We start from the raw sequence: 229,905 nt of genomic DNA on the forward strand, positions 1-229,905 counted from the left end.
CTCCCTGCGCTTTCGCCCATTTGCCCGAGGATGCCTCATGTCCCAGGAAACCGAAGCCCGTGACGAAAAGGACCATAGTGCAGAGGTGGCGGCCTTTCGCGCCGCCGTGCTGGCCAAGCTGACCTACGCGGTCGGCAAGGACCCGGAACACGCCTTCGACCACGACTGGTTCGAAGCCATCGCCCTGGCGGCCCGCGACCATATGGTCGATCACTGGATGGACCACACCCGGCGGGCCTACCGACGCAGCCAGAAGCGCGTCTATTACCTCTCCCTCGAGTTCCTCATCGGTCGCTTGCTGTACGACAGCCTGAGCAACCTCGGCTACCTGGAGATCGCCCGCGAGGCCCTGCAGGGGCTGGACGTGGACCTCGAGCGCATCCGTCTGCTCGAGCCCGACGCGGCGCTGGGCAACGGCGGCCTGGGTCGGTTGGCGGCGTGCTTCATGGAGAGCATGTCGACCCTGGGCATCGCCGCCCATGGCTACGGCATCCGCTACGAGCATGGCCTGTTCCGCCAGGCGGTGGTCGATGGCTGGCAGCAGGAGCAGACCGAGAACTGGCTGGATTTCGGCAACCCCTGGGAGTTCGAGCGCGCCGAGGTGATCTACCCGATCAGTTTCGGCGGCAGCGTCGAAACCGTGCACGAGGGCAATGGCCAGCAGCGCCAGGTCTGGTGGCCGGGCGAGACGGTGCGGGCGGTGGCCTACGACACGCCGGTGGTCGGCTGGCGCGGTTCCAGCGTCAATACCCTGCGCCTGTGGCGGGCCCGGGCCTTGGAAGAACTGCACCTGGAGCGCTTCAACGCCGGCGACCACCTGGGTGCGGTGGCCGAGGTGGCCCGCGCCGAGAGCATCTCGCGGGTGCTGTACCCGGCCGACAGTACCGAGGCCGGCCAGGAGCTGCGCCTGCGCCAGGAGTATTTCTTTGTCTCCGCCTCGCTGCAGGACCTGCTGCGCCGCCACCTGAACATGCACAAGGACCTGCTCAACCTGCCGGACGCCGCGGCGATCCAGCTCAACGACACCCACCCGTCGATCGCCGTGGCCGAGCTGATGCGCCTGTTGGTGGACCAGCACGAAATCCCCTGGGACAAGGCCTGGGCGCTTACCGTCGGGACCTTGGCCTACACCAACCACACCCTGCTGCCCGAGGCCCTGGAAACCTGGCCGGTGGCGCTGATGGAGCGCATGCTGCCGCGGCACATGCAGATCATCTACCTGATCAACGCCTACCATATCGATGCCCTGCGGGCCAAAGGCCTGCACGACTTCGACGTGCTGCGCGCGGTGTCGCTGATCGAGGAGGATAATGGCCGCCGGGTGCGCATGGGCAACCTGGCGTTTCTCGGCTCGCACAGCGTCAACGGCGTGTCGGCGCTGCACAGCAAGCTGATGAAGAGCACGGTGTTCGCCGAGTTGCACAAGCTCTACCCGCAGCGGATCAACAACAAGACCAACGGCATCACCTTCCGTCGATGGCTGTACCAGTCCAACCCGCAGCTCACGGCGATGCTGATCGAGGCGCTGGGGCCAGAGGTGCTGGACGATCCGGAAGGCAAGCTCAAGGGGCTGGCGCCTTTCGCCGACAAGGCCACCTTCCGCAAGCAGTTCGCCGCCCAGCGCCTGCACAGCAAGCGCGCCCTGGCCAGCATCATCCAGGACCGGCTGGGGGTGACGGTCAATCCGGAGGCGCTGTTCGACGTCCAGGTCAAGCGCATCCACGAGTACAAGCGCCAGTTGCTCAACCTGCTGCACACGGTGGCGTTGTACCAGGCCATTCGCAATGACCCCGGAACCGACTGGGTGCCGCGGGTGAAGCTTTTCGCCGGCAAGGCGGCGGCCAGCTACCACCAGGCCAAGCTGATCATCAAGCTGGCCAACGACATCGCCCGGGTGGTCAACAACGACCCCACGGTGCGTGGCCTGCTCAAGGTGGTGTTCCTGCCCAACTACAACGTCAGCCTGGCCGAGAGCATCATCCCGGCGGCGGACCTGTCCGAGCAGATCTCCACCGCCGGCTACGAGGCGTCCGGTACCAGCAACATGAAGTTCGGCCTCAACGGCGCGCTGACCATCGGCACCCTGGATGGCGCCAATGTCGAGATGTGCGAGCAGGTGGGCGCCGAAAACATGTTCATCTTCGGCCTGACCGCCCAGCAGGTGGAGGCACGCAAGCGCAGCGGCGATTTCGGCGCCGCCGCGGCGGTCGCTGCCTCCCATCGCCTGGGCGATGTGCTGCAGGCGATCCGCAGCGGGGTGTTCTCGCCGGACGACCCGGCGCGTTATGCCGGGTTGGTGGATGGCTTGATCGCTTATGACCGCTTTCTGGTATGCGCCGACTTCGATGCCTACTGGGACGCCCAGCGACGGGTTGAGGAGCTGTGGCACGCACCGCAGGACTGGTGGCGCATGGCGGTGCTCAATACCGCGCGGATGGGTTGGTTCTCGTCGGACCGGACGATTCGCGAGTATGCGACCGAGATCTGGAAGGCGTTGGATTGAGCCCGGGGCATCGCGGGGCAAGTCGGGCCGCGATGGCTTAAACCGACCACTGGCCGGTTGCTTGCTGAACTCAACCCCACCCGACGAGTCTCTTTGCTCGCTAGCCCGCAACTCTCCCTGTAAACTGCGGGGGTTTTTCTCCCCCTATTCCTTTCGGAGCCATACATGTCCCGCGTTACCCTGAGTCGCTATCTGATTGAGCAGACCCGCAGCAACAATACCCCTGCCGATCTGCGCTTCCTGATCGAGGTAGTGGCGCGTGCGTGCAAGGAGATCAGCCACCACGTGTCCAAGGGCGCCCTCGGCGGCGTGCTGGGCAGCATGGGCACCGAAAACGTGCAGGGCGAAGTGCAGAAGAAGCTCGACGTGATCTCCAACGACATCCTGCTCGAGGCCAACGAGTGGGGCGGCCACCTGGCCGGCATGGCGTCCGAGGAAATGGACAACGCCTACCAGATCCCGGGCAAATACCCGAAAGGCGCCTACCTGCTGGTCTTCGACCCGCTGGACGGTTCGTCGAACATCGACGTCAACGTTTCGGTCGGCACCATCTTCTCGGTACTGCGTTGCCCTAACCAGTACCTGAGCCAGAACGAAAGCCTGAACGAGAATGCCTTCCTGCAGCCAGGCACCGAGCAGGTCGCTGCCGGTTACGCCATCTACGGCCCGCAGACCATGCTGATCCTGACCCTGGGCAACGGCGTCAAGGGCTTCACCCTGGACCGCGAGCTGGGCAGCTTCGTCCTGACCCACGAGAACATCCGCGTCCCGGAAACCACCGCCGAGTTCGCCATCAACATGTCCAACCAGCGTCACTGGGAAGCCCCGGTGCAGCGCTACGTGGGCGAGCTGCTGGCCGGCGAGACCGGTCCGCTGAAGAAGAACTACAACATGCGCTGGATCGCCTCGATGGTGGCCGACGTGCACCGCATCCTGACCCGTGGCGGCCTGTTCATGTACCCGCGCGACGCCCGCGAGCCGAGCAAACCGGGCAAGCTGCGCCTGATGTACGAAGCCAACCCGATGTCGTTCATCATCGAACAGGCCGGCGGCGCCTCCACCAACGGTTACGAGCGCATCCTCGACATCAAGCCGGAGAGCCTGCACCAGCGCGTGTCGGTGATCCTCGGCTCGAAGGAAGAGGTCGAGCGCGTCACCGCCTATCACAAGGAGTAAGTCATGCTCGCACCTTGGCAGCCGTTGCTGGAGTGGTGGTTCGGTTGGGGCAGCAGTCCCCAGGCCGTGGCTGACGAGAAGAACACGCTGTGGTTCGGCAAGCACCATGACGCCGAAGCCCAGGCTCAGTTCGGCCACCTGGTCGAGCAGGCCCTCTCGGGCGGGCTCGATGAGTGGCAGCAGAGCCCGCAGGGCTGGCTTGGCCTGCTGATCCTGCTGGATCAGCTGCCGCGCATGATCCATCGCGACACGCCGCGCGCCTTCGAAGGCGATCGGCGGGCGCAGGTGGTGGCCATGCAGGGCCTGCAGAAGGGCTGGGACTACCAGTTGCTGCCGATCCAGCGGGTGTTCGTGCTGCTGGTGCTGGAGCACGCCGAGGTGCTGGACTGGCAGAACCTGTGTGTCGAGCGTTACCAGATGCTGCTGGCTGAACAGCCCGAGGCCAACCGCCGGTTGTTCGAAGGCTTCCTCGACTATGCCGAGCAGCACCAGCGGGTGATTGCCCGCTTCGGGCGCTTCCCGCACCGCAACCTGGTGCTGGAGCGGCCGAGTACCAGCGAGGAGATGGATTTCTTGCTGGAGCCTGGTTCCCGCTTTTAAGGCCTCGTGACAGGGCGTGGGAGCGGGCTTGCCCCGCGATAGCGATGGTGGCGCTGACATCGCAATCGCGGGGCAAGCCCGCTCCCACGTTACCGAATCAGATCCTGAAACTCCCCACCAGATGCTTCAACCGCTCGACCTGATGTTCCAGGTCGGTGCAGGCACGCAAGGTGCTCTGCAGGTTGTGCACCCCTTCCTGGTTCAGCGTATTGATCTCGTTGATGTCGACATTGATCGACTCGACCACGGCTGTCTGCTCCTCGGTGGCGGTGGCCACCGACTGGTTCATGCCGTCGATCTCGCCGATGCGCTGGGTGACGCTGCCCAGGCGCTCGCCGGCCTGGTTGGCGATGCCCACGCTGCGATCACTGTGCTGCTGGCTCTGGTTCATGGTGCTGACCGCCACCTGGGCGCCGGCCTGCAGTTCCTCGATCAGGCGCTGCACCTGCTGCGCCGAGTCCTGGGTACGGTGGGCCAGGTTGCGCACCTCGTCCGCGACCACGGCGAAGCCGCGCCCGGCCTCACCGGCGCGGGCGGCCTCGATGGCGGCGTTGAGCGCCAGCAGGTTGGTCTGCTGCGAGATGCCGCTGATCACATCGAGGATCTGGCCGATGTTCGCCGTGTGGTTGTTCAGTGTCTCGATATTGCCGCTGGCGTCGCTGATGCGCGCCGACAGCTGGTTCATCACGTCGATGGTTTCGCCGACCACTTGCTGGCCTTCCTCGGCCAGGCCACGGGCGGCGCTGGAGTGCTGCGAAGCGAGAGCGGCGTTCTGGGCGATTTCCTGGGCGGCGGCACCCAGCTGGTTGATCGCCGCGGCCACGCTGCTGGTACGGCTCGACTGCTGGTCGGCGTTGTGGATCGAGGCGTTGGAGGCGTTGACCACCTGGCTGGCCACGGCATTCACCTGGCCGGTGGCCGAGGCCACTTCGCGGATCGACTCGTGGATTCGCTCGACGAAGCGGTTGAACGACTGCGCCAGGCTGCCGAACTCGTCCTGGGCGTGGATGTTCAGGCGCCGGGTCAGGTCGCCCTCGCCCTCGGCGATGTCGCGCATGGCGCGGCCCATTACGTGTAGCGGCTCCATCAGCACACGGATCAGCAGGCCGAGCAGGGCGATGATCACCACCACCGCGATCAGCGTCGCCACCAGCGCCGAGGTGCGCAGCTCGCCGAGCATGGCGAAGGCCGCGTCCTGGTCCAGCACCAGCGCCACGTACCAGTCCGCCGACGGCACGCCGTCGACATGGGTGAAGCTGATGAACTGCCGGCGGCCCTCGACCTCGACCTCTTTCAGGCCGCTGCCGATGCGCAGGTCGTTGCCGGGGTAGACATCGGCCAGGGTCTTGAGCGCCAGCTCACCCTTGGGATGGATGAGCACCTTGCCTTCGCCGTTGACGATGAAGGCATGGCCGCGACCGCCGAAGTCCAGGGTGTTGATCAGGTTGCTGATGGTCTGCAGGTCGGTGTCGACACCGCTCACGCCGATCATGCGCCCGCCCTGCTGCACCGGGGTGGCCAGGGTGATCACCAGCTTGCCGGCTGATACCGAGATATACGGTTCGGTGACGATGGTCTGGCCCGCCGCGCTGGCTGCCTTGTACCAGCCGCGTACGCGCGGGTCGTAGTCGGCGGCGCGGTTGCCCACCGGTACCGACTGCATGCTGCCGTCCTGGCCGCCAAAGTAGGTGAGGATGAAGTTGCCGCTGTACACCGGCAACGCCAGGATGCGGTCGAGGCTGCCCTTGGCCGGGCCGTCGACGGCGATCTGCTGGGCCACCGAGTTCACCAGCTGGATGCGGCTGTCGAGCCAGGTGCGGATGTTGCCCGCGGTCAGGTTGCCCAGTGACTGCAACGTCGATTCGGTGTCGCTGCGCAGCGACTGGCGCTGTCGGTAGTCGTTGAACAGAACGAAGCAGGTGAAGGCGACGGCCACCACGAGGGCGGCGGCCAGCAGGATCTTGTGGCTGAACTTGAGGTTCTTGGTCATTTTTCTTGGAATCTGCGCACGGGCACGAAGGGGAGGGGTGCGGCAAAAGGCCACACCACCGCTCTATGTCGACGCGCAGGAATAAAACATTAATCGTTTGCGCGCCAGGCGACCAACGGTGCACAACGAAACCTGGCCCGCCAGGGAACCGCGGAGCCTTTTTCCCTTCTAAGCTCCCTGCAGGCCCTCGTACCTGCGTATCCACCTCCAGGAGTGTCCCTTCATGTCGTTGCGTTCCCTCGCCCTGTTGTCCTTGTGCGTCGTCCTGACCGCCTGCAGCAAGATCAACCAGGAAAACTATTCCAAGCTCAAGGCCGGCATGAACAAGGCCGAGGTCGAGCAACTGCTCGGTTCGCCCAAGGAGTGCTCCGGCGCGCTGGGCATGAGCAGCTGCACCTGGGGTGACGAGAAGAGCTTCATCAGCGTGCAGTACGCGGCGGACAAGGTCCTCATGTATTCCGGGCAGGGCCTCAAATGAGGCGTCTGCACCTGCTGCTGGGCGTGTGCCTGGTGATGCTGCTCGGTGGCTGCGCCACCTCGGCCACCGACCCGCTGGCGCCGAAGACCGCAGGTGCGGTCGACCTCAAGCGTTACCAGGGCAAATGGTTCGAGCTGGCGCGTCTGCCAATGAAGTACCAGGACGGCTGTGCCCAATCTGAAGCCCACTACAACCTCAAGCCCGACGGCACGGTCGGTGTGCTCAATCGCTGCCGCACCATGGGCGACGAGTGGCTGCGCGCCGAAGGCCATGCCACGCCGCAGGAGGCCGGGCACACCGACAAGCTGTGGGTCGAGTTCGACAACTGGTTTACCCGCCTGGTGCCGGGCGTGGCCAAGGGTGACTACTGGATCCTGTTCGTCGACGAACGCTACCGCACAGCGATCGTCGGCAGCCCGGATCGCAAGTACCTGTGGATTTTGTCGCGCACGCCTTCGTTGCCGGCGTGGGAGCGCGAGAATCTCTTGGCCAAGGCGCGGCAGCAGGGGTATGACACCAATCGGCTGATCTGGCGCACGCCTGACAGAGACATCGTCGCCCGGCATTGAGCCTGCCCAACATCTAGAGACAGGCCTCGCCCCCTGTGGGAGCGGCCTTGCGTCGCGAAAGGGGCGCATAGCGCCCCCGGGATTTCGATGTCGATGCAGATGTTGCTGGGGCCGCTTTGCGGCCCTTTCGCGACGCAAGGCCGCTCCCACAGAGCCAGCGTTCACCCCAATAACTGGCGCAACACCTCGACAAACGCCACCGCGCTCTCCTCTTCCTGCCCATGCCGCCCCTGGCGCACCACCCACCGCCCGTTGACCATCACATCGCGCACCTGACGGTCGCCGCCGGCGAACAGCCAGCGGTTCAGGATCGCATCACCGTCGGCCACGGCCAGGTATGGATCCTGCCCATCGAGCACCAGCCAGTCCGCGCGCTTGCCCACGGCGAGTTCGCCGATCGGCTGTCCCAGCGCCTGGGCACCACCTGTCAGCGCGGCATCGTAGAGAGTGCGGCCGACCATCGGCTGGTCACCGCGATACAGCCGGTTGCGCCGCTGGTCGCGCAGGCGCTGGCCATACTCCAGCCAGCGCAGTTCCTCGACCACGCTGAGCGACACATGGCTGTCCGAGCCGATGCCCATGCGCCCACCCTGGGCCAGGTAGTCCACCGCCGGGAAGATACCGTCGCCCAGGTTCGCCTCGGTGGTCAGGCACAGCCCGGCCACCGCGCCGCTGCGGGCCATGGCGGTGACTTCGTCGGCTTCGGCGTGGGTGGCGTGGACCAGGCACCAGCGCTGGTCGACTTCGACATGCTCGTACAACCACTGCAGCGGACGGCGGCCGCTCCAGGCCAGGCAGTCATCGACTTCCTTCTGCTGCTCGGCAATGTGGATATGCACCGGGCAGGTCGCATCGCCGGCGCCCAGCACATCGGCGATCTGGCCCGGCGTTACCGCGCGCAGGGAGTGGAAGCACAGGCCCAGCGCCTGCGCCGGTTGTTGCGCCAGCAAGGGGGCAAGCTGCTGTTGCAGGCGCAGGTACTGCTCGGTGGAGTTGATGAAGCGCCGTTGGCCGTCGTTGGGGGCCTGGCCGCCGAAACCGGAATGGCTGTACAGCACCGGCAACAGGGTCAGGCCGATACCACTGGCACTGGCGGCGGCGCTGATGCGGCGCGACAGCTCGGCGGGGTCGGCATAGGCCTGGCCGTTCAGGTCATGGTGCACGTAATGGAACTCGGCCACCGAGGTGTAGCCGGCCTTGAGCATCTCGATGTACAGCTGGCGGGCGATCACCTGCAGTTGCTCTGGGGTGATCCGGCCGACCAGGCGGTACATCAACTCGCGCCAGGTCCAGAAGCTGTCGTTGGGATTGCCGGCCACTTCCGCCAGCCCCGCCATGGCCCGCTGGAACGCATGCGAGTGCAGGTTGGGCATGCCCGGCAGCAACGGCCCGGCCAGGCGCTCGGCGCCATCGGCGCTGGCATCGGCCTCGATCGAGGCCAGCCGGCCGTCGGCGGCGACCTCCAGGCGGACATTGCGGGCCCAGCCCGAGGGCAGCAGGGCGCGTTCGGCGAAGTAGGCGGACATCGGTGAAATCCTGTTATTGTTAACTTGTATATACATATACAGCCGTTTGCCTGCCGGGTAAACTCCGGCAAGCTACCGTTCACTCCAACCGCACAAGGATTCAACGCCGTGCCGACACCTCCTGTCTCCGCGCTGGTTGCCCAGATGGGCGAAGGGCCGGCGCCGCTCTACGCCCGGGTGAAACAGATGATCATCCAGCAGATCGAGAGCGGCAGCTGGCCGCCTCATCACCGGGTGCCCTCGGAGAGCGAACTGGTCAGCGAGCTGGGCTTCAGCCGCATGACCATCAACCGCGCCCTGCGCGAACTGACCGCCGAAGGCCTGCTGGTGCGCATGCAGGGCGTCGGCACCTTCGTCGCCGAGCCCAAGAGCCGCTCGGCGCTGTTCGAGGTCAACAACATCGCCGACGAGATCGCCGGCCGTGGCCACCAGCATAGCTGCCAGGTGATCACCCTGGCCGAGGAGGCCGCCGGTTCCGAGCGCGCCCTGGCCCTGGACATGCGCGAAGGCCAGCGGGTGTTCCACTCGCTGATCGTGCATTACGAGAACGGCGTGCCAGTGCAGATCGAGGACCGTTACGTCAACGCCGCCATCGCCCCGGACTACCTCAAGCAGGACTTTACCCGGCAGACGCCCTACGCCTACCTGTCGCAGGTCGCGCCGCTCACCGAAGGCGAGCACGTGGTCGAGGCCATCCTCGCCGAGCCTGAAGAATGCACGCTGTTGCAGATCGAGCGGGGCGAACCGTGCCTGCTGATTCGCCGCCGCACCTGGTCGGGGCGCCAGCCGGTGACCGCCGCACGCCTGATCCACCCCGGTTCCCGTCACCGTCTGGAAGGACGATTCAGCAAATGACTCAGTTGCAGCTGTTGCGTGCCCGGGATTATCCGCGCATGCCCTGGAAGAACGGTGGTGGCTTCACCGAAGAGATCACCCGCGATGGCGGCGACAGCCTGGACGGTTTCGGCTGGCGCCTGTCGATTGCCGATATCGAGGAGTCCGGAGGCTTTTCCACCTTCACCGGGTATCAGCGGATCATCACCGTGTTGCAGGGTGACGGCATGCGCCTGCTGGTCGATGGCCAGGCCAGCCGGCCGCTGCTGCCGTTCGACGCGTTCGCGTTCAGTGGCGAGAGCCAGGTCAGTTGCAAGCTGCTGGGCGGGGCGATTCGCGATTTCAACCTGATCTATGCGCCACAGCGGTATCGGGCGCGGTTGCAGTGGTTTGATGGCGGCAACCGGGTGTTCAGTTCGGCGTCGACGCTGTTGCTGTTTGCCGCCGGCAATCATGTCGAGGTGGGGTTGGCCGGGGAGGAGACGCAGCAGCTTGGGCGGTATGACTGCCTGCGGATCGATGGCAACGAGGGGTTGCTGGAGCTGGATGTGCAGGGGCGGTTCTGCCTGATCGAGCTGATTTCGCACTGATCCATCTGTAACAAGATCGCGGGGCAAGTCGGGCCGCCGCATCGCCGCTCCCACGACCAGCGAGCGTTGGCGTGGGAGCGGCGATGTGGCGGCCCGACTTGCCCCGCGATGCTTTTCGGAGGAACGGTCCGTTTTTTTTGGTTGCCTATGCTTGTACATACAAGTAAAGGTGTGTTTGTATAGTCGCCACGACACACACATGCCGTCGGACGACCGCAGAGGACCTCTCCCGTGACTGACAACAACAAATACCGTGACGTAGAAATCCGTGCCCCGCGTGGCAACAAGCTGACCGCCAAGAGCTGGCTGACCGAAGCCCCGCTGCGCATGCTGATGAACAACCTCGACCCGCAGGTCGCCGAAAATCCGAAAGAGCTGGTGGTGTACGGCGGCATCGGCCGCGCCGCGCGCAACTGGGAGTGCTACGACAAGATCGTCGAGACCCTGACCCGCCTGGAAGACGACGAAACCCTGCTGGTGCAGTCGGGCAAGCCGGTCGGCGTGTTCAAGACCCACAGCAACGCCCCGCGCGTGCTGATCGCCAACTCCAACCTGGTGCCGCACTGGGCCAACTGGGAACACTTCAACGAGCTGGATGCCAAGGGCCTGGCCATGTACGGCCAGATGACCGCCGGCAGCTGGATCTACATCGGCAGCCAGGGCATCGTCCAGGGCACCTACGAAACCTTCGTCGAAGCCGGCCGCCAGCACTACAACGGCAGCCTGAAAGGCAAGTGGGTACTGACCGCGGGCCTCGGTGGCATGGGCGGCGCCCAGCCACTGGCCGCCACCCTGGCCGGTGCCTGCTCGCTGAACATCGAGTGCCAGCAGAGCCGCATCGATTTCCGCCTGGAAACCCGCTACGTCGATGAGCAGGCCAAGGACCTGGACGACGCCCTGGCGCGCATCGCCAAATACACCGCCGAAGGCAAGGCCATCTCCATCGCCCTGCACGGCAACGCCGCCGAGATCCTGCCAGAGCTGGTCAAGCGCGGCGTGCGCCCGGACATGGTCACCGACCAGACCAGCGCCCACGACCCGCTCAACGGCTACCTGCCGGCCGGCTGGACCTGGGAGCAATACCGCGACCGCGCCCAGACCGACCCGGCTGCCGTGGTGAAAGCCGCCAAGCAGTCGATGGCCGTGCACGTCCAGGCCATGCTCGACTTCCAGAAGCAGGGCATCCCGACCTTCGACTACGGCAACAACATCCGCCAGATGGCCAAGGAAGAGGGCGTGGCCAACGCCTTCGACTTCCCGGGCTTCGTCCCGGCCTACATCCGCCCGCTGTTCTGCCGTGGCGTCGGTCCGTTCCGCTGGGCCGCGCTGTCCGGTGACGCCGAAGACATCTACAAGACCGACGCCAAGGTCAAGGAACTGATCCCGGACGACGCCCACCTGCACCGCTGGCTGGACATGGCTCGCGAGCGCATCAGCTTCCAGGGCCTGCCGGCACGTATCTGCTGGGTCGGCCTGGGCCTGCGCGCCAAGCTGGGCCTGGCGTTCAACGAAATGGTGCGCAGCGGCGAGCTGTCGGCGCCAGTCGTCATCGGACGTGACCATCTGGACTCGGGCTCGGTATCCAGCCCCAACCGCGAGACCGAAGCCATGCGCGACGGCTCCGACGCGGTCTCCGACTGGCCGCTGCTCAACGCCCTGCTCAACACCGCGGGCGGCGCCACCTGGGTTTCGCTGCACCACGGCGGTGGCGTGGGCATGGGCTTCTCCCAGCACTCGGGCATGGTCATCGTCTGCGACGGTACCGATGAAGCCGCCGAGCGTATCGCCCGCGTGCTGACCAACGACCCGGGGACCGGCGTGATGCGCCACGCCGATGCCGGCTACCAGATCGCCATCGACTGCGCCAAGGAGCAGGGCCTGGACCTGCCGATGATCACCGGCTGATCGCCGCGCTTTGGATCGCACCCTGCAAGGGTGATACTGAACAACAAGAAGGGGCCCCGCGTGGCCCCATGCGATTGGAGTAGCGAAGTGACCGAATTGACCCTCAAGCCCGGCACCCTGACCCTGGCCCAGCTGCGCGCCATCCACGCCGCGCCCGTGCGCCTGCAGCTGGACGCCAGCGCCGCGCCGGCCATCGACGCCAGCGTCGCCTGCGTCGAGCAGATCATCGCCGAAGACCGCACCGCCTATGGCATCAACACCGGTTTCGGCCTGCTGGCCTCGACCCGCATCGCCAGCCACGACCTGGAGAACCTGCAGCGTTCGCTGGTGCTGTCCCACGCCGCCGGTATCGGCGCGCCGCTGGACGACGACCTGGTGCGCCTGATCATGGTGCTGAAGATCAACAGCCTCAGCCGTGGTTTCTCCGGCATCCGCCGCAAGGTCATCGATGCGCTGATCGGCCTGGTCAACGCCGAAGTCTATCCACACATCCCGCTCAAGGGCTCGGTCGGCGCTTCCGGCGACCTGGCACCGCTGGCACACATGTCGCTGGTGCTGCTGGGCGAAGGCAAAGCCCGCTACAAGGGTCAGTGGCTGCCCGCCACCGAAGCCCTGGCCGTCGCCGGCCTCGAGCCGCTGACCCTGGCCGCCAAAGAAGGCCTGGCCTTGCTCAACGGTACCCAGGCGTCCACCGCCTACGCCCTGCGCGGCCTGTTCCAGGCTGAAGACCTGTATGCCGCGGCCATCGCTTGTGGCGGCCTGAGCGTGGAAGCCGCACTGGGTTCGCGTTCGCCATTCGATGCACGGGTTCACGAAGTGCGTGGCCAGCGCGGCCAGATCGACACCGCCGCCTGCTTCCGCGACCTGTTGGGCGACTCCAGCGAAGTGTCGCTGTCGCACAAGAACTGCGACAAGGTCCAGGATCCGTACTCCCTGCGCTGCCAGCCGCAAGTCATGGGCGCCTGTCTGACCCAGATCCGCCAGGCCGCCGAAGTACTGGGCATAGAAGCCAACGCCGTGTCGGACAACCCGCTGGTGTTCGCCGCCGAAGGTGACGTGATCTCCGGTGGCAACTTCCACGCAGAGCCCGTGGCCATGGCCGCCGACAACCTCGCCCTGGCGATCGCCGAGATCGGCTCGCTGAGCGAGCGCCGTATCTCGCTGATGATGGACAAGCACATGTCCCAGCTGCCGCCGTTCCTGGTGGAGAACGGTGGGGTCAACTCCGGCTTCATGATCGCCCAGGTCACTGCCGCCGCGCTGGCCAGCGAGAACAAGGCGCTGTCGCACCCGCACAGCGTCGACAGCCTGCCGACCTCGGCCAACCAGGAAGACCACGTGTCGATGGCCCCGGCTGCCGGCAAGCGCCTGTGGGAAATGGCCGAGAACACCCGTGGCGTGCTGGCCATCGAATGGCTGGGCGCCTGCCAGGGCCTGGACCTGCGCAAGGGGTTGAAGACCTCGGTCAAGCTGGAGCAGGCGCGCCAGGCGCTGCGCCGCGAAGTGCCGCATTATGACCGCGACCGTTTCTTCGCGCCGGATATCGAGGCGGCCTCGACGCTGCTGGCCAAAGGCACCTTGACCGGCCTGCTGCCGGCCGGGGTCCTGCCTAGCCTGTAACACCGCAATCGCGGGGCAAGTCGGGCCGCCGCATCGCCGCTCCCACGCCGATCGTGGGAGCGGGCTTGCCCCGCGATGGGCTGTCCGCCGCCCTCCCGAATTCACGACCAGAACAACAATAAGGACGTGACATGCAACAAGCTCAAGGTCTCAAGCGCGGGCTATCGGCCCGGCATATCCGTTTCATGGCGCTCGGTTCGGCAATCGGTACCGGGCTTTTCTACGGTTCGGCCTCGGCCATCCAGATGGCCGGCCCGGCCGTGTTGCTGGCCTACCTGATCGGTGGCGCTGCCGTGTTCATGGTCATGCGCGCCCTCGGTGAGATGGCCGTGCACAACCCGGTGGCCGGCTCCTTCGGCCACTACGCCAGCACCTACCTCGGCCCCATGGCCGGCTTCATCCTCGGCTGGACCTACGCTTTCGAGATGGTCATCGTCGCCATCGCCGACGTCACCGCCTTCGGTATCTACATGGGCTTCTGGTTCCCGGAGGTTGCCCGCTGGATCTGGGTGCTGGGCATCGTCTTCCTGATCGGCGGCCTGAACCTGTGCAACGTGCGGGTCTTCGGTGAAATGGAGTTCTGGCTGTCGCTGCTCAAGGTCGGCGCCATCGTTGCGATGATCCTTGCCGGCCTGGGCATCATGGCCTTCGGCTTCAGCCAGGTGGGCACGGGGCACGCGGTCGGGGTGAGCAACCTGTTCGACCACGGCGGCTTCATGCCCAATGGCGTCAGTGGCCTGATCGCCTCGTTCGCGGTGGTGATGTTCGCCTTTGGCGGCATCGAGATCATCGGTGTCACCGCCGGTGAGGCGAAAGACCCTCAGCGCGTCATCCCCAAGGCGATCAACGCTGTGCCGCTGCGCATCCTGCTGTTCTACGTGCTCACCCTGTTCGTGCTGATGTGCCTGTACCCATGGCCGCAGATCGGCAGCCAGGGCAGCCCGTTCGTGCAGATCTTCAGCAACCTGGGCATTGGCTCAGCCGCGGCCGTGCTCAATATCGTGGTGATCTCGGCGGCGATTTCGGCGATCAACAGCGACATCTTCGGCGCCGGGCGCATGATGTACGGCCTGGCCCAGCACGGCCAGGCGCCGCGTGGCTTCGGCAAGCTGTCGAAACACGGCGTGCCGTGGATGACCGTGGTGGTGATGGGCGCGGCGCTGCTGATCGGCGTGCTGCTCAACTATCTGATCCCGGAAAACGTGTTCCTGCTGATCGCTTCGATCGCCACCTTCGCCACCGTGTGGGTGTGGCTGATGATCCTGGTCACCCAGGTCGCCATGCGCCGCAGCATGAGCCGTGAGGAGGTCGCCCAGCTCAAGTTCCCGGTACCGTTCTGGCCCTATGGCCCGGCCCTGGCCATTGCCTTCATGGTGTTCATCTTCGGCGTGCTCGGCTACTTCCCTGACACCCAGGCGGCGTTGATCGTCGGCGTGATCTGGGTGGTGTTCCTGGTGGCCTCCTACCTGCTGTGGTGCAAGCCGCGCGCCGGTGGTGGCGAGCCGCTCCAGGAGCCTGCCGAGCTGCACCGCTGAATTAGAAAGGAGATCCTGATGAGAACCCTCTGGCAGCACTGCCACGCCGCGACCATGACCGACGGCCGCTACGCGATCATCGAAGACGCGGCGATCGTCACCAGCGCCGGGCTGATCGAGTGGATCGGCCCGCGCGTTGACGTGCCGCCGGTCGCAGCCGACCGCGTCGTCGACCTGGGCGGCGCCTGGGTCACCCCCGGGCTGATCGACTGCCACACCCATGCGGTGTTCGGCGGCAACCGCAGCGGCGAGTTCGAGCAGCGCCTGCAGGGCGTCAGCTATGCCGAGATCGCCGCCCAGGGCGGCGGCATCGCCAGCACCGTGCGGGCCACCCGCGCGGCCAGCGAGGACGAGCTGCTGGCCAGTGCCCGCCAGCGGGTCCAGGCGCTGATGCGCGATGGCGTGACCACGATCGAGATCAAGTCTGGCTACGGCCTGGATCTTGATAACGAACGCAAGATGCTGCGCGTCGCCCGGCGCCTGGGCGAGGAGCTGCCGGTCACCGTGCGCAGCACCTGCCTGGCCGCCCACGCGCTGCCGCCGGAATACGCGGGCAGGGCAGACGACTACATCGATCATATCTGCGAGCAGATGCTCCCGGCGTTGGCCTCCGAGGGGCTGGTGGATGCGGTGGATGCCTTCTGCGAACACCTGGCGTTCTCCCCGGCCCAGGTCGAGCGCCTGTTCATCAAGGCGCGCGACCTGGGGCTGCCGGTCAAGCTGCACGCCGAGCAGCTGTCTTCGCTGCACGGCTCGAGCCTGGCGGCGCGCTACCAGGCGCTGTCGGCGGATCACCTGGAGTTCATGACCGAGGAAGACGCCATCGCCATGGCCGCGGCCGGCACCGTCGCCGTGCTGTTGCCGGGGGCGTTCTACTTCCTGCGGGAAACCCAGCTGCCACCGATGGACGCCCTGCGCCGGCACGGCGTGAAGATCGCCCTGGCCAGCGACCTCAACCCCGGCACCTCACCGGGGCTGTCGCTGCGCCTGATGCTGAACATGGGCTGCACCTGTTTCCGCATGACCCCCGAGGAAGCCCTGGCAGGCGTCACCGTGCATGCCGCCACGGCGCTGGGGCTGGGCGACAGCCACGGCTCGCTGGAGGTGGGCAAGGTGGCGGACTTCATCGCCTGGCAGATCGAACGCCCGGCCGACCTCAGCTACTGGCTCGGCGGTGACTTGCCCAAGCGCGTGGTGCGCTTGGGGCATGAGATATCCAACTGAAAGGTAGCTTCGTGGGAGCGGGCTTGCCCCGCGATACCGGCGAAGCCGGTGCCATCCATCGCGGGGCAAGCCCGCTCCCACGAAGCTCAAGCAGATACGCTGTAGGAGTCATATGGACAAGGTATTGAGTTTTCACCAAGGCCGGCTGCCCCTGCTGATCAGCATGCCCCACGCCGGGCTGGGCCTGACGCCACCCGTGCGTGACGGCCTGGTCGACCAGGCACGCAGCCTGCCTGACACCGACTGGCATATCCCGCGCCTGTACGACTTCGCCCGTGACCTGGGCGCCAGTGTGGTGGCGGCGGAGTATTCGCGCTTCGTCATCGACCTGAACCGCCCGGATGACGACAAGCCGCTGTACGTCGGCGCCACCACCGGCCTGTACCCGGCGACCTTGTTCGATGGCGAGCCGTTGTTCAAGGATGGCCAGGCGCCGAGCGCCGACGAGCGGGCCACGTACCTGGAAGGGATCTGGCGCCCGTACCACGACACGATTCGTCGCGAACTGGAGCGCCTGCGTACCGAGTTCGGCTATGCGCTGCTGTGGGACGCCCACTCGATCCGTTCGCTGATCCCGCACCTGTTCGACGGCAAGCTGCCGGACTTCAACCTCGGCACCTTCAACGGTGCCAGTTGCGATCCCGAGCTGGCCGAGCGGCTGCAGGGCGTGTGCGCCGAATTCCCGCAGTACAGCCATGTACTAAACGGCCGCTTCAAGGGCGGACACATCACCCGCCACTACGGTGACCCTTCCCGGCAGATCCATGCCGTGCAACTGGAGCTGGCGCAGAGCACGTACATGAATGAAGCCGAGCCGTTCGCCTATCGCGAGGATCTGGCACAACCGACCCAGATGGTCCTGGGGCGGTTGCTGGAGACGGTCCTCGCATGGGGCAGGGAGCGATACGGGCGCTAGCCGTCAACTGCGATCCGGGTTGGCCAGCGTGGTCAGCTCACGGATCAGGTGCCGTTCCCGTGCCTGCTTGTCGTTTTCCAGCGCCTCGTACTCGGGCGCCAGTTCCTCGAGGCTTTGCGGGGACTCGTCCAGGGCGCTGACCTGCGCCCTGTACTGCTGTTCGATGGCGTCGAAGCGTGCTGCGTAGGTCAGGCGCAGGTATCGGCACCATTCGTCATTGTTCGCGGCATACCTCAGGAACGACTCACCCTGCTCATCCCGGTGTACCTGGTCCATCGCCGCTGTCAGCTCGCTGCGGCTGACATCGGCAAAGGCCTCGTAGAGCATGTTGTCGTCGGGTACGCCCAGCTTCAGCTCCTGGTTCAGCCCGCGGCGATAGGCCAGGCGGACCTCCGCCTCGTCCCGGCCCTTGGCTTTGTCGCGGGCGATCTCATCCAGTCGGTACAGGCGGTAGAGACGCGTGAGTTCCTGGTAGAGCGTATGTTCCGTATCGCCCGCTGCTGTCAGCAGGCTACGACTGTCGATCAGCAGCTCGATGTTCTGGAACACCAGCAATGCCCCGTCGTGGCAGGTCTGGCTGCCGGTGTCCGGTTGTACCAGCGCTTCCTGAGCAATGGCGTTGAACAGCGCGCGTTCTTCCGGCCTGACCAGCGCCTTGATCAGGACCATGCGCACGCGCTGGCAGAAGGACGGGCGGGTGGCGCCATTGCGAAAGGGGGCTGACTGCTGCAGGCGCCCGACCAGCGACAGCAGGTTGCCCGCATCGCCGGCCTGTTGCAGTTGCTGCCAGGCATCGCGCAGCGCTTCGTTTTCCAGCTGTGCACCTTGCAGCCAGGCCTCCAGGCGCGGCTGGTCCTCGGCAAGGGGAAGGATTGGATTATGCAGGTGCCCTCCCGCCAGTTCCTCATCCGAAGACGTCGCGGTCAGCAAGTCATCGGGCAGGCTCATGGCGAAGGTGAAGTTGCGCTGGGTATCGGAGGATGTGCGTGCGCGGAACATGGTGCTGCGGGTCAGTGGGTTGTCGAACAGGGCAATGGACGACACGGGGAAGTCATGATCGAGGTTGCTGAAGATGTGTTCAGGCAGTTCGGTCAAGCGGTTCTCGCTCAGGTCGAGCAGCTCCAGCGGCAGCAGGCTGTCTAGCCAGGTGGGCCAACGCTCGATGCCCATGTTGTTCAGTTCAAGCCGGCTCAGGTTGCGCAAGGTCTCGGGCACCTCGGTGATAGTGCCCAGGCGGTTGCCGGCCAGCTCCAGTGTGCTGAGATTGCCCAATGTGGCGAACGTGGCGAGTACGCTGTCATCGATTACCAGACCCATGTCGCGCAGGGACAGGTAGATAAGCCTGGGAAGCCGTCGGAGTGCCGTCGGCAGTGTCTGGCTTGGCTGGGCGTGTTCGACGAGGCTGAGGTTTTCCACCAAGGGGAAGCGCCTCAGGAAATCATCCAGCTGGGCGGTCGTACTGCTGATCCTGGCCAGTGACAGGCTTCGGACCCGTTGGTGGAAGAAAGCCGGCAGACTCGGAGGAAAATGCTCCAGGGCGATGTTCTCCAGGCGCAGTGTTGTCTGGCGCATGCCCAGTTCCTGGTTGCGCCAGAACGTGTTGATGCTGACCCCGATCCGGTTGCGCATGGCCATGGCGCCCTGGCTCAGCGGCGCCGTCGAGCTTGAGGCGTTGGCCCAATTGTCGAGAGCATCGCGCAATGCTTCGCGCTGCTGGGTGTAGTGGCGCAGCCGGGCATTCAGGGATGGTGAAATGTCAGCATGGATCCGTCCGGCCTGACCCTGTTGATTGAGCATGATGCGCAGCAGTTGATCCTCGATGATGGGATTGCCTTCCAGGGCAATGATCGTGTGGGTGGCGAGGTCCGGTTCATTGCTCATGAGAAAACTCGGCAGTGAGCGGATACGGTTGTCACGTAGCGAAACCTCCCTGATGCGGGTCAGGGGACGCGGCCTGAGGCCTTGCGGCCAGTGGTCGAGCTCCATGCGCTCAAGGCCCAGGTAGTCGAGCGTCAGGCCTTCGAAAGCCTGGTAGCCGTGGGTGAGAAGCCGATTGCCATCCAGGATGAGCCGGCGCAAGCGTGGCAAGTTTCGCAAGCTTTCGATCTCCCTGCTCGACAATGGCAGGTTCAGGTTGGTGATACTGAGGGACTCGAGCTCCGGTAGGCGGCGAGTGATCGAGCCGAGGTCATAAAGGAAAGTGGAGGCAGGAGCGTTGTCGACATACGGCCGTGTGACTTCCAGCGACCGCAAGACGGGGAATTGCTGGAGCAGGTGGGTGAGCAGGCGCTCGCGGCGCCCCAGGCTCGAGGCGCCGCCGTGGGACGGATCGATTAGCTGGAGATGGCTGACATTTTCGCTGAAGAAGGAGGGTAAATCGGTTGGGAAGGTGTCCAGCTCGATCTGCTCCAGGCGAAGTGGTGTCACCTCATGAGGCGTCACAGGCAGGGCGTTGTCATACCAGTGCTGGATGAGCCGCTCGTGCAAGGTGTCGATCGCGTCAGTGTCATGCCCGGCTGTGGATCGTGTCATTCGTCGCCATTCGGCTAGCGTGCGACGTAAGGATGTGTGTTGTTCGAGCAATGCTTGCAAGCGCAGGTTTATCTCGCTTCGACTTAGTCCGCTGCCTTCCAGGTCGGCCAGTATCTGGTCGGCCGTGCGCGTCGTGTGTACGGGCAGACCCGTCTCCCTGATCATGCGCAGCAGGGTGTGACGGGTGAAGCCGCCCCCTGTGCCGCCTTGACCGCCCAGTGGGTATCCCAGGCGGCCATCGGCCAGACGCATCGGCGAGTGGAAGCCTTGGCGCACGGGCTGCATGCGCAACACCTTGCGCAACGCCTCACGCGAAAGTCGAGGCATCTGGCGAAGCAGCCGCTTGAGTGCTTGCGTGTAGCTCACTCCCAGGTTGCCCAATACGGTGATTGCGGGTGTCGGCAGCGCCTTCATCAGTGCGCTGTAGAGCGTGTCATGAAGCATCTCCGAGGCTGCAGGGGCACTGCTGCCGTCCACTATGTAGCCATTGGTCGTGCTGATAATGGTGGCGTCGGGCTCAGCGGTCTGTGCTCCGATTCGTGTGCGCTCGGCGGGCCAGTGCAGGTGTTGCTCGAGATCGATGACCGTATCGGCGGGCCAGCCGGGTAGCTGTTCCAGGGTATGCAGGACCAGGCGGTCAGTGTCCCAGTTACGCACCGTGTCCAGATACAGCCCTTCATAGGCGCGGGCCAGGCGAACCTGCTGCTGGTACGTGCGAGCCTCTGCGGCAAGGCGGGCGTGGATCCTGCCTTGATCCAGGCTCTGCAACTCCACTTGGCTGGCGTTGCGCAACAGTTCTTCGATGACGGGAAGCGGCAGCTGTGGATAACGTTGCCGCAGGGTGGCGCCGCGAGCGGCGGGCTTGGCGTACAAAAGGTCGTAGCGCTTCTGGAACGTCTTGCGCAGCATGTGGGGTTCAGTCACCGAGGTGCGCAGTTCCTGATCCAGCCTGAAACGAGACAGCGTGTCTTCCAGCAACGCTGGCAAGCGCAGGTTCTGGCTGACGGTTCGACGCAATACGGACTCATCGGTGCCGCTAACTTCGAGTATTCGGGTCAAAGTGGCTTCATCGAATTCAGCGATCAGCGGGCCTGCCCGACTGGCCAGCTTGTTCAGTGACCACCCTTGCGGGCGGTCCAGGCCATGCAGCCATGCACCTGCGCCATTGTGGCGCAATCGAGGTTGATAGCCATGGGGGCTTTGCGGGTGTACGAGGACGTAGTCGTGGGGCACTGAAATGGGGCTGACTGAAAACAGGCGGTCTTCCAGCGCCAACCAGGTCTTGCCTGCGTGGTGGTACAAGCCGAACTCATCCGCCTTCAAGCCTGCAGGCAGCACAATGTCATGGGCAAACGGTTTCAGGTCCGGGGACCACAGGCGGACATCGCCGTCAGGCCTGCGCACGGGCTCCAGTTCTTCGACAAATGAAGGTGTCTCGACAGTGATTTTCTCGACGGCAGGTTTTCCGCCGCTCGCCTCCCAGACGCCCAGTACCGCCAACTGGGCAACGTTTTCAACCACGTCCACCAGGTAGGCCAGGGCTTGCTGCCTGTCGCCCCGCGCCCAGCTGGCAAACCCTTCGTATACCTCATGCCCCAGTTGCAGCGCGGTCAGCCCCAGCATCACCGGGCCCAGGGCCGGCACGAAGAAAACGCCCAGGGCCAGGGCGTCGAAGGCCAGGCCGGTGTAGTACGCCAGCTGTTTCTGCGCTGTTATCCGGTCTTCCGTCGCGGTGGGGACCGCGTGGAACAGGGCATCGTCCGTGAGCCTTTGGCGTTTCTGCGCGACCAGCGCCTCGCGCAGGCCTTGCCCGAAGGGCTGCTGTGCCACCGTCACTCGGGCGTTCGGATCGCGCACACGGTTTACCGTTCCGCCGTACTGACCCGGAATGACCTTGGAGGTACTCCAGTCCACCGGTTGCAGGCAGTCCAGCAACTGGGTGAAGACGGCACTGCTGTCGCGTGCCGGCACACTGTCGAGCAGTTGCCGGCGGGTCATGGCCCCCAGCTGTTCGCGCAGGTAGGCCTGCAGTGCCTCGGCGGTGGCGTGGTGCTGCAAGGGGATTCGCGCGCCGGGCAGGTAGGTGACCAGCCAACCCTGGAAGGGCAGGTGAAACGCAGGGTAGCGCGCCGGCAGGCTGGGGCCGGACTCGACACCGAAGATCAACGCGCCCGTTACCGAGCTGCCGAACAGTTGCAGGAAGGTCGCGCCCAGCGGGCGGCCTTCATGCTCGGCCTGGCCGTGTTCGACCAGCTTGAGCAAGGCCGCATACAGGGGTTGCTCGAGCCTTTCGCCGAGGTAGGCCCTGTGCAGCTCCAGGCGCAGGGTGCTCAGCTCAGCGTCGCCGAATACCTTGGCCGCCTGCGGATCCGCCTGACAGACCGTTTCGATCAGCGCCTGGTACTGACCACCGATGTCCAGCTCGCGGGAGAGTGCCGCGAATTCGCTCGGCGAGATCCCGACCTGGTTGCCGCTGGGCACCACGCCCACGAACGCATTGCTGTCGAGCACCCGTGAGCTGAGCCTGGCGGTATCCAGCCCACCGGGCAGCGCATGTTCGGCCTCGAAGTTCTGCAAGGCGCTGTGCAGCAAGGACTGGGTGGCTCGTCTGAACGACCGCGCCGCCTGAACGATAGGGTCGCCGTAGGAGGCGTCCTGATAAGCCTCGGCCCGGCGGGCGTTGAACAGGTAGGTCCTGTTCACGTCCAGCTCCAGGTCAAAGCGCTGCTTGATCGCCTGGGTCAGCTGCTGCGTGGCGAACTGCCGTAGATCGGGTAGCTGCTTGAGCAGCCGAGCCACATCGTCCTGGGTCTTGCGATGGGTGCCATATTCCTGCACCAGTTGCCGGGCGATGTCCGGATGGGCCAGGCAAGCCCTGTCGAACCAGGCGCTTGGCCGGCTCAGGGCATTGCGCATGTGGGCATGGTCCGGCTTTGCGACGTGCTTCAGCCAGTCAGGCATCTTGTCGGCGATCAGCTGTTTCGACAGTGAGCCTATGGGTTCGTCCGTCGCTGGCGCGCCAGCGACGCCGTTGTTGTTGACGCTCATGATGGGGCCTCGATGTAAGGGAGGCCCGGATGGTATGGACTGATTCACCGGCCCAGCACATAACATGATCTGGCTGTCAGCCCGTCGGTATGCATCGGAGCCCGCACGAGAGCATGCTCAAAGCGCAATTCAGGTTTATGATGCCCAACGGCAGACAATATCCTCACACGGAGTGCGCGATGCAGACCCTCTACCCGCAGATCAAACCCTACGCCCGGCACGATCTGGCCGTGGAAGCGCCGCATGTGCTGTATGTCGATGAGAGCGGCTCGCCGGAAGGTCTGCCCGTGGTGTTCATCCACGGTGGCCCGGGCGCGGGCTGCGATGCCCAGAGCCGTTGCTACTTCGACCCCAACCTGTACCGCATCGTCACCTTCGACCAGCGCGGCTGCGGTCGCTCCACGCCCCATGCGAGCCTGGAGAACAACACCACCTGGCACCTGGTCGAGGACCTGGAGCGCATCCGCGAGCACCTCGGCATCGACAAATGGGTGCTGTTCGGCGGTTCCTGGGGTTCCACCCTGGCCCTGGCCTACGCCCAGAAGCACCCCGAGCGCGTGCACGGCCTGATCCTGCGCGGCATCTTCCTGTGCCGCCCGCAGGAGATCCACTGGTTCTACCAGGAAGGCGCCAGCCGCCTGTTCCCCGACTACTGGCAGGACTACATCGCGCCGATCCCGCCGGAAGAGCGTGGCGACCTGGTCAAGGCCTTCCACAAGCGCCTGACCGGCAACGACCAGATCGCCCAGATGCATGCCGCCAAGGCCTGGTCCACCTGGGAGGGCCGCACCGCGACCCTGCGCCCGAACCCGCTGGTGGTCGACCGCTTTTCCGAGCCGCAGCGCGCCCTGTCGATCGCCCGCATCGAATGCCACTACTTCACCAACAACGCCTTCCTCGAGCAGGACCAACTGATACGCGACATGCCGAAGATCGCTCACCTGCCCGCGGTGATCGTGCATGGCCGCTACGACGTGATCTGCCCGCTGGACAACGCCTGGGAGCTGCACCAGGCCTGGCCGAACAGCGAGCTGAAGGTGATCCGCGACGCCGGCCACGCCGCCTCCGAGCCCGGCATCACCGACGCCTTGGTGCGCGCGGCCGACCAGATGGCCCGGCGCCTGCTCGACCTGCCCCTGGAAGAAGCATGAAGGGGCTGATCCAGCGTGTGCGTGGCGCGCGAGTGGAAGTAGCAGGGGAGATTGTCGGTGCCATCGACCAGGGGTTGCTGGCGCTGGTGGCGGTCGAGCCTGAAGATTCGCCCGAGCATGCCGACAAGCTGTTGCACAAACTGCTGAACTACCGGGTGTTCAGCGACGAGCAGGGCAAGATGAACCGCTCGCTCAAGGATGTCGGCGGCGGCCTGCTGCTGGTGTCGCAGTTCACCCTGGCCGCCGACACTCGCAACGGCATGCGCCCGAGCTTTTCGACGGCTGCGCCACCGGCCCTCGGCGCCGAGCTGTTCGACTATCTGCTGCGCCAGGCACAGGCTCGGCACCCGCTTGTGGCCAGTGGTCGCTTCGGTGCAGACATGCAGGTGCATCTGGTCAATGATGGCCCGGTAACATTTATGTTACAAATATGAGGTCAAAAAACCCTTTGTTTGTCGAAAAACAAGGGGTTTTGTACGATAAATAGTTTGTTCAGCCTGATGCGTTGTAACGCGACCTGCTGGATAATCGCGCGCTGCATGAACCTGCGTTCGCAGGTTCGTTTCACTTTGACTCGAGCATTGTCAGGATCCGTTTGGGGAATCATTACGCCCTCACGGGGTCCGAACAGTGCTCGCCAACCCGGCATTGGTCGCTGGCCGTTGGTTTCATGATCTGTTTTCGGCGAGGATTGCTCGTGATTGTAAGCCCCTGTATTGCACCTAGAATCCCCGGTACCCGGCTGCGCAAGGCCATGCTGGCCGGCGTGGCGCTGGTCGGCCTGTTGAGCGCGGGCCAGCTGTGGGCATTCAATCTGGACGACGTTGCAGCCAAGGCAAAGGATCTGGCCGGTCAGAAGTTCGAGGCACCGAAGAGCAACCTGCCACCGGTGTTCCGCGACATGAAGTACGCCGACTACCAGAAGATCCGCTTCCTGCAGGAAAAGGCCGAGTGGGCCAAGGACAAGACGCCGTTCAAGCTGTCCTTCTACCATCAAGGCATGCATTTCGACACGCCGGTGACCATCAACGAGATCACCGCCAACAAGGTCAAGGAAATCAAGTACGACCCGAGCCGTTTCGAGTTCGGTGACGTGCCGCATGACGCCGAAGCCACCAAGAACCTCGGCTACGCCGGTTTCCGCGTGCTCTACCCGATCAACAAGGCCGACAAGCAGGACGAGATCATGACCCTGCTTGGCGCCAGCTATTTCCGCGTGGTCGGCAAGGGCCACCGCTACGGCCTGTCGGCCCGTGGCCTGGCCATCGACACCGCGTTGCCGTCCGGCGAGGAATTCCCGCGCTTCCGCGAGTTCTGGATCGAGAAGCCCAAGCCGAACGACAAGCACCTGGTGATCTACGCGCTGCTCGACTCGCCGCGCTCCACCGGCGCCTACAAGCTGACCCTGCGTCCGGGCGAGGACACCCTGGTCGACGTCAAGTCGCGGGTCTACCTGCGTGACAACGTCAGCCGCCTGGGCATCGCCCCGCTGACCAGCATGTACCTGTTCGGCCCCAACCAGCCATCCAAGGTCATGAACTACCGTCCGGCCCTGCACGACTCCGAAGGCCTGGCGATCCACGCCGGCAACGGCGAGTGGCTGTGGCGTCCGCTGAACAACCCGAAACACCTGGCCGTGAGCAACTTCAGCGTGGAGAACCCGCGTGGTTTCGGCCTGCTGCAGCGCCAGCGCGACTTCAGCGACTACGAAGACCTCGACGACGAATACGAGAAGCGCCCGAGCGCCTGGATCGAGCCGAAGGGTGACTGGGGCAAGGGCACCGTCGACCTGGTGGAGATCCCGACCGCCGACGAGACCAACGACAACATCGTGGCCTTCTGGAGCCCGGAAAAGCTGCCTGAAGTGGGCAAGCCGTTCGAGTACGACTACCGCCTGCGCTGGACCATCAAGGAAGACCAGCTGCATTCGCAGGAGCTGGGCTGGGTCAAGCAGACCCTGCGCTCCACCGGCGACGTCAAGCAGTCCAACCTGATCCGCCAGACCGATGGCACCGTGGCCTTCCTGGTCGACTTCATCGGCCCGAACCTGGCCACCCTGCCGGCCGACACCGCCGTGCGCAGCCAGGTCAGCGTCGGCGACAACGCCGAGGTGGTCGAGAACAACCTGCGCTACAACCCGGAAACCAAGGGCTGGCGCCTGACCCTGCGGCTGAAGGTGCAGGATCCGAAGAAATCCACCGAGATGCGTGCCGCGCTGCTGCGCGACGTTCCGGTCGAGCAGCCCAAGCCGACCAAGCAGGACAAGGCCGCGGCCAAGCATGCTCACGCCAAGGCCGAGAAAGCCAAGGCCGAGAAGGCTGCCGAGCAACCCGCCGCCGATGCGGCATCCACCAACGGGACCCCGGCCACCACCGAGAAAGTGCTGACCGAGACCTGGAGCTATCAGTTGCCTGCCGATGAGTAACTCAAGCGCAAGGCCGGAATCGCTGAGCGAGTACCTGGCCCACCTTCCCCTGAGCGACGAGCAGCGCGCGGAACTCGCCCGCTGCTCCTCCTTCAGCGAGCTGCACCAACACCTGGCGGCCCAACCGGCCGCCGGCACCGCCGAGGCCGCCCAGGCTTCGGTGGGTTCCCGTCTTACCGTCGGCAGCGCCGCCGAGCTGGAAGAGGCCGAGATGCTCGGCGTCGATGCCGGTGGGCGGCTGTGCCTGAAGATCGCGCCACCGATCAAGCGCACCAAGGTCGTGCCCGAGCCGTGGCGCACCAACATCCTGATCCGCATGTGGCGGCGCATGACCGGCCGCACCAACGCCCCGCAGCCGCCCAAGCGCGAGCTGCCGCCGGCGCGCTGGCGCACGGTCGGCTCGATCCGCCGTTACATCCTGCTGACCCTGATGATCGGCCAGACCCTCGTCGCCGGCTGGTACATGAAGGGCATCCTGCCGTATCAGGGCTGGTCGTTCGTCGATTTCGACGAGATCCTCAACCAGCCACTGTGGGACACGGTGGTGCAGGTGTGGCCGTATGCGCTGCAGACCTCGATCCTGGTCCTGTTCGGCATCCTGTTCTGCTGGGTGTCGGCGGGCTTCTGGACCGCCCTGATGGGCTTCCTCGAGCTGCTCACCGGGCGTGACAAGTACAAGATTTCCGGCAGCAGCGCTGGCAACGAGCCGATCGCGCCCGAGGCGCGCACCGCGCTGGTGATGCCGATCTGCAACGAAGACGTGCCACGGGTGTTCGCCGGCCTGCGCGCCACCTTCGAGTCGGTGGCCGCCAGCGGCAACCTCGACCGCTTCGACTTCTTCGTGCTCAGCGATACCAACGACACCGACATCGCCGTCGCCGAACAACAGGCCTGGCTCGACGTGTGCCGTGAAACCAAGGGCTTCGGCCGCATCTTCTACCGTCGCCGCCGGCGCCGGGTGAAGCGCAAGAGCGGCAACCTCGACGACTTCTGCCGTCGCTGGGGCGGCGAGTACAAGTACATGGTCGTGCTCGACGCCGACAGCGTCATGAGTGGCGAGTGCCTGAGCAGCCTGGTGCGCCTGATGGAGGCCAACCCGGACGCAGGCATCATCCAGACCGGGCCGAAAGCCTCGGGCATGGACACCCTGTATGCGCGCATGCAGCAGTTCGCCACCCGCGTGTATGGCCCGCTGTTCACCGCCGGCCTGCACTTCTGGCAGTTGGGCGAGTCGCACTACTGGGGCCACAACGCGATCATCCGCATGAAGCCGTTCATCGAGCACTGCGCCCTGGCGCCGTTGCCGGGCAAGGGCGCCTTCGCCGGTGCGATCCTCTCCCACGACTTCGTCGAAGCCGCGTTGATGCGCCGTGCCGGCTGGGGCGTGTGGATCGCCTACGACCTGCCGGGCAGCTACGAAGAACTGCCGCCGAACCTGCTCGACGAGCTCAAGCGCGACCGTCGCTGGTGCCACGGCAACCTGATGAACTTCCGCCTGTTCCTGGTCAAGGGCATGCACCCGGTGCACCGCGCGGTGTTTCTCACCGGGGTGATGTCGTACCTGTCGGCGCCGCTGTGGTTCCTGTTCCTGGTGTTGTCGACGGCGTTGCTGGCGACCAACACGCTGATGGAGCCGCAGTACTTCATCGAGCCGTTCCAGCTCTACCCGCTGTGGCCGCAGTGGCATCCGGAGAAGGCCATCGCGCTGTTCTCCACCACCATCGTGCTGCTGTTCCTGCCCAAGCTGCTCAGCGTCATCCTGATCTGGGCCAAGGGCGCCACCGAGTTCGGCGGACGCATCAAGGTCACCCTGTCGATGCTGATGGAGATGCTGTTCTCCATGCTCCTGGCGCCGGTGCGGATGATCTTCCACACCCGCTTCGTGCTGGCCGCGTTCCTCGGCTGGGCCGCGACCTGGAACTCGCCGCAGCGTGACGACGACTCTACCCCGTGGGGCGAAGCGGTCCGTCGCCATGGTCCGCAGACTCTGCTGGGGATTGCCTGGGCCGCGTTGGTGGCCTGGCTGAACCCGAGCTTCCTGTGGTGGCTGGCGCCGATCGTCGGCTCGCTGGTGCTGTCGATCCCGGTGTCGGTGATCTCCAGCCGCACGCGCCTGGGCCTGGCGGCCAAGGACGAGAAGCTGTTCCTCATCCCCGAGGAATACGCAACGCCGCAAGAGCTGCTGGCGACCGACCAGTACACCCACGAGAACCGTTGGCACGCCCTGCATGACGGTTTCGTCCGTGCCGTGGTCGACCCACGCCAGAACGCCCTGGCCTGTGCCATGGCCACGGCGCGTCACGGTCAGGCGGCCCCGATCGAGGCGCTGCGCGCCGAGCGCGTGGCCAAGGCACTGGAAGTCGGCCCGAAAGGCCTGGACCTGAACACCCGCCTGGCGCTGCTCAGCGATCCGGTGGCGCTGGCGCGCCTGCACGAGCAGGTGTGGGTCGGGCACAACACGGCGTGGATCGATGTGTGGCGGGCGTCCATCGCCAACGATCCGCACTCGCCATTGCTGCCGCTGCATCCGGAGAACGTGGCCCAGCCGGCCCTGGCTTGAGCCCGTTGCTTCGATAATCGCGGAGCCAGCCCGCTCCCACGCATCTCAACGGTGCGTGGGAGCGGGCTGGCCCCGCGATGCTTTCTGGTCGATTTTGGCCAACAAAGTCCCCCCCGGCTCTAGGTCCCAGCTCACGCATGCGTTAGCATCCGTCCCGATATTGCGCATCGGTCTGTCGGACCGTGCTTACAAGAAAAATCTGCGTACTTCTTGCTAGGGGACTTGGTGATGATTAAGAAATACCTGTCGCGACTGCTGGTAGGTGCGACCGCCCTGATCGCGGTGACCGCCGCCCAGGCCGGCGCCATCGACGACGCGGTCAAGCGTGGCACCCTGCGCGTGGGCATGGACCCGACCTACATGCCGTTCGAAATGACCAACAAGCGCGGTGAGATCATCGGCTTCGAAGTCGACATCCTCAAGGCCATGGCCAAGTCCATGGGCGTCAAGCTGGAGATGGTCTCCACCGCCTACGATGGCATCATCCCGGCCCTGATGACCGACAAGTTCGACTTCATCGGCAGCGGCATGACCCTGACCCAGGAACGCAACCTGCGCCTGAACTTCAGCGAACCCTTCATCGTGGTCGGCCAGACCCTGCTGATCCGCAAGGAGCTGGCGGGCGAGATCAAGTCGTACAAGGACCTGAACAACGAGAAGTACCGCCTCACCTCCAAGCTCGGCACCACCGGCGAGATGGTCGCGAAGAAGCTGATCAGCAAGGCCAAGTACCACGGCTACGACAACGAGCAGGAAGGGGTGATGGACGTGGTCAACGGCAAGGCCGACGCCTTCGTCTATGACTCGCCGTACAACGTGGTGGCGGTGGAGAAGGCCGGCGCCGGCAAGCTGGTGTTCCTGGAAGAGCCTTTCACCTACGAGCCGCTGGCCTTCGGCCTGAAGAAAGGCGACTACGACAGCATCAACTACATCAACAACTTCCTGCACCAGATCAAGCATGACGGGACCTACGATCGTATTCACGACAAGTGGTTCAAGAGCAAGGAATGGCTGAAGGAAATGGAATAAGGCCCGGGCCAAAACCCCAGGCGTTGACCTCGACGCGCAGGCAAGCCCTGCGCGTTTCGCTTTTACGGAAGTACCCCACGTGATCAAACACAAGAAAGCACAGTGGCCCTGGCATGGGCTGACCGCGCTGGTCCTGGTGGGCCTGGCGTTCAGCCTGTACCTGGCCACCTCGATGATTTCCTACGAGTGGCGCTGGAACCGCGTTCCGCAATACTTCGCCTACAAGGCCGAGGAAACCCAGCGTGCCGCCAACCCAGGCACGGTCGAGGAAATCGTGGTGTCCGGCGACAACGCCCGGGTCACCCTGAAGGATGAAAGCGGCGACACCCAGGTCGTCGAAGTGGCCAAGGACAGCATGTTGCTGGCCCGTGGCGACGATGTGGCCGAGGGCGATGCCATCGGTGTCACCCGTCACTGGGCCGCCGGCCCCTTGGCCTGGGGCCTGTGGACCACGTTGTGGATCTCGGTGATCTCCGGCGCCCTGGGCCTGGTGATCGGCCTGTTCGCCGGGCTGTGCCGGCTGTCGAACAACCCGACCCTGCGTGACCTGTCCACTGTCTACGTCGAGCTGGTGCGCGGCACGCCGCTGCTGGTGCAGATCTTCATCTTCTACTTCTTCATCGGCACCGTGCTCAATCTGTCCCGCGAGTTCGCCGGGGTGGCGGCGCTGGCACTGTTCACCGGCGCCTACGTGGCCGAGATCGTCCGTGCCGGCGTGCAGTCGATCGCCAAGGGCCAGAACGAGGCGGCGCGTTCGCTGGGCCTGAACGGCGCCCAGTCGATGCGCCACGTGATCCTGCCGCAGGCGTTCAAGCGCGTGCTGCCGCCCCTGGCCGGGCAGTTCATCAGCCTGGTCAAGGACACTTCGCTGGTGTCGGTGATCGCCATCACCGAGCTGACCAAGAGCGGCCGCGAGGCCATCACCACCTCGTTCTCGACCTTCGAGATCTGGTTCTGCGTGGCGGGCCTGTACCTGCTGATCAACCTGCCGCTGTCGCACATCGCCAGCCGGCTCGAGCGGAGGCTTGCGCAAAGTGATTGAAGTCCGTGACCTGCTGAAAGTCTTCGACACCCGTGGCCAGGTAGTGCGTGCGGTGGACAACGTCACCACCCAGGTCGCCAAGGGCGAGGTGGTGGTGGTGCTGGGGCCTTCGGGCTCGGGCAAGTCGACCTTCCTGCGCTGCCTGAACGGCCTGGAGCATTTCGACGAGGGCCATGTGTCCATCGGCGGTTTGCAGCTGGACGACCCGAAAACCGATATCAACGCCTATCGCCGTGAAGTCGGCATGGTGTTCCAGCACTTCAACCTGTTCCCGCACATGACCGTGCTGGAGAACCTGTGCCTGGCGCAGAAGGTGGTGCGCAAGCGCAACAAGGCCGAGCGCGAAGCCAAGGCCCGGGCGTTGCTGGAAAAGGTCGGTATCGCGCAGAAGGCCAACGAGTATCCTTCGCGCCTTTCCGGCGGGCAGCAGCAGCGGGTGGCCATTGCCCGGGCCCTGGCGATGGACCCGAAGGTGATGCTGTTCGACGAGCCGACCTCGGCGCTTGATCCGGAGATGGTCGGGGAGGTGCTGGATGTGATGAAGACCTTGGCCCAGGAAGGCATGACCATGGTCTGCGTGACGCACGAGATGGGTTTTGCCCGGGAAGTGGCGGATCGGGTGTTGTTCTTTGATCACGGGAAGTTGCTGGAAGATTCGCCGCCGCAGGAATTCTTTGCTGCGCCGAAGGATTTGCGGGCGCAGGCGTTCTTGCGTCAGGTGTTGTGACACAAACGTTGCCCGATGAACTCCAGTGTATTCAGGTGATGTGTGGATAACGGATTGTAGTCAAACGCTCTCGTTTCTTGCCGCTCCGTGCTATTATGGCATGGAACGGCAAGTATTATCAGATGGCTTAGAGCTGTTAAGGGTTGTAGGCTATTTGCCTTTCTACTTCTATTCTCTCTCCAAAAAGGCGAAGAGCCTCGGTGTTTTGCTCTTCTAGCTGGTCGCGTAGTCTGATTTTTTCGGACCTTAGATATGTCAGTCTATCCTTTGCTGTCGCAGGGTCGTTATGGTTGACGGCTCCACGGCCATAGGCTTTATAACTAATTTGTATTTGGCTTGCTAGCTTTTCTTCTTTGGTGATTTGTTCTGTAACGCTCGAAAGTTTTTCGTATGTGTTAGTTGCTTTCTCCCTTGCTATTTTTCCCATTTTTATCAGTTCGTTGTAACGGGCCGTAAGTGGGTTTGGTTCTGGTGGAGGCTGCGTTGGCACACTCTTTCCTCTATTCTTGCTGCCTCCAAAGAGTTTGCTAAGTGCCTTAAACATGTTGCCGGACGGGTCAATGCGGTTTATAGGGTCTCCTGCTGTGTAAGCATATGCGTTCATATTTCCGGGCAGGAAAATGCTGGCCCGGTCAGGTGAGATAAAACGATATAGTGTGGGGCTATAAGCTCGGTTTCCGTTGCCTAAGAGATATAAGCCTGAAGAGAGGTGAGCTTCGCCGTTATAGCCTAGCATCGCGTGTAGGCTTTGTACGGGGCAGTACCCATAAGCACCATAGCTGATGGGGTGTGGGTCGAAATTACGCTGTACTACCAGAACAGATCTGGCCAGATTGGTAGCGAGCAATCTTGTTTGAGAGTCTCCCTTCCTGCATGACTGATCTGACGGAATCGAGTCTTCAGGTGGTGATGTTATTTCGATACTCATCGTTGTGTGCCCCTGGGAAAGATAGCCGGGCATCCAGTGTCGTTGGTCTGGGTGAGCCTCTCAACTATCAAAAATGCCAGGTGCAGGGCATGGTCAGCCTTTCAGTCAGGCAGCGCAGACGCCATGAAAGGTTCCATAGACGCCTTATCGGCCCTCCTGCAGTCGATCTTGATCTTGCTTCTAAGCGCGCGATAGTTCAGGCGCCGCCAATTGCGACTTCAGGAGGCCGAGCGGAGTTCTTGCGGAGGGAGGTGACGGGCATGGATGCCCGTCAAGCGCTGCGCCCCAGGATGGGGCGTTCAGCGCGGTCCTCCCGGGAGCAAGAACGGAGCGAGGGGACCCCGGAGCGAAGCGTAGGGGCCGGATGAATGGAGCGAGGATTTTTTGCTTACTTTTTGATCCTTCAAAAAGTGAGCCGCCGTAAGGGCGGAAAGGTGACTTCGCGTCACCATCGCGAATGAATGCGCATATAGCTTTCAAAACACATGCTCTAAAAGTCAAAGTCAAAGTCAAAGTCAAAGTCAAAGTCAAAGTCAAAGTCAAAGTCAAATGCGATCAGCGTGGGTTTTTACAGGTGTAAGCGCATTCATTAGCTATAATGACGCATAGTCACCTTTTCGCCCTTACGGCGAGTCACTTTTTGTCAAACGCGACAAAAAGTAACCAAAAAACGCTGCGCTCCATTCATCCGGCCCTCCGCTTCGCTCCGGGTCCCCTCACTCCGGCCTTGCTCCCGGGAGGACCGCGCTGCAGGGCCCATCCTGGGCCCCAGCGCTTGACGGGCATCCATGCCCGTCACCTCCCTCCGCAAGGCCTGCGTTCGGCCTCCTGAAGTCGCGAAGGTACGGGCGGCGCCTGGGCTGACGCAGCTGTCGCTAGTGGGCTGTGGAGTTAATCTTCTGATCGCCAAAGCCAAAGCCAAAGCCAAAGCCAAAGCCAAAGCCAAAGCCAAAGCCAAAGCCAAAGCCAAAGCCAAAGCCGTCGGTCTGGTTTCAGGTTCTGGCGATCTGGGCACGCCTGCAAGGCTTAGAGATTGAACCGTCCCACCATGCCTCGCAACTGCTGCCCCAACTGTTCCAACTCCCCACTCGAAACCGCCGTCTGCTCACTGGCCGCCCGCGTCTGCTCCGATACATCCCGCACATTGATCACGCTACGGTTGATCTGCTCGGCCACCACGCTCTGCTGTTCACTGGCCGTGGCAATCTGCTGGTTCATCCCCTGGATCGTCGACACCGTCTCGGTAATCTGCCCCAACGCGGCGCCGGCCTTGCGGCTGAGCTCGACGCTTTGCCCGGTCAGGCGCTTGCTGTCGTCCAACAGACCGGTCACCTCATCGGTGCCACGGTGCAGGTTGTCGATCAGCAACTCGATCTCCTCGGTCGACTGCTGCGTGCGCTGGGCCAGGCCGCGTACCTCGTCGGCCACCACGGCGAAACCGCGCCCGGCCTCGCCGGCCCGGGCCGCCTCGATGGCGGCGTTGAGCGCCAGCAGGTTGGTCTGCTCGGACACCGACTTGATCACATCGAGAATCGACCCGATGCGCTGGCTTTCACCGGCCAGATGACCCATGGCCGCCAGGCAATGGTCCATCTGCCCGGCCAACTGCTCGATGCGGGCAATCGCCTCGGCCACCACCTCGTCACCCAGCTGTGCCTGACGGTCGGCGGCGGTGGCCGCCTGCGAGGCCTGCTCAGCGTTCTGCGCGACCTCCTGCACCGTGGCGCTCATCTGGTTCATGGCCGTGGCCACCTGGTCGGTCTCCTCTTGTTGCTGGCCAATGCGCTCGCGGGTGTCCACGCTGGCGCCGGCCAGCGCCGTCGCGGCCCGGGACAGGTGACCGACGCCCTGGTCGATGCCGCCGAGCAGTTCGCGCAGGCTCAAGGTCATCTCGCGCATGCTCGTCTGCAACTGGCCCATCTCGTCGCGGCGTTGCACCGTCTGTACTTGGCTCAGGTCGCCACGGGCGATGCGCTCCGCCTGGGCCAGCACCTGGCGCAGGGGCTGGGTGACCTGCCTGGTGATCAGCCAGGCGGCCAGGATGCCGAACACCAGCGCCAGCACGGCCACGCTGGTCAGCAGCGAACGGTCGGCCAGGGCCTCGTTGTCGCGCTGCTCGAGCTTGCGCTCGCTCAGCTCACGGCTCACGACCTGCAGTTCGTCGCCCATTTTCTCCATGCCGTCCTGCAACTGCTCGACCTTGAGCGCGGTGTCGCGGTATTGGCGCAGGGTGTCGCGGTAGCGGTCCAGTTCCACCTGTGGGCGTTGGGTCAGCGTCCCGGGCAGCTCCAACGGGGCGATGGCCCGCAGCAACTGACCCAGACTGGTGTCCGCTGCCTGCAGCGCGGCATCGCCCATGCTGGCGAAGCTGTCCCGGGGCGAGAAGGCATAGGCCGGCACCAGGCTTTGCTGGCTGGCGGATTCGATATGGCGGCCCAGGGTATCCATGAGACCGACCACGCTGCCCTGCCGGCCGTCGCCCGGCAGCTTCAGCAGGGCCTGGGTCTGCAGCTCGTCGATCACGGCTTCGAGCACGCCTGCCTGCGCCTGCATCGCTGCACGCAAGCCTTCGCGGCTGGCAACGGTGCTCTGCAGGCTGGCGAAGTCGGCCTTCAGGCGCTGCAGCAACTGGAGTTTCTGGTTCAGCATCTGCCGTGACGTATCGACGCCGCTGCGTTGCAGCAGCAGGGTCAGGCGGTCGTGCAACTGCTCCAGGATGGTCGCGATGCGGGTCTTGCTGACGTCGTCGGCGAGTACCCGGTAGGTGATGCGCTCGGCGCGCAGGTCACGGGTCAGGTCGTCGAGTAGGCCGATGTCGCCGAGCTGCTCCGAGCGCTCGATGGCGCCGTCCAGGGCGCTCCAGCCGCTGAGGGTGGTGGCCAGGGTGAGCAGCAGCACCACGGCAAAACCCAGGGCGAGCTTGAGCCCGACGCCAAGGTTGCCGAGCTGGCGGTCAAGGTATCCGAACATGGCAGGTCTCCGTCCAATTGAGAAAAGGCCATGGCGGCAGAATGCCGCCATGGCCCTTGCTCATCGGCCGGAAGTCCGTCGGACTGGACCTGCAAATTGAGTAGGAAAATTCGCTGCGGGCTGAAGGGCAGTGCCTACAGCCCGCAAGCCGTGAATTAGAGCCTGAAACGCCCTACCAGGCCCTGCAGATGCGTCCCCAGGCGGGCCAACTCGACGCTGGAACTGGCGGTCTCCTCGCTCGCCGCCGAGGTCTGGTCGGAGATGTCGCGTACGTTCATCACGCTGCGGTTGATCTCTTCGGCCACGGCGCTCTGTTGCTCGGCGGCGGTGGCGATCTGCTGGTTCATCGACTGGATCGACGACACGGTGCGGGTGATGGTACCCAGCGAGTCACCGGCGCGGCGGGTCAGTTCGACGCTGCTGTCAGTCAGGGCACGGCTGCTGTCCATGACGCTGGCCACGCGCTCGGTGCCGTTCTGCAGGCTGGCGATCAGTTCCTCGATCTCTTCGGTGGACTGCTGGGTGCGCTGGGCCAGGCTGCGCACCTCGTCGGCGACCACGGCGAAGCCACGGCCCGCTTCGCCGGCGCGGGCGGCCTCGATGGCGGCGTTGAGCGCCAGCAGGTTAGTCTGCTGGGCTACCGATTTGATCACATCGAGCACGCTGCCGATCTTGTCGCTCTCGGCCTTGAGCTGGCTCATCGCTTCGCTGGAATTGACCACCTCGCCGGCCAGGCGCTCGATCTGGCTGATCGCCTCGCCCACCACCTTGTCGCCCTCGCGGGCCTGCTGGTCGGCCATCAGCGCCGCTTCCGAGGCCTGCTCGGCGTTGCGCGCCACTTCCTGGACGGTGGCGGTCATCTCGTTCATGGCGGTGGCGACCTGGTCGGTCTCGACCTTCTGGTTGTTGACCCCGGCGCTGGTCTGCTCGGTGACCGCCGACAGTTCCTCGGCGGCGCTGGCGATCTGCGTCACGCCGTCGCCGATGCCGCCGATCAGCTCGCGCAGGCCCTGGGTCATGCGCTGCATGCTGGCCTGCAACTGGCCCAGTTCGTCGCGCCGATCAGCCTTGAGGTCCTGGCGCAGGTCGCCGCCGGCCACGCGCTCGGCGGCGGCGAGGGTCTGGCGCAGCGGTACGATGATCTGCCGGGTGATGGCGAAGGCGGCCAGCACCCCCAGCAGCAGGGCCAGGGCGGTGGCGCCGGCCAGCAGGGTCTTGGCCTGCTGGGTGCCCTGGTCGCGCACGGTGGTTTGCGAAACGCTCATTTCCTGGCTGGTAACCAGCAGCAGCTGGCCTTGCGCGGACATGCGCGTCAGCGCCTGCTCGCTGGCGGCCTGGGCGTTGCCGAACTGGTTTACCGCGTCGCGGTAGGCGGCCAGTGCGCCAGCGGCGTCGTCGAGGCTGGCGGCGAATTCGGCCGGAAGCTTGCCCGGCAGGGCCTTGAGCACGGTCATGGCCTGATCGATGGCGCCGAGGGCGGTCTGCTGGAATTCGGCCTTGCCGCTGTAGGTGTAGCCGCGCACCTGGAAGCGTGCCTGCTGCAACAGGGCGGCGACCTGCACTACTTCCTGGTACTGCTGGATATCACCGCCCTGCAAAAGACGCTGCTGGACCTTGCCGATCAGCTCGGCGGCCTTGTCGGCGCTGTCGCCCAGGGTGGCGCGGCTGGCCTCGCGGCGCTGGCCGGCCTGCTTGAGTTCGGCGAAGGCCTGCTGGTACTGGCGCACGGCGTCCTGCTGTTTGTCCAGGCGCTGGCGGTCGGCGGGGAGCTCGATCTGGCCGAGCATGAACTGCACTTGGCGCTCGAGGTTGGCCAGGGCCTTTTCCAGTTCCGCCACGGCGGCGTCGTCTCGGTTGCGTTCATAGCCCAGGCGGGCCAGGCGCAGGTCCTGGGTGTACTGGTGGATCACCGAGATGTTGCCGAGCTTGTCGCCACGGCTGGTGACGCTGTCGATGCCCAGCCAGCCGGTGAAGGTGATGCCGAGGGTGAGCAGCAGCACCAGGCCGAAGCCGATCCCCAATTTGCGATTGACGCTTACATTTCCCAGTGACTGGGCAAACCAACGGTACATAGACGACTCCCCGGCGCGTGGCAGTGCGGATTATTGTTCTGTTGCACAGGCCATCGGCGCGGGGCGGGGAAACTTGATGGTAAAAACCTGACCTTGGCGTCAGAAAATTCGCGAGAGCAGGGCGGTGACCGCCGTTTCCACCCGCAGGATGCGATCGCCCAGCTGCACCGGGGCCAGGCCGGCCTTGCCGAGCAGTTCGACCTCGTAGGGGATCCAGCCGCCTTCGGGGCCGATCGCCAGGGTCACCGGGCCTTCCACGGCGCGCGGGCAGGCAGGGTAGGGACCGGGATGGCCGACCAGGCCCAGGGTGCCTTCGGCGATGGCGGGCAGGCGGTCTTCGACGAAGGGCTTGAAGCGCTTCTCGATGATCACTTCCGGCAGCACCGTGTCGCGGGCCTGCTCCAGGCCGAGAATGAGGTTTTCGCGGATGGTCTCGGGCTGCAGGAATGGTGTCTGCCAGAAGCTCTTCTCGACCTTGTAGCTGTTGACCAGGATCAGCCGCGGCACGCCCAGGGTGGCGACCGTCTGGAACAGCCGGCGCAGCATCTTCGGCCGCGGCACGGCCAGCACCAGGGTCAGCGGCAGCTTGGCCGGCGGCGGCTGGTCGAAGGCCACCCGCAGTTCGGCCTCATGGCCTTCGAGGCGGATGACCTCGGCCTTGCCCATCAGGCCGCCGATGCGCCCGACGCGCAGGCTGTCGCCCACCGCCACGCGGTGGATCTCCTGCATGTGGGTGAAGCGGCGATCGGCCAGGACGACACGGTCGGCCGACACGAAGTCGGCCTCTTCAAGAAGCAACAGGTTCACGGTTGGGTCGCTGGCGGCTGGTCGTTGTGGTCGTTGTTCGCTTCGTCCGGCTCGTGGCTGCGCTTGCGGATCAGGCTGCCGCACAGCACGCCGACCTCGAACAGCATCCACATGGGCACGGCCAGCAGGGTCTGGGAGAAGATGTCCGGCGGGGTGAGGATCATGCCGACCACGAAGCAGCCGATGATCACGTACGGGCGGATCTTCTTCAGGTACTGCACGTCGACCACGCCGATCCACACCAGCAGCACCACCGCCACCGGGATCTCGAAGGCGACGCCGAAGGCGAAGAACAGGGTCATGACGAAGTCGAGGTAGCTGGAAATGTCGGTCATCATCGACACGCCCTCGGGGGTGGCGCTGGCGAAGAAGCCGAAGATCAGCGGGAACACCAGGAAGTAGGCGAAGGCCATGCCGGCATAGAACAGGAAAATGCTCGATACCAGCAGCGGGATGGCGATGCGCTTTTCGTGGCGGTACAGGCCCGGGGCGATGAACCCCCAGATCTGCTGCAGGATGAACGGGATCGCCAGGAACAGCGAGACGATCATGGTCAGCTTGAACGGCGTCAGGAACGGCGAGGCCACGTCGGTGGCGATCATCGTCGCGTTGGCCGGCAGGTGCGCGCGCAGCGGCGCCGAGACCAGGGTGTAGATCTGCTGGGCGAAGGAGAACAGCCCGGCGAAGATCAGGAAGATGGCGGCGACGCAGCGCAGCAGGCGGGTGCGCAGTTCGGTCAGGTGCGAGACCAGCGGCATCGGCTGGTCATGTTCCGGATTCTCGCTCATGGGGCTCGTGGCGGTTGGGGCGGCTCGGAGGGTGGCGTCGCGGTCGGCTGCGCGGGGGCGGCTTCGACGGCGGGTGTGGCGGGCGTTTCAGTACTGGCCGGCGGCTGCGCCGGTGGCGTCAGCGGATTGAGGATGCGCTTGGCCTCCTGCTCCATCTGCAGGATGTGCTCGTTGTGCAGCTGGCGGCGGATGTCGTCGGCGCCGATCTCGCGCTCGACCTCCATCTTGATCGCGTTGAAGCTGCGCTTGAGGCGGCCGATCCACAGGCCTGCGGTGCGCGCGGCCCCCGGCAGGCGCTCGGGGCCGAGCACCAGCAGGGCGACCAGGCCGACGAGCAGCAGCTCGCTGAAACTGATGCCGAACATGGGTCAGTCTTTCCGCTGCGGCTCTTGGACCGGCTGGGCCTGGCCCTCGATGGTGTGGCCCTGGGCCTGCTGCGCGGTGTTCTGCACCGGCGGAACCGGTTGCGCCGGCGGCGGGGCCTGCTCGGCGGGCTTGGTTTCTTCTTCGTTCATGGCCTTGCGGAAGCCCTTGATCGATTCGCCCAGGTCGCTGCCGAAGTTCTTCAGCTTCTTGGTGCCGAACACCAGCACCACGACGACCAGCAGGACGATCCAGTGTTTCCAGTCAAAAATGCCCATTTCGTACTCCTGAAAAATGTGTGTCGGTCTATCGGGCCCCGGGGCTGCCTTGCAGCCCATCACAGGGTTCAGCGAATCGTTCAGGCGACGCGGCCCCCTGTAGGAGCGGCCTTGTGTCGCGAAAGGGACGCAACGCGCCCCCGGCAATCTTCAGGCAGAAGGCTGACGCGCAGCCTTCTCGTCATGCCCGGACAACCCGAACCGACGCTCCAGCTCGTCAAGCACCGCCTGCGGATGCTGGCCGAGCGCGCTGAGCATGACCAGGCTATGAAACCACAGGTCTGCGGTTTCATAGATGACATCGCTGTAATCCTTGCTGGCGGCGGCATCCTTGGCGGCGATGATGGTCTCGATGGACTCTTCGCCGAGCTTCTCGAGGATCTTGTTCAGGCCCTTGTGATACAGGCTGGCCACGTAGCTGCTGTCCGGCGCCGCGTGCTTGCGTTCTTCCAGCACCTCGGCGAGGCGGTTCAGGGTGTCGCTCATGTCAGTGTCCTGCGCTGTAGATGGCGTCCGGATCCTTCAGGACCGGGTCGACGATTTTCCACTGGCCGTCCTCGAAGACGCGGTAGAAGCAGCTTTCACGGCCGGTATGGCAGGCGATATGACCCAGTTGCTCGACCATCAGGATGATCACGTCGGCGTCGCAGTCCAGGCGCATTTCATGCAGTTTCTGCACATGGCCCGACTCCTCGCCCTTGCGCCACAGCTTGCCCCGCGAGCGCGACCAATAGATGGCGCGATGCTCGGCGGCGGTCAGGGCGAGGGATTCACGGTTCATCCAGGCCATCATCAGCACGCGCCCGGTCTTGTGGTCCTGGGCGATCGCCGGCACCAGGCCATCGCTGTTCCACTTGATCTCGTCCAGCCAGTCTTTCATCGTCGACTCCAAACCGGGCCCGCTCCCGTACCGGGCCCCTTTGCGCTAGTGTGCCAGCCGGCGGCGCGGCTGGCTATCGGCGCACGATCAGGTACAGGCCCGCGGCCAGCATCAACCATGCGGGCCAGGCGGCCGGGGCGCTGAGGCTGACGGCACCGGCGGCCAGGGTGGCGCCGCCGCCGAGCAGGCCGGCGCCGAGCAGGCGCAGCGCCCAGTTGTCGCCGGCACGGCGCCGCTCGGGCAGTTGCGCATCGTGCAGGTGCGGTTGCGACAGGCGTTCGAGCAGGTCGCGGGTCATGTCGGCCAGGTGCGGCAGTTGCTCGGCCTGGCTGTACAGGTTGCCGATCACCGCCTTCGGGCTCATGCGCTCGCGCATCCAGCGCTCGAGGAACGGCTTGGCGGTGCTCCACAGGTCGAGGTCGGGGTACAGCTGGCGGCCCAGGCCTTCGATGTTGAGCAGGGTCTTCTGCAGCAGCACCAGCTGCGGCTGGACTTCCATGTTGAAGCGCCGGGCGGTCTGGAACAGGCGCATCAGCACCTGGCCGAAGGAGATGTCCTTGAGCGGTTTTTCGAAGATCGGCTCGCACACGGTGCGGATCGCCGCCTCGAACTCGTTGACCTTGGTCTGGGCCGGCACCCAGCCCGAATCGATGTGCAGCTGGGCCACGCGGCGGTAGTCGCGCTTGAAGAAGGCGATCAGGTTGCGCGCCAGGTAGTCCTGGTCCTCGGCCGTCAGGCTGCCGACGATGCCGCAGTCGATGGCGATGTACTGCGGGCTCCACGGCTTGACCGTGCTGACGAAGATGTTGCCCGGGTGCATGTCGGCGTGGAAGAAGCTGTCGCGGAACACCTGGGTGAAGAACACTTCCACCCCCCGCTCGGCGAGCATCTTCATGTCGGTGCGCTGGTCGGCCAGGGTGGCCATGTCGGTGACCGGCACGCCGTAGATGCGCTCCATCACCAGCACCTTGGGCCGGCAGAAGTCCCAGTACACCTGGGGCACGTACATCAGCTCGGAGCCTTCGAAGTTGCGTCGCAGCTGGCTGGCGTTGGCCGCCTCGCGCAGCAGGTCGAGCTCGTCGTAGATGGTCTTCTCGTAGTCGCCGACGATCTCCACCGGGTGCAGGCGGCGGGCATCGGCCGAGGCGCGCTCGGCGGCCTTGGCGATCAGGAACAGCCAGGCCAGGTCCTGGGCGATGACCGGCTTGAGGCCCGGGCGCACCACCTTGACCACCACTTCCTCGCCGCTCTTCAGGCGCGCGGCGTGGACCTGGGCCACCGAGGCCGAGGCCAGCGGCTCGACGTCGAAGCGGCTGAACACCTCGGCCACCTTCGCCCCGAGCTGTTCCTCGATCAGTGCCACGGCGTGCTGCGGGTCGAATGGCGGCACCCGGTCCTGCAGCAGCATCAGCTCGTCGGCGATGTCGGTGGGCAGCAGGTCGCGGCGGGTGGAAAGCAACTGGCCGAACTTGATGAAGATCGGCCCCAGGTCCTGCAGCGCCAGGCGCAGGCGCGCGCCGCGGCTCAGCTCCAGGGGCTTGCGCGGCAGCCAGCGCCAGGGCATCAGCAGGCGCAGGCTGGCCAGCCACCAGGGCAGCAGGGGCTGTTCGAACAGCAGGTCATCGAGGCGGTAGCGGATCACGACGCGCTGGATGCGCAACAGACGGCGGACGGCGAGCAGCTTCATGCGTTATCGCTGGTATCAAGAGTGTGGGCGAGGCGGCGCAGGCGCGCCTCGAGACGTTCGATATCGACTTTCAGCGCATCGAGTTCGCTGAACGCCGCTTCGGCTTCGCGTTTGCCGACCAAGGTGCGGGATTCCTCGGCCAGGTACTCGGAGAGGTTCTCGCCGAAGCGGGCCAGGCCCTGGCGGGTCCAGCGCGCGCGCAGGCGCAGGTGGCCGGCGATCAGCGCGGTGGGCACCGGGCCCAGCCAGCGCTGCAGCTCGTATTCCCAGTCCAGTTCCAGGTCCTGCACGATGCCGAACAGGTCGAGCAGCACGGCGCTGTCGCCATGCAGTTCGACCTGGGGGCTGTGCAGCACGGCGGTCTTGTCCTTGGCCAGGGCCAGCTGCGCCAGGCGCCCTGCAGGGGCGCGCAGGGTGCAGTCGACCTCGCCCTCCCAGTGGGCGGCGAGCATCAGGCCTTCCTCGTCGGGCAGCACGAACAGCTTCAGGGCCGGCTGCACGCAGTCGATCTCGATCACCCGGCCCTCCAGCGCCGCCAGGCGCTGGAGGGCGGTGCTGTCCAGGCGCAGGACACGGTTGAGCCCGTGCTCGGCGCTGGCGAGCAGGCCGGCCAGGAGCATCAGGGCTTGATCCCCCGGTGCACGGCGACGATGCCGCTGGTCATGTTGTGGTAGGTGACGCGGTCGAAGCCGGCCTCGACCATCATGCTCTTGAGCGTTTCCTGGTCGGGGTGCATGCGGATCGATTCGGCCAGGTAGCGGTAGCTTTCCGAGTCGTTGGTGATCAGCTTGCCGGCCAGCGGCATGAAGGCGAACGAGTAGGCGTCGTAGGCCTTGGACATCAGCTTGTTGGTCGGCTTGGAGAACTCCAGGATCAACAGGCGGCCACCGGGCTTGAGCACCCGCAGCATGGAGCGGATGGCTTCGTCCTTGTGGGTCACGTTGCGCAGGCCGAAGGCGATGGTCACGCAGTCGAAGTGGTTGTCCGGGAACGGCAGCTTCTCGGCGTCGGCCTGGACGAACTCGATGTTGCCGGCCACGCCGCGGTCGAGCAGTCGGTCACGGCCGACCTTGAGCATCGAGTCGTTGATGTCGGCCAGTACCACCTGGCCGGTCGGGCCGACCAGGCGCGAGAACTTGGCGGCCAGGTCGCCGGTGCCACCGGCGATGTCCAGCACCCGGTTGCCGCTGCGCACGCCGGACAGCTCGATGGTGAAGCGCTTCCACAGGCGGTGCATGCCGCCGGACAGCACGTCGTTCATCAGGTCGTACTTGGCGGCCACCGAGTGGAACACCTCGGCGACTTTCTTCGCCTTCTGGCTCTCGGGCACGTCCTGGTAGCCGAAGTGGGTAGTGGGTTCGGCGTGGTCGCCTTTGCGCTGGTCGGTCATATCGCTTCACCAGAAAAAAATTACGGCCATTCTAGGGGCTGCGGGCGGATTTGTCTTGGCGGGGTGTGTCATGCAGAGGGGGCGGGCATAATGGCGATTATGTCTACATATCCAGGATCACCCGCATGACCCAGATCAGCGTCGAACGCAAACACTCCCTCGGCCGTGACGCCGCCCGTGCCAAGGCCGAGGCGCTGGTCGACAGGCTCAGCCGCGAATACGACCTCAAGGCCACCTGGAATGGCGACCGCGTCGATGTGACGCGCAGCGGCGCCAACGGCAGCGTGCACATTGGCGAGGACACCATCCGCGTAGAGCTGAAGCTGGGCATGATGCTGTCGATGATGAGCGCCAGCATCAAGGGCGAGATCGAGCGGGCGCTGGACAAGGCCCTGGCCTGACACTGCGCGCTCCTTGCTGTTTGCGGGCGCGGGCCTTGTGGGAGCAGGTGTTGTGGGAGCGGGCTTGCCCCGCGATAGCGATTGCCCGGGCTGGCGCTATCGCGGGGCAAGCCCGCTCCCACGCAAGCGCTGCATGACCCCACCTTAGGGTGAGGATTCTAATTTTTCCGCCTACCTTCACGCTCAAGCCCTGCCTCCCAGGGCAGTTCCTCCCTCCCCTTGAACGAGCATGAGGTGCAGAGCATGGCCAAAGTGAATCTCAAGCAGAAAGACGACGCCCAAGGCAGTACCCTGGGCGAGGTGCGTGGCTACGCCCGCAAGATCTGGCTGGCGGGCATCGGTGCCTACGCCCGCGTCGGCCAGGAAGGTTCCGACTACTTCAAGGAGCTGGTGAAGGCCGGCGAAGGCGTCGAGAAACGCGGCAAGAAGCGCCTGGGTAAAGAGATCGAGGCCGCCAACGGCCATCTCGATGAAGCCACCCAGGAAGTCAGCCGGGTACGCGGCAAGGTCGAGGTCCAACTGGACAAAATCGAGAAAGCCTTCGACGCCCGTGTCGGTCGCGCCTTGAATCGCCTCGGCATTCCGTCTAAACATGACGTTGAGGCGTTGTCCATCAAGCTTGAACAGCTGCACGAGCTGCTCGAGCGCGTCGCGCACAAACCATAAGGAGAGCAGGATGGCTGGCAAGAAGAACACCGAGAAAGAAGGCAGCTCCTGGATCGGCGGAATCGAGAAGTACTCCCGCAAGATCTGGTTGGCTGGCCTGGGTATCTACTCCAAGGTCGACCAGGATGGTCCGAAGCTGTTCGATTCGCTGGTGAAGGATGGCGAAAAGGCCGAGAAGCAGGCGAAGAAAACCGCCGAAGACGTGGCCGAAAGCGCCAAGTCGTCGACCAACTCCCGGGTGTCTGGCGTGAAGGACCGTGCGCTGGGCAAGTGGAGCGAGCTGGAAGAGGCCTTCGACAAGCGCCTGAACAGCGCCATCTCGCGCCTGGGCGTGCCCAGCCGCAATGAGATCAAGGCCCTGCACCAGCAGGTCGACTCGCTGACCAAGCAGATCGAGAAGCTGACCGGTGCGTCGGTGACTCCGATCTCCAAGGCCAGTGCCAGCAAGACCGCGGCCAAGCCCCTGGCCAAGGCGGCAGCCAAGCCTGCGGCCAAGACCGCCGCGGCAAAACCGGCGGCCAAGCCTGCGGCGAAAACCGCGGCAGCCAAACCGACAGCCAAACCAGCGGTGGCCAAACCGGCGGCAAAACCCGCTGCGGCCAAGAAACCGGCCGTGAAGAAAGCGGCTCCGGCCAAGCCTGTGGCAGCCAAGCCGGCCGCTCCGGCGCCTGCCGCCACCGCGGCTCCGGCCCCGAGCGCGGCCCCGGCCAGCAGCACGCCGTCCGCACCGGTGAACGCGGCCACCCAGGCCTGACACCGCGTCGCCCTGATCGCGGGGCAAGCCCGCTCCCACGAAGCCTGTACAGGACGCGTGGGGGTGGGCTTGCCCCGTGATCGTTTCAGCCTTCCAGATACCGCATCGCCAACTGCTCCGCCGCGCTGCGCGCCGGTGCCTGCAGATGCGGCGCCACCAGCATCATCACCTGGTACACCACCACCACCACGTCGCCCTCGCGCCCCAGCACCCGCTGGTAGTCCAGCGAGCACATCAGGGTCAGGGTGATCTGCTCCACCAGTTGTCCCAGCGCCTGGGTCTCACTGGTCACCTGGCCCTGGCCCTTGAGGCTGGCCAGCAACGCGGCCAGGGTGCGCTTGAGGGCGTTGATCAGGCTGCGCATGCCCCGCGCCAGCTTGGGCAGGCGCCCGGTGAGGTTGGACAGGTCCTGGAACAAAAAGCGGTACTGGGCCATGCGCTCGACGATCAGGTGCAGGAACAGCCAGTAGTCCTCGGCGTCCAGGCGCACATCCAGGGGCGGGTCGAGCAGCGTCATCAGCTCCTCTTCGAAGCGCTCGAACAGGCCGATCACCAGCGGCTCCTTGCCGTGGAAGTGGTAGTACAGGTTGCCGGGGCTGATCCCCAGTTCGTTGGCGATCTCCAGGGTGGAGACGTTCGGCTCGCCCTGGCGGTTGAACAGCTGCAAGGCACATTCGAGGATACGGTCGCGGGTCTTCATCCGGTCAGCGCGCCAATACGTAGTTGCCCGGCGCGGGGCCCAGCGGTGGGTAGGTGGCGTTGCCCAGTTCCTCGCGGGGTGTCTTCAGCGTACCCGAGCGCTCGCTGATCCATTCCAGCCACAGCGGCCACCAGCTGCCGTCGCGGCGCTGGGCGTCGTGGAACCAGGCCCGTGGGTCGCTGGAGAGCTTGGGGTTTTCCAGGTAGTAGGCCTTGGGGTTGCCGGGCGGGTTGATGATGCTCTGGATATGGCCGCTGTTGGCCAGGATGAAACGCCGATCGCCGCCGAGCAGCAGGGCCGAGCGGTAAACGGCGTCCCACGGGGTGATGTGGTCGTTGCTGCCGGCCACGGTGAAGCTGTCCAGCCCGACCTGCTTGAGGTCGATCGGCGTACCGCACACTTCCAGCCCTTCGGGGAAGGTCAGCGGGTTGAGTTTGAAGAAGTCCAGCAGGTCGCCGTGCAGGGCGGCGGGCAGGCGGGTGTTGTCGGCGTTCCAGTAGAGAATGTCGAACGCCGGCGGGGTCTTGCCCATCAGGTAGTTGTTGACCCAGTAGTTCCAGATCAGGTCGTTGGGCCGCATCCAGGCGAAGATCCGCGCCACTTCGCCGCCGTCGAGCACGCCGCGCTGGTACGAGCGGCGCTTGGCCGCCTCCACGGTCTGCTCGTCGGCAAACAGGCTGGCGGGGCTGTCGAACTGGCTGTCGAGCAAGCTCACCAGGTAAGTGGCGCTGCGCACCTTGCGCAGCTGTTTCTTGGCGTGCAGGTGGCCTTGCAGGGCGGCCATGGTCAGGCCGCCGGCGCAGGCGCCCATCAGGTTGGGATCGCGGCTGCCGCTGATGCTGCGGCAGGCATTGAGCGCTTCCTCCAGGGCCTGCACGTAGCTGGACAGGCCCCATTCGCGGTGGCGCGGGTCAGGGTTGCGCCAGCTGACCATGAACACCTGCAAGCCTTGCTTGAGCATGTACTGGACGAAACTGTTGGTCGGGCCCAGGTCGAAGATGTAGAACTTGTTGATCTGCGGCGGTACCACCAGCAACGGCCTGGCGTACTGTTTCTCGCTCATGGGCTTGTACTGGATCAGCTCCAGCAGCTCGTTGCGAAACACCACCGCGCCCGGGGTGGCGGCCAGGTTGCCGCCGACCTCGAAGGCCCGCTCGTCCACCTGGCGCGGCAGGCCGTCGTTGTGGCGCAGGTCGTCGAGCAGATGGCTGGCCCCGCGCAGCAGGCTCAGGCCACCGGTATTGAACAGTTCCTTGACTGCCAGAGGGTTGAGCAGCGAGTTGCTCGGGGCGAAGGCGTCGCTGACCAGGTTGAACAGGAACTGTGCCCGGGCGCGATCATCGTCGGCCAGGCTGCTTTCCTCGATCCACAGGCGGGTCTGCTTTTGCCAGGCCAGGTAGGCCTGCAGGCCGCGACGGTAGAACGGGTTCTGGCTCCAGGTCGGGTCGCTGAAGCGCGTGTCGCGGGGGTTAGGCTGGTAGGGGCTGTCGCCGATCAACACGCGGCCCAGTTGGCCGCCCAGGCTCAGCAGGTGGTGGGCGGTGTGCAGCGGGTTGCGCAGGCTGATCCTGCCGACCTGGCGCAGGGTCGAGATGAGGTCGCGACCGCGCAGGCCGGTGATGGCGTTCTGCACGTTCATGCTGGTGACGGGCACCGGTTTGTCTTTCATGCCAACACTCCATCGTTTAGCAATCGGACCGATCGCGGGGCAAGCCCGCTCCCACGCCAGCTTTTCTGGGGCGCAGGGTGCGGGCTTGTCCCGCGATCGGCATCAGGTGCGCGCAGCGGGCCGGGGGTGCATGACCGCGCGTTGGCGTTCCTGCTCGAGGAATTTCATGATGATCGGCGCGACGGCCTCGGCCCGGGTGATCAGGAACAGGTGGCCGTCGTCGATTATGTGTAGCTGGGCATTGGGAATTCGCCAGGCCAGCAGGCGCATGTTGATCAGGGGGATCAACGGATCGTCGTCGCCGGCCAGCACCAGGGTGGGTTGGTGGATCTTGTGCAGCCAGTGGATGCTGGTCCAGCCGAGCCCGGCGAACAGCTGCCAGTAGTAGCCCAGCTTGCCGCCCGAGCGGACCTTGGAGGCGTGGTGCATGGCCAGGTCCGGGTCGCGCCGGAAGCCGCCGCCGTAGATCAGCGGGGCGATGCGGATCACATGGGAGGGCTGCACATAGCGCCGCGGGCTGGCCATCATCCACAGCACCTTGGGCTTGCCCGGCACCATCACCGCGCCAGCGGCGGTGGCGGCCAGCACCAGCTTCTTGCAGCGCTCGGGGTAGTCGTGGGCGAACTGCTGGGCCAGGGCGCCGCCCCAGGACACGCCGATGACATTGACCTGGCCGTAGTCCAGGTAGTCGAGCATGCGCGCGGTCAGCTTGGCCAGGCCGGGAAAGCGGTAGGGGTGGCGGGGCGTCGACGAGCCGCCGACCCCGGGCACGTCGAAGGCGATGACCTCCAGGTCCGGGTCCAGCGCCTCGATGAACGGAAATACCAGCTCGAGGTTGGCGCCGATGCCGTTGAAGATCAGCAGCGGCGTCAGGTGTGGCTTGCCCGGGCGGACTGCGGTGCGTATGGACTGCTCGTCCAGCTCGACGGTCCTGAAGATGTACGGTTGCGGCATGCGCGTGACTCTGTGGTGAAGGTAGCGCCGCGATGCACCGACAGGCCCATCGCGGCGGTTCGGTTCAACGCTCGTGCACGTATGTTCCCGGTGCGGCCTCGCCTGCGGTATAGGTGCGGTTACCCAGCTTTGTAGGCGCCTTCTTGAGTTCGCCGGCGCGCTCGCCCAGCCAGGCCTGCCAGTGCAGCCACCAGGAATCGGCATGCTTGATGGCGTTCTCCTGCCAGGCCACCGGATCGTCCGGGCGGTCCTCGCCGGTCATGAAGCGCGCCTTGGGGTTGCCCGGTGGGTTGAGGATGCTCTGGATATGGCCGCTGTTGGACAGCACGAACTCGATCTTGCCGCCGAACAGGTGCGCCGAGCGGTAGCACGACTGCCATGGGGTGATGTGGTCGGCGGTGCCGGCGACGCTGTAGATGTCGCAGTCGACCTTCTTCAGGTCGATGGCGGTGCCGCACACTTCGAGGGCGTCGGAGCGGGTCAGCGGGTTGTTCTTGAACATCTCGATCAGGTCGCCGTGGAAGGCGGCCGGCAGACGGGTGGTGTCGTTGTTCCAGAACAGGATGTCGAATACCGGCGGTTCGTTGCCGAGCAGGTAGTTGTTGACCCAGTAGTTCCAGATCAGGTCGTTGGGGCGCATCCAGGCGAACACCTTGGCCATGTCGCTGCCTTCGAGCACCCCGGCCTGGTAGGAGTGGCGTTTGGCCGCCTCCAACGTCTGCTCGTCGACGAACAGCGCGACCTGGGTGTCGACGGTGGTGTCGAGCACGCTCACCAGCAAGGTCAGGGCGTTGACCTTCTTCTCGCCGAGCGCGGCGTAGTGGCCCACCAGCGCGGTGCAGGTGATGCCGCCGGAGCAGGCGCCGAGCATGTTCAGGTCCTTGCTGCCGGTGATCGCCAGCACCGCGTCGACCGCCTCCTTGAGCGCGTCGATGTAGGTCGACAGGCCCCACTCGCGCTGGGCCTTGGTCGGGTTGCGCCAGCTGACGATGAAGGTCTGCTGCTGGGAGCGCAGGCAGAAGCGCGCCAGGCTCTTTTCCGGGCTCAGGTCGAACACGTAGAACTTGTTGATCTGTGGCGGCACCACCAGCAGCGGACGGCTGTGCACCTGCTCGGTGATGGGGCTGTACTGGATGAGTTCCAGCACATCGTTGCGGTACACCACCGAGCCTTCGCTGGTGCCGAGGTTCTTGCCGACCTCGAAGGCCTCCATGTTCACCTGGCTGGGCATGCCGCCGTTGTTGACGATGTCCTTGGCCAGGTTGGACAGCCCGTCGAGCAGGCTCTTGCCGCCGGTCTCGAAGAAGCGCTTGACCGCGGCGGGGTTGGAGAGGGTGTTGGTGGGGGCCATGGCCTCGGTCACCAGGTTGATGACGAACTGCCCGCGGCTGATGTCCTGGGGCGACAGGTCGCTTTCGCCGATCCAGTCGTTGAGCTCCTTGCGCCAGGCCAGGTAGGTCTGCAGGTAGCGGCGGTACAGGGGGTTCTTGCTCCATGCCGGGTCGGCGAAGCGACGGTCGTCGCCTTCAGGCTGCAGGGCCGACTTGCCCAGCAGCACGTTTTTCAGCTCCAGGCCGAAATGCGCCACGTGCTTGGCGCTGTGCAGGGGCTGGCGTACCGCCTGGCGCAGCACAGTGCGCGCCGATGTCAGCAAATCCTTGCGGCGAATGCCGATGACCGGGTTCAGCCCCAGGGTGTTTTCCGAGGCCTGCCGCTGCAACTCATCGTTGTTCTTGTTACTCATCTACGACGCTCCGTTGTCCTGAGACGAGTACCGGCGTGCTGTGACAGCCCGGTACTGCTACTCGGGTGACCAGTGATAAGGAACAGCGGTGCTGCGACCGGATGCGTGCCGATGATGAGCTGCGTGGGTTTCTGCGTGTGAAGACAACCTGCTTTCGCTCGCGACCTCTACATACCGGCCTGGCCCTGCCTGCCATCAAGGCAATGCAGGGAACTTGCCAGCTCCATTGGTTACCCGACTTTCGTGTAATGCGCAAGACAGCCAATCTTTGGCAGTCATCAAGGCATTCAAGCAGATGAGATTAGAAAATGCGCTCTAAAGCTTGCGAGCCTTGAGCTAGAGCATCAATTTCACCACCGATTCGGACGGGTCGCGGGATTTGCCGGCCTTGTGCAATTCGTCGAGGTAATCGGCCCACAGCTGCTCCTGGCGCAGGCACAACTGCTCGAGGTACTCCCAGGTGAACAATCCGGAGTCATGGCCGTCGTCGAAGGTCAGTTTCAGTGCATATTGACCGGCCGGTTCCAGGCCGCTGAGGCCGACGTTGATCTTGCCAAATTGCAGGATGGGATTGCCGTGGCCCTGGACCTCGGCGGAGGGGGAGTGCACGCGCAGGAATTCGGCGGGCAGGTGGTAGACCTCGCCGGGGGCGTAGGTGAGGGTGAGGGTCTTGGAGGCTTTGTGCAGGTTTATCGCGGTGGGCAGGCGGGCCATGGGCTGGGTCTCAGGGAAGCGGATGGAGCAAGCTTCGAGCTTCTGGCGCATGGATTCAAGGGGCATTCGCGGGGCAAGCCCGCTCCCACGCTGATCGTGGGAGCGGGCTTGCCCCGCGATGGTCTTACAGGATGTAACGCGACAGGTCTTCGTTCTGCGCCAGCTCGCCCAGGTGGCTGTTCACGTAGGCGGCGTCGATGTGGATCGGCGTTTCGTCGTGGGCGCTGGCCAGGTCGCCGGCGCTGAACGACACCTCTTCGAGCAGGCGCTCGAGCAGGGTGTGCAGGCGGCGGGCACCGATGTTCTCGGTCTTCTCGTTGACCTGGTAGGCGATCTCGGCCAGGCGCTTGAGGCCTTCGTCGGCGAACTCGATGTTCAGGCCCTCGGTCTTGAGCAGGGCGCTGTACTGCTCGGTCAGCGAGGCGTGCGGCTCCTTGAGGATGCGCTCGAAGTCTTCAGGGGTCAGCGCCTTGAGCTCGACACGGATCGGCAGGCGGCCCTGCAGCTCGGGTACCAGATCGCTCGGCTTGCTCAGGTGGAACGCGCCAGAGGCGATGAACAGGATGTGGTCGGTCTTGACCATGCCCAGCTTGGTGTTGACGGTGCAGCCCTCGATCAGCGGCAGCAGGTCGCGCTGCACGCCTTCACGGGAGACATCGGCGCCGCCGACATTGCCGCGCTTGGCCACCTTGTCGATTTCGTCGATGAACACGATGCCGTGCTGCTCGACTGCTTCCAGGGCCTTGCCCTTGAGCTCTTCCTCGTTGACCAGACGGCTCGCTTCTTCGTCGCGGACCATCTTCAGCGCTTCCTTGACCTTCAGCTTGCGGGTCTTGCGCTTGCCCTTGCCCATGTTGGCGAACAGGCTCTGCAGCTGGTTGGTCATCTCTTCCATGCCGGGCGGCGCGGCGATCTCGACGCCCATGTTCTCGGCGACTTCGATCTCGATTTCCTTGTCGTCCAGCTGGCCTTCGCGCAGGCGCTTGCGGAACAGCTGGCGGGTGTTGGAGTCGGTGCTGGACTGCTGGGCTTCCTCGCTGAAGCTGCTGACCCGCGCCTGCGGCAGCAGGGCGTCGAGAATGCGGTCTTCGGCGGCGTCCTCGGCGCGGTGGCGCACGCGGACGATTTCCTGCTCGCGCAGCATCTTCAGCGCGGCGTCGGCCAGGTCGCGGATGATCGACTCGACGTCACGGCCAACGTAGCCGACTTCGGTGAACTTGGTCGCTTCGACCTTGATGAACGGCGCGTTGGCCAGCTTGGCCAGGCGGCGGGCGATCTCGGTCTTGCCGACACCGGTGGGGCCGATCATCAGGATGTTCTTGGGGGTCACTTCGGCACGCAGCTCGGCGGGGAGCTGCATGCGCCGCCAGCGGTTGCGCAGGGCAATGGCGACGGCGCGCTTGGCATCGTCCTGGCCGATGATGTGGCGGTTGAGTTCGTGAACGATTTCGCGGGGGGTCATGGACATGATCAATAGGGTCCTGGGGCGCAGTCATCAGTGTGGAAAAGTCCCGCTGTGGGCGGGACGCCAAAACAACTGATCACTCGGCCAGGTCCTGCTCCTCGATGGTCAGGTTGTGGTTGGTGAACACGCAGATGTCGCCGGCGATATTCAGGGCGGCCTCGGTGATTTCACGGGCCGAGAGGTCGGTCTTGTTCAGCAGGGCGCGGGCAGCAGCCTGGGCGTAGCCGCCACCGGAACCCATGGCGATCAGGCCGTCCTCGGGTTCGACCACGTCGCCGTTGCCGGTGATGATCAGGGAGGCGTCCTTGTTGGCCACGGCCAACATGGCTTCCAGGCGGCTCAGGGAGCGGTCGGTGCGCCATTCCTTGGCCAGCTCGACGGCAGCACGCACCAGGTGGCCGGAGTGTTTCTGCAGCTGGGCTTCGAAGCGCTCGAACAGGGTGAAGGCATCGGCGGTGGCACCGGCGAAGCCGGCGATGACCTGGCCGTTGTACAGGCGACGGACTTTCTTGGCGTTGCCTTTCATCACGGTGTTGCCGAGGGAAACCTGGCCGTCGCCGCCCATGACGACTTTGCCGTTACGGCGGACAGAAACGATGGTAGTCAAGGGAGAGTCTCCACGCAGCGGGGCGAAAATGCCTGATGCAGACTCATATGGGGGGAGGGGGGAAGGATTTCAACCGCAGGGGATGAGCGGCGAGCAAGACAGGATGTTTCCGAAACGATCGCGGGGCAAGCCCGCTCCCACGCGAGCGCGTGGGAGCGGGCTTGCCCCGCGATGGGCGTTACTCAGGCCTCGTGGCAGACGTGCCCATCGACCAAGGTATAACGTACCGCGCCCGGCAGGCAGTGGCCGATGAACGGGCAGTTCGCGCCGCGAGAGAACCACTGCTCGCCGGCAACAGTGGACGCTTTCGGGTCGAACAGCACCAGGTCCGCCGCGCCGCCCACCTTCAGCTCGCCAGCCGGCAGGCGCATGGCCGCGGCCGGGCCGCTGCTCAGGCGTGCCAGCAGGGTCGGCAGGTCGAGCAGGCCGTCCTCGACCAGGGTCATGGCCAGCGGCAGCAGCAGTTCGACGCTGCTGATCCCCGGCTCGGTGGCACCGAACGGCGCCAGCTTGGCATCACGTTCGTGGGGCTGATGGTGGCTGGAAATTGCCTGGATCACCCCGGACTTCACCGCCTCGCGCAGGCCATCGCGGTCGGCGGCGGTGCGCAGCGGCGGCTGCACGTGGTACAGGCTGGAGAAGTCGCGCAGCGCTTCGTCGGTGAGGATCAGCTGGTACAGCGCCACGTCGGCGGTGACCGGCAGCCCCAGCGCCTGGGCCTGGGCGATCAGCCGGGCGCCGCGGGCGCTGGTGATCTGGGTGAAGTGGGCGCGCACACCGGTCTGCTCGACCAGCAGCAGGTTACGGGCCAGGGCCACGGTCTCGGCGGTTTCCGGGATGCCCGGCAGGCCGAGGAAGCTGGCCATCGGGCCTTCGTGGGCCAGGCCGCCTTGCGACAGGTCGCGGTCCTGGGAGTGGAACACCACGGTCAGGTCGAAGGTCGCCGCGTATTCCAGGGCACGGGCCAGGGTGCGGTTGTTGGGGATTTCCTTGAGGCCGTTGCCGAAGGCCACGCAACCGGTGTCGCGCAGGGCCACCAGTTCGGCCAGTTGCTCGCCTTCCAGGCCCTTGGTCAGGGCGCCGATCGGGTAAACCTTGCTGTTGGCCGCCTCGCGAGCGCGGTCGAGGATCAGTTCGGCGACCGCCGAGGTGTCCAGCACCGGCTTGGTCTGCGGTGGGCAGCACAGGCTGGTGACGCCGCCGGCCACGGCGGCACGGGTTTCGCTGGCGATGTTGCCCTTGCGGCTGTAGCCCGGCTCGCGCAGGGAAACACCGAGGTCGACCAGGCCCGGGGCGGCTACCAGGCCGTCGGCCTGGATCGTGCGGCTGGCGTTGAAGCCGGCCGGCGCCGCGCCGATGGCGGCTATGCGGCCGCCGTCCAGGTGCAGGTCGGTGATGCGGTCCAGGCCGCTGGCAGGATCAATGACCCGGGCGCCGATAATGCTGATGGTCACTGGGCGTTCTCCTGGTCGAATTGACGTTGCGCGTTCTGCCCGCTCATGGCCATGGACAGCACGGCCATGCGCACGGCGATGCCGTAGGTGACCTGGTTGAGGATCACCGAGTGCTGGCCGTCGGCCACCGCCGATTCGATTTCCACGCCGCGGTTGATCGGGCCCGGGTGCATGACGATGGCATCCGGCTTGGCCCCGGCCAGGCGCGCGGTGGTCAGGCCGAACAGGCGGTAGAACTCGCCCTCGCTGGGCAGCAGGCCACCGGCCATGCGCTCGCGCTGCAGGCGCAGCATGATCACCACGTCGACGTCCTTGAGGCCTTCGGCGAGGTCGGTGTAGACCTTCACCCCGTACTGCTCGATACCGATCGGGATCAGCGTCTTCGGGCCGATCACGCGGATGTCCGGGCAGCCCAGCGCCTTGAGCGCGAGCATGTCCGAGCGGGCCACCCGCGAGTGCAGGATGTCGCCGACGATGGCCACGGAGAGGTTTTCGAAACCGCCCTTGTGCCGACGAATGGTGAGCATGTCGAGCATACCCTGGGTCGGGTGGGCGTGACGGCCGTCACCACCGTTGATCACCGCCACGTCCGGGCACACATGCTCGGCGATGAAGTGGGCGGCGCCGGAATCGGAGTGGCGCACGACGAACATGTCGGCGGCCATGGCCTCCAGGTTGCGCAGGGTGTCGAACAGGGTCTCGCCCTTGCTGGTCGAGGAAGTCGACACGTTCAGGCTGATCACGTCGGCCGACAGGCGCTGGGCGGCCAGTTCGAAGGTGGTGCGGGTACGGGTGGAGTTCTCGAAGAACACGTTGCACACGGTCTTGCCGCGCAGCAACGGGACTTTCTTCACGGCCCGGGCGCCGACTTCGAGGAACGAGTCGGCGGTGTCGAGGATCTCGGTGAGCAGTTCGCGGGGCAAACCGTCGAGCGAGAGGAAGTGGCGCAGCTGGCCCTGATCATTGAGCTGCAGCGGGCGCTTGGCGTCGAATGGCGTCATCGCGGGGGACTCTTAAAGGGCGGAAGCGGGAGCGAGGTCCTGGCGCTCGAGGGCGAGCGGCGTGGGTCCGGTCAATTTTACCCGTTCATGGGCAGCCAGGGACAGGGTGGCGCCGAGTACATTCGGCCGGATCGGCAGTTCGCCGGCATCCAGGTCGAGCAGGCAGGCCAGGGTCACGCTGGCCGGACGGCCATAGTCGAACAGTTCGTTGAGGGCGGCGCGGATGGTGCGCCCGCTCATCAGCACATCGTCTACCAGCACCAGGTGCTGGCCTTCGATCTCGAACGGCAGCTCCGAAGGGCGCACCTGCGGGTGCAGGCCGTTCTGGCTGAAGTCGTCGCGGTAGAAGGACACATCCAGGGTACCCAGCGGGCCCTGGTCGCCCAGCTCGGCCTGCAGGGCCTGGGCCACCCACACTCCGCCGGTGCGGATGCCGATGAAACGCGGCTCGGTGATGCCGCGGCGGGCCAGGTGGGCGCGAAGGTCGACGGCCATCTGCCGGATCAGGTCGGCGGGATTGGGTAGGCTCATTGCGTGCTCCTCGGAAGGCGGGCGCCGGCTCCAGCCGGCGGCAAAGCGGATTTAAGTGTTGGCCTCCAGCCAGCCTTGCAGCAGCAGGGCGGCGGCGATGGCGTCGACCGGGTTGTCGCGGTAGCTGCCGTGGCGCCCGCCCCGGGCCATCTGCTCGCCCTTGGCCTCGAAGGTGGTCAGGCGTTCGTCGTGGGTGTGCACCGGCAGGTTGTAGCGGCCGTGCAGGCGCCGGGCGAATTTCTCGGCGCGCTCGCTCATCTCGCTGGGCGTGCCGTCCATGTTCAGCGGCAGGCCGACGACGATGGCGTCGGGTTTCCACTCCTTGATCAGCTTCTCGACCTGGTTCCAGTCCGGCACGCCGTTCTGGGCCTTGAGCGTGCACAGCTCGCGGGCCTGGCCGGTGATTACCTGGCCGACGGCCACGCCGATCTGTCGGGTGCCATAGTCGAAGCCCAGCAGCAGACGCAGTTCGGCCATCAGGCGTGGCCCGCCTGGCTGGTCAGCAGGCTGAGGTTGATCCCCAGGCTCGCGGCGGCGGCGCCCAGGCGCTGGTCGCTGGCCAGGCCGAAGATGATCTCGGGGTCGAAGGGGCAGTTGAGCCAGGCGTTGTCGGCCAGCTCCGCCTCCAGCTGGCCGGCTTCCCAGCCCGCGTAGCCCAGGGTGATCAGGCTCTTGCGCGGGCCGTCGCCGGCGGCGATGGCGAACAGCACGTCCTGGGAGGTGGACAGCGACAGGCCCTCCAGCTCGACCGTGGCTTGGTAGCTGCGGTCGTTGCTGTGCAGCACGAAGCCGCGGTCAGTCTGCACCGGGCCGCCCTGGTAGATCGGGATGTGCAGGGTGCTGGCGGGCGGCTCGTCGTTGGGGCGCAACTGCTCGAGGATGTCGGCCAGGTTCAGCTCCTGCGGGCGGTTGACCACCAGGCCCATGGCGCCGTGGGCATTGTGCTCGACGATGTAGGTGAGGGTCTGGGCAAAGTTCGGATCGGCCATGTGCGGCATGGCGATCAGGAACTGGTGCTTGAGGTAGCTGGGGGCGAGGGTTTTCATGTCCGCTAGTGTGGCGCCAGGTGACGAGGCTGACAAGGTGCGCGGAAGGCTGTTGGTACTCCCGCTCCCACGACATCGTCAGCAGCTCCTAAGGGTCAGTTGCTCGACAGCTTGTCCCCGCGGGCGAAGCGCCAGGTGCGGATGATCTCCAGGCGGTCGAATTCCGCCAGGTCGCCGGTGAACGGCGCGAACGGCGCCGCCAGGCGCACGATGCGCTGGGCCGCCTGGTCCAGTACCGGCTGGCCCGACGATTCCAGCACCAGTACTTCGTACAGCGAGCCATCGCGGTTGATCGACACCATCATTCGCAGACTGCCGTACATCTGCTGGCGTCGGGCTTCCTCGGGGTAGTTGAGGTTGCCGATGCGTTCGACCTTCTTGCGCCACTCTTCCTTGTACCAGGCGCCCTTGTCGCGCAGGGTCGAGGCGGCGTTCAGACGATGGATGCGCGGGCGCTTGGCATACAGTTGCTGTTCATGGGACAGCTCGGCCTCGAGGCTGGCGATCTGGCTGGACAGCTGCGAGCTGTCGAAGTCCGGCACCTTGGCTTCGGGCTTGGGCTGCGGCTTGCTTTCCTTCGGCTTGGGCTCGACCTTCTGGGTTTTCGGCGCCTGGGTGGCGACCACCGACTTCGCTGGTGCAGGCGGCGTTTCCGGTTTCGCCGCCGGTGGCGGGGTGATCTTGTTGATCTTGCTGTCCTGGAACGGCGCGACCTCGGTGGTCTTGGGCACCGCCTTCTTTTCCAGGGTGCCGCTGCCCTGCTGGTTTTCCTGGGCCTGGAAATCGGCCTTCTCGGGCGCCTTCTCGCTCTTGAAGGTGGCCAGGGTGATGTCCATGGTGTGGCGGATATCAGCCGGCTTGACCACGGTGAAACCCACGCCCAGGATCAGTGCCAGGTGCACCAGGGCGGCCAGGAACAGGGTGAAACCGAGCCGGTCCACCGGGCGAACGCGGGGTGGCAACAGGTCGGCGGGGATGTCGGCAGGCAGCGTCATCAGGTATCCAGCAACCGCGAAACAGGGCGCAGGTCAGCGAAAAAGGACCGGCATCATACCCCACTCCGCGGGTTTGCCACGTGTCGGCGGTCAGCGCGCCTGCAACTGGCGATCAATGGCGTCCATCAAACGGCCGCCAATGTCGGTGTTGTAGGCCGCGTCGATCTCGCGGATGCAGGTCGGGCTGGTGACGTTGATCTCGGTGAGGTAGTCGCCGATCACGTCCAGGCCGACGAACAGCAGGCCCTTTTCGCGCAGGGTCGGGCCGACCTGGGCGGCGATCCAGCGGTCGCGCTCGCTCAACGGCCGGGCTTCGCCGCGTCCGCCGGCGGCCAGGTTGCCGCGGGTCTCGCCGCTGGCCGGGATGCGCGCCAGGCAGTAGTCCACCGGCTCGCCGTCGATCATCAGGATGCGCTTGTCGCCGTCCTTGATCGCCGGCAGGTAGGCCTGGGCCATGATCTGCTGGGCGCCGAGCGCGGTCAGGGTCTCGAGGATCACCGACAGGTTGGGATCACCGGCCCGGTGACGGAAGATCGAGGTGCCGCCCATGCCGTCCAGCGGCTTGAGGATCACGTCGCCATGCTCGGCGGCGAAGGCGCGGATGATGTCCGGACGGCGGCTGACCAGGGTCGGCGGCGTGCACTGCGGGAACAGCGTGGCGAACAGCTTCTCGTTGCAGTCGCGCAGGCTCTGCGGGCGGTTGACCACCAGCACGCCTTCGGCCTCGGCCTGCTCCAGCAGGTAGGTGCTGTAGACGAACTCCATGTCGAAGGGCGGGTCCTTGCGCATCAGGATCACGTCCAGCTCGGCCAGCGGGCTGTCCTGCTCTTCGTCCAGCTCGAACCAGCGGGCCGGGTCGGCGAACACCTTGAGCGGGCGCATCCGCGCGCGGGCCTTGCCCTGGGCCTGGTACAGGTCGCGCTGTTCCATGTAGAACAGGCTCCAGCCACGGGCCTGGGCGGCCAGCAGCATGGCCAGCGAGCTGTCCTTTTTGTAGGAGATGGACGCGATGGGGTCCATGACAATCCCGAGGCGAACGCTCATGGGGTAGTTCCTCTTGGCGGCGGGTGGCCGCGATGGCACGAAAGAAAAGTGGCTCAGGGTGGCGCCGGGCGCGCCCACGGTCAAGGGGCGGGCGGATGGAATGGCCCTCGGGACTGTGTTAAAAAGGCCAGGCACATGGCCTGCACGGCCTTTTGGCGAATTCGCTCCCAGGCAGAAGCGCAACTATGGAACAACCCCTGAAGGTGATGGTGATCGACGACTCCCGCACGATCCGCCGCACCGCGCAGATGTTGCTCGGCGAGGCCGGCTGCGAGGTGATCACCGCCAGTGACGGCTTCGACGCCCTGGCCAAGATCGTCGACCACAAGCCCCGGATCATCTTCGTCGATGTGCTGATGCCGCGCCTTGACGGTTACCAGACCTGCGCCATCATCAAGCACAACAACGCGTTCAAGGACACCCCGGTGATCCTGCTCTCTTCACGCGATGGCCTGTTCGACAAGGCCCGCGGCCGGGTGGTCGGCTCCGACCAGTTCCTGACCAAACCGTTCAGCAAGGAAGAACTGCTCGACGCGATCCGCGCCAGTGTGCCCGGCTTCGTCGCGCAGGACCCACACGCACCCTGACGCCGCCCTCGCCGGACGGCGTCTCTATTTCCTGATGGGGAAACAGCATGGCCCGAATTCTGATTGTCGACGACTCGCCGACAGAGATGTACAGATTGACCGAATGGCTGGAGAAAAGCGGCTATGGGGTGCTCAAGGCCGACAATGGCGCCGACGGCGTGGCCCTGGCCCGCCAGGAGAAGCCCGATGCCGTGCTGATGGACATCGTCATGCCCGGCATGAACGGCTTCCAGGCCACCCGGCAACTGAGCAAGGACCCGGAAACCAGCACCATTCCGGTGATCGTGGTGACCACCAAGGACCAGGAAACCGACCGCATCTGGGCCCAGCGCCAGGGCGCCCGCGATTTCCTGACCAAGCCGGTGGAGGAAGAGGCGCTGATCGCCAAGCTGAAAGAAGTGCTCGGCGCTTGACCACCCGCCCCCAGGGCGCGTCGCTGACCGCCTTCGAGCTTTTGCTGGACATTGACCGGCGCTGCCGCCTGCTGGTGGCCGACCAGCCACCGCAGGACACCCGTCTGCAGCAGTGGAGCGGCATCGGCTTTCGCATCGCCGGGCAGTGGTTCGTCGCGCCTATGGGCGAGGTCGCCGAGGTGCTGCGCGAGCCCCGCAGCAGTCGGGTGCCGGGCGTGCAGCCGTGGGTTCGCGGGGTGGCCAACCTGCGCGGGCGGCTGTTGCCGGTGATGGACTTGTGCGCATTTTTCGGCCTCGGCCCGGCGGCGGCGGGCAAGCAACGGCGGGTGCTGGTGCTGGACCACGAGGAGCTGTTCGCCGGGCTGCTGGTGGACGAGGTGGTCGGCCTGCAGCACTTCGCCCTGAGCAGCCTCGAGCTGTCACCGCCGCAACCGCTGATTCGCGCGGCCGCGCCCTTCGTGCAGGGCCATTTTCCCCGTGAACGCAACTGGGCGATCTTCAGCCCGTTCGCCCTGGCTCAGGCCCCGGGTTTTCTCGATGTGGCGTTGTAGAGGATTTTCGACGTGAACAAGCCAGGACCTTCCGTTGCCACCGCCGGCGTCTCGCCGGCCGCCGTGGCCCAGCGCCCGCGCAGCACCGCGCAGATCACCGTGCTGTTCGTGGTGCTGATCCTGTCGATCGTCCTGCTGTTCGCCAACTTCGCCTACCTCAACACCCAGGCCAACCACGACAAGCAGTACATCGGCCATGCCGGCGAGCTGCGCGTGCTGTCCCAGCGTATCGCCAAGAACGCCACCGAGGCGGCGGCGGGCAAGGCGCTGGCGTTCAAGCTGCTCAGCGATGCACGCAACGACTTCGAGCGGCGCTGGAGCTACCTGCGCGAGGGCGACAAGACCACCGGCCTGCCCGCCGCGCCGGTGACGGTGCGCGACGAGATGGACGCGGTGCGCCAGGATTGGGAGAACCTGCGCAAGAACACCGACACCATCCTCGCCAGCGAACAGACCGTGCTGTCGCTGCACCAGGTGGCGGCCACCCTGGCCGAGACCGTGCCGCAGCTGCAGGTCGAATACGAGAAGGTGGTGGAGATCCTGCTGCAGAGCGGTGCGCCGGCCAACCAGGTGGCGGTGGCCCAGCGCCAGTTGCTGCTGGCCGAACGCATTCTCGGCTCGGTCAACACCGTGCTCGCCGGCGACGAGACCTCGGTTCAGGCCGCCGATGCCTTTGGCCGCGATGCCAGCCGTTTCGGCCAGGTGCTCGAAGGCATGCTCGCCGGCAACCCGGCGATCCAGGTCACCCGGGTCGAGGACGCCGATGCCCGGGCGCGGCTGGCCGAGATCGCCGAGTTGTTCCAGTTCGTCTCGGGCTCGGTGGACGAGATCCTCGAGACCTCGCCCGAGCTGTTTCGCGTACGCGAGGCCGCCGGCAACATCTTCAGCCTGTCGCAGACTTTGCTCGACGAGGCCTCGCACCTGGCCAACGGTTTCGAGAACCTGGCCGGCGGGCGCACCCTGGACACCGTCGGCGGCTACGTGCTCGGCCTGCTGGCGCTGGCCTCGATCATCCTCATCGGCCTGGTGATGGTGCGTGCCACCCACCGCCAGCTGCGCGAGACCGCCGAGAAGAACGAACGCAACCAGCAGGCGATCATGCGCTTGCTCGACGAGATCGAGGAGCTGGCCGACGGCGACCTGACCGTCACCGTGTCGGTCACCGAGGACTTCACCGGCGCCATCGCCGACTCGATCAACTACTCGGTCGACCAGCTGCGCGACCTGGTCGCCACCATCAACCACAGCGCCGAGCAGGTCGCCGCCGCCGTGCAGGACACCCAGAACACCGCCCGCCAGTTGGCCAAGGCCTCCGAGCACCAGGCCGAGCAGATCAGCGAGGCCTCCGAGGCAGTAGGCGACATGGTCGAGTCGATCGACCGGGTCTCGGCCCACGCCTACGAGTCGGCCAAGGTGGCCGAGCGCTCGGTGGCCATCGCCAACAAGGGCAACGAGGTGGTGCACAACACCATCCACGGCATGGACAACATCCGCGAGCAGATCCAGGACACCGCCAAGCGAATCAAGCGCCTGGGCGAGTCGTCCCAGGAGATCGGCGATATCGTCAGCCTGATCGACGATATTGCCGAGCAGACCAACATCCTCGCCCTCAACGCGGCGATCCAGGCTTCGCTGGCCGGCGAGGCCGGTCGTGGCTTCGCCGTGGTCGCCGACGAGGTGCAGCGCCTGGCCGAGCGATCCTCCTCGGCGACCCGGCAGATCGAGGCGCTGGTACGGACCATCCAGGTCGACACCAACGAGGCGGTGATTTCCATGGAACAGACCACCGCCGAAGTGGTGCGTGGCGCGCGCCTGGCGCAGGATGCCGGGGTGGCCCTGGCGGAAATCGAGGGCGTTTCGCAGACCATGGCCGAACTTATCCACAGCATCTCCGACGCCGCCCAGTTGCAGACCTCCTCGGCCGGGCAGATTTCCCACACCATGGCGGTGATCCAGCAAATCACTGCGCAGACCTCCGCCGGCTCCGGCGCCACCGCCGACAGCATCCGCCACCTGGCGCGCATGGCCAGTGAGATGCGCCGCTCGGTGTCCGGCTTCACCTTGCCAAAACCGGTGGAGCGCTCGTGAACGAGGCGAACCTGAACGCGCCCGGCGAGCGTCACGACACGGTGGCCCTGGCCTGGACCAAGGCGCCGATCCTCGATTGCCTGGGCCAGGCACGCCAGGCCCTGGAGCGTTTCTCGGCGGAGCCGGGCGACCTTTCGATGCTGGCGTTCTTCGTCGACAACCTGCACCAGGTCCACGGCTGTCTGCACATGCTCGCCTTGCCGGGCGCGATGCGCCTGGCCGAAGAGCTGGAGCTGCTCGGGCGGGCCATGGCCGACGGCCAGGTGAGCCCGCGTGGCGATTGCCTGGGCGCGCTGTTCCGCGGGCTCGAGCAATTGCCGCCGTACCTGGACCGCCTGCGTGGCGCGCGCCACGACCTGCCGCTGGTGGTCATGCCACTGCTCAACCAGCTGCGGGTTTGCCGTGGCGCCGAACCCCTGGCCCAGGGCAGCCTGCTGGGCGACCTGGGGCAACGGCTGGCCGGCGCGGCGGACCTGGCCAACCTCGACCTGTCCCTGGGCAGCTGGCGCGAACACATGCAGGCCGGCCCCGGGCGTGACGCGCTGCGTTCGGTGGTGATGGCCCTGTGTGACGACCTGATGCGCATCAAGGATCGCCTCGACCCCTTCGTCGGTGGCGAGCGCTCGCCCAGCGAGCCACTGGAGGCGCTGCTGCCGCCCTTGCGGCACGTGGCTGATACCCTGGCGGTGCTTGGCTTCCAGCAGCCGCGGCGGGTGATCATCGACCAGGTGCTGGCGTTGCAGGCACTGGTCGAAAAAGACGGCGGCGTGGACGAGGCGGTGCTGATGGATGTCGCCGGGGCACTGCTGTATGTCGAGGCCACCCTCAACGGCATGGTCGGTCCGCTGGAGGAAATCAGCCCCGGCAGCCTGCCCGGCTCGGACCTGGCCGAAATCCGCCTGCTGGTGCTCAACGAATCGCTCAACGTGCTGCAGCAGGCCAAGGACCTGATCGGCGATTGCCTGGAGTCCGACTGGTCACGCCAGCGTCTGCAAGCCCTGCCCGGGTTGCTGCAACAGGTGCGCGGGGCGCTGGCGATGCTGATGCTGCCGACCGCCGCCGAGGTGTTCGCCGGTTGCGCGGGCTATGTGCAAGGCTGGCTGGTGCACCTGGAGGATGAGCCGCAAGCGGACGAGCTGGCGCACCTGGCCGATGCCCTGAGTGCCGGCGAGGCCTGGTTGCAATGGCGGGTGGCCGATCCGCTGGCCGACGCCCAGCGCTTCATCGACATGGCCCACGCCAGCTTGGCCGCGCTGGGCGTGCAGTGCGCGCGCGACACGTCAACCGCGGGCGGTGAGCAGGCGCTGGACGGTATCGACGATGAGTTGCGCGAGGTGTTCCTCGAAGAGGCTGGCGAGCTGCTGCCGGAAATCGAGCGTCAATGGCTGCGCTGGCGCGCCGACAACGGCCTGCGCGAGGCGTTGATCGAGGTGCGGCGGGCACTGCATACACTCAAGGGCAGCGGGCGGATGGTCCATGCCGAAGCCGTGGCCGAGCTGGCCTGGGGCGCCGAGCACCTGCTCAATCGGGTGCTGGAAGGGCGCATCGTGCTCAGCGCCGAAGGCTTGGTGGCCCTGCAGCAGGTGTTTGTGCGCCTGCCCGACCTGCTCGCTGATTTCGCCGCCAGCCAGTTGCCGCCCACGGCCGAGATCGAGCAGCTGGCCGGGCACCTGCATGCGTTGGCGCTCAACGACACGCCGGTCAGCGCCAGTATCGATGGCCTCGATCCGCACTTGCTGGAGATCTTCCGCAACGAGGCCCAGGGCCATTTGGCCGGGCTCGATGGGTTCCTGCAGACGGTCGACGGCCGGGGCATCGCGGTCAACGACAGCCTGCAACGCGCCCTGCACACCCTCAAGGGCAGCGCCGCCATGGCCGGCGTGATGCCGGTAGCGGAACTGGCCACCGCCCTAGACCGCCTGGTGCGTGAATACAAGGGGCACCAGTTGCCCCTGCAAGTGGCCGAGATCGAACTGCTGGAGGCGGCGCGCTCGCTGTTGCACCTGGGCCTGGCCCAGCTGGGCAGCACGCCGCTGGCGCCGATCCCAGGGGCCGCCGGGCTGATCGAACAGGTCGGGCAGACGGTTGACGCCCGGTTGGCCCAACTCCAGGCCGAGCCGCATCCGCCGCGCCGGATCCGACGCGATCCGCAGCTGACGGCCACCTTCCTGACCATGGGCATGGATATCCTGCTCGATGCCGAGGCGCGGCTCGCCAACTGGCAGGGCGATCCCGCGCAACACCATGAGTTGCACCTGCTGCTCGAGGAGATGACCACCCTCGCTCACGGCGCGCACCAGGCCGAGTTGTGGCAGGTGGATGAGGTCTGCGAAGGGCTGCTGGACCTGTATGGCGCGGTGGAGGAGGGCAGCCTGGCGGTCACGCCGCGCTTCTTCGCCGTCGCCCGGCAAGCCCATGAGGCGCTGCTCGACCTGTTCGACGAGATAGCTGCCGGCCAGGACCCGAATCCCCGGCCCGAATGCCTGGCGGCCCTGCATGGCCTGCTCGACGATGCCCTCGACCCTGCCGCCCTGGGGCTGGTCGGGGCGAATGGCGTGACAGTGCTGACGACTCCAGGCGAGTTGCCGGACCCGGCGGTGGTCGAGCTGTTCCTCGAAGAAGCCGGGGACATCCTCGACGGTGCCGACCAGGCCTTGCGGCAATGGAAGTCCGATCCGGACAGCCTGTCGCCGCTGTCGGCGCTGCAGCACGATGTGCTCACCCTCAAGGGCGGGGCGCAGATGGCGGCGATCGGCGCCGTCGAGGTGCTGGCCCAGGAGCTGGCGCTGCTCTACGAAGGCTTGGTGGACCGCCGGCTGGGGGCCAGCCCGGCCCTGTTCGAGCTGCTCCGGCGCAGCCATGACGCCCTGGCCGAAATGCTGCGCAGCCTGCGCGAGGGCCAGGCACCGCTGTCGGCGGTGGCGTTGCTGGGCGAATTGCGCGAGTTCCGCCACAGCGCCCCGCCTCCCGTCGCCTCCGAGCCGCAGGACGACAACGAAGAAACCGAGGGCGACAAGGAGCTGCTGGAGGTTTTCCTCGAAGAGAGCTCCGATATCCTCGAGAGCGCCGCCGAGTCCCTGGCGCGCTGGCAGGCCGACCCGCGCAACACGGTCGAGGTGGAGAACCTGCTGCGCGACCTGCACACGCTCAAGGGCGGCGCGCGCATGGTCGAGATTGCCGCTATCGGCGACCTTGCCCACGAACTGGAATTCCTCTACGAACTGCTGGCCGCCGGGCGCCTGCCGTCGACGCCGGCCTTGTTCAGCCTGCTGCAGAACTGCCATGACCGCCTGGCGCACATGCTCGATGCGGCGCGCCTGGGCGAGCCGTTGCACGCGGCCACGGCGCTGATCGACTACATCCGCAACTTCTCCAGCGCCGCCCTGACCGACAGCGCCGCCGGCCAGCCCCAAGCCGAAGTCGCTCCTGCCGAGACCCCGGTTGCCGCCCCCGAGCGGGCGGGTGACATGGTCAAGGTCGATGCCGAGTTGCTCGACGACCTGGGCAACCTGGCCGGTGAGCACTCGGTGATCCGCGGGCGCATCGAGCAGCAGGTGAATGACGCCCAGTTTGCGCTGAACGAGATGGAAACCACGCTGGAGCGCATGCGCGACCAGCTGCTGCGCCTGGACATCGAGACCCAGGGGCGGATTTCCAGCCGTCACCAGTTCGAGGGTGACGCCTATGACGATTTCGACCCGCTGGAGATGGACCGCCATTCACAGCTGCAGCAATTGTCGCGGGCGTTGTTCGAGTCCACCTCGGACCTGCTCGACCTCAAGGAAACCCTGCTGCAGAGGGCCCAGGAAGCCTACAGCCTCCTGCAGCAGCAGGCGAGGGTCAACAGCCAGCTGCAGGAGGGCCTGACCGCCACCCTGATGGTGCCCTTCGAGCGCCTGGTACCCCGTTTGCAGCGGGTGGTACGGCAGGTGGCCAGCGAGCTGGGCAAGCAGGTCGAACTGGTGGTTGGCAACGCCGAGGGCGAGCTCGACCGCAGCGTGCTCGAACGCATGGTCGCGCCACTCGAGCACATGCTGCGCAATGCCGTCGACCATGGCCTTGAGGCCCGCGAGGCGCGCCTGGCGGCCGGCAAGCCGGAGCAGGGCACCATCCACCTGAATCTGCTGCACGAAGGCGCCGACATCGTCATCGAGATGAGCGACGACGGCGCCGGGGTGCCGCTGGAAGCGGTGCGCAACAAGGCGATCAAGCGCGGCCTGCTCGATCCGCAGGCGCGCCTGAGCGACCACGAGATCCTGCAGTTCATCCTGCGCCCCGGGTTCTCCACGGCCGAGAAGATCACCCAGATCTCCGGGCGCGGCCTGGGCATGGACGTGGTCCATGAAGAGGTCAAGCAACTGGGCGGCTCGATGAGCATCGAGTCCAGCCCCGGCAAGGGCGCGCGTTTCCTGATTCGCCTGCCGTTCACCGTGTCGGTGAACCGGGCGCTGATGGTGCACGTGGAGGAGGAGCAGTACGCCATCCCGCTGAACACCATCGAGGGCATCGTGCGCGTGCCGCCGGCGGAGCTGGAGGCCTGTTACCGGCTCGACCCGCCGCGCTACAGCTATGCCGGCCACGATTACGCGCTGCGCTACCTCGGCGACCTGTTGCAGGGCGGCGGCCAGCCCGGGCTGCTGGGGCAGAGCGTTCCGCTGCCGGTGCTGCTGACCCATTCCCACGAGCAGTCGTTCGCCATCCATGTGGACAGTCTGTCGCCCAGCCGCGAGATCGTGGTCAAGAGTCTCGGCCCGCAGTTCGCCGCGGTGCCGGGGTTGTCCGGCGCCACATTGCTGGGTGACGGGCGGGTGGTGCTGATTCTCGACCTGCTCGGCCAGTTGCGCGGCCAGCAACGGCGCCTGGCACGCCTGCCGGGCGTGGCCGAGGGGGCGCATGGGCTGACCGGACCGGTGCCTCGGCGGCCATTGCTGGTGATGGTGGTGGACGACTCGGTGACCGTGCGCAAGGTCACCAGCCGCCTGCTCGAGCGGCACGGCATGAGCGTGCTGACGGCCAAGGACGGCGTCGATGCCATGGCGTTGCTCGAGGAGCACCGTCCGGATGTGTTGTTGCTGGATATCGAGATGCCGCGCATGGACGGCTTCGAAGTGGCCACGCGGATCCGCCGCGATGAGCGTCTGAGCCAGTTGCCGATCATCATGATCACCTCGCGTACCGGCCAGAAGCACCGCGACCGGGCCATGGCCATCGGCGTCAACGACTACCTCGGCAAGCCGTACCAGGAGTCGGTGCTGCTGCAAAGTATCGCCCACTGGAGCCGACCCCATGCTTGAACATATTGCCGGGCAGCGCAGCAGCCTGACCGGGTTGTTGCTGCCCCTGGGCGACCGCACCCTGGTGTTGCCCAACGTGGCGGTGGCCGAACTGATCGGTCACCGTGTCATCGCCTGTGAACCGGGGGAGCCGGCCTGGCATCTGGGCTGGGTGGACTGGCGCCAGCAACGGCTGCCGTTGATCGGCTTCGAGGCCACCTGTGGCGGGCAGACGCCTTGCGGCGAGCGGGCGCGGGTGGTGGTGCTCAACGCCCTGGGGGATACCGGGTTGCGTTATCTGGCATTGCTGCTGCAGGGGATCCCGCGCTCGTGCAAGCTCGACAGCCAGCTGAATTATGTCGATGTGCCGTTGGCGGGGCTGGAGCTGGCGGCAGTGCAGGTGGGTGAACAGGTGGCGCGAGTGCCTGACCTGGCGGGGTTGGAAAGATTGGTGCGTGACGCGCAACTGCAACCTGTAGCCGACTAGGATGGTGTCTGGGCGGGCCCTATCGCGGGGCAAGCCCGCTCCCACGACAAGGTGTGGGAACGACCTTTCAGGAACCCGACCGGCATAGCGAGGTCTTTGCTTGCATGTACCATGGTGAACGTTTCAACGCCTGGACCCACCTGGTCGGTGCGGTCCTGGCCTGCATTGGCGCGGTCTGGCTGATTGTCGTGGCCGGTCTGCAGGGCGATCCCTGGAAGATCGTCAGCTTTTCCATCTACGGCTTCACCCTGCTGTTGCTCTACAGCATCTCCACCCTCTATCACAGCACGCGAGGACGGGCGAAGCGGATCATGCGCAAGCTCGACCACCTGTCGATCTACCTGCTGATCGCCGGCAGCTACACGCCCTTCTGCTTGGTCAGCCTGCGCGGGCCGTGGGGCTGGAGCCTGTTCGGCGTGGTCTGGGGGCTGGCGCTGGTCGGCATGCTGCAGGAGATCAAGCCGCGCTCGGAGGCGCGGATCCTGTCGATCGTCATCTACGCGCTGATGGGCTGGATCGTGCTGGTGGCGGTCAAGCCGCTGCTGCACAGCCTGGGCGGCGCCGGCTTTGCCTGGCTGGCGGCCGGCGGTGTGTTCTACACCGTCGGCATCATTTTCTTCGCCTTCGACAGCCGGTTCCGCCACTGGCATGGCATCTGGCACCTGTTCGTCATCGCCGGCAGCCTGATGCACTTCGTCGCGGTGTTCTTCTACGTGCGTTAGAAATCGCCCCACAACTGCTGGGCCACCGACAACGCCACCACTGGCGCGGTCTCGGTGCGCAGCACCCGTGGGCCGAGGCGGGCGGCGTGGTAGCCGTTGGCCTTGGCCTGCTCGACTTCGGTCTCGCTCAGGCCGCCTTCCGGGCCGATCAGGAAGGCCAGCTTCGCAGGTTTCTCGTGACTGGTCAGCGGTTCGGCCACCGGGTGCAGCACCAGCTTGAGGTCGGCTTCGGTGCCCTTGAGCCATTCGGCCAGGGTGACTGGCGGGTGGATGACCGGCAGGGTCGAGCGACCGCACTGTTCGCAGGCACTGATCGCCACCTGGCGCCAGTGGGCCAGGCGCTTGTCGGCGCGCTCGTCCTTCAGGCGTACTTCGCAGCGCTCGCTGACGATCGGGGTGATTTCGTTGACGCCCAGTTCGGTGGCCTTCTGGATCGCCCAGTCCATGCGCTCGCCGCGGGACAGGCCCTGGCCGAGATGAATGTGCAGCGGCGAGTCGGCCTGGCCGGGGAGAGCCTGGTCGAGGCTGACGCGCACGCTTTTCTTGCCCACCTCGAGCAGTTGGCCGAGGTATTCCTGGCCACTGCCGTCGAACAGCTGTACGGCGTCGCCGGCGGCCATGCGCAGCACGCGGCCGATGTAATGGGCCTGGGCTTCGGGGAGCTCGTGCTCGCCAAGGCCAAGCGGGGCGTCGATGAAGAAGCGGGAGAGTCTCATGGTTCTACTCGGAATCTGAATGGGGGCATCGTTCCCTGTAGGAGCGGCCTTGCCGAGGCGTCGGACCGGTCGGAAAGGGCTGCGCAGCAGCCCCAGGTTTTCAGCTTCGCAGCAGAAATTGCCGGGGCCGCTTTGCGGCCCTTTCGCGGCACAAGGCCGCTCCTACAGGGGACCGTGTGAAGGCATGGGCCTAGCCCGGATCGCGAAAATCCGGGTGGAAGTCGGCCGGCACCGCCACGCTGACGCGGTCACGGGTGGCGATGTCGATCCCTTCACTGGCCACCTCGGCCAGGAAGTCGATCTGCTCCGGGGTGATCACGTAGGGCGGCAGGAAGTACACCACGCTGCCCAGCGGGCGCAGCAGCGCGCCACGACTCAGGGCATGCTCGAAGACTTTCAGACCGCGGCGCTCCTGCCAGGGGTAGGCGGTCTTGCTGGCCTTGTCCTGGACCATCTCGATGGCCAGGGCCATACCGGTCTGGCGGATCTCGGCGACATGGGCGTGATCGGCCAGGTGCGCGGTGGCGCTGGCCATGCGCGCCGACAGGGTCTTGTTGGCCTCGATGATGTTGTCCTGCTCGAAGATGTCCAGGGTCGCCAGGGCCGCGGCGCAGGCCAGCGGGTTGCCGGTGTAGCTGTGCGAGTGGAGGAACGCGCGCAGGGTCGGGTAGTCGTCGTAGAAGGCCTGGTACACCTTGTCGGTGGTCAGGCAGGCGGCCAGGGGCAGGTAGCCGCCGGTCAGGGCCTTGGACAGGCACAGGAAGTCCGGGCGGATGCCGGCCTGCTCGCAGGCGAACATCGTGCCGGTGCGGCCGAAGCCCACGGCGATTTCGTCGTGGATCAGGTGCACGTCGTAACGGTCGCAGGCCTCGCGCAGCAGCTTGAGGTACACCGGGTGGTACATGCGCATGCCGCCGGCGCCCTGGATCAGCGGCTCGACGATCACCGCGGCGATGCTGGCGTGATGTTCGGCCAAGGTCTGCTCCATGGCCGCGAACATGTTCCGTGAGTGCTCCTCCCAGCCCATGCCTTCGGGGCGCAGGTAGCAGTCCGGGCTCGGCACCTTGATGGTATCCAGCAGCAGCGCCTTGTAGGTCTCGGTGAACAGCGGCACGTCGCCCACCGACATCGCCGCGATGGTCTCGCCGTGGTAGCTGTTGGTCAGGGTGACGAAGCGCTTTTTCTGCGGTTTGCCGATGTTCTGCCAGTAGTGGAAGCTCATCTTCAGCGCCACTTCGATGCACGACGAGCCATTGTCGGCGTAGAACACCCGGTCGAGACCCGCCGGCGTCATCGCCACCAGGCGCTCGGACAGCTCGATCGCCGGCTGGTGGCTGAAACCAGCCAGGATCACGTGCTCGAGCTGGTCGACCTGATCCTTGATGCGCTGGTTGATGCGCGGGTTGGCATGGCCGAACACGTTGACCCACCAGGAGCTGACCGCGTCCAGGTAGCGCTTGCCCTCGAAGTCCTCGAGCCATACGCCTTCGCCGCGGCGGATCGGGATCAGCGGCAGCTGCTCGTGGTCTTTCATCTGGGTGCAGGGGTGCCACAGGACCTTGAGGTCGCGTTGCATCCACTGATCGTTGAGGCCCATGGGCACTTCTCCTGGCGTTACGGCTCGTTTTGACCGCGTAAGCCTAAGCAATGCCGCAGGGCAGGACAACCGCTCAGTGACGCCAGGCCGGACGCCATTCCAGCTGGCGCACATGCACGGTGCACAGCGGCAGGGTGGAGAGGACCAGGCGATCGAGGGGGCCGGGCACCTCGTGCCAGAAGGTACCCAGCGTGGCGGGGCCGGGCATGAACTCGGTGTAGTCATGGTCGCGCAGGGTCAGCCAGTAAGCGGTCGAGGTTGCGCTGCCCAGCGTATTGATCTCCACCTCGAGCAGCAGGCAATCGACCGTCTGGCCGAAGATGATCTCGATATCGCACTGGCCTCGGACGATCAGCTGCGTGCCGCTACGCCCTTCGTCGGTCTGGTAGCGTGAGCTGTAGGAGATGCCATTGGAGATGATGCTCAGGCCCGTGGGCGTGCGCCAGGTGATTTCCGGCATCGGCGCCGACGGCTGCCACCTGGCAAAGTCTTCCGTGTAGATCACCGCTGTTTCTCCGGCCTGATTCTGGTGTGCGAGCCAAGCCTGCCTGCCCTTGCGACATAGGGCTACTGACAAAAATACCAGTTGCCAAAAGCACTTGATGTCACTGCGGTGGCAGGGTGGGCAGAGGTGACGTATTCTTAACGCATCTCTCCCGGGGCATTCTTCCCCGTCTCTTCTATCGCTTCTCTAACCGGAGTTCGCCATCATGGCTGCTGCTTGGGTGCGCCTGTGCGCGTTGGTATTGATCGGGGTGTCCAGCGGTGCCGCGCTGGCCAAGGACAAGACGGCGATCGTCGTCGGTGGTGGCCTGGCAGGCCTGACCGCAGCCTATGAGCTGCAGGCCAAGGGCTGGCAGGTCACCCTGCTGGAAGCCAAATCTGGCATGGGTGGGCGTTCGGGGCTGGCCACCAGCGAGTGGATTGGCAACAGCAAGACCCAACCGGTGCTCAACCAGTACCTGGAGCGGTTCAAGGTCGGTACCCTGGCGGCGCCGGAGTTCGTGCGCACCCCGGGCTACCTGATCGACGGCGAGTACTTCAGCGCGACCGATCTGGTTGCCAAGCAACCGGCCACCGCCGAGGCCCTCAAGCGTTATGAGAAGACCCTCGACGACCTGGCCCGCTCCATCGAGGACCCGCTGAATCCGGCGGCCAACAGCACCCTGTTCGCCCTCGACCAGATGAACGTCTCCACCTGGCTCGACAAGCTGCAACTGCCGGCAACCGCCCGTCAGCTGGTCAACCAGCAGATCCGCACCCGCTATGACGAACCTTCGCGCCTGTCGCTGTTGTATTTCGCCCAACAGAGCCGCGTCTACCGCAACGTCAGCGATCGCGACCTGCGCGCCGCGCGCCTGCCGGGTGGTAGCCCGGTGCTGGCCCAGGCCTTCGTCAAGCAACTCAAGACCATCAAGACCAGCTCGCCGGTCACCGCCATCGTCCAGGACAAGGACGGGGTGACGGTCAAGGTCGGCGCCGTGGGCTACCAGGCCGATTACCTGGTCATGGCCGTGCCGCTGCGGGCCCTGGCCAAGATCCAGATGACCCCGGGCTTGGACAACCAGCACCTGGCCGCGCTGAAGGGCACCAACTACGGCTGGCGCGACCAGCTGATGCTCAAGTTCAAGAACCCGGTGTGGGAAAGCCGTGCGCGCATGTCCGGCGAGATCTTCTCCAACACCGGCCTGGGCATGCTGTGGATCGAACCGGCGCTCAAGGGCGGCGCCAACGTGGTGATCAACCTGTCCGGCGACAACGCTCGCCTGCTGCAGGCCTTCGGTGACAAGCAGATGGTCGATCAGGTGCTGATCCGCCTGCACGCCTTCTACCCGCAGGCCCGTGGCGCCTTCACCGGCTATGAAGTACGTCGTTACAGCACCGATGCCGGCATGGGGGGCGCCTACCTGGCCTACGGCCCAGGACAGATCAGCAAGTACTGGCGTCTGTGGGAGCGTCCGGTCCAGCGCATCGCCTTTGCCGGCGAGCATACCGACGCACTCTACCCGGGCACCCTCGAAGGTGCACTGCGCAGCGGCCAGCGCGCCGCGGGCCAGGTCCAGGACCTGGCGGCAGGCAAGTCCTTCGACCCGGCCAAGGCCGCACCGGTTGCCGCCGCTGCCGCCGCCGGAGCGGCGGGCGCCGTGGCGGCAAAGGACAAGGGCGGGTTCTTCTCCAACCTGTTCGGTGGCGGTTCCGACAAGGCGCCGGCCAAGGCGGAGCCGGTGAAGGTCGAGGAGGCCAAGCAGGACAAGCCGGGCTTCTTCTCGCGCCTGTTCGGTGGTGCTGACAAGCCAGAGGTCAAGACCGCGCCGATCGCCAAGGCCGAGGAGGTTGCCCCGGCGCCTGCAGCGGCCCCCGCGCCGGTCGCCCCGGCACCTGTGGCCAAGGAGGAAGCGGTTAAACCTGCCGCCACCAAGCCTGCTCCCGCCAAGCCTGCGGCCAAGCAGGCACACAAGCCCGCTGCCAAGCCGGCGCCGGTGAAGAAGGCCACTGCCAAGTCGGAACCGGCCAAGAAGCCGGTGGTCAACAGCCAGGCCAAGGCCGGCTGATCTCGCTATAGCCGCCATCGCGGGCCCCCGCGATGGCGTCGGCACATCCAAACGACTATCGTTAATGTTTCCTTAATAGGAAGCTTGCAGACTAAATATCGGTTTTTTAGATAATCCGAAGCAATTTTTTACGCTTTTATTCGATGCGTTACGCGCTAGTCTTGTGCGCAGCTTTCACGGGGAATACGCCAACATGCAACTGCGCAACTCATCTTCCCGCTATGGCCTGGTCAGCATCGTCCTGCACTGGGGCGTGGCGCTGGCGGTCTTCGGCCTGTTCGGCCTGGGCCTGTGGATGGTCGGCCTCGACTACTACAGCCCATGGCGCAAGTCCGGGCCTGACCTGCACAAGAGCATCGGCCTGGTACTGCTGGCCGCCATGCTGCTACGCGTGCTCTGGCGTTTCATCAGTCCGCCACCGCCGGCACCGGCCAACCATGGCAAGGTCACCCGCCTGGCCGCCAAGCTGGGCCACTTGGCGCTGTACCTGGGCCTGTTCGCGGTGATGGTCGCCGGTTACCTGATTTCCACCGCCGACGGTGTCGGCATTCCGGTGTTCGGTCTGTTCGAGGTGCCGGCGTTGATCAGCGACCTGCCTGACCAGGCCGACACCGCCGGGGTGATCCACCTCTGGCTGGCCTGGGGCCTGGTGATTTTCGCGGTGTTGCATGCCCTGGCGGCACTCAAGCACCATTTCATCGACCGTGACGCGACCCTGACCCGCATGCTGGGCCGCAAAGCTTGACTCTCAACCTCAATTGCAAAGGAAGGAAGTAAGGATGTTGAAAAAGACTTTTGCCGCTCTGGCGCTCGGTACCGCCCTGATCTCCGCCGGCCAGGCCATGGCCGCCGAATACAAGATCGACAAGGAAGGCCAGCACGCGTTCGTTGACTGGAAGATCAGCCACCTGGGCTACAGCTTCATCCACGGCACCTTTAAGGACTTCGACGGCAACTTCACCTGGGACAGCGCCAAGCCCGAGGCCAGCAAGATCAGCGTCGATCTGAAGACCGCCAGCCTGTGGTCGAACCACGCCGAGCGTGACAAGCACATCGCCAGCGCCGACTTCCTCGATGTGAAGAAGTACCCGCAGGCCAAGTTCGTCTCCACCGCCGTCAAGTCGACCGGTGAGAAGACTGCCGACGTTACCGGCGACCTGACCCTGCACGGCGTGACCAAGCCGGTCACCTTCAAGGCTGTGTTCAACGGTGAAGGCAAGGACCCGTGGGGTGGCGAGCGTGCTGGCTTCAACGCCAAGACCACGCTGAACCTGAACGACTTCGGGATCAAAGGCCCAGGCCCGACCTCCCAGACCCTGGACCTGGATATCAGTGTCGAAGGTGTGAAGCAGAAGTAATTCGCTACGCCGGAAACAAAAACGCCGCCCAACGGGCGGCGTTTTTGTTCTATCTGCACTCTGCGTTATCGCGGGGCAACTCGCATCTGCGCACCGTGCGACTTGCCCTGCGATTGCGCGCTCAACCCTTGCGGGTCAGCAGCGCCGGACGCTCACCGCGTGGGCGGCTCGGCAGGTCGTCCAGTTGCTCGGGCGTCGGGTAACGGTCGAGCTTGGATTCCTTGCGAATGATCACTGGTGCGTTCTGCGATTCACGCGGGTTGCGCACGGCTGGTTCCTGGCGAGCCGATTCGTCGCGGCGGTTGCGGCCGCCGTTGTTGTCACGACGAGCACCGCCATTGCTGCCACCAGCGTTGCGCGGGCGTTTTTCACCCGAGCCCTGGCCTTGGCGCTGTTGGCCATTGCCACGACCTTGACCTTGACCTTGCGCCTGACCACCGCCGCTACGTTGGCCTTGCCCTTGACCTTGTCCGCCATTGCCACCCGGGCGACGGTTGCGGCCCTGGTTCTTGGCGTTCTGGTAAGGGCTGACGTAGTCGGCGCGGTTGCCGAAGTTATCCACATCGTCGTCCAGGAACTCTTCCGGATCACGATTGGCGGGGGCCGACGGGATAGCCTTCTGACCCTGTGCAGCCTGCTGCTGACGTGGTTTCTTGTCACGCGGCTTGCGCTGCTGCTGGCCTTGCTGCTGTTTGTCGCCGGCCTTTTCCTTGTCGGCCTGCTTCTCGCCCGCAGGTTTGTTGCGGCCTTTGTCCTTGCCCTTGTCCTTGCGTCCGCCACTGCCTTCCTTGCCGCCTTCGCCGCGAGGTTGCTGGTTGCGGCCACCGCGGCCAGTGTTCTGCTGGCGCTCGCGGACTTCCGGCTTCTCGGCCTCGACCTGGGAGGCGTCGAAGCCCATCAGGTCGCCATCCGGGATCTTTTGCTTGGTGACGCGCTCGATGCTCTTGAGCAGCTTCTCTTCGTCCGGGGCGACCATCGAGATGGCCTCGCCCGAACGACCGGCACGGCCGGTGCGGCCGATGCGGTGAACGTAGTCTTCCTCGACGTTGGGCAGCTCGAAGTTGACCACGTGGGGCAGCTGGTCGATGTCCAGGCCGCGAGCGGCGATGTCGGTGGCGACCAGCACGCGCACGGTGTTGGCCTTGAAGTCGGCCAGGGCCTTGGTGCGGGCGTTCTGGCTCTTGTTGCCGTGGATCGCCGCAGCAGTCAGGCCGTGCTTCTCGAGGTACTCGGCCAGGCGGTTGGCGCCGTGCTTGGTGCGGGTGAACACCAGTACCTGTTCCCAGGCACCCAGGGTGATCAGGTGCGCCAGCAGGGCGCGCTTGTGGCTGGCCGGCAGGCGGTAGACGCGCTGCTCGATGCGCTCGACGGTGGTGTTCGGCGGTGTGACCTCGATACGCTCGGGGTTGTGCAGCAGCTTGTCGGCGAGGTCGGTGATGTCCTTGGAGAAAGTCGCCGAGAACAGCAGGTTCTGGCGCTTGGCCGGCAGACGTGCCAGCACTTTCTTGACGTCGTGGATGAAGCCCATGTCGAGCATGCGGTCGGCTTCGTCCAGCACCAGGATCTCGACCCGCGAGAGGTCGACGCTGCCCTGGCCGGCCAGGTCGAGCAGACGGCCCGGGCAGGCGACCAGGACGTCGACGCCCTTGGCCATGGCCTGGACCTGCGGGTTCATGCCGACGCCGCCGAAGATGCAGGCGCTGATGAAATTCAGGTCGCGGGCATAGACCTTGAAGCTGTCATGTACCTGGGCGGCCAGCTCGCGGGTCGGGGTCAGCACCAGCACACGCGGTTGGCGCGGGCCATGGCGTTGCGATTTGTCGGGGTGGCCACCCGGGAACAGGCGCTCGAGGATGGGAAGCGCGAAGCCGCCGGTTTTACCAGTACCTGTCTGGGCGGCGACCATCAGGTCGCGACCTTGCAACACGGCGGGAATGGCCCGCTGTTGCACCGGAGTGGGCTGGGTGTAGCCCGCTGCCTCGATAGCGCGGACAAGAGCCTCGGAGAGACCGAGGGAAGCAAAGGACATGGGCAATCCTGTTCTCGTGGGGGCTGGGCCCGATGGGGTGTTCTGCCTGGCGCGACGGGCATCGGAGGGATGCGATCGCGTCCGGTCCAGCTGGGCGTTCACGGCGCATCCTGGAGCCTGCGGGCGGCGCGCAAGGTGCGCTGCTGCGGGTCGAGATGCCTGTTGCGAGGCCGAGCGTCCGGGCGTGAGCCTGGCGGGAAGGCCCGAGTATAACAGAGCAATCAGGGTGTGCTGCGTTCCTGCTGCTCAACGGCGAAAGGAAAATCCCGATTGCCCAGGTAGCGGGCGTTGATCGCCGCATAGGCCGGCTCCTGCTTGAAGCGTCGCAGTTCATCGCTGAACGCCTGTGCCAGCTGCTCGCGGCCGGGCTTGCGGGCCAGCCCCAGGTACTGCGGGCGGCGGCTGATCACCAGGGGCAGTGCCTCGACGGTCTGTTCCAGGCCCAGCTGGCGGCTGACATAGCGGCCAACCCGGCGGTCGGTCACCAGCAGGTCGATGCGCCCGAGCGCCAGCTTGCCGAAATTGGCTTCGTGGCTGGGCGCCGGCTCCCGGCGGAACAGCGGCGATTCGGCGAAGCTGCCGTCGTAGACATAGCCGGGCGAGGTGCCCACGGTCAGCCCGGCCAGGTCTTCGAGGCGCTCGACCGGGTGGGGGCGTGAGCGGGCCTGGTAGAGGACGAACTCGACCTCTGACATGGGCTCGTCCGGGTAGACCAGGTAACCCTGGCGCGAGTCGACCCGGAAAATATCCATCACCGCATCCGCCTGGCCTTGCTCGATCATGGCCAGACAGCGCCGCCAGGGCAGCAACTGCCATTGCACCTCGACGCCCAGGCGCTTGAACACCTCGTTGGTGACTTCGTAGTCGATGCCTTTGGCCTGGCCATTCTCCTGGTACAGGTATGGCGCCCAGTCATCGCTGACGATGCGCAGGCGTTCTCCATGCGCCAGGGGACTCAGGCAGGCAAGCAAAAACAGGCAGAGGGCATGGACGGCCTTGTGCCTGGCGCGTGGCGGGGTCAACGTGGGGATTCCCGCAGTTGCGCACCCGGCATACAGCTCAGGCCTGCCGCTGTTTCAGCAGGTGCGCCTCGATCTCTTGCCTGCGCTGTCCCAGCACCAGGCGCAGGCCGGGTTGGCTCAGGCACTTGCGCAATTGTTCAGGGTCCGGTCGCCCCTCGCGCTGGCTGAGATTCTCCAGGGCCTTGTCCCACCACGCGCAGGCGCACGCCCGATCGAATTCGTTTTCGTAGGGGTAGCAGCCATACAACAGTTCGCGGGCGAATTGCCGCTCCCTGCTGGGCAGGGTAAGGCTCAGGGCCTTGTATCCCAAGCGTTGCAGAGCCGGTGGGCGGGGGAGCTGGTCGTTGACCAGCGCCACATCGGCCAGTGCCGCCTCGCTCAGCGGCGCGTCGCCATGCTTGTGCAGCCAGGCCTGGATCTTGGCGCGGAACTGGGCTTTGCGGCTCCAGTAATGATGGATGACGTCGGTACACTCGTTGAGCCTGAGCGTACGGTACGCCGCCACCGCAAGGCAGAACTCCTCTAGCGTATAGGCTTCCCGGGCCAATGGGTGGAGTTCGTCCATCAGGGCAATGGACTGGTCCAGCACCGGGGCATCCTGTGCGGTGAGCCCGATCACGCCGGAGTTGACCAGCGGCATCTGGCGGTCGGCCAGGCCGCGTTCTTCAAGAATGCCGACCAGGTTCTTGTACAGCAGGCATTTCTGGTTCTCACCGTAGCGTCCGCCAATAGCATTGCACAGCAGGCTGCCGGTCGTGACACGGTCGAACAGGTGCTTGGGTGACGTACGGAAGAACGTGTCGGTGTCGATGAGCACGGCCATCGGGTGGTGCCCGAGGACTTGGCGCAGCAGCACGTGCTTGCTGCGGAAATGGTAGCCGTGTGGCTGGTTCCAGGCTCTGCGGGTGGCCTCGTCGAGCAGGTGTACGGTGACCGGCAGGTGGCGATAGGGCTCGGCATTGTCGGTGTAGACCTGGATGTCCATGGACGCGCCGGGGGTGGATCGCAGGTGGGCCAGGGCACTGACGATGCTGAAGCAGGCCTCCTGATGGTAGGTGGCCGGACCGAATGCCAGGTAGACGAGCTGAGGATGGGCGGAATGAGGGTGCTGCATGCTGGCCGGTAACCTATTACGAGGCAGAAGTGAAGAAGGCTTTAGCCTAAGCCAAAGCCTTCGTCATGGCTCTAATTAATTGTTACCGGCAACATCTTTCAGCGTGGCAGCTTCAGGTTGTTCCAGATCGCCAGGCTCGGCTCGGCCTGGTTGAGGGTGTAGAAGTGCAGGCCCGGTGCGCCGCCTTGCAGCAGTTGTTCGCACATGCGGGTGATCACTTCCTCGCCGAAGGCCTGGATGCTGGCGGTGTCGTCGGCATAGGCTTCCAGCTGCTTGCGGATCCAGCGTGGGATCTCGGCGCCGCAGGCGTCGGAGAAGCGTGCCAGCTTGCTGTAGTTGGTAATCGGCATGATGCCGGGCACCACCGGGATGTCCACGCCCAGTTGCTGCGCACGCTCGACGAAGTAGAAGTAGCTGTCGGCGTTGAAGAAGTACTGGGTGATGGCGCTGTCGGCGCCGGCCTTGACCTTGTGCACGAAGTTGGCGAGATCCGTCTCGAAGTTGCGCGCCTGTGGGTGCATCTCCGGGTAGGCGGCTACTTCCAGGTGGAAGTGGTTGCCGGTTTCCTGGCGGATGAACTCGACCAGGTCGCTGGCGTAGCGCAGCTCGCCGCTGGCCATGCCCATGCCCGACGGCAGGTCGCCACGCAGGGCGACAATGCGCCTGATGCCGGCGGCCTGGTACTCGGCGAGCAGGGCGCGCAGGTCGTCCTTGCTGTCACCCACGCAGGACAGGTGCGGGGCGGCCGGAACCTTCACTTCGCTTTCCAGCTGCAGCACGGTGTTGAGCGTGCGGTCGCGGGTCGAGCCCCCGGCACCGTAGGTGCAGGAGAAAAAGTCCGGGTTGTAGCTGGCCAGCTGGCGGGCGACGCCCATCAGCTTCTCGTGGCCGGCGTCGGTCTTGGTGGGGAAGAACTCGAAACTGTAGCGGCGTTCTTGTGACATCTCTCGTTCCTTCGGCGGCGCGCCCGGGGCGGCTACCTGCAAATAAAAGCCAGGACGGTTGGGGCCGGCCTGGCTCGGACATCGGTTCGACGCGTTGCCAGCCAGCGCCAGGGCGAATGCCTGGCGCTGACGCCGCCGCTTAGTAGCGGTAGGCGTCCGGCTTGAATGGACCTTCGACGGTCACACCGATGTACTCGGCCTGCTGCGGGGTCAGCTGGGTGACCACGCCGCCGAAGCCGCGGACCATTTCCAGGGCCACCTCCTCGTCCAGCTTCTTCGGCAGCACTTCCACGGTCAGGCGTTCGGCCTTCTTCGCGGCTGGCAGTTCGGCGAACTTCTGCTCGAACAGGAAGATCTGCGCCAGGACCTGGTTGGCGAACGAGCCGTCCATGATGCGGCTTGGGTGACCGGTGGCGTTGCCCAGGTTCACCAGGCGGCCTTCGGCCAGCAGGATCAGGTAGTCGTCGTTCTGTGGGTCGAACACGCCAGCACCGGTGCGGTGGATCTTGTGCACCTGTGGCTTGACCTCTTCCCATGCCCAGTTCTTGCGCATGAAGGCGGTGTCGATCTCGTTGTCGAAGTGGCCGATGTTGCAGACCACGGCACGCTTCTTCAGGGCCTTGAGCATGTTGGCGTCGCAGACGTTGACGTTACCGGTGGTGGTGACGATCAGGTCGATGCGGCCCAGCAGGTCCTTGTTGATGCCGGCTTCGGTACCGGTGTTGATGCCGTCCTTGAACGGCGAGACCACTTCGAAGCCGTCCATGCAGGCCTGCATGGCGCAGATCGGGTCGACTTCGGTGACCTTGACGATCATGCCTTCCTGACGCAGGGACTGGGCCGAGCCCTTGCCCACGTCGCCGTAGCCGATCACCAGGGCCTGCTTGCCCGACAGCAGGTGGTCGGTACCGCGCTTGATGGCGTCGTTCAGGCTGTGACGGCAGCCGTACTTGTTGTCGTTCTTGCTCTTGGTGACCGAGTCGTTGACGTTGATCGCCGGGACTTTCAGCTCGCCCTTGGCCAGCATGTCCAGCAGGCGGTGCACGCCGGTGGTGGTCTCTTCGGTCACGCCGTGGATCTTGTCCAGCATGGCCGGGTATTTCTTGTGCAGGATTTCGGTCAGGTCACCGCCGTCGTCCAGGACCATGTTGGCGTCCCATGGCTGACCGTCTTTCAGGATGGTCTGCTCGATGCACCACTCGTACTCTTGCTCGGTTTCACCTTTCCAGGCGAACACCGGGATGCCGGCGGCGGCGATGGCAGCGGCGGCCTGGTCCTGGGTGGAGAAGATGTTGCACGACGACCAGCGCACTTCGGCGCCCAGGGCGACCAGGGTCTCGATCAGCACGGCGGTCTGGATGGTCATGTGGATGCAGCCGATGATCTTCGCGCCCTTGAGCGGTTGCTCGGCTTGGTACTTGCGGCGCAGGCCCATCAGTGCCGGCATTTCCGATTCGGCGATGATGACTTCCTTGCGGCCCCAGTCGGCCAGGGAGATGTCGGCGACCTTGAAGTCGGAAAAACCAGCAGGCGTGTTTACAGCGCTCATTGAGAGCCTCCATTCGTAGTGTGCGAATGGGCGCCGTTGTGCGTTGAGCGTTCGCTTGCGCGAACAACGCCCCAACCGAGCCTGACAGGCCGAGCCTGCTGCAGCGCCCCTCGGATGGGTGGCGGGAACGGTGGCCGCTGGAGCCACCGTCGAAAGTGCCGGGCGATTATAGCGGGGCTTTCGATGCATCCCAAGGGCTAAACGCCAAAGACAGGTTCACTGGGAGTGGCCGTTGGTCCGCAAGGCAAGGCGCAGAGTGAAGTGGGCCAGCGGCTCGCAGCCCTGGGCCAGCACCATCACCTGCCAGGCCAACTTGAATTCACCCGGCTGGTCGCAGTGGATACGCCAGTGATAGGTGTCGACTTGGCGGCTTGCCGGCTGCAGCGGTGCCGCTGCATCGGGAAGGGCCAGGCGCAGGTTGTGTTGCTCGGCCAACTCGATGTCCAGTAGCGGCTCGCTGACGGGGCTGTGGCTGAACAGCATCTCTTCGCCGAGCAGCGCCACCGGGACCGTGTGCAGGAGCAAGGTATCCCCAGCCGCAACGACTAACTCCGGTGTGTCGAGAAGCAGCGTTTCACCCGTTGCCGGGCGTGAGTGCAGGATGCAGAAATGGCGGGGGTCGAGTTCGGCGGGAGAAGCTGGATCGCTGGGGAGTCGCTCGACGGCTGTGAGCAGCCCCTGAGTATCGACAATGATCAGCGCGTGATGGACGGGATTCTCCGTGGTCATGATGCGCTCCTTCCTTGAGCACCAATGAGTGATCCGGGGACTGGCGCGCACCGCCGGCCCAAGGCTCGGCGGTGCGCGGTGTGGATCAGTTGGTGATAGTGATGAACGGATCCCATTCGAAGTAGCCACAGCACTTGCAGTCGCGATCGACGATCATGAACTTGAAGTGGTAGGTGACTTTCCCTTGCTTGAGCAGATCGCCACGCCAGTAGTAGTTATCGAGGATCTGGCATGTCGGGATGGTCTTGTTGTTCTCGTTGGGTACGGCTGATTGAACCTCTGCGTGGAGGGGGCGAGGGTCTTCCAGGAGTTTGTGCTTGGGATCGTCGGAGACGAATCCGTAGAGGATTACCGATTGCTCGAAGCCGAACGAGATGCTTTGCTCGCGCCAGCGGACCACATCGCCCACACGGCCCCGGAGATGCAACTCACCACCGGCCTGGCCGGAGATGACGTTGTCCTGATAGGTGACCATGTAAATGTGTTCCGGTGGTATGAATGTGGGCTTGTTCGGATCCCTGCTCGCGGTAGGGTACTTTTTGAGGATGGTTTCAGTGTCGACGTTGATGCTGACATCAATGACTCTGGACATAGTGGATTCCTTTTCACTGATTCGAGTAGGTCAATGGTGAGCCTCAGTCGCTCTCCACTGGCACTGCCCGGAGCCTCGCTTCCTGCGAATGCCGGTTCTGCCGCACGGTATGCCAAGTTCCGGTTGTCCGACCACCTGGAGTGATCTGCGGATCACAGGGTCAGGCTAGATCCGTGGGGGTGGGTGTCAAACCGCGGTGCGCGGATACTGACCAATGGTCGTAGGGCGTGGACATGGTTGACGCAAATCAATGGGGCTACCATGTAGGACGTGGTCGGACGGCTGATCCGCCGTTCGCCGCTCGATGTTCATGAGGCCGCAGGCCAGGAGTACAGATGAACTTTCACACCCGCAAATGGGTAAAACCCGAAGACCTCAACCCCAACGGCACCCTGTTCGGTGGCAGCCTGCTGCGCTGGATCGACGAGGAGGCGGCGATCTACGCCATCGTCCAGCTGGGCAACCAGCGCGTGGTGACCAAGTACATTTCCGAGATCAACTTCGTCAGCGCCTCGCGCCAGGGCGACATCATCGAACTGGGCATCACCGCCACCGAGTTCGGCCGCACCTCGATCACCCTCAAGTGCGAAGTGCGCAACAAGATCACCCGCAAGGCGATCCTGACCGTCGACAAGATGGTCTTCGTCAACCTGGGCGAGGATGGTCAGCCGGCGCCGCACGGGCGGACCGAGATCAAGTACATCCAGGATCAGTTCCCGGACAGCGCGGTCGAATAAGCGCTGAAGCGTTCGTGGGAGTGGCGGTGCGCCGATGCGACTTGCCCCGCGATGGTGCCGGCAGGATCAATATCGATGCCTTTGCTGACGTCATCGCGGGGCTAGCCCGCTCCCACGCGACTACTCGGGTTGTGTGCTGACCTTGCGCACCACCTTGCCGACCGTCAGACCCTGCACCAGGATCGACGACAGCACCACGATGTAGGTGATCGACAGCAGCAGGTCACGCTCATCGCCCTGTGGCAGCGACAGTGCCAGTGCCACCGACACGCCACCACGCAGGCCACCCCAGGTCAGCACGCGGATGGTGCCCTGCGGCACGGTCCGCCAGCGGCGCAGCAACACGATGGCCGGCGCCACGGTCAGCAGGCGCGAGGCCAGCACCGCCACCGCCAGCACGCCACCGGCCGCCAGGTGCAGCCAGTTGAACGGCAGCAGTAACAGCTCCAGGCCGATCAGGGCGAACAGCAGGGCGTTGAGCATGTCGTCGATCAGTTCCCAGAAACCATCCATGTAGCGGCGGGTCATGTCGTTCATCGCCAGGTTGCGCCCCAGGTTGCCGATGATCAGGCCGGCCACCACCATGGCGATCGGCGCCGACACATGCAGCTCGTAGCACATGGCCGAGCCGCCGATTACCAGCGCCAGGGTCAGCATGACCTCGACCTGGTACTGCTCGACGCTCTTGATCATGCGGTAGGTGGCATAGCCGATCACCCCGCCGAACACCACCCCGCCAATGGCCTCGCGGGCGAACAGCAGGGCGGTGTCGGACACACTCGGCGTCTCGCCCAGCTGGATGATACCCAGCAGCACGGTGAATACCACCACCGCGGTGCCGTCGTTGAACAGCGACTCGCCGACGATGGTGGTCTTCAGCGGCTTGGAGGCGTTGGCGGTACGCAGCGCGCCGAGCACGGCGATCGGGTCGGTCGGCGAGATCAGCGCGCCGAACAGCAGGCAGTAGATCAGCGGCACGTTCCAGCCGAACAGGGCGAACACCCAGTGCGCCAGGTAGCCGATCACCACGGTGGCGATCAGCACCCCGATCGTGGCCAAGAGGCCGATCGGCCAGCGGTAGCTGCGCAGGTCGGCGAGGTTGACGTGCAGGGCGCCGGCGAACAGCAGGAACGACAGCATCCAGTGCATCAGCAGGTCATTGAAATCGATCTGGTTCATCAGGCCTTCGACGCGCTCTTCCAGACCAGGGAAGCCGATCAGGCTCAGGCCCTGCAGCATCAGGGAGAACAGCAGTGCGGTGACCATCACGCCGATGGCCGGCGGCAGGCCGATGAAGCGGTAGTTCACATAGGTGAGGAGGGTGGTGAGGCAGATAAACGCGGCAACTAATTCAAGCATCCCGAATCCTGTAACAGTGGCTTCCAAGTCGTTTCCCGAGTGACTCGGGCAGTTCTTTGATGACCTGGCGCGGGGTTCGGGACACACCTTATGACCAGTTTTGTCGGAATCGTTCCTCAAGTCGGACGGCAGGCGCTCCCACGATGCCTACAAGCAACAGCAAACCGTTATAGTGCGAAGTGTCGCCTGGTCTTTGCGCAAGGAATCCCGCGTGTTGGCAACCTCCCTGGTACTGGTCGCAGCCCTGCTCCACGCGACCTGGAACACCCTCATCAAGTTCAGCGGCGAACGCCTTCTGGTGATCGCCAGCATGGACCTGGTGGCCCTGGTCTTCGCCGTTCTGGCTGTGGCGTTCGTCGAGTTTCCCCCGGCCGGCATCTGGCCCTGGCTGCTGGCATCGGCACTGGCCGAGCAGCTCTACCGTTACCTGCTGATCAAGGCCTATCGTGTCGGCGACCTGGGGCTGGTCTATCCGTTGATGCGTGGTTTGTCGCCCTTGGTCGTGCTCGGACTGACCCTGGCTTTTGCCGGTGAGTCGCTCAGCCAGCAGCAGATCATCGGTATCCTGCTGATCCCCTGCGGCATGGCCTGCCTGTTGTGGCAGGGCGGTGGCGGTGATCGCCTGCCCTGGTCGATGCTGCCGGTGGTGGCGCTGATCGGCTTGTGCATCGGCTGCTACACCTGGTTCGACGGTCAGGCCGTGCGCCTGTGGGGCAAGCCCTGGGATTACCTGGTGTGGCTGACCCTGCTCAGTGCCTGGCCGTTCCCGCTGCTCGCCGGGGTGGCACGTCGGGGGCCGTTTGCCCTGTTCTGGCGCACCCAGTGGCGCCTCGGGCTGGCGGTGGGGTTGTGCGTGCTGCTGAGTTACGCCCTGGTGCTGTGGGCCATGCACCTGGGGTCTGTGGCCGAGGCGGCGGCGCTGCGCGAGCTGAGCGTGATCCTCGTGGTGCTGCTGGGCATGCGCTACCTTAAAGAACCTTTTGGCGGGCCGAGACTCCTAGCTTGCGGGCTGGTCCTGGCCGGCATGCTGGTGATGAAACTGTGAACCGATCCTCTGTGAACAAGGAGTCCTGTAGATGACCGTTGCCCTGTGGTGCATTCTCGTTGCGCTGGTCCTGCCGCCGCTGTGCGCATTGATCGCCAAGCTCAGCAGTGGGTATTTTGGCCTGCGCGCCAATCACGACCCGCGTGCGTTCCTGGACAAGCTCGAAGGGTTGCCTCGGCGTGCCCATGCTGCCCAGTTGAACGGCTACGAAGCGTTCCCCGCGTTTGCTGCGGCGGTTCTGGTGGCCGACATCGTCGGCAATGCCGAGCAGGTGACCCAGGATGTGCTGGGAGTGGTGTACATCACCAGCCGGCTGCTCTACATCATCTGCTACCTGGCGGACTGGGCGGTGCTGCGTTCGCTGGTGTGGTTCGTCGGGATGGCGCTGATTGTGTCGTTCTTCGTCGTATCGATTTGAATGCATCGCGGGGCAAGCCCGCTCCCACGCAATCATCGTGGGAGCGGGCTTGCCCCGCGATAGCGCCTGTCAGGGTGCTTTCGGCACTTCGGGCAAAGGCTGGCCCTTGGGCCACAGCATCCAGATCTGCCCCTGCTGCTTCATGTTCCCCGCCAGCTCGCCGGCCTCGGGTCCGGTGCCCCAGAACAGGTCCGCGCGCACTTCGCCGGTGATGGCGCCACCGGTGTCCTGGGCGCCGACCGGGCGTACCACCGGGCTGCCGTCCGGGCGGGTGGTGGACAGCCAGAGCAGGCTGCCCAGGGGGATCACCTTGCGGTCGATCGCCACGCTGTAACCCGCGGTCAGCGGCACGTTGAGCGAGCCGCGCGGTCCCTCGTTGCTGTCCGGGCGGGTGCTGAAGAACACGTAGCTCGGGTTGCTGGCCAGCAGCTCGGGCACACGCTGCGGGTTGGCCTGGGCCCAGGCGTGGATGCTGCCCATGGTTACCTCTTCCTTCGGCAACTGCCCCTGCTCAACCAGCCAGCGGCCGATTGGGCGATACGGATGACCGTTCTGGTCGGCGTAGCCCAGGCGCAGCTGGCGGCCGTTCTCCAGCTGGATACGGCCCGAGCCCTGTATCTGCAGGAACTGCAGGTCCATCGGGTCGGTCAGCCAGGCCAGTACCGGCGCCTTGGCGCCGTCGCGGTTGATCACCTCGGCGGTGTCGTAGGGCTTGAGCACCCGCCCGTCGAGGCGTCCGCGCAGGCGCTTGCCCTTGAGCTCGGGGTACACGCTGGCCAGGTCGACCACGATCATGTCCTCGGGCACGCCATACACCGGGACATGCGCGCTGTCGGTGCGGGCCAGGCTGCCGGGGTAGACCGGCTCGTAATAGCCGGTGATCAGGCCGTTGGCGCTGTTCTGCGCCGAGCGCAGGCCATAGACCTGGAGATTCTGTTCGAGGAAGGTGCGCACCTGGGCGGCATTGGCCGTGGCCGAGCCCGCTGCTTCGCAGGTGGCGGCCCACACCGGGGCGCGCTTGAGCTTCTCGCAACCGCTGCGCCAGGCGTAGAAGCCGGCCAGCAGGTCGTCGTCGCTGACCTGGGGCAGGTCCTTGAAGGTGGCTGGCACGTAGGTGGCAATGGCGTGGGGTTCGGGCTTGGCGCTTTCGCCGCCGTTACAGCCGGCCAGGAGCGCCAGGGCGGGCAGTGCCCAGGCGAAATGGCGCAATGCAGATTTCATGTCGTCGATCCTGTAGGGGGCGAAGCATGAAGATTCACCCCTGTTTTCTGTGTGGCTATTGGTCTTTGCCTGCGGGGCGGCGATACTGGCCGCCCGTTTTCCTGGCCGAAGAGACCGTGATGTTCAAGCGATTGACCGTAGTACTGCTCGCCGCCCTTGCCCTGAGTGCCTGTGACGGCGTTGATCCCAACTCGCCGCTGGGCCAGCGCAAGGCGATCTTCAAGCAGATGCTCAAGACCAGCGAAGACATGGGCGGCATGCTGCGCGGGCGCCTGCCTTTCGACGGCGCGAAGTTCGCCGATGGCGCGGCGAAGCTGGACAGCCTGGCCCACGCGCCGTGGCAGCATTTCCCGCAGGTGCGCGATGCGGGCGACAGCAGCGCGCGGGCCGAGGTCTGGGAGCGTCAGGCGCGATTCCAGGACCTGGCCCGGCAACTGGAGGGCGTCACCGGCGAGCTGGTCGCGGTCACCCGTACCCAGCCACTGGACGCGGCCCAGGTGAAGGTGCCGATGGACAAGGTCGAGGCGGCGTGCAAGGCCTGTCATAGCGAGTTTCGCAATCACTGAGCGAATGGGCTGTCTTGGGCGCCGGCTCGTGGGAGCGGGCTTGTCCCGCGATGGCGTCGGATCGGCCAGTGACGTTGCCTGGGCTGACGTCATCGCGGGGCAAGCCCGCTCCCACGGTTCGCACACATGAGGCCGTCAGGCTAGCGCTCGAGCTCGTCCACGGCCTCCTGCAGCTCCTTCTTCGCCTCGGCCAGCTTGTCCTTGCGCTTGTTGATCTTCTCCGCGTCGCCCTTCTTCATGGCCTTGTCCAGGTCCTTGGTGCGCTGGTTCACTTCGTGGCGGGCGTCGAGCACCTTCTGCTCGCGCTCCTTGCGCAGGCCGGCATCGGTGCAGTGTTCGGTGACTTCGCTCAAGGCCTTTTCCAGGCCCGCCTGCTGGTCGCTGTTGCCATGGGCGCGGGCTTGTTCGATCTGTTCGCTGATGGCCTGGCGCTTGGCCGCGCAACCGGTCAGGCCCGGCTGCTCTTCGGCGGCCAGCAGCGGGCTGGCGGCGAAGCCGAGCAGGGTGGACAGGGCGAGGGACGAAAGCAGTTTCATCGGGGGCTCCATTCGGGGCTGGGCAGCAGAAAGCGAAATGCTGCCCTGATCCGCGCAAATTAGAAACCCTCGATTGCATGGGCGCGCAGGTTTCGGGCCAGCTCCTGAACCCGCTCGTGGGCGAAAAAAGCCTGCAATTGCTCTGCTCGACCAGGCCCGACGCCAGGTTCGGCAAGCCATTGCTCGATGTTTCTGGATGCCAGTGTGTGCCAGTCGGGGCCCATTTGCAGGCTGGACGGTGCGGGTACGCCGAGGCCTCGTAGCCAACGCTGGAAAGGCTGGCGGCGGGCTTGGGCGAAAGCAGTCTGCAATTGCCTGGCTCGAGCCTGGGCGATCCCAGGTACCTTGAGCAATTGGTCCTGTTCGAGGCTCAGCCAATCAGTCAGTTGCACGATATGGCCACTCTCGACGAGGTGCTTCCAGGTTTCGGCTCCCAGGCCTGGCAGGTCGAGGCCCTGTTTGCCGCCCAGCCAGGCCAGGCGGGCAAGGAACTGCTGCTGGCAGTCCTTGTCGGCCTGCCAGCAACTGAGAGCGTGATAGGTCGCCGGATCCGGAGCCTGCACGATGGGGCGTCGCGCGGCACGATGCACCACGCTTTCTAGACGTGGAATGGTCAGGCCGGCCAGGCTGACCGCTATCTGGTCACCAGGGCGAATGTCCAGCTGTTTCCAGCGCGCCAGCGAGCCGAGACTGAGCTGGCTGATCCGGCGGTCGTCCAGGGTCACCGGTTGTAACAGCAGCAAGGGCGTGATGCGCCCGGTACGGCCGATTCGGAACTGCACATCCCTGATCTGCGCCAGCGCCTGGGCGAACGGATACTTCCAGGCAGCGATCCAGTAGGGTGCCTGGGCGCGCCAGCGCTGTGCCGGGGGGCGACTGTCCTGGCGCAGGATTACGCCGTCGCTGGCGAAGGGCAGGGGCGAGCGGTACCAGTGCTGACGCCAGCGCGTCGCCTCGGCAACGCCCTCGATGGCCACGCTCAAGCGCTGGCTGTCGGGAAAGCCAAGCACTGCCAGGCGTGCCAGGCGCTCGGCCTGGTTATCCGGGCCGTTGGGCCAGTCCCAAACGAACAGCCCGATGCCCGCGCCTTGTTCCTCGGTCATCCGTTTGCGCGCCAGCAGCCCGGCGACGGTGCCGCGAGCATTGGCACTGCCTGCCTCGGCCTGCACATGGTCGTCCAGGCGCCAGTACAGTTCGCCCTGGAACACCGCGTCCAGCGGTTGGGAAAGTTGCCGCGCGATGCCGCTCAGCATGGGGATGTGCCGGCTCCAGTCGTGCCCCTGCGTGCCATCGCCACGGCTGAGCAGACCCGTCAGTTGGCCCTGGCGATAGATCAGCGACACCGCGACGCCGTCGACCTTCGGCTGCATCCACACGTCGCGTTTGCCCTGCAACCATCGGGCTACAGCCTGCTCGTTGGCAAGCTTGTCGACACCGGTGTGGGGGATGGGGTGAGGGGTAGTGCCGCGGGCGTTCGCCAGCGGCGCTTCGTCGTGGGAAAGGCCAAAGCAGGCTTGAAGTTCCAGAAGGTGCTGGCGGCTTTGGTCATAGAGTTCGTCGGCCACCAGGGCGATACCCTGGCGATGGTATTGGTCGTCCCAGTGGGCGAGGGTGGCGCGCAGCCGTGCGACTTCGGCTTCAGCCTGCGCGGTGTCCCAGGGCGGGCACGCACTTGCCTGGGCGACGCAGTGGTGCAACAGCAGCGCTATGACTATCAGCAGCAATGGCATGGCCGGCATCCTTGCAAGGCGGGAAGGAGTCCTCAGCCTAGGCGGGTGACGGCGTGGGCGACGGTGGGCATTTGTCAGCCCATATGTCACAAAAAAGCCCCCGCCGATCACTCGGCAGGGGCTTTCCGTTACTGCTGTAGGAGGCTTACAGGCCAGCGGCGTCGCGCAGGGCGGCGGCGCGGTCGGTGCGCTCCCAGGTGAAGGTGGTGAAGGTGTCGTCGCCGACGGTCTTCTGCTGCGGCGTACGGCCGAAGTGACCGTAGGCGGCGGTTTCCTGGTACATCGGATGCAGCAGGTCGAGCATGGTGGTGATGGCGTACGGACGCAGGTCGAAGCACTCGCGCACCAGCTGCACGATCTTGTCGTCGGAGACCTTGCCGGTACCGAAGGTGTTGATCGAGATGGAGGTCGGCTGGGCTACGCCGATGGCGTAGGACACCTGGATCTCGCAGCGCTCGGCGAGGCCCGCGGCAACGATGTTCTTGGCCACGTAGCGGCCGGCGTAGGCGGCCGAACGGTCGACCTTGGACGGGTCCTTGCCGGAGAACGCGCCACCGCCGTGGCGGGCCATGCCACCGTAGCTGTCGACGATGATCTTGCGGCCGGTCAGGCCGCAGTCGCCCACCGGGCCACCGATGATGAAGTTGCCGGTCGGGTTGATGTGGTACTGGGTGTCCTTGTGCAGCAACTCGGCCGGCAGGGTGTGCTTGACGATCAGCTCCATCACCGCTTCCTGCAGGTCTTTCTGCGACACTTCAGGGTTGTGCTGGGTCGACAGGACGACGGCATCGATGCCCACTACCTTGCCGTTTTCATAGCGGCAGGTGACCTGGGACTTGGCGTCCGGGCGCAGCCATGGCAGCAGCTTGGACTTGCGCGCTTCGGCCTGGCGCTCGACCAGGCGGTGCGAGAAGCAGATCGGCGCCGGCATCAGCACGTCGGTTTCGTTGCTGGCGTAGCCGAACATCAGGCCCTGGTCGCCGGCGCCCTGGTCTTCCGGGCGCGAGCGATCGACGCCCTGGGCGATATCCACCGACTGCTTGCCGATGATGTTCATCACGGCGCAGGTGGCGCCGTCGAAGCCGACATCGGAGCTGTTGTAGCCGATGTCGATGATCACTTTGCGCACCAGCTCTTCCAGGTCGACCCAGGCCGAGGTGGTGACTTCACCGGCGATGATGGCGACACCGGTCTTGACCAGGGTCTCGCAGGCCACGCGGGCGTACTTGTCCTGGGCGATGATGGCGTCCAGCACCGCGTCGGAGATCTGGTCGGCGATCTTGTCCGGATGCCCTTCGGACACGGACTCGGAGGTGAAAAGGGAGTATTCGCTCATCTCGATGGGTTCCTGAAATTTACCGATGTTGTATGTCGCCAGTGGTCCGCTGGAAATGCCGGACCTGGATCTGGAAACCGTTACGCAAGCCCACGTAGAGGCTGTCCCCGGGGGCCAGCCCTGCCGCGTTGGCCCAACGGGCCAGGTCGTCCTGCTCGAAGCCAAGCCACAGGTCGCCGCAGGCTTCGCGCGCCCACCCCTGGTCATGGCTGCACAGCTCGGTGACCAGCAGGCTGCCGCCCGCCTTCACCCGTCTGGCCAGCAGGCGCAGGGCCTGGGCCGGATCACTGAAATGGTGCAGGACCATGTTCAGCACAACGCAGTCGGCTTCCACATCCGTTGCACCCAGTGCATCGGCCAACTGCAGGTTTACGTTACTCAATTCGTTGCGCTCGCAGACCTGGCGGGCCAGCTCGAGCATGGTCGGGCTGTTGTCCATGGCCGTGACCTGCTCGAAACGCCTGGCCAGGTCGGGCAGGAAACCGCCGTCGCCGGGGCCGACCTCCAGGGCGCTGGCACCGGCCTCGAAGCTCAGCTTGTCGAGCAGCGCCAGCAGGCTTTCGCGGTACTGTGGCAGGCCGGCGATCAGGTCCTGCTGGGCGCGGAACTTCTCTTCCACGCGCAGGAAGAAATCCTGGCTGGTGGCGGCGCGACGCTGCTGGACCTGGGCGATTCGGGCCTGTACTTCTTGAGGTAGGGCGAGGTCGTCGACCTCCTCGAGCAGCGCCGAATGCAGGCGACCGCCCAGGCGCTGGCTGTCGGGCAGGGCGCGGCGGTAGAAGATCGCGTTGCCTTCGCGGCGGGTCGCCACCAGCTCGGCCTGGGCCAGCACCTTCAGGTGATGGCTCATGCCCGACTGGCCGATGTCGAAGATCTGCGCCAGTTCCAGCACGCCGAACGAATCGTTGGCCAATGCGCGCAGCACGTTCAGGCGCAGGGGGTCGCCGCCGGCCTTGCACAGGGCGGCCAGCTCATCGCTGCGTTGTGGGGTGATGGGCGCATTGAGGTTCATGGGGCGGGAGTCTAGACAGGGGATGCTGTCGTCGCAATAGCAATATCAAAAAGTTTTGATATTGCCTGACCGATGGCCTCGTGGGGCTGATCGTGGGAGCGGGCTTGCCCCGCGATAGCGCTCGCCCTGGTATTTCCTGCGTCCAATCTGACGCAATCGCGGGGCAAGCCCGCCCCCACTACCCCGCTTTTCTACTCTTTTCCCAGCCAATCACAGGAAAAAAGCCCGACTGCGACCATACGTCATTGCCCCCGGCCCCCCCTGTGGGCGAAAATGGCCGCCTTTTTTCGCTTCACCACCTATTTCAAGCCCCAGGAGACTCAGCGATGCCCAGCCGTCGTGAACGTGCCAACGCCATTCGTGCCCTCAGCATGGATGCCGTGCAAAAGGCCAACAGCGGCCACCCAGGTGCCCCCATGGGTATGGCGGATATCGCCGAAGTGCTTTGGCGCGACTATCTGAAGCACAACCCGAGCAACCCAAGCTTCGCCGACCGCGACCGTTTCGTGCTGTCCAACGGCCACGGCTCGATGCTGATCTACTCGCTGCTGCACCTGACCGGCTACGACGTCACCATCGACGACCTCAAGGCCTTCCGCCAGCTGCACAGCCGCACCCCGGGCCACCCGGAGTTCGGTTACACCCCGGGCGTCGAGACTACCACCGGCCCGCTGGGCCAAGGCCTGGCCAACGCCGTGGGCTTCGCCCTGGCGGAAAAAGTGCTGGGTGCCCAGTTCAACCGTGAAGGCCACAACATCGTCGACCACAACACCTACGTGTTCCTCGGCGACGGCTGCATGATGGAAGGCATCTCCCATGAAGTCGCCTCGCTGGCCGGCACCCTGGGCCTGAACAAGCTGGTTGCCTTCTACGACGACAATGGCATCTCCATCGACGGCGAAGTCCACGGCTGGTTCACCGACAACACTCCGGCGCGCTTCGAGGCCTACAACTGGCTGGTAATCCGCAACGTCAACGGCCACGACGCCGACGAGATCAAGACCGCCATCGAGACCGCGCGCAAGAGCGACCGTCCGACCCTGATCTGCTGCAAGACCATCATCGGCTTCGGCTCGCCGAACAAGCAGGGCAAGGAAGACTGCCACGGTGCACCGCTGGGCAACGACGAAATCGCCCTGGCCCGCAAGGAACTGAACTGGAACCACGGCCCGTTCGAAATCCCGGCCGACATCAAGGCCGAGTGGGATGCCAAGGAAGCTGGCGCCAAGGTCGAAGCCGAGTGGAACCAGCGCTTCGACGCCTATGCCGTTGCCTTCCCGGAGCTGGCCAGCGAGCTCAAGCGCCGTCTGAGCGGTGAGCTGCCGGCTGATTTCTCGGAGAAAGCCGCTGCCTACATCGCGGAAGTTGCCGCCAAGGGCGAAACCATCGCCAGCCGCAAGGCCAGCCAGAATGCGCTTAACGCCTTCGGTCCGCTGCTGCCAGAGTTCCTTGGCGGCTCCGCCGACCTCGCCGGCTCCAACCTGACCCTGTGGAAAGGCTGCAAGGGCGTCGAAGCCAACGATGCCAGCGGCAACTACGTGTTCTACGGCGTGCGCGAGTTCGGCATGACCGCCATCATGAACGGCGTCGCCCTGCACGGCGGCCTGGTGCCTTACGGTGCCACTTTCCTGATGTTCATGGAATACGCCCGCAACGCCGTGCGCATGTCGGCGCTGATGAAGCAGCGCGTGATCCACGTCTACACCCACGACTCCATCGGCCTGGGCGAAGACGGCCCGACCCACCAGCCAATCGAGCAGCTGACCAGCCTGCGCAGCACGCCGAACCTGGATACCTGGCGTCCGGCCGACGCGGTGGAATCCGCCGTGTCCTGGAAAGCCGCCCTGGAGCGCAAGGACGGCCCGTCGGCGCTGATCTTCTCGCGCCAGAACCTGCAGCACCAGACCCGCGACGCCCAGCAGATCGCCGATATCGCCCGTGGCGGTTACGTGCTCAAGGACTGCGCCGGCGAGCCTGAGCTGATCCTGATCGCCACTGGCTCCGAAGTGGGCCTGGCCGTTCAAGCCTTCGACAAGCTGACCGCCGAAGGCCGCAAGGTCCGCGTCGTTTCGATGCCTAGCACCAGCGTGTTCGACGCCCAGGACGCAGCCTACAAACAGTCGGTACTGCCGCTGGAAGTTGGCGCGCGTATCGCCATCGAAGCCGCTCACGCCGACTTCTGGTACAAGTACGTCGGCCTCGAAGGCCGCGTGATCGGCATGACCACCTACGGCGAGTCGGCCCCGGCCAGCGCGCTGTTCGAGGAGTTCGGCTTCACCCTGGACAACATCCTGGGCACCGCCGAAGAGCTGCTGGAAGACTGATGCACCTGGGAGGCCCTGTGCCTCCCGTCTGATCGCGGGGCAAGCCCGCTCCCACAGGGTCTTTGCAGTCCCCTGTGGGAGCGGGCTTGCCCCGCGATGGTCGTTCAACGCACTTGTCCCGTGAGTATCGAATGCCCCACCCGCGTCCCTACAAAGTTGCACTCAACGGTTACGGCCGCATCGGCCGCTGTGTCCTGCGCGCACTGTTCGAGCGGGGGGCGAAGGCCGGTTTCGAGATCGTCGCGCTGAACGACCTGGCCGACCAGGCCAGCCTGGAATACCTGACGCGTTTCGACTCCACCCACGGGCGCTTCCCCGGCGAGGTGAAGGTCGACGGCGACTGTCTGCATATCAATGGCGACTGCGTGAAAGTGCTGCGCAGCGCCACCCCGGAAGGCATCGACTGGGCCGCCCTGGACATCGACCTGGTACTGGAATGCTCCGGTGCCTACCACACCCGGGCCGATGGCCAGCGCTTCCTCGATGCCGGCGCGCCGCGGGTGCTGTTTTCCCAGCCCATGGCCAGCGAGGCGGACATCGACGCCACGGTGGTCTACGGCGTCAACCAGGATTGCCTGACCGGCAGCGAGCTGCTGGTGTCCAACGCCTCCTGCACCACCAACTGTGGCGTGCCGCTGCTGCGCGTGCTGGACCAGGCTTTTGGCATCGAGTACGTGCAGATCACCACCATCCACTCGGCGATGAACGACCAGCCGGTGATCGACGCCTACCACCACGAAGACCTGCGCCGCACCCGTTCGGCGTTCCAGTCGGTGATTCCGGTGTCCACGGGCCTGGCCCGGGGTATCGAACGCCTGCTGCCGGAACTTGCCGGGCGAATCCAGGCCAAAGCGGTACGCGTGCCGACCGTCAACGTCTCGTGCCTGGACATCACCCTGCAGACTTCCCGCGATACCAGCACCGAGGAAGTCAACCGGGTGCTGCGCGAGGCCGCCCTGGACGGCCCGCTGAAAGGCTTGCTGGCTTACACCGAGCTGCCCCACGCCAGCTGTGATTTCAACCATGACCCGCATTCGGCCATCGTCGATGCCAGCCAGACCCGCGTCTCAGGCCCCCGCCTGGTGAACCTGCTGGCCTGGTTCGACAACGAATGGGGGTTTGCCAACCGTATGCTCGACGTTGCCGAACACTATCTGCACGTCGTACACCCAACCCGCAGCAAACAGCCCTGAAGGACTGCATTCATGACCGTGTTGAAGATGACCGACCTCGACCTGCAAGGTAAGCGCGTACTGATCCGCGAAGACCTCAACGTCCCTGTGAAGGACGGTGTGGTGGCCAGCGACGCGCGTATCCTGGCAGCGCTGCCGACCATCAAGCTGGCCCTGGAGAAGGGCGCGGCGGTGATGGTCTGCTCGCACCTGGGCCGCCCGACCGAAGGCGAGTTCTCTGCCGAGAACAGCCTCAAGCCGGTTGCCGCCTACCTGAGCAAGGCCCTGGGCCGCGACGTGCCGCTGGTCGCCGATTACCTCGACGGCGTTCAGGTTCAGGCCGGTGACCTGGTGCTGTTCGAAAACGTGCGCTTCAACAAGGGCGAGAAGAAGAACGCCGACGAGTTGGCGCAGAAGTACGCCGCCCTGTGCGACGTGTTCGTCATGGACGCCTTCGGTACCGCCCACCGCGCCGAAGGCTCCACCCATGGCGTCGCCAAGTTCGCCAAGGTCGCCGCCGCTGGTCCGCTGCTGGCAGCCGAGCTGGATGCCCTGGGCAAGGCCCTGAAGGCCCCGGCCAAACCGATGGCCGCCATCGTTGCCGGCTCCAAGGTCTCCACCAAGCTGGACGTGCTGAACAGCCTGAGCGCGGTCTGCGACCAGCTGATCGTCGGTGGCGGCATTGCCAACACCTTCCTTGCCGCCGCCGGTCATCCGGTCGGCAAGTCGCTGTACGAACCTGACCTGGTCGAGACCGCCAAGGCCATCGCCGCCAAGGTCAGCGTGCCGCTGCCGGTGGACGTGGTGGTCGCCAAGGAATTCGCCGAGAGCGCCGAAGCCACCGTCAAGGCGATCGCCGACGTGGCCGCCGACGACATGATCCTGGACATCGGTCCAAAGACCGCCGAGCAGTTCGCCGGGTTGCTGAAGACCTCGAAGACTATCCTGTGGAACGGTCCGGTCGGTGTGTTCGAGTTCGACCAGTTCGGCAACGGCACCAAGGTCCTGGCCAAGGCCATCGCCGACAGCGCCGCGTTCTCCATTGCCGGTGGCGGCGACACCCTGGCGGCCATCGACAAGTATGGCGTGGGTGCCGATATCTCCTACATTTCTACCGGTGGCGGCGCGTTCCTCGAGTTCGTCGAGGGCAAGGTCCTGCCTGCCGTGGCAATCCTGGAAGAGCGGGCCAAGGCCTGAGCGTGAAGGCGCCTGGCAAAGGGAGCGACCTGATGGTCAAGCAATTGCCTGTGATGATCGTGGCCTTGTTGCTGGGCGCCTGTTCCAGCAACAAGGGCAGCGAGGCCGATCCGGCGCAGCCGCCCAAGGGCGGTTGCTACCAGTCCCAGTGGCAGGCGGAGACGGCACCGGTGATCAACAAGCGCCTGGGCCCGGACGGCCTGGAAAAGTACGACGACGAACACCAGCGCAAGGCCCCGGGTTGCCCTTGATCGGGTGGCTGGCAACCTGCGCCGGATTTCGTGGTCTTGGACATTGGGGCTGTCGTTGCGGCCTCATCGCGGGGCAAGCCCGCTCCCACGCACTCATCGTGGGAGCGGGCTTGCCCCGCGATGAGGCCGGTACAGCATTCCCGTAACGAGGATGTTTGATGAAAGCGCTTCTGGCCGCATTGGCCCTGGCGACCCTGGCAGGCTGCTCGCTGTTGCAGCCGGCCCAACCCGCCCCGGCGGACAACTGGACCCGCTGGGTCTGCGACAGCCAGGCCGAAGTGCTGTGGCGTTTCGCCGACGCGCAGCAGGACGCGGTCGATGTCCGCCTTGGCGGCGGCGACCAGGTCCATCGGCTCAAGGCCGAGCCGGGTGCCTCCGGCGCGCTGTACAGCGATGGCATGCTGGCCTTCCACACCAAAGGTGAAGAAGGCCTGGTGTACTGGGTGGCGACCAACGATCTGATTGGGCGGGGCTGCAAGGCACCGTGACTGGCCGGGCCGCGTAGATGGCCCACACTACTTGAACAGCAACCGCCCCTGCGGCAGGCTTGCATGAAACAAACGACGCTTGTCGGGAGAGAGATACACAATGGCACTCATTAGCATGCGCCAGATGCTGGACCACGCCGCCGAGTTCGGTTACGGCGTACCAGCTTTCAACGTCAACAACCTCGAGCAGATGCGCGCCATCATGGAAGCGGCCGACAAGACCGACTCTCCGGTCATCGTCCAGGCCTCCGCCGGTGCCCGCAAATACGCCGGTGCTCCCTTCCTGCGCCACCTGATCCTGGCGGCCATCGAAGAGTTCCCGCACATCCCGGTGTGCATGCACCAGGACCACGGCACCAGCCCTGACGTTTGCCAGCGCTCGATCCAGCTGGGCTTCAGCTCGGTGATGATGGACGGCTCGCTGGGTGAAGACGGCAAGACCCCGACCGAGTACGAGTACAACGTCCGCGTCACCCAGCAGACCGTTGCCATGGCCCACGCCTGCGGCGTTTCGGTGGAAGGCGAGCTGGGTTGCCTGGGTTCGCTGGAAACCGGCATGGCCGGTGAAGAAGACGGCATCGGCGCCGAAGGCGTGCTGGACCACAGCCAGATGCTGACCGACCCGGAAGAAGCCGCCGACTTCGTCAAGAAGACCCAGGTGGACGCCCTGGCCATCGCCATCGGCACCAGCCACGGCGCCTACAAGTTCACCAAGCCGCCTACCGGTGACGTGTTGGCGATCGACCGTATCAAGGAAATCCACAAGCGCATCCCCAACACCCACCTGGTGATGCACGGTTCGTCCTCGGTGCCGCAAGAGTGGCTGGCGATCATCAACCAGTACGGTGGCGACATCAAAGAGACCTACGGCGTGCCGGTCGAAGAGATCGTCGAAGGCATCAAGTACGGCGTGCGCAAGGTCAACATCGACACCGACCTGCGCCTGGCCTCCACCGGTGCCATGCGCCGCCTGATGGCGCAGAACCCGAGCGAGTTCGACCCACGCAAGTTCTTCGGTGAAACCGTCAAGGCCATGCGCGACGTGTGCATCGCCCGCTACGAAGCCTTCGGTACCGCTGGCAATGCCTCGAAGATCAAGCCGATCTCCCTGGAAGGCATGTTCCAGCGTTACGCCAAGGGTGAACTGGCCGCCAAGATCAACTGATCCGGCGCCGTTCAACGAAGAAGCCCGCAGCGATGCGGGCTTTTTTGTGCCCGTACGTCGCCTGCCCGCCGCTTATACCGTTAGTCGGCTAACATCGGTTCAGATGGCTTATGGCCATCTGCCTGCATTGCGTCTTCGGGTGCCGAGTCTAGAGTAACAATCGGATCCAATCACAAGTCGAAGTTGGACTTACCAAGAGAAGCAGCATGGATGGCGCTTATTCACAATCACCGGAAAGCAGCTCGGTGCTGCTGGTCGTAGACGACTATCCGGAAAACCTCATCAGCATGCGGGCCTTGCTGTCCCGCCAGGATTGGCAGGTATTGACTGCCAGTTCAGGGATGGAAGCCCTGAGCACCCTGCTCGAACACGAAGTCGACCTGGTCCTGCTCGACGTGCAGATGCCCGAGATGGACGGCTTCGAGGTGGCCCGCCTGATGCGCGGCAGCCAACGCACGCGGCTGACCCCGATCATCTTCCTCACCGCCAACGAACAGTCCGATGCCGCAGTGCTCAAAGGTTATGCCAGCGGCGCGGTGGACTACCTGTTCAAACCCTTCGACCCGCAGATTCTCAAGCCCAAGGTCCAGGCCCTGCTGGAGCAGCAGCGCAACCGGCGCATGCTGCAACGGCTGACCCGCGAGCTGGAGTCGGCGCGGGCCTTCAATGCCTCGATCCTGGAGAACGCCGCCGAGGGTATCCTGGTGGTGGACGAGTCGGGCTGCATCGGCTTTGCCAACCCGGCCATCTCGCGCCTGCTCGATGCCCCGGTGGACAAGCTGCAGGGCGCGCACATGCTCGACCTTATCCAGTTGCCCTGCGCCAACCTGTGGCCCGAGTCGGACTTCTACCAGGCCTACTTGGGCCGGCAGATCTTCCGTGTGCACGACGCCCAGCTGCGCACCCTCGGTGGCCAGCCGGTACCGGTGGCGCTGTCCTGCGCGCCGCTGCCCGCCGAGCAGAAGGCCATGGTGGTGACGGTGCTGGACATGTCGGTGGTGCGCAGCCTGCACCAGCAGCTCGAGTACCAGGCGGTGACCGACCCGCTGACCGGGCTGCTCAACCGCCGTGGCTTCTACCAGGCCGCCGAGAGCGCGCTGCTGCGCAACGAGCGCTCGGACAAGGCCAAGGCCTTGATGTATATGGACCTGGACGGCTTCAAGCGGATCAACGACCTGCTTGGCCACGAGGCCGGCGACAAGGTCCTGCGCTGGGTGGCCGACCAGCTCAAGGAGTGCCTGGGCAGCGAGGCGCTGCTGGCCAGGATGGGTGGCGACGAATTCACCGCGCTGTTCGATGGTCTGCCGTACCCCGAGCAGGCCGGGCGCTATGCCGAGAAGCTGCTGGAGCGGATGTCGAGCTTCCAGCAGGTGGATGGCCTGGAGGTCAATCTGGGGGTCAGTATCGGCATCGCCACCTACCCCGACTGCGGCGCCAACGTGGAGGGCCTGCTGCGGGCGGCCGATGCCGCGATGTATGCGGCCAAGCAGGCCGGTCGCCAGCAGTACCGCTTCTACGACCAGGAACTCAATGGCCGTGCCCGCTCGCGGTTGATGCTCGAGGACAGCGTACGCACCGCCATCGAGCAGAACGACTTCAGCCTGGTCTACCAGCCCCAGGTGGCGTTCGCCGATGGCCGGTTGCGCGGCTTCGAGGCGCTGTTGCGCTGGAAGCATCCGAGTGTAGGCGATGTGCCGCCCGGGCTGTTCATTCCCTTGTTGGAGGAGGCGCGCCTGATCAACCGCCTGGCCAGCTGGATCTATCGCAAGGGCGCAGCCCAGCGTAATGCCTGGAGCGATCGCTTCGGCTCGCAACTGGTGCTGGGCATTAGCCTGAGCCGCGCCCAGTTCACCATGCCAGGGTTGGTCGATGAACTGGCCCAGGTGATCGACAAGCATCAGTTGCTGCCCGCCCAGCTGGAGGTGGAGGTGGCCGAGACGTCGCTGATGTACAACATCGACGCGGCGGTGAAGCAGGTGCATCGCCTGCGCGAGCTGGGCATTCGCGTGGCGCTGGACGACTTCGGTGCCGGCGACTGCTCGTTGCGCATGCTGCGCGATTTGCCTATCGACACCCTCAAGCTCGATCGCCATCTGGTCGCGCGACTGCCGGACTCGGCGGCGGACATCGCCCTGGTGCGCAGCGTCATTGGCCTGTGCGCGGCCTACGACATCACCGTGATTGCCGAGGGCGTGGAGACCCGGGCCCAGGCCGAATGGCTCAAGGATGCCGGCTGCGCCTATGTGCAGGGGTTCCTGGTCGCCCGTCCGCTGACCGCCAGCGATGCCGGCAACTTCCCGGTGGTTTTCCCATGGGCGTCGTGATTGGCTAAACTCGCGTCTTCCCGTTCCGAACGCCTGCCATGACTGCCTTACGCTACCTGCAAGCCTACCCGCCGCACCTGCAGGAACAGGTGCGCCAGATGATCGCCAGCGATCGCCTGGGCGACTACCTGCGTCAGCGCTACCCCGAGCGCCATGACGTGCAGAGTGACAAGGCGCTGTACGGCTATGCCCAGGAAATCAAGCAACAGTACCTGCGCAGCGCGCCGCCGCTGGACAAGGTGCTGTTCGACAACCGCCTGGACCTCACCCACCGGGCGCTGGGCCTGAACACGGCGGTGTCGCGGGTGCAGGGCGGCAAGCTCAAGGCCAAGAAGGAAATTCGCGTCGCCTCGCTGTTTCGCGAGGCGGCGCCGCAGTTCCTGCGCATGATCGTGGTGCATGAGCTGGCGCACCTGAGGGAGCGCGACCACAACAAGGCCTTCTACCAGCTCTGCCAGCACATGGAGCCGGACTACCATCAACTGGAATTCGACCTGCGCGTCTACCTGACCTATCGGGAGCTGCCGGGCAACACCTGAGGGACAAGCACCCCATGACCACGGAAGTGAGCAAGACCCGCAGCAGCTTCTACCGCCGCCTCTATGTGGCCTGGCTGATCGACAGCCAGACCGCCACCAGCGTGCCAGCGCTGATGGAGGCCACCGGCATGCCGCGACGCACCGCCCAGGACACCATTGCCGCTCTGGCCGACCTGGATATCGTCTGCGAGTTCGAGCAGCAGGCCGGCGCGCGCAACCATGCCGGGCACTACCGTATCCGCGACTGGGGGGCGATCGACAAGCAGTGGATCATCCAGCACCTGCGCCAGCTGCGCGAAGTGTTGGGTTATCCCTGAAGCGATTCATTAGCGGGCGACTCCCCTATTCCCTGTGGGAGCGGGCTTGTCCCGCGATGGGGCGCGCAGCGCCCCCGGCAAATTCAGCTTTTACGCATCCCGATGTGCGGAATATCGTCCTCGAGGTATTCCTCGCCGACCGCTTCGAAACCATGCCGAGCGTAGAAGCCCTGCAAATGCGCCTGGGCTGACAGATAGATCGCGACGCCAGGCCAGCAATGGCCGGCAGCCTCCAGCCCTTTCAGCAGCAGCGGGTGGCCCAGCTTCATATCGCGCGCCCCGGGAGACGTCACCACCCGGCCAATGACGACTTCGCCGTCCTGCGATTGCGGATCGAGCAAGCGCAGGTACGCCACCAGCCGCTCACCGTCCCAGCCCATCAGGTGCAGGGTGTCGCCATGCAGGTCGAGCCCGTCGACTTCCTGGTAGGCACAACGCTGCTCGACCACGAACACTTCGGTGCGCAGTTGCAGGATGGCGTAGAGTTGTTCCTTGGCAAGGTCGCCATGGTGCTTGCAGATCCACTCGATGGACATGGATGGGTACTCCTTCGGTTGACCGTCGATCATCGCAAATCCTGCCGGCTTCGACGAGATCGAATGACGATACCTGGCACTCGGCCAAAATAGAGGCTAAATGACACTATCACCCGCTGTCGCCAGGATGCGGCTTGTGTAATCTGGACCTCTGTTGCTAGTAGAGACCGCCGTCACCAGCGTGAGCCCCCAACTGCGAAAGGAATTGAGCATGCGGCCACTGCTTTGCGTTCTTGGGTTACTGGGACTGTTGTGCGCGGGGCCAGCCCTGGCCCAGGGCAAGTTGCGGCTGGTGGCCGACAGCTGGCCGCCTTTTACCGACACCAGCATGCCTGGTGGCGGCCTGGCCACCAGCATCGTCACCACGGCGCTGACCCGAGCCGGCTACGCCACCGAGTTCGAGGAGGTACCCTGGGCCAGGGCGCTGATGGGCGTGGGCGAGGGGCGCTACGATGTGCTGATCAACGCCTGGTACAACGACGAGCGAACCCTGATCGGCCAGTTCTCCGATGCCTACCTGGTCAACCGCATTCGCCTGCTAAAGCGTGAAGGCGAGGCGTTCGCCTATGCACGCCAGTCCGACCTCTACCCCTACACCATCGCCGTGGTGCGCGATTACGCCTATTCCCCTGAATTCGACAGCGACGAGCGCCTGAACAAGGTGCCGGTACGCAGCTTCTCGTCCGCAGTACGCATGCTGGCGGCCGGCCGGGTCAACCTGGCGGTGGAGGATGAGTTCGTGGCGCGCTACAACCTGCAACGCGAGCCGCAGCCGGTGCGGGAGGGCGTGGCGTTCGTCGACCCGCCGCTGAGCGAGAACAGCCTGCATATCCTGGTCAGCCTCAAGCACCCTGAGCACCAGAAGATCGTCGCCCGTTTCGAGAAGGCCATCGCCACGATGAAGGCCGACGGTAGCTATGATCGGCTGCTGCGCCAGCATGGGTTCTGATCGTGAAGCGATCAGGCAGGTTCGCCTTCCTTGATCAGATGCCCCGCTAATGTCCGCAACGGTCCCAGTTGCCGGCAGATCAGCGCCAGTTGCGTCTGCACCAGCCGCTGATGCTCGTCCAGCTCCTCCGGCATCTGCTCCAGCGCATTGGCCAGGGCTTCTTCGGCATCGCTGTGGATCGCCACCGGCAAGCGCGCCGCCAGGCCATTGGCGATTTCATCCAGGCTGCTGGCCAGGCTCCGCCCGGCGCCATCGATCAGCTGTTCGTGGACCTCGGCCGGCAGCGCCGTGTCGCGGTGCGCCCCGAGCCCCGAGAGGTAGCTGAGCAAGGTGTGTGACAGCACCAGGAAGCGGAAGCCGACATCGGCTTCCTTACGGAAGTGCCCCGGCTCCATCAGCATGTTGGCCAAGGTGGTGGACAATGCCGCGTCGGCGTTGTGCGCGTTGCGCCGGGCCAGGCGATAGGCCAGGTCGTCGCGCTTGCCGTGGGCGTACTGCTGCATGATTTGGCGCAGGTACTCGCTGGCACAGGCCAGGGTGTTGGCCAGCACCTTGTTCAGTCGCCGGCCTTGCCAGTCGGGCAGGAACAGGAACACCGCGAGAATGGCGATCAGGCTGCCCACCAGGGTATCGAACAGGCGCGGCAGGAACAGGCCGTAGCCATCGCCGATCTGGTTGAAGCAGAACAGCACCATCAGGGTGATCGCCGCCGTGGCCAGGGTGTAGCGGGTGGTGCGGTTGACGAAGAACACCACCCCGGCGACCACCGCGAACAGCGATTGGATGATCGGGTTGGGGAACAGGTCGAACAGCGCCCAGCCCACGGTCAGGCCGATGGCGGTGCCGAAGATCCGCTGCACCAGCTTGCGGCGGGTCGCGCCATAGTTGGGCTGGCAGACGAACAGCGTGGTGAGGATGATCCAGTAGCCCTGGGTCGGGTGGATCAGGTGCACCATGCCATAGCCCACCGACAGTGCCAGCGACAGGCGCAGGGCATGGCGGAACAGCAGCGAGGTCGGTGTCAGCTGGGTGCGCAGGCGTTTCCACACATCCTTGAGGTTGCGGGGCGAGCGGTCGAGCAGGCTGCTGTCGCTGGCATCGGCCAGGCTGTCCGGGTTGCTTGCGGCGCTGAGCAGTCGGTCGAGCGTGGCCAGGTTGGCGGCCAGCGCCCGCAACGAGCGCAGCAGGCCGCGCCAGGCCGGGTTGCTCTGGATGCGCAGGTGCTCCAGCGAGGCGTTGAGGTCTTCCAGGGCCTCGGGATAGCCGCTGGCCAACACGAACGGTTGGCGCAGGCGGATCGATCGGGCCAGCTCCTGGCAGGATGAGCCCTGTTTGCGCAGCAGGCGCTGGCAGCGGAACATCACGTCGCTGTGGAAGAAGGCGTCGGTCAGCGCGTTGTAGGGGTAGTGCGAGGCACTGACCCGCTCATGGATGTCCTGGGCCAGGAAGTACAGCTTGAGGTAGCGGCTGACCTTGGAGTTGGGCTGGCTGTTGCCGACCCGGTGCAGGATGATTTCCTTGGCCGCGTTGAGCGCCGCCACAACCTTGCCATTCTGCTTGGCCAGCTCCAGGCGCGTGGCCTCGACGTCGAGAGTGCGCACCGGCTCGAACAGGCTGGCCTTGAGCTTGAGGTAGGTGCCCAGCTCAAAGAACAGCTTGGCCAGGCTCTGCTGCACCGGTTGGTTGGAGAACAGCGCCTGCCACAACACCGACAGCAGCCCGTACCAGGCCGCCCCCGCCACCAGTAGCAGCGGCTCGTGCCAGAAATCACTGACTTCACCGCCGCGCTGGTCGACGCCGATCATGGTGTAGACCGACAGGATCAGCGTGGCCGAGGCGATTGCCCCGTAGCGTTCGCCCAGGGCCCCGAGCATGGTCAGGGAAAACGCCGCCAGGGCCAGGGCGACGGCGAAGATCCAGGGGTAGGGGAACAGCAGCTCGACCGACAGCGCGGCGATGGCGAAGCAGCCCAGGGTCACCAGCAGGGCGCTGAGCCGGCCCTGCCAGCCATCGTCGGTTTCGGCCAGGGCGCTGGCGATGATGCCGAGGAACAGCGGAATCAGCAGGCTCATCTCGTTCTGGTACCAGCACCAGGCCATGCTGCCGGTGAGGGCGATGGTCACGCGGATGGCGTAGCTGAACTTGTCTTGGCCCCACAGGCGACGCAATGAATGGCGGAACGAGCTCGATGACATGATGGCCTGCTGGGCAGTATTCGAAAAAGAATCTCTGGGGCCTCATCGCGGGGCAAGCCCGCTCCCACGAGCCGAGTGGCCTTCGTGGGAGCGGGCTTGCCCCGCGATGGTTTTTCACCCTTCGCAGCGATGGACCAGCAAGAAGCGTTCCGTGCTGCTGAATGGATTCTACTCTACACGAACTGCGCCGCCGCGTTGGCCGAAGCCCAGGCCCACTGGAAGTTGAAACCACCCAGGTGCCCGCTCACGTCCAGCACCTCGCCGATGAAGTACAGCCCAGGGCTTTTCAGCGATTCCATGGTCTTGGACGACACCTCGCGGGTGTCCACGCCACCCAGGGTCACCTCGGCGGTGCGATAGCCCTCGGTACCGGCCGGTATCACTTGCCAGGCCGCCAGTTTTTCGGCGATCTGGGTCAATTCCGCCGGGGTGTACTGCTTCAGCGGTTTCGAAACGAACCACTGCTCGGCCAGCAGGTTGGCCAGCTTGCGGGTGAACACCTCGCCCAGCACGGTCTTCAGTTCGCTGTTGGGGCGTTCGACTTGCTGGCCCTGCAGCCACTCCAGCGCGTCGCGATCAGGCAGCAGGTTGATCTCCACCGTGTCGCCAGCTTCCCAGAACGACGAGATCTGCAGGATCGCCGGGCCGCTCAGGCCGCGGTGGGTGAACAGCAGGTTCTCGCGGAAGCTTGTGCCATTGCAGCTGGCGACGCAGTCCAGCGAGGTGCCCGACAACTCGGTGCACAGTGCCTTGAGCTGGGGCTCGGTGATGGTGAACGGCACCAGGCCGGCGCGGGTCGGCAGCAGTTCATGGCCGAACTGGCGGGCGACCTGATAGCCGAAGCCGGTGGCGCCCAGGGTCGGAATCGACAGGCCGCCGGTGGCGATCACCAGCGACTGGCAGGCGAACGGGCCGGCGCTGGTCTGCAGGGTATAGCCACCTTCGGTCTTGTCGATGCGCTCGATGCTGGTGTTCATGCGCAGCTCGGCACCGGCCTGGTCGCACTCGGCCAGGAGCATGTCGAGGATGTCGCTGGACTTGTTGTCGCAGAACAGCTGGCCGAGCTTCTTCTCGTGGTACGGCACGCCGTGCTTGCACACCAGCTCGATGAAGTCCCACTGGGTGTAGCGGGCCAGCGCCGACTTGCAGAAGTGCGGGTTGTGCGAGAGGAAGTTGGCCGGCTCGGTGTACATGTTGGTGAAGTTGCAACGCCCGCCGCCGGACATGAGGATCTTCTTGCCCGGCTTGTTGGCGTGGTCGAGCAGCAGCACCCGGCGCCCGCGGCGGGCGCTGAGCTGGGCGCACATCAGGCCGGCGGCGCCGGCGCCGAGGATGATCACGTCGGTGGAGTGCAATTGGGCGAACCTATGGTAATGGGGAATCATCGTGGGAGCGGCGATGCGGCGACCCGACTTGCCCCGCGATGGCGTCAGCGGGGCAATATCATTGCCTGATCATGCGCCATCGCGGGGCCAGCCCGCTCCCACGGTACGGTCAAACTGTTTAAACGATACGGACTTTCAGGGCGCGACCCTTGATCTTGCCGCTGTTCAGCCGCTGCATGGCCTGCTTGGCCACTGCCCGCTCCACGGCCACGAACGCCACGAAGTCGAAGATGGCGATCTTGCCCACCTGCTTGCCCGGCAACCCGGCATCGCCGGTCAGCGCGCCAAGGATGTCGCCCGGGCGCAGCTTGTCCTTGCGCCCGGCACCGATGCACAGGGTGGTCATCGCCGGCAGCAGCGGCTCGCCGCCCTTGCTCTTGAGGTTGTCCAGCTGTTCCCAGCGCAGCGGCTTGTTCTGCAGGTCCTCGATGGCCTGGGCGCGGTGGCCTTCGGCCGGGGCCACCAGGCTGATCGCCACGCCTTTCTCGCCGGCGCGACCGGTACGGCCGACGCGGTGCACGTGGATCTCGGCGTCACGGGCCAGCTCGACGTTGATCACCAGGTCCAGGCCGTCGATGTCCAGGCCGCGGGCGGCCACGTCGGTGGCCACCAGCACCGAGCTGCTGCGGTTGGCGAACATGGTCAGCACCTGGTCGCGATCGCGCTGCTCCAGGTCGCCGTGCAGGGCCTGGGCGACGATGCCCTTGGCGGTCAGGTGGGTGACCAGGTCCTCGCACTGCTGCTTGGTGAAGCAGAACGCCACGCAGGACTGCGGGCGGTAGTGGCCGAGTACGCGGGTCACTGCTTCCAGGCGTTGCTGCGGGTCGATCTCGATGAAGCGCTGTTCGATCTGGCTGTCGCTGTGCAGCGCCTCGACCTTGACCTGCTGCGGCTGGCGCATGAAGTCCTTGGCCAGTTGCTCGATGCCGGCCGGGTAGGTGGCGGAGAACAGCAGGGTCTGGCGGCGCGACGGGGTCTTGCCGATGATGCTGGCGATGGCATCGAAGAAGCCCATGTCGAGCATGCGGTCGGCTTCGTCCAGGACCAGGGTGTTGAGACCGTCGAGCACCAGGGTGCCTTTGTCCAGGTGCTGCTGGATGCGCCCCGGGGTACCGACGATGATGTGCGCGCCGTGTTCCAGCGAGGCGATCTGCGGGCCGAGCGAGACGCCGCCGCACAGGGTGAGGATCTTGATGTTGTCCTCGGCGCGGGCCAGGCGGCGCAGCTCCTTGGCCACCTGGTCGGCCAGTTCGCGGGTTGGGCACAGCACCAGGGCCTGGCAGCCGAAGTAGCGCGGATTGATCGGGTTGAGCAGGCCGATGCCGAAGGCCGCGGTCTTGCCGCTGCCGGTCTTGGCCTGGGCGATCAGGTCCTGGCCCTTGAGGATGACCGGCAGGCTCTGGGCCTGGATCGGGGTCATCGAGGCGTAGCCCAGGGCGTCCAGGTTGGCCAGCATGGCGGCGGACAGCGGTAGGGTGGCAAAAGCGGTGGTTTCAACGGTCACGAGGCGGGCCTGCTGCGATGCAAAAAATACCGCATAGTCTACCAGCCTCGAAGCCATTCACCCTACGACTCGACGTGATGTTCCGGACGACGGGCGCGCCTTCCGTCCGTCGGCGCCAACTGCAGGAAGATCGCTGCCGCCAGCATGGCCATCACGCCGATGGTGACGAAGGTCAGCTGGAACGCGCCCAGGGTGCTCTGCACGCCATCACCGCTGCCGGCCGCGGTGAAGCCGCCGAGCAAGGCGCCGGCGCAGGCCACGCCCAAGCTCAGCGACAGTTGCGCGACCACCGACAGCAGGCTGTTGCCGCTGCTGGCGCTGGCGTCGTCGAGGTCGATCAGGGTTACCGTGTTCATCGCCGTGAACTGCATCGAGTTGACCGCCCCCAGCAGCGCCAGTTGCACCAGCAGCACGGCATAGGGTGTCTGCTCGTCCACCAGCCCCAGGCTGGCCAGCAGCAGGCCCAGCAGTAGGGTGTTGCCGGTCAGCACGATGCGGTAACCCAGGCGCTCGATCAGCGGCCGGGCGATGGACTTGGCGAGCATCGCCGCCGCCGCCAGCGGGATCATGCTCATGCCGGCCTGGGCCGGTGAATAGCCCAGCGCCACCTGCAGCAGCAACGGCACCAGGAAGGGCAGGGCGCCGCTGCCCAGGCGGGCGAACAGGTTGCCGAGGATGCCGATGGCGAAGGTCCGTACGCGGAACAGCGAGGGCGAGAACAGCGGCTCCGGGTCACGCCCGGCGCGCAGCCAGTAGGCGGCCAGGCAGGCCATGCCGGCGAACAGCAACAGCATCACCCGCAGGTGCGGCAGGTGCAGTTCGCCCAGGCCTTCCATGGCGATGGTGATCAGCACCATCGCCGCGCCGAACAGCAGGAAGCCTGGGCCATCGAAGGTGGTGCGTTCGGCGCCGCGCAGGTCGGGGATGAACTTCCACACGGCGTAGCAGCCCAGTGCCCCCACCGGCAGGTTGATCAGGAAGATCCAGTGCCAGCTGAGGATCTCCACCAGCCAGCCGCCCAGGGTCGGGCCCAGCAGCGGGCCGAGCAGGCCGGGGATGGTGATGAAACTCATGATCCGCACCAGCTCCGAGCGCGGGTAGGCGCGCAGCACCACCAGGCGCCCGACCGGCAGCATCAGCGCGCCGCCCAGGCCCTGGATGACCCGGGCGAGGATCAGCAAGCCGAGGCTGTTGGCCATGGCGCACAACAGCGAGCCGAAGCTGAACAGCAGGATGGCGCTGAAGAAGATGCGCTTGGTGCCGAAACGGTCGGCGATCCAGCCCGAGGCCGGGATCAGCAGGGCCACGGTGAGCATGTAGGCAATGATCACCCCCTGCATGCGCAGCGGGTCCTCGGCCAGGGAGCGGGCCATGGCCGGCAGCGCGGTGTTGAGGATGGTGCCGTCGAGCGACTGCATGAAGAAGGCGATGGCCACCACCCAGGGGATCCAGCGGGCGGTGACGGGGTCCAGCGGGGCACGGTCGGGCATGGGTTACCTCAATGTCCTGTGTTGCCTGGGCCGGCCTCATCGCCGGCAAGCCGGCTCCCACAGGGGCAGCGCATGCCGGTCATTGTGGGAGCTGGCTTGCCAGCGATGAGGCCAGTCCTGCCGATCACAATGTCAGGGTCAGCCCTTTGACCAACGCCCCCGGCAAATGACTCGACCCGGTGCTGCGCTGCCCGTAGGTGCTGGTCGAGAGGATCATCTCGCGCTCCTGGGTCAGGTCCTCCAGCTGGCTGCCCAGCAGGTTGTACAGGCTGTCGTCGAAGCGCATGGTGCTTACCGGCCCCTGGATCTGCCCGTTCTCCACCCAGAACGTGGCGAAGCGGGTCAACCCGGTCATGCGCGCCGCGGGCAGGTCCGAATAGTTCAGGTACCACAGGTTGCTGATGTACAACCCGGTGCCCAGACGCTCCAGTACCTCTTCGCCGGGCAGGTTGCCCGGGGCCAGGCTCAGCGCGCAAGGTGACTCATGGCTGTCGGCGCCATTGGCCTCCTGGGCGAACTCGGCGGCGCTGCGGGCGCTCACCAGCCTTTCCAGCGCCCGGCCTTCGCCGATCAGCAGCAGGTCGCGACGGGGCGAGCCCTCGTCGGAGAACGCCGGGCTCAGCGAGCCGCTGACCTGCTCGCTGAAGCTCACCCGCGGGCTCAGTTGCGCGTCGCCGTTGTACAGGCGCTGCAGCGGGCTGTTGCCCGTGGCCAGGGCCTGGGCGGAGAAACCGCCCCAGCAGAGCATACCGGCGATCTCGTCCATCGCCGCCGGCGCCAGATAGGCTCGGTAGCTGCCGGGCTTGAGGGTGATGGCCGGGCGTCCCAGGTGCGCCAGCTGGTCGCGGGCCTGACGCAGGCGCGCGGCGAAGGTCTCGCCGCTCCAGGCCTGCCCGGCATAGTTGGCCTTGACCGCCTGGCCGTTGGCGTGGAACAGGCTCCAGTCGAAGTTGAAACTGTTGGCCTGGTGCCAGCCGAAGGCCCCGAAGGAACTGGCAAAGCCCCGGCAGATGGGGCCGGCGGCATAGATGCCGACCAGGTCCAGGTCACCGGCTTCGCGCTCGATGAGGGCCAGCACTTCGTCCAGCTCGGGCAATGGCTGCTCCAGCAGGCTATGGCTGTGCCAGGCGCTGTCGTCGAGGTTCAGGTAGGGATCCACCGCCAGCAATGGCAAGGTCTGGCGCAACTGCGTCAGGGCGTCGTGCAGACGCCGCTGGTCGAGCTCGGGATCGTCGCCCAGGGTGATCTGCTGCTCGGCCTGGCGCCCTTCGCGCACCAGTCGCAGGTGCACGCTAGCCTGGCTGACCAGCCCGGCCTGACGCACCTTGGCATGGTTGAAGCGCACGAACTGCGAATGCTCGGCGCTGTAGCCGAGGGTGAACTGCTCGCCCGGTTGCACGGCGGCGTTCAGGCTGTCGAGCAGGTTTTCGAAACGTTGCTGGTACAGGGTGCTCATCAGGCGTCTCCCCCGAATACGTCGATCTGGCGGAACACGCAGGCCGGCGAGGCATGGCCGACACGCACCACCTGGTTGGGCTCACCCTTGCCGCAGTTCGGCGTACCGAGCACCTGGAAGGTGCTGCTGTCGCCCACGGCCGAGAGGTTGCGCCAGAAGTCGGCGGAGATGCCCCGGTAGTTCGGGTTCTTCACCACGCCCTTGAGTTCGCCGTTTTCGATCAACTGCCCCCACTCGCAGCCGAACTGGAACTTGTTGCGCGCATCGTCGATGGACCAGGAGCGGTTGGTGCGCATCAGGATGCCGTGCTCGATGCCGCTGACCAGTTTTTCGAACGATTGGTCGCCCGGCTCGATGTTGAGGTTGGCCATGCGGTCGATCGGCGCCCGATTCCAGCCGCAGGCGCGGCTGTTGGCCACGCCATCCAGGCCCGAGCGCAGCTGCGACAGCGCGCCGCCCAGGGGGCGAACCAGCAGGCCGTCGCGGATCAGGAACTGCTTGCTGGCCGGGGTGCCGTCGTCATCGAAGCTGTAGCTGGCCAGCTCCTCGCGAAGGGTCGGGTCGAAGGTCACGTTGAGCAGCTTCGAGCCGTACTGCAGATGGCCGAAGTCGCTGGCTTTGACGAAGCTGGTGCCGGCGTAGTTGCGCTCATCGCCGAGGATGCGGTCCAGCTCCAGCGGGTGGCCGATGGACTCGTGGATCTGCAGCATCATCTGGTCGGGCATCAGCAGCAGGTCGCGCCGGCCGCTTGGGGTATTCGGCGCCAGCAGCAGTTGCAGCGCCTCGTCGGCCACCCGGCGGGCCGCGCCGACCAGGCCACAGCGCTCGATCACCTCGAAGCCGCCCTGCTGGCCGAAGTTCTCCCGGCCCAGGCTACGGCTCTGGCTGTCCAGGCCGTCGCTGGCGGTGACGCCCAGGCCCGGGTAGACGAAGCGTTGGGCATGGCGCAACTCGGCGCCGGCGGAGTTCAGGTAGGTCTGCTCGACCACGCTGATGCCAAGGCTGGCCTGCCAGTCCACCAGGCGTTCGTCCTTGGGCACGCTGGCCGATTCGGCGGCCAACAGGTCCAGGCAGTCGGCGAGGTTGGGCAGGGGCTGTTCGAAGTTGGGCGAGACATGGTCGTGGCGCCCGTCCGGGGCTGGCCGGCCGCTCAGGTCGAGCAGGCTGCTGGCCTTGATCCGCCGGGCCAGCGCCTCGGCTTGCTCCAGGGCACGTTGCAGCCCGGCCTGGGACAGGTCGGCGGTGGCCGCGTAGGCCTCTACGCCATCCACCCGCACGGTGAGCATGGCGCCTTCATCCTGGCTGAAGAAGGGCGGCTCGGCGACGTTGCGCCGAACCGACAGTGACTGGTGCGATTGCTTCACATGGCGAAGCGAGAACAGTTCGGCCGTGCTGCGCAGCGCGGCAAAGCGCTGGCGCAGCAGGGTGCTGGAGTCGAACATCGGAAACCTCCGTGTGTGCGGTGGTTCCCCCTAGAACCACCCCTCTTGCATGGCGAGGCAGGTGTCGTCGCGGGCCTCGAGCAAAGCGAGGTCATTATGGCAGCCCGGCACTTCCCAGGTGAGGAAATAACGCGCGGCCTGGAGCTTGCCCAGGTAGAAGTCGCGATCGCTGCCCTTGAGCAGGCCGACCTCGGCATGAATGGCCTGCTCCAGCCAGCGCCAGCCGATCACGCAGTGGCCGAACACCTTGAGGTACAGCGCCGAGTTGGTCAGCGCGCCGGCGACCTTGCCGTTGGCCAGGTCGCCGAGCAGGGCGAGGGTCACGCTCTGCAGGCGGTTGACCAGGTGCTCCAGGGGCTGGCGCAACGGATCGAGGTTCGGGTGATGGCTAGCGCGCTCGCAGGTGCCGGCGATCAGGCGAATCAGTTGCTTGAGCCCGGCGCCGTTGTTCTGCGCCAGCTTGCGCCCGAGCAGGTCGAGGGACTGGATGCCCTCGGTGCCTTCGTGGATCGGGTTGAGACGGTTGTCGCGGTAATACTGCTCGACCGGGTACTCGCGGGTGTAGCCGTGGCCACCGAGGATCTGGATCGCCAGTTCGTTGGCTTTCAGGCAGAACGCCGAAGGCCAGGACTTGACGATGGGCGTGAGCAGGTCGAGCAGTTCCAGGGCTTGCCGGCGTGCGTCTGCATCCGCGGCGGTGTGGGTGTCATCGAACAGCCGGGCCGCGTACAGGCCCAGGTCGAAAGCACCCTCGACGTAGGCCTTCTGTGCCAGCAGCATGCGCTTCACATCGCTGTGCTCGATGATCGGCACGGCGGGGCTGTGCGGGTCCTTGTTGTCTGGCAGGCGGCCCTGTGGACGTTGGCGGGCGTAGTCCAGGGAATACAGGTAGCCGGCGTAGCCCAGCATCACCGCGCCCATGCCGACGCCGATACGCGCCTCGTTCATCATCTGGAACATGCAGGCCAGGCCCTGGTGCGGCTGGCCCACCAGGTAGCCGACGCACTTGCCGTTGTCCCCGAAGTTCAGCGCCGTGGAGGTGGTGCCGCGCCAGCCCATCTTGTGGAACAGCCCGGCCAGCAGCACATCGTTGCGTGGCCCCAGGCTGCCGTCGGCATTGACCAGGTACTTGGGCACGATGAACAGCGAGATGCCCTTCACCCCGGGCGGCGCGTCCGGCAGCTTGGCCAGGACCATGTGCACGATGTTCTCCGACAGTTCGTGGTCGCCGCCGGAGATGAAGATCTTGTTGCCCTTGAGTCGGTAGGTGTCGTCGCCTGCGGGTTCGGCGCGGGTGCGGATATCGGCCAGGGACGAGCCGGCATGGGGCTCGGTCAGGGCCATGGTGCCGAAGTAGCGGCCTTCTATCATCGGTTGCAGGAACAGGCGTTGCTGTTCGTCGCTGCCGAAGCTCTCGATCAGGTTGGCCGCGCCCATGGTCAGGAACGGGTAGGCCGTGGTCCCGGCGTTGGCTGCTTGGAAGTGGGCGAAGCAGGCTTGCGACACCAGGCTTGGCAGCTGCATGCCGCCGACGTCGAAGTCGCGGTTGGCGTTGAGGAAGCCCGCCTCAAGGAAGGCGTCGACTGCAGGCTTCACCTCCGGGATCAGCTCGGCGCGGCCGTCCACGTAGCGCGGCTCGTTTTCGTCGCCCTTGCGGTTGTGCGGGGCGAAGTATTTTTCGGCAATGGTGCGGGCGGTGGTCAGCGCCGCGTCGAAGGTCTCGCGGCTGTGCTCGGCGAAGCGCGGACGCTGGGTCAGGGCCTCGGCGTCGAGGACTTCGTAGAGTTCGAAGGCGAGGTTGCGGCTGCTGAGGAGTTGCTCGGACATGGCGGCATTCCTAGTTCGGGATGCAGCGAGTCTAGGCAAGGTGATGGGGCAGGGGACAGGTTAATTGGTTTGGGTGATATGGGGGCAGAAGTTGCCATCGCCCAGGCCGTCTTTGGGTTGCGCCGGGCGGTATGGGCGTAGGTGTTACCCGTCGCAAAGCCTTGTCACGCAATTGCACTTATATCGATATCGATATAGCTTTATCTTTGCCGCTCATGGAGAGCTTACGTCTCCGATAAGGACAAGCCAGGCGAGTGCATTGGCGGGAGCGTGCAGGATGCATGATGGGCAAAAGCCAATCGAATGGTTGGGTAGCAGCAAGCAGGACCTGCGGGACTTTCCGATTGTGGCAAGGCAGCGGGCCGGGTATCAGCTGGAGCTGATCCAGGACGGTGAGGCCCCCTTCGACTGGAAACCAATGGAGAGCGTTGGGCCTGGGACGCGGGAAATCCGCATCAAGTGTCAGGACGGGGCGTTTCGGGTGTTCTACGTTGTGAGTCGACCAGAAGCGGTTTATGTCCTGCACGCGTTTCGCAAGACGACCGAGAAAACGGAAAAGCGCGATATCGATCTGGCGAGAGCGCGATACAAATTGTTGGGCGCCTGCTGAGCTGGAGTCGACAGTGTTTGAACGAGATGGATGCACAGAGGGATTTGCGATGACTAACGAACGCTCCGCTTCGGTATGGGATGCGCTGTTCGACTCACCGGAAGAGGCCGAGAACCTGCGGCTTCGGGCGAAGCTGATGAGGGTGTTGACCAGGATTGTCCGGTCCTGGGATCTGCCACAGAAAGACGCAGCACGGCGACTGCATCTGACTCAGCCACGCTTGAGTGACTTGCTCAATGGCAAGATAGACAAGTTCTCGCTGGATGCACTGGTGAATATTCTGGCGAACGCAGACCTGGAAGTTGACTTCACGGTGAGAAAGAAATCTGCGTGATGGTTGCTTCGCTTTAGTTGCGCGGGCTTTTCCTGATTAGGTGAGGGCTGCCAGGTTGAGAAATCTCGGCAAGACAGTTGCTCCCACAAAAAAGGAGAGCCTGAGCTCTCCTTTTCCGTTCAACGACCGTCAGTGTCAGCCGATGGTCATCAGGCTGGCGTTACCACCCGCCGCCGCGGTGTTCACGCTCACCGCCCGCTCGATCACCAGGCGTTCCAGGGCGATCTGGTGATCGCCGCTCGACAGCCCATGCACGCCGACAATCGCGCCGGCACGCTTGGCCACCTGCTCGCAGACGCCGCGCAGCTGGTCGGAGTGACCGTGGTGGATGACCGCATCGAACGCCACCTCGTCCTTGCTCCAGTCGGCCACCAGCTTGATCTTCGCTTGCAGCTCCTTCGGCAGACGGCCGCGCACGGTCTTGGCCGGCTCGCCGTCCTGGAACACCGCCGAGCTACCCACGGCCAGTACCGCCGCCAGTTGGGCCAGCAGGTCGGCCTCGTTGTCGGCCAGGCACAGCACGTGTTCGCGTGGCAGCACGCTGTAGGTGTTGCGCTCGCCGGTCGGGCCTGGCAGCACGCGGGTGATGCCGCTCTGCGACTGCTCGGCAAACTGCTCGCACAGCGCGGTCAGGTCGCTCATCTGGCTGCTGGCTGCCCAGGTCGTGAGGGTGGTCAGCGGCTTGAGCTGCTGGTCGCGCAGGGTGGTGTCGGCCTGGCTGCGTGCATCGTCGGCCTGGAAGTGGCGGGCGATGGCGTCGGCCGGGCGGGTCGACAGCAGGCGGTACAGGTACAGCGGGCCGCCGGCTTTCGGGCCGGTGCCCGACAGGCCTTCACCGCCGAACGGCTGCACGCCGACCACGGCGCCGACGATGTTGCGGTTGACGTACATGTTGCCGGCGTTGACGTTGTCCACCACCTTGGCGATGGTCTCGTCGATGCGGGTGTGCACGCCCAGGGTCAGGCCGTAGCCGGAGGCGTTGATCTGCTCGATCAGCTGGTCCAGGTCCTTGCGGTTGTAGCGCACCACGTGCAGCACCGGGCCGAAGATCTCGCGCTTGAGCTCGTCAAAGCTTTCCAGCTCGATCAGGGTCGGCATCACGAAGGTGCCGCGCTTGATCTCCTCGCCCTCGGCGATAGCCACCTGGTAGACGGTGCGGCCTTTGTCGCGCATGCCCTGGATGTGCTTCTCGATGCCGGCCTTGGCTTCGGCGTCGATCACCGGTCCGATGTCCACGGACAGGCGCTCCGGGTTGCCAAGGCGACTTTCGGCCATGGCGCCCTTGAGCATTTCGATCACGCGGTCGGCGGAGTCTTCCTGCAGGCACAGCACGCGCAGGGCCGAGCAACGCTGGCCGGCGCTGTCGAAGGCCGAGGAGACCACATCGATCACCACCTGCTCGGTCAGTGCCGAGGAGTCGACGATCATGGCGTTCTGGCCGCCGGTTTCGGCAATCAGCGGGATCGGACGGCCCTGGTTGTCCAGGCGTCCGGCGATGTTGCGCTGCAGCAGGCGGGCGACTTCGGTGGAACCGGTGAACATCACGCCCTTGACGCGCTCGTCACCGACCAGGCCGGCACCGACGGTTTCGCCCTGGCCTGGCAGCAGTTGCAGCACGCCTTCGGGGATGCCGGCTTCCAGCAGCAGGCGCACGGCCTGGGCGGCGACCAGCGGGGTCTGTTCGGCCGGCTTGGCCAGTACCGGGTTGCCGGCGGCCAGCGCCGCGGCCACCTGGCCGGAGAAGATCGCCAGCGGGAAGTTCCACGGGCTGATGCACACAACAGGGCCCAGTGGGCGGCAGCTGTCGTTGCGCAGGTCGTTGCGTGCCTGCACCGCGTAGTAACGCAGGAAGTCCACGGCCTCGCGCACTTCGGCGATGGCGTTGGCGTAGGTCTTGCCGGCTTCGCGCACCAGCAGGCCCATCAGCGGCTGGATGTCGGCTTCCATCAGGTCGGCGGCGCGTTCGAGGATCGCGGCGCGCTCGGCAGGTGGGGTGGCCTGCCAGATCGGCGCGGCGTTCAGTGCGCACTGGATGGCGTTGTCGACGTCGGCGACGGTGGCTTCCTGCACGTGGCCCACGACATCGCGGTGGTCGGCCGGGTTGAGCACCGGCGCGGCCGGCTGCTCGCTGGCGGCGCAGGCCAGCAGCGGGGTGGCTTTCCAGTCATTGTGGGCGGTGGCCAGCAGGGCGCAGGACAGCGACGCCAAACGGTGTTCGTTGGCCATGTCGATGCCGGCCGAGTTGGCCCGCTCGCTGCCGTACAGCTCACGCGGCATCGGGATGCGCGGGTGCGGCAGGCCGATGCTGCCTTCCTGGGTGCCCATGCGCTCGATGCTGGCGACCGGGTCGGCGACCAGCTCCTGGATGGAGATCGAGTGGTCGGCGATGCGGTTGACGAACGAGGTGTTGGCGCCGTTTTCCAGCAGGCGGCGGACCAGGTAGGCCAGCAGGGTCTCGTGGGTGCCGACCGGTGCGTACACGCGGCATGGACGGTTCAGCTTGCCCTCGGAGATCTTGCCCACGACTTGCTCGTACAGCGGTTCGCCCATGCCGTGCAGGCACTGGAACTCGTACTGGCCCGGGTAGTAGTTCTGCCCGGCGATGGTGTAGATGGCCGACAGGGTGTGGGCGTTGTGGGTGGCGAACTGCGGGTAGATGGCTTCCGGCACGGCCAGCAGCTTGCGGGCGCAGGCGACGTAGGACACGTCGGTGTACACCTTGCGGGTGTACACCGGATACCCTTCCAGGCCTTCGACCTGGGCGCGCTTGATCTCGCTGTCCCAGTAGGCGCCCTTCACCAGGCGGATCATCAGGCGGTGGCGGCTGCGCTTGGCCAGGTCGATGACGTAGTCGATCACGTACGGGCAGCGCTTCTGGTAGGCCTGGATGACGAAACCGATGCCGTTCCAGCCGGCCAGCGACGGCTCGAAGCACAGGCGCTCGAGCAGGTCCAGCGACAGCTCCAGGCGGTCGGCTTCCTCGGCGTCGATGTTCAGGCCGATGTCGTACTGCTTGGCCAGCAGGGTCAGCGACAGCAGGCGCGGGTACAGCTCGCTCATCACGCGCTCGTACTGGGCGCGGCTGTAGCGCGGGTGCAGGGCCGAGAGCTTGATCGAGATGCCCGGGCCTTCATAGATGCCGCGGCCGTGCGAGGCCTTGCCGATCGAGTGGATCGCCTGCTCGTAGGAGGCCAGGTATTTCTGCGCGTCGTGCTCGGTCAGCGCGGCTTCGCCGAGCATGTCGTAGCTGTAGCGGAAGCCCTTGGCTTCGAACTTGCTGGCGTTGGCCAGGGCCTCGGCGATGGTCTCGCCGGTGACGAACTGTTCGCCCATCAGGCGCATGGCCATGTCGACGCCCTTGCGGATCATCGGCTCGCCGCTCTTGCCGATGATGCGGGTGAGCGAGGAGGTCAGGCCGGATTCGTTGTGGGTGCTGACCAGCTTGCCGGTCAGCAGCAGGCCCCAGGTGGCGGCGTTGACGAACAGCGACGGGCTGTTGCCCAGGTGCGGCTGCCAGTTGCCGGTGCTGATCTTGTCGCGGATCAGCGCGTCACGGGTACCTTTGTCGGGGATGCGCAGCAGGGCTTCGGCCAGGCACATCAGCGCCACGCCTTCCTGGGACGACAGCGAGAACTCCTGCAGCAGGCCCTGGACAATACCGGCGCGGCCGCCGGCGCTTTTCTGGTTGCGCAGCTTGTCGGCCAGGCTCGCGGCCAGCTTGTTGGTGGCTTCGGCCTGGGCGGCCGGCAGGCGAGCCTGCTCCAGCAGCATTGGCACCACTTCCTGCTCGGGGCGGCGGTAGGCGGCGGTGATCGCCGAGCGCAGTACCGACTGCGGCAGGATGCTTTCGGCGAACTCCAGGAAGCACTGGTGGGCATGGTCGGCGGCGACTTCGCCGGCGTCGTCGCCAGCGGCGGCATGGCCGTTGAGGTCGTTCAGGGTGGCGCCACCCTCGAGCTTCTCGAGATAGTTGAAGATCGCTTGCTTGATCAACCAGTGCGGCGTGCGGTCGATGGACTGCGCAGCTGCTTTGAGTCGCTCACGGGTCGGGTCGTCGAGTTTGACCCCAAGGGTGGTCGTCGCCATTTCTTATCCTCGTTATTGGTCACGGATGTGGCCTAAGCTGAAGGCAAGATTAGCCTGTAGGACAATTCGGGTGCAACCGGGTGCAACCCGAAATCTTCACGGTAAAGGTGCAACTCGTCTGAAGGACGTTTCCTTACAGCCGAAACGGTCTTTTTTGCTGCTTTTGCTTATGTAAAACGCTGTGTTTGCTCCGAAAAGGAGCAAAAAAGGGGCTTTATCCGAAAAACCATGGCTGGGTGCAACTTGCAAATGAAAAATGGTTGCACCTCGTTCATGTTGTTGCATAGGATTCGCCGCCTGGGTGCAACCGTCGCGTGCGGCGGTAGCAAGAGATAAAAACAACGCCAGGGCACAACTCATGGGCAATCCACTAACGATCACCTTCGTGATCTACATTGCGGCAATGGTGCTGATCGGCTTCGCCGCCTATCGCTCCACCAAGAACCTTTCCGACTATATTCTCGGCGGCCGTAGTCTCGGCAGCGTGGTCACCGCGCTTTCCGCCGGCGCATCGGACATGAGCGGCTGGCTGTTGATGGGCCTGCCGGGCGCCATCTACTTCGCGGGCCTTTCCGAGGCCTGGATCGCCATCGGCCTGACCGTCGGCGCCTACCTGAACTGGCTGTTCGTCGCCGGCCGTCTGCGTGTGCAGACCGAGCACAACGGTGACGCCTTGACCCTGCCGGACTACTTCTCCAGCCGTTTCGAAGACCAGACCGGCCTGCTGCGGATCATCTCGGCGATCGTCATCCTGGTGTTCTTCACCATTTACTGCGCCTCCGGGATCGTCGCCGGCGCCCGCCTGTTCGAAAGCACCTTCGACATGCCGTACGAGACCGCCCTGTGGGCCGGTGCCGCGGCCACCATCGCCTACACCTTCGTCGGTGGCTTCCTGGCGGTGAGCTGGACCGACACCGTGCAGGCCTCGCTGATGATCTTCGCGCTGATCCTCACCCCTATCATCGTGCTGATCTCCACCGGTGGTTTCGACACCACCTTCCTGGCGATCGAGGCGGTGAACCCGGCGCACTTCGACATGTTCAAGGGCGCGACCTTCATCGGCATCATCTCGCTGATGGGCTGGGGCCTGGGCTACTTCGGCCAGCCGCACATCCTGGCGCGCTTCATGGCCGCCGACTCGGTCAAGTCGATCGCCAACGCCCGCCGCATCTCCATGACCTGGATGATCCTGTGCCTGGGCGGCACCTGCGCCGTCGGCTTCTTCGGCATCGCCTACTTCTCGGCGCATCCTGACCTGGCGGGTCCGGTCACCGAGAACCACGAGCGCGTGTTCATCGAGCTGGCCAAGATCCTGTTCAACCCGTGGATCGCCGGTATCCTGCTGTCGGCCATCCTGGCCGCGGTGATGAGCACCCTGAGCTGCCAGCTGCTGGTGTGCTCCAGCGCCCTGACCGAAGACTTCTACAAGTCGTTCCTGCGCAAGAACGCCTCGCAGACCGAGCTGGTCTGGGTCGGTCGCCTGATGGTCCTGGCCGTGGCCCTGATCGCCATCGCCATGGCCGCCAACCCCGAGAACCGTGTGCTGGGCCTGGTGGCCTACGCCTGGGCCGGCTTCGGTGCCGCCTTCGGTCCGGTGGTGCTGATCTCGGTGCTGTGGAAGGGCATGACCCGCAACGGCGCCCTGGCCGGTATCGTGGTCGGCGCACTGACCGTGATCCTGTGGAAGAACTACGTGGGCCTGGGTCTGTACGAGATCATTCCGGGCTTCCTGTTCGCCAGCATTGCCATCTTCGTGGTGAGCAAGCTGGGCAGCCCGTCGAACAGCATGGTTTCGCGTTTTGAAACCGCTGATGCGGCGTATCACGCTGACAAGTAACGCCTGCTGAGCCGGCGTTATCCCTATCGCGGGGCAAGCCCGCTCCCACGTGTCCTCGGGCATTTGTGGGAGTGGGCTTGCCCCGCGATGCTTTTTGCCGACTGCAAGGCAAGGTAAACTTGGCGCCCCCGCAGGAGTCCTCATGAACTATCGTCACGCCTTCCATGCCGGCAATCACGCCGACGTCCTCAAGCACATCGTGCTTACCCGCCTCATCGCCCTGATGTCGCGCAAGGAGCAGCCGTTCGCCTACATCGATACTCACGCTGGCCTGGGTCTCTACGACCTGCAGGGCGACCAGGCGAGCCGTACCGGCGAATACCTCGAGGGCGTGGCTCGCCTGTGGAACCGCGACGACCTGCCGGAAGCGACCGCCGACTACCTGCGCATCATCAAGCGCCTGAACCAGGATGGCGAGCTGCGCTACTACCCGGGCTCGCCGGAGCTGGCGCGCCGCCTGATGCGCCAGCAGGACCGTGCCCTGCTCAACGAGAAGCACCCTGAAGATGGGGCGCTGCTGAAGGAAAACATGAAAAAGGATCCGCGGGTCACCGTGCATCTGGGTGAGGGTTGGCATATCGCCCGGGCCCTGCTGCCAGTGCAGGAAAAGCGCGCGATCATGCTGATCGACCCGCCGTTCGAGCAGGCCGACGAGCTCAAGCGCTGCACCGTGGCCATGAAAGAGGCGATCGGTCGCATGCGCCAGACTGTCGCGGCGATCTGGTATCCGATCAAGGATCAGCGCTCGCTGACCCGCTTCTACCAGGACCTGACCAGCACCGGCGCGCCGAAGCTGCTGCGGGTCGAGCTCTACGTGCACCACCAGGACAGCCCGCAGGGTCTGAACGGCTCGGGCCTGGCCATCGCTAACCCGCCATGGGGCCTGGAGGATGAGCTCAAGACTCTGCTGCCTTGGCTGGCCAAGGAGCTGGCTCAGACCGCCGGCAGCTTCCGCATGGACTGGCTGATCGCCGAATAGCCTAACGGCATTTGACCCTCGTGGGAGCGGGCTTGCCCCGCGATGGCGCCGGTGGATCCGCCGCTTTCGCGGGGCAAGCCCGCTCCCACGCGAGTGCATCGCGCCTGACCATCTTTGCGTTATAATCCCGCCCTTTAGCCGCCATCCGCCCGAATGGCCGTTGGCGCACTTCATACCGATTTGAGAGGCTAGACCCTTGGCACTGACGATTCTTGGCCTGTCCGGCGCCCTTAGCCATGACCCTTCCGCGGCCCTGTACATCGACGGCAAGCTGATTGCCGCCGCCGAAGAAGAGCGCTTCGTGCGTGACAAGCATGCGAAGAACCGCATGCCCTACGAGTCGGCGAAGTTCTGCCTGGAGCAGGCCGGCATCAAACCGTCGGACGTCGACGTGGTGGCCATTCCGTTCGCCCCGATCAGCCTGTTCGGCAAGGCCCGCTGGCACTACGCCAAGCGCTACTGGTACGCCCCGGATCGCGCCCTCGACGCGCTGCTGATGGGCAACCGCCGCTACAAGCGCTACCGCAAGAAGATCGTCTGGTGCCTGGAGCAACTGGGCTTCGATCCGAAGAAGATCAAGATCGAGCCGGTCGAGCACCACCTGGCTCACGCCTCCAGCGCCTACCACTGCTCGGGTTTCAAAGAGAAAACCGCGATCCTCGGTATCGACGGCAAGGGCGAATACGCCACAACCTTCTTCGGCTACGGCGAAAACGGCAAGATCCACAAGATCAAGGAATTCTTCGATCCGGACTCGCTGGGCGGCCTGTATGGCGCGATCACCGAGTTCCTCGGCTTCGAGATGCTCGATGGCGAGTTCAAGGTCATGGGCATGGCGCCATATGGCGACGCCAGCAAGTATGACTTCTCGCGCCTGGCCAGCTTCGAAAACGGCGAGCTGGTGATCAACACCGAATACGCCAACGTCATCGGCCTGCGCCGTTATAAAGAGAAGGGCAAGGGCTTCTACTTCTCGCCCAAGCTGATCGAATGGCTGGGTCCGAAGCGCGAAGGCGATATCGCCGACGAGCCGTACATCCACTACGCCGCCAGCATGCAGGCGCTGTTCGAGAAGCTGGCCCTGCAGATGATCGACCATTACCTGGGCGACACGCTGAAAGAGACCGGCAAGCTGGCCTTCGCCGGCGGCTGCGCGCTGAACGTCAAGCTGAACCAGAAGATCATCGCCCGCGATGATGTGAAGGAGCTGTTCGTCCAGCCTGCGTCCGGCGACGCCGGTACTGCGGTAGGTGCCGCAGCCTACGTTTCCCACGCCCGTGGCGTGCCGGTCGAGAAGATGGAGCACGTCTACCTCGGCCCTTCGTTCTCCAACGAGGACGTGATCGCCGCCTGCGCCCGTCACCCGAACGCGCCGAAATGGCGCAAGATCGACGACATGCCGCAACGCATCGCCAAGATCATGGTCGACGGCAACCCGGTGGCCTGGTTCCAGGGGCGCATGGAGTTCGGTCCGCGTGCCCTGGGCGGCCGCTCGATCATCGGTTGCCCGAGCGTGCCGGGCGTGGCCAACCGCATCAACGAGCAGATCAAGTTCCGCGAACGCTGGAGACCTTTCTGCCCGTCGATGCTCGACACCGTCGGGCCGCAGATGATCAAGGTCGATCACCCTGCGCCGTTCATGACCTTCACCTTCGAAGTCGCCGAAGAGTGGAAGACCCGCGTGCCGGAAGTGGTCCACGAGGACGGCACTTCGCGCGCCCAGGTGCTCAAGCGCGAGTACAACCCGCGCTACTACGACATGATGAAGGCGCTGGAAGACCTGACCGGCAACGGTGTGTCGCTGAACACCTCGCTGAACCGCCGCGGTGAACCCATGATCTGCTCGCCGACCGACGCCCTGAACATGTTCTTCGGCTCGGACCTGCAGTACCTGATCATGGAAGACATCCTGGTGGTCAAGGAAGGCGCCGCGCCGTATGACCAGCCGCTCTGAACCGCGCATCCTGCAGTTCTGCCATGGCTATGACGGGCCGTTCCTCGATTGTGCCCGTCAATACGCCAGCCTGTTCCAGGGCAGCGGCTACAAGGTCACTACCGTGTTCCTCACCGGGGCAGCCGACGCGCAGGTAGCGGTCGGCTGTGCCTCGGACGAAGTGCTGTTTCTCGAGTTCAGCTCCAAGGCCGTGCGTGGCCTGAAGCTGGGCGCGATCCGCGCGCTGCGCAAGATCGCCGCGCAGCGCAATTTCAGCTTTTGCATCGCCCATCGCTTCAAGCCGATCTATGTCGCGCTGCTCGGGACCGGCCTGCCGGTGATCGGCGTGCACCATGCCTTCGGTGATTACGAGCGCAAAGGGCGGCGGCTGTTCGCCAATCTGTTCCGCAAGCGCCTGAGCCTGCTCGGTGTGTCGGACGCGGTGCGTGACGACATGCGTCGCTGCCTGGGCTCGTGGCCAGCCGAGCGTATCCAGACCCTGTACAACCGCATCGACGTCGAGGCACTGCAGGCCAGCCTGGTGCCGCGTGACGAGGCGCGGCGTGCCTTGGGCCTGGATGAGCGGGCCTGGGTGGTCGGCAACGTCGGTCGCCTGCATCCGGACAAGGACCAGGCCACGCTGCTGCGTGGTTTCGCCGAAGCCTTGCCGGGGTTGCCGGCCGGTGCGCGCCTGGCGATCCTGGGCAAGGGCCGTCTCGAGGCGAAACTCAAGGCCATGGCTGCCGAGTTGGGCATCGCCGGGCAGGTCGACTTCCTCGGCCAGGTGCCGGATGCCCGCCGCTATTTCCGCGCTTTCGATCTGTTCGCTCTGAGCTCCGATCATGAGCCGTTCGGCATGGTCCTGCTTGAGGCCATGGTCGCCGGCGTACCGGTGCTGGCCACCGCCTGTGGCGGTGCCCGGGAAGTGGTCGAGGGCGTGGGTGTGCTGTTCCCGCTGGGCGATGCCGCGCAGCTGGCCCAGGGCCTGAAGCACATGGCCGGCCTGGATGCGCAACAGCGCGAGGCATGCGCCGGGCATATGCTGCAGCGCCTGCAGCAGCGCTTCAGCGACCAGGCGGTGCGGGATGCCTTCTGGCAATTGCCGCAAGTCCGCGCGCTGGTGGCGGAGGCCTGATGCTCAATCATCTCAAGGCCTGGCGCGAACGCGGCTGGCAAGTGATCGACGCGGCCGCCTACAACGACGCCTGGCAACGTCATGGCGGCAGTGTCGCCACGCACCCGTTGGTGATCGAGCAACTGGCGGACCTGGCCGGGATTCCGGTGCGTTACCTGGGCTGGTTCCAGGGCACCGAGCTCAAGGCCGCGCTGCCGACCTGGGGGCGCCACCTGGCGCTGTCCAAGGACGTGCTCAAACGCGAAGGCAAGAAAGGCCTGTTCGACCTGGGCAATGCCGAGATCATCCTGCCGGCCGCCGCCGATGCCGGGGCGCCGCTGCGCCACGCCGGTCGCTACCTGTCGGAGTTGAACCAGGGCCGTTTCGCCGGCCTGAAGGCGCAACCCGAGCAGTTGGCCATGGCACGTCCCCACGAGGACCTGTCGAAGAAGTTCCGCTACAACCAGCGTCGTGAGCTGCGCCTGCTGGAAGAGGCGGGCGGTCAGGTGCGACCGATCGGCGATTTCACGGCAGCCGAGATCGCCGCGATGTACTGTGACTTGTTCCAGCGTCGCTGGGGCTTCCCGGCCACCGGCGCGGCCCACATGGCCGAGGTGGTCGAGCGCCTGCGCGAGCTGCTGATCGGTTCGGTGCTGTTCCTCGATGGGGCGCCCATCGCCATTCAGCTGGTGTATCGCGTCGAGGCGCCGCAGTGGATCAGCGTCGAATACGTCAACGGTGGTGTCGACCCTGAAACCAAGGCCTTCAGCCCTGGGAGCGTATTGAGCTTCCTCAACACCCAGTCTGCCTGGGAGGATGCCACGGCACGCGGCAAGGCGCTGCGGTTCTCGTTCGGTCGTGCGGACCGAGAGTACAAGGACCGTTGGTGCAACCCTGTACCGGTGTTTCAGTCGTGAGCCGCAAGCAGCAGTTGCTCAAGCGCCACCGGCGCAACAAGCGCCTGGGGCTGCTGGTGGGCCTGCTGCTGCTGGTCGCGTTGGGCGTGTTCGGCGCGTGGTGGTTGCCGCTGTTGTTGCTGCCGCTGCTGTGGGTGGCGCACGAGGCCTGGCTCGCCGATCACCTGTTCTACTCGCCGGGCGAAGACTATGCCTACCGTTTTGCCAAGGACACTCGCGAAGTCGCAGCGAGCCTGCAGGGCGACCTGCTGCAAACCGATGTTGCACTGCAAGGTGGCGAGACCCTGATTCTTGAAATCGGCATTCGTAGCAGTTGGCTCGGGCGCTTCCTTGATCCTCGCGTCGAGCTGCTGGCGGGGACCGCCAGCGACGTGCAAACGTTCGAGCGTGGCGTCAAAGGGGTGCGTTTCCTCAATCTGACCGGGTTGGCCGAACCGTTGGCGGCCGGCACGTTGCGCCTGCGTGGTCGGCATTGCCGATTGCAGGGATCTCCGCGCCTGTGGATAACTCCGGCGGTCGAACTGCGCAAACGCCGAGTGATGGTCATCGCTCCCCATGCCGATGACGCCGAACTGGCGGCCTACGGCCTCTACAGCCAGGCCGACGAAGCCTGGGTGGTCACCCTGACTGCCGGTGAGATCGAGGCCGAACACTACCAGGCCATGGGCCTGGCCAAGGCCGCGGCGGCCAGGCTGAAGGGGCGGTTGCGCGCCTGGGACAGCATTGCCGTGCCACGTTGGGCCGGCGTGCCGGAGTCGCGCTGCGTGCAGCTGGGCTACTTCTGCCTGCAATTACCAGTCATGCAGGCTGCGCCGGATCTGCCGGTGGGCTCGCGTGAAGCCGACCTTGCCGACATCCGTCCCTTCCGCCGTTTCAATCCGTTCCCGCTGCCGGCCGATGTCGATGGTGCGCCGACCTGGCACAACCTGCTGGCCGACCTGCGTGCCCTGTTCGAGATGGCCCGGCCCCAGGTGCTGGTGATGCCGCATCCGGTGCTCGATCCGCACCCGGACCACATCTGTGCGCAGGCCGCTGTGCTCGAGGCGCTGCAAGGCCTGGCGTGGCAGCCCGAAACGTTGTTGTGCTACGCCAACCACCTGCATGACAACGACCGCTGGCCGATGGGCGAGAGCGGAGATGGCGTGGCCCTGCCGCCGCAGCTGCAAGCCGCCGAAGCCTGGGCACCCTGCAGCCTGGTGCTGGATATCGACACCCAGCGCGACAAGGCCATGGCCCTGGGCATGATGCATGACCTGCAACCTGCGCCCCCCTTCAAGCGCCGCCTGCGCCGTGCGTTGCAACGCTGGCTGGCAGGGCGCCGCCCATCGCCGTACGGAGAGAACGAATTCTTCCGCAAGGCGGTGCGCCGACATGAACTGTTCTGGCGTCGCGACCTGTGAGCGCCCAAGGAAAGCAATGAAAGTCCTATTTCTGGTGCAGAAGGAACAACGGGCGATTCTCGACCGCCTGTACGACGGCGTCGCGGCCAACTGCGACTGCGATCTGCGTTGGCTGAGCGACGAGGACCAGCGCAACCTGCGTCGCTACTTCAAGCGGGAAGTGGACGTCACGCGCTACGACCGTATCGTGTTCTTCCTGCGATTCAAGCAGGAAATCCGTCAGGTCGCGTTCATCCGCAGCGTTCCCAACCTGGTGATCCTCGAGCACGACGCGTACCAGAACTACATACCCTGCAAATACACGGGCAAGTTCAGCGAGCATTACCGTCAACTGCCTTGGGCCCGAGTCATCAGCTCAGGCTATATGGTCAGCGAGCGCCTGCGCCAGGAAGGCTTCGACGCGGTGTTCGTGCCCAAGGGCTACGACGAACAACTGCTGGCCGACCAGGGACGCGAACGCGATATCGAGCTGGCATTCGTCGGCAGCACCAAGAGTGTCGCCTACAGTGGCCGCAAAGCCTTGCTGGATGAGTTGGGGCAGGTGGAGAACCTCGTGGTCACCCGTACCAAGTCGGGCGAGGATTATTGCAATACCCTCAACCGTATCCGCTTTTTCGTCAGTGCCGACGTCGGCATGGGCGAGTACATGATCAAGAACTTCGAGGCGATGGCCTGCGGATGCGTATTGCTGGCCTACGACCAGGGCGAAGCCGAGAACCGCGCGCTGGGACTCGAGGACATGCGCAACGTGGTGTTGTATGACAGCATCCCGACGCTGCAGGCCAAGCTGCGTCAGTTACGCGAGGATCCGGCGCTGGCGGCGTTCATCGCTGGCAATGGGCGTGAGCTGGCCACTGCGCGCTTCAGTTTCGCGGCCGTGGGCCGAAGCATTGTCGAGCACATGGTGCCTGCACTGCGAGCGCATCCGCCGCTGACCACCTGGCAGCGCTTGCGTTTGTGGCTCGGGTTCTGACGTAGATTCGAGCAAGACTACGCGATCAGCAAAACGGCTGGCTTCAAGGCCCACCGAATCATCAAAGGGGCGTTACGCCGTTGAATATCCTCAATGTGATGTGGTCGGGCGGTTCGCCCTTCGCTTCCATCCACAGTGTGCACAGGCAGGTGCTGGCGCATGCCTCGAGCGGCGCGCAGGTGACCAACTGGCTTCTGCTCGGAGAGGGATTGTGCAGCGGTGTGGGCCAGACGCGCTGCTGGCATTTGTCGCCACGCGTGCTCAAGGGGCGGCTGTCGCATCGACTGGCTCTGTCCTGGGTGAAGTGGCGTCTGCGCCGTGCGTTGAAGGCACTGGCCCCTGATGTCCTGTTGCTGGACGGGCTGGGTGTTGCCAGGTTGTTATTGCCATTGCTGCGTCAGGTGCCAGGCGTGCGGATTGCCGTCCTGTTTCACGGGACGACACGCCTGACCCGACGCGATGCCGCCCTGTTCCGGCAGTTTCCTGTCGAGCGCCTGACGGTCGCCGCCGTATCTGCGACATTGGCGCATTCGCTGGAACAGGGGCTGGGGCGGCCGGTGCAAAGCTTGCGTGTGGCCCTGGATCCCCAGGTCTTTGCCGGGCACGCGCTCGGTCGGGAGCAGGCCAGGCAGGCATTGGCGCTGCCGGAGGATGGTCTTGTCCTGGGCGCGGTGGGCCGTCTGGTCGAGAGCAAAGGTTTCGAGATGATGATCGAAGCATTCGCCAGGTCGCACGCAGCGCAAGCCAGCACTTACCTGGTCATCCTCGGCGACGGCCCGTTGCGCGGGGAGCTGGAAGCGCAGGCCAGGTCGTTCGGAGTGGGTGACCGTGTCCGGTTCTATGGCCACCGTGAGGATTCGACACGGCTGTACCCGGCCTTTGACTGGTTGCTGGTGCCCTCCCGCTCGGAGGGGCTCGGACTGGTGCTGCAGGAGGCCGTGCTCTCCAGGGTGCCGGTCATCTGCAGCGACTTGCTGGTCTTTCGCGAGCAGTTGGGTGACGCGGGTTGCTATCTGCCGACGGACGATTCGCGTGCCTGGACCGAGGTCATTGACGATTGCGCCCGCCGCGATGCCGGGGCCAAGGCTTCGGAGCAATGGCAGGCCTTGGCGCCGGATCAGGGATGGCAAGCGTTCCGGTTGGGCTCGGCGAGCCTGTTGGCGCGCTGAGTGTCAGCGTGCCGCCAGGGCTGCCTGGAACTGATCGAGGGGAAAGTCCCGGGCGAGGGGCTCGCGCTCGATGTAGCGAACCATGTGCTGTACGTTGCGTTGTACCATTCGGGGCGAGAGCGGGGCGCGCAGGAAGCGCATGTCGGCCACGTCGATCAAACCCAGCAAGCCTTCGGGGGTTTCGACCACGTTGCCCAGATGCAGCGAGCGGAAGTAGATCCCCGTGCGATGCAGTCGCCGAATGAGCTCGACGAGTCGCGGCAACTGCCGGTCCCAGCTGAAGCCGGCCTTGCGCGACAGTTGCAGCAGGGTCTCGCCCGGCAACGGTCGATAGAGCACTGCGGTGCGGCCTGGCAGTGGCAGCTTGTGGTGGCTGATCACTTCCAGGGTCGGGAAACCGGCCAGGGTCAGACGCACGGCATTGTCGATGAAACGCTGCGAGTAGGGGCGTAGCAGCGCAGATGAAATCAGACGCTTGCGACGAAAAACCTTGAGGATATTTCCATCCCCAAGCAGGTAGACTTTGGCGCCGTGGCTATCTGCCTCAAGCACCTTGGCGCCGAGAGTCAATCGATCGAAGTCGACCTGGGAGAGCCGGGAACATTGCATGTATTCGAGCCTTGTCTTCAGGGCAGGCAAAATGACCGGCAATAATGCCGAAATTTATCTGTTAGCACCATGATGGTGTGTTTGTGTTTTACATGGGGGAAAGGATGTTGCACGAAAAGAACTGGGCCAGAGCCTGGCTGGGGTGGGGGTTCATCTGGTTCCTGGCGGCGATTGCGCTGGCGCCGAGCAACAAGCTGTACCAGCAGGGCCTGATCCTGTTCCTGTGGTTGCCAACCCTGGGGTTTGCCTGGTCCGCCCGGCATGTCTATGCCCAGGCCTTGCGCAAGCAACCCGGCTTGTGGAGCTGCGTCCTGGCCCTGCTGCTCTGGTGCGCCATCAGCCTGACTTGGTCGACCGCCGAGGATGGCGCGCGTGAAGGCAAGCGGCTGGTGTACATCCTGCTGTTCCTGCTGGCCTTTCCCCTGCTGGCACAGGCCGGCGTCGAGCGGGCGTCACGCCTTCTGCAGCTGGGCGGTGGGTTGCTGGCGCTGGCCGCGTTGATTTCGATCGTGCAGTTCTACGTGGTGGCGGGCAATCCGCTGGTGACCCGAATCGAAGGCATCGGTGAGATTTCCCACCCGATCCTGGGGGCCTATGTGATCGCTGCCGCAGTCCTCTGGCTGCTGTACAGCTTCCCCAGCCAGCGTGGGTTGCAACTGGCCTGGGCGTTGGCCCTGGCCTGCCTGGGGGCTTTCGTGGTGTTCAGCCAGAGTCGCGGAGCCGCGTTGGCCCTGGTGGTGGCCGTCGTCCTGGCGCCACTGTGGTTCCGCAACCGCAGTAGCGGCCTGTTCGCCGTGCTGGCGGCCCTGGCCACCGGCGTCGCTTTCTACCTGATGTACGAGTTGATCATGCTCAGGGGGTCGTCCTACCGGCCGGAGATCTTCCACGCGGCCATGCAGATGATCCGTGAGCACCCTGTGGGTGGCCTCGGGCTGGGCGCGTTCTACCGCGTGGAAGCGGCAGGGCTCGAGTTCGACCATACCCACAACATGTTCACCCACATTGCCGTGGAACTGGGGTTGCCGGGGATGTTGCTGTGGCTGGGGGTCTGGCTGTGCACCCTGGTGGCGATCCTGCGCGCGCGCGACACGTCGTTCGGCAAGATCCTCCTGGTCTTCTGGGTGTACTCCACCCTGGCCATGCAATTCGATGCCGCCAGCCTGACCGCCACGCCGCGGGCCGAATGGTTCATCAGCTGGCTGCCGGTAGGCCTGGCAATGTTGTTGCCGTGGGCAGATGACCAGAAACGACGCTGTGGTAAAATCGCCGGTTCAATCTGAACAGCGAGCTCGATGATGGCCGAAACACCGCTACCGGTGGAGAACACCTCCAGCCTGAAGATCTACTTCAGGCTGCTGAGGTACGTGAAACCCTACATCGGCATCTTCCTGCTGAGTATCGTCGGGTTCGTGATCTTTGCCTCGACCCAGCCGATGCTGGCCGGGATTCTCAAGTACTTCGTCGATGGCCTGAGCAACCCCCAGGCCGTCCTGTTCCCCAACGTGGCCTACCTGCGCGACCTGCAGCTGCTGCAGGCCGTTCCGCTGCTGATCATCCTGATCGCCGCCTGGCAGGGCCTGGGGTCGTTCCTGGGCAACTACTTCCTGGCCAAGGTGTCGCTGTGCCTGGTGCATGACCTGCGCGTGGAACTGTTCAACAAGCTGCTGGTGCTGCCCAACCGCTATTTCGACAACCACAACTCCGGCCACCTGATCTCGCGCATCACCTTCAACGTGACCATGGTCACCGGCGCGGCCACAGACGCGATCAAGGTGGTGATCCGTGAAGGCCTCACGGTGGTCTTCCTGTTCGCCTACCTGCTGTGGATGAACTGGCAGCTCACGCTGGTCATGGTCGCGATCCTGCCGGTGATCGCCGTGATGGTGAGCACTGCCAGCAAGAAATTCCGCAAGCAGAGCAAGAAGATCCAGGTGGCCATGGGTGATGTCACCCATGTCGCCTCCGAGACCATTCAGGGTTATCGGGTGGTGCGCAGTTTCGGCGGCGAGCGTTACGAGGAGCAGCGTTTCGGCGCCGCCAGCCAGAGCAACACCGACAAGCAGTTGCGCATGACCAAGACTGGCGCGCTTTACACGCCGCTGCTGCAACTGGTGATCTACAGCGCCATGGCTGCGCTGATGTTCCTGGTACTGTTCCTGCGTGGAGACGCGTCGGCTGGCGACCTGGTCGCCTATATCACCGCCGCGGGCCTGCTGCCCAAGCCGATCCGTCAGCTTTCGGAGGTCAGCTCGACCATCCAGAAAGGCCTGGCCGGTGCCGAGAGCATCTTCGAGCAGTTGGATGAAGCACCTGAGGTGGATACCGGTACCGTTGAGAAGGAGCGTGTCCAGGGCCGCCTGGAAGTGCGCAACCTCAGCTTCACCTACCCGGGTACCGAGCGTCAGGTGCTCAGCGACATCAGCTTCACTGCCGAACCTGGCCAGATGATTGCCCTGGTCGGTCGTTCCGGCAGTGGCAAGTCGACCCTCGCTGCGCTCATTCCGCGTTTCTATCACCACAGTGAAGGGCAGATTCTGCTCGACGGCGTGGAGATCGAGGACTATCGCCTGCGCAACCTGCGTCGCCATGTGTCCCAGGTCACCCAGCATGTCACGTTGTTCAATGACACCGTGGCCAACAACATCGCCTATGGCGACCTGGCCGGTGCACCGCGTGCCGACATCGAAGCCGCCGCCGCCGATGCCTATGCCAAGGAGTTCGTCGACCAGTTGCCAAAAGGTTTCGACACTGAGGTCGGCGAGAACGGCGTGCTCCTCTCAGGCGGTCAGCGCCAGCGCCTGGCGATAGCCCGTGCGCTGCTGAAAAATGCGCCGTTGCTGATTCTGGATGAGGCGACCTCGGCGCTGGATACCGAGTCCGAACGGCACATCCAGGCCGCCCTGGACCATGTCATGCAGGGGCGCACGACGCTGGTGATCGCTCACCGGCTGTCGACCATCGAGAAGGCCGACATGATCCTGGTGATGGAGCAGGGCCGTCTGGTGGAGCGTGGTACCCATGCCGAGCTGCTTGAGGCCAATGGCTACTATGCCCGTCTGCACGCCATGGGCCTGGATGCGCCGGAAAACGTCGATATCACCTGAAACCCAAGCATCGGGGCCGGCACGGCCCCGATTGTCACCGCAGTTGTCCACAGCGAAGGTGGCCGTAAAGCCATCCACGACCCTGTGCTAATATCCTGCCCCTGTTCACTTTTCCAAAAATGGGTTGCCCATGAAGTTGTCCATGCCGCGTTTCGATCAAGCCCCGGTACTGGTGGTCGGCGATGTCATGCTCGACCGCTACTGGCATGGCGGTACTTCGCGTATTTCGCCTGAAGCGCCGGTACCGGTGGTCAAGGTCGATCAGATCGAGGACCGCCCCGGCGGCGCGGCCAACGTGGCCTTGAACATCGCCGCCCTCGGCGCGCCGGCCGCGCTGGTCGGCGTCACCGGCCAGGACGAGGCTGCCGACAGCCTCGCCAACAGCCTGCACGCCGCCGGTGTGCGCTCGATCTTCCAGCGCATCGCCCACCAGCCGACCATCGTCAAGCTGCGGGTGATGAGCCGTCACCAGCAACTGCTGCGTATCGACTTCGAGGAACCATTCGCTACCGACCCGCTGTCGCTGGGCGCGGAGGTCGATGCCTTGCTCGAAGGTATCAAGGTGCTGGTGCTGTCCGACTACGGCAAGGGCGCGCTGCAGAACCATCAGGCGCTGATCCAGGCCGCCCGCAGCAAGGGCATCCCGGTGCTGGCCGACCCCAAGGGCAAGGATTTCTCGATCTACCGCGGTGCCAGCCTGATCACCCCGAACCTCAGCGAGTTCGAGGCCATCGTCGGCCGTTGCTCCGACGAAGCCGAACTGGTCGCCAAGGGCCTGAAACTGCTCGAAGAGCTGGACCTGGGGGCGTTGCTGGTGACCCGAGGCGAGCATGGCATGACCCTGCTGCGCACCGGCCACCCGGCCCTGCACCTGCCGGCTCGCGCCCGCGAGGTGTTCGATGTCACCGGTGCCGGCGACACGGTGATTTCCACCTTGGCCGCCGCCATCGCCGCGGGCGAGGACCTGCCGCATGCCGTCGCCCTGGCCAACCTGGCCGCCGGCATCGTGGTCGGCAAACTGGGTACCGCTGCCATCAGCGCACCTGAGCTGCGTCGCGCCATCCAGCGTGAAGAGGGCTCGGAGCGCGGCGTGCTGGGGCTGGAGCAACTGCTGCTGGCCATCGACGATGCCCGTGCGCACAACGAGACCATCGTGTTCACCAACGGCTGCTTCGATATCCTTCATGCAGGTCACGTGACCTACCTGGAACAGGCTCGCGCCCAGGGCGACCGGCTGATCGTCGCCATCAACGACGATGCCTCGGTCAGCCGGCTGAAAGGCCCGGGTCGGCCGATCAACAGTGTCGACCGGCGCATGGCCGTGCTGGCCGGACTCGGTGCGGTGGACTGGGTCATCAGCTTCCCCGAGGACACGCCGGAGAACCTGCTGCGCCAGGTCAAGCCGGATGTACTGGTCAAGGGCGGTGACTACGGTATCGACCAGGTGGTCGGCGCCGATATCGTCAAGGCCTATGGTGGCACGGTGAAGGTGCTGGGGCTGGTGGAGAACAGCTCGACCACGGCGATCGTCGAGAAGATCCGCAAGCACTGATACGTTGCAGATCGCGGGGCAAGCCCGCTCCCACGAAGCATCGGGAGCAGGCTTGCCCCGTATTCATTTATGCAGCGAGGTCCGCGCCCGGGCCAGCAGTTCCCGTGCCTTGTCCCCGAATCGTTCCAGGTGTGACGCCGGTGCGGGCTTGCTTTCGACCAGCCCCTGCTGCTTCAGCCAGTCCTTCCAGCGCACCCGCTCATCCCTCACCACCCAGCCATCCTGGCGGGCGAAGCTCTCGGCCAGCCACAGTCCGCGCGTACCCGCGGGTGTCAGCTGGTCCTTCTTCAAGGTGTAAAGCTCGGCCACGGGTTGACCGTCCTTGAGCGGCATCAGGTAAAGGTCCGGCCGCTTGCGATTGAGCCTGGCCACCAGCTGATCGCCTTCCAGGCGCTCGTCGACATGGAACAGGCTCAGCGACTTGGCCTCACGGGGTACCTGCAGGCGCAGGTCGTAGATCAGTTGCAACGACGCCGTGGGCAGGTGCACATAGGCGCGTGGCCTCTCCAGCAGCATCAGGTTGGCGCAATGCACCGGCCGGGCGGCGCCGGACTCGGGCGACAGCACGAACGGCAGGGCCTCGCGATAGTGCAGGGCAGCGGCATAGGGCGCCGGCAGCCAGGTGTCGTTGAAGCGTCCGCCCAGCCAGCCCTCGGGGGTTTCCAGCAGGCATTCCTCGGCCACTTCCTGGATCGCCGTGTGCAGCGGCAGGTTCAGCTCGTGGGCCGGGACATAGCCGGAAATCAGCTTGAGCACCACATCGCCACGGTCCTGGCGGCGCTGGCGGACCAGCACCCAGTAGTCGCGGCCCTGCCAGTGCAGGGTCAGGCGCACCGACACGCCGAGGTTGGCCAGTTCCGCCACGAAGTGCTCGGGGTCGGCAACCTGGATGGCCTTGCGCCGCTGCAGGGTCTGGGCGAAATTCAGCGGCATGCCGATGCTCTGGTAGGTCAGGCCTTCGGGCGTGGCCTCGACGTGCAGCGGCAGGGTCTTGAAGTTGCTCGGGTTCTTGCGGATCAGCGTACGCGGCACGAGGCTCCTCCTTGCGTTGGGCCCCCGCCCGGGCGGCTCAGGGCCGGCCCAGGATGCGGGCGACGGTGGCCACGTTGTGGGCCAGATGCAGCGGGTTGATGGTGCCGACGATGGCACTGCTCACGCCCGGGTGGGCGAACAGCAACTCGAAACTGGCCTGCACCGGATCGACCCCGGGCGCCAGGCAGATATGCCCGCTGGCCAGGGCTTTCTTCACCAGGATGGCCTTGCCGTGTTCGGCAGCGTAGTCCAGCACGGGCCGCTCCGCCTGCTCGTTGAGGTTGTAGGTGACCATGGCGCAATCACCTTGCTCCAGCGCCTTCAGGCCGCCGGCGACAGTCTTGCCGGACAAACCATAGCCGAGAATCTTGCCTTCCTGCTTGAGCGCGGCAAGGGTTTCGTACACCCCCTCCTGCTCGAGGATCGCCAGGTCGTTGCCGTCGGAGTGCACCAGCACCAGCTCGATGCGGTCGGTTTCCAGGCGCTTGAGGCTGCGCTCGACCGAGCGGCGGGTGTGGGCGGCGCTGAAATCGAAGTGTGACTGGCCGGCTTCGAACTCCTCGCCGACCTTGCTGACGATCACCCACTGGTCGCGCTGGTCGCGCAGCAACGGGCCGAGGCGCTCCTCGCTGCGGCCATAGGCCGGTGCGGTGTCGATCAGGTTGATGCCCAGCTCGCGGGCCTGGGCGAGCAGCAGGCGGGCGGCTTCGTCATCGGGGATGGTGAAGCCGTTGGGGTACTTCACGCCCTGGTCGCGGCCAAGCTTGACCGTGCCCAGGCCCAGCGGCGACACCCGCAGGCCGGTGCTGCCCAGGGGGCGGTGGTGATCGTGCAGGGTCGGCAGGCTCATGGCAGCAGTTGCTCCCAGGCAGGCAGTGCCAGTGGTGGGCGGGGCAGGTCGGCGAGGTCCGGCTGGCTCGCCGGGCGAATGCCGTCACGTTCGAAGCTGGCCAGTACGCGATCGGCGAAGTCTGGCGCCAGGGCCAGCTTGGTCGGCCAGCCGACCAGCAGGCGCTGCTGGTCTGCGAGGAAGGCGTTGTCCGGGCGCACCAGGCCCGATTGCGCCGGTTCGGCACGGTCGACGCGCAGGGTGGCCCAGCGCATCTGGGCCTGGTCGACCCACGGCAACAGGCTGGCGACTTCCTTTTGCGCCGCGGCGATCTGCGCGGCGGGCTCGCGGGCCACGCCATCGGCCTCGGCGATGTCGCCACCCAGGTACCACACCCATTGGCCATCGGCGGCCGGGTGGGTGGTCACGGTGATGCGCGGCTTGGGCCCGCCACCCAGGCAGTGGGCGTACAGCGGCTTGAGGTTGGGGCCCTTGGCCAGGACCATGTGCAGCGGACGGCGCTGCATGGCCGGTTGGTTCAGCCCCAGGGCGTGCAGCAGCGCTTCGGTGCCGCCGCCGGCGCTGAGGACGACACGTTGGGCGCGGATCTCACGGCCATCGACCACCAGCCCGGCCAGCTCATCGCCGTCGCGCAATGGCTCGATACGTTCGCCGGCCAGCAGGCTGTCGCCCGCCAGCTGCGCCAGGTTGGCCAGCAGGCTGGGCACGTCGATGACCAGTTCGGCCAGGCGGTAGACCTTGCCTTTGAAGGCGCGGTCCTGCAGGGCCGGCGGCAGTTGCTCGCCCTTGACCTGGTCGACCCGGCCACGCACGGCCTTGCTGGCGAAGAAGCTGGTGAGGTTGCCGGCCAGGGTGCCGGGGGACCACAGGTAGTGGGCATCGGACAGCAGGCGGGTATCAGTCAGGTCCAGCTCGCCGTTGCCGGCCAGCGCTTCGCGCCAGCGCCGCGGCATGTCGGCGATGGCCTCGGAGGCGCCGCTGAGGGCGCCGTGCAGGGCGTACTTGGTGCCGCCGTGGATGATGCCTTGCGACTTGATGGTCTGCTCGCCACCCAGGCTGGCGCGCTCCACCAGCACCGTCGAATAGCCCAGGCGGCGCAGCCGGGCATTGAGCCAGAGGCCTGCGACCCCGGCGCCGACGATCAGCACGTCAGTGGTAATGGCGGATGGCATGCGGGCACCTCGAAAACTGGGACAGGTGCGCAGTATACAGGCTGTAACCGGGGGAGAGGACCGTGGGAGCGGGCTTGCCCCGCGATACCCATGCGGCCCTATCGCGGGGCAAGCCCGCTCCCACGCCCCGTTATGTGCTCAGTGCCCGGCAGTATTGGAAAACACCTGGATCACCACCACCCCGCCGACGATCATGGCCATGCCCAGCATCGCCGGCACATCCAGCTTCTGCCCATAGATCACCAGCGCCGCGATGCTGATCAGCACGATGCCCAGCCCCGACCAGATCGCATACGCGATGCCCACCGGAATGCTGCGTACCACCAGGGTCAGCATCCAGAACGCCACGCCGTAACCGCAGACCATCAGCAACAGCGGCAGCGGCGTGTTCAGCCCCTTGACCGCTTTCATGGAGGCGGTGGCGATGACTTCGGCGCAGATGGCGATGGCGAGATAGGTGTAGGCGTTCATGGTGCGGGTCCTCCGTTGCTGGATGGGCATTCTAGGGAATCCCCGGATGCGGTAAAGTCATTACCTATCTGCTTTGGAGATAGGTTGGTCATGACTGAACACTGGAGCCTCGAGCAACTGCGCCTGTTCGTGCGGGCCGCCGAACTGCGTTCGTTCTCCGCCGTGGCCCGCGAGCAGCGCAAGGCCCAGTCGGCGATCAGCAGCGCCATCGCCTTGCTCGAGACGGACCTGGGCGTAACCCTGTTCGAGCGCAGCAGCGGCCGGCAGCCGCGCCTGACCGAGAGCGGCGCCGCGCTGCTGGAGGACGCCCGCGAGCTGTTGCGCCAGTGCGAGCGCCTGGATGGCCGGGCGCTGGCCTTGATGCGCGGGCAGGAGGCGTTGTTGCGGGTGGCCCAGGACGAGGCCATGCCCTACCAGCCGGTGATCGACAGCCTCGACGAGCTGGCGGCGCGCTATCCCTACCTGGAGGTGCAACTGGCCAGCGGCGCCCAGGGCGATGTGGCGCGCAAGCTGGTGGAGCGGCGCGCCGACCTGGGCTTGTTCTTCCACCATGAAAGTATTCCCGCCTCGTTGGAGCGACGCGCCCTGGGCAGTGTCGAGATGGTCACGGTGTGTGCCATCGATCATCCGCTGGCACACCTGGCCAAGGTCAGCCGCCAGCAACTGGCCCGCCATCGCCAGCTGTTGATCACCCCGCAGCAGAGCGGCTACCCCGGCGGCGAGGCGATCAGCCCGCAGGTCTGGCGCGCCGACAGTTTCTACGCCATGGCCGAGTTGCTGATGCGCGGCCTGGGCTGGGCCTGGCTGCCCCGGCATGTGGTGCAGTACCCCACCTACCAGACGCAGATGGTCGAGCTGGACAGCGAGTGGCGCCCGCCAGCGCTGGTGGCGGAGCTGGCCTGGCGGCGCGACGAACCGTTGGGTCCGGCCGCGCAGTGGCTGGCCGAGCGCTTCGCCGTGCACCTGCGGGCGATTGGCTGACAGGCCTTTTCATCCAGTTCCTAGTAAACTCCGCCGCCATGAACAGAACCCTCTATACCCTGCTGTTTCACCTGGGCCTGCCGCTGGTCGCGCTGCGCCTGTTCCTGCGCGGGCGCAAGGCGCCGGCGTACCGTGCGCGGATCGCCGAGCGCTTCGCCTGCCAGCTGCCGCCGATGCGCCAGGGCGGCATCTGGGTGCACGCGGTCTCGGTGGGCGAGAGCATCGCCGCCGCGCCGATGGTCCGGGCCCTGCTCAAGCAGTACCCGGACCTGCCGATCACGCTCACCTGCATGACCCCGACCGGCTCCGAGCGCATCCGCGCGATGTTCGAGGGCGAGTCACGGGTGCAGCACTGCTACCTGCCTTACGACCTGCCGTGGGCGGCCGGGCGTTTCCTCGACCATGTGCGCCCGCGCCTGGGCATCATCATGGAAACCGAGCTGTGGCCGAATCACATTCACCAGTGCGCCAGGCGCGGCATTCCGGTGGCGCTGGCCAATGCCCGATTGTCCGAGCGCTCGGCCCGTGGCTATGCCCGCTTCGCCGGCCTGACCCGGCCGATGCTCGAGGAGATGAGCCTGATCGCGGTGCAGACCGAAACCGAGGCCGAGCGTTTCCGAGCGCTCGGTGCGCGCGACGAATGCGTGCAGGTAACCGGTTCGATCAAGTTCGACCTGAAGATCGATGATCAACTGCTGCCGCGGGCCAACGCATTGCGGGAACAGTGGTCTGCCCGGCAACGTCCGGTGTGGATAGCTGCCAGTACCCACGATGGCGAAGACGCATTGATTCTCGAGGCTCATCGTGAGTTGCTGAAGGTCCACAGCGATGCGTTGCTGATCCTGGTTCCGCGCCATCCCGAGCGTTTTGCGGCGGTGCATGAACTGTGCGCCGGCCAATTCGCCACGGTGCGCCGTTCGACCGGCGATGCGGTCACGGCGCAGACCCAGGTGCTGCTGGGCGACACCATGGGCGAGCTGCTGTTCCTCTATGCCCTGGCCGACATCGCCTTCGTCGGTGGCAGCCTGGTGGCCACCGGCGGGCACAACCCGCTGGAGCCGGCGGCGCTGGCGCTGCCGGTGCTCATGGGGCCGCATGTGTTCAACTTCCTCGAGATCAGCGCGATGCTGCGTGAGGCGGGGGCGTTGCAGCAGGTGGACGATGCCGAAGGGCTGGCCGGGGCGGTGCGTCGGCTGGTCGAGCTGCCGCAGGATGCGCGGCGCATGGGCGAGGCGGGCAGGGCGGTGATGCGGGCCAACCAGGGGGCGTTGCAGCGGTTGCTGGATGGGCTGGGGCAACTTCTGAACTGAGGATCCTGTAGGCATTCGTGGGAGCGGGCTTGCCCCGCGATAGGGCCACGCCAGGCAATGTCACTGCCTGACCGGGCCCTATCGCGGGGCAAGCCCGCTTCCACGAAGCCTGTCCCTACAGGTGGTCTATGACCTTCAGGGCCGGCGTTCGAAATTCTTCGCTGCCGCCGCCGCCAGGTCCGGTGGCAGGAAATCCTTGTCCGGGTTGTAGTCGGCCTTCAGGTACCGCCCCAGGTCCTGCAGATCCTGCGGGCTGAGCGTGCCGGCGGCCTGCTTCAGGCGCAGGTTGTCGAGAATGTAGTCATAGCGGCTGTTGTTGTAGTCGCGCACCGAGGTGTACAGCTGGCGCTGCGCGTCGAGCACGTCGACGATGTTGCGGGTGCCGACCTGGTAGCCGATCTCGGTGGCTTCCAGTGCGCTCTGGTTGGAGATGATCGACTGCTTGCGCGCCTGTACCTGCTCCACGTCGGTATTCACCGCGCGGTGCAGGTTGCGGGTATTTTCCACCACCTGGCGACGCAGGCTTTCGCGCTGCTGCTCGCTCTGGGTCAGGCGGGCGTAAGCCTCGCGCACCTGGGAGCTGGTCAGGCCGCCGCTGTAGATCGGGATGTTCAGTTGCAGGCCGATGCTGGTCTGCTCCACATCGCCGCCATAGCGCACGTTCGGTTGCAGCTGTGAATTGGTGAATCCGAGGTTGTCGTTGTCGCCCTTCTGGTACTTGGCCACCGCGTCGAGGGTCGGCGCATGGCCGGCCTTGCGCTGGCGCACGGTCTCCTCGGCCGCTGCCACGGCGTGGTTGGTCGCCAGCAGGTTGAGGTTCTGCCGCCCGGCGGTCTCGACCCAGGCCTTGGCGTCGTTGGGCGTGGGCACCTGCACCGGCAGGGTATGGACCACGCCCTGGATCGCCGAGTACTGGCGGTTGGTCAGGGTGACCAGGGCCTCGAAGGCATCCTGTACCTGGCGCTCAGCGATGATCCGGTTGGCCCGGGCGGTGTCGTAGCTGGCCTGGGACTGCAGCACGTCGGTCTTGTCCGAGAGACCGACGTCGAAGCGCTCGTTGGATTGGTCGAGCTGGCGCTTGAAGGCCGCTTCTTCGGCCTTTGTCGAGGCCAGGTTGTCCTGGGCGCGCAGCACCGCGAAGTAGTTCTCGGCGCTCTGCAGGATCAGGTTCTGCTCGGTGGCCGACAGTTCCAGGGCGGCCTGTTCGTTGACCGACTCGGCGGCCTGCAGCTGGAACCAGCGGTCGGCGCGGAAGATCGGCTGCGCCAGGGTGGCGCTCCAGGCGTTGCCGCTGCGGTTGGAGGTGACTGACGGCTCGTCGAGCTTGGTCCGGGTGTTCATCATCTCGGCGCCGGCCGAAAGGTTCGGCAACAGGCCGGCGCGGGCCTGGGGCACCACTTCACGGCGGGCGCCGTAGTCGGCGCGGGCGGCGGCCAGGTCGGCGTTGTTGTCGACCGCTTCCTGGTAGACGCTGACCAGGTCGGTCTTCACCGTCGTGGGCGTATCCGCTGCCCAGGCCACTCCGTGGGACGCACAAGACACGGCAATTGCCAGTGAGAGTTTGCGCAGCATAGGGCAATCCTTGATCAAATTTTATTTACTGTACTGTCGGGTATCGAGCGATGCGCCAGTGTAGTGCCGCACGCCGTCATCAACAATCCGCCGCGTGTGCCATTTATCACCCCCGGATTTACCCGCTTGGCTTTGCCGGCCACTCCAGTCTAGACTGCGCATGTTCTTGTCGGGGTGCCTTGAAGCAAAGGCTGAGATCGCAGAGGTGCGGATCCCGTTGAACCTGATCAGGTTAGCGCCTGCGTAGGGAACAAGATTGCTCTCCTATCCCGGGAGCCTCTTGTGCCAGGTCCGGGATCGCCAAGGCTGTTTACAGCCCACGGCACCCCATGTCCGGCACTGCACTCGTCAACACGGGTGCGTCCACGCCTTTCAGGTTCACCCCGACATTCCACCGCCTGGAAGCTGTCTGGAGAGCCTGTGATGAGCAAACAAGAAAAAACAATCAGTCTGAGCGAGTCGGCCCAAGTCGACCAACAGTCCGTGCAACCCCTGCCCAATTCGCGCAAGGTCTATGTCGAAGGTTCGCGCCCCGACATCCGCGTGCCCATGCGCGAGATCAGCCTGCATGACACCCCCACCGACTTCGGCGGCGAAAAGAACGCCCCGGTGCTGGTGTATGACACTTCCGGCCCGTACACCGACCCCAATGTCATCATCGACGTGCGCAAGGGCCTGGGCGATGTGCGCTCGGCCTGGATCGACGCCCGTGGCGACACCGAGCGCCTGGATGGCCTGAGCTCGAACTTCGGCCAGCAGCGCCTGAACGACGCGGAGCTGGCCAAGCTGCGCTTCGCCCATGTGCGCAACCCGCGCCGCGCCAAGGCCGGCGCCAACGTCACGCAGATGCACTACGCGCGTCAGGGCATCATCACCGCCGAGATGGAATACGTCGCCATCCGCGAGAACATGAAGCTGCAGGAAGCCCGCGCCGCCGGCCTGCTGAACCAGCAGCACGCCGGCCACAGCTTCGGCGCCAGCATCCCGAAAGAAATCACCCCCGAGTTCGTCCGCGAAGAGATTGCCCGCGGCCGCGCGATCATTCCGGCCAACATCAACCACACCGAGCTGGAGCCGATGATCATCGGCCGCAACTTCCTGGTGAAGATCAACGGCAACATTGGCAACAGCGCCTTGGGCTCCTCGATCGAGGAAGAAGTGGCCAAGCTGACCTGGGGCATCCGCTGGGGCTCGGACACGGTCATGGACCTGTCCACCGGCAAGCACATCCACGAGACCCGTGAGTGGATCATCCGCAACTCGCCGGTGCCGATCGGTACCGTGCCGATCTACCAGGCCCTGGAGAAGGTCAACGGCGTGGCCGAGGACCTGACCTGGGAGCTGTTCCGCGACACCCTGATCGAACAGGCCGAGCAGGGCGTGGACTACTTCACCATCCACGCCGGCGTCCTGCTGCGCTATGTGCCGCTGACCGCCAAGCGCGTCACCGGTATCGTCAGCCGCGGCGGCTCGATCATGGCCAAGTGGTGCCTGGCGCACCATAAAGAGAACTTCCTGTACACGCACTTCGACGAGATCTGCGAAATCATGAAGGCGTACGACGTCAGCTTCTCGCTGGGCGACGGCCTGCGCCCGGGCTCGATCGCCGACGCCAACGACGCCGCCCAGTTCGGTGAGCTGGAAACCCTCGGCGAGCTGACCAAGATCGCCTGGAAGCATGACGTGCAGTGCATGATCGAAGGCCCTGGCCACGTGCCGATGCAGTTGATCAAGGAGAACATGGACAAGCAGCTCGAGTGCTGTGACGAGGCACCGTTCTACACCCTCGGCCCGCTGACCACCGACATCGCCCCGGGCTACGACCACATTACCTCCGGCATCGGCGCGGCGATGATCGGCTGGTTCGGTTGCGCCATGCTCTGCTACGTCACGCCCAAGGAGCACCTCGGCCTGCCGAACAAGGATGACGTGAAGACCGGCATCATCACCTACAAGATCGCCGCTCATGCCGCCGACCTTGCCAAGGGCCATCCGGGCGCGCAGATTCGTGACAACGCGTTGTCCAAGGCGCGCTTCGAATTCCGTTGGGAAGACCAGTTCAACCTCGGCCTGGACCCGGACACCGCCCGCTCCTTCCACGATGAGACGCTGCCCAAGGAGTCGGCCAAGGTCGCGCACTTCTGCTCGATGTGCGGGCCGAAGTTCTGTTCGATGAAGATTACCCAGGAAGTGCGTGAGTACGCGGCCAAGATCGAGACCGTTGACGTGACGGTCGAACAGGGCATGCGTGAGCAGTCCGAGCGGTTCCGCCAGGAAGGCAGCCAGTTGTACCAGAAGGTGTAAGTAGACCTTGGGGGCCGCTTTGCGGCCCTTTCGCGACGCAAGGCCGCTCCCACAGGTCCTGTATATGGCTCAAGTCATGCACGGAACCTGTGGGAGCGGCCTTGTGTCGCGAAACGAGGACGCAGTCCTCGCCAGCAACAACTCCAATATTCCGGCGAGCCCCCCATGACCACCCCCAGTCACTTCTCCCCCGATTACCCCGTCCCCTCCCACCACCGCCAGTTCGGCGCCCGCGACCTGTTTTCGCTGTGGTTCTCCCTCGGCATCGGCCTGATGGTGCTGCAGGTCGGCGCCCTGCTGGCGCCGGGCCTGGGCCTGGCCGGCTCGATACTGGCGATCGCCCTCGGCACGGCGGTGGGCGTGCTGCTGCTGGCGGCGGCGGGGGTGATCGGCAGCGACACCGGCCTCTCGGCCATGGCCACCCTGCGCCTGACGCTGGGTAGCCATGGCGCGCGCCTGCCAGCCTTGCTCAACCTCCTGCAACTGGTGGGCTGGGGCTCGTTCGAGATCATCGTCATGCGCGACGCCGCCAGCCTGCTGGGCGCCCGCGCCTTCGGCGAGGGCAGTGGCTGGAGCAGCCCATTGCTGTGGACCCTGTGCTTCGGCGCCCTGGCCACCCTGTTGGCGGTCAGCGGACCGCTGGCGTTCGTGCGCAAGGTGCTGCGCAAATGGGGCATCTGGCTGCTACTGGGCGCTTGCAGCTGGCTGACCTGGAACCTGTTCGCCAAGGCAGACCTGGCCGCGCTGTGGCAGCGCCCAGGGGATGGTTCGCTGTCCCTGGCCCTGGGCTTCGACATCGTCATCGCCATGCCGCTGTCGTGGCTGCCGCTGATCGCCGACTATTCACGCTTCGGCCAGCGTGCCAGCCGGGTGTTCGGCGGTACGGCGCTGGGCTTTTTCATCGGCAATGCCTGGCTGATGAGCCTGGGCGTGGCCTATACCCTGGCCTTCGCCCCGAGCGGTGAAGTGAATGCGCTGCTGCTGGCGCTGGCCGGCGCCGGGCTGGGGATTCCGCTGCTGCTGATCCTGCTGGACGAGTCGGAGAACGCCTTTGCCGATATCCACTCGGCAGCCGTCTCCACCGGGCTGCTGGTCAAGCTCAGGGTCGAGCACCTGGCCTTGGCCATCGGCGTGTTGTGCACGCTGATCGCCCTGCTGGCGCCGCTGGCCCAGTACCAGAACTTCCTGCTGCTGATCGGCTCGGTGTTCGCGCCGCTGTTCGGCGTGGTGCTGGTGGATCACTTCGTGGTCCGTCGCCGTCGCCTGCCGGCGCTGGTCGAGGGCTTGCACTGGCAGGCGCTGCTGGCCTGGGCGGTGGGGGTGGCGGCCTATCACCTGATGGCGAACGCGGCGCCGGAGCTGGGGGCGACCCTGCCGGCACTGCTGCTGGCAGGGGGGCTGCATCTGCTGCTATCGCTTAGCCGCGGCCGGGAAACAGCTCGGGCCTGATCACGCCATTGAGGCGCGGATAGGGGATCTTCAGCTCGACGTGGCCCATCGAGTAGGGCGCGATGGCGTAGACCTCGTACTTGATCACCACCGCGCCGTAGGTCAGGGCGATGTGCGGCGACTGCTTGAACGGCCAGGTCTTGACGAACTCGGGGTCCTTGTCCATGCCGGTGCTGATCAGCCAGGCGCGGTGGGATTCCTCGGCGGTCTTCCAGAAGGTCGCTTCCTGGCCGGGCACGAGCATGTCGTCCAGGGTCAGCACTTTGTCCAGCTTGCGCGAGTAGTTGATGAAGCCGCGCCCGGGCATGCCATGGGCACCGCCGCTGTCCAGGTAGCTGGACAGCTCGACGATCACCAGCCCGTCATGCTGCTCGCGTACCTTGGCCTGCAGGTAGCTGCTGTTGCGCTTGTCGGCACGGGCCAGGTACTGCTGTTCATAGGCTTGCAGCGAGGCCGGCGGGGTGCCGCGCTGGTTGTCCTCGGTCAGCGTCAGCAGGCGCTTCTCGACGATGGCGTCGAGCTTGGGCAGGGCGGGGAAGTGCACCACGTCGATGTTGACCAGCGGGCAGTCGCTCTCGCTGCAGCCGGGCTTGACGTGTTCCCAGGCCTCGCGCTTGACCTCGAGCGGGGCCCGGTAATTGGGCGTGAACAGGCTCTGGCAGGCGCCGAGCGCCAGTGCCAGGACGGCCACGGAAGTCAGTTTGACAAGCGTCATGTTGCCTCTTTCACAACGGTGATGATCGGCCTTTGACCGCCTGCGCGGCCTTCAGTTCGCCACTAAGCTAACAGAGAGCGGCGCGCCTGTCCCGGCTGCCCGAACGGTCGCCGGAAAGGGATGAAACCGGGCGGCGCGCAGAGTAGGATTGCGCGATGCGGTAAACGAGGTATCAAGGAGTTTGCATGACGGACACGTTGAATACAGTGCCCACCCAGGTCGAAATCACCCGGCGTGAGCATCTGTTCAGGGGTTTCTACAAGCTCGACAAGCTGCACCTGCGCCATGAGCTGTTCGCCGGCGGCATGAGCCGCGAGTTCACCCGCGAGCTGTTCGTGCGCCATGACGCCGTCTGTGTGCTGCCCTACGATCCGCAGCGCGACGAGGTGGTGCTGATCGAGCAGTTTCGCGTGGGAGCCATGGGCAAGGTCGGCAATCCCTGGCTGATCGAGATGGTCGCCGGGTTGATCGACAAGGATGAGCAGCCGGAGGAGGTTGCCCATCGCGAAGCCCAGGAAGAGGCCGGCCTGACCTTTTCCGCACTGTGGCCGATGACGCGCTATTTCCCCTCGCCTGGCGGCAGCGACGAGTACGTCCACCTGTTCCTGGGCCGTTGCATCAGCGAGGGCGCCGGTGGCCTGCATGGCCTGGAAGAAGAGAGCGAGGACATCCGCGTGCGTGTCTGGGCGTTCGAGGACGCCCTGCAGGCGGTGCGCGACGGGCGCATCTGCAACGCCGCCGCGATCATCGGCCTGCAATGGCTGGCACTCAACCGTGACGAAGTTCGAGGTATGTGGAAGTGAACCTGCTGCGCGAGCGCTATCGGGTCGACCTGGTCGGGCTGCAGTCGGCCTGCGAGGCCAACTATGCCCGCCTGATGCGCCTGCTGCCGGAGATGCGCACCACGCAGAGCTCGCGCCGCATCGGCATGACCCAGGGCGACCAGATGCTCGGCGTGCTGGTGCTCGAAGTGCTGCTGGCCTGTCCCTACACCACTACCCTCAAGGTGCGCCAGGAGCACAGCCTGCCCTGGCTGCCGGTGCCCGAGCTGGAAGTGCAGGTCTACCATGACGCGCGCATGGCCGAGGTGGTCAGCGCCGAGCATGCCCGTCGCCTGCGCAGCATCTATCCCTACCCCAACACGGCAATGCACCAGCCGGACGAGAAGGCCCAGCTCAACCTGTTCCTCGGCGAATGGCTGAGCCACTGCCTGGCCTGCGGCCACGAACTGGAAGCGGTGCGCTGAAATGTGATGCGCGTCGGTTTCGAGTACTTGCTCGAAACCGATCCGCCGCCATAATCGGTGCTGAATCCGTTCGAGGAGACGGCCGTTGCCGCAACCACACTCACTTCCGTCACCCATCCATGTGGTGCAACTGACTGACGCCCACCTGTTCGCCGACCCGGCGGGCACCTTGCTGGGCCTGAATACCCGCGCAAGCCTCGGGCATGTGATCGACCAGGTGCGCCGCGAGCAGGCGCGCATCGACCTGCTGCTGTGCACGGGCGATCTGTCGCAGGATGCCAGCGTCGCCTCCTACCATGCTTTCAGCGAGTTGACCTCGAAGTTGGGGGCGCCGGCGCGTTGGCTGCCGGGCAATCATGACGAGGCCCAGGTGATGCAGGCCCTGGCCCCGGAGCTGGTGCAGGCGGTGACGGACATTGGCCAATGGCGCATCGTCATGCTCGATTCGGCAGTGGTAGGTGCCACCTTCGGTTTGTTGGCTGACGACCAGCTGGCGTTGTTGGACCAGGCGCTGAGCAATGCAGGCGAACGCCATTGCCTGGTGTGCTGCCACCACCAGCCGGTGGATATCGGTTGCGCGTGGATTGCACCGATCGGGTTGCGCAATGCCGATGAGCTGTTGAAGCGCTTGCGCAGTTATCCACAAGTGAGGGCGCTGCTTTGGGGGCATATTCACCAGGAGTGGGATGAAGAGCGCGACGGTATCCGTTTCCTTGCCACGCCATCGACCTGCATTCAGTTCGCGCCGCGCAGCGAGGATTTCAAGGTGAGCGAGGAGCAGCCGGGCTACCGCTGGTTGCGGCTGCATGCCGACGGGCGGTTGGAGACTGGCGTGGAGCGGGCGCGCGATTTCGAGGTGAAGCTGGACTTCGATAGCCCGGGTTACTGAATCAGGGGACCGCTTTGCGGTCCTTTCGCGACACAAGGCCGCTCCCACAGAGATCGTGCCCTCAGCTGTTTGAAGAATTTGTTGCGAAAATCCCCACGCTGCGCCAATGCCCTTCGAACGCGCTACACTGCGCGTCTTTGCGTCCGGGGGCAGCATGTCGGGTTCCATCCTCTATATCCATGGCTTCAACAGCTCGCCGCTGTCGAAGAAGGCGCGCCAGCTCGAGGCGGTGATGCAGCGGCTCGGCCTGTCCGACCAGTTGCGCGTCCCCGCCCTGCATCACCACCCGCGTCAGGCCATCGCCCAGCTGGAGGCCGCCATTGCCGAGCTCGGTGCCCCCTTGCTGGTCGGCAGCTCCCTCGGCGGCTACTATGCCACTCACCTTGCCGAGCGCCACGGCCTCAAGGCCCTGCTGGTCAACCCGGCGGTCGGCCCGCACCGCCTGTTCGACGGCTACCTCGGCACCCAGCGCAACCTTTATACCGATGAGGCCTGGGAGCTGACCCACGACCACGTGGACGCCCTGGCCGAACTGGAAGTGCCGCCGCCGCAGGACGCCGCCCGCTATCAAGTGTGGTTGCAGACCGCCGATGAAACACTGGACTATCGCCACGCCGAGCGCTATTACCGCGCTTGTGCCCTGCGTATCCAGGCCGGCGGCGACCACAGCTACCAGGGCTTCGCCGAACAGCTCCCGGCCCTGCTGGCCTTCGCCGGCATTGCCCGCGGGCAGTATGCGGCGCTGGATTTTTCTGTATTTTGACTTTTGCATTCACCAGACTGACGACGAGAACCCATGGCCAATCCCAGCGCTAGCGCCTATAACGCAGACGCCATCGAAGTCCTCTCGGGCCTTGACCCGGTCCGCAAGCGGCCGGGCATGTACACCGACACCAGCCGGCCCAACCACCTGGCCCAGGAAGTCATCGACAACAGCGTCGACGAAGCCCTGGCAGGTCATGCCCGCTCGGTGCAGGTGATCCTGCATGCCGACCACTCGCTGGAGGTCAGCGACGATGGCCGCGGCATGCCGGTGGACATCCACCCCGAAGAGGGCGTTTCCGGCGTCGAGCTGATCCTCACCAAGCTGCACGCCGGCGGCAAGTTCTCCAACAAGAACTACCAATTCTCCGGCGGCCTGCACGGCGTCGGCATCTCGGTGGTCAACGCCCTGTCGAGCCAGGTGCGGGTGCGCGTGAAACGCGACGGCAACGAATACCAGATGACCTTCGCCGACGGCTTCAAGGCCAGCGAGCTGGAAGTGGTCGGCACCGTCGGCAAGCGCAACACCGGCACCAGCGTGTACTTCACCCCCGATCCGAAGTACTTCGACTCGCCGAAATTTTCCATCAGCCGCCTCAAGCATGTGCTCAAGGCCAAGGCCGTGCTGTGCCCGGGGCTGTCCATCAGCTTCGAGGACAAGGGCACCGGCGAGAAGGTCGAGTGGCACTACGAGGACGGCCTGCGTTCCTACCTGGTCGACTCGGTCAGCGAGTACCTGCGCCTGCCTGACGAGCCATTCTGTGGCAGCCTGGCCGGCAACAAGGAAGCCGTGGACTGGGCCTTGCTGTGGCTGCCCGAAGGCGGTGACAGCATCCAGGAAAGCTATGTCAACCTGATCCCCACCGCTCAGGGCGGCACCCACGTCAATGGCTTGCGCCAGGGCCTGCTGGACGCCATGCGTGAATTCTGCGAGTTCCGCAACCTGTTGCCGCGTGGGGTCAAGCTGGCGCCGGAGGACGTCTGGGAGCGCATCAGCTTCGTGCTGTCGATGAAGATGCAGGAGCCGCAGTTCTCCGGGCAGACCAAGGAGCGCCTGTCGTCCCGCGAGGCGGCGGCGTTCGTCTCCGGCGTGGTCAAGGATGCCTTCAGCCTGTGGCTCAACGCCCACCCCGAGCTGGGCATGCAGCTGGCCGAGCTGGCCATCAGCAACGCCGGCCGTCGTCTGAAGGCGAGCAAGAAGGTCGAGCGCAAGCGCATCACCCAGGGCCCGGCGCTGCCCGGCAAGCTGGCCGACTGCGCAGGCCAGGATCCGATGCGCGCCGAGTTGTTCCTGGTCGAGGGTGATTCCGCCGGCGGTTCGGCCAAGCAGGCGCGGGACAAGGAGTTCCAGGCGATCCTGCCGCTGCGCGGCAAGATCCTCAACACCTGGGAAGTCGATGGCGGCGAAGTCCTGGCCAGCCAGGAAGTGCACAACATCGCCGTGGCCATCGGTGTCGACCCGGGTGCTACCGACCTCAGCCAACTGCGCTACGGCAAGGTCTGCATCCTCGCCGACGCCGACTCCGACGGCCTGCACATCGCCACCCTGCTGTGCGCGCTGTTCGTCCAGCACTTCCGTCCGCTGGTCGAGGCCGGGCATGTCTACGTGGCCATGCCGCCGCTGTACCGCATCGACCTGGGCAAGGAGATCTACTACGCCCTGGACGAAGCCGAGCGCGATGGCATCCTCGACCGGCTGGTCGCCGAGAAGAAGCGCGGCAAGCCGCAGGTCACCCGATTCAAGGGCCTGGGCGAGATGAACCCGCCGCAGCTGCGCGAGACCACCATGGACCCGAACACCCGGCGCCTGGTCCAGCTCACGCTGGACGACGTGCAGGGCACCACCGAGATCATGGACATGCTGCTGGCCAAGAAGCGTGCCGGTGACCGCAAGAACTGGCTGGAAACCAAAGGCAACCTGGCCGAGGTCCTGGTTTGATTCGTCCGTTGCTCATGGCCTGCCTGGCGCTGTTCGCCCTGCAGGCCCAGGCCGGCGACTGGCCGCAGCTCAAGCTCAGCGGCGAGCACGTGGTCGATGGCATGCGCGGCGGCAACCTGTCGGGCCTGGCCTGGTGTCGGGGGGCGTTGTGGGCGGTGTCCGACCGCGATGACGACCGCATCTACCGCCTGGACCAGGAGGGCGCGGCCTGGCAGGCCCAGCCGCTGACCTTCACCCCGCCGCCGGCCCCCGATACCGGGTTGCCCTGGGGGCTGAAGTCGCGCAACTGGGCGGCGTCGTATATTCGTGGCGGCGCGCTGGATTTCGAAGGCATCACCTGCGACCAGGCCGGCAACCTGTTCATCGTCAGCGAGGCCCAGGCCGCCGTGCTGCAACTGCCTGTGGCCGGCGAGCCGGACTGGCTGAGAATCGACCAGGCCATGGTGCGCCAGGCGCGGGCCAGCGGCATGCTGCTGCATTTCAACGCCCTGTTCGAAGGGTTGGCGATCAACCCGGCGGGCGATCGCCTGTGGCTGGCCGCCGAGCGCGAGCGGCGCGGGCTGCTCGCCGTGCAGCGCCAGCAATCGGTATGGACCTGCGGGCGCGGCTGCGTGCTGCTCAGTGAAGCCGGCGTGGAAATGCAGCCTCCGCAATTTCCCGAGGCACGCCCGGTTTCCCGCGACTTCGCCGACCTGGCCTGGTTCGAGGGCAAGCTGTTCACCCTCGAGCGCAATGCCTACCGTATTTGCCGGCGCGACGCCGACAGTGGCGCCGTGGAGCGTTGTTGGTCGTTCGCCGCCGATGCCCTGGTGGAATCGCGTCGCTATTCACAGCCCTATGGCCTGGCCGAGGCGCTGGTGATCGACAAGGACGGCGCCTGGATCGGCGTGGACAACAACGACCGGCCACGGGCGGACGGTGAAACGCGGCCGGTCGTCTGGCGTTTCGGCGCGCCGGCCGGCGGCTGGAGCGCCAAGCCATGAGCCAGCCAGCGGGCAAGCGGGCGGGCAGGGTGCTGATGATCGTCGCCTGGGCGGCGGCGATGTTTTTGGCCACGCGCTTTTTCGGTCAATGGGAGGCGCGTCAGCAGAATCCCAACGCCGTGGTGCAGAGCGAGCAGGGCGATGGCTTCGTCGAAGTTCGCCTGCTGAGCAACGGCCAGGGCCATTTCGTCGCCGACGGCGCGATCAATGGCCGGGTGGTGCATTTCATGCTCGATACCGGCGCCACCGATGTGGCGATCCCCGAGGCGCTGGCCCGCGAGCTGGACCTGGCCCGCGGCGCACCGGTGCAACTGAGTACCGCCAATGGCCGCACCGAAGGCTACCGCACCCGGCTCGACAGCCTGCAACTGGGTGACATCCACCTGCGCGACGTGCGCGCACTGGTGGTGCCCGGCCTGGATGGCCAGGCCGTGCTGCTGGGCATGAGTGCCCTGAAACAACTTGAATTTACCCAGCGCGGCGGCACCATGCTGCTGCGCCAGAACCTGAAATGACGAGGCCCGCATGAGCGACTCACTCGAACTCAGCCTTGAAGGCGTCGAACGCCGTTCCCTGGCTGACTTCACCGAACAGGCCTACCTCAACTACTCCATGTACGTGATCATGGACCGTGCCCTGCCGCACATCGGCGACGGCCTCAAGCCGGTGCAGCGCCGCATCGTCTATGCCATGAGCGAGTTGGGGCTGGACGCCGACTCCAAGCACAAGAAGTCGGCGCGTACCGTCGGCGACGTGCTCGGCAAGTTCCACCCCCACGGCGACTCGGCGTGCTACGAGGCCATGGTGCTGATGGCCCAGCCGTTCAGCTACCGCTACACCCTGGTCGACGGCCAGGGCAACTGGGGTGCGCCGGACGATCCGAAGTCGTTCGCCGCCATGCGTTACACCGAGGCGCGCCTGTCGCGCTATTCCGAAGTGCTGCTCAGCGAGCTGGGCCAGGGCACCGTCGACTGGGTGCCGAACTTCGACGGTACTCTGCAGGAGCCGGCGGTGCTGCCGGCGCGCCTGCCGAACATCCTGCTCAACGGCACCACCGGCATTGCCGTGGGCATGGCCACCGACGTGCCGCCCCACAATCTGCGGGAGGTGGCCAGCGCCTGCGTGCGCCTGCTCGACGAGCCCAAGGCCACCATCGAGCAGTTGTGCGAGCACATCCAGGGCCCGGACTACCCGACCGAGGCCGAGATCGTCACCCCGCGCGCCGATATCCTCAAGCTCTACGAGACCGGCAAGGGTTCGATCCGCATGCGCGCGGTGTACCGCGTCGAGGACGGCGACATTATCGTCACCGCGCTGCCGCACCAGGTCTCCGGGGCCAAGGTGCTGGAGCAGATCGCCGCGCAGATGCAGGCCAAGAAGCTGCCGATGGTCGCCGACCTGCGCGACGAGTCGGACCACGAGAACCCCTGCCGCATCGTCATCATCCCGCGTTCGAACCGCGTCGATGCCGCCGAACTGATGCAGCACCTGTTCGCCACCACCGACCTCGAGAGCACCTACCGGGTCAACGTCAACATCATCGGCCTTGACGGTCGTCCGCAGCTGAAGAACCTGCGCGCGCTGCTGCTGGAGTGGCTGGAGTACCGGATCGGTACCGTTCGTCGCCGCCTGCAGCACCGTCTGGACAAGGTCGAGAAGCGCCTGCACCTGTTGGAAGGCTTGCTCACTGCGTTCCTCAACCTGGATGAAGTGATCCACATCATCCGCACCGAGGAGCACCCCAAGCAGGCCCTGATCGCCCGTTTCGACCTGACCGAGATCCAGGCCGACTACATCCTCGAGACCCGCCTGCGTCAGCTGGCCCGTCTGGAAGAAATGAAGATCCGTGGCGAGCAGGACGAGCTGCTCAAGGAACAGAAGCGTCTGACCACCCTGCTGGGCAGCGATGCCAAGCTGCGCAAGTTGGTGCGTAGCGAGCTGATCGAAGACGCCGAAACCTATGGCGACGACCGCCGCTCGCCGATCGTCGAGCGCGCCGAGGCCAAGGCCCTGTCGGAAAACGAGCTGATGCCGACCGAGCCGGTCACCGTGGTGCTGTCGGAGAAGGGCTGGGTGCGTTGCGCCAAGGGCCACGACATCGACGCCACGGGGCTTTCGTACAAGGCCGGTGACGGCTTCAAGGCCGCCGCCGCCGGACGCTCCAACCAATTCGCCGTGCTCATCGACTCCACCGGCCGCAGCTACTCACTGGCCGCCCACAGCCTGCCATCGGCCCGTGGCCAGGGCGAGCCGCTGACCGGTCGCCTGACTCCGCCGCCCGGCGCTACCTTCGAGTGTGTGCTGCTGCCGGAGGACGAGGCCCTGTACGTCGTGGCCTCCGACGCCGGCTACGGCTTCGTGGTCAAGGGCGAGGACCTGCAGGCCAAGAACAAGGCCGGCAAGGGCCTGCTCAGCCTGCCCAACGGTGCCAAAGTCATGACCCCGCGTCCGGTGGCCAGCCGCGAGCAGGATTGGCTGGCAGCCGTCACTACCGAAGGTCGCCTGCTGGTGTTCAAGGTCGCCGACCTGCCGCAACTGGGCAAGGGCAAGGGCAACAAGATCATTGGCGTGCCGGGCGACCGGGTGGCCAGCCGCGAGGAGTACGTGACCGACCTGGCGGTGATCAGCGAAGGCTCGACCCTTGTATTGCAGGCTGGCAAGCGTACCCTTTCCCTGAAGCCGGATGATCTGGAGCATTACAAGGGCGAACGCGGTCGTCGTGGTAGCAAATTGCCACGTGGCTTCCAGCGCGTCGACGGGCTGATGGTGGAGACCCCGGCCTGACTGGACTGACCGTCTGCTGCGGCGTTTTCGGCGCCGCTTCGGGCGGAAATGCTGGAGTCTGGCGGCTAATTCGCGGATGATAGTGCCCGCGTGGCGCCGGCGTGGCCGAGTGCCCGAATGAATCTACATGAGTATCACTGCGGTCAGTCTGGAGACGACCGCCTGGATGGGATGAATGAAATTTCTGCGCCTTCCATTTGCGCTGCTGATGACTGGCTTGCTGGGCCTGAGCGGATGCAGCATGCATCAGCCGGTCGCCCTGTATCAGCTCGACAGTGGTGAGCCCGGCCAGCCGACCCAGGCGTCGGGCATGGCGGTGGTGCTCGGCCCGGTATCGGTGGCCGACTACCTGCAACGCGAGACCTTTCTCCAGCGTCAGGCCGACGGCAGCCTGACGGCGGCCACCGATGGTCGTTGGGCTGGCAGCCTTTCGTCGGATATCGACCAGTTGCTGGTGCGCCAGCTGGCCTGGCGCCTGGACAGCCAACGCGTGGTGCTGGCGCCGGCGAGTGCCGGCTTCACGCCGGACGTGCAGGTGTTGCTGTCGATCACCCGCCTGGACTCGGGCAAGAACCAGCCGGCGATCCTGGATGCCCAGTGGCGCGTGCTGGACCGCCGGGGCCAGGTGCGTGACAACCGCATCGTCCACCTCGAACAGCCCCATGCGGGCACCGAGTCGGCGCAGGTCCAGGCTCAGGGGCAATTGCTGCAGAAGCTGGCCGAGCAGCTGAGCACCGCGGTCAAGCCACTGGCCAATCAGCCGGCCATCGCCGAGGAGACGCCACGCAAGCAGGCGGCGCCGGTGCAGGTGAAGAAAGAGCCGGAGAAGCCGAAGATTCCGATGGCTTCGCCGATTCGTACCGATATGGAAGTGTTCCGCTTCTGATATCCGCAGACAAAAAAAGCCCGCAGCGATGCGGGCTTTTTTGTGTCTTTGGTCGGGAGGCTTTATCAGATCTGCGTGGGAGCGGGCTTGTCCCGCGATAGGGCTTGCCAGGACAGCAACATTGCCTGCCCCGACGCTATCGCGGGGCAAGCCCGCTCCCACGCAAATCCTGGATCAGCAGTCGCGCTCAGGCTCGCCGCTCATGCATCCGTGCCAGCTGGCGCTCCAGCATCGACGGGTAAGGCTCCATCAGGCGTTCGACACAGCACGCGCCCTCCGGGCTTGCTATCGGCCGAATACGCGCACGCTGGCGCACCAGGGCGTCATCGCTGATGCGGCGTTCCACCAGCAGCAGGTTGCGGCTGTGCTGCGACAGGGCCAGGGCATCCTGGGCCTGTTCGGTCATCAGCAGGTCGACCTGATCCATGCCTTGCAGGTCGTCGGCCAGTACCAGGCCCAGTTGCAGTTGCAGGGTGATGCCGCTGTCGGCCACCTCGATCTGCAGGGCGTGGCCCAGGGCACGCAGCAGCTCGCCGCAGCAGATGGCGTTGGTCAGGTAGTCCTCGCCGCAATCGCGGCTGTGGAACAACAGCAGGGTGCTGCCGTCGTTCAGGGTGTGGACTTCCCCTTCGTACAGCGAAGCGGCCTGGTCGAGGCAGTCGCGGTAGCGCTCCAGCAATTCGGTCAGGCGGGTGCGTGGCAGGCGGCGCAGTTGCTCCTGGGAGCCCAGCTGCACGGCCAGCACGGCGCTGAACTGCGGCTCGTCGGACTCGACGATCACAGGCTTGGCCGGGGCGCTTTGCTCATCCATCAGATCGGCGAAGGCGTCGTCGTCCTCGTCGTGATCGACAGTCTGCAGCGCCGCTTTCGCCCGTGGGGCGACCTTGGCAGCTGGCGCGTCGTCGAAATCGTCTTCCTCATCTTCTTCCTCCGGCTCCGGCTCCGGTGGCGGCGGTGGGGCGAGGCGGGCGTGCAACTGACGGGCCAGGTCGCCGATCTCGTCCTGGCGGTCGGTGCCCGGCGTGTAGGGGTGCGGGTCACGCAACCAGACGCGCAGCTGCAATAGCGGGGTCGAGATGAAACGGCCCAGGCGCAGGCTGAGGGTCAGGGCAAGGGCCAGCAGGATCGCGGCGAGGATGCCCATGCTCTGCAGGCTGATCAGCATCGGTTGTTGGAACTGGCTCATGTCCAGGCTGATGCGCAGCTGGCCGGCGGTCACGTCCTGGAAGGTGATCTTGGTCTGGTAGACCCCTTCGGTTTCGCCCAGCAGGCTGTTGCGCGGGCGCTGGCCGGCCTCGGCGAGGATGCGGTTGTCCACGCTGTAGATGGCTGCATGGGCCACCAGCGGGTTCTTCACCAGGTTGCCCAGCAGCACGTTGAGGCTGAGGATGTCGTTGGACACCAGCAGCTCGGTGGCCGAGGTGGCGGTCTGGGTGGTCAGGCTCTGGCCGACGGCATCGGCCTGCTCGTGCATGGCCTGCTTGAACTGCAGGCCCATCACGCAGGCGTAGATCACCAGGGCCAGGGCCACCAGGAAGATGTTATGGCTGGCAATGCGCAGGGCCAGTGGGATTCGGCGCTGGCTCAGGGCTCGGTAGATCATCAGGAAGAAGTTGTCGGGTTTTACGGGCGTGGGCCGGTTCACAGAGCTCGGCTCTTTATGGCGAGAAAGTTGCTGCGCAGTATAGCGATACGTGTTTTGTCGGCAAAGTATCGTTGGCGCCCGATGGTCATGGAAAATCGGTAGAATGCGCATTTTTCATCGAGTTGGAGCCCCGGTCTTGCGCGAAATCGTCCTGATCAACATCACTGGTGAAGACCGTCCGGGTCTCACTGCGGCCATCACCGGCGTCCTGCTCCAGGGCGGTGTGAACATTCTCGACATCGGCCTGGCGGTCATGCACGGCACCCTGTCGTTCGGCATCCTGGTCGATATCCCCGACAACGAAGTGGCCACCGCGCTGTTGCAGAGCGTGCAGTCCAAGGCTCACGAACTGGACCTGCAGGCCCGCTACACCCCCATTTCCGAGGCCGACTACCAGCACTGGGCCGACAGCCAGGGCGAGGCGCGCCATATCGTTACCCTGCTCAGCCGCCGGGTGACCCCGCAGCAGTTGCAGCGGGTCAGCGCGATCATCAGCCAATATGGCCTGACCATCGAGCGCATCGAGCGGCTGTCCGCCCGCGTGGCGCTGGACGCCCCGACCGACAAGGGCAAGTCTGCGCTGGAAATCTCCGTGCGCGGCGAGGCCAGCGATGTCCAGGCCCTGCGCGGCGATTTCTTTGCGTTGTCCGAAGAACTCAACGTCGATATCGCCTTCCAGCGCGATGACCTGTTCCGTCGCAACCGCCGCCTGGCGGTGTTCGACATGGACTCGACCCTGATCGAGGCCGAAGTGATCGACGAGTTGGCAAAGGCCGCTGGCGTCGGCGAGCAGGTGGCGGCGATCACCGAGCGCGCCATGCGTGGCGAGCTGGATTTTCGCGCCAGTTTCAAGGAGCGCATGGCGCTGCTCAAGGGCCTGGACGTGGGTGTGCTCGACCAGATCGGTGCTTCGCTGCGCCTGACCGAGGGCGCCGAGCACCTGTTCGCCGAGCTCAAACGCCTGGGTTACAAGACCGCGATTCTCTCGGGCGGTTTCACCTACTTCGCCAAGCAGGTGCAGGCGCGCCTGGATATCGACTATGTGTTCGCCAATGAACTGGAGGTGGTCGACGGCAAGGTGACCGGTGTGGCCGTCGAGCCGATCGTCGATGCCCAGCGCAAGGCTGACCTGCTGCAGCAACTGGCCAGCGAGGAGGGCCTGCAGCTCGAGCAGACCATCGCCGTCGGTGATGGCGCCAACGACCTGCCGATGCTGTCCCTGGCCGGCCTGGGCGTGGCCTTCCGCGCCAAGCCGCTGGTGCGCCAGTCGGCCAAGCAGGCGATCTCGACGCTGGGCCTGGACGGCGTGCTGTATCTGCTCGGCGTGCGCGATCGCGAAGCGCGCGGTTGATCTTGAGCCCAGGGGCCGCAAAGCAGCCCCTATAAAAAAGGCCCTGCATGACATGAATCATGCAGGGCCTTTTGCTTACCGGATGCTCAGGCCTGGGTCGGCTGTGCCAGCAGCTCACCCATGCGCACCGCAGAGCCGGCACCCAGGCTCTCGGCCCACTTCACCTGCTCTGGCCCGAACAGCACGATGGCGGTGGAACCCAGCTTGAAGCGACCCAGTTCGGCACCTTTTTCCAGGTGGATCGGCGCACGGCTGGCTTCGTCGTAGCGGAAGGTCTTCAGCTCGCGCTTCGGTGGCGTGACCAGGCCGGCCCAGACGGTCTCGATCGAGGCAACGATCATCGCGCCGACCAGCACCACGGCCATCGGCCCACGCTCGGTGTCGAACAGGCAGACCACGCGCTCGTTGCGGGCGAACAGCTCTGGCACGTTCTCCGCAGTGGTCTGGTTGACCGAGAACAGCCGACCCGGCACATAGACCATCTCGCGCAGGGTACCGGCCAGTGGCATGTGCACGCGGTGGTAGTCCTTGGGCGACAGGTAGATGGTGGCGAACTCGCCGCCCATGAACGGTGCGGCCAGGGCCGGATCGCCGCCCAGCAGCTCCAGGGCGCTGTAGCCGTGGCCCTTGGCCTGGAAGATACGGCCGTGCTCGATCGGGCCGAGCTGACTGACCGCGCCGTCGGCCGGGCAGAGAATTGCGCCGGGGCTCTCGTCCAGCGGGCGGGCTCCCGGCTTGAGGGCGCGGGTGAAGAAGGCGTTGAAGTGCTCGTAGGCGCTGAGGTCTTCGACCAGTGCCTCGGACATGTTCACCTGGTAGCGCTTGGCGAACCAGGCGGTGAAGGCGTTCTTGAACCAGCGTGCGCGGCACTCGGCGACGCAGCCGGCCAGCCGCGACAGCAGGTGGTGCGGCAGCAGGTACTGGCTGATGATGAACAAGCGGGATTTCATTGAGCGTCCTTAAACTTCGACGGGCGTGTCGGGGTGGTTGCCCCATTCGCCCCAGGAACCGGCATAGCCCTTCACCCGTGGATAGCCGAGGGCCTTGGCCACGAGGTAGGTGAAGCCGGAGCGGTGGTGGGTCTGGCAGTGGGTGATCACTTCCTTGTCGGGAGTGATGCCCAGGTTTTGCAGGACTTCGGCGATGTCCTTGCGGATGCGCAGGTGATTATTGAGGTCCATGCCGGCGGTCCACTCGAAGTTGATCGCGCCGGGAATGTGGCCGCCCTTGGCCGCCAGCACCTTCTCGCCGCTGTATTCCAGCGGCCCGCGGGCGTCCCAGATGACCAGGTCGGCGGCGCCCAGGCGGCTCTGCAGGTACTCGCGGGTGGCGGTGGGTTCGCCATGCAGGTGCAGGTTCACCGGGCCGCCGGCAACTTCAGGCGTGTCGGTGGACAGCTTGTCCGCCGGCCAGGCCTGGATGCCGCCGTTCAGGTAGTGGTAACCCTTGTGGCCGATCACGTCGAGCAACCAGATGAAGCGCCCGGCCCAGCCGCCACCCTCGTCGTCGTAGACCACGTAGACCGCATCGTCGCGGTGGCCGAGTTCACCGAACAGTTTCTCCAGGTCGGCCCGGGCCGGCAGCAGGCCGGGGGCCGGGGGCTGGCCCAGCTGGGTGCGTTTCGGGTCGACGAAGCGGGCTCCGGGGATGTGCCCGCTGCCATAGCGGTTGGCGCTGGTCAGGTCGACCAGGATCAGCCGTGGCGAATCCAGGCGCGGCAGCAGGTCCTCGGCTTCGATCACCAGGGGCAGGCCGGAAAAGTCAGTCATCCACGTTCTCCAGGGTGGAAAGAGGGGCGATTGTAGCGCAAGGGTCAGGCATTGCGGGTGGCAAACACGGCCAGGGCGCGCTCCACGCATTGCGCGGTCTTGCCGAACGCCTGCACGCTGACGTCGGCCAGCGGCTTGCCGTCCTGGTCGGCCACTGCCAGCATCAGTACCTGGTCACCCACCGCCAGCGAGCGCAGCAACAGGTGCTCGCTGCGGAAGAAGGCGCGTAGCGGTGCCGGCAGCAGGGCGCTGAACTGGGCATGGTTGTCGGGCGTCAGGCGCAGTTGCCCGGCTTTTGCCATCAACTTTTGCAACAATTTGTTCTGCACGACGGGCAACGCCATGGTGGCGGCCTCGCGTGGCAGGCCGGCGGTCTGCTGCACGCGCAGGTAATCGGTGGCCTTGTCCAGGCTCAGCAGCATGATGCGCTGCATGCCGCAGGCCAGCAGGGCGTCTCGGGCCTGGGTGGCCAGGTGCACGGCGTTGCTGAACGGGCTGGGCTGGGCCAACAGTTCCTGGCACAGCGCGCGCCAGCGGCCGAGGTCCTCGGTACTGGGTGGCGGCGGGGTGAGCATGTCCGGGTGCGGTCGGCGCTGGTGCCAGGGCCAGATCAGCGCCTCGGCCGGGTGGAACAGCGCATGTCGGGCATGGTGGCGGGCACTGGCCGCGGCCTGCTGGTGGACCTGCTGCTGGACATCGTCCAGGGTGGTCTGCAGGTAGAGCGCGGTGAGCAGTTGCCAGCGCAGCAGGTGCGGGTTGTCCCAGCCCACCTGAGCGGCCAGGGCAAGGCCGTTGGCCAGCAGCACGGTGTTAGGGGGCTGGTTGAACCAGCGGCGCAGGGCCGGCTCGTCGTCCAGGCGCTGCTGCTGGACCAGCGGGTCCTGCTCGCGGGCGATGTTCAGCACCAGGGCGAGTTGTTCGCGCTCTTCAAGCAGCAGGCGGTAGCCCTGGATGACCCACTCGGGTAGGCGCCAGTGTTCGGCCAGGCTCCGGCACAGTTGCATCAGGCGCACCCCGAACAGTTCCTGCTCGACCACGGCGGCGTCCTCGCCCCTGTGGATGACCCGTAGCTCCCAGGTGTCGAGCAGCTTGGGGTAGGCCAGCGCCAGAGGCCACAGCGGCGAGAGGAACAGCAGGCTGCCCCAGTGAATCTCCTGCCAAAGCCGCGCCAGGCGGCTGGCGAACAGGCCGTTGGCCTGCTGGGTGGCGTGCTGGCTGATCAACAGGAATTGGCGCAGCACCGGCGGGATCTCGTCGCCCGGCATTGCTGGCAGGCGGGCCAGCAACTGGCTGGTACGGGCCAGGCCAAGGCGGTTGAGGGCAATTTCCAGGCTTTCGGCCGGCTCCGCCTGGCTCGCGTTGGCCGAATGATTGGCCTCGCGCATCACGCACAGGACCAGTGCGGGGCTATCCTGCATCAGTTCGGCAATGTCGCGCAGGGAGCGGCGGCTGTCGTTGATGGCCTGTAGAACACGGTCGTGGCTGTCTTTCGGCACTGGTACTCGAATCCCGTCGAGCAGTTTTACCCAGGCCTCTAGACTCGACGGAACCTGACTTGGCACCTTGGTTTCAATTGGCATATTGACATCAGTCCGAACTGGCTTTTCGCAATGAGTGGCTATAGTCTGGCGCAGTTCTGCCGATAAGTAGAAGAAGAGTTTTCAAGCTTCCGTTCCCTACCCTGACCACGACAGCAAGTGCTTCCAACTTATGGCTAAAATTATCGGCATCATCGTCGTATTCGCGAGCGTGCTCGGCGGCTACGTGCTTTCCCACGGCAAGATCGCGGCACTGATCCAGCCGTTCGAAGTGCTGATCATCGGCGGCGCGGCCTTTGGTGCGTTCCTCCAGGCCAACCCTGGTTACATGACCATGCATGTAATCAAGAAGTCGCTGAAGATGTTCGGCACCCGCTTCACCCACACCTTCTACCTCGAAGTGCTGGGCCTGGTGTACGAAATCCTCAACAAGAGCCGTCGTGAAGGCATGATGGCGATCGAGGGGGACATCGAGGACGCCGCGGCCAGCCCGATCTTCGCCAAGTATCCGGCCGTGCTGGGCGATGAGCGCATGACCGCGTTCATCTGCGATTACCTGCGGATCATGTCCACCGGCAACATGGCGCCCCATGAGCTCGAAGGCCTGTTCGACATGGAGCTGCTGAGCATGAAGGAAGAGCTGGAGCACCCGTCCCACGCGGTGACCGGCATCGCCGACGGCATGCCCGGCTTCGGTATCGTCGCGGCGGTACTGGGTATCGTGGTGACCATGGCCTCGCTGGGCGACGGCGACCAGAAGTCCATCGGCCTGCACGTGGGCGCGGCGTTGGTCGGTACCTTCTTCGGTATTCTCGCTGCCTACGGCTTCTTCGGCCCGCTGGCCAACGCCCTGCGCCATGATGCGAAAGAGGAACTGAACGTCTACGAGGCGATCAAGGCCTCGCTGGTGGCCTCGGCCTCCGGCATGCCGCCGTCGCTGGCGGTCGAGTTCGGTCGCAAGGTGCTGTACCCGGCGCACCGCCCGAGCTTTGCCGAGCTGGAACAAGCAGTACGCGGTCGCTAAGCCATGGAGAACAATCAGCCCATCATCGTCAAGCGCGTCAAGCGCTTTGGCGACGGCCATCACGGCGGCGCCTGGAAAATCGCCTTCGCCGACTTCGCCACAGCGATGATGGCGTTCTTCCTGGTGCTCTGGCTGCTGTCGACGGCCACGCCCGAGCAGAAGATCGCCATCGCCGGCTACTTCAAGGATCCGATCGGCTTCTCCGAGAGCGGTACGCCCTACATCATCGACCTGGGCGGCTCGCCGCAACTGGCGCCGGAAAAGACCATCAACCCGGAAGTGAAGTCCGAGCCGACCCCTGACACCAGCCTGCAGCTGGACAAGGACAAGGTCGAGACCATGGCCGAGCAGGTAGAGCGCGAGCGCCTCGAACTCTTGCTGCAGGAGTTGCAGAACAAGGTCGAGGAAAACCCGCAGCTGCAGAAGTTCAAGGACCAGATCCTGTTCGAGATCACCCAGGACGGCCTGCGCATCCAGATCATGGACGCCGAGAACCGGCCGATGTTCGACCTGGGTAGCGCACGCCTGCAGCCGTATTTCGAGGACATCCTGCTGGCCATGGCCGACACCATCAAGGCGGTGCCGAACAAGATCAGCATCAGTGGCCACACCGACGCCAAGCCGTATTCCGGCACCGGCGACTTCGGCAACTGGGAACTGTCGGCCAACCGCGCCAACGCCGCGCGTCGGGCCCTGGTTGCTGGCGGCTATCCGGACGAGCAGGTGGCGCGGGTGGTCGGCTATGCTTCGTCGTCGCTGTTCGACCGGGCCAATCCGTTCAACCCGGTCAACCGCCGCATCGATATCATCGTCCTGACCAAGAAGGCCCAGCGCGATATCGAGGGTGAGCAGGGCGCGCCGGAGGCTACGCCACCGGCCACTGCAACGCCGCCTGCGGACGCTGCACCGGGGGCCGCTGCGGCGCCGAGCGATGCGCCTATGCAGCCGCGTGAACTGCGCCAGAAGCTGAACATCTTCGAGGATGGCGTGTTGAAGATGGATGAGGCCAAGGACCAGTAAATGACAGGGGCCGCTTAGCGGCCCCTGTGCATTCAGAAGCCGCGCCTGATCTTGGCCTTAAGGTCGGCGTGGAAGAAATCCGCGTTGTCCCTGTCCGACAGGTTCCCGCGCCCGCTCATCGAGGCCATGGCGCGGCCAAAGGTCTGCTCGTCATGGTAGGCCCGCACGAACAGCTCGATATGCTCCCGCTCGCGCATTGCTGGCCACCTGCCCAGGCACTCCGGCAGCTCGCCGCTGCCCGCGTGATAGAAACTCACCCGACGATTGGCCATGGCCGCGGCGCCCAAAAGCCAGGTGGTCCACCAGTCGTCGACGGTGCGCTCGGACAGCACGCCGATCCAGTGGGTGGCATCGGCCATGTGCTGGCAGAAGCCGCCATGCAGGTCGTCCAGGGTCTGCCCTTCACTGTCGAAGGGCACCAGTTGGGTGGGAATGCCTTCGAGCAGCAGGCGTTCATTGAGGATGAAGGCATCGAGCCGCTCATCCCGGCGGTAACTGATGAATACCGGCATCCTTGTTGCCCTCCCTGATCAATACCGACGACAAGTCATGACGATCAGGGAAAGCAGGGGTAGGGACAATAGGTGACCACGAAACCGGAGCGGTCCTACCTAGCGCGGTAATATTTCCTACGGTCGAGGTAGGCAAACCTGCCCAGTCAGTAGGTGTCTTCCGGCAGGCTGGCGATGATCGAGCGGTAGCTGTTCATCCGCTGCTGGGTGACGCTGCCGTCCTCCAACGCCTTGAGCAGGGCACAACCGGGCTCGCGATCATGCTTGCAGTCGCGGAAGCGACAGTGGCCGATCAGTTCGCGGAATTCGATGAAACCATCCTCCACGTCGTCGCGGCTGACGTGCATCAGGCCGAACTCGCGGATGCCTGGCGAGTCGATCAGGTCACCGCCGTTGGGGAAGTGATAAAGGCGTGCGGTGGTGGTGGTATGGGTACCCTGGCCGGACCATTCCGACAGGTCGCCGACGCGCGTGTCGGCGGCGGGCAGCAGGCTGTTGACCAGCGAGGACTTGCCCACGCCGGACTGGCCGACGAACACGCTGATATGGCCGTCGAGGGTTTCCTGCAGGCGCTGCATGCCATCGCCGTGGTGGGCCGAGACTTCCAGCAGCGGGTAGCCCAGGCCACGGTAGACTTCGAGCATCGCGTGGAGGGTCGGACCGTTCTCGTCATTGATCAGGTCGGCCTTGTTCAGCAGCAGCAGCGGGCGGATGCCGGCATGCTCGGCGGCCACCAGGTAGCGGTCGATCAGGTTGGGGTGCGGCTCGGGCGCCGGGGCGAAGACAATGACGATCAAGTCGACGTTGGCCGCCACCGGCTTGAGCTGGCCATGGTTGTTCGGTCGGCACAGCTCGGTGCTGCGCGGCATCTGCGCGACGATCACGCCGATACCCTGGTTGCCGGCGCGCCAGACCACGCGGTCGCCAGTGACCAGCGCCGGCAGGTTGGCCCGCAGGTGGCAGCGGAAGACCTGGCCGGCGGCCTCGCCGTCCTGGGCCTCGACCTCGACCTGCACGCCGAAGTGGGCAATCACCAGGCCCAGCTGCTCCGGCCCCAGATCGCCACCCTCCAGCTCCTGCAGCACGTGCTGCTCGCGTTTGGCGGCGCGGGCGGCGCGTTCGCCCTGGATCTTTTCGATGCGCCAGTTCTGGCGGCGGTTGAGCTGGCGTTTGGCCATGAGGGTTCCGTGTCGGCGGGGCAGAAAGAAAACGGCGGGCAGTTTAGCACGGCACGCCCACGAGCCGCCCCGCTAGGCTAATATGACGGGCTATTCGAGGAGCCTTTTCATGCACAACCCACAGAATCTGATCTGGATCGATCTGGAGATGACCGGCCTGGACCCGGACAACGACGTCATCATCGAGATGGCCACCATCGTTACCGACAGTGAGCTGAACACGCTGGCCGAAGGCCCGGTGATCGCCATTCACCACAGCGACGAAGTGTTGGCGCGCATGGACGAGTGGAACACCCGCACCCACGGCGCCTCGGGCCTGACCCAGCGTGTGCGCGAGAGCAAGGTGAGCATGGCCGAGGCCGAGGCGCAGACCATCGCCTTCCTCGAACAGTGGGTGCCGAAGGGCAAGTCGCCGATCTGTGGCAACAGCATCTGCCAGGACCGGCGTTTCCTCTATCGCCACATGCGCGAGCTGGAAAACTACTTCCACTATCGCAACCTCGATGTCTCCACGCTCAAGGAACTGGCCGCGCGCTGGGCGCCGGAAGTGCGTGACAGCTTCAAGAAGGGCAGTACCCACCTGGCGCTGGACGACATTCGCGAGTCGATTGGCGAGCTGCGTCACTATCGCGAGCATTTCATCAAGGTCTGACCTTGCCGAGCGCCGACGATCGTCGGCGCTCCCCCTTTTGGTGCCCTGCGCGACTGGGTAGACTGCGCGCCTTTCCCGCACGGACCTGCACCATGTTGCTGATGCTCTACCTCATCGCCATCACCGCCGAAGCCATGACTGGCGCCCTGTCCGCCGGCCGCCGCGGCATGGACTGGTTCGGCGTGGTGCTGATCGCCTGTGTCACCGCGCTGGGTGGCGGCTCGGTGCGCGACGTGCTGCTCGGGCACTACCCGCTGACCTGGGTGAAGCACCCGGAGTACCTGGTGCTGACCAGCTTCGCGGCGCTGCTGACGATTTTCATCGCGCCCTTGATGCGGCACCTGCGGTCGCTGTTCCTGGTGCTCGATGCCCTGGGGCTGGTGGCGTTCACCCTGATCGGCTGCATGACCGCGCTGGAGATGGGGCAGGGGTTCCTGGTCGCTTCGATCAGCGGGGTGATTACCGGGGTGTTTGGCGGCATCCTGCGGGATATCTTCTGCAACGATATTCCGTTGGTGTTTCGGCGTGAACTCTATGCCAGTGTGTCGTTCGCGGCGGCTTGGTTCTACCTGGGGTGTGTTTACTTCAAGGTGCCGGCGGAGCAGGCCATGTTGCTGACACTGTTTGGTGGTTTTCTGGTGCGGTTGTTGGCGATTCGGTTTCATTGGGAGATGCCGAAGTTTCATTACAACGATCAACAATAGATATAGCGCTGCGCTCTGAGATGTTCAGTTGTCCTTGTGGGAGCCGGCTTGCCGGCGAGAGCATATAACTGTAGCTATACTGCTAGTGCCCCAATAATTGGCCCATGCCCGTTGATCTTGATCTTGATCTTGATCTTGCTTCTAAGCGCGCGATAGTTCAGGCAACGCCAATTGCGACTTCAGGAGGCCGAGCGGAGTTCTTGCGGAGGGAGGTGACGGGCATGGATGCCCGTCAAGCGCTGCGCCCCAGGATGGGGCGTTCAGCGCGGTCCTCCCGGGAGCAAGAACGGAGCGAGGGAACCCCGGAGCGAAGCGTAGGGGCCGGATGAATGGAGCGAGGATTTTTTGGTGACTTTTTGATCCTTCAAAAAGTTACCCGCCGTAAGGGCGGAAAGGTGACTTCGCGTCACCATCGCGAATGAATGCGCATATAGCTTTCAAAACACATGCTCTAAAAGTCAAAGTCAAAGTCAAAGTCAAAGTCAAAGTCAAATGCGATCGGCGTGGGTTTTCACAGTTGTAAGCGCATTCATTAGCTATACTGACGCATAGTCACCTTTTCGCCCTTACGTGAACTGACCCCCGAAAGTTGGACACCTTATCCCTTGGAGGGTGTTCCATGACGAAATACAACCTGGCGCTCAAGCAGGCACTCATCGAAGAGTGCCTTTCTGCCCGCAGTGTTCATGAAGTGGCACTGAAGCATGAGCTGAGCCCTTCGCTGCTGCGCCGCTGGGTAAAGGGCTATGAGAAACACGGCGCAGCCGGTTTGATTCCCAAGTACAGTCACTACGATGCTCAGTTCAAATTAAAGGTTTTGCAATGCATCGAGCAAGACGGGCTGTCTGCTCAGCAAGCATGCGTAAGGTTTGATATCCGTGGGCCGAGCAGCATCAGGCAATGGAAAAGGCTGTACGATGAAGGCGGAATAGAAGCCCTTCATCCGAACCGTGCCCAGAGTTAAACATGCCGCAAGCCATCAAAGCAATCCAGCGCAGGACCTTCTGCACCTTCGGATCGTGAGCTCACGCCTGAGCAAATGCTCGAAGAGCTGGAATATCTGCGCGCGGAGAATGCCTATCTAAAAAAGCTCGATGCCTTGCCAGTCAAGCGGACCCACGCACTGCGCAGGCAAGAAAACGCAAGCTGTCAAGGATTAAGGCGTGAGCATCGACTCGCTCTGCTGTTGCGCGCTGCAGGCCTGGCACGCAGTACCTTTTACTACCAAAGCAAAGTGTTGCAGACCGACAGGCATGCTGCCCTCAAGGAACGCATCGACAGGGTCTATCACCAGCATAAGGGCGGTATGGCTACCGCCGTATACTGCGGTTCTTGGGCACAATGCCGAGGTGATCAATCACAAGAAGGTGCAGCGGCTGATGCAGTTGATGGGCCTCAAATCGCTAGTCAAAGTGAAGAAATATCGCTCGTATCGAGGCTCCGAGGGGCTTGTTGCATCTGATTTGCTCAAGCGTGAATTCAAGGCGCAGGCCCTAATCAAAAATGGGTAACCGACGTGACAGAGTTCAAGGTAAAGGGCCAGAAGCTATTTCTTTCGCCGGTGATGGACCTGTACAACGGCGAGATCCTCGCTTATCAGATCAACCGACGCCCTGAGTTCAGGATGGTTTCGACAATGCTGGAGCAAGCTTTCGAGCAGCTGAATCAAGATGACAAACCAATATTGCACTCCGATCAAGGCTGGCAGTATCAGCAGCCAGCTTACCGGCACATGTTGGCCGGGAAGAATATCGAGCAGAGCATGTGCGAAGGAAACTGCCTGGACAACGCCGCGATGGAAAGCTTTTTGGCACGCTCAAGAGCGAGTTCTTTTATCTGGAATCGTTTGAGAGTGTTGAACAACTGGCATCAGGGCTAGAGGATTACATCGCTTACTACAACCAAGAACGCATCAGTCTCAGACTAAATGGCTTGAGTCCGGTACAATTTCGGACCCAAGCGCTGAACCCATAGCGTACCCTGTCCAACTTTCGGGGGTCAGTTCAACGGCGAGTCACTTTTTGTCAAACGCGACAAAAAGTAACCAAAAAACGCTGCGCTCCATTCATCCGGCCCTCCGCTTCGCTCGGGTCCCCTCACTCCGGCCTTGCTCCCGGGAGGACCGCGCTGCAGGGCCCATCCTGGGCCCCAGCGCTTGACGGGCATCCATGCCCGTCACCTCCCTCCGCAAGGCCTGCGTTCGGCCTCCTGAAGTCGCGAAGGTACGGGCGGCGCCTGGGCTGACGCAGCTGTCGCTAGCGGACTGTGGGGTTAACCTTCTGATCGCCAAAGCCAAAGCCAATGCCGGAAGCGGCAAGCGTCAAAGGGCGTCGTGGCGAGCCAGCGCCCACTCTACGTGCTCGCGTACCAGCTCCGAAGGATCATCCCGCCGCGCGTTGAGCGCTTCCAAGACGGGAATGGTCGAAGGCGCATTCCCCAGCCCCACCGCCAGGTTACGCAAAAACCGCTCATACCCCGCCCGGCGCAGGGGCGAGCCTTCGGTGCAGCCGAGAAAACGCTTTTCATCCCACAGGAACAGCTCGGCCAGCTCGATATTGTCCAGCCCCCGGCGGGGCATGAAGTCGTCTTCGGTAGTGGTCTTGGCGAAACGGTTCCAAGGACAGACGATCTGGCAATCGTCACAACCGAACACCCGGTTACCGATCAACGGCCGCAGTTCCAGTGGAATGGCACCGCGCAATTCGATGGTCAGGTACGAGATGCAGCGTCGGGCATCCAGCTGGTAGGCCCCAACGAACGCCTGGGTCGGGCAGATATCCAGGCACGCCTGGCAGCGCCCGCAATGATCGCTGCCCTGCACGCCGTCTATCGGCAGCGGCAGGTCGACGAACAGCTCGGCCAGGAAGAAATAGCTGCCGGCCTTGCGGTTGAGCAGCAAGGTGTTCTTGCCGATCCAGCCCAGGCCGGCCTCCTGCGCCAGAGCCTTCTCCAGCACCGGGGCGCTGTCGACGAAGGCACGGTAGCCAAAGGGGCCGATGGCCTCCTGGATGCGGTCGGCGAAGTGCTGCACGCGCTTGCGCACCAGCTTGTGGTAATCGCGGCCCAGGGCGTAGCGCGAGATGTAGGCCTTTTCCGGCTCCGCCAGGCGCTTGGCCATCTGCGTGTCGCCGGGCAGGTAGTCCATGCGCAGCGAGATCACCCGCAGCGTGCCGGGGATCAGCTCGGCCGGGCGCGAGCGCTTGTGGCCATGCTCGCCCATGTACTCCATCTCGCCGTTGTAGCCGGCGGCCAGCCAGCGCTGCAGGTGCTGTTCGTGCTCGCCGAGGTCGACGCCGGCGATGCCGACATGGGCAAAACCGAGTTCGCGGCCCCAATCCTTGATCGATTGGGCCAGTGAGGCGATGTCTGGGAGGTTGGCGGACATGGATGAACAAGCATTACAAGCGGAGGTGCGTATAATTCTGCCAGACATCGGAGCCTTTGACCCCATGCCTCAGACCAAACACCCCCCATTGCTGCTCGGCAGCCTGACCTTGGCCGGGCTGCCAGCCCGCGCCGCCGACGCCCACAAGGGCGATTTCGGCCATGTGCTGGTGATCGGCGGTGACCTGGGTACCGGCGGCGCGGTCATGCTCAGCAGCGAGGCGGCGCTGCGTTGCGGCGCCGGCCTGGTCAGCGTGGCGACCCGTGCCGAGCACGTCGCCGCCGGGCTGGCCCGCCTGCCGGAGGTGATGTGGCAGGGGGTGAGCTCGGCCAACCAGTTGCTCGGCCTGCTCGCACGGGCCACGGTGCTGGTGGTCGGCCCCGGCTTGGGCCAGGCGGCCTGGGGCCGCAGCCTGCTGTCGGCGGTGACCCCTGCGCATCTGCCGCAGGTATGGGATGCAGATGCCCTCAACCTGCTGGCCGCTGCGCCACTGGCGTTGCCCAGCGGCAGCATCCTCACCCCGCACCCGGGCGAGGCAGCGCGGCTGCTGGGCATCTCCACCGAGGCGGTGCAGGCCGACCGGCCGGGGGCCGCGCGCAAGCTGGCGCGGCGCTACGCCAGCGTCTGCGTGCTCAAGGGCGCGGGCACGCTGGTGGCCGACCCGGTCGGGCAGCTGGCGCAGTGCGGGCGAGGGCATCCGGCCATGGCCGGTGCCGGGCTGGGGGATGTGCTCAGCGGCGTGCTGGCGGCGTTGCTGGCCCAGGGGCTGGACGCCTGGCAGGCCGCGTGCCTGGGGGTATGGCTGCATGCCTGCGCGGGCGAGCGCCTGGGTGTCAAAGGTAGAGGGCTGGCGGCCAGCGATCTGGTCCCGGTCATTAGAGCGTTATTGGAGGAGCATTCAGCGTGTCAGGTGTAACCCTGTTTCTGGCCGACGAGCCAGCCACCGTCGCCTTTGGCGCCAAGCTGGCCGAAGTGACCCAAGGTCATGGCGTGATCTTTCTCGAAGGCGACCTGGGCGCCGGCAAGACCACGCTGTCCCGTGGCCTGATCCGTGGCCTGGGCCACGATGGCCCGGTGAAAAGTCCGACCTTCACCGTGGTCGAACCCTACGAGATCGGCGACATTCGCGCCTTCCATTTCGACCTCTATCGCCTGGTCGATCCGGAGGAGCTGGAGTTCATGGGCATTCGAGACTATTTCGAGGGCGATGCGCTGTGCCTGTTCGAATGGCCCGACAAAGGCGCGGGCGTTTTGCCAAAGCCCGACCTGACCATTACCATAAGCCCGCAAGCGGGCGGACGTTCGCTGAACCTGTCGCCGCAGGGGGCACGCGGCGAAGCCTGGTGTGCCGTTCTGGCCAAAGAATTCAAACAGTAAGTGGGGAAAGGTATGCGCATACGCGCACTGGTCGCCGTCGTTGGGCTGCTGCTGACCGCGGTGACCGTTGACGCTCTGGCCGTCACTCAAGTCAAGAGCATGCGCCTGTGGCGCGCTCCGGACAACACGCGGCTGGTCTTCGACCTGTCCGGGCCTGTGCAGCACAGCGTCTTCACCCTGACCGCACCCGATCGCCTGGTGATCGACATCAACGGCGCCACCCTGGGCGCGCCGCTGAACGTATCAACCTCGAACACGCCGATCACCAGCGTGCGCTCGGCCCAGCGCACGCCTACCGACCTGCGCGTAGTGGTCGACCTGAAGAAGGCCGTCTCGCCCAAAAGCTTCGTCCTGGCGCCGAACGCCCAGTACGGCAATCGCCTGGTAGTCGACCTGTACGACCAGGAAGCCGACGCCGTCGCTGCCAGCAACCCGACGCCGCCACCGACGCCGCAGCCACCGGCCACCACGCCGGCGGTGCCGGTCACCCCGGCGCAACCGGCGATCAAGCTGCCGCCAGCCCCGGCCGGCAAGCGTGACATCGTGGTCGCCATCGACGCCGGCCACGGCGGCGAGGACCCGGGCGCATCCGGCTCGCGTGGCCAGCACGAGAAAGACATCGTGCTGGATATTGCCAAGGAGCTGCAGCGCCAGATCAACTCCGAGAAGGGTTACCGGGCCGAGCTCACCCGTACCGGCGACTACTTCATCCCGCTGCGCAAGCGCACCGAGATCGCGCGCAAGAAGGGCGCCGACCTGTTCGTCTCGATCCACGCCGACGCCGCGCCGTCGAAGGCCGCCTTTGGCGCCTCGGTGTTTGCCCTGTCCGACCGTGGCGCCACCTCCGAGACCGCCCGTTGGCTGGCCGACACGGAAAACCGCTCCGACCTGATCGGCGGTGCCGGCAACGTCAGCCTCGACGACAAGGACCGGATGCTGGCCGGTGTGCTGCTCGACCTGTCGATGACCGCCACCCTCAGCTCCAGCCTGAATGTCGGCCAGAAGGTGCTGGGCAACATGGGCCGGGTCACGCCGCTGCACAAGCAGCGTGTGGAACAGGCCGGGTTCATGGTGCTGAAATCGCCGGACATTCCGTCGATCCTGGTCGAGACCGGCTTCATCTCCAACGCCAACGAGGCCGCCAAGCTGGCGACCCGCAGTCACCAGCAGGCGCTGGCGCGCTCGATCCACACCGGCGTGCGCCAGTTCTTCCAGCAGAACCCGCCACCAGGCACCTACATCGCCTGGCTGCGTGACAGCGGCAAGATCGCCCAGGGGCCGCGTGAGCACACTGTGCGCCCCGGCGAGACCTTGGCGATGATCGCGGTGCGCTACCAGGTCAGCGTTGCCAGCCTGCGTAGCAGCAACAGCCTGAAGACCGACGAGCTCAAGGTCGGCCAACACCTGGACATCCCGACCACCGCCCTGGCGTCCCAGCAATGAGTGGCGGCTCGCGTATCCAGCTGCTCAGCCCGCGGCTGGCCAACCAGATCGCCGCCGGCGAGGTGGTCGAGCGCCCCGCGTCGGTAGCCAAGGAGCTGCTGGAAAACAGCCTCGACTCCGGTGCCCGGCGCATCGAGGTCGAGGTCGAACAGGGTGGCGTGAAGCTGCTGCGGGTGCGCGACAACGGCAGCGGCATCGCCCCGGACGACCTGCCGCTGGCCCTGGCGCGTCACGCCACCAGCAAGATTCGCGAACTGGAGGACCTCGAAGGCGTGCTCAGCCTCGGTTTTCGCGGCGAGGCCCTGGCCTCGATCAGCTCGGTGGCACGCCTGACCCTGACCTCGCGCACCGCCGACGCCAGTGAAGCCTGGCAGGTGGAAACCGAAGGGCGCGAGATGACGCCGCGGGTGCAGCCCGCCGCGCATCCGGTCGGCACCTCGGTCGAAGTGCGCGACCTGTTCTTCAACACCCCGGCCCGTCGCAAGTTCCTCAAGGCCGAGAAGACCGAGTTCGATCACCTGCAGGAAGTGATCCGGCGCCTGGCGCTGGCGCGCTTCGATGTCGGCTTCCACCTGCGCCACAACGGCAAGACCATCTTCAGCCTGCACGAAGCAGCCGACGAGATGGCCCGGGCCCGGCGTGTGGGCGCGATCTGCGGCCCGGGCTTCCTCGAGCAGGCGCTGCCCATTGATGTCGAGCGCAACGGCCTGCGGCTGTGGGGTTGGGTCGGCCTGCCGACTTTCTCGCGCAGCCAGGCCGACCTGCAGTACTTCTTCGTCAATGGCCGCGCCGTGCGCGACAAACTGGTCGCCCACGCGGTGCGCCAGGCCTATCGCGACGTGCTGTTCAATGGCCGCCACCCGACCTTCGTGCTGTTCCTGGAGTGCGAGCCGACCGGGGTGGATGTCAACGTGCACCCGACCAAGCACGAAGTGCGCTTCCGCGAAGGGCGCACGGTCCACGATTTCCTTTATGGCACCCTGCACCGCGCCCTGGCCGATGTGCGCCCGGAGGACCAGCTCGCCGCGCCTGCCGCGACCAGCGAGATGCTTCGCCCGAGCGGCCTGCAGGCCGGCGAGTTCGGCCCGCAGGGCGAGATGCGCCTGGCTTCGCCGGTGCTCGAACAACCCCAGGGCGAGGCGCGGCCGGCCTTTTCCTCCGGTGGTGCTGGCGCCGGGTATCAGTACCAGTACACTCCGCGCCCCGCGCAGCCGGTCAACGTCGGCGAGGCCCAGGCGGTCTACCGCGAGTTCTACGCGCCGCTGGACAACGCCGCCGTCACGCCGAGCACGCTGCCGGAAAGCCAGGGCGACATCCCGCCGCTGGGCTACGCCCTGGCGCAGCTCAAGGGTATCTATATCCTCGCCGAGAACGCCGTGGGCCTGGTGCTGGTGGATATGCACGCCGCCCATGAGCGGATCATGTACGAGCGCCTGAAGGTGGCGATGGCCAGCGAAGGCCTGAGCGGCCAGCCGCTGCTGGTGCCCGAGTCGCTGGCGCTGAGCCAGCGCGAGGCCGATTGCGCCGAGGAGCACGCCCAGTGGTTCCAGCGCCTGGGCTTCGAGTTGCAGCGCCTGGGTCCGGAAACCCTGGCGATCCGCCAGATCCCGGCGCTGCTCAAGCAGGCCGAGGCCAACCGTCTGGTTCAGGACGTGCTGGCTGACCTCATGGAATACGGCACCAGCGACCGGATCCAGGCGCACCTGAACGAACTGCTCGGGACCATGGCCTGCCACGGCGCGGTGCGCGCCAACCGACGCCTGGCCATCCCGGAGATGAACGCGCTGCTGCGTGACATGGAAAACACCGAGCGCAGCGGCCAGTGCAACCATGGCCGGCCGACCTGGACCCAGATGGGCCTGGACGACCTGGACAAGCTGTTCCTGCGGGGCCGATGAGATGAGTGCGAAACCCCCGGCGATATTCCTCATGGGGCCGACGGCGGCCGGCAAGACCGATCTTGCCATCGAGCTGACCAAGGTGCTGCCCTGCGAGCTGATCAGCGTCGACTCGGCGCTGGTCTATCGCGGCATGGACATTGGCACCGCGAAGCCCTCCAAAGAGGTGCTGGCGGCCCACCCGCACCGTTTGATCGACATCCTCGATCCCGCCGAAAGCTACTCGGCCAAGCGGTTCTGCACCGATGCCCTCGAGGCCATGGCCGAGATCACCGCGCGCGGCAAGATCCCGCTGCTGGTCGGCGGCACCATGCTTTATTACAAGGCGCTGATCGAGGGCCTGGCCGACATGCCGGCGGCGGACCCTGCGGTGCGCGCCGAACTCGAGGCCCAGGCCGCCACCCTGGGTTTGGCTGAACTGCACCGACAGCTGGCCGAGGTGGACCCGGAATCGGCGGCGCGCATCCATCCGAATGACCCGCAGCGACTGATCCGTGCGCTCGAAGTGTATCGGGTCAGCGGCCAGACCATGACCGCCCACCGCCAGCGTCAATTCGCGGAAAGTAGCGCTGCAGACGCAGGCGCGGGCGGGCATTTGCCCTATACTGTCGCGAGTTTGGCGATTGCTCCTACAGATCGTCACATTTTGCATCAGCGAATTGCGTTACGATTTTCGCAGATGCTGGAACAGGGCTTCGTCGACGAGGTCCGAACGCTGCGGGCCAGAAGTGACTTGCACGCGGAACTGCCGTCTATACGGGCAGTGGGCTATCGACAGGTCTGGGATTATCTCGACGGTCAGCTGACTGAGAATGAGATGCGAGAACGCGGTATCATTGCCACTCGCCAGCTGGCCAAGCGGCAGTTCACCTGGTTGCGCGGCTGGGAAGGCGTGCACTGGCTGGATAGCCTGGCCTGCGACAATCTGTCCCGCACCTTGAAATACCTGGGGACCGTCTCCATATTGAGCTGAGTCCCTGCCAAATGCCGTCTATTCTTGCGGACGGGCGGCATAATTTATCGATTTTCTTGATTTTCTACTATTGATCCTTACAGGAGTGCGGCATATGTCAAAAGGGCATTCGCTACAAGACCCTTACTTGAACACCTTGAGAAAAGAAAAAGTCCCGGTTTCGATCTATCTGGTCAACGGGATCAAGCTGCAGGGCCAGATCGAATCCTTCGACCAGTTCGTTGTGCTGCTGAAGAACACCGTCAGCCAGATGGTCTACAAGCACGCCATTTCGACTGTCGTACCTGCCCGTCCGGTTCGCCTGCCTAGCCCGTCCGATGCCGATCACGGCGACAGCGAGCAAGGCAACGCTTGAAAAAAGTAGGAGCCTGCATTGTTCTTTGAGCGCCACGGTGGTGGTGAGCGAGCGCTGCTCGTTCACTTGGAAGGTCAGAACCCTGAGGCGCGCGAAGACCCGCAGGAGTTTCAGGAGCTGGCGCTGTCGGCCGGCGCCGATATCGTCTCGCTGGTAACAGTGGCGCGGCATCAGCCCACCGCCAAGTTTCTGATCGGCAGCGGCAAGGTCGAGGAATTGCGCGACCTGGTCCAATCGGCCGAAGCCGACCTGGTGATTTTCAATCACACCCTCACGCCCAGCCAGGAACGTAACCTCGAGCGCGTCTTCGAGTGTCGCGTGCTGGACCGCACCGGGCTGATTCTCGACATCTTCGCCCAGCGGGCGCGTACTCACGAAGGCAAGCTGCAGGTCGAACTGGCCCAGCTCGAGCACATGAGCACGCGGCTGGTGCGCGGCTGGACCCACCTTGAGCGGCAGAAGGGCGGTATCGGCCTGCGCGGCCCGGGCGAGACCCAGCTGGAAACCGACCGCCGTCTGCTGCGGGTGCGCCTGCGTCAGATCAAGGCACGCCTGGAGAAGGTGCGCAGCCAGCGCGAGCAGGCCCGTCGCGGGCGCAAGCGCGCGGACATCCCGTCGGTGTCGCTGGTGGGCTACACCAACGCCGGCAAGTCGACCCTGTTCAACGCCCTGACCCAATCCGAGGTGTATGCCGCGGACCAGTTGTTCGCCACCCTCGACCCGACCTTGCGCCGGCTCGAACTGGCCGACCTGGGGCCGATCGTGCTGGCCGACACCGTGGGCTTCATCCGCCACCTGCCGCACAAGCTGGTCGAGGCATTTCGGGCTACGCTCGAAGAGTCGAGCAACTCCGACCTGCTGCTGCACGTGATCGACGCCCATGAGCCCGAGCGCATGGAGCAGATCGAGCAGGTGCTGGCGGTGCTGGGCGAGATCGGCGCCGAGAGCTTGCCGATCCTCGAGGTCTATAACAAACTCGACCTGCTTGAAGATGTCGAGCCGCAGATCCAGCGCGATGCCGATGGCAAGCCGCAGCGGGTCTGGGTATCGGCACGTGATGGACGCGGCCTGGAGCTGGTTGGCCAGGCAGTAGCCGAGTTGCTGGGGGACGACCTGTATGTCGGAACCCTGTGCCTGGAGCAACGGTTTGCCCGCCTGCGCGCGCAATTCTTTGCCCTGGGTGCCGTGCAGAGTGAAGAGCATGATGAAGAAGGGCGCAGCCTGCTGAGCGTGCGACTGCCCAGGGTCGAGTTGAATCGCCTGGTCAGCCGCGAAGGCATGGAGCCGCAAGTGTTTGTCGAGCAACACACTTTGCAATAAATGCCCGTCGAGGTCGTCGGGCAGCGGTGACAGGCATTCTGTAGCATTGGACGGCGCGCCGTGGGCGCGTCTTTGCTTTATCAGATGGAGAGCGCTATGGCTTGGAACGAGCCGGGTGGCAACTCGAACAATCAGGATCCCTGGGGCGGTCGCCGTAACGGCGGTGGCGGTGGTGGCGACAAGAAAGGTCCACCGGATCTCGACGAGGCCTTCCGCAAGCTGCAGGACAGCCTGAACGGCATGTTCGGCAGTGGCAAGAAACGCGGTGGCAGTGGCGACCGCAATATCGGCAAGAGTGGCGGCTATGGGCTGCTGGGCATCGGCCTGGCGGTGCTGGCGGCGATCTGGCTGTACAACGCCGTGTACGTGGTGGACGAGCAGGAGCAGGCCGTGGTGCTGCGCTTCGGCAAGTACTACGAGACCGTCGGTCCCGGCCTGAACATCTACTTCCCGCCGATCGACCGCAAGTACATGGAAAACGTGACCCGCGAGCGGGCCTACACCAAGCAGGGCCAGATGCTCACCGAAGACGAGAACATCGTCGAGGTGCCGCTGACCGTGCAGTACCGCATCAGCAACCTGCAGGACTTCGTGCTCAACGTCGACCAGCCGGAAGTCAGCCTGCAGCATGCCACCGACAGCGCTCTGCGCCACGTGGTGGGTTCCACCTCGATGGACCAGGTGCTGACCGAAGGCCGCGAGCAGATGGCCGTGGACATCCGCGAGCGTCTGCAGCGTTTCCTCGACACCTACCGCACCGGTATCACCGTCACCCAGGTCAACGTACAGAGCGCGGCAGCCCCGCGTGAAGTGCAGGAAGCCTTCGACGACGTGATCCGCGCCCGTGAAGACGAGCAGCGTGCGCGCAACCAGGCCGAGTCCTACGCCAACGGCGTGGTGCCCGAGGCCCGTGGTCAGGCGCAGCGCATCATCGAGGATGCCAACGGCTACCGCGATGAAGTCATCGCCCGCGCCAAGGGTGAGGCCGACCGCTTCAGCAAGATGGTCGTCGAGTACCGCAAGGCGCCGGAAGTCACTCGCCAGCGTCTGTACATCGACACCATGCAGGAGGTCTACAGCAACTCCAGCAAGGTCATGGTGGCCACCAAGGACGGGCAGAACAACCTGCTCTACCTGCCACTGGACAAGATGGTCGAAGGTAGCCGCAACAGCGCGTCGGCACCGGTCAGCAGCGTTTCGCCGTCGGTCAACGACGCCGCCGCGCGCGCCGCGCAGGACCTGCAACAACAACCGCCGCTGCGTTCCAGGGAGAGCCGCTGATGAGCAATAAATCGCTGTTCGCCCTGATTGGTGCCGTGGTCGTGGCGATCGCCGCCTGGAACTGCTTCTACATCGTCTCGCAGACCGAGCGCGCGGTATTGCTGCAGTTCGGTCGCGTGGTCAAGGCTGATGTCCAGCCGGGCCTGCACGTGAAGGTGCCGTACGTGAACCAGGTGCGCAAGTTCGACGCCCGCCTGATGACCCTCGACGCCCCGACCCAGCGTTTCCTGACGCTGGAGAAGAAAGCGGTGATGGTCGATGCCTACGCCAAGTGGCGGGTCAAGGACGCCGAGCGCTTCTACACCGCGACCTCGGGCATGAAGCAGATCGCCGACGAGCGCCTGTCGCGTCGTCTGGAAAGCGGCCTGCGTGACCAGTTCGGTAAGCGCACCCTGCACGAAGTGGTGTCCGGTGAACGTGACGCGCTGATGGCCGATATCACCGCCTCGCTGAACCGCATGGCCAGCAAGGAGCTGGGTATCGAAGTGGTCGACGTTCGCGTCAAGGCCATCGACCTGCCGAAGGAAGTCAACCGCAGCGTGTTCGACCGCATGAGCACCGAGCGTGAGCGTGAGGCTCGCGAGCACCGCGCCAAGGGTAACGAGCTGGCAGAAGGTATTCGTGCAGACGCCGATCGTCAGCGCCGCGTGCTGCTGGCCGAGGCGTATCGTGAGGCGGAAGAAACCCGCGGTGATGGTGACGCCCAGGCGGCTGCCATCTATTCCAAGGCCTACAGCCAGGACGCCGATTTCTACGCGTTCTACCGTAGCCTGCAGGCCTACCGCGAGAGCTTCTCGAGCAAGAGCGACGTACTGGTCCTGGACCCGAAGAACGAGTTCTTCCGTTACCTGGACAAGAGCAAGCCCTGAGGTTGCTCTCATGACGGGGCGCCCCGTCTGGCAGCTAAAATGCCAGGCGGGGTGCATCCTGAATGAAAAGGGGTGTATGATGCGGCAGCCGGGAAATTCCCGGCTTTTTTGCGTCTGCAAGGTTGATTGGCCCATGGCTTGTTGACGGTTTGGTCAGGACGCAAGGCAATTCGAGGGTATTGGGTACGGTGGTTGCGCTGGGATCAGTGCTGCCCGCTATTGTGCGCCAATGCCTGCTTCACTCACGGCTCGCCTGCGGGCAGGCCGCCCGGACCAGAGGGGAAATGGCGTAATGGCAACGGTAGACCGCTGGCTGCTGCCAGATGGCATCGAGGAAGTACTGCCACCTGAGGCGGCGCGCATCGAGATCGCGCGGCGTCAGGTGTTGGACCTGTTCCAGAGTTGGGGTTACGAACTGGTCGTCACGCCGCATATCGAGTACCTGGAGTCGCTGCTCACCGGCGCCGGCCAGGATCTGGACCAGCGCACCTTCAAGGTCGTCGACCCGCAGTCCGGCCGCCTGATGGGCTTCCGTGCCGACTTCACCCCGCAGGTGGCGCGCATCGACGCCCACACCCTGCGCCGTGAGGGCCCGAGCCGCCTGTGCTACGCCGGTAGCGTGCTGCACGCGCAACCGCGTGCCCTGTCCACCTCGCGCAGCCCGATACAGCTGGGCGCCGAGCTGTACGGCGACGCCAGCCCCACCAGCGATGTCGAGGTCATCAGCCTGATGCTCGCCACGCTGCAGCTGACCGATGTGCCGGATGTGCACATGGACCTCGGCCATGTCGGTATCTACCGCGGCCTGGCCCGTGCCGCTAACCTGTCCGGCGACGTGGAGCAGCAGCTGTTCGACGCCCTGCAGCGCAAGGCGGTCGACGAAGTGCAGGCGCTCACCGCCGACCTGCCGAAGGACCTGGGCAACATGCTGCGTGCCCTGGTCGAGCTGTGCGGCGGCCGTGAAGTACTGGCCGAAGCCCGCGTGCGCCTGGGCCGTGCCCCGGCCAGCGTGCTGGCGGCGCTGGACGACCTGCTGGCGATCGCCGATCGCCTGGCATCGCGCTACCCGGATCTGCCGTTGTACTTCGACCTTGGCGAGCTGCGCGGCTACAACTATCACACCGGCGTGGTGTTTGCGGTGTTCGTGCCGGGCGAAGGTCAGTCGATCGCCCAGGGCGGCCGCTACGACGACATCGGCGCCGATTTCGGCCGGGCACGCCCGGCCACCGGATTCTCCACGGATTTGAAGACCCTGGTCACACTGGGGCGAGCGGAGGTCGTATTGCCTGCTGGCGGCATCTGGATGCCCGACAGCAGCGATGCGGCCCTCTGGCAGCAAGTCTGCCAGTTGCGCAACGAAGGCCAGCGTGTGGTCCAGGCTCTGCCTGGCCAGCCGTTGAGTGCTGCCTTCGAAGCGGATTGTGATCGGCAATTGATTCAGCAAGACGGGCGCTGGCAGGTTCTGCCGCTGACCCATTGAGATTCTTCGCCGGCAGTGGGCCGGCAACCAAGTTGCGTGAATGAGGACAAGTGTTATGGGTAAGAATGTCGTCGTCCTGGGCACCCAGTGGGGTGATGAGGGCAAAGGCAAGATCGTCGATCTGCTGACCGAACATGCTGCCGCCGTAGTGCGCTACCAAGGTGGCCACAACGCGGGCCACACCCTGGTGATCAACGGTGAGAAGACCGTTCTGCACCTGATTCCCTCGGGCATCCTGCGTGAAGGCGTGCAGTGCCTGATCGGCAACGGCGTGGTCGTTGCTCCCGACGCCCTGATGCGTGAAATCACCAAGCTGGAAGAGAAGGGCGTGCCGGTGCGCGAGCGCCTGCGCATCAGCCCGGCCGCCCCGCTGATCCTGTCGTACCACGTGGCCCTCGACCAGGCCCGTGAGAAGGCCCGTGGCGAAGCCAAGATCGGCACCACCGGCCGTGGCATCGGCCCGGCCTACGAAGACAAGGTGGCCCGTCGCGGCCTGCGCGTCGGCGACCTGTTCCACCGCGAGCGTTTCGCCGCCAAGCTCGGTGAGCTGCTGGACTACCACAACTTCCAGCTGGTGAACTACTACAAAGAGCCGGCCATTGACTTCCAGCAGACCCTGGACGAGTGCATGGCCTACGCCGAGCAGCTCAAGCCGATGATGCTCGACGTCACCGCCGAACTGCACAATCTGCGTCGCGCCGGCAAGGACATCATGTTCGAAGGCGCCCAGGGCTCGCTGCTGGACATCGACCACGGTACCTACCCGTACGTCACCAGCTCCAACACCACCGCCGGTGGTATCTCCACCGGTTCCGGCGTTGGCCCGATGTACCTGGACTACATCCTGGGCATCACCAAGGCCTACACCACTCGCGTCGGTTCCGGTCCGTTCCCGACCGAACTGTTCGACGAGACCGGCGCTACCCTGGCCAAGCGTGGCCACGAGTTCGGCTCGACCACCGGCCGTGCCCGTCGTTGCGGCTGGTTCGACGCCGTGATCCTGCGTCGCGCCATCGACGTCAACAGCATCTCGGGCATCTGCCTGACCAAGCTGGACGTGCTGGACGGCCTGGAAACCATCAACATCTGCGTGGGCTACAAGAACGAGAACGGTGCCGTCATCGACGCGCCGTCCGATGCCGACAGCTACATCGGCCTGGAGCCGGTGTACGAAGAGATGCCGGGCTGGAGCGAGTCGACCCTGGGCGTGAAAACCCTGGAAGAGCTGCCGCAAGCTGCGCGCAACTACATCAAGCGCATTGAGGAGCTGGTCGGCGCGCCGATCGACATCATCTCGACTGGCCCGGACCGCAACGAGACCATCGTGCTGCGTCATCCGTTCGCCTGATCGGCCACTTCGGTAGCTGATTGAACGCCGCGTTCCCGCAAGGGAGCGCGGCGTTTTCATTTGCGAGTAAAGGTGGCTTTGCACAAATGCCTTACCCCCTTCTACTCATTGGCGTTTATACCTGCTGCCTCAGGCACAACCCTTGCTGTAAGAAGTTTCTGTAGATGCCATCAAAGTAATGGCGCCAGAAACACGAGGGTTACAACGTGTCTGCCATCCTTTCACTGTTACGAAGCCGCCTCTTGCGGCCTGTGTTTGTTGCGCTTGGTATCGCTCTTCTAGTGCAGGTGCTGGTCGCCGTTGCACTGACACGGAGCACGGTCACCGCCCTGGAGGCCGATTTGGGGGCGCGCCTGGGTAACGACAGCCAGAAACTGGCCGCCGAGCTGGAGCTGGCCGGGCAGGATGTCCGCGCCGGGCTCGACAGCCTGTCGGCCAGTACCCGCCAGCGCCTCAGCGCCGGCCTCTCCGAACGTCTGCAGGGCGAGCAGCAGCAACTGCGGGCCACCCTGGAGAAGAACCTCAAGGACTCGGCCAATGACATGGCCGAGCTGCTGGCCTCGGTCGCGCCGCGGGCGATCTGGGACAACGACGTGCCGACGCTGTCGGACTTCGCCCGCCGCGCCCAGCGCAATCCCAACGTGCTGTTCGTCATCTATGACGACGCCCAGGGCCAGCACCTGACCCGCTACCTCAATCGGCAGAACCCTATCAACCAGGCGTTGATGGACAAGGGACAGGGCGAGCGGGCGCTGGACAAGGTGCTGGATGCCGCGCGCAAGGATCCGTCGGTGTATTACGTCGAGGCCTCGATCAATCCCAACGGTGCCGAGATCGGCAAGGTGCTGATGGGTGTCTCCACCGCGGGCGTCGACCAGGAGCTCAAGGCCCTCGACCAGCGCTTCGCCGCCCTGATTGCCAGCGGCGAACAACTGGTCGGCGACAGCCTGGTGGCTGCCGCCGCCGACAGCGGTAAGGCCCTGCGCGCGCGCCTGGAGACGGCGCAGAACAGTGCTACGGCGATGCAGGCCAATACCGCACAGACCGTGCGCGATGCCGCCGCCGAGCTGCGCTGGCGCATCGGCCTGGGCCTGGTGCTGGTAGGCCTGGGCGTGCTGGTGGTGGTGGCCGTGGTGCTCGGGCGCCGGGTGCTGAGCAAGCTCGGCCTGCTGATCGCCGCGCTGAACGACCTGGCCGCGGGCGAGGGCGACCTGACCAAGCGGGTCAAGCTCGACAGCCGTGACGAGATCGGCGACATGGCGTCGGCGGTCAACCGCTTCGTCGACAAGCTCCAGCCCATCGTTCGCGAGGCTGGTGAGGTGGCACAGCGCACGGGCGTGGAGATCGGCAGCATGGCCCAGCGCAACGCGGGGGCCGATGCCGCCGCCGCGCTGCAGCGCGACGAAGTGGCGGCCAGCCTGCGCGACCTGTCGAGCATGGCCGACGAGGCCCAGGCCGAGAGCCACGCCATGCAGGCGGCGTTGCAGCAGGTGGTGGACATTCGCCAGGCCACCGATGAAAACAGCCGTGCCTCCACCCAGCTGGCGCGGTTGATCGAGAACCTGGCCGGCGAGGTACAGACCGGTTCCCAGGTGATCGAGCGGTTGGCCAAGCAGAGCGAGCAGATCGAGGTGGTGCTGACGGTGATCCATGGCATCGCCGAGCAGACCAACCTGCTGGCGCTGAACGCCGCCATCGAGGCGGCGCGGGCTGGGGAAACCGGGCGCGGCTTCGCCGTGGTGGCCGACGAGGTGCGGGCGCTGGCGAGCAAGACGCAGAGTTCGACCGGGGATATCCAGTCGCATATCGCCGCCCTGCAGCAGGGGGCCAAGGAGGCGGTGGCGACCATTAGCCAGGCCGGACGCCAGGCCAGCGAGGGCCTGCTGGTGCTGCGCGACAACGAACGTCGCCAGCAGTCGGTGCAGGCGGCGGTGGAGCAGGTGCATGCGGCGATCGGCCTGGCCACACGTGCGGCGGAGCAGCAGGCCAATGGCGCCCAGGCGGTACGTGGGCGGGTGCAGACCATCCATGCCCAGGCCGAGCGTTCGGCCGAGGTAGTGATGCAGACCACGGCCAGCAGCAAGGTGCTGGATGACCTGGCGGCGCAGTTACGGGCCAGCCTGGGGCAGTTCAGGGCCTGATATAGCGCCTGCATTGGGCAATTTCCGTTGCCGAACGCCCATGAAAAAGCCCTGCCGAAGCAGGGCTTTTCTTGTGTCAGGCTCAGCCCTTGTAGGCAGCGACCGACTTGGTGATCGCGGCGCGGGCGGCGTCGGCGCCTTCCCAGCCTTCGATCTTGACCCACTTGCCTTTCTCGAGATCCTTGTAGTTCGCGAAGAAGTGCTCGATCTGCTGGATCAGCAGGGCAGGCAGGTCGGTGTATTCCTTCACGTCAACATACAGCTGGCTCAGCTTGTCGTGCGGAACAGCGATGACCTTGGCGTCGCCGCCGCCGTCGTCGGTCATGTTCAGCACGCCGACCGGACGAGCGCGGATCACTGCGCCTGGAGCGACCGGGTACGGGGTCACGACCAGCACGTCCAGCGGATCACCGTCGTCGGCCAGGGTGTTGGGGATGTAGCCGTAGTTGGCCGGGTAGAACATCGGGGTGGCCATGAAACGGTCGACGAACAGGGCATCGCTGTCCTTGTCGATCTCGTACTTGATCGGCGCGTGGTTGGCCGGGATTTCGATGGCGACGTAGATGTCGTTCGGCAGGTCTTTGCCGGCTGGAATCTTGCTGTAGCTCATTGGGCAATGCCCCCGTGTTTGATCAAAAAAGTGGCGGCGATTATAGGCACATTCCCACGATGGGTGCCACGCCCGGCCTGATGTGCGGCCGTTCAGGCGTGGCTTTCACGGTAGTCCGGGTGCTCGGCCTGCAGGTGCATCAGGCGCTTCAGCGGATCCTGGCGATAGAACAGCGACAGCTGCTGGTAGACCTGGGGCCAGGCCTGGTGCAGCAGATCGGGGGCGCTGAAGAAGTATTCGCTGGTGACGGCAAAGAACTCGGCCGGGTTTTCCGCGGCGTAGGGATCGATGGCCGTTTCGGCGTCCGGGTCGGCATCGAGCTGGCGATTCATCGCGTCATAGGCCTGCTGCATGGCCTGGGCCCAGTCCTCGACGCGCATGCCGTGGTGCAGGGGCGGCAGGCCGTTGGCGTCGCCGTTGAGCATGTCCAGCTTGTGCGCCAGTTCGTGGATCACCAGGTTGTAGGCTTCCCAGCCGCCGCTGGCCAGCACCCCGGGCCAGGCCAGGATCACCGGGCCCTGCTGCCAGGCCTCGCCGCTGTGTTCGGCATCCCATACATGTTCGACACCGCTGGCGTCGCGATGGCGCTGGGGGCTCTTGAAGTCGTCGGGGTAGAGGATGATCTCGTGGAAGCCCTGGTACCAGTTCAGCTCGCCCAGGTGCAGCAGCGGCAGCTGGGCCTGGGCGGCGAGGAACAGGCGCTGCTCGTCGTCCAGCTCGACGCCCGGCAGGGTGGTCAGGTGCTTGTCGTGCAGGAACAGCACGCTGGCTTCACGCAGCCAGCGGTCTTCCTCGTCGCTGATGCCGTCCAGCAGCGGCAGGCGATCGCGGATCACTTGCCATTGCTGTGGATCGACCGGATAGCGGGCCAGGGTGCGCCGGCGGCGCCAGGCGCTGAACGACCACATGCGCTGGTCAGTGGGCCTTGGCCGTGCGGCTGAAGCGACCGCGCAGCAGGCCGAGTATCATCGGCACCAGCGACAGGATGATGATGGCGACCACCATCAGTGACAGGTGCTGCTTGATGAACGGCACGTTGCCGAAGAAGTAGCCCAGGGTCACCAGGCCGCCCACCCACAGCAGCGAACCGGCCACGCTGAAGGCCAGGAAGCGCGGGTAGTGCATGTGGGCGATACCGGCGACGAACGGCGCGAAGGTACGCAGGATCGGCAGGAAGCGCGCCAGGGTGACGGTCTTGCCGCCGTGGCGTTCGTAGAACTCGTGGGTGCGCTGCAGGTAGTCCTGGCGGAAGATCTTCGAGGTGGGGTTGCGGAACAGGCGTTCGCCCGCCGTGCGTCCGATCACGTAGTTGGTGCTGTCGCCAAGGATTGCCGCGGTCATCAGCAGGCCGGCCAGCAGCACCGGATCCATGCCGCCACCGGCGGCCACGGCGCCGGCGATGAACAGCAGCGAATCGCCCGGCAGGAACGGCATCACCACCAGACCGGTCTCGCAGAAAATCACGGCGAAGAGGATGGCGTAGATCCAGGGACCGTAGTTGTTGACCAGCAGATCGAGGTAGGCATCGAGATGCAGGATGAGGTCCAGCGGGTTGAAATCCATGTACAGCACCTGTGTTCTTGACCCGCGTCTACGGGCGCGCGATGACGGACAGCGCCATGGTTGGGGACGGTTTACCGGCTAGGCGGGTAACTTTTCGCACATGACAGGAAGGGGATTATACGGCGAAGTCCGGATTGTGCCCGGAGAGTTTGTAGCGGAGCGTTACGACGGGGTCATTGGGCTTGCAAAGGATGAGTCTGCTGTCACGCGGTTCCTGTGGGAGCGGCCTCGTGTCGCGATGGGGCGCGCAGCGTCCCCCAACATTCCGACATCATGCAAACCGTCGGGGCCGCTGCGCGGCCCATCGCGACACAAGGCCGCTCCCACAGAGAGCACAAGCGTGCCAGGCATCAATCCTGACTGATCGGCAAGATATAGTTCTCGAACTCGGTGTCCTTGCGAAAACCCATGGACTCATAGGTCTTGCGCGCCACCTCGTTGTCGCTACTGGTGGACACGCGCATGCGCACGGCGTTGGATTGCTTGGCCATTTTCTTGGCTTCGCGCATCAGGTTGTCGGCCACCAGCATGCGTCGTGAGTCCTCGGCCACGTAGATGTCGTTGAGGATCCACACGCGCTTGAGCGACAGCGAGGAGAAGCTCGGGTACAGCTGGCAGAAGCCCAGCAGGCGGTCGTCACCGTCATCCGGCAGGGCCAGGTAGATGATCGACTCCTTGCGCTTGAGGCGCTTCTCGAGAAAGGCCCGCGAACTGTCCGGGTAAGGCAGTTGCCCATAGAACTCACGGTATTTCACGAACAGCGGGGTGAGCAGGTCGAGGTGTTCCAAGGTTGCCTGGATGATGCGCATGGGCGGGCCTCTGAGTCCATTGGGGGTACGGCGGATTGCCTGCAGCGTCCTCTGACATGCTGCCTAATGCAGGCCAGAAGCGCAATCCGCCTTCCGTGACATGTTGTTTACCCTTCACCGAGCAGGAAGTTTCCGCTTTTTCCGGCGGATTCTTCACTGTCGATACTATGGACCTCTGCTTCGTCCTTCAGATTCACCCCCGACAGCTGGCGCCTGCAGGCCTCGCGCATCAGGTACAACAGTCGGTGGGCGGCCATGCCGTAGCTCAGGCCCTCCAGGCGCACGTTGGAAATGCAGTTGCGGTAAGCGTCGGTCAGGCCGACCTTGGGCGCATAGGTGAAGTACAGCCCCAGGCTGTCGGGGGAACTCAGGCCCGGGCGTTCGCCGATCAACATTACCGTCATGCGCGCGCCAAGCAGCTCACCGACTTCGTCGGCCACCGCGACCCGGCCTTGCTCCACCAGGATCACCGGGGCGCTGGTCCAGCCATCGGCGGCAGCCTGCTCCTCGAAACGGCTCAGGAACGGCAGGGTGTGGCGGTGCACGGCCAGCGCCGACAGGCCATCGGCGACGACGATCGCCAGGTCGACGCCGCCGGGGTTGGCCTGGGCATGCTCGCGCAGGCGCTGGGCCGAGTCTTCGTGCAGGCGTCGGCCAAGGTCCGGGCGTTGCAGGTACTGGTGGCGGTCGCTGGCGGCGCTGTGCAGCAGCAGGCTGTCGCGGCCGCGGTCGCCGAGCTGCTGGCGCAGGCCGACATGGTCGAACGGCAGGTGCACGGCATCGCGGGCCTGGGCGTGGGCGAACTGGAAGTCCAGCTGGGCGCCGGTCGGCAGGCTGATGCCGGTGCGGCCGAGGGCGATGCGCGCCGGGGTGAGGTTGCGCAGGGCCAGCCAGGGGTTGTCCGGGGTGGGGGCGTGTCGTTCCATGGTCACCTCTAGGCCAGCTGTGCCAGGGCCTGGCGGAAGGCCGGCGGCAGGTTGTCGCCGAAGCGGATGCGGCCGTCGGCCTGGGTGAAGATGCCGGTGCGCTCTAGCCACGCCTCGAATTCCGGCCCAGGCTTCAGGCCCAGGGTCTGGCGCGCGTAGAGCGCGTCGTGGAACGAGGTGGTCTGGTAGTTGAGCATGATGTCGTCGGAGCCGGGGATGCCCATGATGAAGTTGATCCCGGCCACGCCCAGCAGGGTCAGCAGGGTGTCCATGTCGTCCTGGTCGGCTTCGGCGTGGTTGGTGTAGCAGATGTCGCAGCCCATCGGCACGCCCAGCAGCTTGCCGCAGAAGTGGTCCTCGAGGCCGGCGCGGATGATCTGCTTGCCGTTGTACAGGTATTCCGGGCCGATGAAGCCGACCACGGTGTTGACCAGGAACGGCTTGAAGTGGCGGGCCACGGCGTAGGCGCGGGTCTCGCAGGTCTGCTGGTCGACGCCGTGGTGGGCGTTGGCCGACAGCGCGCTGCCCTGGCCGGTCTCGAAGTACATCAGGTTCTGCCCGACCGTGCCGCGCTTGAGCGACAGGCCCGCTTCGTAGCCTTCCTGGAGTACGTTGAGGTTGATGCCGAAGCCGGCGTTGGCCGCCTCGGTGCCGGCGATGGACTGGAACACCAGGTCCAGCGGCACGCCGCGGTTGATCGCCTCGATCGAGGTGGTGACGTGGGTCAGCACGCAGGACTGGGTGGGAATGTCGTAGCGCTGGATGATCGCGTCGAGCATCTCCAGCAGCGCGCAGATCGAGGCGATGCTGTCGGTGGCCGGGTTGATGCCGATCATGGCGTCGCCGTTGCCGTACAGCAGGCCGTCGAGGATGCTCGCGGCGATGCCGGCCGGCTCGTCGGTCGGATGGTTGGGCTGCAGGCGTGTCGACAGCCGCCCGCGCAGCCCCATGGTGCCGCGAAAGGCGGTGACCACGCGGATTTTCTGCGCTACCAGCACCAGGTCCTGCACGCGCATGATCTTCGAAACCGCCGCCGCCATTTCCGGCGTCAGGCCCGGCGCGAGGGCGCGCAGGCTGTGCTCGTCGGCTTGCTCGCTGAGCAGCCAGTCGCGCAGCCCGCCGACGGTCAGGTGGCTGACCGGAGCGAAAGCTTGCTGGTCGTGGGTGTCGACGATCAGTCGGGTGACTTCGTCCTGTTCATAGGGAATCAGCGCCTCGTTGAGGAAGTGCTTGAGCGGGATGTTGGCCAGGGCCATCTGCGCCGCCACCCGCTCGCCGTCGTTGCTGGCGGCGACCCCCGCCAGGTAGTCGCCCGAGCGCGCCGGGCTGGCCTTGGCCATTACCTCTTTGAGGCTGTCGAAGCGGTAGACCTGGTGGCCCACCGTATGCGTGAAACTTGCCATACAGAATCTCCAGGGCGCCGCAGGCCTGGCCTGCGGCGCAAGTCGGCGATCAGTGCAGGGCCTCTTCGGCCTTCTGGATCGCGGCGAATTCCTCTTCCGGGGTACCGGCCACCAGGTGGTGACGGCTGTAGAAAGCAAAGTAGGCAATTAATACTGCATAGATCACCGCAGCGCCAATCACCACCCGCGGATCGACCAGGAACCCGGCGACCACGGCGATGCAGGCCAGCACCAGGGCCACGCCCGAGGTGAAGATGCCGCCGGGGGTGCGGTACGGGCGCTCCATTTTCGGGCGACGGATGCGCAGGGTGATGTGCGCGGCCATCATCAGCACGTAGGACAGCGTGGCGCCGAACACCGCCACCAGGATCAGCAGGTCGCCCTGGCCGGTCAGCGACAGGGCGAAGCCGATGATGCCGGGGATCACCAGGGCCAGCACCGGGGCCTTGCTCTTGTTGGTTTCCGACAGCTTGCGCGGCAGGTAGCCGGCTCGGGAAAGGGCGAAGATCTGCCGCGAATAGGCGTAGATGATCGAGAAGAAGCTGGCGATCAGGCCGGCCAGGCCCACCAGGTTGACGAAACCGCCCATCCAGGTGGAGCCGCCGTAGGCCTTGGACAGTGCCTCGACCAGCGGGTTGCCCGAGGCTTTCAGGGCTTCGGAACCGGCGCCGCCGGGGCCAACCACCAGGATCAGCAGGGCGAAGGCCAGCAGCACCAGCATCGCGCCAATCAGGCCGCGGGGCAGGTCGCGTTTCGGGTTCTTGGTCTCTTCGGCGGCCAGCGGCACGCCCTCGACCGCGAGGAAGAACCAGATCGCGTAGGGAATCGCCGCCCACACGCCGACATAGCCGAACGGCAGGAAGCTGCTCGCACCGACTGCGTCAGTCTTGGCGATGTCGAACAGGTTGGCTGCATCGAAATGGGGCACCATGCCGATCAGGAACACCGCCAGGGCGATGGCGGCGACGGCGGTGATGATGAACATCAGCTTCAGCGCCTCGCCCACCCCGAAGATGTGGATGCCGATGAACACGATGTAGAAGGCCAGGTAGATCACCCAGCCGCCGATGCCGAACAGTGACTGGCAGTAGGCGCCGATGAACACGGCGATGGCCGCGGGGGCGATGGCGTACTCGATGAGGATCGCCGTGCCGGTGAGGAACCCGCCCCAGGGGCCGAAAGCGCTGCGGGCGAAGCCGTAGCCGCCGCCGGCGGTGGGGATCATCGACGACAGTTCCGCCAGGGAGAAGCACATGCACAGGTACATGGTGGCCATCAGCAGGGTGGCGAGGAACATGCCGCCCCAGCCGCCCTGGGCCAGGCCGAAGTTCCAGCCGGCGTAGTCGCCGGAGATCACGTAGGCCACGCCCAGGCCCACCAGCAGGACCCAGCCGGCGGCGCCTTTCTTCAGTTCACGTTGCTGGAAATAGTCCGATCCGACTTTTTCGAAGTCGACGGAGGAACTCGCCGGCGCGCTGCCGGAATGATCGCTTGGCATAGGGTTCACCTGTTGTTTTTCTTAGGTTGCCGGAGGGACTGCCGGCCCTTGGTGATTTTTACTGCAGGAAGCGAGCCAGAGCCTTTGGGGCCGCTTTGCGGCCCTTTCCGGCCGGTCCGACGCCTCGGCAAGGCCGCTCCTACATGGGATCGCGTTGTTTCTGTAGGAGCGGCCTCGCCGGGGCGCCGGACCGGCCGGAAAGGGCTGCGCAGCAGCCCCTGGGGCCTGTTTAGAAGAAGCCCAGCGGGTTGATGTCGTAGCTCACCAGCAGGTTCTTGGTCTGCTGGTAGTGGTCGAGCATCATCTTGTGGGTTTCACGGCCGACGCCGGACTTCTTGTAGCCACCGAACGCGGCATGCGCCGGGTACAGGTGGTAGCAGTTGGTCCATACGCGGCCGGCCTTGATGCCGCGGCCCATGCGGTAGGCGCGGTTGATGTCGCGGGTCCACACGCCGGCACCGAGGCCGAACTCGGTGTCGTTGGCGATGGCCAGGGCCTCGGCTTCGTCCTTGAAGGTGGTGACGCTGACCACCGGGCCGAAGATCTCTTCCTGGAACACGCGCATCTTGTTGTTGCCCTTGAGCAGGGTCGGCTGGATGTAGTAGCCGCTGGCCAGCGCGCCTTCGAGTTGCTCCACCTTGCCGCCGGTCAGCAGCTCGGCGCCTTCTTCCTGGGCAATCTTCAGGTACGACTGGATCTTCTCGAACTGCTGCTGGGATGCCTGGGCGCCAACCATGGTATCGGTGTCCAGCGGGTCGCCGCGCTTGATCTGCAGGACCTTCTTCATCACCACTTCCATGAACTGCGGGTAGATCGACTCCTGCACCAGGGCGCGCGACGGGCAGGTGCACACCTCGCCCTGGTTGAAGAACGCCAGCACCATGCCTTCGGCGGCCTTGTCGATGAAGGCCGGCTCCGCCTGCATGATGTCCTCGAAGTAGACGTTGGGCGACTTGCCGCCCAGCTCGACGGTGGACGGGATGATGTTCTCGGCCGCGCATTTCATGATGTGCGCGCCGACCGGGGTGGAGCCGGTGAAGGCGATCTTGGCGATGCGCTTGCTGGTGGCCAGGGCTTCACCAGCCTCGCGGCCATAGCCTTGCACCACGTTGAGCACGCCCTTGGGCAGCAGGTCGCCGATCAGCTCCAGCAGCACGGTGATGCCCAGTGGCGTCTGCTCGGCAGGCTTGAGCACCACGCAGTTGCCGGCGGCCAGGGCCGGGGCCAGCTTCCAGGCGGCCATCAGCAGCGGGAAGTTCCACGGGATGATCTGCCCGACCACGCCCAGTGGCTCGTGGATGTGGTAGGCCACGGTGGTTTCGTTGATCTCGGCGGCGCCGCCTTCCTGGGCGCGGATACAGCCGGCGAAATAGCGGAAGTGATCGACCGCCAGCGGGATGTCGGCGTTGAGGGTTTCGCGGATCGGCTTGCCGTTGTCCCAGGTCTCGGTGATGGCCAGCAGTTCGAGGTTCTGCTCGATGCGGTCGGCGATGCGCAGCAGGACGTTGGAGCGGTCCTGCACCGAGGTGCGGCCCCAGGCGTCGGCGGCGGCATGGGCGGCGTCGAGGGCCTTTTCGATGTCTTCGGCGCCGGAGCGGGGGAACTCGGCGATCGGCTGGCCGTTCACCGGCGAGGTGTTGGTGAAGTACTCACCCTTTACCGGAGGAACGAACTCACCACCGATGTAGTTGCCGTAGCGGCTCTTGAAGGAAACCTTCGCGCCCTCGGTACCGGGATGTGCGTAACGCATGGTGTGTCTCCTGGTCGTTGTGATTGTTGCGGAGTTTCCAAGCGTAGAGCAAAGGTCGGGCCAGCGCCTGGAGGTCCTTGTGTATCAATGACTTGGATCAAGATCGTCCCGTGGCTGGCATAGCCCTGTGCCAGGGCCGGCACGGCCTGGGTGACACTTTGTACCGTTTGCGACACAGCCCGTGACCGCAGGGTCAGTGCACCATTGCAAAGCGTTCCTGCCTGGAGGATGCTGGCGACACGCTCTATCTGCGGAGAACAACTACAAATGCAGAGCAACCCGTTCAGCCGCCATGCCCAACAAGTGCTCACGGTCGCCCACGGCCAGGCCAGCGGGCCGGGCAGCGACCCGTCGATCGCCCGCTCCTGGCTGCGCTGCCTGGAGGACTACCACCTCGACCCGGCACGGGCGCAGGCCCCGGTGGTGCTTGAGCACGGCCGCCTGCTGGAGAGCCGCGAGCGCCTGCACCAGGTACTGCAGATCGCCGACAACGAGATGAACAGCCTGCACCAGCAGCTCTCCGGCAGCGGACACGCGGTGTTGCTGACCGACGCCCGCGGGGTGATCCTCAACTGCGTCACCGCCCCCGGCGAGCGGCGCATCTTCGAGCGTGCCGGGCTGTGGCTTGGCGCCGACTGGAGCGAGGCCCGCGAGGGCACCAACGGCATCGGCACCTGCCTGGTCGAGCGCCAGGCCCTGACCATTCACCAGGACGAGCACTTCCGTGGCCGCCACACCGGGCTGACCTGCTCGGCCAGTCCGGTATTCGACCCCCATGGCGAGCTGCTGGCGGTGCTCGACGTGTCCTCGGCGCGGCCGGACGTGTCGCGCCAGAGCCAGTTCCACACCATGGCCCTGGTCAACCTGTCGGCGAAGATGATCGAGAGCTGTTATTTCCTGCGCCACTTCGAACAGCAATGGCTGCTGCGCTTCCATTTGCAGGCCGAGTCGGTCGGGTTGTTCAGCGAAGGCCTGCTGGCATTCGATGGCGATGGCCGGATCTGCGCGGCCAACCAGAGCGCGCTGAACCTGTTGGGCACCATCCGTGGCGGCGTGCTGGGCAAACCGGTGGACACCTTCTTTGCGTGCAGCCATGACGAGCTGTTCAGCCGCGCTACGCCACAAGGCAGTACTGCCTGGCCGCTGCATACCCGTGATGGTCGGCAGGTATTCGCCAGCCTGCGTGGTCAGGCGCGCACGCCGGTCTGGTCGATGCCGGTGGCGTTGCCCCAGGCCCGCGAGCCTGGCATCTGCCTGCTCGACCCGGCCCTGCAGAATGATTTCCGTCGCGCCGTGCGCGTCTTCGAGCGTGACGTGCCGTTGCTGCTGCGCGGCGAGACCGGTTGCGGCAAGGAGGCCTTCGCTCAAGCTGTGCACCAGGCCAGCGCCCGTCGGCACAAGCCGTTCGTGGCGATCAACTGCGCGTCGATTCCCGAGAGCCTGATCGAGAGCGAGCTGTTCGGCTATCGCGGCGGCAGCTTCACCGGCGCGCGCAAGGAGGGCATGCGCGGCAAGCTGTTGCAGGCCGATGGCGGCACCTTGTTGCTGGACGAGATCGGCGACATGCCGCTGGCGCTGCAGACCCGCCTGCTGCGGGTGCTCGAGGAGCGCCAGGTGGTGCCCATCGGTGGCGAGCCGCAGGCGGTGGATGTACGAATCGTCAGCGCCACCCACCGTGACCTGCTGGAACGGGTGGAGCAGGGTGGTTTCCGCGAAGACCTCTATTACCGCCTCAATGGCCTGGAAGTCGCCCTGCCGGCGCTACGCGAGCGCAGCGACAAGGCGCAGTTGCTCGACTTCCTGCTGGCGCAGGAGGCCGAGGGCCAGGCCATCGGTCTCGACCCGGCCGCCCGCCAGGCGCTGCTGGACTTCAACTGGCCGGGTAATGTGCGGCAGATGCGGAATGTGCTGCGTACCGTGGTGGCGTTGTGCGAAGGCGCGCACATCGAGTTTTCCGATCTCCCTGCAATTGTCCGCCATGGCACGCCCTCTGTAGGAGCGGCCTTGTGTCGCGAAAGGGTCGCAGAGCGGCCCCAGGATCCTGACCATGCCGCTGAAATCGCCGGGGCTGCTACGCAGCCCTTTCGCGGCACAAGGCCGCTCCTACACGCCGAGCGCGATGCGCTGCTCGCCGTACTGGAGGCAAACCGCTGGCACCTGACCCGCGTCGCCGAGCACCTGGGCATCAGCCGCAATACCTTGTATCGAAAACTGCGCAAACACGGCATCGCCAGGGCCGGCTGAGCGAAACAGCGAGTGCGATTTCCCTCGCCCTGGGCTACCCTGCCTCGACGTTTTGCGAGGTCGATCATGCACATTCATATTCTCGGTATTTGCGGCACTTTCATGGGTTCGCTGGCCGTGCTGGCCAAGGAACTGGGCCACCGCGTCACCGGCTCCGATGCCAACGTCTATCCCCCGATGAGCACCCAGCTCGAGGCCCAGGGCATCGAGCTGACCCAAGGCTACGACCCGGCCCAGCTGGAACCGGCACCCGACCTGGTGGTGATCGGCAACGCCATGTCGCGGGGCAACCCGGCGGTGGAGTACGTGCTGAACAAGGGCCTGCCCTATGTGTCCGGCCCGCAGTGGCTGGCCGATCATGTGCTGCAGGGCCGCTGGGTGCTGGCCGTGGCTGGTACCCATGGCAAGACCACCACCAGCAGCATGCTGGCCTGGGTCCTGGAGCATGCCGGCATGAGCCCGGGCTTCCTGATCGGCGGCGTGCCGCAGAACTTCTCGGTGTCGGCGCGCCTGGGCGGTACGCCGTTCTTCGTGGTCGAGGCCGACGAATACGACAGCGCCTTCTTCGACAAGCGCTCCAAGTTCGTCCACTACCACCCGCGCACCGCGATCCTCAACAACCTCGAGTTCGATCACGCGGACATCTTCCCGGACCTGGCGTCCATCGAGCGGCAGTTCCACCATCTGGTGCGCACCATCCCCAGCGAAGGCCTGGTCATCCACCCGACCACCGAGCAGGCGCTGGAGCGGGTCATCGGCATGGGCTGCTGGACCCCGGTGCAGACCACCGGCGAAGGCGGGCAATGGCAGGCGCGCCTGCTCAGCGCCGACGGTTCGCGCTTCGAGGTGCTGTTCGACGGTGAGGCGCAGGGTGTCGTCGATTGGGCGCTGACCGGTCAGCACAACGTCGCCAACGCCCTGGCTACCTTGGCCGCCGCTCGTCATGTCGGCGTGGCGCCGGCCATGGGCATCGAAGGCCTGAGCGCGTTCAAGAGCGTCAAGCGGCGCATGGAGAAGGTCGCCGAAGTGCAGGGCGTGACCATCTATGACGACTTCGCTCACCACCCGACCGCCATCGCCACCACCCTCGACGGCCTGCGCAAGCGCGTCGGCGAGGCGCCGGTGATCGCGGTGATCGAGCCGCGTTCCAACTCCATGAAGCTCGGTGCCCACCGCGATGGCCTGCCGGAGAGCGTCAACGATGCCGACCAGGTGATCTGGTACGCGCCGCCCAACCTGGGCTGGGACCTGGCGGGCACCGCCGCGCAGTGCAAGGTGCCAAGCGTGGTGGCCGACAGCCTCGAAGCCATCATCGAGCGCATCAAGGGCCAGGCCCGCCCGGGCACCCATGTGGTGATCATGAGCAACGGCGGCTTCGGCGGCCTGCACGGCAAGCTGGCCGAGGCGCTGAAGTGAACGGGCCGGAACGCATCACCCTGGCCATGACCGGCGCCTCCGGGGCGCAGTATGGCCTGCGTCTGCTCGACTGCCTGGTGCGCGAGGACCGTGAGGTGCACTTCCTCATCTCCAAGGCCGCGCAACTGGTGATGGCCACCGAGACCGACGTGCTGCTGCCGGCCAAGCCCCAGGCCATGCAGGCGTTCCTCACCGAGTACACCGGGGCGGCCGACGGGCAGATCCGCGTGTACGGCAAGGAAGACTGGATGTCGCCGGTGGCCTCGGGCTCCGGCGCGCCGGCGGCGATGGTGGTGGTGCCTTGTTCCACCGGCACCCTCTCGGCGATCGCCACGGGAGCCTGCAACAACCTGATCGAGCGCGCCGCCGACGTGACCCTCAAGGAGCGCCGGCAATTGATTCTGGTACCGCGCGAAGCGCCGTTCTCCACCATCCACCTGGAGAACATGCTCAAGCTGTCGCAGATGGGCGCGGTGATCCTGCCGGCGGCACCGGGGTTCTACCATCAGCCGCAGAGCATCGACGACCTGGTCGACTTCGTCGTGGCGCGCATCCTCAACCTGCTGAACATCCCGCAGGACATGCTGCCGCGCTGGGGCGAGCATCACTATGGGGTCGATGATTGAAGCGGGTTTTGGCAGGGCTGGTGATACTGGCCCAGCTCGGCGGCTGCGCCACGGTGCGCACCCTGGACGCCAACAAGCCGGGGGCGCCGGTGGTGTATGCCGGGACGCGGCTTGACCTGTACGTGATCAATGGCGGTTGTTGCCCCGAGGATCGCTTTGGCGCCGAGGCGCCGGCCTATCCGGGGCTGGACCTGCCGGGGAGCGCGTTGCTGGATACCTTGCTGCTGCCGTTGTCGTTGTTGACGGCGGCGGGGGTGGGGTTCAACGCCACGGGTGGTCTGTAGCGGCTCTTTCGCGGGTAAACCCGCTCCCACAGGGTCAGTGCGCTACCTGTGGGAGCGGGTTTACCCGCGAAAGGGCCATAACAGGTCAACGCTATTTTTTGCCGAGTTTTCGCAACTCGTCCGACTCAACCACCCGAATCCCGTCTTCCTCTTCCAGCGCCAGGCGCCACAGCGCCCGGGCCAGGGTACAGGCCTCGATGCCCCGGTACTTGCCGGGTATCAGACGTGCAAACGGCGCCGCCATCCGTTCACCCAGGCGCGGCTCGATCCGCTCACCCAGCAACAACGAAGGCCGCACGATGGTCAACTGCGGCCAGTCCTGCTGCTTGAGCGCCTCCTCCATCTCGCCCTTGACCCGGTTGTAGAAGACCGACGATTTCGGATCGGCGCCCAAGGCGCTGATCACCAGCAGGTGGCGCGCGCCCATCTCGCGGGCACGCTTGCTGAAGGCCACGACCATGTCCAGGTCGACGGCGCGGAACGCATTTTCCGAGCCTGCCTGCTTGAGCGTGGTGCCCAGGCAGCAGAAGGCGATATCGACGCGGCCGGCCAGTTGCGGGAGAAACACGACCGGATCACCCACCGGGTTTTCCAGGTGCGGGTGCTCGGCCAGGGGGCGGCGGGTCGGTGCCAGCACGCGGCTGATGGTGGGCTCGTTGAGCAGGCGGTCGAGCAGGTGTTCACCCGTCAGACCCGTGGCACCGGCAAGCAGGACATGTTGGGGTGTCAGGTACATGATGTCTCTCCCTCGTTACTACACAGCTTAGTGGGCGCCAGGTGTTTTTGCCTGTTGCCCAGAAGCTGGCTGGGCTTCATTGCGCAGGGCTTGCTCGGCCTGTTGGCGGCGCAGGCGCTGCCAGTGGCTGATCACTGCCGGCGGCGCCCAGAGCTGTGGCTCCGAGGCTTCGAAGCCTTCCCTTCGTTCTCTTTCGGCAACACTTTGCCGCGCCAGTTCAAACGCCTGTTTCAGGTCGTCGGTCTGGTTCAGCGCCTGGGCGAACAGGGCGTCGCCGAAATAGGTGAAATCGGCTTCTTCGGAGCAGCCGAACGACACCCGGTCGGGGCGGGCGGCGGTCATGACCAGGGTGCGGTCGTCCTTGAGCGGGGCGATGTAGCCACCGGAATAGCAGGCCGAGATGACGATCACCTTGTCGCGGTCCTTGAGCGGGGCCAGGGCGCTGGCCAGCTCGTCGGCGGACAGATCGGCCAGTTGCAGGCGAGGCTGGTCGAGCACCAGCTGGTGGTCATGGCTGCCGTGGCTGGTCAGGTAGATGAACACCAGGTCCTCGGGACCGCTGCGCTTGGCCAGGGTGCGGGCGGCGCGGGAGAGGTTCTCGCGGGTGGCCATCGGGCGGTCGGCCAGATGGTCGCGATGGTTGACCAGGGTCACCTGGCCGTGGGCGCCGAAGCGCACCTTGAGCATGTTGCTGACATAGTCGGCCTCGCGCAGGAACACGCTCTGCTGACCGTCGCCGGCCACCACCAGGCTGTACAGCTGCACCGGCGGCTCCGAGGCCGGCACCTTGGCCAGGGCATCGGCCAGCAACTTGCCCTGGTTGAGCAGGGCCAGGTCCAGCGGGTCGGGCAGCAGCTTGCCCTGGGCATCGCGCACCCGCACGCCGTTGACCCAGGTACCGCTCTCGACCCGGCCGTCCGGGTGGGTCAGCTTGCCGCGACCATGGTAGGCGTCGTCGGTGAAACCGCCGACATACTGGCTGCCGTCGGCCAGCTGCAAGGTGCCGCTGCCGGCAAAGCGCCAGTCGCGAAAACCTCCCTTGTAGCGGCTGCCGTCACTGCCCAGCAGTTCGCCCTGGCCGACCAGCGATCCATCCTTGAAGTCGCCGATCCAGACGTCGCCGTCGGCGCTCTCGTAGCGACCCCTGCCTTCGAGGCGGTTGTCCTTGAATTCGCCGATGTACTGCTCGCCGTCGGCGCTGTCGTAGGTGCCGGCGCCCTGCAGCTGGCCGTCGATGAAGTGGCCGCTGAACTGGTTGCCGCTGGCGTCGCTGCGCACCCCGGCGCCATTGGGCTTGCCCTTGGCGAACAGGCCCTGGTAGCGGCTGCCGTCGGCCAGTTCGAGTTGGCCGGCACCTTCATACTGGTCGTCCTTGAACTGGCCGCGGTAGGTCTGGTCGTTCTGCTTGAGCGCGCCCTCGCCGTCGCGGCGGCCATGCTTGAAGGTGCCTGCATAATGGCTGCCGGGTGTGGTCAGGTCGCCCAGCCCCTGGAACAGGCCCGCACTGAACTGGCCGCGATAGACTTCACCGTTGCTGCCGTGCCATTCGCCCTGGCCATGCCACTGGCCGTCCTTGAAGGTGCCGGCGTACCAGCTGCCGTTGGGGTAGTCGATGCGGCCCTCGCCTTGCAGCAGGCCGTCGACCACCTGGCCGCGGTAGCGGCCGCCGTCGGGCAGCCGGGCGTCCGGGGGCGACAGCGGTTCGCCTTCGCCGCAGGCAGCGAGCAACAGGATCAGGGTCAGGGGGAGCAGGGGGCGCATGGCGGAGTCCGGGACAATCGATGCGCCGAGTATGCCGCAGAATGCGCGGGTGCGTGAATCGGGGCCGCGTGGCGGCCCCTGGGGCGGCTCAGACGAAGCAGAGCGACAGCGGTTCGGCGATGTAGGCGGGTTTTTCTTCGCCTTCGATCTCGAGGGTGACGGTGGCCTTGAGCAGCCATTGCCCTGGTTTCTTCTCGGTGGCGTCGGTCAGGTCGACCTTCAGTCGCACCTGGCTGTCGACCTTCACCGGCTGGATGAAGCGCACGCTGTCCAGGCCATAGTTGACCACCATCTTCAGCCCTTCGGGCAGCACGAGGATGTCTTCCATCAGCTTGGGGATCAGCGACAGGGTGAGGAAGCCATGGGCTATGGTGGTGCCGAACGGGGTTTTGGCCGCTTTAACCGGATCGACATGGATGAACTGGAAATCGCCGGTGGCCTCGGCGAACAGGTTGATGCGTTGCTGATCGATCTTCAGCCAGGCGGAACGTCCCAGTTCCTTGCCAACGTACTGCGAAAGCTCTGTAACGGGTACATAGGGCATCGCGACATCTCCAGATTGTCATTTGGTACGAATGTGCAAGATCAGCACGGCGAACCGTTTCAGTCAAGTTGCCCGCTTTTCGCCGAATATCGCCTTATAGGCAATTGCTTAGCGTGCTTATAATGGTCGCCATGCTCTGAGGGAGGTCCATATGCTGTTGCGTGGTTTGACCTGGCTGGTGCTGTTCCAGTTGCTGGGAACGGCGATCAACCACCTGTTGCTGCCCATCCTGCCTGGTCCCATCATCGGCCTGTTGCTGCTGATGGTCTTCCTGATGATCCGCGGCGAGGTCGGCGAGCCGCTCAACGAGGCCGCCGGCAGCCTGTTGCGCTACCTGCCGCTGCTGCTGGTGCCGCCGGCGGTGGGGGTGATGGTCTATGCCAGGGACATCGCCGCCGACTTCTGGGCCATCGTCGGAGCCTTGCTGATCTCCTGCCTGCTGACCCTGGTGTTCGTCGGCGTGCTGATGCAGAAGCTTATCCACCGCCAGGGCAAGCGCGAGGAGCAGCCATGATCCTCGACTGGCACGGCACGCTCGAGGCGGTCATCCATCATCCGTTGTTCGGCATAGGCATTACCCTGGCCGCCTACCAGCTGGTGCTGGCGGGTTACGAGAAGACCCGCTGGATCTTCCTGCAACCGGTGCTGGTGTCGATGCTGGTGGTGATCGGCATCCTCCTGGCCTGCGGCATCGACTACGCCGAATACCGCAAGAGCACCGAGATCATGAATATCCTCCTGGGGCCGGCCACCGTGGCCCTGGCGGTGCCGCTCTACCTCAACCTGCGGCGTATTCGGCAGCTGTTCTGGCCGACATTTACTACGCTGGTAGTCGGAGGCCTGTTCGCCACCGTGGCGTGCCTGGTGCTGGGGTGGTGGTTCGGTGCCGAAAGGATGATCCTGATGACCATGGCGCCGAAGTCGGTCACTTCGCCGATCGCCATGCTGGTGGCCGAGCAGATCGGCGGGGTGGCGGCGCTGGCCGCGGTGTTCGTGCTGATCACTGGGGTGATCGGCGCGATCTTCGGCCCGGCGCTGTTGACCCGCTGCGGCGTGCTCAGCCCCGAGGCACGGGGCATGGCGCTGGGAGTGACCGCCCACGCGGTGGGCACTTCGGTGGCCTTGCAGGAAAGTGACGAATGCGGCGCCTTCGCCGCGCTGGCGATGAGCCTGATGGGGGTGGCCACGGCGGTGTTCCTGCCGTTGGCGGTCAGCCTGGTGGCTTGAGGAGTCGAGATGACGTTACCGCTGTTTCCCCTCAATACCGTGCTGTTCCCCGGTTGCCTGCTCGACCTGCAGATCTTCGAGGCGCGCTACCTGGACATGATCGGCCGCTGCATGAAGCAGGGCGCCGGTTTCGGCGTGGTGTGCATCCTCGAAGGCGAACAGGTGGGCAAGGCGCCGCCGGTGGTGGCCTCGGTCGGCTGCGAGGCGCTGATCCGCGACTTCGTGCAGCAGGATAACGGCCTGCTGGGCATCCGTGTCGAGGGCGTGCGGCGGTTTCGCGTCGAGCGGACCGAGGTGCAGAAGGACCAGCTGATGCTCGCCGAGGTGCAATGGCTGCCGGACCTGGCGGACAGCCCGTTGGTGGAGCAGGACGACGACCTGCTGGCCCTGCTGCTGGCGTTGGGTGAGCATCCGATGGTCGAGGCGCTGGACATGCCGCGCGACGTGGACGGGCGCCAGTCGCTGGGCAACCAGCTGGCCTACCTGCTGCCGTTCATGGAGGAGGACAAGCTCGACCTGCTGGCCATCGATTCGCCACAGCTCAGGCTGGAGGCGATCCAGGCGTTGCTCGAGCGGATCCAGGGCGAGTTGTTCGCCTGATCAGGCTCGCTCCCCCAGCGGCCCATGCGATCCCTGTAGGAGCGGCCTTGCCGATGCGTCGGACCGGTCGGAAAGGGCCGCAAAGCGGCCCCGACAATATCAGCTTGATGCGCAGATCTGGGGGCGCTTCGCACCCCTTTCGCGACACAAGGCCGCTCCTACAGGGTTTTGCGATAGCGTCAGTACTGGTAACGCAACAACGCCTTGGGCAGCGCATGCAAGGCAAAGAACGCCAGCAACGCGACGCACGCCGGCAGCACCAGCCACCACACCCTTTGCGGCAGCGCCACCAGTGGCTGGCGATGCTGCACCAGGGTCAGGCTCGCCGCGCACACGCAGCACGCCAGCAGTGCCCCGGCGAGGATGTCGGTCGGCCAGTGCGCCCCGAGGTACACCCGCGACAAGGCGATCGCCAGCGCCGGCAGGCAGCCCAGCATGACCCAGGTCAGGCGCATGCGCGGCGGCTGGCCGCGTCCGGCCAGCACTGCCAGCACCAGGAAGAAGGCGAACGACGCCGAGCTGTGGCCGCTGGGCATGCTGTAGCTGGTCAGCGGATCGACCAGCACTTCCGGACGGGCGCGGGCGAACAGCCACTTCAAGGTGCCGTTGGCGGCGGCGGTGCCGATCAGCGTCGCGCCGGCGAACAAGGCATGGCGCCATTGCCGGGCCAGCAGCAGCAGGCCGGTTAGCAGGCCTCCCAGGAAGAACTGGGTGCGGAAGTCGCCCAGGCGGGTGACCAGCACCACGGCGCCGTCGATCACCTGGCTGCGGTGTTCCTGGACCAGGGTCATCACGCCCTGGTCGAACTCGCTCAGGTACGGCCAGCCGATGAACAGCGCGGCCACGGCCAGGCCGCTGAGGGCGGCGATCAACCGGGTGCCATGGCGCTGGTCGCGAATGCTGGTGCTCAGGCTCAGGCCGATCAACACCGCCAGGGTGCCGATGACGATCCCGGCGTCCAGCCAGAATCCTTCGGGCAGTGGCAGGCGCATGGCCGCGCCGGTGGCCCAGCCCGGCAGCAGGTAGGCCACCGACCAGCCAGCGCCGGCCACCAGGCTCACGGCGATGAAGCGCGGCAGCGGCATGTCGAACATGCCGGCGACCATCGGCAGCATCGGCCGCAGCGGGCCGATGAAGCGGCCGACCAGCAGGCTGGCGATGCCGTAGCGCTGGAAGTACGCCTCGGCGCTGCCGATCCACTCCGGGTGGCTGCGCAGCAGCGGCAGGCGGCGGATGTTCTGGTGGAAGTACTTGCCGATGCCGTAGGAGATCGCATCGCCCAGCAGGCCGCCGAGGAAGCCCAGCAGCAGGGTCTCGCCGAGGCTGAAGGCACCGCTGCCGGCCAGCACGGCGACGGCGAACAGCAGCACGGTGCCGGGCACGATGATGCCGGCGATCGCCAGGCATTCAACGCAGGCCACGATGAAGATGGCCAGGCCCAGCCACTGCGGGTTGGCGCCAAGCCAGGTGGTCAGGCTGTCGAGCCATTGGCCCATGGTTCAGTTTCCTTGTTCGAGCATGAAGAAGTCTTTCCCTTCGACCTGGCCGCGGCGCAGCGGGTTTCGGGTGCAGAAGCGCGCGTAGTCGGCATCGACGAAGCGGTAGGGCAGGTGTTCGTCGCGGCCGTGGGGGATGCCCAGGCGGGTGGTCTGGATCACCCGTGGCACCGGGATGCCGCAGTCCTCGACATACAGGCGTTCGGGGTCGAAGCGCCGGGCGTCCCAGTGCGGCACCTTCAGGCCCATGGCCCGGCACAGCAGGGTCTGGCCGTTGCACAGGCGCTCGGGCGGGCGCAGGTTGCCGCTGGCATCGGGGTTGTTCAGCTGCATCCGGGCCAGGCTGTTGGCGTCGGAGATGGCGTCGGTCCAGGGATAGGCGGACTTGATCAGCACCGCGTTGCCCGGGCCCTGGGCGCTGAAGTTCAGCGAGTCGCCGCCACGGGCGTAATACATGTAGATGTGCCCGCCATCGAGGAACAGCGCCTTGCGCTTCTCGGTGAAGCCGAGGGAGGCGTGGCTGCCCTTGTCGGTCAGGTAGTAGGCCTCGGTCTCGATGATCCGCGCCGCCAGCCAGAGATCGCCGTGGCGATGGCGGATGACCTTGCCCAGCAGTTCGCGGGCGAGGGTCTGGGCGTCGCGGTCGAAGAAGCTGTCGGGCAAGGCCCGGGCCGGGCAGGGGGCTGGGACGGACATACGCGCGGTTCGTGGCTATAAAGGCGGCGATGATAGCAATGAATGGCTTAATCTTGGCTGAATCAGGTTGACGCCATCGCGGGGCAAGCCCGCTCCCACGCAAATGGCTGCATGCCCCGTAGGGCGTGGGAGCGGGCTTGCCCCGCGATGAGGCTGAGGTGCGTTTCGATATGGGTGGTTACATCTTTCCTACACATTCCTCCCAGCATTTTCTACCATCCGCCACCCGCCGCTGGGCGTACCCGAGCGCTCCAGTTATAATCAGCCGATTTCCCCTTTGCCAAGACACCGAACCCATGACCGAGTCCGTTCTTGACTACATGACCCGCCTGGGTCGCGCCGCCCGTGAGGCCTCGCGGGTGATCGGCCGTGCCAGCACCGCGCAGAAGAACCGCGCCCTGCAGGCCGCCGCCGATGCCCTCGACGCGGCCCGCGACGCGCTCACCGCAGCCAACGAACAGGACCTGGCCAACGGTCGCAAGAACGGCCTGGAGCCGGCGCTGCTCGACCGCCTGGCGCTTACCCCGGCACGCATCGACGGCATGATCACCGGCCTGCGCCAGGTGGCCAGCCTGCCGGATCCGGTCGGCGCCATCCGCGACATGAGCTACCGCCCGTCGGGCATCCAGGTTGGCAAGATGCGCGTGCCGCTGGGGGTCATCGGCATCATCTACGAATCGCGCCCCAACGTGACCATCGACGCCGCCAGCCTGTGCCTGAAGTCGGGCAACGCCACCATCCTGCGCGGCGGCTCCGAGGCCATCCATTCCAACCGCGCCATCGCCGCCTGCATCCAGCGCGGCCTGGCCGAGGCCGGCCTGCCACCGGCGGTGGTGCAGGTGGTCGAGACCACCGACCGCGAGGCCGTGGGCGCGCTGATCAGCATGCCGGAGTTCGTCGACGTGATCGTCCCGCGCGGCGGCCGTGGCCTGATCGAACGCATCAGCCGCGACGCCCGGGTGCCGGTGATCAAGCACCTGGACGGCATCTGCCATGTCTTCGTCGATGCCCATGCCGACCTGGACAAGGCCTGGCGCGTGGCATTCAACGCCAAGACCTACCGCTACGGCATCTGCGGCGCCATGGAAACCCTGCTGGTGGACCAGGCCGTGGCCGAGCGCTTCCTGCCGGAAATGGCCCGCCGCTTCCACGACAAGGGGGTCGAGCTGCGTGGCTGCGAGCGCACCCGGGCGATCATCGATGCCAAGCCGGCCAGCGAAGACGACTGGCACACCGAATACCTCGACGCGATCCTGTCGATCCGCGTCGTCGAAGGCCTGGAACAGGCCATCGAGCACATCAACCACTACGGCTCGCACCACACCGACTCGATCATCACCGAGCACCAGGGTCAGTCCCGGCGTTTCATCGCCGAGGTCGACTCGGCGTCGGTCATGCTCAACACCCCGACCTGCTTCGCCGATGGCTTCGAGTACGGCCTGGGCGCGGAGATCGGCATCTCCACCGACAAGCTGCACGCCCGCGGCCCGGTCGGCCTGGAAGGCCTGACCTGCGAGAAGTACGTGGTGATCGGCGACGGCCAGCTGCGCGGCCAGGAGTCGTGCTGAGTTGAGCAAGGCGGTGGCAGTCCGGCGCGTCGGCATTCTCGGCGGTACCTTCGACCCGGTGCATATCGGCCACCTGCGCAGCGCGCTGGAAGTGGCCGAGTTCATGCATCTGGACGAACTGCGCCTGTTGCCCAACGCCCGCCCGCCGCACCGCGACACGCCGCAGGTGTCGGCCCAGGACCGCCTGGCCATGGTGCGCAGCGCCGTGCAGGGCGTCGAACGCCTGAGCGTGGATGACCGCGAGCTGGCCCGCGACAAGCCGTCGTACACCATCGACACCCTTGAATCGATCCGTGCGCAGCTGCACGCGCACGACCAGTTGTTCCTGGTGCTGGGCTGGGACGCGTTCTGCGGCCTGCCCAGCTGGCATCGCTGGGAAGAACTGCTGCAACACTGTCACATCCTGGTGCTGGAACGCCCGGATGCCGATGTCGAACCCCCCGACGCGCTGCGCAACCTGCTGGCGGCGCGCTCGGAGAGCGATCCCACCGCCATGTCCGGCCCGGCGGGGCACATTTCGTTCGTCTGGCAGACCCCGCTTGCGGTGTCCGCCACACAGATCCGACAGCTGCTGGCCAGCGGCAAGTCGGCGCGGTTCCTGGTGCCGGACGCAGTACTGGCCTATATCGAGGCGCACGATCTGTATCGTGTGTCCAACTGACGGTGCCCATGGGCGCCTCACTTAATGAGTTGAACGAGTTTTATATGAGCAAGCAGAAAATCAATGGCATCAGTGGCGAAGAGCTGGTCAAACTGACCATCAGCGCCCTGGAAGACGTCAAGGCCCAGGACATCCAGGTCATCGATGTGCGCGAAAAGCACAGCCTGACCGACTACATGATCATTGCCACCGGTACCTCCAATCGCCAGATCAACGCGATGCTGGAAAAGGTCCGTGAAACGGTGAAGAAAGAAGGTGCGCAACCCCTGGGTGAAGAGGGCAAGGGCGACAGCGACTGGGTCCTGCTGGACCTGAACGACGTCATCGTCCACATGATGACCGCCGCTGCCCGCCAGTTCTACGACCTGGAGCGCCTGTGGCTGGGTGCCGAGCAGAGCCGTGCCGCCGATGCCAAGCACCACAGTCCGGAAAACGCCAGCGACTACTTCACCGACAAGCTCAAAGACCGGGAATAAGGAAGCGCCGTGCGTCTGCGTCTGATCGCGGTCGGCTCGCGCATGCCCAAGTGGGTCGAGGAAGGCTGGCATGAGTATGCCAAGCGCCTGCCCCCGGAGCTTGCGCTGGAGCTGGTGGAAATCCCGCTGAACACCCGCGGCAAGAACGCCGATGTCGCCCGCCTGATCCGTCAGGAGGGCGAGGCGATGCTGAGCAAGGTGCAGCCAGGGGAACGCATCGTCACCCTCGAGGTCCATGGCAAGCCCTGGAGTACCGAGCAACTGGCGGGCGAGCTGGACCGTTGGCGCCTGGATGCGCGTACGGTCAACCTGATGGTGGGCGGCCCGGAGGGGCTGGCGCCGGAAGTCTGCGCGCGTAGCGAACAGCGCTGGTCGCTGTCGCCGCTGACGTTGCCGCACCCGTTGGTAAGGATACTCATCGGCGAGCAGATCTACCGCGCCTGGACCGTGCTGTCCGGGCATCCCTACCACAAATGAACCTGTAAGCCTGTCCGATGCCGCAGCAGATCCGCCTCAAGGACCACGAGAAAGACGCCCGCCTGGTGCGCAACCGCGTCGTCGTGGGCGCCGTGGCGGTGGTGCTGCTCGTCTGCGTGCTGATCGCCCGGCTGTATTACCTGCAGGTCATCCAGTACGACTATCACTCGACGCTGTCGGAGAACAACCGGGTGCATGTGCAGCCGATCCCGCCGACCCGCGGGTTGATCTTCGACCGCAACGGCGTGGTGGTGGCGGACAACCGCCCCAGCTTCAGCCTGGTGATGACCCGCGAGCGCGCCGGTAACGCCGGCAGGTGGCAGGATGTGCTGGATGTGATCGTCGAGGTGCTTGAACTCACCCCCGACGACCGTGCCCTGTTCGAGAAGCGCATGAAGCAGGGGCGCCGGCCGTTCGAGCCAGTGCCGATCCTGTTCGAGCTCAACGAGGAGCAGATTGCCCGCATCGCGGTCAACCAGTTCCGCCTGCCCGGCGTGGAAGTGGCGGCGCAGCTGGTCCGCCACTATCCCCAGGGCGCGCATTTCGCCCATTCGGTGGGCTACGTCGGGCGGATCAACGAGAAGGAACTCAAGACCCTCGACCCGGTGAACTACAGCGGCACCCACCACATCGGCAAGACCGGCATCGAACGCTTCTACGAAGATGAGTTGCATGGCCAGGTGGGCTACGAGGAAGTCGAGACCAACGCCCGTGGCCGCGTGCTGCGGGTGCTCAAGCGCACCGATCCGAAGCCGGGCAAGGACATTGTCCTGAGCCTGGACATCAAGCTGCAGGAGGCCGCCGAGCAGGCGCTGGGCGGGCGCCGTGGCGCCATCGTGGCCCTCGACCCGCGCACCGGCGAGGTGCTGGCGATGGTCAGTCAGCCGAGCTTCGACCCCAACTTGTTCGTCACCGGCATCGGCTTCAAGGCTTACGCCGAACTGCGCGACTCGATCGACCGGCCACTGTTCAACCGCGTCTTGCGTGGCCTCTACCCGCCGGGCTCGACCATCAAGCCGGCGGTGGCGATAGCCGGTCTCGACAGTGGCGTGGTGACCGCAGGCAGCCGGGTGTTCGACCCGGGTTACTACCAATTGCCCAACTACGATCACAAATACCGCAACTGGAACCGCACCGGCGATGGCTGGGTTGATCTGGATGTGGCGATCATGCGGTCAAACGATACGTACTTCTATGATCTTGCGCACAAGATGGGGATCGATCGGCTGTCCAGCTACATGAACAAGTTCGGTATCGGGCAGAAGGTCGCCCTGGACATGTTCGAAGAGTCGCCCGGATTGATGCCGTCCCGTGAGTGGAAGCGCGCCACCCGCCGCCAGGCCTGGTTCCCCGGCGAGACCCTGATCCTCGGCATCGGCCAGGGCTATATGCAGACCACGCCACTGCAGTTGGCCCAGGCCACGGCGCTGATTGCCAACAAAGGCGTGTGGAACCGTCCGCGCCTGGCCAAGACCATCGAAGGCCAGCCCCCGGTGGACGAGAACCCCATGGAAAACATCGTCCTGCGCGACAAGTCGGACTGGGCCAGGGTCACTCACGGCATGGAGCAGGTGATGCACGGCGCCCGCGGGACCGCGCGCAAGGCCGCCATCGGCTCGCAGTACCGCATCGCCGGCAAGAGCGGCACGGCCCAGGTGGTGGCGATCAAGCAGGGTGAGAAGTACGACCGCAACAAACTCCAGGAACGCCACCGCGACCACGCGCTGTTCGTCGCCTTCGCCCCGGCCGACGATCCGAGGATCGTGGTCTCGGTGATGGTCGAGAACGGCGAGTCCGGCTCCGGCGTCGCCGCCCCCGTGGTGCGCCAGGTCATGGATGCCTGGCTGCTTGACGAGAACGGCCGGCTCAAGCCCGAGTTCGCCCCCGCCACAGTCGCCCAGGAATCGGCCCCGTGAAGAACAACTTCGACCGCATGCTCTCCAGCGAGGACGTGATGCGCAGGCGCGCCAGCTTCCTGCAGCGCATCCATATCGACGGTCCCCTGCTGCTCATCCTGCTGACGCTCGCCGCCGGCAGCCTGTTCGTGCTCTATTCGGCCAGCGGCAAGAACTGGGACCTGCTGATGAAGCAGGCCAGCTCGTTCGGTATCGGCCTGGTGTCGATGTTCATCATCGCCCAGCTCGAGCCGCGCTTCATGGCGCGCTGGGTACCGCTGGCCTACCTGGCCGGGGTGTTCCTGCTGGTCGTGGTGGACGTCATGGGCCACAACGCCATGGGCGCGACGCGATGGATCAACATTCCCGGGGTGATCCGCTTCCAGCCCTCGGAATTCATGAAGATCATCATGCCGGCGACCATCGCCTGGTACCTGTCCAAGCGCACCCTGCCGCCGCACCTCAAGCATGTGGCGATCAGCCTGGTCCTGATCGGCGTGCCGTTCATCCTCATCGTGCGCCAGCCCGACCTGGGAACGGCGCTGCTGATCCTCGCCTCCGGCGCCTTCGTGCTGTTCATGGGCGGGCTGCGCTGGCGCTGGATCGTCAGCGTGATCGCCGCGGCGGTGCCGGTGGCGGTGGCGATGTGGTTCTTCGTCATGCACGACTACCAGAAACAGCGCGTGCTGACCTTCCTCGATCCGGAAAGCGATCCGCTGGGCACCGGCTGGAACATCATCCAGTCCAAGGCGGCGATCGGTTCGGGCGGGGTGTTCGGCAAGGGCTGGCTGCTGGGCACCCAGTCGCACCTGGACTTCCTCCCGGAAAGCCACACCGACTTCATCATCGCCGTGCTCGGCGAAGAGTTTGGCCTGGTCGGCATCTGCCTGCTGCTGCTGATCTACATCCTGTTGATCGGCCGCGGGCTGGTGATCACCGCCCAGGCCCAGACCCTGTTCGGCAAGCTGCTCGCGGGCAGCCTGACCATGACCTTCTTTGTTTATGTGTTCGTCAATATCGGTATGGTCAGCGGCCTCCTGCCCGTGGTGGGCGTGCCGCTGCCCTTCATCAGCTATGGCGGAACTTCGTTGGTGACGCTGCTGTCAGCGTTTGGCGTTCTGATGTCGATCCATACGCACCGCAAGTGGATTGCACAGGTTTGAAAAAGGTGAAGAATTTCATGCAAGCAGTGCGTGGCTGGGCTGCCCGCCTGGCGCCGTGGTTCGGCGCGATGGGGCTGTTCGGCGTAATCCAGCAGGCCAATGCCGGCGACTACGACGGCTCGCCGCAGGTGGCCGAGTTCGTTGGCGAGATGACCCGCGACTACGGCTTCGCCGGTGAGCAGCTGATGGGCGTGTTCCGCGAGGTACAGCGCAAGCAGGCGATCCTCGATGCGATTTCGCGGCCGGCCGAGCGGGTCAAGCCGTGGAAGGAATACCGCCCGATGTTCATCACCGACGCGCGCATCGCCCGCGGTGTGGACTTCTGGCGCCAGCACGAGGCCGTGCTGGCCCGCGCCGAACAGGAATACGGCGTGCCGGCGCAGTACATCGTCGCGATCATCGGCGTGGAAACCTTCTTCGGTCGCAACACCGGCAACTACCGGGTCATCGATGCCCTGTCCACGCTTGGTTTCGACTACCCGCCACGGGCCGAATTCTTCCGCAAGGAGCTGCGCGAGTTCCTCCTGCTGGCCCGCGAGGAGCAGCTCGATCCGCTCACGCTCAAAGGCTCCTATGCCGGCGCCATGGGCCTGCCGCAGTTCATGCCGAGCAGCTTCCGTGCTTATGCCGTGGACTTCGACGGCGACGGCCATATCAATATCTGGAACAACCCGGACGATGCCATCGGCAGCGTCGCCAGCTACTTCAAGCGTCATGGCTGGGTGCCCGGGGAGCCTGTGGTCAGCCGCGCCAGCGTGGCCGGCGCCCGGGGCGACGAAGGCCTGACCACCGGCATCGAGCCGACCAGGACGGTCGCGCAGTTGCGGGCGCTGGGCTGGTCGGGTCATGATGCGCTGCGCGATGATCTGCCGGTCACCGCCTTCCGCCTGGAAGGCGCGGATGGCCCCGAGTACTGGATGGGCCTGAAAAACTTCTACGCGATCACTCGCTACAACCGCAGCGTGATGTATGCCATGGCGGTGCATCAGCTTTCCGAACAGCTGGTTCTGGCACGGGGCGTCAAGTAAATGCGCGAACTCTTCACCATCAATACCGCAAAACTGCTCACCTGCGTCGCTGTCGGCCTGGTGCTGGCCAGCTGCTCGTCGAGCCGGCCGTCCAGCCCGCAGAGCGGCAACACCGTACGTGCGCAGCCGGGCCTGGACATCAACCGCGCGCACAAGGACGGCGCGCCCTGGTGGGACGTGGACGTCAACAAGATCCCCGACGCCACGCCGACCGTGCACACCGGCAACTACAAGGCCAACCCCTACACGGTGCTGGGCAAGACCTACTACCCGATGCAGGACTCGCGCAACTACCGCGCCGAGGGTACCGCGTCGTGGTATGGCACCAAGTTCCACGGCCAGAACACCGCCAACGGCGAACTGTACGACCTGTACGGCATGAGCGCGGCGCACAAGACCCTGCCGCTGCCGGCCTATGTGCGGGTGACCAACCTGGCCAACGGCCGCAGCGTGATCCTGCGGGTCAATGACCGTGGCCCGTTCTATTCCGACCGTATCATCGACCTGTCCTACGCCGCGGCGAAGAAGCTCGGCTATGCCGAGACCGGGACCGCCCATGTGCGCGTCGAAGGCATCGACCCACAGCAATGGTGGGCCCAGCGTGGCCAGCAGCCGCCGATGGTGCTCAAGGAGCCGCAGGTGGCCCAGGCCCAGCCGATCGCCACCAGCACCGGTCGGGTCGAGCAGTGGACCCCGCCACCGCAGCAGCACGCGGCGCCGGTGGTGCCGGTGCAGGTGGGCGGCAACAATGTGCCGAACGCCAGCGGCGGCAGCATCCTGCAGGTGGGCGCGTTCGCCAACCCGGACGCCGCCGAGTTGTTGCGCTCGAAGCTGAGCACCATGGTCAGCGCGCCGGTGTTCATCAGCTCCGTGGTACGCAACCAGCAGACGCTGCACCGGGTTCGCCTGGGGCCGATCAACAGCCAGGGTGAGATCCAGCAGGCGCAGGACAGCATTCGCCTGGCCAATCTCGGCCAGGCCAAGGTGGTCACTGATTGAGCTCTGTCGCGGGGCAAGCCCGCTCCCACGTTTCGCCTTGCAGATGGCGTGGGAGCGGGCTTGCCCCGCAATGAATCGACACGCCGACCTGTCGGTTTGTTCATGAATTGCCGGGCAATGACATGTACAATGCCCGCTTTTGCCCGCAGCGGCATTACGTCGCACTGTCGGGCCAGGCCACCGGCCATAAAACTAGACTGACGGGGCGCTGGGTAAACGAATTTGCCCACGGAACATCAGACCATTAGCGATTTACGAGAGACGGATGAACATCACCAACCTTGCCAAACGACTTTGCCTGCCCGTTCTGCTGATGATCATGCCTGCTGCCTTCGCAGCGGAGCAGATGATGCCGGCACCACCGCAACTGGCCGCCAAGTCCTATGTACTCATGGACGCGTCCAGCGGCAATGTGCTGGTCGAGAACAACGGTGACGAGCGCCTGCCGCCGGCCAGCCTGACCAAGCTGATGACTGCCTACATCGCCACCCTGGACATCCGTCGCGGCCAGATCGGCGAGAACGACCCGGTCACCGTCAGCGAGAATGCCTGGCGTACCGGTGGTTCGCGCATGTTCATCAAGGTCGGCAGCCAGGTGACCGTCAGCGACCTGCTGCACGGCATCATCATCCAGTCCGGCAACGACGCCTCGGTCGCCCTGTCCGAGCACATTGCCGGCAGCGAAGATGCATTCGCCGACATGATGAACAAGACCGCCACCGATCTTGGCATGGCCAACAGCCACTTCATGAACCCGACCGGTCTGCCGAACCCGGAGCACTACTCCTCGGCCCACGACATGGCCCTGCTGGCACGCGCGATCATCAACGAAGATCCGGCGCACTACGCCATCTACTCGCAGAAAGAGTTCTTCTGGAACAACATCAAGCAGCCGAACCGCAACCTGCTGCTGTGGCGCGACAAGACCGTCGATGGCCTGAAGACCGGCCACACCGACGAAGCCGGCTACTGCATGGTCGCCTCGGCCGTGCGTGACGGCCAGCGCCTGATTGCCGTGGTGTTCGGCACCAACAGCGAGCAGTCCCGCGCCGCCGAGACCCAGAAGCTGCTGACCTACGGTTTCCGCTTCTTCGAAACCCAGACCTTCTACCAGAAAGGTACCGAGCTGACTCAGGCCCAGGTATGGAAAGGCGCGACCAACCAGGTGAAAGCCGGTCTGGCCAACGACCTGACCATGACCATGCCTAAAGGCCAATTGAAACGCCTCCAGGCTTCGATGACCATGAATCCGCAACTGACCGCTCCGATCGCCAAAGGTGACGTGATCGGCAAAGTGGAAGTCAAACTGGACGAGAAAGTGATTCACAGCGCCGACCTCATCGCCCTAGACGGCGTGGAGGAAGCTGGTTTCTTCGGCCGTATGTGGGATAGCATCCGCCTGTTCTTCTACGGTTTGTTCAACTGATACGTGACCTGCACGCCCCCGTGAACCAGGCGGGGGCGATGTTGCTGCCACGGCTTACGAGGCCGTTTCCGCCATGAGCGAAGAAGACGTCAAGTCGCACAAGATCGAATTCCCCTGCGAGGACTACCCGATCAAGGTGATCGGCGACACTGTTGTCGGTTTCCGCGACACCGTGATCGAGATCCTCAGCAAGCACGCCAAGGTCGACCTGTCGACCCTGGCCGAGCGCCAGAGCAAGGAAGGCAAGTACACCACGGTGCAACTGCATATCGTTGCCGAGAGCGAGAACCAGCTGCACGACATCAACAGTGCCCTGCGTGCCACCGGCATCGTGAAAATGGTGCTGTGATGTCCGGCGTGCTCGGTATTCGCGATCTTGGCCTGCAGCCCTATGAACCGGTGCTGGAGGCCATGCGCCGCTTTACCGAGCAACGCGGCCCGGACAGCCAGGACGAAGTCTGGCTGGTCGAGCACCCGCCGGTCTTCACCCAGGGACAGGCCGGCAAGGCCGAGCACCTGCTGATCCCGGGGGAAATCCCGGTGGTGCAGACCGATCGCGGCGGCCAGGTCACCTACCACGGCCCAGGCCAGCTGGTGGCCTACCTGCTGCTGGATGTGCGACGCCTGAGCATCGGCGTGCGCGAGCTGGTCAGCCGCATCGAGCAGACGCTCATCGACCTGCTCGCCAGCTACGGCGTGCAGGCGGTGGCCAAGCCCGATGCCCCGGGCGTCTACGTCGATGGCGCGAAGATCGCGTCCCTTGGCCTTCGAATCCGCAACGGTCGTTCCTTCCACGGCCTTGCCCTGAACGTGGACATGGACCTTGCGCCATTCCGCCGAATCAACCCCTGTGGGTATGCGGGGCTGGCCATGACCCAGCTACGCGACCTGGCAGGTCCGATCGAACTCGACGAGGTCAGGACAAGGCTGCGCGGACAGCTGGTCAGGCACCTCGACTATGCTGAGCAGACGACCCTCACGGGCGGAATCGACTGATTATGACAATTGTGCAAGAAGCCGTGCCGAACCTGATCCCCACGCAAGACGTGACCCCGCGCCCTGCGCCGAAGAAAGTCGAGGCCGGCGTGAAGCTGCGCGGCGCCGAGAAGGTGGCGCGCATCCCGGTGAAGATCATCCCCACCGAAGAACTGCCGAAAAAGCCTGACTGGATTCGCGTGCGCATCCCGGTTTCACCGGAGGTCGACCGCATCAAGCAACTGCTGCGCAAGCACAAGCTGCACAGTGTGTGCGAAGAGGCCTCCTGCCCGAACCTGGGTGAGTGTTTCTCCGGCGGCACCGCGACCTTCATGATCATGGGCGACATCTGCACCCGTCGCTGCCCGTTCTGCGACGTCGGCCACGGCCGTCCGAAGCCACTGGACCTGGACGAGCCGAAGAACCTGGCCATCGCCATCGCCGACCTGCGCCTGAAGTACGTGGTGATCACCTCGGTGGACCGCGATGACCTGCGTGACGGCGGTGCCCAGCACTTCGCCGACTGCATCCGCGAAATCCGCGCGCTGTCGCCGGGTGTCCAGCTGGAGACCCTGGTGCCGGACTACCGCGGGCGCATGGACGTGGCGCTGGAGATCACCGCGCAGACCCCGCCGGACGTGTTCAACCACAACCTCGAGACCGTGCCGCGCCTGTACAAGGCCGCGCGTCCGGGCTCGGACTACGACTGGTCGCTGGACCTGCTGCAGAAGTTCAAGCAGATGGTCCCGCACGTGCCGACCAAGTCCGGCCTGATGCTGGGCCTGGGCGAGACCGACGACGAGGTGATCGAGGTCATGCACCGCATGCGTGAGCACGACATCGACATGCTGACCCTCGGCCAGTACCTGCAGCCGTCGCGCAACCACCTGCCGGTACAGCGCTTCGTGCACCCGGATACCTTCGCCTGGTTCGCCGAGGAAGGTTACAAGATGGGCTTCAAGAACGTCGCCTCCGGCCCGTTGGTGCGTTCGTCGTACCACGCCGACCAGCAGGCTCACGAAGCCAAGATCAAGCTCTGAACCGGGCTTGAGCGGGACATGCCGATGTGCGCCGGAAGGCGGCATCGGCATTTTTGTTTTTGAGCGATCTGTTTCAAGCGACAAGCTGCAAGGAGTGGCGTGATGAATTGCCTGGAAACTGCTGAGTACCTGTTGCCCAAGGCCCTGCCTGACAATGCCCGTTTTGCCATCATCGCCCCGGCCGGGCCGGCGCGGCTGGATACCGACAAGGCACGTCAGTGGTTCGAAAGCCGTGGCCAGCAGTGCCGCATTTACCCTGGGGTACTGCAGGCGGACGGTTACCTCGCCGGTAGCGACGAGCAGCGTCTGCGCGACCTGCACGATGCGTTCAGCGCCCCGGACATCGACGCTATCCTGTGTATGCGCGGCGGTTACGGCAGCATGCGCCTGCTGGACCAAATCGACTTCGAGCTGATCCGTCGCCATCCCAAGCCGCTGGTGGGCTACAGCGATATCAACGCCCTGCATTCGGCGCTCAACCGACATGCGGGGATGCTGGCCTTCCATGGCGCAATGCTCAATGCCGACCTGCTGGGGGGCAAGCTCGAGCCCACCGTCAGCTCACTGTTCGGGCAGCTGCGGGGGCGGCTGGGGGCAGGTGATGCGATTGACCACCCTGTCGAGTTCCCGCTGACCAGCGTGGTGCCCGGGATTGCCAGCGGGCGTCTGGTCGGCGGCAACCTGTCGCTGCTCGGCTCCACGCTGGGGACGCTGGCGGAAGTCGATACCCAGGACAGCATCCTGTTCATCGAGGACGTCAACGAGCCGCTCTACCGTGTCGACCGGCTGCTGACCCAGTTGCGCCTGGCCGGCAAGCTGGAAGGGGTGCGAGGGGTGCTGGTCGGGGACTTTGCCGGGATCACGGTGGCGGCGATGACGCCGCTGCTGCTGGACATCTTCGGCCCGCTCGGGGTGCCGGTGCTGGCCGGGTGGCGCAGCGGGCATTGTGATCCGAATGTGTGCCTGCCGTTGGGGGCTAGCGTGCGACTGGATGCCGAAGAGCAGAGTCTGGTGCTGTTGCAGGATCTGTTCAGGGTTTGAGATCGCCGGGGCTGCTTTGCAGCCCTTTCGCGACACGAGGCCGCTCCTACAGGGGATCGCAATCTCCTGTAGGAGCGGCCTCCTGGGCTTTTAGCGCCGCAGGCTATCGAGCAGCTTGTGCGTCGGATACCCATCCGCCGGCCAGCCCTGCGCCTGCTGCGCATTGCGGATCGCCTTGCGGGTATTGGCGCCGATGATCCCATCCGGATTACCTGCCTCATGCCCGTTGGCATTGAGCAAGGTCTGCAGCTCGATCCGCTCGCTGCGGCTCAGCGGCAGGTCCTCTTTCGGCCAGCTGCCGGCAATGAACCCCCATCCGGAGAAACGATCCCCGAGCAGGCTGACCGCGAGCGCGTAGGACGACGAGTTGTTGTACTTGAGAATGGCGCGGAAGTTGTCCAGTACCAGGAACGCCGGCCCCTTGGCGCCCGCGGGCAGCAGCAGGGCGGCGGACAGCTGGCTGCTGCCGGTGGGCAGGGTGGTACCGGCTGGCAGCTTCACGCCCAGCTGCAGCCACTCGCTGACGCTCTTGCGCTGGCTGCCATCGGCCAGCCAGTAGTCGAAACCGGCGGGCACCTGCACCTCGAAGCCCCAGGGTTGGCCACGTTTCCAGCCGGACGCCTGCAGGTAGTGCGCGGTGGACGCCAGGGCGTCGGCGGTGCTGTTCCAGATGTCGCGGCGGCCGTCACCGTCGAAGTCCACGGCGTGGGTCAGGTAGGTGGTCGGGATGAACTGGGTCTGACCCATGGCGCCGGCCCAGGAGCCGCGCATCGCGTCAGGCTGGATATCGCCGTTCTGCAGGATCTGCAGGGCGGCGATCAGCTGGTCCTGGGCGAACTGCGGACGGCGGCCCTCATAGGCCAGGGTGGCCAGCGAGCGGATCACCGACTTGCTGCCCTGGAACTGGCCGAAGTTGCTTTCCATGCCCCATACCGAGACCAGAACCTGGCGATCGACACCGTAGCGCTGTTCGATGCGGGTCAGCAGATCGGCGTTCTGCTCGAGCAGTTTCTTGCCGTTGCGCACGCGTAGCGGCGACAGGGCGCCGTCCAGGTACTCCCACACCGGGCGGGTGAATTCGGGTTGGCTGCGGTCGGCCTTGATCACGTCCATGTCCGGGGTGACACCGAGGAAGGCGCGGTCGAACAGGCTGGCACTGATACCGGCTTGCAGGGCTTGCTGGCGGAAGCCGGCCTGCCATTGGGCGAAGGTCTGCAGGGGCTGGATTTCGCCGTTGGCCTCGGGCGTGGTGCCGGGCAGGGTGACGACGGGAGCGGGCTGGGCGGGCGCCAGCGGCAGGGCGTCGGCGGCGGTGGGTTTCTCGGCGCAGGCGACGAGCAGGATGAAGCTTGTGGCCGCGATCAGCTGGCGGGGTTGCCAGCGGAGAGTGAGACGAGAGGGCATGCACAGATCCAGAATTGCAGGTCAGGTGCCGACCATACCATGCCTGCGCATTTCATGCCTTTCATGCCGCCATAAAGCAGGAAGCCTCCCAATCTCTCGATTGGAAGGCTTCGCGGCGGTAGCTGCCTTTGCCTTTTTCCGGTCGTTCCTGGCGGCAGCGGAACAGCGGTTGGGCGACGATGGACTTGGCCTTGTTGGGGCCGTGCTTTTTCGGCTTTTTGCTCATGGTGGATTCCCGGTGTGGGTGGATGGCGGGCGCACTTTAGGCTTGTAGCACTACGTGAGCCAATTGATTGTGTTTATGGTGGCGGGCCTCATCGCGGGTCAAGCCCGCTCCCACGGTGCCGCGATGGGTTTTACTCGGCAGGCAGTGCTAATCGCTGTCCGGCCATCAGCAGCGACAAGCGCGCCAGGCTGGTCCAGGGTGAGCCCTCAGCCTGACCCTTGATCTGCGCATCGATACGCTGGGCATCCTGCAGCAGCATGGCCCAGCGCTGCGCAGAGAGGCGCTGCAAGGCCTTGCTCACCAATGGACGGCGCTTGTCCCAGACAGGCGGCCGTGCCTGACTGAATGCCTTGTCCAGTGGCACACCCTGGCTGAACTGCTGTGCAAGCCCCGCCAGCAGGCGCAGCTCGCGGGCCAGGGCCCAGAGAATCACCGGTGGTTCGACGCCTTCGCCGCGCAGCCCTTCGAGCATGCGCAGGGCGTGGGCTGCCTCGCCGTTCAGAATGGCATCCACCAGGCCGAAGACATCGAAGCGGGCGCTGTCAGCGACGGCGGCCTGGACGGTCTCCACAGTGATCTGGTTGCCCTCGGCCAGCAGCTTGAGCTTCTCGATCTCCTGGGCGGCGGCCAGCAGGTTGCCCTCGACCCGGGCGGCGATCAGGTCGACGGCGTCGCGCTGGGCCGACAGGCCGGCCTGGGACAGGCGCTGGTTGATCCACTGCGGCAACTGCTGAGCGTCCACCGGCCAGATCTGGATGAACTGGCAGTGGGTGCCTTCGATCAGGGCCTTGCCCCACTTGGTCTTCTGCGCGCTGCCGTCGAGCTTGGGCAGGCTGATCAGCAACAGCGTGTCCTCGGCCGGGTTGGCGCAGTACTCCATCAGCGCGGCGGCACCCTTGTCGCCGGGTTTTCCCGAGGGCAGGCGCAGTTCCAGCAGGCGGCGCTGGGCGAACAGCGACAGGCTGGCACCGGCCAGCAGCAGGTTGCCCCAATCGAAGTTGGCGTCGGCGCTGAACACCTGGCGTTCGTCGTAGCCTTGCTGGCGAGCGGCGCCGCGGATGGCGTCGGCGGCCTCCTGGCACAGCAGCGGGTCGTCGCCGCTGACGATGTAGACGGGCGCCAGCTTGCCTTGCAGGTGCTTGTTGAGTTGGGCGGGAGCGAGCTTCATGAGGAGAGGCGGGGCACCTCAGGTGCCCCGTTCAGGCTCAGGGAGCCGGGACTTCCAGCGGCGATTGCTGGGGCGTCTCGTCCTGGATGCGTTGGGCTTCCTGGAGGGCGCGGGCCTCGGCCTTGGCACGTTCGTCAGCCTTGCGCTGAAGGTCGTCCAGGCGTGCCGGGGTCAGTTGCTGCAGGCGAACCATCATGCCTTGTACCAGGTCGCGACGCATTTCCTGGCGGACCTGGGTCGCTTCCTGGCCCGAACCGTTGATGTTGTTGCCGTCATACACGTAGTACTTCTGCACCTGCAGCTTGTCTTCCAGCAGAACGGTGTCGTTCTGGCCTTCGACCACATAGTTCAACACGGTGGTCAGCTCGTACTCGGCCGAGCGGTTGCCGCCGGTGTAGGTTGCGGCGCGCTGGGTCTCCTGCTCATCGGTGAGCACGAGCTTGTACGGTGCGCCGGTATAGACCTTCACGCCACTGTTCTGCAGAGTGCGGCGCAGCTGGGTAACCGTTTCGCCATAGGCGTTGCGTGCGCTGAGGTCCAGTTCCTTGATGGTCAGCTCGGTGGTGCCGGTGCCGCGCAGCTGGAAACCGCAGGCGCTGAGCAGGACAGCCAGGCCTATTACCAGCAGATTGCGTTTGATCATGTGTGTTGCTCCCTCGTGGACCGATTACGCCCGCCTGCAGGGTGTGCAGGCGGGCGTTGCCATCAGTTGGCGACGATGTTGACCAGTTTGCCCGGTACGACGATGACCTTGCGGATGGTCAGGCCGTCGGTGAAGCGCAGGACGTTCTCGTTGCTGCGGGCGGCGGCTTCGATTTCCTCGCGGCTGGCGGCAGCCGGCATCTCGACCTGGCCACGCAGCTTGCCGTTGACCTGCACCACCAGCGTCACGGTGTCCTGTACCAGGGCACTTTCGTCGACTGTCGGCCAGGCTGCGTCGATCGCCGCCTGATCATGGCCCAGCGCCTTCCACAGTTCGTGGGAGATGTGCGGGGTGATCGGTGCCAGCAGCAGGGTGACGGCCTCGAGGCCTTCCTGCAGCAAGGCGCGGTCCTGGGCGGTGGCCTGTGGCGCTTTCTCCAGCACGTTCATCACGGTCATCACCTGGGCGATGGCGGTGTTGAACTTGTGGTACTGGCCCACGTCAGTGCTGGCCTGCTTGATGGCGGCATGGATGGCGCGGCGGATGACCTTCTGCTCGTCGCTCAGGGCGGCGATGTCCAGCTGGCCCGGCAGGCCCTGGGCGACATGGGCCTGGGCCAGGCGCCAGACACGGCGCAGGAAGCGGCTGGCACCCTCGACGCCGGAGTCGGACCATTCCAGGCTCATGTCGGGCGGCGAGGCGAACATCATGAACAGGCGGCAGGTGTCGGCACCGTACTGCTCGATCATCGACTGTGGGTCGACGCCGTTGTTCTTCGATTTCGACATCTTCTCGGTGCCGCCGATTTCCACCGGAAGGCCGTCGGTCTTCAGGCGCGCGCCGATGATCTTGGCCTTGGCGTCACGCTCGACCTCGACGTCGGCCGGGTTGAACCAGTCCTTGCCGCCGTTGCTGGCGACACGGTAGTACGTTTCGGCGACGACCATGCCCTGAGTGAGCAGGTTCTTGAACGGCTCGTTCGAGGTTACCAGGCCTTCGTCACGCATCAGCTTGTGGAAGAAGCGCGCGTACAGCAGGTGCAGGATCGCGTGTTCGATACCGCCAATGTACTGGTCCACTGGCAGCCAGTGGTTGGCGGCTTTCGGATCGACCAGGCCCTTGTCGTAGTTCGGCGAGGCATAGCGGGCGAAGTACCAGGACGATTCGACGAAGGTGTCCATGGTGTCGGTTTCGCGCTTGGCCGCGGTGCCGCATTTCGGGCAGGTGCACTCGTAGAACTCGGGCATGCGCGCCAGTGGCGAACCGGCGCCGTCCGGCACCACGTTCTCCGGCAGGGTGACCGGCAGCTGGTCTTCCGGCACCGGCACATCGCCGCAGGACGGGCAGTGGATGATCGGGATCGGGCAGCCCCAGTAGCGCTGGCGGCTGATGCCCCAGTCGCGCAGGCGGAACTGAGTGCGGGACTTGCCGAGGTCTTTGCGGATCAAGGCGGCTTCGATGGCGTCGAAGGCGCCCTGGAAGTCCAGGCCGTCGAACTCGCCGGAGTTGATCAGCTGGCCGTGCTCGCCGTAGGCGGCCTGCCACTCGCTGCCGACTTCGTCGCCGACGCTGGTGCGCACCACCGCCTTGACCGGCAGGTTGTACTTGTGGGCGAACTCGAAGTCGCGCTCATCGTGGGCCGGTACGGCCATGACCGCGCCATCGCCGTAGTGCATCAGCACGTAGTTGGCGACCCACACCGGCAGCTTCTCGCCGGTCAGCGGGTGCTCGACGCACAGGGAAGTGGCCATGCCCTTCTTCTCCTGCGTGGCCATGTCGGCCTCGGCGACGCTGCCGCTCTTGCACTCGTCGATGAACGCCTGCAGCGCCGGGTTGCCCTGGGCGGCCTGGGTGGCCAGCGGGTGCTCGGCGGCGACGGCCACGTAGGTCGCGCCCATCAGGGTGTCAGGACGGGTGGTGAAGACCTTGAGGGTGCCCGGGTGACCGATGCTGGCCTGGTCGTAGGGGAACTGCACTTCCATGCCGCGGGACTTGCCGATCCAGTTGCGCTGCATGGTCTTGACCTGCTCGGGCCAGCCCGGCAGCTCGTCGAGGCTTTCCAGCAGCTCGTCGGCGTAGTCGGTGATGCGGAAGTAGTACATCGGGATTTCGCGCTTCTCGATCAGCGCGCCCGAACGCCAGCCACGGCCGTCGATGACCTGCTCGTTGGCCAGTACGGTCTGGTCAGCCGGGTCCCAGTTCACGGTGCCGTTCTTGCGGTAGATGATGCCTTTCTCGAACAGGCGGGTGAACAGCCACTGCTCCCAGCGGTAGTAGTCCGGCTTGCAGGTGGTGACTTCACGCGACCAGTCGATGGCCAGACCCAGGCTCTTGAGCTGGGTCTTCATGTAGTCGATGTTCTCGTAGGTCCATTTGGCCGGGGCGACGTTGTTCTTCATCGCGGCGTTTTCCGCCGGCATGCCGAAAGCGTCCCAGCCCATCGGTTGCAGGACGTTCTTGCCCAGCATGCGCTGGTAGCGGGCGATCACGTCACCGATGGTGTAGTTGCGCACGTGGCCCATGTGTAGCTTGCCGCTCGGGTACGGGAACATCGATAGGCAGTAGTACGTGTCTTTGCCTGGCTGTTCGGTGACAGCGAACGATTGTTGCTCGTCCCAGGCATTCTGGGCGGCGGCTTCTACATCACGGGGCGTGTATTGTTCGTGCATGGCTACTTTGTATTGAAAGGAATAAGAGACATGTTCCAGGCAGCTCGACCTCGCTGCGTCCGGCACTCCGGGATCTTATGAGAGTGAACGCCGTAGCATACATGAGCGCCGCGCGTCGTGGGAAACCCTGATTGCATCGCCCGTCGCGCGGGCCGTTGGTCGCGGCGCCCGGCCGCTTTTGCGAGTGACGCTAAGCTCATCTGTGGGGGGAGATATTCTTACCTTCAATGAGGTGAACGGATGGGAGAGTCGCAACTAACCGCAAACAAGCCGGAGCTCTACGAACGCCTGATCGACCGCCTGGGCCTGGCACTGGAAGTAGCCCGGACCTCGGTGCGATTGCGCGACGAGATGCCTGCCGAACTGGAGTTGCGTGGCCTGAGCCATGCCGAGTTCGAAGTCATCAAGGCTTATCTGGAATCCCTTCCGGAGGGCCGTTTTGCCAGTGCCGGTGCCTACCCGCAACCGGAGCCATCCTCGGCCAGGATTGTCTGGCTCAAGGACCGCAAGCGCTCCGGCGCCCCAGCCAGCTCCAGGACGTTGCCGTCCCGATAGCCGTTCAGGGTTGCAGGCGCGGATCGACGCGCCGGCTTTTCGCAATGCACGCATCGATCGGCGCCGGTTGCCCTTGAGGCCCGGTGCCGATCCTCTTAGGCTGCACGCCTTCCATGGAGGTGTGTGATGCCGATTCGCTTTTTCATCAAACAATGGCTGATGCCGCCCGGCATCCTGTTCCTGCTGTTGCTGGCTGCCTGGTGGTGGCGCCGTCGCCGTCCGCGCCTGGCGGCGGCCTGCTTTGCCCTGGGCTTGGGTGGCTTGTGGCTGATGAGCCTGCCGCTGACCGTCGAGCAGGTGGCTCGGGCCCTTGAGACAGAACCTGCGTTGACAGCGAATGGATGGGCGGACCTGGCGGCCAGGGCCGATGCCATTGTGGTCCTGGGGGCCGGGCGCGAGCGCGGTGATCCCGCGTGGGCAGGCACCGATCAACCGACCTACGTGGCGCTCGAGCGCATGCGCTATGCCGCCCAGCTGGCCAAGGCCTCGGGTTTACCAGTCCTGACCAGCGGTGGCTTGCACTATGGCACACCGCCCAGCGAGGCTCAGCTGATGGCTGATCGGCTGCAGGCCGACTTCGGTGTGAAGGTCACCTGGAAGGAGGAAGCCAGCCGTACCACCTGGGAAAACGCCGAGTTCAGTGCCAAGGTGTTGCAGCCGCTGGGCATCCGGCGTGTGGTGGTGGTGACCCAGGCCTGGCACATGCAGCGTTCGCGCTGGAGCTTCGAGCGGGCCGGATTCGAGGTGGTGCCGGCGCCGGTGGGCTTCCTGGGGCGCGAACATGCGCGGCCGTTCGCCGGTTTGCTGCCGGAAAACCGGGCCATGTGGCAGAGCGGCCAGTTGCTGAACGAGGTGGTGGGGTTGCTGGGGTATCGGTTGTTTTACTGATGCCCGCCGGCCTTTGTAGGAGCGGCCTTGTGTCGCGAAAGGGCCGCAAAGCGGCCCCGCGATCTGTGCATGTATGCCAATACCCCGGGGCTGCTTCGCAGCCCTTTCGCGGCACAAGGCCGCTCCTACAGGGGGCGTCGATCAGACGGTCTTGGCGATACGCCCGGCCAGCAGCGCCCAGCCCAGCAACAGTACACAGACAATCGCCAGCGGCCACGAGCGCCATTGCAGGTAAGGCGTCAGCTGCTGCATCGGCACCACCTCGCCATACAGCACGGCCCGCTGGAACTGCGGGATCTGCGCGGTGATCCTGCCGAACGGGTCGATCAGCGCCGTCACGCCGTTGTTGGTGGCGCGGATCATCCAGCGGCCGGCTTCCAGTGCCCGCATCTGGGCCATCTGCAGGTGCTGCAGCGGGCCGATCGAGGTACCGAACCAGGTGTCGTTACTGATGGTCAGCAGCAGGTCGGAGCGTGCGGCAAGGCTTGCGGCGAACTCGGGATAGACCACTTCGTAGCAGATGTACGGGGCCACCTGGTAACCCTTGGCCTGTAGCAGTGGCTGGTCCTCAGGGCCGCGGGCGAAGTCCGACATCGGCAAATTGAAGAACTCGATCAGGCCGCGCAGCATGTCCTGCAGCGGCACGTACTCGCCGAATGGCACCAGCTTCTGCTTGAGGTAGGTGCCGTCGCCTTCGCCGGCCACGGTGATGCCGTTGAAGTAGCGGCGCTGGTGGTGGACCATCTGCCGCACCGGCACCCCGGTGATCAGCGCCGAGTTCCGTTCGGCGGCAAAGGTGCCCATCATGTCGATGTAGCCCTGGGCCTGGTCCTTGAGCACCGGCACGGCGGTTTCCGGCCAGACCAGCAGGTCGACGGGTTTCGAGCTGAAGCTCATGTCGCGGTACAGTGCCAGTTGCGCATTGACGTGCGCCGGGTCCCATTTCAGGTCCTGCTCGACGTTGCCCTGCAGGGCGGCGACCTTCAGCGGATCGCCCGCCGGCTTGGTCCAGGCGTGGTCCTTGAGGGCCAGGCCGAGGATCCACGGCGCCACCAGCAACACCGCGCCGACGGCCAGGAATGAACGGCGTTCACGCAGGCGGTACAGGTTGCACAGCAAGGCGGCGCTCAAGGCCAGGACGAAGGACACCAGCCATACGCCGCCCAGCGGGGCGAGGCCGGCGAGCGGGCCGTCAAGTTGGCTGTAGCCGGCGTACAGCCAGGGGAAACCGGTGAGGAACCAGCCGCGGAAGGCCTCCTGCAGCAACCACAGGGCGGCGAAGCACAGGGCATCGGCCAGTGGTGCTTCGTCGCGGCGCAGCCAGCGTGCCCACAGCCAGGCGGGCAAGGCGAAGAAGAACGCCAGGCAGGCGAAGAACGCCAGCAGCAGGGCGATCGCCAGCAGCGGCGAGGCGCCGCCGTAGGTGTTCATGCTGACGTAGATCCACCAGGTGCCGG

200 protein-coding genes, 5 pseudogenes and 2 riboswitches (1 of these 207 running past the window's edge) are annotated in these 229,905 nt (G+C 65.3%); of the genes and pseudogenes, 114 read left to right on the forward strand and 91 right to left on the reverse strand.

The window, feature by feature from the left end; translation table 11 throughout:
• The first annotated feature begins 37 nt into the window (after positions 1-37).
• From HU751_RS10255 to HU751_RS10265, 3 genes are all read left to right on the forward strand, one after another.
• Complete coding sequence (locus HU751_RS10255; RefSeq protein ID WP_186732500.1) at positions 38-2,503, forward strand: glycogen/starch/alpha-glucan phosphorylase; 2,466 nt, start codon at positions 38-40, stop codon at positions 2,501-2,503.
• A 165-nt stretch (positions 2,504-2,668) separates the two neighbouring features.
• Positions 2,669-3,679: a class 1 fructose-bisphosphatase gene (locus HU751_RS10260; RefSeq protein ID WP_050707287.1), complete on the forward strand. Its 1,011-nt coding sequence runs from the start codon at positions 2,669-2,671 to the stop codon at positions 3,677-3,679.
• 3 nt (positions 3,680-3,682) lie between these two features.
• Positions 3,683-4,279: a DUF924 family protein gene (locus HU751_RS10265; protein ID WP_186732501.1), complete on the forward strand. Its 597-nt coding sequence runs from the start codon at positions 3,683-3,685 to the stop codon at positions 4,277-4,279.
• Between the two features lie 97 nt (positions 4,280-4,376).
• On the opposite strand, the gene HU751_RS27255 is transcribed toward HU751_RS10265, so the two are convergent.
• Together HU751_RS27255 and HU751_RS27260 are read right to left on the reverse strand one after the other, a co-directional pair.
• A complete protein-coding gene (locus tag HU751_RS27255) occupies positions 4,377-5,207 on the reverse strand; it encodes a methyl-accepting chemotaxis protein (RefSeq protein ID WP_374119860.1) in 831 nt (276 codons plus the stop codon).
• Positions 5,208-5,231: 24 nt separating this feature from the next.
• Positions 5,232-6,269 (reverse strand): annotated as a pseudogene (locus tag HU751_RS27260) (HAMP domain-containing protein); the annotation flags it as partial.
• Positions 6,270-6,492: 223 nt separating this feature from the next.
• Between HU751_RS27260 and bamE the strand changes: the two are divergent.
• Positions 6,493-6,747, forward strand: coding sequence for an outer membrane protein assembly factor BamE domain-containing protein (gene bamE, locus HU751_RS10275; protein ID WP_028688397.1), 255 nt, complete (start codon positions 6,493-6,495; stop codon positions 6,745-6,747).
• Positions 6,744-7,316, forward strand: coding sequence for a lipocalin family protein (locus tag HU751_RS10280; protein WP_186732502.1), 573 nt, complete (start codon positions 6,744-6,746; stop codon positions 7,314-7,316). The genes bamE and HU751_RS10280 overlap by 4 nt, the downstream gene beginning before the upstream one ends.
• Positions 7,317-7,477: 161 nt before the next feature.
• On the opposite strand, the gene HU751_RS10285 is transcribed toward HU751_RS10280, so the two are convergent.
• A complete protein-coding gene (locus HU751_RS10285; protein WP_186732503.1) occupies positions 7,478-8,842 on the reverse strand; it encodes a formimidoylglutamate deiminase in 1,365 nt (454 codons plus the stop codon).
• Positions 8,843-8,986: 144 nt separating this feature from the next.
• Here HU751_RS10285 and hutC point away from each other — a divergent pair, with 144 nt between their 5' ends.
• The 7 genes from hutC (at position 8,987) to hutG (ending at position 17,466) form a co-directional block, all read left to right on the forward strand.
• Positions 8,987-9,697 (forward strand): histidine utilization transcriptional repressor HutC, encoded by a 711-nt coding sequence (gene hutC / locus HU751_RS10290; RefSeq protein WP_177330863.1) that lies wholly within the window; start codon positions 8,987-8,989, stop codon positions 9,695-9,697.
• Positions 9,694-10,266: a HutD/Ves family protein gene (locus HU751_RS10295; RefSeq protein ID WP_186732504.1), complete on the forward strand. Its 573-nt coding sequence runs from the start codon at positions 9,694-9,696 to the stop codon at positions 10,264-10,266. Before hutC ends, HU751_RS10295 begins: the two co-directional genes overlap by 4 nt.
• A 231-nt stretch (positions 10,267-10,497) precedes the next feature.
• Positions 10,498-12,171: a urocanate hydratase gene (hutU, locus tag HU751_RS10300; protein WP_186735611.1), complete on the forward strand. Its 1,674-nt coding sequence runs from the start codon at positions 10,498-10,500 to the stop codon at positions 12,169-12,171.
• An 87-nt stretch (positions 12,172-12,258) separates the two neighbouring features.
• A complete protein-coding gene (gene hutH / locus HU751_RS10305) occupies positions 12,259-13,791 on the forward strand; it encodes a histidine ammonia-lyase (protein WP_186735610.1) in 1,533 nt (510 codons plus the stop codon).
• A gap of 131 nt (positions 13,792-13,922) precedes the next feature.
• Positions 13,923-15,326, forward strand: a complete 1,404-nt coding sequence (locus tag HU751_RS10310; protein ID WP_186735609.1) for an amino acid permease — start codon at positions 13,923-13,925, stop codon at positions 15,324-15,326.
• A gap of 18 nt (positions 15,327-15,344) precedes the next feature.
• Positions 15,345-16,550 carry an imidazolonepropionase gene (hutI, locus tag HU751_RS10315; protein WP_186735608.1) on the forward strand — a complete coding sequence of 402 codons (1,206 nt, stop codon included), beginning with the start codon at positions 15,345-15,347 and terminating at the stop codon, positions 16,548-16,550.
• Between the two features lie 112 nt (positions 16,551-16,662).
• Positions 16,663-17,466 (forward strand): N-formylglutamate deformylase, encoded by an 804-nt coding sequence (hutG, locus tag HU751_RS10320; protein ID WP_186735606.1) that lies wholly within the window; start codon positions 16,663-16,665, stop codon positions 17,464-17,466.
• 3 nt (positions 17,467-17,469) lie between these two features.
• Here the strand turns inward: hutG and HU751_RS10325 are convergent, their stop codons facing one another.
• Positions 17,470-23,046, reverse strand: coding sequence for a dermonecrotic toxin domain-containing protein (locus HU751_RS10325; RefSeq protein WP_186735604.1), 5,577 nt, complete (start codon positions 23,044-23,046; stop codon positions 17,470-17,472).
• Between the two features lie 179 nt (positions 23,047-23,225).
• Between HU751_RS10325 and pip the strand changes: the two genes are divergently transcribed.
• From pip to HU751_RS10360, 7 genes are all read left to right on the forward strand, one after another.
• Positions 23,226-24,197 carry a prolyl aminopeptidase gene (gene pip / locus HU751_RS10330; protein WP_050707271.1) on the forward strand — a complete coding sequence of 324 codons (972 nt, stop codon included), beginning with the start codon at positions 23,226-23,228 and terminating at the stop codon, positions 24,195-24,197.
• On the forward strand, positions 24,194-24,631 hold the full coding sequence (dtd, locus tag HU751_RS10335; protein ID WP_050707270.1) for a D-aminoacyl-tRNA deacylase: 438 nt from the start codon (positions 24,194-24,196) through the stop codon (positions 24,629-24,631). The genes pip and dtd overlap by 4 nt, the downstream gene beginning before the upstream one ends.
• 320 nt (positions 24,632-24,951) lie before the next feature.
• The gene (locus HU751_RS10340; protein WP_186735612.1) at positions 24,952-26,622 is read left to right on the forward strand and encodes a glucan biosynthesis protein G; all 1,671 of its coding nucleotides are present in this window, start codon (positions 24,952-24,954) and stop codon (positions 26,620-26,622) included.
• On the forward strand, positions 26,615-29,182 hold the full coding sequence (mdoH, locus tag HU751_RS10345; RefSeq protein WP_186735602.1) for a glucans biosynthesis glucosyltransferase MdoH: 2,568 nt from the start codon (positions 26,615-26,617) through the stop codon (positions 29,180-29,182). The genes HU751_RS10340 and mdoH overlap by 8 nt, the downstream gene beginning before the upstream one ends.
• Positions 29,183-29,413: 231 nt before the next feature.
• Positions 29,414-30,211, forward strand: a complete 798-nt coding sequence (locus tag HU751_RS10350; protein ID WP_186716282.1) for a transporter substrate-binding domain-containing protein — start codon at positions 29,414-29,416, stop codon at positions 30,209-30,211.
• Between the two features lie 79 nt (positions 30,212-30,290).
• Positions 30,291-31,253 (forward strand): ABC transporter permease subunit, encoded by a 963-nt coding sequence (locus tag HU751_RS10355; RefSeq protein WP_186716281.1) that lies wholly within the window; start codon positions 30,291-30,293, stop codon positions 31,251-31,253.
• Complete coding sequence (locus HU751_RS10360) at positions 31,246-31,980, forward strand: amino acid ABC transporter ATP-binding protein (RefSeq protein WP_028688380.1); 735 nt, start codon at positions 31,246-31,248, stop codon at positions 31,978-31,980. The genes HU751_RS10355 and HU751_RS10360 overlap by 8 nt, the downstream gene beginning before the upstream one ends.
• Before the next feature lie 136 nt (positions 31,981-32,116).
• Here HU751_RS10360 and HU751_RS10365 read toward each other — a convergent pair whose 3' ends face one another.
• Positions 32,117-32,908 carry an RHS repeat-associated core domain-containing protein gene (locus HU751_RS10365; RefSeq protein ID WP_225933303.1) on the reverse strand — a complete coding sequence of 264 codons (792 nt, stop codon included), beginning with the start codon at positions 32,906-32,908 and terminating at the stop codon, positions 32,117-32,119.
• A 788-nt stretch (positions 32,909-33,696) separates the two neighbouring features.
• Here HU751_RS10365 and HU751_RS27015 point away from each other — a divergent pair.
• On the forward strand, positions 33,697-33,945 hold the full coding sequence (locus HU751_RS27015; protein ID WP_264082607.1) for a hypothetical protein: 249 nt from the start codon (positions 33,697-33,699) through the stop codon (positions 33,943-33,945).
• Here HU751_RS27015 and HU751_RS27265 read toward each other — a convergent pair.
• From HU751_RS27265 to ubiE, 13 genes and pseudogenes are all read right to left on the reverse strand, one after another.
• On the reverse strand, positions 33,935-34,828 hold the full coding sequence (locus tag HU751_RS27265; RefSeq protein WP_437181048.1) for a methyl-accepting chemotaxis protein: 894 nt from the start codon (positions 34,826-34,828) through the stop codon (positions 33,935-33,937). The genes HU751_RS27015 and HU751_RS27265 overlap by 11 nt on opposite strands.
• Positions 34,829-34,837: 9 nt before the next feature.
• Positions 34,838-35,929 (reverse strand): annotated as a pseudogene (locus HU751_RS27270) (methyl-accepting chemotaxis protein); the annotation flags it as partial.
• 104 nt (positions 35,930-36,033) lie between these two features.
• The gene (locus HU751_RS27275; RefSeq protein WP_437181049.1) at positions 36,034-36,906 is read right to left on the reverse strand and encodes a methyl-accepting chemotaxis protein; all 873 of its coding nucleotides are present in this window, start codon (positions 36,904-36,906) and stop codon (positions 36,034-36,036) included.
• Positions 36,889-37,950, reverse strand: a pseudogene (locus HU751_RS27280) (methyl-accepting chemotaxis protein); the annotation flags it as partial. The gene HU751_RS27275 and the pseudogene HU751_RS27280, both read right to left, overlap by 18 nt.
• Before the next feature lie 99 nt (positions 37,951-38,049).
• Positions 38,050-38,757 carry a 16S rRNA (uracil(1498)-N(3))-methyltransferase gene (locus HU751_RS10385; protein WP_050707264.1) on the reverse strand — a complete coding sequence of 236 codons (708 nt, stop codon included), beginning with the start codon at positions 38,755-38,757 and terminating at the stop codon, positions 38,050-38,052.
• Positions 38,754-39,545: a twin-arginine translocase subunit TatC gene (gene tatC / locus HU751_RS10390; RefSeq protein WP_110734694.1), complete on the reverse strand. Its 792-nt coding sequence runs from the start codon at positions 39,543-39,545 to the stop codon at positions 38,754-38,756. Before tatC ends, HU751_RS10385 begins: the two co-directional genes overlap by 4 nt.
• Positions 39,542-39,910, reverse strand: coding sequence for a Sec-independent protein translocase protein TatB (gene tatB, locus HU751_RS10395; RefSeq protein ID WP_186733314.1), 369 nt, complete (start codon positions 39,908-39,910; stop codon positions 39,542-39,544). Before tatB ends, tatC begins: the two co-directional genes overlap by 4 nt.
• A gap of 3 nt (positions 39,911-39,913) precedes the next feature.
• Positions 39,914-40,186 carry a twin-arginine translocase TatA/TatE family subunit gene (locus HU751_RS10400; protein ID WP_186733315.1) on the reverse strand — a complete coding sequence of 91 codons (273 nt, stop codon included), beginning with the start codon at positions 40,184-40,186 and terminating at the stop codon, positions 39,914-39,916.
• A 150-nt stretch (positions 40,187-40,336) separates the two neighbouring features.
• Positions 40,337-40,672, reverse strand: a complete 336-nt coding sequence (locus HU751_RS10405; RefSeq protein ID WP_050707262.1) for a phosphoribosyl-ATP diphosphatase — start codon at positions 40,670-40,672, stop codon at positions 40,337-40,339.
• Position 40,673: 1 nt separating this feature from the next.
• Positions 40,674-41,066, reverse strand: a complete 393-nt coding sequence (hisI, locus tag HU751_RS10410) for a phosphoribosyl-AMP cyclohydrolase (RefSeq protein WP_023632585.1) — start codon at positions 41,064-41,066, stop codon at positions 40,674-40,676.
• Positions 41,067-41,139: 73 nt separating this feature from the next.
• Positions 41,140-42,753 carry a ubiquinone biosynthesis regulatory protein kinase UbiB gene (gene ubiB, locus HU751_RS10415; protein WP_050707260.1) on the reverse strand — a complete coding sequence of 538 codons (1,614 nt, stop codon included), beginning with the start codon at positions 42,751-42,753 and terminating at the stop codon, positions 41,140-41,142.
• Complete coding sequence (locus HU751_RS10420) at positions 42,750-43,373, reverse strand: ubiquinone biosynthesis accessory factor UbiJ (protein WP_186733316.1); 624 nt, start codon at positions 43,371-43,373, stop codon at positions 42,750-42,752. The genes ubiB and HU751_RS10420 overlap by 4 nt, the downstream gene beginning before the upstream one ends.
• Positions 43,373-44,143 carry a bifunctional demethylmenaquinone methyltransferase/2-methoxy-6-polyprenyl-1,4-benzoquinol methylase UbiE gene (ubiE, locus tag HU751_RS10425; protein WP_050707258.1) on the reverse strand — a complete coding sequence of 257 codons (771 nt, stop codon included), beginning with the start codon at positions 44,141-44,143 and terminating at the stop codon, positions 43,373-43,375. The genes HU751_RS10420 and ubiE overlap by 1 nt, the downstream gene beginning before the upstream one ends.
• A 125-nt stretch (positions 44,144-44,268) precedes the next feature.
• Between ubiE and HU751_RS10430 the strand changes: the two genes are divergently transcribed.
• From HU751_RS10430 to HU751_RS10440, 3 genes are all read left to right on the forward strand, one after another.
• Complete coding sequence (locus HU751_RS10430; protein ID WP_062360240.1) at positions 44,269-44,544, forward strand: polyhydroxyalkanoic acid system family protein; 276 nt, start codon at positions 44,269-44,271, stop codon at positions 44,542-44,544.
• 243 nt (positions 44,545-44,787) lie between these two features.
• The gene (locus tag HU751_RS10435; RefSeq protein ID WP_028688368.1) at positions 44,788-45,210 is read left to right on the forward strand and encodes a phasin family protein; all 423 of its coding nucleotides are present in this window, start codon (positions 44,788-44,790) and stop codon (positions 45,208-45,210) included.
• Between the two features lie 10 nt (positions 45,211-45,220).
• Complete coding sequence (locus HU751_RS10440; RefSeq protein WP_186733317.1) at positions 45,221-45,964, forward strand: phasin family protein; 744 nt, start codon at positions 45,221-45,223, stop codon at positions 45,962-45,964.
• Between the two features lie 85 nt (positions 45,965-46,049).
• On the opposite strand, the gene HU751_RS10445 is transcribed toward HU751_RS10440, so the two are convergent.
• From HU751_RS10445 to gshB, 14 genes are all read right to left on the reverse strand, one after another.
• Entirely contained in the window at positions 46,050-46,664 is a 615-nt protein-coding gene (locus HU751_RS10445) for a TetR/AcrR family transcriptional regulator (protein ID WP_186733318.1), read from the reverse strand.
• Between the two features lie 4 nt (positions 46,665-46,668).
• Positions 46,669-48,333, reverse strand: coding sequence for a class II poly(R)-hydroxyalkanoic acid synthase (gene phaC, locus HU751_RS10450; protein ID WP_186733319.1), 1,665 nt, complete (start codon positions 48,331-48,333; stop codon positions 46,669-46,671).
• A 102-nt stretch (positions 48,334-48,435) separates the two neighbouring features.
• On the reverse strand, positions 48,436-49,287 hold the full coding sequence (phaZ, locus tag HU751_RS10455) for a poly(3-hydroxyalkanoate) depolymerase (RefSeq protein WP_050707252.1): 852 nt from the start codon (positions 49,285-49,287) through the stop codon (positions 48,436-48,438).
• 64 nt (positions 49,288-49,351) lie between these two features.
• Complete coding sequence (gene phaC / locus HU751_RS10460; protein ID WP_050707251.1) at positions 49,352-51,031, reverse strand: class II poly(R)-hydroxyalkanoic acid synthase; 1,680 nt, start codon at positions 51,029-51,031, stop codon at positions 49,352-49,354.
• A 336-nt stretch (positions 51,032-51,367) separates the two neighbouring features.
• On the reverse strand, positions 51,368-51,745 hold the full coding sequence (locus tag HU751_RS10465) for a gamma-butyrobetaine hydroxylase family protein (RefSeq protein WP_046853917.1): 378 nt from the start codon (positions 51,743-51,745) through the stop codon (positions 51,368-51,370).
• Positions 51,746-51,869: 124 nt separating this feature from the next.
• Positions 51,870-53,213 carry an ATP-dependent protease ATPase subunit HslU gene (hslU, locus tag HU751_RS10470; RefSeq protein ID WP_186733320.1) on the reverse strand — a complete coding sequence of 448 codons (1,344 nt, stop codon included), beginning with the start codon at positions 53,211-53,213 and terminating at the stop codon, positions 51,870-51,872.
• A 73-nt stretch (positions 53,214-53,286) separates the two neighbouring features.
• Positions 53,287-53,817: an ATP-dependent protease subunit HslV gene (gene hslV, locus HU751_RS10475; RefSeq protein ID WP_011536056.1), complete on the reverse strand. Its 531-nt coding sequence runs from the start codon at positions 53,815-53,817 to the stop codon at positions 53,287-53,289.
• A gap of 182 nt (positions 53,818-53,999) precedes the next feature.
• Complete coding sequence (locus HU751_RS10480; protein ID WP_186733321.1) at positions 54,000-55,271, reverse strand: dihydroorotase; 1,272 nt, start codon at positions 55,269-55,271, stop codon at positions 54,000-54,002.
• Positions 55,268-56,272, reverse strand: a complete 1,005-nt coding sequence (locus HU751_RS10485; protein ID WP_050707248.1) for an aspartate carbamoyltransferase catalytic subunit — start codon at positions 56,270-56,272, stop codon at positions 55,268-55,270. Before HU751_RS10485 ends, HU751_RS10480 begins: the two co-directional genes overlap by 4 nt.
• Positions 56,273-56,284: 12 nt before the next feature.
• Positions 56,285-56,803 (reverse strand): bifunctional pyr operon transcriptional regulator/uracil phosphoribosyltransferase PyrR, encoded by a 519-nt coding sequence (pyrR, locus tag HU751_RS10490; protein ID WP_186733322.1) that lies wholly within the window; start codon positions 56,801-56,803, stop codon positions 56,285-56,287.
• 51 nt (positions 56,804-56,854) lie between these two features.
• Positions 56,855-57,280, reverse strand: coding sequence for a Holliday junction resolvase RuvX (gene ruvX / locus HU751_RS10495; protein WP_028688357.1), 426 nt, complete (start codon positions 57,278-57,280; stop codon positions 56,855-56,857).
• Positions 57,280-57,849 carry a YqgE/AlgH family protein gene (locus tag HU751_RS10500; protein WP_186715953.1) on the reverse strand — a complete coding sequence of 190 codons (570 nt, stop codon included), beginning with the start codon at positions 57,847-57,849 and terminating at the stop codon, positions 57,280-57,282. The genes ruvX and HU751_RS10500 overlap by 1 nt, the downstream gene beginning before the upstream one ends.
• A gap of 95 nt (positions 57,850-57,944) precedes the next feature.
• Positions 57,945-58,844 carry an energy transducer TonB gene (locus HU751_RS10505; RefSeq protein WP_186733323.1) on the reverse strand — a complete coding sequence of 300 codons (900 nt, stop codon included), beginning with the start codon at positions 58,842-58,844 and terminating at the stop codon, positions 57,945-57,947.
• A gap of 90 nt (positions 58,845-58,934) precedes the next feature.
• On the reverse strand, positions 58,935-59,888 hold the full coding sequence (gene gshB, locus HU751_RS10510; RefSeq protein ID WP_050707244.1) for a glutathione synthase: 954 nt from the start codon (positions 59,886-59,888) through the stop codon (positions 58,935-58,937).
• 185 nt (positions 59,889-60,073) lie between these two features.
• Here gshB and pilG point away from each other — a divergent pair, with 185 nt between their 5' ends.
• From pilG to trhA, 7 genes are all read left to right on the forward strand, one after another.
• Entirely contained in the window at positions 60,074-60,475 is a 402-nt protein-coding gene (gene pilG / locus HU751_RS10515; RefSeq protein WP_186733324.1) for a twitching motility response regulator PilG, read from the forward strand.
• A 47-nt stretch (positions 60,476-60,522) separates the two neighbouring features.
• Positions 60,523-60,888 (forward strand): twitching motility response regulator PilH, encoded by a 366-nt coding sequence (gene pilH, locus HU751_RS10520; RefSeq protein WP_186733325.1) that lies wholly within the window; start codon positions 60,523-60,525, stop codon positions 60,886-60,888.
• Positions 60,885-61,439, forward strand: a complete 555-nt coding sequence (locus tag HU751_RS10525; protein ID WP_166885909.1) for a chemotaxis protein CheW — start codon at positions 60,885-60,887, stop codon at positions 61,437-61,439. The genes pilH and HU751_RS10525 overlap by 4 nt, the downstream gene beginning before the upstream one ends.
• A 63-nt stretch (positions 61,440-61,502) precedes the next feature.
• Entirely contained in the window at positions 61,503-63,527 is a 2,025-nt protein-coding gene (locus HU751_RS10530; protein ID WP_186715997.1) for a methyl-accepting chemotaxis protein, read from the forward strand.
• Complete coding sequence (locus HU751_RS10535; RefSeq protein ID WP_367616955.1) at positions 63,524-68,821, forward strand: Hpt domain-containing protein; 5,298 nt, start codon at positions 63,524-63,526, stop codon at positions 68,819-68,821. The genes HU751_RS10530 and HU751_RS10535 overlap by 4 nt, the downstream gene beginning before the upstream one ends.
• Positions 68,814-69,287 carry a chemotaxis protein CheW gene (locus HU751_RS10540; protein WP_186733326.1) on the forward strand — a complete coding sequence of 158 codons (474 nt, stop codon included), beginning with the start codon at positions 68,814-68,816 and terminating at the stop codon, positions 69,285-69,287. The genes HU751_RS10535 and HU751_RS10540 overlap by 8 nt, the downstream gene beginning before the upstream one ends.
• Before the next feature lie 104 nt (positions 69,288-69,391).
• The gene (gene trhA, locus HU751_RS10545; RefSeq protein ID WP_186733327.1) at positions 69,392-70,009 is read left to right on the forward strand and encodes a PAQR family membrane homeostasis protein TrhA; all 618 of its coding nucleotides are present in this window, start codon (positions 69,392-69,394) and stop codon (positions 70,007-70,009) included.
• On the opposite strand, the gene HU751_RS10550 is transcribed toward trhA, so the two are convergent.
• The 3 genes from HU751_RS10550 to HU751_RS10560 form a co-directional block, all read right to left on the reverse strand.
• Positions 70,006-70,725: a 16S rRNA (uracil(1498)-N(3))-methyltransferase gene (locus HU751_RS10550; RefSeq protein ID WP_186733328.1), complete on the reverse strand. Its 720-nt coding sequence runs from the start codon at positions 70,723-70,725 to the stop codon at positions 70,006-70,008. The genes trhA and HU751_RS10550 overlap by 4 nt on opposite strands.
• Before the next feature lie 190 nt (positions 70,726-70,915).
• Positions 70,916-72,322 (reverse strand): adenosylmethionine--8-amino-7-oxononanoate transaminase, encoded by a 1,407-nt coding sequence (locus HU751_RS10555; protein ID WP_186733329.1) that lies wholly within the window; start codon positions 72,320-72,322, stop codon positions 70,916-70,918.
• A gap of 73 nt (positions 72,323-72,395) precedes the next feature.
• The gene (locus HU751_RS10560) at positions 72,396-72,827 is read right to left on the reverse strand and encodes a hypothetical protein (protein WP_186733330.1); all 432 of its coding nucleotides are present in this window, start codon (positions 72,825-72,827) and stop codon (positions 72,396-72,398) included.
• A 205-nt stretch (positions 72,828-73,032) separates the two neighbouring features.
• Here HU751_RS10560 and HU751_RS10565 point away from each other — a divergent pair, with 205 nt between their 5' ends.
• From HU751_RS10565 to HU751_RS10575, 3 genes are all read left to right on the forward strand, one after another.
• On the forward strand, positions 73,033-74,874 hold the full coding sequence (locus HU751_RS10565; RefSeq protein ID WP_186733331.1) for a flavin monoamine oxidase family protein: 1,842 nt from the start codon (positions 73,033-73,035) through the stop codon (positions 74,872-74,874).
• Between the two features lie 193 nt (positions 74,875-75,067).
• Positions 75,068-75,619 (forward strand): cytochrome b, encoded by a 552-nt coding sequence (locus tag HU751_RS10570; RefSeq protein ID WP_050707234.1) that lies wholly within the window; start codon positions 75,068-75,070, stop codon positions 75,617-75,619.
• 34 nt (positions 75,620-75,653) lie between these two features.
• Entirely contained in the window at positions 75,654-76,232 is a 579-nt protein-coding gene (locus tag HU751_RS10575) for a YceI family protein (RefSeq protein WP_050707233.1), read from the forward strand.
• Between the two features lie 121 nt (positions 76,233-76,353).
• Here the strand turns inward: HU751_RS10575 and rhlE2 are convergent, their stop codons facing one another.
• The 7 genes from rhlE2 to HU751_RS10610 form a co-directional block, all read right to left on the reverse strand.
• Entirely contained in the window at positions 76,354-78,261 is a 1,908-nt protein-coding gene (rhlE2, locus tag HU751_RS10580; RefSeq protein WP_186733332.1) for an RNA helicase RhlE2, read from the reverse strand.
• Positions 78,262-78,482: 221 nt separating this feature from the next.
• A complete protein-coding gene (locus HU751_RS10585; RefSeq protein ID WP_225933304.1) occupies positions 78,483-79,283 on the reverse strand; it encodes a substrate-binding periplasmic protein in 801 nt (266 codons plus the stop codon).
• A gap of 37 nt (positions 79,284-79,320) precedes the next feature.
• Positions 79,321-80,397 carry a hypothetical protein gene (locus HU751_RS10590; protein WP_186733333.1) on the reverse strand — a complete coding sequence of 359 codons (1,077 nt, stop codon included), beginning with the start codon at positions 80,395-80,397 and terminating at the stop codon, positions 79,321-79,323.
• A gap of 98 nt (positions 80,398-80,495) precedes the next feature.
• Positions 80,496-81,341, reverse strand: a complete 846-nt coding sequence (gene metF, locus HU751_RS10595; protein ID WP_186733334.1) for a methylenetetrahydrofolate reductase [NAD(P)H] — start codon at positions 81,339-81,341, stop codon at positions 80,496-80,498.
• A 139-nt stretch (positions 81,342-81,480) separates the two neighbouring features.
• Entirely contained in the window at positions 81,481-82,890 is a 1,410-nt protein-coding gene (gene ahcY, locus HU751_RS10600; RefSeq protein ID WP_028688336.1) for an adenosylhomocysteinase, read from the reverse strand.
• A gap of 21 nt (positions 82,891-82,911) precedes the next feature.
• Positions 82,912-83,008: riboswitch (S-adenosyl-L-homocysteine riboswitch) on the reverse strand.
• Positions 83,009-83,106: 98 nt separating this feature from the next.
• Complete coding sequence (locus HU751_RS10605) at positions 83,107-83,619, reverse strand: hypothetical protein (protein WP_186733335.1); 513 nt, start codon at positions 83,617-83,619, stop codon at positions 83,107-83,109.
• Between the two features lie 85 nt (positions 83,620-83,704).
• Positions 83,705-84,211, reverse strand: a complete 507-nt coding sequence (locus HU751_RS10610; protein WP_186733336.1) for an inclusion body family protein — start codon at positions 84,209-84,211, stop codon at positions 83,705-83,707.
• A 335-nt stretch (positions 84,212-84,546) separates the two neighbouring features.
• On the opposite strand from HU751_RS10610, the gene HU751_RS10615 reads away from it, so the two are divergent.
• Positions 84,547-84,948 (forward strand): acyl-CoA thioesterase, encoded by a 402-nt coding sequence (locus HU751_RS10615; RefSeq protein ID WP_050707228.1) that lies wholly within the window; start codon positions 84,547-84,549, stop codon positions 84,946-84,948.
• Positions 84,949-85,068: 120 nt separating this feature from the next.
• On the opposite strand, the gene HU751_RS10620 is transcribed toward HU751_RS10615, so the two are convergent.
• Entirely contained in the window at positions 85,069-86,307 is a 1,239-nt protein-coding gene (locus HU751_RS10620) for a cation:proton antiporter (protein WP_186733337.1), read from the reverse strand.
• Between the two features lie 211 nt (positions 86,308-86,518).
• Between HU751_RS10620 and HU751_RS10625 the strand changes: the two genes are divergently transcribed.
• Together HU751_RS10625 and HU751_RS10630 are read left to right on the forward strand one after the other, a co-directional pair.
• Positions 86,519-87,352, forward strand: a complete 834-nt coding sequence (locus HU751_RS10625) for an EamA family transporter (RefSeq protein WP_186733338.1) — start codon at positions 86,519-86,521, stop codon at positions 87,350-87,352.
• Positions 87,353-87,383: 31 nt separating this feature from the next.
• Positions 87,384-87,770 carry an MAPEG family protein gene (locus tag HU751_RS10630; protein ID WP_050707225.1) on the forward strand — a complete coding sequence of 129 codons (387 nt, stop codon included), beginning with the start codon at positions 87,384-87,386 and terminating at the stop codon, positions 87,768-87,770.
• A gap of 69 nt (positions 87,771-87,839) precedes the next feature.
• Here HU751_RS10630 and mltA read toward each other — a convergent pair whose 3' ends face one another.
• Positions 87,840-88,991, reverse strand: coding sequence for a murein transglycosylase A (gene mltA, locus HU751_RS10635; protein WP_186733339.1), 1,152 nt, complete (start codon positions 88,989-88,991; stop codon positions 87,840-87,842).
• A gap of 119 nt (positions 88,992-89,110) precedes the next feature.
• On the opposite strand from mltA, the gene HU751_RS10640 reads away from it, so the two are divergent.
• Positions 89,111-89,557 carry a c-type cytochrome gene (locus tag HU751_RS10640; RefSeq protein ID WP_186733340.1) on the forward strand — a complete coding sequence of 149 codons (447 nt, stop codon included), beginning with the start codon at positions 89,111-89,113 and terminating at the stop codon, positions 89,555-89,557.
• Between the two features lie 140 nt (positions 89,558-89,697).
• Here HU751_RS10640 and HU751_RS10645 read toward each other — a convergent pair whose 3' ends face one another.
• The 4 genes from HU751_RS10645 to HU751_RS10660 form a co-directional block, all read right to left on the reverse strand.
• The gene (locus HU751_RS10645; protein WP_186733341.1) at positions 89,698-90,093 is read right to left on the reverse strand and encodes a DUF1090 domain-containing protein; all 396 of its coding nucleotides are present in this window, start codon (positions 90,091-90,093) and stop codon (positions 89,698-89,700) included.
• Between the two features lie 59 nt (positions 90,094-90,152).
• The gene (gene ligB, locus HU751_RS10650) at positions 90,153-91,823 is read right to left on the reverse strand and encodes an NAD-dependent DNA ligase LigB (RefSeq protein ID WP_186733342.1); all 1,671 of its coding nucleotides are present in this window, start codon (positions 91,821-91,823) and stop codon (positions 90,153-90,155) included.
• A 145-nt stretch (positions 91,824-91,968) separates the two neighbouring features.
• Entirely contained in the window at positions 91,969-93,159 is a 1,191-nt protein-coding gene (metK, locus tag HU751_RS10655; RefSeq protein ID WP_186715851.1) for a methionine adenosyltransferase, read from the reverse strand.
• Between the two features lie 19 nt (positions 93,160-93,178).
• Positions 93,179-94,171 (reverse strand): ArsR/SmtB family transcription factor, encoded by a 993-nt coding sequence (locus tag HU751_RS10660; RefSeq protein WP_186733343.1) that lies wholly within the window; start codon positions 94,169-94,171, stop codon positions 93,179-93,181.
• Between the two features lie 326 nt (positions 94,172-94,497).
• Between HU751_RS10660 and tkt the strand changes: the two genes are divergently transcribed.
• The 9 genes from tkt to HU751_RS10705 all read left to right on the forward strand — a co-directional run bounded on the left by tkt (position 94,498) and on the right by HU751_RS10705 (position 103,948).
• Positions 94,498-96,495 (forward strand): transketolase, encoded by a 1,998-nt coding sequence (gene tkt / locus HU751_RS10665; RefSeq protein ID WP_186733344.1) that lies wholly within the window; start codon positions 94,498-94,500, stop codon positions 96,493-96,495.
• Positions 96,496-96,626: 131 nt separating this feature from the next.
• Positions 96,627-97,688: an erythrose-4-phosphate dehydrogenase gene (gene epd / locus HU751_RS10670; protein ID WP_050707217.1), complete on the forward strand. Its 1,062-nt coding sequence runs from the start codon at positions 96,627-96,629 to the stop codon at positions 97,686-97,688.
• 12 nt (positions 97,689-97,700) lie between these two features.
• A complete protein-coding gene (locus HU751_RS10675; RefSeq protein WP_186733345.1) occupies positions 97,701-98,864 on the forward strand; it encodes a phosphoglycerate kinase in 1,164 nt (387 codons plus the stop codon).
• 32 nt (positions 98,865-98,896) lie between these two features.
• Positions 98,897-99,115 carry a hypothetical protein gene (locus tag HU751_RS10680; RefSeq protein WP_050707230.1) on the forward strand — a complete coding sequence of 73 codons (219 nt, stop codon included), beginning with the start codon at positions 98,897-98,899 and terminating at the stop codon, positions 99,113-99,115.
• Positions 99,116-99,273: 158 nt separating this feature from the next.
• A complete protein-coding gene (locus HU751_RS10685; RefSeq protein WP_186733346.1) occupies positions 99,274-99,603 on the forward strand; it encodes an MliC family protein in 330 nt (109 codons plus the stop codon).
• Positions 99,604-99,703: 100 nt separating this feature from the next.
• A complete protein-coding gene (gene fba / locus HU751_RS10690; protein WP_011536013.1) occupies positions 99,704-100,768 on the forward strand; it encodes a class II fructose-bisphosphate aldolase in 1,065 nt (354 codons plus the stop codon).
• A 206-nt stretch (positions 100,769-100,974) separates the two neighbouring features.
• Complete coding sequence (locus HU751_RS10695) at positions 100,975-103,092, forward strand: putative bifunctional diguanylate cyclase/phosphodiesterase (protein ID WP_050707213.1); 2,118 nt, start codon at positions 100,975-100,977, stop codon at positions 103,090-103,092.
• A gap of 38 nt (positions 103,093-103,130) precedes the next feature.
• A complete protein-coding gene (locus tag HU751_RS10700; RefSeq protein ID WP_023631708.1) occupies positions 103,131-103,631 on the forward strand; it encodes a M48 metallopeptidase family protein in 501 nt (166 codons plus the stop codon).
• Between the two features lie 14 nt (positions 103,632-103,645).
• Positions 103,646-103,948: a winged helix-turn-helix domain-containing protein gene (locus HU751_RS10705; protein ID WP_028688318.1), complete on the forward strand. Its 303-nt coding sequence runs from the start codon at positions 103,646-103,648 to the stop codon at positions 103,946-103,948.
• A gap of 83 nt (positions 103,949-104,031) precedes the next feature.
• Here HU751_RS10705 and HU751_RS10710 read toward each other — a convergent pair whose 3' ends face one another.
• Positions 104,032-104,484, reverse strand: a complete 453-nt coding sequence (locus HU751_RS10710; RefSeq protein ID WP_186733347.1) for a GNAT family N-acetyltransferase — start codon at positions 104,482-104,484, stop codon at positions 104,032-104,034.
• Between the two features lie 211 nt (positions 104,485-104,695).
• Here HU751_RS10710 and HU751_RS10715 point away from each other — a divergent pair, with 211 nt between their 5' ends.
• The gene (locus tag HU751_RS10715; RefSeq protein WP_186733348.1) at positions 104,696-105,433 is read left to right on the forward strand and encodes a substrate-binding periplasmic protein; all 738 of its coding nucleotides are present in this window, start codon (positions 104,696-104,698) and stop codon (positions 105,431-105,433) included.
• A gap of 11 nt (positions 105,434-105,444) precedes the next feature.
• Here the strand turns inward: HU751_RS10715 and yccS are convergent, their stop codons facing one another.
• The 7 genes from yccS to HU751_RS10750 all read right to left on the reverse strand — a co-directional run bounded on the left by yccS (position 105,445) and on the right by HU751_RS10750 (position 116,732).
• Complete coding sequence (gene yccS / locus HU751_RS10720; protein ID WP_186733349.1) at positions 105,445-107,628, reverse strand: YccS family putative transporter; 2,184 nt, start codon at positions 107,626-107,628, stop codon at positions 105,445-105,447.
• Positions 107,629-107,801: 173 nt separating this feature from the next.
• Positions 107,802-108,983, reverse strand: a complete 1,182-nt coding sequence (locus HU751_RS10725; protein WP_186733350.1) for a BaiN/RdsA family NAD(P)/FAD-dependent oxidoreductase — start codon at positions 108,981-108,983, stop codon at positions 107,802-107,804.
• A gap of 148 nt (positions 108,984-109,131) precedes the next feature.
• Positions 109,132-110,469, reverse strand: coding sequence for an ATP-dependent RNA helicase DbpA (gene dbpA, locus HU751_RS10730; RefSeq protein WP_258378805.1), 1,338 nt, complete (start codon positions 110,467-110,469; stop codon positions 109,132-109,134).
• 110 nt (positions 110,470-110,579) lie between these two features.
• Positions 110,580-112,007, reverse strand: coding sequence for a multidrug transporter subunit MdtD (mdtD, locus tag HU751_RS10735; RefSeq protein WP_186733351.1), 1,428 nt, complete (start codon positions 112,005-112,007; stop codon positions 110,580-110,582).
• Between the two features lie 124 nt (positions 112,008-112,131).
• Positions 112,132-113,463 carry a TldD/PmbA family protein gene (locus HU751_RS10740; RefSeq protein ID WP_186733352.1) on the reverse strand — a complete coding sequence of 444 codons (1,332 nt, stop codon included), beginning with the start codon at positions 113,461-113,463 and terminating at the stop codon, positions 112,132-112,134.
• The gene (locus HU751_RS10745; protein WP_186733353.1) at positions 113,463-114,905 is read right to left on the reverse strand and encodes a TldD/PmbA family protein; all 1,443 of its coding nucleotides are present in this window, start codon (positions 114,903-114,905) and stop codon (positions 113,463-113,465) included. The genes HU751_RS10740 and HU751_RS10745 overlap by 1 nt, the downstream gene beginning before the upstream one ends.
• A 30-nt stretch (positions 114,906-114,935) precedes the next feature.
• Positions 114,936-116,732: an acyl-CoA dehydrogenase gene (locus HU751_RS10750; protein WP_186733354.1), complete on the reverse strand. Its 1,797-nt coding sequence runs from the start codon at positions 116,730-116,732 to the stop codon at positions 114,936-114,938.
• A gap of 277 nt (positions 116,733-117,009) precedes the next feature.
• On the opposite strand from HU751_RS10750, the gene HU751_RS10755 reads away from it, so the two are divergent.
• The gene (locus HU751_RS10755; RefSeq protein ID WP_186733355.1) at positions 117,010-117,342 is read left to right on the forward strand and encodes a type II toxin-antitoxin system RelE/ParE family toxin; all 333 of its coding nucleotides are present in this window, start codon (positions 117,010-117,012) and stop codon (positions 117,340-117,342) included.
• A 49-nt stretch (positions 117,343-117,391) separates the two neighbouring features.
• Entirely contained in the window at positions 117,392-117,676 is a 285-nt protein-coding gene (locus HU751_RS10760) for a helix-turn-helix domain-containing protein (protein WP_186733356.1), read from the forward strand.
• 135 nt (positions 117,677-117,811) lie between these two features.
• On the opposite strand, the gene putA is transcribed toward HU751_RS10760, so the two are convergent.
• Positions 117,812-121,762 (reverse strand): trifunctional transcriptional regulator/proline dehydrogenase/L-glutamate gamma-semialdehyde dehydrogenase, encoded by a 3,951-nt coding sequence (putA, locus tag HU751_RS10765; RefSeq protein ID WP_186733357.1) that lies wholly within the window; start codon positions 121,760-121,762, stop codon positions 117,812-117,814.
• A 96-nt stretch (positions 121,763-121,858) separates the two neighbouring features.
• Positions 121,859-122,122: a hypothetical protein gene (locus HU751_RS10770; RefSeq protein WP_186733358.1), complete on the reverse strand. Its 264-nt coding sequence runs from the start codon at positions 122,120-122,122 to the stop codon at positions 121,859-121,861.
• On the opposite strand from HU751_RS10770, the gene putP reads away from it, so the two are divergent.
• From putP to HU751_RS10810, 8 genes are all read left to right on the forward strand, one after another.
• Complete coding sequence (gene putP, locus HU751_RS10775) at positions 122,121-123,599, forward strand: sodium/proline symporter PutP (protein WP_186715801.1); 1,479 nt, start codon at positions 122,121-122,123, stop codon at positions 123,597-123,599. The genes HU751_RS10770 and putP overlap by 2 nt on opposite strands.
• A 142-nt stretch (positions 123,600-123,741) precedes the next feature.
• Positions 123,742-124,578 carry a 23S rRNA (adenine(2030)-N(6))-methyltransferase RlmJ gene (locus HU751_RS10780; protein ID WP_050707197.1) on the forward strand — a complete coding sequence of 279 codons (837 nt, stop codon included), beginning with the start codon at positions 123,742-123,744 and terminating at the stop codon, positions 124,576-124,578.
• Between the two features lie 196 nt (positions 124,579-124,774).
• On the forward strand, positions 124,775-126,532 hold the full coding sequence (locus tag HU751_RS10785) for a carbamoyltransferase family protein (RefSeq protein WP_186733359.1): 1,758 nt from the start codon (positions 124,775-124,777) through the stop codon (positions 126,530-126,532).
• Positions 126,516-127,646: a glycosyltransferase gene (locus tag HU751_RS10790; protein WP_186733360.1), complete on the forward strand. Its 1,131-nt coding sequence runs from the start codon at positions 126,516-126,518 to the stop codon at positions 127,644-127,646. Before HU751_RS10785 ends, HU751_RS10790 begins: the two co-directional genes overlap by 17 nt.
• The gene (locus HU751_RS10795; RefSeq protein WP_186733361.1) at positions 127,646-128,542 is read left to right on the forward strand and encodes an antimicrobial resistance protein Mig-14; all 897 of its coding nucleotides are present in this window, start codon (positions 127,646-127,648) and stop codon (positions 128,540-128,542) included. Before HU751_RS10790 ends, HU751_RS10795 begins: the two co-directional genes overlap by 1 nt.
• Positions 128,539-129,942: a PIG-L deacetylase family protein gene (locus HU751_RS10800; protein ID WP_186733362.1), complete on the forward strand. Its 1,404-nt coding sequence runs from the start codon at positions 128,539-128,541 to the stop codon at positions 129,940-129,942. Before HU751_RS10795 ends, HU751_RS10800 begins: the two co-directional genes overlap by 4 nt.
• Before the next feature lie 16 nt (positions 129,943-129,958).
• Complete coding sequence (locus HU751_RS10805) at positions 129,959-130,915, forward strand: glycosyltransferase family protein (RefSeq protein WP_186733363.1); 957 nt, start codon at positions 129,959-129,961, stop codon at positions 130,913-130,915.
• Positions 130,916-130,995: 80 nt separating this feature from the next.
• The gene (locus HU751_RS10810; protein ID WP_186733364.1) at positions 130,996-132,084 is read left to right on the forward strand and encodes a glycosyltransferase; all 1,089 of its coding nucleotides are present in this window, start codon (positions 130,996-130,998) and stop codon (positions 132,082-132,084) included.
• A gap of 3 nt (positions 132,085-132,087) precedes the next feature.
• Here HU751_RS10810 and HU751_RS10815 read toward each other — a convergent pair whose 3' ends face one another.
• Positions 132,088-132,693: a BUD32 family EKC/KEOPS complex subunit gene (locus HU751_RS10815; protein WP_186733365.1), complete on the reverse strand. Its 606-nt coding sequence runs from the start codon at positions 132,691-132,693 to the stop codon at positions 132,088-132,090.
• 104 nt (positions 132,694-132,797) lie between these two features.
• On the opposite strand from HU751_RS10815, the gene HU751_RS10820 reads away from it, so the two are divergent.
• From HU751_RS10820 to hldE, 3 genes are all read left to right on the forward strand, one after another.
• Complete coding sequence (locus HU751_RS10820) at positions 132,798-133,973, forward strand: O-antigen ligase family protein (RefSeq protein ID WP_186733366.1); 1,176 nt, start codon at positions 132,798-132,800, stop codon at positions 133,971-133,973.
• A gap of 15 nt (positions 133,974-133,988) precedes the next feature.
• On the forward strand, positions 133,989-135,797 hold the full coding sequence (msbA, locus tag HU751_RS10825; protein ID WP_186733367.1) for a lipid A export permease/ATP-binding protein MsbA: 1,809 nt from the start codon (positions 133,989-133,991) through the stop codon (positions 135,795-135,797).
• Positions 135,798-135,927: 130 nt separating this feature from the next.
• Positions 135,928-137,349 (forward strand): bifunctional D-glycero-beta-D-manno-heptose-7-phosphate kinase/D-glycero-beta-D-manno-heptose 1-phosphate adenylyltransferase HldE, encoded by a 1,422-nt coding sequence (gene hldE / locus HU751_RS10830; RefSeq protein WP_186733368.1) that lies wholly within the window; start codon positions 135,928-135,930, stop codon positions 137,347-137,349.
• Between the two features lie 63 nt (positions 137,350-137,412).
• On the opposite strand, the gene HU751_RS10835 is transcribed toward hldE, so the two are convergent.
• The 4 genes from HU751_RS10835 to HU751_RS10850 form a co-directional block, all read right to left on the reverse strand.
• Positions 137,413-138,381, reverse strand: coding sequence for a metal ABC transporter ATPase (locus HU751_RS10835; RefSeq protein ID WP_186733369.1), 969 nt, complete (start codon positions 138,379-138,381; stop codon positions 137,413-137,415).
• A gap of 37 nt (positions 138,382-138,418) precedes the next feature.
• Positions 138,419-139,231, reverse strand: a complete 813-nt coding sequence (locus HU751_RS10840) for an aldo/keto reductase (protein ID WP_186733370.1) — start codon at positions 139,229-139,231, stop codon at positions 138,419-138,421.
• The gene (locus HU751_RS10845; protein WP_186733371.1) at positions 139,228-140,403 is read right to left on the reverse strand and encodes an NAD(P)/FAD-dependent oxidoreductase; all 1,176 of its coding nucleotides are present in this window, start codon (positions 140,401-140,403) and stop codon (positions 139,228-139,230) included. Before HU751_RS10845 ends, HU751_RS10840 begins: the two co-directional genes overlap by 4 nt.
• Positions 140,404-140,541: 138 nt before the next feature.
• On the reverse strand, positions 140,542-140,874 hold the full coding sequence (locus HU751_RS10850) for a DMT family transporter (RefSeq protein WP_050707183.1): 333 nt from the start codon (positions 140,872-140,874) through the stop codon (positions 140,542-140,544).
• A gap of 90 nt (positions 140,875-140,964) precedes the next feature.
• Here HU751_RS10850 and HU751_RS10855 point away from each other — a divergent pair, with 90 nt between their 5' ends.
• Both HU751_RS10855 and waaA read left to right on the forward strand, forming a co-directional pair.
• Positions 140,965-141,855: a LysR family transcriptional regulator gene (locus HU751_RS10855; RefSeq protein ID WP_050707182.1), complete on the forward strand. Its 891-nt coding sequence runs from the start codon at positions 140,965-140,967 to the stop codon at positions 141,853-141,855.
• A gap of 38 nt (positions 141,856-141,893) precedes the next feature.
• Positions 141,894-143,165 carry a lipid IV(A) 3-deoxy-D-manno-octulosonic acid transferase gene (gene waaA, locus HU751_RS10860; protein WP_186733372.1) on the forward strand — a complete coding sequence of 424 codons (1,272 nt, stop codon included), beginning with the start codon at positions 141,894-141,896 and terminating at the stop codon, positions 143,163-143,165.
• A gap of 135 nt (positions 143,166-143,300) precedes the next feature.
• On the opposite strand, the gene HU751_RS10865 is transcribed toward waaA, so the two are convergent.
• Positions 143,301-144,737: a TolC family outer membrane protein gene (locus HU751_RS10865; protein WP_186733373.1), complete on the reverse strand. Its 1,437-nt coding sequence runs from the start codon at positions 144,735-144,737 to the stop codon at positions 143,301-143,303.
• A 160-nt stretch (positions 144,738-144,897) separates the two neighbouring features.
• Positions 144,898-145,004: riboswitch (TPP riboswitch) on the forward strand.
• Positions 145,005-145,160: 156 nt separating this feature from the next.
• Here HU751_RS10865 and thiC point away from each other — a divergent pair.
• Positions 145,161-147,041: a phosphomethylpyrimidine synthase ThiC gene (gene thiC / locus HU751_RS10870; protein ID WP_050707179.1), complete on the forward strand. Its 1,881-nt coding sequence runs from the start codon at positions 145,161-145,163 to the stop codon at positions 147,039-147,041.
• Between the two features lie 165 nt (positions 147,042-147,206).
• Positions 147,207-148,490 carry a putative hydroxymethylpyrimidine transporter CytX gene (gene cytX / locus HU751_RS10875; protein ID WP_186733374.1) on the forward strand — a complete coding sequence of 428 codons (1,284 nt, stop codon included), beginning with the start codon at positions 147,207-147,209 and terminating at the stop codon, positions 148,488-148,490.
• On the opposite strand, the gene HU751_RS10880 is transcribed toward cytX, so the two are convergent.
• Positions 148,459-149,205 carry an RsiV family protein gene (locus tag HU751_RS10880; RefSeq protein ID WP_186733375.1) on the reverse strand — a complete coding sequence of 249 codons (747 nt, stop codon included), beginning with the start codon at positions 149,203-149,205 and terminating at the stop codon, positions 148,459-148,461. The genes cytX and HU751_RS10880 overlap by 32 nt on opposite strands.
• A gap of 185 nt (positions 149,206-149,390) precedes the next feature.
• Here HU751_RS10880 and HU751_RS10885 point away from each other — a divergent pair, with 185 nt between their 5' ends.
• From HU751_RS10885 to HU751_RS10925, 9 genes are all read left to right on the forward strand, one after another.
• The gene (locus HU751_RS10885) at positions 149,391-150,008 is read left to right on the forward strand and encodes an NUDIX domain-containing protein (RefSeq protein ID WP_186733376.1); all 618 of its coding nucleotides are present in this window, start codon (positions 149,391-149,393) and stop codon (positions 150,006-150,008) included.
• Positions 149,999-150,451 (forward strand): DUF1249 domain-containing protein, encoded by a 453-nt coding sequence (locus tag HU751_RS10890; protein WP_050707175.1) that lies wholly within the window; start codon positions 149,999-150,001, stop codon positions 150,449-150,451. The genes HU751_RS10885 and HU751_RS10890 overlap by 10 nt, the downstream gene beginning before the upstream one ends.
• 85 nt (positions 150,452-150,536) lie before the next feature.
• On the forward strand, positions 150,537-151,340 hold the full coding sequence (cpdA, locus tag HU751_RS10895) for a 3',5'-cyclic-AMP phosphodiesterase (RefSeq protein WP_189657334.1): 804 nt from the start codon (positions 150,537-150,539) through the stop codon (positions 151,338-151,340).
• A 154-nt stretch (positions 151,341-151,494) separates the two neighbouring features.
• The gene (locus HU751_RS10900) at positions 151,495-152,103 is read left to right on the forward strand and encodes a YqiA/YcfP family alpha/beta fold hydrolase (protein ID WP_186733377.1); all 609 of its coding nucleotides are present in this window, start codon (positions 151,495-151,497) and stop codon (positions 152,101-152,103) included.
• Positions 152,104-152,136: 33 nt separating this feature from the next.
• Positions 152,137-154,041, forward strand: coding sequence for a DNA topoisomerase IV subunit B (gene parE, locus HU751_RS10905; RefSeq protein WP_186733378.1), 1,905 nt, complete (start codon positions 152,137-152,139; stop codon positions 154,039-154,041).
• Positions 154,038-155,024 carry an esterase-like activity of phytase family protein gene (locus HU751_RS10910; protein ID WP_186733379.1) on the forward strand — a complete coding sequence of 329 codons (987 nt, stop codon included), beginning with the start codon at positions 154,038-154,040 and terminating at the stop codon, positions 155,022-155,024. Before parE ends, HU751_RS10910 begins: the two co-directional genes overlap by 4 nt.
• Entirely contained in the window at positions 155,021-155,539 is a 519-nt protein-coding gene (locus HU751_RS10915; RefSeq protein ID WP_186733380.1) for a retropepsin-like aspartic protease family protein, read from the forward strand. The genes HU751_RS10910 and HU751_RS10915 overlap by 4 nt, the downstream gene beginning before the upstream one ends.
• Before the next feature lie 10 nt (positions 155,540-155,549).
• A complete protein-coding gene (gene parC / locus HU751_RS10920) occupies positions 155,550-157,808 on the forward strand; it encodes a DNA topoisomerase IV subunit A (protein ID WP_186733381.1) in 2,259 nt (752 codons plus the stop codon).
• Between the two features lie 175 nt (positions 157,809-157,983).
• Positions 157,984-158,694 carry a PqiC family protein gene (locus HU751_RS10925; protein WP_186733382.1) on the forward strand — a complete coding sequence of 237 codons (711 nt, stop codon included), beginning with the start codon at positions 157,984-157,986 and terminating at the stop codon, positions 158,692-158,694.
• A 187-nt stretch (positions 158,695-158,881) separates the two neighbouring features.
• Here the strand turns inward: HU751_RS10925 and HU751_RS10930 are convergent, their stop codons facing one another.
• On the reverse strand, positions 158,882-160,339 hold the full coding sequence (locus HU751_RS10930; protein WP_186733383.1) for a histidine kinase: 1,458 nt from the start codon (positions 160,337-160,339) through the stop codon (positions 158,882-158,884).
• Positions 160,340-160,475: 136 nt separating this feature from the next.
• On the opposite strand from HU751_RS10930, the gene serB reads away from it, so the two are divergent.
• Positions 160,476-161,690: a phosphoserine phosphatase SerB gene (gene serB, locus HU751_RS10935; protein ID WP_186733384.1), complete on the forward strand. Its 1,215-nt coding sequence runs from the start codon at positions 160,476-160,478 to the stop codon at positions 161,688-161,690.
• Positions 161,691-161,776: 86 nt separating this feature from the next.
• On the opposite strand, the gene asd is transcribed toward serB, so the two are convergent.
• From asd to HU751_RS10950, 3 genes are read right to left on the reverse strand one after another with little or no spacing between them, the layout of a single operon-like run.
• Complete coding sequence (gene asd / locus HU751_RS10940; RefSeq protein WP_186733385.1) at positions 161,777-162,640, reverse strand: archaetidylserine decarboxylase; 864 nt, start codon at positions 162,638-162,640, stop codon at positions 161,777-161,779.
• A 9-nt stretch (positions 162,641-162,649) separates the two neighbouring features.
• Entirely contained in the window at positions 162,650-163,459 is an 810-nt protein-coding gene (rhdA, locus tag HU751_RS10945; protein WP_050707165.1) for a thiosulfate sulfurtransferase, read from the reverse strand.
• Between the two features lie 44 nt (positions 163,460-163,503).
• Positions 163,504-165,039 (reverse strand): HDOD domain-containing protein, encoded by a 1,536-nt coding sequence (locus HU751_RS10950; RefSeq protein ID WP_186733386.1) that lies wholly within the window; start codon positions 165,037-165,039, stop codon positions 163,504-163,506.
• A gap of 130 nt (positions 165,040-165,169) precedes the next feature.
• On the opposite strand from HU751_RS10950, the gene motA reads away from it, so the two are divergent.
• Complete coding sequence (motA, locus tag HU751_RS10955) at positions 165,170-166,021, forward strand: flagellar motor stator protein MotA (protein ID WP_023630652.1); 852 nt, start codon at positions 165,170-165,172, stop codon at positions 166,019-166,021.
• A gap of 3 nt (positions 166,022-166,024) precedes the next feature.
• Positions 166,025-167,041, forward strand: coding sequence for a flagellar motor protein MotB (motB, locus tag HU751_RS10960; protein ID WP_186733387.1), 1,017 nt, complete (start codon positions 166,025-166,027; stop codon positions 167,039-167,041).
• 32 nt (positions 167,042-167,073) lie between these two features.
• On the opposite strand, the gene HU751_RS10965 is transcribed toward motB, so the two are convergent.
• Complete coding sequence (locus tag HU751_RS10965) at positions 167,074-167,553, reverse strand: molecular chaperone Tir (protein WP_186733388.1); 480 nt, start codon at positions 167,551-167,553, stop codon at positions 167,074-167,076.
• A gap of 146 nt (positions 167,554-167,699) precedes the next feature.
• On the reverse strand, positions 167,700-168,731 hold the full coding sequence (gene rsgA, locus HU751_RS10970) for a small ribosomal subunit biogenesis GTPase RsgA (RefSeq protein ID WP_186733389.1): 1,032 nt from the start codon (positions 168,729-168,731) through the stop codon (positions 167,700-167,702).
• Positions 168,732-168,840: 109 nt separating this feature from the next.
• Here rsgA and orn point away from each other — a divergent pair, with 109 nt between their 5' ends.
• The 3 genes and pseudogenes from orn to HU751_RS10985 all read left to right on the forward strand — a co-directional run bounded on the left by orn (position 168,841) and on the right by HU751_RS10985 (position 172,061).
• Entirely contained in the window at positions 168,841-169,383 is a 543-nt protein-coding gene (gene orn, locus HU751_RS10975) for an oligoribonuclease (protein WP_186733390.1), read from the forward strand.
• Positions 169,384-169,475: 92 nt separating this feature from the next.
• Positions 169,476-170,087: a trimeric intracellular cation channel family protein gene (locus HU751_RS10980; protein WP_023630647.1), complete on the forward strand. Its 612-nt coding sequence runs from the start codon at positions 169,476-169,478 to the stop codon at positions 170,085-170,087.
• Positions 170,088-170,706: 619 nt separating this feature from the next.
• Positions 170,707-172,061 (forward strand): annotated as a pseudogene (locus HU751_RS10985) (IS3 family transposase).
• A 346-nt stretch (positions 172,062-172,407) separates the two neighbouring features.
• Here the strand turns inward: HU751_RS10985 and queG are convergent.
• Positions 172,408-173,472, reverse strand: coding sequence for a tRNA epoxyqueuosine(34) reductase QueG (gene queG / locus HU751_RS10990; RefSeq protein ID WP_186732645.1), 1,065 nt, complete (start codon positions 173,470-173,472; stop codon positions 172,408-172,410).
• Between the two features lie 64 nt (positions 173,473-173,536).
• Between queG and HU751_RS10995 the strand changes: the two genes are divergently transcribed.
• The 13 genes and pseudogenes from HU751_RS10995 to HU751_RS27290 all read left to right on the forward strand — a co-directional run bounded on the left by HU751_RS10995 (position 173,537) and on the right by HU751_RS27290 (position 187,957).
• Positions 173,537-174,388 carry an NAD(P)H-hydrate dehydratase gene (locus tag HU751_RS10995; RefSeq protein ID WP_186732646.1) on the forward strand — a complete coding sequence of 284 codons (852 nt, stop codon included), beginning with the start codon at positions 173,537-173,539 and terminating at the stop codon, positions 174,386-174,388.
• An 8-nt stretch (positions 174,389-174,396) separates the two neighbouring features.
• Positions 174,397-174,849 carry a tRNA (adenosine(37)-N6)-threonylcarbamoyltransferase complex ATPase subunit type 1 TsaE gene (tsaE, locus tag HU751_RS11000; protein ID WP_408005738.1) on the forward strand — a complete coding sequence of 151 codons (453 nt, stop codon included), beginning with the start codon at positions 174,397-174,399 and terminating at the stop codon, positions 174,847-174,849.
• Positions 174,850-176,292: an N-acetylmuramoyl-L-alanine amidase gene (locus HU751_RS11005; protein WP_371263160.1), complete on the forward strand. Its 1,443-nt coding sequence runs from the start codon at positions 174,850-174,852 to the stop codon at positions 176,290-176,292.
• A complete protein-coding gene (gene mutL, locus HU751_RS11010; RefSeq protein WP_186732648.1) occupies positions 176,289-178,190 on the forward strand; it encodes a DNA mismatch repair endonuclease MutL in 1,902 nt (633 codons plus the stop codon). The genes HU751_RS11005 and mutL overlap by 4 nt, the downstream gene beginning before the upstream one ends.
• Before the next feature lies 1 nt (position 178,191).
• Positions 178,192-179,163, forward strand: a complete 972-nt coding sequence (gene miaA / locus HU751_RS11015; RefSeq protein ID WP_050707077.1) for a tRNA (adenosine(37)-N6)-dimethylallyltransferase MiaA — start codon at positions 178,192-178,194, stop codon at positions 179,161-179,163.
• Positions 179,164-179,257: 94 nt separating this feature from the next.
• Positions 179,258-179,518 carry an RNA chaperone Hfq gene (gene hfq, locus HU751_RS11020; protein WP_028688261.1) on the forward strand — a complete coding sequence of 87 codons (261 nt, stop codon included), beginning with the start codon at positions 179,258-179,260 and terminating at the stop codon, positions 179,516-179,518.
• 18 nt (positions 179,519-179,536) lie between these two features.
• A complete protein-coding gene (gene hflX, locus HU751_RS11025; RefSeq protein WP_186713831.1) occupies positions 179,537-180,838 on the forward strand; it encodes a ribosome rescue GTPase HflX in 1,302 nt (433 codons plus the stop codon).
• A 96-nt stretch (positions 180,839-180,934) separates the two neighbouring features.
• Positions 180,935-182,119, forward strand: coding sequence for an FtsH protease activity modulator HflK (gene hflK / locus HU751_RS11030; RefSeq protein ID WP_186732649.1), 1,185 nt, complete (start codon positions 180,935-180,937; stop codon positions 182,117-182,119).
• Positions 182,119-182,988, forward strand: a complete 870-nt coding sequence (gene hflC / locus HU751_RS11035; RefSeq protein WP_186713829.1) for a protease modulator HflC — start codon at positions 182,119-182,121, stop codon at positions 182,986-182,988. Before hflK ends, hflC begins: the two co-directional genes overlap by 1 nt.
• 292 nt (positions 182,989-183,280) lie before the next feature.
• Positions 183,281-184,468, forward strand: a complete 1,188-nt coding sequence (locus tag HU751_RS11040; RefSeq protein WP_050707073.1) for an ATP phosphoribosyltransferase regulatory subunit — start codon at positions 183,281-183,283, stop codon at positions 184,466-184,468.
• A 55-nt stretch (positions 184,469-184,523) separates the two neighbouring features.
• Positions 184,524-185,816, forward strand: coding sequence for an adenylosuccinate synthase (locus HU751_RS11045; RefSeq protein WP_028688256.1), 1,293 nt, complete (start codon positions 184,524-184,526; stop codon positions 185,814-185,816).
• 1,022 nt (positions 185,817-186,838) lie between these two features.
• Positions 186,839-187,051 (forward strand): annotated as a pseudogene (locus tag HU751_RS27285) (methyl-accepting chemotaxis protein); the annotation flags it as partial.
• A 201-nt stretch (positions 187,052-187,252) separates the two neighbouring features.
• Positions 187,253-187,957: a methyl-accepting chemotaxis protein gene (locus HU751_RS27290; RefSeq protein ID WP_437181050.1), complete on the forward strand. Its 705-nt coding sequence runs from the start codon at positions 187,253-187,255 to the stop codon at positions 187,955-187,957.
• An 82-nt stretch (positions 187,958-188,039) separates the two neighbouring features.
• On the opposite strand, the gene ppa is transcribed toward HU751_RS27290, so the two are convergent.
• The 8 genes from ppa to exaC form a co-directional block, all read right to left on the reverse strand.
• Entirely contained in the window at positions 188,040-188,567 is a 528-nt protein-coding gene (gene ppa, locus HU751_RS11055) for an inorganic diphosphatase (RefSeq protein WP_050707147.1), read from the reverse strand.
• A gap of 92 nt (positions 188,568-188,659) precedes the next feature.
• Complete coding sequence (locus HU751_RS11060; RefSeq protein ID WP_186732651.1) at positions 188,660-189,475, reverse strand: M90 family metallopeptidase; 816 nt, start codon at positions 189,473-189,475, stop codon at positions 188,660-188,662.
• Positions 189,476-189,482: 7 nt separating this feature from the next.
• Entirely contained in the window at positions 189,483-190,130 is a 648-nt protein-coding gene (locus HU751_RS11065; protein WP_186732652.1) for a DedA family protein, read from the reverse strand.
• A 350-nt stretch (positions 190,131-190,480) separates the two neighbouring features.
• Positions 190,481-190,939 carry a GNAT family N-acetyltransferase gene (locus HU751_RS11070; RefSeq protein ID WP_028690317.1) on the reverse strand — a complete coding sequence of 153 codons (459 nt, stop codon included), beginning with the start codon at positions 190,937-190,939 and terminating at the stop codon, positions 190,481-190,483.
• Positions 190,940-191,046: 107 nt separating this feature from the next.
• Positions 191,047-191,865 carry an ethanolamine ammonia-lyase subunit EutC gene (gene eutC / locus HU751_RS11075; protein ID WP_186732653.1) on the reverse strand — a complete coding sequence of 273 codons (819 nt, stop codon included), beginning with the start codon at positions 191,863-191,865 and terminating at the stop codon, positions 191,047-191,049.
• Positions 191,866-191,873: 8 nt separating this feature from the next.
• Positions 191,874-193,268 (reverse strand): ethanolamine ammonia-lyase subunit EutB, encoded by a 1,395-nt coding sequence (locus HU751_RS11080; RefSeq protein WP_186732654.1) that lies wholly within the window; start codon positions 193,266-193,268, stop codon positions 191,874-191,876.
• 49 nt (positions 193,269-193,317) lie between these two features.
• Positions 193,318-194,766: an ethanolamine permease gene (gene eat, locus HU751_RS11085; RefSeq protein WP_186732655.1), complete on the reverse strand. Its 1,449-nt coding sequence runs from the start codon at positions 194,764-194,766 to the stop codon at positions 193,318-193,320.
• Between the two features lie 229 nt (positions 194,767-194,995).
• A complete protein-coding gene (gene exaC / locus HU751_RS11090) occupies positions 194,996-196,516 on the reverse strand; it encodes an acetaldehyde dehydrogenase ExaC (RefSeq protein ID WP_028690370.1) in 1,521 nt (506 codons plus the stop codon).
• 267 nt (positions 196,517-196,783) lie between these two features.
• Here exaC and HU751_RS11095 point away from each other — a divergent pair, with 267 nt between their 5' ends.
• The 4 genes from HU751_RS11095 to HU751_RS11110 all read left to right on the forward strand — a co-directional run bounded on the left by HU751_RS11095 (position 196,784) and on the right by HU751_RS11110 (position 201,086).
• Positions 196,784-198,760, forward strand: coding sequence for a sigma-54-dependent Fis family transcriptional regulator (locus HU751_RS11095; RefSeq protein WP_186732656.1), 1,977 nt, complete (start codon positions 196,784-196,786; stop codon positions 198,758-198,760).
• Positions 198,761-198,826: 66 nt separating this feature from the next.
• Entirely contained in the window at positions 198,827-200,176 is a 1,350-nt protein-coding gene (gene mpl / locus HU751_RS11100; protein ID WP_050707141.1) for a UDP-N-acetylmuramate:L-alanyl-gamma-D-glutamyl-meso-diaminopimelate ligase, read from the forward strand.
• Positions 200,173-200,802 carry a flavin prenyltransferase UbiX gene (gene ubiX / locus HU751_RS11105; protein ID WP_050707140.1) on the forward strand — a complete coding sequence of 210 codons (630 nt, stop codon included), beginning with the start codon at positions 200,173-200,175 and terminating at the stop codon, positions 200,800-200,802. Before mpl ends, ubiX begins: the two co-directional genes overlap by 4 nt.
• The gene (locus tag HU751_RS11110) at positions 200,799-201,086 is read left to right on the forward strand and encodes a YceK/YidQ family lipoprotein (protein ID WP_050707139.1); all 288 of its coding nucleotides are present in this window, start codon (positions 200,799-200,801) and stop codon (positions 201,084-201,086) included. Before ubiX ends, HU751_RS11110 begins: the two co-directional genes overlap by 4 nt.
• A 91-nt stretch (positions 201,087-201,177) precedes the next feature.
• Here the strand turns inward: HU751_RS11110 and HU751_RS11115 are convergent, their stop codons facing one another.
• From HU751_RS11115 to HU751_RS11125, 3 genes are all read right to left on the reverse strand, one after another.
• Positions 201,178-201,822, reverse strand: a complete 645-nt coding sequence (locus tag HU751_RS11115; protein WP_186732657.1) for an oxidoreductase — start codon at positions 201,820-201,822, stop codon at positions 201,178-201,180.
• A gap of 27 nt (positions 201,823-201,849) precedes the next feature.
• Positions 201,850-203,583, reverse strand: a complete 1,734-nt coding sequence (locus HU751_RS11120) for a C13 family peptidase (protein ID WP_186732658.1) — start codon at positions 203,581-203,583, stop codon at positions 201,850-201,852.
• Between the two features lie 88 nt (positions 203,584-203,671).
• A complete protein-coding gene (locus HU751_RS11125) occupies positions 203,672-204,127 on the reverse strand; it encodes a MaoC family dehydratase (RefSeq protein WP_110737952.1) in 456 nt (151 codons plus the stop codon).
• Positions 204,128-204,278: 151 nt separating this feature from the next.
• Between HU751_RS11125 and HU751_RS11130 the strand changes: the two genes are divergently transcribed.
• The 3 genes from HU751_RS11130 to HU751_RS11140 are packed head-to-tail and all read left to right on the forward strand — an operon-like array spanning position 204,279 to position 205,954.
• Entirely contained in the window at positions 204,279-204,641 is a 363-nt protein-coding gene (locus tag HU751_RS11130) for a CidA/LrgA family protein (protein WP_186732659.1), read from the forward strand.
• Positions 204,638-205,354, forward strand: coding sequence for an LrgB family protein (locus HU751_RS11135; RefSeq protein WP_186732660.1), 717 nt, complete (start codon positions 204,638-204,640; stop codon positions 205,352-205,354). The genes HU751_RS11130 and HU751_RS11135 overlap by 4 nt, the downstream gene beginning before the upstream one ends.
• 9 nt (positions 205,355-205,363) lie before the next feature.
• Complete coding sequence (locus HU751_RS11140) at positions 205,364-205,954, forward strand: LON peptidase substrate-binding domain-containing protein (RefSeq protein WP_050707068.1); 591 nt, start codon at positions 205,364-205,366, stop codon at positions 205,952-205,954.
• A gap of 179 nt (positions 205,955-206,133) precedes the next feature.
• On the opposite strand, the gene HU751_RS11145 is transcribed toward HU751_RS11140, so the two are convergent.
• Positions 206,134-207,450, reverse strand: coding sequence for a bifunctional DedA family/phosphatase PAP2 family protein (locus HU751_RS11145; RefSeq protein ID WP_186732661.1), 1,317 nt, complete (start codon positions 207,448-207,450; stop codon positions 206,134-206,136).
• 3 nt (positions 207,451-207,453) lie between these two features.
• On the reverse strand, positions 207,454-208,146 hold the full coding sequence (locus HU751_RS11150) for a DNA-3-methyladenine glycosylase (protein WP_186732662.1): 693 nt from the start codon (positions 208,144-208,146) through the stop codon (positions 207,454-207,456).
• 296 nt (positions 208,147-208,442) lie between these two features.
• On the opposite strand from HU751_RS11150, the gene HU751_RS11155 reads away from it, so the two are divergent.
• From HU751_RS11155 to HU751_RS11215, 13 genes are all read left to right on the forward strand, one after another.
• Positions 208,443-209,714, forward strand: coding sequence for a glutamate-5-semialdehyde dehydrogenase (locus HU751_RS11155; RefSeq protein WP_186732663.1), 1,272 nt, complete (start codon positions 208,443-208,445; stop codon positions 209,712-209,714).
• A 1-nt stretch (position 209,715) separates the two neighbouring features.
• Positions 209,716-210,375 (forward strand): nicotinate-nucleotide adenylyltransferase, encoded by a 660-nt coding sequence (gene nadD, locus HU751_RS11160; protein ID WP_186732664.1) that lies wholly within the window; start codon positions 209,716-209,718, stop codon positions 210,373-210,375.
• A 44-nt stretch (positions 210,376-210,419) separates the two neighbouring features.
• Positions 210,420-210,851, forward strand: coding sequence for a ribosome silencing factor (gene rsfS / locus HU751_RS11165; protein ID WP_186732670.1), 432 nt, complete (start codon positions 210,420-210,422; stop codon positions 210,849-210,851).
• 9 nt (positions 210,852-210,860) lie between these two features.
• The gene (gene rlmH, locus HU751_RS11170) at positions 210,861-211,328 is read left to right on the forward strand and encodes a 23S rRNA (pseudouridine(1915)-N(3))-methyltransferase RlmH (RefSeq protein ID WP_023631106.1); all 468 of its coding nucleotides are present in this window, start codon (positions 210,861-210,863) and stop codon (positions 211,326-211,328) included.
• Positions 211,329-211,345: 17 nt separating this feature from the next.
• Positions 211,346-213,244, forward strand: coding sequence for a penicillin-binding protein 2 (gene mrdA, locus HU751_RS11175; protein ID WP_186732671.1), 1,899 nt, complete (start codon positions 211,346-211,348; stop codon positions 213,242-213,244).
• Positions 213,245-213,282: 38 nt separating this feature from the next.
• Positions 213,283-214,386 carry a rod shape-determining protein RodA gene (rodA, locus tag HU751_RS11180; RefSeq protein ID WP_050707084.1) on the forward strand — a complete coding sequence of 368 codons (1,104 nt, stop codon included), beginning with the start codon at positions 213,283-213,285 and terminating at the stop codon, positions 214,384-214,386.
• Positions 214,387-214,403: 17 nt separating this feature from the next.
• Positions 214,404-215,414 carry a lytic murein transglycosylase B gene (mltB, locus tag HU751_RS11185; protein ID WP_186732673.1) on the forward strand — a complete coding sequence of 337 codons (1,011 nt, stop codon included), beginning with the start codon at positions 214,404-214,406 and terminating at the stop codon, positions 215,412-215,414.
• Entirely contained in the window at positions 215,415-216,413 is a 999-nt protein-coding gene (locus tag HU751_RS11190; RefSeq protein WP_186732674.1) for a septal ring lytic transglycosylase RlpA family protein, read from the forward strand.
• Between the two features lie 265 nt (positions 216,414-216,678).
• A complete protein-coding gene (locus tag HU751_RS11195; protein WP_186713819.1) occupies positions 216,679-217,839 on the forward strand; it encodes a D-alanyl-D-alanine carboxypeptidase family protein in 1,161 nt (386 codons plus the stop codon).
• Positions 217,840-217,912: 73 nt separating this feature from the next.
• Positions 217,913-218,188, forward strand: a complete 276-nt coding sequence (locus tag HU751_RS11200) for a DUF493 domain-containing protein (protein WP_011535839.1) — start codon at positions 217,913-217,915, stop codon at positions 218,186-218,188.
• Positions 218,188-218,835, forward strand: coding sequence for a lipoyl(octanoyl) transferase LipB (gene lipB / locus HU751_RS11205; RefSeq protein ID WP_050707060.1), 648 nt, complete (start codon positions 218,188-218,190; stop codon positions 218,833-218,835). Before HU751_RS11200 ends, lipB begins: the two co-directional genes overlap by 1 nt.
• 2 nt (positions 218,836-218,837) lie before the next feature.
• Complete coding sequence (lipA, locus tag HU751_RS11210) at positions 218,838-219,854, forward strand: lipoyl synthase (RefSeq protein ID WP_050707059.1); 1,017 nt, start codon at positions 218,838-218,840, stop codon at positions 219,852-219,854.
• Between the two features lie 102 nt (positions 219,855-219,956).
• Positions 219,957-220,895: a S66 peptidase family protein gene (locus HU751_RS11215; protein ID WP_186732675.1), complete on the forward strand. Its 939-nt coding sequence runs from the start codon at positions 219,957-219,959 to the stop codon at positions 220,893-220,895.
• Positions 220,896-220,985: 90 nt separating this feature from the next.
• Here the strand turns inward: HU751_RS11215 and HU751_RS11220 are convergent, their stop codons facing one another.
• From HU751_RS11220 to leuS, 5 genes are all read right to left on the reverse strand, one after another.
• Positions 220,986-222,299, reverse strand: coding sequence for a lytic murein transglycosylase (locus tag HU751_RS11220; protein ID WP_186732677.1), 1,314 nt, complete (start codon positions 222,297-222,299; stop codon positions 220,986-220,988).
• Positions 222,300-222,360: 61 nt separating this feature from the next.
• Positions 222,361-222,525, reverse strand: coding sequence for an alternative ribosome rescue factor ArfA (gene arfA, locus HU751_RS11225; protein WP_028690395.1), 165 nt, complete (start codon positions 222,523-222,525; stop codon positions 222,361-222,363).
• 130 nt (positions 222,526-222,655) lie between these two features.
• Entirely contained in the window at positions 222,656-223,693 is a 1,038-nt protein-coding gene (gene holA, locus HU751_RS11230) for a DNA polymerase III subunit delta (RefSeq protein WP_186732678.1), read from the reverse strand.
• A 37-nt stretch (positions 223,694-223,730) separates the two neighbouring features.
• A complete protein-coding gene (locus HU751_RS11235; RefSeq protein ID WP_186732679.1) occupies positions 223,731-224,336 on the reverse strand; it encodes an LPS-assembly lipoprotein LptE in 606 nt (201 codons plus the stop codon).
• A 62-nt stretch (positions 224,337-224,398) separates the two neighbouring features.
• Positions 224,399-227,005, reverse strand: a complete 2,607-nt coding sequence (leuS, locus tag HU751_RS11240) for a leucine--tRNA ligase (protein WP_186732681.1) — start codon at positions 227,003-227,005, stop codon at positions 224,399-224,401.
• 240 nt (positions 227,006-227,245) lie between these two features.
• Here leuS and HU751_RS11245 point away from each other — a divergent pair, with 240 nt between their 5' ends.
• Together HU751_RS11245 and HU751_RS11250 are read left to right on the forward strand one after the other, a co-directional pair.
• Positions 227,246-227,560: a hypothetical protein gene (locus HU751_RS11245; protein WP_110737917.1), complete on the forward strand. Its 315-nt coding sequence runs from the start codon at positions 227,246-227,248 to the stop codon at positions 227,558-227,560.
• Positions 227,561-227,686: 126 nt separating this feature from the next.
• On the forward strand, positions 227,687-228,448 hold the full coding sequence (locus tag HU751_RS11250; protein ID WP_186732683.1) for a YdcF family protein: 762 nt from the start codon (positions 227,687-227,689) through the stop codon (positions 228,446-228,448).
• 141 nt (positions 228,449-228,589) lie between these two features.
• Here HU751_RS11250 and lnt read toward each other — a convergent pair whose 3' ends face one another.
• Positions 228,590-229,905, reverse strand: partial view of an apolipoprotein N-acyltransferase gene (gene lnt / locus HU751_RS11255; protein WP_186732684.1) — the 3' portion only. Its footprint extends 202 nt past the window's final position; 1,316 of the gene's 1,518 nt are visible here — the last part of the coding sequence; the start codon falls outside the window, past its right edge; its stop codon occupies positions 228,590-228,592.

The sequence above is a fragment of the Pseudomonas peradeniyensis genome (assembly GCF_014268935.2).
GTDB lineage: Bacteria > Pseudomonadota > Gammaproteobacteria > Pseudomonadales > Pseudomonadaceae > Aquipseudomonas > Aquipseudomonas peradeniyensis.

Coding starts and splice junctions, on each gene's coding strand:
- yccS (WP_186733349.1), bottom strand. CDS start 107,628: ATGTCATCGAGCTCGTTCCGCCATTCATTGCGTCGCCTGTGGGGCCAA.
- queG (WP_186732645.1), bottom strand. CDS start 173,472: ATGTCCGCCAACCTCCCAGACATCGCCTCACTGGCCCAATCGATCAAG.
- HU751_RS10715 (WP_186733348.1), top strand. CDS start 104,696: ATGCGGCCACTGCTTTGCGTTCTTGGGTTACTGGGACTGTTGTGCGCG.
- HU751_RS10865 (WP_186733373.1), bottom strand. CDS start 144,737: ATGCTGCGCAAACTCTCACTGGCAATTGCCGTGTCTTGTGCGTCCCAC.
- HU751_RS10605 (WP_186733335.1), bottom strand. CDS start 83,619: ATGACCACGGAGAATCCCGTCCATCACGCGCTGATCATTGTCGATACT.
- HU751_RS10680 (WP_050707230.1), top strand. CDS start 98,897: ATGGTCAAGCAATTGCCTGTGATGATCGTGGCCTTGTTGCTGGGCGCC.
- HU751_RS11190 (WP_186732674.1), top strand. CDS start 215,415: ATGCGCGAACTCTTCACCATCAATACCGCAAAACTGCTCACCTGCGTC.
- HU751_RS10745 (WP_186733353.1), bottom strand. CDS start 114,905: ATGTTCGACTCCAGCACCCTGCTGCGCCAGCGCTTTGCCGCGCTGCGC.
- HU751_RS10755 (WP_186733355.1), top strand. CDS start 117,010: ATGCATGATGGGCAAAAGCCAATCGAATGGTTGGGTAGCAGCAAGCAG.
- HU751_RS10980 (WP_023630647.1), top strand. CDS start 169,476: ATGTTGCTGATGCTCTACCTCATCGCCATCACCGCCGAAGCCATGACT.
- hutI (WP_186735608.1), top strand. CDS start 15,345: ATGAGAACCCTCTGGCAGCACTGCCACGCCGCGACCATGACCGACGGC.
- HU751_RS10710 (WP_186733347.1), bottom strand. CDS start 104,484: ATGTCCATCGAGTGGATCTGCAAGCACCATGGCGACCTTGCCAAGGAA.
- asd (WP_186733385.1), bottom strand. CDS start 162,640: ATGAAATCCCGCTTGTTCATCATCAGCCAGTACCTGCTGCCGCACCAC.
- HU751_RS10705 (WP_028688318.1), top strand. CDS start 103,646: ATGACCACGGAAGTGAGCAAGACCCGCAGCAGCTTCTACCGCCGCCTC.
- ahcY (WP_028688336.1), bottom strand. CDS start 82,890: ATGAGCGCTGTAAACACGCCTGCTGGTTTTTCCGACTTCAAGGTCGCC.
- HU751_RS10340 (WP_186735612.1), top strand. CDS start 24,952: ATGCTGGCCGGCGTGGCGCTGGTCGGCCTGTTGAGCGCGGGCCAGCTG.
- HU751_RS10590 (WP_186733333.1), bottom strand. CDS start 80,397: ATGCAGCACCCTCATTCCGCCCATCCTCAGCTCGTCTACCTGGCATTC.
- parC (WP_186733381.1), top strand. CDS start 155,550: ATGAGCGACTCACTCGAACTCAGCCTTGAAGGCGTCGAACGCCGTTCC.
- bamE (WP_028688397.1), top strand. CDS start 6,493: ATGTCGTTGCGTTCCCTCGCCCTGTTGTCCTTGTGCGTCGTCCTGACC.
- hisI (WP_023632585.1), bottom strand. CDS start 41,066: ATGAAAGACTGGCTGGACGAGATCAAGTGGAACAGCGATGGCCTGGTG.
- HU751_RS10645 (WP_186733341.1), bottom strand. CDS start 90,093: ATGAAACTGCTTTCGTCCCTCGCCCTGTCCACCCTGCTCGGCTTCGCC.
- HU751_RS10550 (WP_186733328.1), bottom strand. CDS start 70,725: ATGAGACTCTCCCGCTTCTTCATCGACGCCCCGCTTGGCCTTGGCGAG.
- hslU (WP_186733320.1), bottom strand. CDS start 53,213: ATGTCCATGACCCCCCGCGAAATCGTTCACGAACTCAACCGCCACATC.
- HU751_RS10760 (WP_186733356.1), top strand. CDS start 117,392: ATGACTAACGAACGCTCCGCTTCGGTATGGGATGCGCTGTTCGACTCA.
- HU751_RS10555 (WP_186733329.1), bottom strand. CDS start 72,322: ATGGGCCTCAACGATCAGTGGATGCAACGCGACCTCAAGGTCCTGTGG.
- HU751_RS11220 (WP_186732677.1), bottom strand. CDS start 222,299: ATGCCCTCTCGTCTCACTCTCCGCTGGCAACCCCGCCAGCTGATCGCG.
- pilH (WP_186733325.1), top strand. CDS start 60,523: ATGGCCCGAATTCTGATTGTCGACGACTCGCCGACAGAGATGTACAGA.
- HU751_RS10780 (WP_050707197.1), top strand. CDS start 123,742: ATGAACTATCGTCACGCCTTCCATGCCGGCAATCACGCCGACGTCCTC.
- HU751_RS10280 (WP_186732502.1), top strand. CDS start 6,744: ATGAGGCGTCTGCACCTGCTGCTGGGCGTGTGCCTGGTGATGCTGCTC.
- HU751_RS10850 (WP_050707183.1), bottom strand. CDS start 140,874: ATGAACGCCTACACCTATCTCGCCATCGCCATCTGCGCCGAAGTCATC.
- parE (WP_186733378.1), top strand. CDS start 152,137: ATGGCCAATCCCAGCGCTAGCGCCTATAACGCAGACGCCATCGAAGTC.
- HU751_RS10565 (WP_186733331.1), top strand. CDS start 73,033: ATGGCTGCTGCTTGGGTGCGCCTGTGCGCGTTGGTATTGATCGGGGTG.
- HU751_RS11070 (WP_028690317.1), bottom strand. CDS start 190,939: ATGCGCATCATCCAGGCAACCTTGGAACACCTCGACCTGCTCACCCCG.
- HU751_RS27275 (WP_437181049.1), bottom strand. CDS start 36,906: ATGCAGCGCATGACCCAGGGCCTGCGCGAGCTGATCGGCGGCATCGGC.
- pip (WP_050707271.1), top strand. CDS start 23,226: ATGCAGACCCTCTACCCGCAGATCAAACCCTACGCCCGGCACGATCTG.
- rhlE2 (WP_186733332.1), bottom strand. CDS start 78,261: ATGTCCTTTGCTTCCCTCGGTCTCTCCGAGGCTCTTGTCCGCGCTATC.
- dbpA (WP_258378805.1), bottom strand. CDS start 110,469: ATGCTGGCCAACCTGGACGCCCTGGGCTACGCCTCGATGACCCCGATC.
- HU751_RS10845 (WP_186733371.1), bottom strand. CDS start 140,403: ATGCCATCCGCCATTACCACTGACGTGCTGATCGTCGGCGCCGGGGTC.
- HU751_RS10265 (WP_186732501.1), top strand. CDS start 3,683: ATGCTCGCACCTTGGCAGCCGTTGCTGGAGTGGTGGTTCGGTTGGGGC.
- HU751_RS11140 (WP_050707068.1), top strand. CDS start 205,364: ATGACGTTACCGCTGTTTCCCCTCAATACCGTGCTGTTCCCCGGTTGC.
- ligB (WP_186733342.1), bottom strand. CDS start 91,823: ATGCCATTGCTGCTGATAGTCATAGCGCTGCTGTTGCACCACTGCGTC.
- hutC (WP_177330863.1), top strand. CDS start 8,987: ATGGGCGAAGGGCCGGCGCCGCTCTACGCCCGGGTGAAACAGATGATC.
- metK (WP_186715851.1), bottom strand. CDS start 93,159: ATGAGCGAATACTCCCTTTTCACCTCCGAGTCCGTGTCCGAAGGGCAT.
- HU751_RS10465 (WP_046853917.1), bottom strand. CDS start 51,745: ATGGCCCGCCTGCCCACCGCGATAAACCTGCACAAAGCCTCCAAGACC.
- dtd (WP_050707270.1), top strand. CDS start 24,194: ATGAAGGGGCTGATCCAGCGTGTGCGTGGCGCGCGAGTGGAAGTAGCA.
- HU751_RS10610 (WP_186733336.1), bottom strand. CDS start 84,211: ATGTCCAGAGTCATTGATGTCAGCATCAACGTCGACACTGAAACCATC.
- metF (WP_186733334.1), bottom strand. CDS start 81,341: ATGTCACAAGAACGCCGCTACAGTTTCGAGTTCTTCCCCACCAAGACC.
- leuS (WP_186732681.1), bottom strand. CDS start 227,005: ATGCACGAACAATACACGCCCCGTGATGTAGAAGCCGCCGCCCAGAAT.
- HU751_RS10365 (WP_225933303.1), bottom strand. CDS start 32,908: ATGAGTATCGAAATAACATCACCACCTGAAGACTCGATTCCGTCAGAT.
- HU751_RS10615 (WP_050707228.1), top strand. CDS start 84,547: ATGAACTTTCACACCCGCAAATGGGTAAAACCCGAAGACCTCAACCCC.
- HU751_RS10820 (WP_186733366.1), top strand. CDS start 132,798: ATGTTGCACGAAAAGAACTGGGCCAGAGCCTGGCTGGGGTGGGGGTTC.
- HU751_RS11060 (WP_186732651.1), bottom strand. CDS start 189,475: ATGTGGTCGTTCAGCGCCTGGCGCCGCCGGCGCACCCTGGCCCGCTAT.
- phaC (WP_186733319.1), bottom strand. CDS start 48,333: ATGAAAGACAAACCGGTGCCCGTCACCAGCATGAACGTGCAGAACGCC.
- HU751_RS11145 (WP_186732661.1), bottom strand. CDS start 207,450: ATGGGCCAATGGCTCGACAGCCTGACCACCTGGCTTGGCGCCAACCCG.
- HU751_RS10420 (WP_186733316.1), bottom strand. CDS start 43,373: ATGCTCCTGGCCGGCCTGCTCGCCAGCGCCGAGCACGGGCTCAACCGT.
- ppa (WP_050707147.1), bottom strand. CDS start 188,567: ATGAGCTACAGCAAGATTCCAGCCGGCAAAGACCTGCCGAACGACATC.
- HU751_RS10505 (WP_186733323.1), bottom strand. CDS start 58,844: ATGACGCTGCCTGCCGACATCCCCGCCGACCTGTTGCCACCCCGCGTT.
- rsgA (WP_186733389.1), bottom strand. CDS start 168,731: ATGGCCAAACGCCAGCTCAACCGCCGCCAGAACTGGCGCATCGAAAAG.
- HU751_RS11245 (WP_110737917.1), top strand. CDS start 227,246: ATGGGAGAGTCGCAACTAACCGCAAACAAGCCGGAGCTCTACGAACGC.
- HU751_RS11155 (WP_186732663.1), top strand. CDS start 208,443: ATGACCGAGTCCGTTCTTGACTACATGACCCGCCTGGGTCGCGCCGCC.
- pilG (WP_186733324.1), top strand. CDS start 60,074: ATGGAACAACCCCTGAAGGTGATGGTGATCGACGACTCCCGCACGATC.
- HU751_RS10700 (WP_023631708.1), top strand. CDS start 103,131: ATGACTGCCTTACGCTACCTGCAAGCCTACCCGCCGCACCTGCAGGAA.
- HU751_RS11095 (WP_186732656.1), top strand. CDS start 196,784: ATGCAGAGCAACCCGTTCAGCCGCCATGCCCAACAAGTGCTCACGGTC.
- HU751_RS11195 (WP_186713819.1), top strand. CDS start 216,679: ATGAACATCACCAACCTTGCCAAACGACTTTGCCTGCCCGTTCTGCTG.
- HU751_RS10880 (WP_186733375.1), bottom strand. CDS start 149,205: ATGACGCTTGTCAAACTGACTTCCGTGGCCGTCCTGGCACTGGCGCTC.
- ruvX (WP_028688357.1), bottom strand. CDS start 57,280: ATGGCCGAACTGCGTCTGCTGCTGGGCTTCGACTATGGCACCCGACAG.
- HU751_RS10900 (WP_186733377.1), top strand. CDS start 151,495: ATGTCGGGTTCCATCCTCTATATCCATGGCTTCAACAGCTCGCCGCTG.
- HU751_RS10795 (WP_186733361.1), top strand. CDS start 127,646: ATGCTCAATCATCTCAAGGCCTGGCGCGAACGCGGCTGGCAAGTGATC.
- HU751_RS10260 (WP_050707287.1), top strand. CDS start 2,669: ATGTCCCGCGTTACCCTGAGTCGCTATCTGATTGAGCAGACCCGCAGC.
- hldE (WP_186733368.1), top strand. CDS start 135,928: ATGAAGTTGTCCATGCCGCGTTTCGATCAAGCCCCGGTACTGGTGGTC.
- HU751_RS10405 (WP_050707262.1), bottom strand. CDS start 40,672: ATGAGCGACACCCTGAACCGCCTCGCCGAGGTGCTGGAAGAACGCAAG.
- HU751_RS10925 (WP_186733382.1), top strand. CDS start 157,984: ATGAAATTTCTGCGCCTTCCATTTGCGCTGCTGATGACTGGCTTGCTG.
- HU751_RS10675 (WP_186733345.1), top strand. CDS start 97,701: ATGACCGTGTTGAAGATGACCGACCTCGACCTGCAAGGTAAGCGCGTA.
- HU751_RS10485 (WP_050707248.1), bottom strand. CDS start 56,272: ATGACGCCATTCGACGCCAAGCGCCCGCTGCAGCTCAATGATCAGGGC.
- miaA (WP_050707077.1), top strand. CDS start 178,192: ATGAGTGCGAAACCCCCGGCGATATTCCTCATGGGGCCGACGGCGGCC.
- rodA (WP_050707084.1), top strand. CDS start 213,283: ATGCGCAGGCGCGCCAGCTTCCTGCAGCGCATCCATATCGACGGTCCC.
- HU751_RS27015 (WP_264082607.1), top strand. CDS start 33,697: ATGCCCGTCACCTCCCTCCGCAAGGCCTGCGTTCGGCCTCCTGAAGTC.
- tatB (WP_186733314.1), bottom strand. CDS start 39,910: ATGTTCGGCATCAGTTTCAGCGAGCTGCTGCTCGTCGGCCTGGTCGCC.
- hflC (WP_186713829.1), top strand. CDS start 182,119: ATGAGCAATAAATCGCTGTTCGCCCTGATTGGTGCCGTGGTCGTGGCG.
- HU751_RS10295 (WP_186732504.1), top strand. CDS start 9,694: ATGACTCAGTTGCAGCTGTTGCGTGCCCGGGATTATCCGCGCATGCCC.
- ubiB (WP_050707260.1), bottom strand. CDS start 42,753: ATGAAGCTGCTCGCCGTCCGCCGTCTGTTGCGCATCCAGCGCGTCGTG.
- HU751_RS10915 (WP_186733380.1), top strand. CDS start 155,021: ATGAGCCAGCCAGCGGGCAAGCGGGCGGGCAGGGTGCTGATGATCGTC.
- HU751_RS11200 (WP_011535839.1), top strand. CDS start 217,913: ATGAGCGAAGAAGACGTCAAGTCGCACAAGATCGAATTCCCCTGCGAG.
- HU751_RS10430 (WP_062360240.1), top strand. CDS start 44,269: ATGACCCAGATCAGCGTCGAACGCAAACACTCCCTCGGCCGTGACGCC.
- mrdA (WP_186732671.1), top strand. CDS start 211,346: ATGCCGCAGCAGATCCGCCTCAAGGACCACGAGAAAGACGCCCGCCTG.
- HU751_RS11120 (WP_186732658.1), bottom strand. CDS start 203,583: ATGCGCCCCCTGCTCCCCCTGACCCTGATCCTGTTGCTCGCTGCCTGC.
- mpl (WP_050707141.1), top strand. CDS start 198,827: ATGCACATTCATATTCTCGGTATTTGCGGCACTTTCATGGGTTCGCTG.
- HU751_RS10285 (WP_186732503.1), bottom strand. CDS start 8,842: ATGTCCGCCTACTTCGCCGAACGCGCCCTGCTGCCCTCGGGCTGGGCC.
- HU751_RS10695 (WP_050707213.1), top strand. CDS start 100,975: ATGGATGGCGCTTATTCACAATCACCGGAAAGCAGCTCGGTGCTGCTG.
- thiC (WP_050707179.1), top strand. CDS start 145,161: ATGAGCAAACAAGAAAAAACAATCAGTCTGAGCGAGTCGGCCCAAGTC.
- motA (WP_023630652.1), top strand. CDS start 165,170: ATGGCTAAAATTATCGGCATCATCGTCGTATTCGCGAGCGTGCTCGGC.
- rsfS (WP_186732670.1), top strand. CDS start 210,420: ATGAGCAAGCAGAAAATCAATGGCATCAGTGGCGAAGAGCTGGTCAAA.
- HU751_RS11045 (WP_028688256.1), top strand. CDS start 184,524: ATGGGTAAGAATGTCGTCGTCCTGGGCACCCAGTGGGGTGATGAGGGC.
- HU751_RS10660 (WP_186733343.1), bottom strand. CDS start 94,171: ATGAACCTCAATGCGCCCATCACCCCACAACGCAGCGATGAGCTGGCC.
- fba (WP_011536013.1), top strand. CDS start 99,704: ATGGCACTCATTAGCATGCGCCAGATGCTGGACCACGCCGCCGAGTTC.
- hfq (WP_028688261.1), top strand. CDS start 179,258: ATGTCAAAAGGGCATTCGCTACAAGACCCTTACTTGAACACCTTGAGA.
- HU751_RS10840 (WP_186733370.1), bottom strand. CDS start 139,231: ATGAGCCTGCCGACCCTGCACGATCACCACCGCCCCCTGGGCAGCACC.
- eutC (WP_186732653.1), bottom strand. CDS start 191,865: ATGGAACGACACGCCCCCACCCCGGACAACCCCTGGCTGGCCCTGCGC.
- phaC (WP_050707251.1), bottom strand. CDS start 51,031: ATGAGTAACAAGAACAACGATGAGTTGCAGCGGCAGGCCTCGGAAAAC.
- HU751_RS10815 (WP_186733365.1), bottom strand. CDS start 132,693: ATGCAATGTTCCCGGCTCTCCCAGGTCGACTTCGATCGATTGACTCTC.
- HU751_RS10400 (WP_186733315.1), bottom strand. CDS start 40,186: ATGGGCATTTTTGACTGGAAACACTGGATCGTCCTGCTGGTCGTCGTG.
- HU751_RS10805 (WP_186733363.1), top strand. CDS start 129,959: ATGAAAGTCCTATTTCTGGTGCAGAAGGAACAACGGGCGATTCTCGAC.
- HU751_RS11040 (WP_050707073.1), top strand. CDS start 183,281: ATGGCAACGGTAGACCGCTGGCTGCTGCCAGATGGCATCGAGGAAGTA.
- HU751_RS10540 (WP_186733326.1), top strand. CDS start 68,814: ATGCTTGAACATATTGCCGGGCAGCGCAGCAGCCTGACCGGGTTGTTG.
- HU751_RS10500 (WP_186715953.1), bottom strand. CDS start 57,849: ATGAAAACCCTCGCCCCCAGCTACCTCAAGCACCAGTTCCTGATCGCC.
- gshB (WP_050707244.1), bottom strand. CDS start 59,888: ATGAGCGTTCGCCTCGGGATTGTCATGGACCCCATCGCGTCCATCTCC.
- HU751_RS10325 (WP_186735604.1), bottom strand. CDS start 23,046: ATGAGCGTCAACAACAACGGCGTCGCTGGCGCGCCAGCGACGGACGAA.
- HU751_RS10575 (WP_050707233.1), top strand. CDS start 75,654: ATGTTGAAAAAGACTTTTGCCGCTCTGGCGCTCGGTACCGCCCTGATC.
- HU751_RS10630 (WP_050707225.1), top strand. CDS start 87,384: ATGACCGTTGCCCTGTGGTGCATTCTCGTTGCGCTGGTCCTGCCGCCG.
- tkt (WP_186733344.1), top strand. CDS start 94,498: ATGCCCAGCCGTCGTGAACGTGCCAACGCCATTCGTGCCCTCAGCATG.
- hflK (WP_186732649.1), top strand. CDS start 180,935: ATGGCTTGGAACGAGCCGGGTGGCAACTCGAACAATCAGGATCCCTGG.
- msbA (WP_186733367.1), top strand. CDS start 133,989: ATGGCCGAAACACCGCTACCGGTGGAGAACACCTCCAGCCTGAAGATC.
- lipA (WP_050707059.1), top strand. CDS start 218,838: ATGACAATTGTGCAAGAAGCCGTGCCGAACCTGATCCCCACGCAAGAC.
- motB (WP_186733387.1), top strand. CDS start 166,025: ATGGAGAACAATCAGCCCATCATCGTCAAGCGCGTCAAGCGCTTTGGC.
- HU751_RS10440 (WP_186733317.1), top strand. CDS start 45,221: ATGGCTGGCAAGAAGAACACCGAGAAAGAAGGCAGCTCCTGGATCGGC.
- HU751_RS27265 (WP_437181048.1), bottom strand. CDS start 34,828: ATGGGCCAGTTGCAGACGAGCATGCGCGAGATGACCTTGAGCCTGCGC.
- cytX (WP_186733374.1), top strand. CDS start 147,207: ATGACCACCCCCAGTCACTTCTCCCCCGATTACCCCGTCCCCTCCCAC.
- HU751_RS27290 (WP_437181050.1), top strand. CDS start 187,253: ATGGCCGACGAGGCCCAGGCCGAGAGCCACGCCATGCAGGCGGCGTTG.
- HU751_RS10310 (WP_186735609.1), top strand. CDS start 13,923: ATGCAACAAGCTCAAGGTCTCAAGCGCGGGCTATCGGCCCGGCATATC.
- lipB (WP_050707060.1), top strand. CDS start 218,188: ATGTCCGGCGTGCTCGGTATTCGCGATCTTGGCCTGCAGCCCTATGAA.
- HU751_RS10740 (WP_186733352.1), bottom strand. CDS start 113,463: ATGAGCACCCTGTACCAGCAACGTTTCGAAAACCTGCTCGACAGCCTG.
- HU751_RS11130 (WP_186732659.1), top strand. CDS start 204,279: ATGCTGTTGCGTGGTTTGACCTGGCTGGTGCTGTTCCAGTTGCTGGGA.
- HU751_RS10855 (WP_050707182.1), top strand. CDS start 140,965: ATGACTGAACACTGGAGCCTCGAGCAACTGCGCCTGTTCGTGCGGGCC.
- eat (WP_186732655.1), bottom strand. CDS start 194,766: ATGCCAAGCGATCATTCCGGCAGCGCGCCGGCGAGTTCCTCCGTCGAC.
- mltB (WP_186732673.1), top strand. CDS start 214,404: ATGCAAGCAGTGCGTGGCTGGGCTGCCCGCCTGGCGCCGTGGTTCGGC.
- waaA (WP_186733372.1), top strand. CDS start 141,894: ATGAACAGAACCCTCTATACCCTGCTGTTTCACCTGGGCCTGCCGCTG.
- HU751_RS10620 (WP_186733337.1), bottom strand. CDS start 86,307: ATGCTTGAATTAGTTGCCGCGTTTATCTGCCTCACCACCCTCCTCACC.
- HU751_RS10950 (WP_186733386.1), bottom strand. CDS start 165,039: ATGCCAATTGAAACCAAGGTGCCAAGTCAGGTTCCGTCGAGTCTAGAG.
- orn (WP_186733390.1), top strand. CDS start 168,841: ATGCACAACCCACAGAATCTGATCTGGATCGATCTGGAGATGACCGGC.
- HU751_RS11115 (WP_186732657.1), bottom strand. CDS start 201,822: ATGTACCTGACACCCCAACATGTCCTGCTTGCCGGTGCCACGGGTCTG.
- HU751_RS10750 (WP_186733354.1), bottom strand. CDS start 116,732: ATGTCCGAGCAACTCCTCAGCAGCCGCAACCTCGCCTTCGAACTCTAC.
- tatC (WP_110734694.1), bottom strand. CDS start 39,545: ATGAGCGAGAATCCGGAACATGACCAGCCGATGCCGCTGGTCTCGCAC.
- HU751_RS11150 (WP_186732662.1), bottom strand. CDS start 208,146: ATGTCCGTCCCAGCCCCCTGCCCGGCCCGGGCCTTGCCCGACAGCTTC.
- HU751_RS10885 (WP_186733376.1), top strand. CDS start 149,391: ATGACGGACACGTTGAATACAGTGCCCACCCAGGTCGAAATCACCCGG.
- putP (WP_186715801.1), top strand. CDS start 122,121: ATGGGCAATCCACTAACGATCACCTTCGTGATCTACATTGCGGCAATG.
- HU751_RS11235 (WP_186732679.1), bottom strand. CDS start 224,336: ATGATCAAACGCAATCTGCTGGTAATAGGCCTGGCTGTCCTGCTCAGC.
- mltA (WP_186733339.1), bottom strand. CDS start 88,991: ATGAAATCTGCATTGCGCCATTTCGCCTGGGCACTGCCCGCCCTGGCG.
- HU751_RS10770 (WP_186733358.1), bottom strand. CDS start 122,122: ATGAGTTGTGCCCTGGCGTTGTTTTTATCTCTTGCTACCGCCGCACGC.
- mdtD (WP_186733351.1), bottom strand. CDS start 112,007: ATGCCCGACCGTGCCCCGCTGGACCCCGTCACCGCCCGCTGGATCCCC.
- HU751_RS11250 (WP_186732683.1), top strand. CDS start 227,687: ATGCCGATTCGCTTTTTCATCAAACAATGGCTGATGCCGCCCGGCATC.
- HU751_RS10995 (WP_186732646.1), top strand. CDS start 173,537: ATGCCTCAGACCAAACACCCCCCATTGCTGCTCGGCAGCCTGACCTTG.
- HU751_RS11080 (WP_186732654.1), bottom strand. CDS start 193,268: ATGGCAAGTTTCACGCATACGGTGGGCCACCAGGTCTACCGCTTCGAC.
- rhdA (WP_050707165.1), bottom strand. CDS start 163,459: ATGACTGACTTTTCCGGCCTGCCCCTGGTGATCGAAGCCGAGGACCTG.
- phaZ (WP_050707252.1), bottom strand. CDS start 49,287: ATGCCGCAACCGTACATCTTCAGGACCGTCGAGCTGGACGAGCAGTCC.
- HU751_RS10570 (WP_050707234.1), top strand. CDS start 75,068: ATGCAACTGCGCAACTCATCTTCCCGCTATGGCCTGGTCAGCATCGTC.
- trhA (WP_186733327.1), top strand. CDS start 69,392: ATGTACCATGGTGAACGTTTCAACGCCTGGACCCACCTGGTCGGTGCG.
- HU751_RS10790 (WP_186733360.1), top strand. CDS start 126,516: ATGACCAGCCGCTCTGAACCGCGCATCCTGCAGTTCTGCCATGGCTAT.
- HU751_RS10445 (WP_186733318.1), bottom strand. CDS start 46,664: ATGAAGACCCGCGACCGTATCCTCGAATGTGCCTTGCAGCTGTTCAAC.
- mdoH (WP_186735602.1), top strand. CDS start 26,615: ATGAGTAACTCAAGCGCAAGGCCGGAATCGCTGAGCGAGTACCTGGCC.
- HU751_RS10640 (WP_186733340.1), top strand. CDS start 89,111: ATGTTCAAGCGATTGACCGTAGTACTGCTCGCCGCCCTTGCCCTGAGT.
- HU751_RS11065 (WP_186732652.1), bottom strand. CDS start 190,130: ATGGATTTCAACCCGCTGGACCTCATCCTGCATCTCGATGCCTACCTC.
- HU751_RS10255 (WP_186732500.1), top strand. CDS start 38: ATGTCCCAGGAAACCGAAGCCCGTGACGAAAAGGACCATAGTGCAGAG.
- arfA (WP_028690395.1), bottom strand. CDS start 222,525: ATGAGCAAAAAGCCGAAAAAGCACGGCCCCAACAAGGCCAAGTCCATC.
- HU751_RS10965 (WP_186733388.1), bottom strand. CDS start 167,553: ATGCCGGTATTCATCAGTTACCGCCGGGATGAGCGGCTCGATGCCTTC.
- HU751_RS10685 (WP_186733346.1), top strand. CDS start 99,274: ATGAAAGCGCTTCTGGCCGCATTGGCCCTGGCGACCCTGGCAGGCTGC.
- HU751_RS11215 (WP_186732675.1), top strand. CDS start 219,957: ATGAATTGCCTGGAAACTGCTGAGTACCTGTTGCCCAAGGCCCTGCCT.
- HU751_RS10435 (WP_028688368.1), top strand. CDS start 44,788: ATGGCCAAAGTGAATCTCAAGCAGAAAGACGACGCCCAAGGCAGTACC.
- mutL (WP_186732648.1), top strand. CDS start 176,289: ATGAGTGGCGGCTCGCGTATCCAGCTGCTCAGCCCGCGGCTGGCCAAC.
- exaC (WP_028690370.1), bottom strand. CDS start 196,516: ATGCGTTACGCACATCCCGGTACCGAGGGCGCGAAGGTTTCCTTCAAG.
- pyrR (WP_186733322.1), bottom strand. CDS start 56,803: ATGAGCCTACCCAATCCCGCCGACCTGATCCGGCAGATGGCCGTCGAC.
- putA (WP_186733357.1), bottom strand. CDS start 121,762: ATGGCGACGACCACCCTTGGGGTCAAACTCGACGACCCGACCCGTGAG.
- HU751_RS11125 (WP_110737952.1), bottom strand. CDS start 204,127: ATGCCCTATGTACCCGTTACAGAGCTTTCGCAGTACGTTGGCAAGGAA.
- HU751_RS11135 (WP_186732660.1), top strand. CDS start 204,638: ATGATCCTCGACTGGCACGGCACGCTCGAGGCGGTCATCCATCATCCG.
- ubiE (WP_050707258.1), bottom strand. CDS start 44,143: ATGACCGACCAGCGCAAAGGCGACCACGCCGAACCCACTACCCACTTC.
- hutG (WP_186735606.1), top strand. CDS start 16,663: ATGGACAAGGTATTGAGTTTTCACCAAGGCCGGCTGCCCCTGCTGATC.
- epd (WP_050707217.1), top strand. CDS start 96,627: ATGCCCCACCCGCGTCCCTACAAAGTTGCACTCAACGGTTACGGCCGC.
- holA (WP_186732678.1), bottom strand. CDS start 223,693: ATGAAGCTCGCTCCCGCCCAACTCAACAAGCACCTGCAAGGCAAGCTG.